Source organism: Streptococcus suis (assembly GCF_016775005.1).
Lineage (GTDB): Bacteria > Bacillota > Bacilli > Lactobacillales > Streptococcaceae > Streptococcus > Streptococcus suivaginalis.
The window spans coordinates 115,343-329,409 of sequence record NZ_JAEUXI010000002.1; the positions used below are offsets into that span (position 1 = coordinate 115,343).

Consider the following 214,067-nt stretch of genomic DNA (forward strand, 5'->3'; position numbering starts at 1 on the left):
GTACCAAAGATGATTTGGTATTGACCTGAGTTGAAGAAGGCACCTTGTACTTTTTCGATGTCTTCTACAGTCTCCTTATCAATTTTTCCTTCATCAACAACCATGACACGAAGGCGAGTCGCACAGTGGGCAACACTGCGAACGTTCTCACGTCCGCCAAGGGCGTCAATGACTTTTTTTGCAATTTCAGTATTGTTCATCTTGCAAAAATCTCCTTATAAATATTTTTTGTTTTTTTGAAAGTGTTTTCAAACTTTCTATGGTCCTATTATAACACTTTTGATGAATATGTCAAACGTTTATCACATTTTTTTATTATTTCTCTTAAAAAACTAGTAAAAACTTGATTTTTTGAAAGAAAACGTTTACTATATTAAATGAACTATTAGAAGATTTGGAGTAAACACATGGCTTTTACAACCGAAGAGCGCTACCGAGCTTATGCTGACTGGTCGCCAGAATACATCGAAAAAATCAAGAAAAACACAGAAAGCTCCCCTTGGAGAACCAACTTCCACATCGAAACACCGCACGGTCTTTTAAACGACCCAAATGGTTTTTCCTATTTTAATGGAAAATGGACCTTGTTCTATCAGTACTTCCCATTTGGTGCTGCCCACGGCTTGAAATCTTGGGTTCATACTGAATCAACTGACTTGGTGCACTTTGAAGAAACAGGTACAGTCATGTATCCCGATACGGTACTCGATAGCCACGGTGCCTACTCTGGCTCTGCCATGGAGTTTGGCGACAAGCTCTTCCTCTTCTATACTGGAAATGTCCGTGATGAAAACTGGGTTCGTCACCCTTACCAAATTGGTGCCCTAATGGACAAGGACGGTAAGATTGAAAAGATTGACAAAGTCTTAATTGACCAACCTGAGGACACAACCGATCACTTCCGCGATCCACAAATCTTTAACTACAAGGGGCAGTATTATGCCATTGTTGGTGGACAGAATCTAGATAAAAAAGGTATTGTCAAACTCTATAAAGCCGAAAACAACGACTACCTCAACTGGACCTTGATCGGCGATTTGGATTTTGCCAACGATATGACAGCCTACATGATGGAATGCCCAAATATTGCTTTCGTCGGCGACCAACCTATCCTTCTCTACTGCCCACAAGGGTTGAACAAAGAAGTCTTGGACTACGGCAACATCTATCCAAATATGTACAAGATTGGCCAGAGCTTTGACCCTGAAAATGCGACTATTGTTGAGCCGGGTGAGTTGATCAATCTGGACTATGGTTTTGAGTGCTATGCAACCCAAGCTTTCAACGCTCCAGATGGTCGTACCTTATCAGTCAGTTGGTTGGCCCTTCCTGACGTAGAATACCCAACCGACGCGTTCGATTACCAAGGTTGCTTGTCCTTGGTCAAAGAGCTGACAATTAAGGACGGCAAACTCTACCAGTACCCTGTCGAAGCCATCACTAGCCTTCGCACAGAAGCTCAGCCATTTTCAAACCAAGAAACAACCACTAACGTTTACGAACTAGACTTAACCATTCCTGCCAACAGCAAGACTGAGCTAGTCCTCTTTGCTAACAAGGAAAACAAAGGGCTAACTTTGACCCTAGATACTGAAAATGGTATAATAACCGTGGACCGCAAGGACTGCGGACAAGCCTTCGCTCTGGATTTTGGAACTAGCCGTTCCTGCTCTATCGACAAGGCTGAAACAAGTGCATCTATCTTCATCGACAAGTCTGTCTTTGAAATTTTCATCAACAAAGGAGAAAAAGTGTTCTCTGGACGGGTCTTCCCAGATGCTGATCAGACTGGCATTGCCATCACAGCCGGAAATCCTACTGGAACCTATTACCACTTAGACTATGGTCGCAAAACTAACTGATGTTGCCCAGCTAGCAGGAGTCAGCCCGACAACGGTTTCTCGTGTTATCAACAAAAAGGGCTACCTTTCTGAAAAAACTGTCAAAAAAGTCCAAGAAGCTATGAAAGAATTGGGGTACAAACCCAACAACCTAGCTCGGAGTTTACAAGGCAAGTCGGCAAAATTGGTCGGCTTGATTTTTCCAAATATCAGCAATGTCTTCTACGCAGAATTAATCAGCCACCTAGAAAGCGAACTCTTCAACCGCGGCTATAAAACCATTATCTGCAACAGCCAGCACGAGTCCGAAAAGGAAAGAGAGTACTTGGAGATGCTGGCTGCCAATCAGGTCGATGGCATTATCTCTGGCAGTCACAATCTTGGCATCAAGGACTATGATCGGGTTTCTGCCCCGATTATTTCCTTTGACCGCAACCTGTCTCCTTCTATCCCAGTCGTTTCATCCGACAACAGAGGAGGGGGCGTCTTGGCTGCCCAAATGCTACAAAAAGCTGGCTGCAATCGACCAATTATGATCACAGGAAACGACGATTCCAATTCCCCGACGGGTTTGCGACAGGTCGGATTCTCCTCCGTCTTTCCATCTGCAACAGTTCATCATATCTCAAGTGATTTTTCTCCGATTCGAAAGGAAATGGAAATCAAATCCATCCTCCAATCCGACCGACCAGACGGGGTCTTCGTCTCTGGGGACCTCACAGCTATGCTGGTCTGGAACATCGCCCAACAGCTGGGACTCTCCATCCCACAAGATTTAAAATTGATTGGCTACGATGGAACATTTTTCGTTGAAACCCATTACCCCCAATTGACGACTATCCGACAACCGCTCAAGGAAATCGCTGGTTTATTAGTCGATCTCCTGATTCAAAAAATCGATGGGAAAGAACTCAAACAGTCGGATTATTCGCTTCCGATTAGTTTCTTGGCAGGCAAGAGCCTGTAAGTTCTTATTCTAAGCCACCAAGGTTAGTAATCCTACTAGCCTTGGTTTTTCATTTTTGGCAGACAAAAAGACTTGGCACATAAACCAAGTCTTATTCTTTTTCGTTACCCATCTGAAGTTAGGCTTCTTCTTTGATAAAGGGACTGAGGACACCGTTGACAAATTTTGCAGATGCTTGATCCGAAAATTGCTTAGCGAATTCAACTGCTTCATTGACTGCAACCTTGGCTGGCGTTTCTTCGAAATACAAGATTTCAAACAAGCCCAAACGTAAGATGCTTTTATCAATCAAGGTCAAACGATCCAAGGTCCAACCTGCTTTCAAGCGAGTGGATAATTCCTTGTCTAACTCCTCCTGATGGCTAGCAACACCTGTTACCAAATTGAGCAAGAAGAGAGGAATTTCGACCCCTTCTGTCTCTTCTTCCTTGTCATAAACGTAAGAAAATTGAGCCGCCTGAACAGGGTCCTGCCCAAATTCCACCGAAACAATGGCCTGCAAGGCACACTGGCGTAAGTAATGTCTTGAATTATTCTTCATCCAAAAAATCCTCTCCAAACAAGTCTTTCAAGGCTGGCTTGGGAGTCTTGTCGGGAACAATCCCATCAACGTGAATATTAACCGCTGCCACTGTTACTTCTGCATAGTTACGGATAGCTGTTTTGACTGCACGTTGAATATCCATTGAAACAGCTGGAACATTTACTCCATATTCAAGATAAACGTAAATATCTGCTGTCAAGATACCCTCATCATCTGATTGCAGATAAACACCTCTGTTTAAGGCTGATTTTGAGAGGCTATCTGCCACGCGTTTGTTATGCAGAGAGTGAACCCCTTCCACCTTAGCCGCAGCGATTCCTGTAATAACTTCTAGCACGCGCGGTGCAATAATGATTTCGCCTTGATGTTCTTTTGTCATGGGCTCTCCTTTCTAGTCGCTATTAAGCACGAGAAACGTAAGTTCCTTCTGCTGTGTTAATCACCAATTTTTGACCTGCTTCGATAAAGTCTGGTACGTTAACAACCAAACCAGTCTCCATTGTAGCCGGCTTACCTGAACCTGTTACAGTCGCACCTTTGATAGATGGTTGTGTTTCTGCAACGACCAATTCAACAGTTGTTGGTACAGTAACACCAATCACCTCTGTTCCATAGAACTGGATTTTCACATCTGAGTTTTCCAAGATGTAGAGCAATTCTTCTTTGATAGTTGCAACTGGAATTTCATACTGGTCGTAAGTCTCAGTATTCATGAAATAAGCAGTGTCATCCATTTGGTAAAGGTATTGGGCTGGAACAGTTTCGATGATAGCTTGTTCAAATTTCTCATCTGGACGGTAAGTTGTATCAAAAGTTGAACCTGTACGCACATCACGCAATTTCATACGCATAATCGTATTACCCTTACCTGGTTTGTGGTGGCTTGCATCCAAAACCTTAATCAATTTTCCTTCGGCTTCGAAGGTCATACCTGCTCTAAGTTTACTAGCTTCAATCATTGTAATGACTACCTCTTAAAATTTTATTTATTCGTTTTATTTTACCACAAACTAACAGATTTCTCAAATGACAATCAACTCTTTTGGCGCCAATGTCAAAACCTTACAGCCCGTTTCCGTAATCAACAAGTCATCTTCGATACGCACACCGTATTTGCCTTCAAGATAAATACCCGGCTCATCGGTCAGGACGATGCCCGCCTGAATCGTATCCGTTGCTGTTCGGCTAAAGTAAGGATACTCATGGACATCCAAGCCCATGCCATGCCCGATACCGTGGGTAAAGTAAGGGCCAAAGCCAGCCTGCTCGATGACGCGACGTGGTACCCCGTCAAACTCCTTATATTCCATTCCCGCTTTGGCAGTCGCAATCAAGGCCTTGTTGGCCGCTAGAACAGTTTCGTAAATCTCCCGCTCCTCATCGCTCACCGACCCAACATAAATCGTCCGCGTCATATCGCTGACATAATGGTCATACAAACAGCCAAAGTCCAGCGTCAAAGCCTCACCTGCCTCAATCACTTTATTTGAAGCACGTCCGTGAGGCATAGCAGAGCGGTAACCCGATGCAGCAATGGTATCAAAAGACACCCCTTCTGCCCCCATTTCTCGCATACGAAAATCCAAGAAATTAGCCACCTCAATCTCTGTTTTACCCGGTTTGATAAAGTCCAAGGCATCGATAAAAGCCTGGTCTGAAATCTGACAAGCACGCTGAATGGTGGCAATCTCCGCCGCATCCTTGATCATCCGCAGGTCCGCAATCAGATTGGTCGTCGGTCTGAGAGCAATTCCTGCAAAGACAGCCTCCATGGATTTGAAATAGGCTACTGAAATCTCATCCTCAAAGGCCACTTCCTTGATGCCCATATCCTTAACCAGGCCAGCTGCCGCTCCCAAATCATCCCGATTGGAAATGACTTCAAAGTCTTTGACAACAGATTGGGCGTAGGTGATATAACGGTCATCTGTAATCAAGACCTGGCGGTTAGGTGTGATGAGCATCACTCCTGCCGACCCCCAGAAACCTGTCAAATAATAGACATTTTTTAAATTGGTCACATAGAGAGCCTCTATCGACTGCTCTGCCATTTTCCCACGAAGTTTTTCAAGTCGCTTTTGCATAACCCACCTCCAAAGATTTTGTACTTATTATAGCATTATAGCAGAAATGCGGACAAATACCAATTCTTTCCAGCAACACAATAAAAAGCCGCAAGAGCGACTTTTTACTTCAACTTCGTTTTCAGATACTGGCCTGTAAAGCTGGCTGGGTTATCCGCCACTTCTTCTGGCGTTCCTGTCGCGACAACGGTACCGCCACCGACACCGCCTTCTGGTCCCATGTCGATAATATGGTCTGCTGTCTTAATCACATCCAGATTGTGCTCGATGACAAGGACAGTGTTGCCGTCATCGACAAAGCGGGCCAAGACCTTGAGCAATTGGGCGATATCCTCGGTGTGCAAACCAGTCGTTGGCTCGTCCAAGATATAGAGGGATTTACCAGTTGACCGCTTGTGGAGTTCAGAAGCCAATTTCATCCGCTGGGCCTCACCACCTGAAAGGGTTGTTGCAGGTTGTCCCAAAGTCACATAGCCCAAGCCCACGTCTTGAATGGTGCGGAGCTTACGTTCGATTTTTGGAATGTGTTTGAAGAACTCGACCGCATCATTGACCGTCATATCAAGGACCTGAGCGATATTTTTCTCCTTGTAGTGTACTTCCAAGGTTTCAGAATTGTAGCGATGTCCATGACAGACTTCACAAGGAACAAAGACATCTGGTAGGAAGTGCATTTCAATCTTGATAATCCCGTCACCCGAGCAGGCTTCACAACGACCACCTTTGACGTTAAAGGAGAAACGCCCCTTCTTGTAGCCACGGATTTTGGCTTCATTGGTCTGGGCAAAGAGGTCACGAATATCGTCAAAAACACCTGTGTAGGTAGCTGGGTTGGAACGCGGTGTCCGTCCAATCGGGCTTTGGTCAATATCAATCAAGCGGTCCAAGTGTTCAATTCCTGAAATGGTTTTGAACTTGCCTGGCTTGTCCGAATTGCGATTGAGCTTCTGAGCAATGGCTTTTTTCAGAATGGAGTTGACCAGAGTTGACTTACCAGATCCAGACACCCCTGTCACCGCAACAAATTTTCCGAGTGGAAAACGGACCGTTACATCTTGCAGGTTATTTTCCTTGGCACCTGTCACCTCTAGGAAACGACCATTGCCAACACGACGGTCTAGAGGAACAGGAATTTCACGTTTGCCAGACAGGTATTGACCTGTAATGGATTTCTTGTTTTTGGCAACTTGGACAGGCGTTCCAGAAGCTACAATTTCTCCACCAAAGACACCCGCTCCTGGACCAATGTCAATCAACCAGTCCGCCTCACGCATGGTATCCTCATCATGCTCCACCACAATCAAGGTATTTCCCAAATCACGCATTTTCTTAAGACTGGCAATCAGGCGGTCATTGTCCCGCTGGTGCAAACCAATCGATGGCTCATCCAAGATGTAAAGAACACCAGACAGGTTAGAGCCAATCTGAGTCGCCAGACGAATCCGCTGACTCTCACCACCAGAAAGGGTACCTGCTGCTCGCGAAAGGGTCAGATAGTTGAGACCAACGTTATTAAGGAAGGACAGACGATCCTTGATTTCCTTGACAATAGGCGTTGCAATAGTTGCTTCATTTTCAGACAAGGTCAGATTTTCAATGACTTGCAAATGATCCGCTACGGACAAGTCAGACAGCTGCCCGATATGAAGTCCCTGCTCGCCACCAACTTTAACAGAAAGAGCTTGGTCATTGAGGCGATAGCCGTGGCAGGTCCCACAGGTCAATTCATTCATATAGGCCTTCATGACCGTCCGCGTGTAATCACTATTGGTTTCACGGTAGCGGCGGTTAATGTTAGTAATCAAGCCTTCAAATGGAATGTCAATATCACGCACTCCACCGAACTCATTTTCATAATGGAAATGGAATTCTTTCCCGTCAGAACCATTGAAAATCAGGTTCTTCTCCTCTTCTGTCAATTCCTCGAAAGGCTTGTCCATGTCCACACCAAAGTGGTTCATGGCTTGCTCCAGCATCTGAGGATAATAGTTGGAAGAGATTGGATTCCAAGGAGCCAAAGCACCCTCACGCAAGGTCTTGCCGGCATCTGGGACAATCAAATCTGTATCCACTTCCAGCTTCATGCCCAAACCGTCACAGTCGCTACAAGACCCAAAAGGAGCATTGAAAGAGAAGAGGCGAGGCTCCAACTCAGGCACCGTAAAGCCACAAACTGGACAGGCGTAGTACTCAGAGAAAAGCAGTTCCTTCTCATCCATGGTATCGATGATGACATAGCCGTCCGCAATCCGCAGGGCCGCCTCAATGGAGTCAAAAAGCCGCGAGCGAATGCCTTCTTTGATGACAATCCGATCGACCACGACCTCAATGTTGTGAGCCTTGCTCTTGGACAATTCAGGCACTTCCGACACATCATAGACATCGCCATTGACCCGCACCCGAACGTAGCCGTCCTTCTGCACTTTTTCAAAAATGGTCTTGTGCTGCCCCTTTTTCTTTCGCACAATCGGAGCTAGGATTTGCAAACGCTGGCGTTCTGGCAATTCCAAGACCTCATCGACGATTTGTTCTACTGATGAAGCCGAAATCGCTCCGTGACCATTGATACAGTACGGCACCCCGACCCGAGCATAAAGCAGGCGGAGATAGTCATTGATTTCCGTTGCCGTTCCAACCGTCGAACGCGGGTTACGCGAGGTTGTTTTTTGGTCTATGGAAATAGCAGGGCTGAGACCCTCTATGGAATCCACATCAGGTTTGTCCATGTTGCCCAAGAATTGACGAGCATAGGCAGACAAAGATTCCACATAACGCCGTTGGCCTTCGGCATACAGAGTATCGAAAGCCAAACTCGACTTACCAGACCCCGACAAACCAGTCACCACCACCAACTTCTCACGTGGAATGGTCACATCAATGTTTTTTAAATTATGGGCACGCGCCCCATGAATCACAATATTTTCTTGCATAATTTAAGATACAGAGGGCGTCAAATGCACAGTCAAAATAGGCGGTAAGTCCGAAATCTGTGATTTCGAAGACGCACCCCCGTCAAGACAACTAGCGCTTTCACAGGTTGAAAACCGAAGAAAGCACAGATGTCTACGACGCAGAAGCCAGTTTCCATGCTGAAACATGAAGAAACTAGCACTTTTTGACACCGCATTTAGCCCGTGTTCAATTCCTTTCTGATATAAGTGCGTTCACAAGATAACTGGTGACGGTCGATTTACTCCGCGTCACCAGACGAAACTGCCTATGGGCAATTTCTATATCTTGTATTAGCTCGATTTTCAAAAAATATCGTTTTGAAAATCTCACGTCAAGAAACCGTATAAAACTCGACGCTTTTAGCACGCATTCAAATCCTTTCTAAAGATACAGAGGGCGTTGTAACAGTCTGGGAGACTGTTACAATCGGGAAATAGGGAAAACGCAGTTTTCCTCATTACACCAACATCATCAGCCCGTGTTCAATTCCTTACTTAAGAGGCTCTAAGCTGTAACATGAGAGATTAGAAAAAGACCGTACAACTTACTCACTTCAAAGTCTCCATATTATAACACAAATTTGCAGAAAACCTTTCCGCAACGGCATATTTTTTGGTATAATAAAGGTTGCGTCAACGCAACAAAGCACAAAGGAGGGCATCATATGAAACAGATTTTTCTATCTACTATGACAGAATTAGAAGAAATCCAAACCTTTGAACCAGGAGCTTGGATTAATTTGGTCAACCCCTCCCAGAGCGAGTCTATGGAAGTGGCTGAGCATTATAAAATTGACATCGCTGACCTACGAGCACCTCTCGATGCGGAGGAGTCATCTCGTATCACCGTCGAAGTTGATTACACACTGATCCTGGTCGACGTCCCTATTCTTGAAGAGCGAAACAACAAAACTTATTATATTACAATTCCCTTGGGAATCATCTTGACCGCAGATGCCATTATCACCACTTGCTTGGAACCTCTGCCTCTCTTTGATCAATTTATCCATCGGAGACTGCGCAATTTCTATACTTTTATGCGGTCACGTTTTGTTTTCCAAATTTTGTACCGCAATGCCCAACTCTACTTATCAGCCCTACGGACCATTGACAGAAAGAGTGAAGAAATCGAAAAACAACTCCATGAAGCAACTCGTAACGAAGAATTAATCGTCCTCATGGAATTGGAAAAAACAATCGTCTATTTCAAGGCTTCCCTCAAAACCAATGAACGGTTGGTTAAAAAGTTGGCTAGTTCTTCTCGTCTCCTTCGTAAATACGAAGAGGACGAAGATTTGCTGGAAGACACCTTGGTCGAAACACAACAGGCAATCGAGATGGCAGATATCTATGGTTCCATCCTGAATTCGATGACCCATGCATTTGCATCCATCATTTCCAACAACCAGAATACCATCATGAAAACCTTGGCCTTGGTGACCATTGTTCTATCAATCCCAACCATGGTCTTCTCCGCCTATGGCATGAACTTCAAGGATAATGTCATCCCTTTCAATGACATCCCATATGCTTTCTGGTGGATTATCTTGTTTGCCTTTGCTATCAGCTTATCACTCACCTTCTACTTCATTCGTAAGAGATGGTTTTAACATAGGAGATTATTATGAAACTTTCAAACCTACCTTCACTAACGAAAAAAAACCAAGAGTTCATCCATATTGCCACCAATCAACTGATCAAGGATGGAAAATCAGACCAAGAAATCAAGGCACTCTTGGAAGAAATTTTGCCAACCATTATCGAACACCAAAAATCTGGCACTACTGCACGTAATTTGTTTGGACCTCCAAGCGAATGGGCCGCTAGCAAAACCAAACAAGCTCAAGAAGAAGCTGAAAAAGTAGTCTACAACGAAAACCCTTGGTTAATGTGGTTGGATTCTAGCCTTTTGATGCTAGCATTGATTGGTGCAATTAACGGCATTATGAACCTATTGGGTCAAGGAAGCCAATACGGCCTCATCACTCTCTTGGTTATCGGTTTTGGTATCGGTGCAGGTATGTACATGATGTACCACTTTGTCTATCGTGAACAAATCAAAACCGGCCAACGACCAAAACTACTCAAAGCCATCTTGTATCTGGGTTTGGCCACTCTTGCCTGGTCAGTTGTCTTCATCCTGGCTTCACTCATCCCAAGCAGCATCAACCCAACGCTACCACCACTTGCAACCTTGCTTCTTGCAGCAGCCGCTTTCGGTCTCCGTTACTGGCTCAAGCGAAAATACAATATCCGCAATGCCATGCAACCTGTACAAGTACAATAACCCAACACATCCAAAAAGGACTGGTTCTTCCAGTCCTTTTTCTCTTTCTCGATCATCGCCACTTTGGGCAATCGTCCTTCATTCAGTTCATGAACACAAGAAAAAATAGTCCATTCAATCATTGCGATTTTCACGCTTCTAGAGCCCAAGCTAAAAAGACCCGTTAGGGTCTTCGTTCGCTTTCGTATTTTCAAGCTCATGAAAAAACAGTCCATTCAAGGACTTAATTCCCTTTCTTAATTTCGAGCTCATGAAAAAACAGTCCATTCTCCCGTTGCACTTCTCATATTTCTAGAGTGCAAGAAAAAATCGCCACCAACGGGCGATTGCGCCTTTCCAGTTTCTAGAGCCCAAACTAAAAAAACCCGTCAGGGTCTTCGTTCGCTTTCGTATTTTCAAGCTCATGAAAAAACAGTCCATTCTCCCGTTGCACTTCTCATATTTCTAGAGTGCAAGAAAAAATGGTCCACTGGACCATTACTCGCTTTCTTAATTTCGAGCTCATGAAAAAACAACCCGTCAGGGTTGTTTTTTAATCTTCGTTTACGAATGGTAGAAGTGCCATAACGCGAGCACGTTTGATAGCTGTTGTTACTTTACGTTGGTTTTTAGCTGAAGTTCCAGTTACACGACGTGGAAGGATTTTTCCACGTTCTGAGATGAAACGGCTAAGAAGCTCAGTATCTTTGTAATCAACATATTCAATTTTGTTAGCTGCGATATAGTCAACTTTTTTACGGCGTTTGAAACCGCCACGACGTTGTTGAGCCATGTGTTAATTCTCCTTTATAGTTTATTCGTCGACCTAGAATGGTAGGTCATCATCTGAAATATCCATTGGATTACTTGAACCGAATGGACTTTCTTCACGCGCAAAGTTTGGCGTCGATTGTGCAGGCGCTTGGTAGGATGAACCAAAATCATTTCCACCAGCAAACGAGTTGCCTGGGTTTGATTGATAAGCTCCACCTTGTCCTTCACGGGCAGTACGGCTTTCCAAGAGTTGGAAACTTTCTGCAACCACCTCAGTCACATAGACACGTTGCCCTTGTTGGTTATCGTAGCTACGGGTCTGGATTCGACCTGTAACTCCAATCAGAGCACCTTTTTTAGCCCAATTTGCTAAGTTTTCAGCTTGTTGGCGCCAAATGACTACGTTGATAAAATCCGCTTCACGCTCACCGCTTTGATTTTTAAAATTACGGTTAACCGCAAGTGTAAAAGTCGCAACAGCCTGGTTTGACGGAGTGTAACGAAGTTCTGCATCACGGGTCATACGACCAACCAATACTACATTATTAATCATACAACACCTTCTTACGCGTCAAGTTTGACAATCATGTGACGAAGAATGTCGCCGTTGATTTTTGACAAACGGTCAAACTCTTTAAGAGCTTCATCGTTGTTAGCTTCAACGTTAACGATGTGGTACAAACCTTCGCGGAAATCTTTGATTTCGTATGCAAGGCGACGTTTTTCCCATGCTTTTGATTCAACGATTGTTGCACCGTTGTCTGTCAAGATAGAGTCAAAGCGTGCTACCAAAGCGTTTTTAGCTTCTTCTTCAATGTTTGGACGAATAATGTAAAGAATTTCGTATTTAGCCATTGATATGTTCCTCCTTTTGGTCTAATGACTCATGGTCTAGCCACGAGTAAGTGAGGGTTTCTCACAAGATACTATTATAGCACATTCTTAATTTTTTGCAAGAGATTTCTCTCTTTTTATCCCAATCGTTTGCGGCGCTCTACTAGGCTACCCAAAACACCAATTCCTGCTAGCGTCCATACTAAGCCTAAGTCCGCACCTGTATTTGGAAGTGTCTTGGTTTTTTCTTGAACTACTGGTTTACTTGTCGCTGGTTGAGAAACCTGTTTCTCCCCTGCTACTTGCAGTAGGGATGGATCAAGGATTGGTAAGTGATGGCTGACAAGATCTGCTGGTACCAAACCACCATCAAATGCTGGCAAGGCATGAGTCAGATTTTCATTAAGGCTAATGCCACCATCAAAGGCCGGTAACTCATGAAGTAGATTCTCATTGAGGCTAATTCCAACATCAAACATCGTAGTTCATGGGTCTCAGATGATCCTTTGGCAGGCACGATTAAGCGCCCCTTGTGCGGACCTGTATGCAGTACAATACCTGTACCAGGTCCAATTCCTAGGAACATCATGTACTCTTTCTTCACCGTTGCCGTCAGATCAACAGGTGCCGACCAAGTAAGACCATCATCATCACTATAAGACATCCAAATATAGTTGTCCATAGTCACTTTAAATGGCACTGTAGTTTCAGTTTGGTAGTAGATATTACCGATTGGAGTCGGATTATCCCCCTCATAGAGATCGCCTAGATTGGCATAGCCTGGGCTCTTGTCATTGACATTGACTAGGAGCACCAAAATTGCGATCTCGAGCCTGAGGATTGTCCTTCAAGTCAACGATCGTTATGGTTTCACTCCAGGTTTGACCATTATCTAGACTGCGCTTCACCACTTGGGCAATGTTACCATAGTCCAAATGGTGGTCATGGCGTTGGTCAGTTGCTGCAATCAAGGTTCCCTTATCAGTCTTCAGCAAGGCTGGTATCCGGAAACTCGCCACACCATTGGCAGGGTTTTTCTGATTATTTCGCCCACCTTCAAACACAGTGATTTTCTTAGATAGACGTGATTCTTCATTAAGAACATAAGGATGTTCTCGACGGATGAACAAGGCAGAGCGTCTCTGAATTTCTTCTTCTGTAAAAGCACGGTCGTGGTGCGAAAAATTACGAATATCTAGACTATTCGCTGCCCAGACAGACCGACTTTCCAAACCGACCACACCATTATTGACAAAGAGAGCTGTATATTCATTGGCATGAGTTTGACTAGAGGTCGCAAACAGGTTGAAAAAGCCATTTGCTTGCGCCTTGTATTCTAAGTAGATGGTCCCACTCTCTGACTCCTTGATGCTATCTCGGACTTCAGGAGCAAACTCCAATCGCTTATTAGAAGCATTTAAACTGGTATTTCCCAGTTTATGAACCTCAGCCTCTTCAAATTCCCGGGATGTTTCATCAGAAGAAACCGCTTCTATGTTTACATCCAATGATGGGAGTTGATCCGTCTCAGAAGCCTCCTCACTCACTTCAGCAGAAGTAAGATCCGGCTCGTCGAACTTGTGACTGGCTGATTAGCCGCTTCAACAGCATGGTTGGCTGTTGGCTGAACCTCTTCCGTTTCAGGCGCCGCTTCATTGGCATGAATAGTCTACTGGCCCACCAAAAACGCCGCTAGGACTACTGACGAATAGAGAACAAGTTGGGAAAACCGTCCAGTTCTCCGTTGTTTTTCAGGCATAGAATCCTCCTTTTATTTTTGTTGATGGTTACTTTTTTAAATCGACTATATTTCTGTAGTATATTAACTTACAAATATATGCTGGTCAAGGAATTTTGCGGAAATATTCCACACACAAAAAAACTTACCTAGACGAAACTAGGTAAGTTTTCGGTTGATTAAAAGAACAGGATTAACGAGTCTGTTTCCGGCGTTTTGCCAAGCCTGCCAAAAGACCAAGACCTGTCAAACTCAACAAAATTGCTTCTTGTGTTCCTGTATTTGGCAAAGTTTTTCCATCTGTCGCCTTCTTCTCGTCCTTGCTTGCCGCAGGGAGGTTAACGACAACTTCTGATGCCGCTTCCTTGTCTGCAAACAGAAGTTTTGGATCCAAACTTGGTAGGAAGTGTGTCAAGTTTTCATTAAGAACCAAACCTCCCTCAAAGGCAGGTAGCTCAAAATGAGTCGCTTCACCCTTGGCTGTTACCAATTCTTCTGTTTCAACAGGTGCTGTTGACTGCTCTTCACCACCCTCTGCTGGTGCAGGATTTTCAACTTCTGTCACTGCCGCTGGATAAATCAAGGCAATCTTACCGAGCTGCTCTGTCAAGATTACAATGCTGTCACGGCTGACACCATCAATTTCAACAGGGGATTCTGTCACATCCAACTCAACCACTTCATTATTGTCCAAGAGGAGGAGAGCTTTGGCAGGAACCTTATCTCCCACTTTTGGAATCACAAGAATGGCTGGAGCTGACAGGGTAACCGTTTGATCCTCAGCAGATTTGAGTTGAATATCCAAAACAGTATTATCTGTATCTGCCACCGCTGCATGGTCACTATCAATCAGCGCAACTGCAAGGGTATGACTAGTCGCCAAGGCTTCTTCCAATTGCACCAAAACGCCGCTTCTCTCATCGCGGAATTCCATGCTTGTTTCTACTTCTGCTGGTGTAGTTGGCGTGTCAACTACTTCAAACAATTGAACTTCTCTAACTGTCCACATGCGGTTGTCTTTTGTCGTTGCATTGGTATGAGCTTCAAGTGGAATAAATTCGATGCGATCTGCTCGGACATCTTTTCCAAAACCAACCGCTACTTCAGCCGTTGCAAAATCAACAGAACGTTCACCTGAGTCAAACTGCAACTGATCACCCAAGTAGGCCTTCACTTGGTACTTAGTCATAGTACCATTACCTGGAGTCCGTTTTGAAATCACCATTGAATGAACGGTTTTTTCAGTCGGCAAGGTCAAGGTGATGGTTTGTGGAAGCGAGTAGGAAGGCTGGCCTTCAATCAACCACTTCAACTCTGTTACCGTTGACTTATCACCATCCATCAAGTTTGCCAAGCCATAGCCACGTTCATCTTCAAAGACAGCTTGACCTGTTACACGAACGGTACGGCCGTCCACTTTCTTGATCTTCTGTACAGCAGAACCATCCAGCGATTTAAAAATAGACAGTGGCAATTTTGCAATATTGGAAATGTCACCTGACACCACCGCCACAATTGATTCCTTCCGATCAGCTGGATTGATACGGAACAAAAGGCGATCCGTTGCCAACTGAGAAACGAATTCAAGTTGGTTACCATTAGTCAACAAGAGTCGAGGTTGGTTTACCGCTAAAATAGGCTTACTAAAGGTAAGAGCTACATAGCCATCCTTATAGTGGTCAACTGTTGTAATCTCTGTTGTCGGCAAACCATAGTCTTCCTGAGTCAAGTACTCCCAGTTGAATTGACGATAGTAGAGACTGTAAGCATTTTGGTCTCCAGACTTGTGCTCATAAAGCAAGCCAAAGGTACCGTCTTCCAATTCCTGGATAGAGTTGTATGCAAACTCGCCATGTTGCAGAATTTGATGGTGTAACCAATTGAGGCTGCCATCTTCTCCAACTTCTGCTACACGGACATGACCATCAATCCGTTGGCGACCTGGTCCATTAGCATTGGCAAGAAGAACGTATTCTTTGCCATCACGAACCACTCGAATAGCGGACAATTGTACATAGGCATCATGAACGTCTGTCAAGGTTTCTAAGTCATTTTGCCAAGTCGCTCCACCATCTAAGCTGGTTGCTACACGCACCTTGCCTTTCACACCCCGCATGAACATCTTCAACTGACCATTAGACAATTGAACAATCGTCGCTTCAGTACCAATTTCATTGCCATTGTTCATGGTTGACGCATGTAATACTGTTCCATCTGCAAGTGTACGGTTATCGTTAAAAGTTTCACCTGCAGACCAAGTTTCACCGTGGTCGTCTGAGTAGAAGACCATAGCAGATTGAGAGTTCAAAGCACCAGTATAGTTGATACCATAAGCTGGCACAACCAAACGCCCCTTATGAGGTCCAGCATGAAGTACAATACCTGTACCAGGTCCCAAACCAAGGAACTTCATGTACTCTTTCTTCACACTTGCAGTAATATCGCGTGGACGAGACCATGTCACACCATCGTCGTCACTATAAGAGAGCCAGATATAGTTGTCCATGGCCACACGGAACATACCATTGTTTTGCGTTTGGAAATAGATATTGCCAACTGGCTCTGTACCTTCTCCCTGGTAAATATCACCTAGGTTTGCAAAGGCTGGGCTACTGTCATTCACATTTACACGATACTCTGTCGCTTGACCCTGGGCATCGTAAATACGACCATCTTCACGAACAGTATATGGATCTGTCTCTGTACCTCGATAGAGGTTGAGGTAAGTCTTGCCGTCAATCACACTGTGTTCTGGTTTTCGATCATTTAAGTTACCAAAAAGAGCTTGACCTTCTGGGAACATATCGTAGATAGCAAAAATACGCTTAGTTGTTGGATCCTGCACCAAGGCTGTATCGATGGTTAATGGTGCACCAACATTCCGGTTTTGAGCATTTGGATTGTCCTTCAAATCGACAATCTTGATCGTATCACTCCATTGCTTCCCGTTATCTGTACTGCGTTTGATAACTTGAGCGATATTGCCCCAGTCTCCAGAATGGTCATGTCGCTGGTCGCTCGCTGCAATCAAGGTTCCCTTATCAGTCTTGAGAAGGGCTGGGATCCGGAAACTTGCTACATTGTTATCAGGGTTCTTACGGTTTCCACGACCACCCTCAAACACGGTCACCTTGTCAGTCAATTCAGAACCTTCATTAAGGACATAAGGGCTGTCTTCACGAACAAAGAGAGAGGAGCGACGCGCCACTTCCTCAGCAGTCAAGGCACGATTGTAGAGTGTAAAGTTGCGAATATCTAGTTTTGTCGCAGCCCAAGCATTGGTATTTGCCCGTTTGACTTCACCCAATTGAGCATAGCTCAAAGCTGTCGCTGAACCAAAAAGATCACTTCTAGCCGTTGCTGACTTGGACAGCTGACCATTGACATACATGTTTACATCAACTGTATTGTCCGCTGTATTTTTTTGGTAGGTAAGAGCGATCGCATTCCACTCACCATTTCCTGCCCGTTGCGTACCTGAATCGATTAGGACATTGCGTTGTCCAGCGCTACCAGTACGACTTTCCAAACCTGCCGTGCCATTATTGACAAAGAGAGCAGTGTATTCGTCCTTATGGGTCTGGCTGGATGTTGCAAACAAGTTAAAGAAGCCGTTGGCTTGAGCATTGTACTCGACGTAGATTGTACCACTTGTCGATTCTTTGACAGAATCACGAACTTCTTCTGACAATTCCAACCGCTTGTTGCTGCTATTGAGTGCGACATTTTCCAGCTTTGTCACCTCAAGGCTAGCAAACTCATTAGCAGATTCATCTGCAGGAAGCGCTTCCAAATTCACATCTAAAGAAGGCAAGGATGCTTCCGCAGCCTCTTCTGCGGTCGGTTCTGATACTACAGCTTCCTCACTTGGAGTAGGAGCTGGTTCAGAGGTTGGAGTAACTTCTGCCACACGCGGTGTGGTTGTTGTTTCTGCAACAATTTCATTTGCATGAACACCACGTTGACCAACTAAAAAGGTTGCCAATACAACAGATGAGTATAGAGCAACACGTGGAAAAGCATTTTTCCCTTTGAGATTCTCAGGCATATGACCCTCCTTTTTGATAATAATTGAATCACTTTGTGAAAACTACACTTTCAACAATATATTAACATATATCAAAAAGAAGAGCAAGCCCTTCTCAAACGGAAATTGAAAACAAGAAAGAAAAATCCCCTCTCTCGAGGGGACCTGCTTATTCTACGCTGAAAAGATATGGGTAGACTGGTTGATTTCCTTGATGGATTTCGACCTCGACATCTTCAAATTGTTCTTCTAGCTGTTCAGCAAGAGTTTGAGCCAATTCTTCATTACCATCTTCACCGATATAGATCGTCACGATTTCGCTGTCTTCATCGAGCATTTTCTCAAATGTAGCAACAAGCGTCTCCATCATATCTGGGTTAGAAACCACAATCTTACCATCAACCATACCAAGGTTGTCATTTTCATGGATTTCAAGACCATCGATGGTTGTGTCACGGACTGCAGTTGTCACGCTACCGCTTTTCACCTCTGCGAGAGATGCCGTCATGGCTTCAAAGTTACTTTCCAAATCACGACTTGGATCAAAGGCAAGCAAGCTAGTGAAACCTTGTGGCAGGGTCTTAGTTTCCACAACCTTAACTGCAACTTCCGCAACTTCTGCTGCAGTCTGAGCCGCCATCAAGATGTTCTTGTTGTTTGGCAACAAGATGACATTGCGGGCATTGACCAATTCAATAGCATTGACAAAGTCTTCTGTTGATGGGTTCATAGTCTGACCACCTGAAATCACATAATCAACACCTTGTGATTTGAAGATTTCTGTCAATCCCTCGCCTGCCGCAACAGCAATAATGCCGTACTCTTTTTGTTCAGCCGGTTTTTGGAAACTTTCTTCCTTCTCAACCTGAGCCTCATGTTGCTCACGCATATTGTCCACTTTTACCTTGACCAAGCTACCGTATTGAAGACCCGCTTGCATGACCAAACCTGGATCTTCTGTATGGACATGGACTTTAACGATTTCATCATCGTTGACAACTAGGAGAGAATCCCCAAGGTCATTAAGATAGTTGCGGAATTCTTCATAATCAAAGTCCTTCACATAAGTAGGGCCCTGGCGAAGAGCTACCATGATTTCTGTACAGTAACCAAAGGTAATATCCTCAGTCGCTACATGACCAGCAACTGACTTGTGGTGTTCTGCATTGATCATCTCAGACATGACAGCTGGTGTCGCTTCAAAATCCTCTGACGCAATGTACTCGCCTGTCAGAGCTGACAGGAAGCCTTCGTAAATATAAACAAGACCTTGACCACCTGAATCGACAACCCCAACCTCTTTCAAGACTGGAAGCATCTCAGGTGTTTTCTTGAGGGCACGATTGGCACCTTCTAGAGTCGCACGCATGACCTCAACCGCATCATCAGTTTCTTCTGCTTTTTTAAGAGCTGCTGTAGCTGCGCCACGAGAAACCGTCAAAATGGTACCTTCAACTGGTTTCATTACAGCCTTATAAGCCACTTCGACACCATGTTGGAAGGCTTGCGCCAAGTCCTTACCATCCAATTCAACCTTGCCTTTGACAGACTGACCAAAACCACGGAACAATTGTGACGTAATAACGCCAGAGTTCCCGCGAGCACCCATGAGCAAACCTTTTGACAAGATTTGAGCGACTTCACCTACTGAATTTGCCGGCTTATCCGCCACTTCTTTGGCACCATTTGTAATGGTCATGCCCATGTTGGTTCCAGTATCACCATCTGGTACCGGGAAGACGTTTAATGAGTTTACATATTCAGCTTGTTTATTCAATCGAGTAGATGCTGCTTGCACCATTTCTTGGAATAAACTGGTAGTAATTTTAGACACAATTATTCTCCTACGACTTTGATATTTTGGATATAGACGTTGACTGCATCAACTGCAATGCCCAATTGGTTCTCAAGGTTAAATTGAACACGCTCTTGGATATTGCGGGATACTTCACTGATTTTCACTCCATAGCTCATCACAGTGTAAACGTCTACCACGATTTGCCCTTCTTCTGTTGTTTTAATGACAACACCTTTGGAATAATTTTCCTTTCCGAGAAGGGCTTGAAAATTATCTTTAAGGGCAGATTTGCTAGCCATGCCAACGACACCGAAAATCTCAGTCGCCGCACCACCAACAACCGTTGCAATGACTTCATCTGTCAATTCAATTTGGCCATCTTTGGTATTGATCTTAACCGTCATATTTTGTTACCTCAAATAGTTTTATCACTCCATTTTACCACATTTTCAACTTTCTGTAAAAAACAAGCTTGTGACAACGGAAGAGATAGGCCAGAACACGGAAAACTGCAAGAAAAAAATGACCCTCGAGAGTCATTTCCTTCTATTAAACGCGTTCTACTTTGCCTGATTTAAGAGCACGAGCTGAAGCCCAAACTTTTTTAGGTTTACCGTCAATCAAAACAGTAACTTTTTGAAGGTTTGGTTTAACTGCGCGTTTTGTTTGGTTCATAGCGTGTGAACGGTTGTTACCTGATACAGTCTTACGACCAGTGAAATAACATACTTTAGCCATTTGTATCTTCCTCCTCATTTGATCAAATATAACGGATGTGCTAGCACCACATACCATACTATTCTAACAGAAAAGAAAGAACTTGGCAAGAATTATTTTTCTTTTTTCACATATCCAGCCCAATATCTGATTATCATTGGAAGTGTATCACTATTCCCTTCCTCAGACGACCTGCCCTTCATTGGAAATCAGATTGATTTTTCAGAAAAATCATTTCTATTTCAAAAAAACAGCAAAAAGAGGATTTTCAATCGAAAATCCTCTTTTAATTAAACTTTATTTGCTCAAAATCAAAGATTTTTTCGCAGAACAATTAAGCTTTGTTTGCTGAACCAAATACGTCGATACGCTCTTCAACAGATGCTTGGATAGCTTTTACACCGTCAGCCAAGAATTTACGTGGGTCGAAGAGTTTCTTCTTGTCGTATTCTGCTTCGTTTGCTTCATAAGCTGCTGCAAACTTACGAGTTGCGTTTGCAAATGCGATTTGGCACTCAGTGTTAACGTTAACTTTAGCAACACCCAATTTGATTGCTTCTTGGATTTGTGCATCTGGAATACCTGAACCACCGTGCAATACGATTGGGAAACCTGGTACAGCTTCAGTCAATTTACGCAAGTGGTCAAGGTCAAGACCTTCCCAGTTTTCTGGGTATGGACCGTGGATGTTACCGATACCAGCTGCCAAGAAGTCAATACCAGTTGCAACCATTGCTACTGCGTCTTCGATTGGAGCCAATTCACCAGTACCAACGATACCGTCTTCTTCACCACCGATAGTACCAACTTCAGCTTCAACTGAGATACCTTTAGCGTGTGCCAATTCTACAACTTCTTTTGCTTTTGCAAGGTTTTCTTCTACTGGAAGGTGTGAACCGTCAAACATGATAGAAGTGTAACCAACTTCGATACACTCAAGTGCATCTTCGTAGTGACCGTGGTCAAGGTGAATAGCAACTGGAACTGTGATGTTCATTGACTCGATCAAGTTAGCGATCAAGTTACGAGCTACTTTGTAACCACCCATGTACTTAGCTGCACCCATAGAAGTTTGGATAAGAACTGGAGCTTGTTTTGCTTCTGCTGCACGCAAGATAGCTTGAGTCCACTCAAGGTTGTTTGTGTTAAATCCACCAACTGCATAACCGTTGTCACGCGCTGCTTGGACAAATTTTTCTGCTGAAACTAATGGCATTCTAAGAGCCTCCTAATATTTTTTGGGAGTCATCCCCCATACCCTCCTATTTTAACACGATTCTCAAAAAAATGCTAGCTGAAACTGTATCCATATGAGAAAATTTTCACATATCTTTCAGACACAAAAAAAGACTGGTTAAACCAGTCTGAAAGTTCTATGCGGAGAGAGGGACTTGAACCCTCACGACCTAAAGCGGTCACAGGATCCTTAATCCTGCGCGTCTGCCAATTCCGCCATCCCCGCTGAACACTAGATAAGTATACCACGGGGTATCACCCTTGTCAACACTTTTTTTGAAAAAAGTTCATATTTTTTACTTTCTTCTCTCCAGCACCACCTTCTGGTCATAGTCTGCCTCACGATGCGAGCGGTGACTGATATGAATGACCGTTGTCCCCTCCAAGTCTAGCAGGGCTTGTTCCACCATGGCAAAGGTCCGATCATCTAAACCTGAAAGAGATTCATCTAGGAGCAAGACAGGTTTGTGGAGCAAGAGGGTCCGTACCAAGGCCAGGCGTTGTTGCTGCCCACCTGAAAGAGTTGATTCTGCATCAAAGAGCTCGCTTTCCAACTGCTGACGACTAGCAAATCGTTGTCTCAGTCCTACTAACTGCAACAAGACAAGAACCTCCTGCTCGTCGACCTCCCTTCCCAAACTGATATTATCCCAGATGCTGGCATGAAAAAGTTTCACTTTTTGTGGCAGAAAGGCAAGATAGGATTGAACCAGCTCTTCTCCCAATTCCTTCAAAGGCTGCCCATTCAGATAGACTCCTTCATCATCCTGCCCCATTTGTCCCATCAGGAGGTAGGCTAAGGTCGATTTACCTACGCCGCTCTCTCCCTGAATCAGATACTTCTTCCCAGGCTCAAAGTTTAGACTCAATCCCGAAAAAAGAGGAGTTTCTTCTATAGAAAAAGAAAGATTACGCACCTGAAGAGAGGTGAAGGGGTGTTTGGTTTTTTGGGAAAAAGGCAGAGCTGGTTCCTGTTTTAAGAGCTGCTCACGTAGATTGCGAACAGAAGCCATATCCGCAATAGACGATGCAATTAAGCTAATCGGCATGGTCAATTCTAAAGAAATACTATAAATTGCCACCAAGGCTCCTACTGTCATTTGCCCTGCCAAAATCCTTTGACCTCCCAAACAGAGAATCAGAACCGTCAATAGATAGAAGAACAAACCAGATAAGACATTCAACAAGGCTGACAGAAAAGCCTTCCGGTCTTCCAGTTGATAGATTCGTTTGTATTGATCATTTGTCTTGTCAGAAAAATACTGGCTACGATCGGCATTTTTGATAATGACTAGACCTGAAAGGAGGTCATTGAGCAGAATCTGATAGGCAGCCTTCTCCTGAGAGATGGCCTCCTGAACCCTTTGTCGACTATTTTGAAAAAGGTAGGGCAGCCCAATCGGCACCAAGGTCAAAAGCAGGATTGCTATGGATACCTGACTATCCAAGCCAAAGAGAGCCAGACAGGCAAACAAGAAGGACACCACTCCTTGATAGAGGGAAAACAGAGTATCATAGTAGAGTTCCTTGACCATCTCGCTATCATTATGAATAGCCGAAACTCGTGCCGCTACTTCTGATTGCTTGAGCAAGCTCGGCCCCTGCAAAAAACGATTGACTAGAGTAGCCTGAATCTTGTAGCCAATCCTATTCAAAAACCGCTGATTGCAGACTTGACGAACAAACTCTGCCACCAGCATCAAGCATAAAATCGCAAGTAACTGCCAAATCTGTACAATAAAACCAGCTCTATCCCCACTAGTTAAACTATCTGTTATTCCTGCTATCTGGTAGTTAAAGAGCACGTTTAATCCTGCTACCAGGCTAATCGCCACTAATGTCACGATAAAATGAAGATTCCTCACCTCTTCTCCCTCCTTTTCCTAGATCACTCATTGCACATATTAAAAAGCTTAACAGAATCCACCAATTAGTCAAGCCTTGCCCATAAAAAACGAGCACCCTAAAAGGATGCTCCACTCAAAAGCGCTGGTCTACACAGTCACTCCTAATTTATTCACTTCCATTCTCAACAGCTGCTGTGACAAAGGCTGTATAGAGTCCTTCCGGACGATTTGGACGAGATTGGAGTTCTGGGTGATACTGACAGGCCACAAAGAACTTGTTCTCAGGAATTTCAACAATCTCAACCAAGCGGTTGTCTGGCGATACACCTGAGAAGACAAAACCAGCTTGTTCAAATTGCTGACGGAAGTCATTGTTAAACTCGTAACGGTGGCGGTGACGACGTTGAACAACTTCTTGATTATCATAGGCTGCTGCAGCCTTTGAACCACGTTTGAGCTTGCTTGGATAAAGACCTAAACGGAGGGTTCCTCCTAAATCTTCCACTCCAATTTGATCACGCATGATATCGATAATCGGATACTTGGTTTCAGGATCCAGCTCAAAACTATTGGCTCCTTCTAATCCAAGAACATGGCGAGCAAATTCCACACAGGTCAACTGCATGCCCAAGCAGACGCCTAACATAGGCACATCATTCTCACGCGCATAGCGAATGGCTTGAATTTTTCCTTCTGTACCGCGTTGACCAAAGCCACCAGGTACGATGATCCCTTGGGCTTGTCCAAGTCGATCAGCTACATTTTCTGCTGTCAGATCATTGGCATTGACCCAATCCAACTCAATCGCAGCATCGTTGGCATAGCCAGAGTGTTTCAAGGCTTCTACAACTGAAATGTAGGCATCTTGTAATTCTACATACTTACCAACTAAAGCGATTTTTACTTTTTTCTGGAGATTAAGAACCTTGTTTACCATCGCTGTCCACTCTGTCATATCTGCTGGAGGTACGTCGAGCTTCAAGTGATCGCAAACAATTTGATCCATGTTCTGCGCCTGCATATTTAATGGGATTTGGTAAAGGTGTTCAACGTCCAAGGATTCAATGACCGCTTCTGGTGCCACATCACAGAACTGGGCTAGTTTGTTTTTAATGCCTTGACCTGCTGGCTGTTCTGTCCGAATCACCAACATGTTTGGCTGAATACCTAGACCACGCAACTCTTTTACAGAATGTTGTGTTGGCTTAGTTTTCATTTCGCCTGCTGCTTTAAGATAAGGCAAGAGTGTTGTATGGATATACATAACATTGTCTGAACCGACATCTGCCTTCATCTGACGGAGGGCTTCTAGGAAGGGCAAGCTTTCGATGTCACCGACCGTTCCGCCAACTTCCGTGATGATAACATCAGCATCGGTGGTCCGAGCCGCACGCTTGATTTTGTCTTTCAAAGCATCTGTAATGTGTGGAATCACCTGAACCGTTGCTCCTAGGTACTCTCCCTTACGTTCTTTGCGAAGGACTTCGCTGTAAATTTTACCAGTTGTGACGTTTGAATACTTGTTGAGGTTGATGTCGATGAATCGCTCGTAGTGACCAAGGTCCAAGTCTGTTTCTGCACCATCATCTGTCACAAATACTTCCCCGTGTTGGTAAGGACTCATGGTTCCTGGGTCAATGTTGATGTAGGGATCAAATTTTTGGATGGTAACTTTCAATCCTCTGTTTTTCAAGAGGCGGCCCAAACTTGCTGCCACAATCCCCTTACCAATCGATGACACAACGCCACCTGTTACAAAAATATATTTTGTCATGCAAACTCCTCCTCTGCTGTCTTCTTAATGACGGGGTGTTTTTTAACAATCTTGAAGAAAAAACAAAAATAGCTCCCTATTGACTAGGGAGCTCCGACCTCAAAAGAGGTGCCCGATATTATCTTATCGTAAAAACAGAGGCTTGTCAATGACAAATCTATACTTCGTCGATGACTTCCTCGTCTTCTGAAAACTCATCGTCTTCTTCGTTCAAATCAACTTCTTCGTCAACCAAATCATCATCTGTAATGATTTCATTGATTTCTGAATCGTATGACTCAACTTCGTCCTTTTCATCGTCTGGATTTTCATCATCGTAACTTGAATCAGAACCAGAGTCATAGCCATCTTCATCTTCTGGATCATCATGGCCGTAGTCGATGGCATCTTCATCACCATCCATGAAGGCATTGACACGTTTTTTCTTCCGTTTTGGTGCATCCTCGTCGTCCTCTTCAAGGGTGATGACTTCTTCATCGATTTCATCGATTGCATACCATGAACGAAGGCCCCATTTGTTTTCTCCTAGCGGAATAAAACTGCCATCCACATTCAAATCTGAATAGAAAGTTGGTAGGGCTGCACGAATTTCGCTGTTTGATTTTTCAAGGTAGTTTTGAATTTCATTAACCAAATCATTGAAGTACATTTCATTGTCACGGCCACGTTCTTCCAAAATAGCACGCGCCACTTCAATCATGGAAAGTTCACTTTTTTCTTGTCCTGCAAATACGTTTAATTCCAAGGCTCTTCTCCTTTTTTGTCTTTCCTTTCTATTTTACGCTAAAACTGCTAATTAGTCAAAGATTAGTCCACTTTTTCAGAAAAGAAAAGTCCAGTTGGCTCTACCAAACTAGACCTTCTTGCTGGGATTACCCAACTTCTTTTCTTTTCAAACTGTGGAGACTTACTACCACAAGGAATGCTGCCAGCCAGTATAAAATGCTTTGCTCTTGGCTTGCTGTTTGTGGCAGACTGCTTGCAGAGGCTTTGGCAGCAGCAGACAGAGAATTGCCCCAAACTGTTTGCACCTTTTTCTCATCTACTGGTCGACTCAAAAGTGATGGATTTTCGAGTGATTTTGTTACCAGATTCGCGTTCGTTCTTTCTGCAATGATCGGCAGGGGAGCAAGTGGCAGAACTTGGTAAGCCGCTTGACCTTTAGCCGTTACATCTGGCACAGAGAACGCATCAGCATAGTTTGAGCCTGCTAATAGCTCAACTTGGTTGCTAAATCCGTCGCCATCCGTATCTGCCGCCAAATCGAAACTTGGAGGAACAGACGCATAAACTGCTGACCCTGAAAGACTGAGGTCTCCTGGTGGTAATTCATAGGTTACACTATCACCTTTGGCTGTCACATCTGGTACAGAGGTCGCATCTGCGTAGTTTGAGCCTGCTAATAGCTCAACTTGGTTGCTAAAGCCATCGCCATCTGTATCTGCCGCCAAATCGAAACTTGGAGGAACAGATGCATAAACTGCTGCCCCTGAAAGACTGAGGTCTCCTGGTGGTAATTCATAGGTTACACTATCACCTTTGGCTGTCACATCTGGTACAGAGAACGCATCTGCATAATTTGAGCCTGCTAATAGCTCAACCTGGTTGCTAAATCCGTCGCCATCCGTATCTGCCGCCAAATCGAAACTTGGTAGTTGACTAGCTGGATTCGACAAGGCCTGACCCAACGATTCCATGCTGCCTTTAGCTGCTAAGGTTAAGTCCAGCAAATTACGTGCACTTGCTTGAACCAAGTAAGACGCTGGCAAATCCAAGACAAAATAGCCATCTGGCAACTGAACTTCAAGCTTGTATTGCCCCTGGCGAATCAGGCGTTCAAAACTCTCCGGCGCATAGCGGGCACGTGTCAACTCCACTCGCTGTCCCCTGGCATCAACCAAGTAGATCATTGTTCCTTCTGGCGCCACACCTGCAAAGCTTGCCAATACAGGATAGCGGCCAATCGCTTCCACTCGGAAAGACACACCAACCAAGCTGTTTTCTTCTGACACTGTAAAAGATTTGCGTAGAATTTCACCATCAATCAAGCGGGCCACATCCTGGTCCATCAAGAGCAATTCAACCGTATAGTCTCCAAATGGTAAGAGCTGCAAGTTACTAAAAGGGCCTCCTGGTTTGTTTAACTCTGTTAGTTCGACACCTTCATGATCAAAAATACGATAGTTATAGCCAATCGGCAATTCTTGGTCAGTTGCATCATCAATCACTTGCACTACTACAATACCATGGTTCTGAGGCAAATCTGCAAATTCTACCAAGTTGGCACTGATGACATTTCCTGCTTGATCTTCAACAGCGTAGAAGAAATTGCTGATATCTAAAGGACGGTCCAGAATATCAATTTCTGGCAGATGATAAACCCCATTTTCATCTGGTTCTACATAAACCCGTTTTGGCTGGGTCAAAACTTCACGTAGGGGGCGTCCGGTTGGCCCAATATTGTCTGGGTTCAAGATTTCAACTGGATTTCCATTTTCATCCTTGGTATGGATAACATAATACACCCGAGCACGATAGATAGGCATGCCATAGGCAAGCGGGTCTCGTGGCTTAAAGGTCAAGTTTTCCAGATCTAAGATTCCCGTTGTAATAGCTGGTCGCACACGATTAAGTTCAATCTGATAAACCATCTCTTGCATCTGGGCACCCGCCGTCTCCGGAAGATAGCGAACAACATATTGGTAGAGCCCGTCTGGCAAATCCTGACCTAGGCTGTCTTTTCCTTCCCAGGCTGAAGTTTCAATCAAGTGTGCACGAGGGTTGGTTGCTCGGCCGGCATAGTAATTTTTCGGACCACTAACTGCCGCACCCTGCCACAAGATTTCCTGACGCTCAGTATCTGCTGCAGCAAAGACCTGAACATGCAGATTGCGGAAGTTACGCAGAAAAACACCCCGGAAAACAACTGCGTCTCTATTGCCATCTCCATTAGGAGAAAGAGCTAGAATTGGTTGTCCAGCTTGGTCTCTTTGGAGCAAGAATTCTCCTTTGGCATTTTCAAACGTTCCAAGAATAATCGGTGATTGGATGCCATGTTCGCCTGTTTCATGGTTAAACTCAGCTTTCCCGGTCAATAAGCCTGTAAAGAAATTTTTCTCATCAACAGCCAAGTGCCCTGACGGTGTAAAGTCTTTTTCTGAATAGAAAGGCTTTTCTCCTTCGGCCATATCGTAAATTGATTTCTCTAGAACCGCAAGGTTTTGGAATTGACCACGGAAACCGACAAAAGGAATGCTAACCAAATCCAGTTTGTCAACGTCATCTTGAAAGCGTACGAACCCTTCTAGATAGTAGCCGTTCGGCATCAGCTTGGCTAATTCTTCAGCAAAAGCTGACGCGTCTAGTCGGATCCGAACAGTCTGACTAGATCCAGCCGCCACACGGATTTCCTGTCCTTCCACTCGTGCCAACTCACGTGGTGTCAAGGCAAAACGACCATCTACTACGGCATCCGTATTCAGATGGCTAACGTAGTAAAGTACCTTTTCTTCTTGGCTCGTATTGAAGACGGTAACATCAAACTCAAAAATATCTCCGACATTCCCCAGAGAGATACTTGGGTAAGCATCCTTACCAAGTAAGTAAAGAGAACTATCGAGTGCTGCCGCGACATGGATCAAACCCGCTCCCTGTTGACGAGGAGAAACATAGGCTTGGCTTTTCTCATCAAAATGAGGGCGAGCCGTCGCCATCAATACTTGCTTGATGCGTTCCTGGAGAGCTTCCCCTTGCAAATCAGGGTACTTCTCCATCAAGCCTTTTTTCAGTAAAGCAATAGCTCCAGCCACATGTGGCGCTGCCATGGAAGTACCGTTCATACTGGCATACTTGCCGTCGTTGATACTAGAATAGATAGCACCACCAGGAGCTGTCAAATCCGGCTTCAATTCACCATCGGTCGTTAATCCCCAACTTGTAAATTCAGACAATTGGTCAGCATCTGGGTTTGGGAGGTTGGCACGTTTTTTATCAAAAACCAGCTGGTAACGACCTGTTCCTGACTGAGCTGCCAATTCCTGTCCCAATGCTTTTGGAATGAAGATGGATGGAATTGACTTAGACACACGAGTGGTGACAGCCATAGACAAGTCATCACCGGTCTCTACATTATTAAAGATAACTGCACCAACAGCTCCCTTATTCACAGCTTCTGTGATTTTGGCATCAAAAGAAATAATCCCCCGCTCAATCAGAGCAATCTTGCCAGCCACATCCTTGTCTGTAAAATCCTCTGGACGCCCCAAACCGACATAGACATAATCATAGGTTTTTCCAACTTCAAAATCTTTGGCAAGCCCACTCGGTTGTGTATAGGTCCCTTTCCCATTATTGAAGCGAGCATCATTTTCCATCCCTAAAATTTGGAAAACATCCTTGATGACATGGCTATTGTTGAAGGAAGCAACAGCGATGCTATCACGCGCAGCCGCTGGCGAGGCAACCAAGCCATAATCAGGATTTTCAACCAAAGGATTGTCCTGGCCATCTCCCCAAACTCGGTCATTTCCTGCAGCAATAACCACTGATACCCCACGTTTTTTGGCATCTTCTATAGCTTGGTTCAAAGCTACGCTAGCATCAATCAAAGAGCCAGCTGCCGAACCCAGACTCAGGTTAATCACATCTGCACCAAGTTTAACCGCATCTTCTATAGCTCGAATATAAAGATAGGGCTGGGTCCCATTACCGAATTTGTCCGAGAAGACCCGCATGAACATCAATTGAGCTTCAGGTGCCACGCCAACAATCTTTTGCCCAATACTGTCTTCTTGAGTCGGATTTCCCGCTGCAATCCCTGCAACGTGTCCTCCGTGGGTTGCTTCTTTTTCTTCCTTGACTTCTGTATTCAAATCAAGGTAGTTATAGGCGAAGACAATTTTTTCATTGTACCATTGGCCGTAGCTAATGCCATTTGCAGCCTTAACAGCTTCAATTTCAGCTTCATTTTTATACTTAGCTGTCGAAATATCTGTTAAGCTATAAGCATCGTGAGTGACATCGATTCCAGAATCAACAATGGCAATCACCATGCCTTCTCCCTTATTTCCTGTCTCCCAAACAGTTGGTACTTCAATCAGCGCATTGCTTTCTTCAGAAAGAACCTCTACCCCCGTCTGACTCGTTTCCGCATTCGGAACAAGCCCTTCTTCAGAAGTCACAGAGCTTGGAACAGGGACAGCCTCTACCAAACTAGAACCCTCTGCCGACTCACCTGCCGCAAGTGGCTCTCTAGATAGGAGAGGGGGAGCTTGCTCTGTCTGTTCCGACAACTCCATTGTTGTTACCGTAACTTCCGCTTCCAGCGAAGACGTGATAGCGGTTACAGAATTATCTGTAGAAAGGTCAGCACTGCTACTTACCTCCAAAGACAGAAGCGACTCGTCCACGCTTGAGCTAGTTTCAGCTGAAATAGTTGGACCAACAAAAGCAGTTAGCAAGAGAATGATACTCAGACTACCGCCCATCAATCCTTTTCCTATTCGCTTGAATAGATCCATATTTTCATAACCTCCTTTATAAATTTGTATGGATATACAACTATATATTAAAAGATTTTTCTCAACTTTACAAGAGAATTTTCTGATTTTTTTAAAAATATAGATAATTCTGTTTATTCTTCCTTTTATAAAAAATAGCTTCTGCCTCCCTTTCAAAATGGTCGGCAGTGCTTGCTAACCATTTCGGGGAGTGCAAAAGCTATGTTTTTTTATTCTGAGACAGAGTCTAGTGCCTTCTCTGGCTTGCTTTCAGTTGAATCTGTCAGGACTGGAACTGGTTCATCAGCTACTGCCGGTTCGCTAGCTGCCTCTTCGCTTGCCGGTTTAGCAACTGGCTCAGCATCCGATGGTGATGTACTTGATGGGGTAGTCTCACTCTTGGATTCTTGCGCTTGATTGCTTGTTGGCGTGCCACTTTCCTCCCTTGTTTCCTCAGGAGTGAAGCGTTGGGCAGGCGTTGCAATAATCGAAGAAGTGCTTGGCTGAGTTGTTGATTCTGTAGGTTTTGCAGGCTGGGCAGGTGCTGGTTGAGTTGCCGCTAGCAAGGCTTCTGCTGGTGCCAATTCCGTTTGCGGATGGAGCGCAGCTTTTTCCACCCGGTAGAAACCTGAACCGTCTGGTCTTGGGATGCGGAAGGCCGTTTGAGAAACCTTGGTTTTTGGATCGACAACATCTTGTGGATCAAAAATGTATCCATCCTTGGTCGTAAATTTACCAGCCGCCTTGGCAGCTTCAATTTCCTCATAACTGTGGACAATCTGCCAATTCTTCAATCCTTTCCGTTGCTCTTGCGGTGTTACACGTTTGGCCAACTCATCTCTATCACGCTTGTCTAATAGTGCTTGAACCGCAGCCAATTCCTGACTGGAGAGCTCGCTCTTTTTCACTGAACGCAGGCTATCGTCATCTGCACGTGGCAGACTAAATGCATCACGGAAGACAAAACTTCTAGGATCCAATACATCCTCAGCCGCAAAGATATAGCCATCAGCTGTCGCAAATCGCCCTTGGGCACGAGCTGCTCCCACCTCTTCTGCTGTATGGACAATCTGCCAATTTTTCAAACCAGCCCTCTTATCTGGTGCTGTCGCATTGAGAATCGGTGCCAACTGATCTGCGGCTTCATCATGACTATGACCGCTGCTGGTCCAAGCTGCAGGACGAACTTCAGGATGACGCATGAGGTACTTGATTGTCGCAATCTGTTCCTTGTTCAACCAGGTATATGGCAGGACATGGATGTGGTCAATATGCGGAATGACAAAGACTTCCCCAGTATCATAGGTGGCATTTCCACCACGCATTGGCAGTTTATGGATTGGCACAAGCGGAGCTGGTGTCAGATCCCCCTCTTTAGCAGGGCTGACATCAAATAGATAGGATGGATCCTTCTCCATCAGACGCAATTCTGCAAATGAAATCTTCATCAAATCTAATTCCTGACGGGCATAGAAATAAGCCTTGCCATCCACTTCCATCCAATAGCCCACCTGACCTCGATGACTGGCCTTGCGCAAAACTGCCTGGCTATCAAATTCAGGGCGGTTTTCAGGACTCTCTTGTCCCTCAGTCGCTGGAGGAGTTACTGGTTTTGATGGAGCTGCTGTCGAATGACTACCAGCATTGGCCTGGGATTTTTCAGCCAACCATGCTGCAACTTCCTTCAATTCAAATTCTTCTAATTCACCAAAGCCAACATAATGGAAGTGGTCTCCGTGGCTTGCAATCAAGCCATGTTCATCAACAGAGGTAATCGAAGCCTTGCTGAACTGATAACCATCACTAGTGAAGTAGGCTTTGCCATCCAATCCCTTACCATAAACAGTTATCGGACGCCCCTGCCACATACGAGTCTGTTGTTTGGCAGTTCCTGTCGGCTTGGTTTGACTAGTTGGCAAGACTGGACTCGGTGTTGGATTAGAGTGAACCTGATGACTAGTAGCGTGGTGTCTGGTACCACCATTTGCCTGGCCGACACTTGCACCACTTGTGCCAATCATTCGGGCAATCTTTTCTTCCAAGGCAGACATCTGACTGTAAGGAATAAAGTGGAAATGATCTCCGTGGGGCACAACTACACCGGTGGCTGTTTTTTTACTGATAGCTCTTGGATCAAAGACCAAACCATCAGCTTCGACATGACGCTCAGATAAAGGGGTACGGTCCAATTGGGCCAACAAGGAAGCCAAGTCTTGACCTGCTCCAATAGCAGCTACTTCTTGTCTTCTTGCCACAGTTGAGCTAGACTGACTCCCTTGTCCAGATTTCCCTGCCCAAACAGCCTGTGCTGCCTTGAGTTCATCTGGCGACAGATCTTTTTTGGGAATAAAGTGGAAGTGACTGCCATGGGGAACAATATAGCCATCTCCCGTATCTTCGATGACGTCATTTGGATTGAAAACATAGCCATCGTCTGTAGTATAGGGACCTGTCTTTCCTTGACTAGCCGCCCGTCCCTGCTCTGCTTTTTTCCCAGTAATTTCCTGCTGACTAGCAATCTCCTCCTTGGTACGAATGTTATCCCGCTTGCTTGGATCGGTCAAATAGACATAATACTTGCCATCTACCTTGATAACATAACCATTTTTCACTTCGTTAACGATGTGGCTTTGGTCCAAAACATAGGTCGGGTCAAGCATCAACAATTCTTCACTAAAAATAGAATCGAAAGGAACCTTACCATTGTAATAATGGAAGTGGTCTCCGTGCGATGTGACATAGCCTTGATCCGTGATTTTTACAATAATCTGTTCCGCATCAATCCCTTCTTCTGCGGAGACCTGGTCAGGAGTCTTGGTTTCTGTAACCACTGCACCTTCTTGCGACTCTGACTCAACATAGGCGATTTGATGTTGTGTACTTAAGTTTGCTTGGTATTGGCCTAAAAAATAGCCACACAAACCTGCACCAACCGTCGCTGGAAGTACCAACTGAATCCATTTCTTTTTCATACTTTCTCCAATCTACTTTAATTCTTTCGCTAAGGTGTCAAGCACCACTTTTAAATTATCTAAATAGGTAGCTGCATTTTCTGGGTCTGCCTCTAAGGGATCCAAGACCTTCAGCTCTACACCTGTTTCTTTAGCAAGGGTTTGCGCCATCTTATCGGACACCCCTTTTTCTACAAAAATGGTCCTCACCTGATAATCTTCTACAAACTCTTTGATTTCTGCTAGCCGTTTGGGGCTAGGCTCTTCTTCAGAAACCCCTGCAATTCCCAGCTGTGTTAAGCCAAAACGATGAGCCAGGTAAGAAAAAGCCGTATGCTGAGTAACAAAGGTCTTGGAAGAAACTTTCTCAAAGATTGGCTTATAGGTCTGATAGAGTTGTTCTGCTTCCTTGGCAAATGCTTCTGCATTCTCATAGTATTCCTGAGCATGGTCTGGATCTTGCTCACCTAGGAGCTTGGCGATTTCTCTAGCTTCGTCAGCAACTAAGAGAGGATCTAACCAGGTATGAGGGTCATAGAGACTGGCCGGATCCTGTCCTTCCGCCACTTCTACCTCTTCCAAACCAGGAACTCGCATCAACTCTAGCTTGGTCGATGCTTCTAAAACCTCCACTGAAGACCCTTGTAAATTGGGGTCTAAACGCTTAGCCCAGGATTCTAAAACTCCTGAGTGATAAATAAAGACATCTGCATCATAAATCGCACGAACATCGCCAGCAGACGGCTCATAGGAATGAATACCCGACCGCGAACCGATCATTCGCACCTGATTACGCTGGCCTGAAACAGATTTGACCATTGAATAAATCGGGTAAAAACTTGTGACAATGGTCAATCCCTCCTTCTCTTCCGGCATGGGCTGAAGCTGGCAAGCCGCCAACAAACAGGTCAAAGCCAAACAGAGAAAGCTAAACAATTTCTTTTTCATAGTTCCTCCTTTAAATGATTAACTAGTTAAGTTTATACCACAAAATAATTAACCAGTCAAGTTTATCGTGAAAAAAATAGCAAAAAAGTACAAAAAAAGAAACCAGTCGAAACCGGCTTCCTAATTTATTATTTTACAGTTGCAGTGCTTGTGATCACTTCTACGGCTTTCTTCACAGCGATGTCGTGTTTAAGCATTTCTGGTGAAAGCAAGCTACGAACTTGTGCCACTTCCATCTTGTAAGTTGCTGCCAAGTCTTCGATTTCTTTGTTGATTTCTTCTTCAGTTGCTTCGAAACCTTCTGCTTTAGCTACTGCTTCAACAACCAAGTTTGTCTTAGTGCGTTTTTCAGCGTCTGCTTCGTATTGTTTATGAAGGTCTTCACGAGTTGTACCAGTGATTTGGAAGTACATATCTGGTGAGATACCTTGTTGTTGCATACCACCCAAGAATTCATTGATTGCACGGTGAACTTCTTCGTGGATCATTTCTTCTGGCAATTCAACGATTTCAGCGTTTTCTACAGCCAATTCAAGAGCTGCTGATTCAACTGCATCGTCAAAGGCAACTTCTTTTGCTGCTTCCAATTCTTTACGGTACTTAGCTTTCAACTCATCAAGTGTTTCCACTTCTTCGTCGATGTCTTTTGCCAATTCGTCATCCAAAGCTGGAACTTCTTTTGCTTTTACTTCGTGGATTTTTGTCACGAAGAGGGCTGGTTTACCAGCAAGGTCAGCTGCTTGATAGTCTTCTGGGAAAGTCACTTCAACGTTTACTTCTTCACCAGCTGCGTGGCCTACCAATTGTGCTTCAAAACCTGGGATGAATTGACCTGAACCAAGTCCAAGTGAGAAGTTCTCACCTTTACCACCGTCAAATTCAACGCCGTCGATTGAACCTACAAAGTCGATCACAACTGTGTCGCCTTCAGCTGCTGGACCTTCTTTGATAACCAATTCAGCCAAGTTGTTGCGTGCAGCTTCGATTTTTGCATCTACTTCTTCGTCAGATACTTCTTTAGTCGCTTCTACTGAAACTGCCAAGTTTTTGTAGTCACCCAATTTTACTTCAGGTTTTGTCACAACTTCAGCAGTGATTGTCCAGTCTTGACCTTTTTCCATAGATACAACGTCGATTTTTGGTTGTGCAACGACTTCAAGACCAGCTTCAGCAACTGCTGCTTCATAAGCTGCTGGTAAAAGAGCGTTTACTACATCTTGGTAAAGTGCTTCTTCACCAAATTTTTGGTTGAAAACGGCACGTGGCAAGTGACCTTTACGGAAACCTGGAAGATTGATATCTTTCTTAACTTTGTTGAAAACGCGGTCCAATTCTGGTTTGATTGCATCTTGACCGATTGTGAAAGTCAAAACGCCGCGGTTTGTTTCTTTTGCTTCAAATGATACAGACATTCTGTCATTCTCCTTAAAATTTTATTGCATACTCTTCATTATACCACAAATGACAAGGATTTCAACGATTTTATAATGGACTTTAGGGAAATGGCAGAGCTGAAAGCTAATCTTCTAATCTGGTTGCTGTCCGTCGTGGGCCAGCAACTTGCAGTCTGTCAAGCTCATTTCGGAAAAGACGGCTTCAAAAGAAGAATCTTCTGGCGAGCAGGCATAGATTCCAAAATGGATTTTTCCACCGCCTTCATGTAAGTGGCAAATCCGCATCTGCTCAAAATGGATACCGTCTTTAGAGTTTTCAATGCAAAAATCACTGCCCCGTCGGCTCAAACGGTAATAGATAGACTTGACAGAAGCTGGTATTTCCTGAGTTGCCCAGTCTGAAAAGCCGTGATTGGTCACGACACTGCCCAAGTGCTGAAACTCCTCATTTTCATACTCAATCGAGCCCTTGATCCAGTTTTCCGAGTCCTGATAGACCACGACACCACACTGGTCAAAGCGGGTATGACTATTGGAAAAATCTGTCTTAACCGTAAAGGAGAAATACTCTTCCGCCGTATCCATCAAGAGCAGGGGAGCATTGTCATTGACAAAATGGTAATAGGTCTTCTGCCACAAGTCCGTGTGAGCTTGGGTTGTGATTCTGATTTCCTTATCTGAGATCTGGTAGTTTTCTGGCTCTCGTACCCAGTAAAAATTCTTGGTGTTCATTTGCTTTCCTTTCATCTTAGACTGTCTAACCAGTCACCGATTGCTGCTTCTGCCTGTCTTGCCAAGCTTTCCTGCTCTGCATTGACCACTTGGGACATATCCGTCGTCGCCCCTGTCAAGCCTTCGGGATTGTTGGACTCGATGAAACTGTGGACGGCTTCTGGATAGTCGATGACATCCACAGTGCGACCTGCTTTTTTCATGTCTTCCATAAAGGGCTTGGCCTTTTGGGAAATGGGGTCCTGACCTGCCAAGACAAAAAGCGTTGGCGGGAAATCCTCTCCTTGATTTGCCACAGAAAGCCCGGTCGTCCAAGGATAAGCCATGATCAAGCCTGCCAAGTCAAACCAATCCTTGACCAATAATTCGCTGGCAAGGGCTGCATAGTTAGCACCTGCCGAATAGCCGATAATGGAAAACTGTGTCGAATCCACTCCGTAAGCAGCCTTTTCCTTGACAAAATACAAGACCGTGTCCTTGATTTCCTCTGCTCCGTAAGAAATGGGCTGCACATCTGCCTTGGTATAATTGACCGTTACAATGACCGCCTGCCACTGATCCGCCAGTCGCTGACTTTGGGTGTCCAAGACATCTGCATCTCCTCCGACAAAGCCACCACCGTGGACATTGACCACCAAGGGAAGCGGAGTTTGGCTTGCCTCACTTGGACGGTAAAGATTGACACGAACAGACTCTTTTTCAGGTCGGTCAATCACCAACCGCTCTCCTATTAGCTGACTGTCAGGCTTCACCAAGACTGCTCGGTGGACTTGATTGCTTGCACGATAGGACTGCAAGAAAACAGTGAAACCGACCAACAAGAGTAGACTAAGCACTATCCAGAAGGACAAGAGGACAAACTGGATTTTCCATTTTTTAGGTAATTCTCTAAACTTCATCTTATCCCACCATTACCTGTATCAAGGACCCCAGGGTCAGCCAAAAATAGAGTAAGAATAACAGGGGTAAAATCACCGCTGCAATTCGTAAGCCAATCATCCATTTACGCCATTTGGGTGGCAGGTCGTGTAAACTTGTTATTTTCATTCTTTTGTTCGATCTTCTAAAAAAGTCATCATACGGTCAAAGGCTTCTGCAGAAACAGGGTCATTTCGTAAATTCGAAACAAAGCCATGCGGTTTTTCCAACCCTTTTTCTGCTAAGGGATCGACCAACTCATGAACAACATCCGCCTGTTTCAAGGCCTGTTGAAGCGTGATTAGGTCGGTACGGTATTCACTGCCCAAAAGGAAACTTGCTGGATAGTCCTTGGTCACATGGAGAATCGGATTGTAAGAGTTGATTTCCTCTTCACTGAGATAAATGGTCCCCGCCACATAGTTCCCCACCAGCATCTTGGCACCCAGAGAAAGCTTGGGATAATCCAAAGGGGCATCATCAATAACTAAGGCTTTGACCTGTTCTTTTGCGATACTTGGCTCCATGTCCAATAGCTGAGCGTAGTCCTGATTGGCCAAGACACTGCCATATTGGGCAACCATGATAGCACCTGCAGAGGACCCCATCAGAATGACATCGTCCATATTCAGATGATATTCTTCTGCGTGTTCCTTTATATAAGCGATAGCCTGATTCATCTGAATGAGGGGCGTTGGAAAGTGGAAATCTGGCACCAAAGCGTAGTCCACATTTACAAGATTATAGCCCTTTGAAACCATATCATCAAGCAAATAAGTCGCTTCACTGGCTGCCAGCGGGTCGCCCATATTTTTACTACCTGCAAAGAAGCCACCACCATGAAAATAAAAAAGCGTTGGACGGTCAGCTTCTAGATTTTGGTCTGGATAGATAATATCTAAAAAGCTATTGGGATATTCCTTGCTATAGGCAATCTCACTTTTCAGATAGTGACCATTTTCTTTCGTACCGTCAATAGCTTCATAAAGAGGGCTGTAGGAGTTGGGCGAACTGGACTTGTAAATCATCTTTTGAATAGCACCTACTACTAACTGTGGATGATTGGTAACGGAAATATAGGCAACCAGGCCTAAGCCTGCTACAATTCCAAGCAACCACAAAAGATAGGTTTTCATCTTCTTCATACACAATTCCTTTCTTTTTCACAATAGACTTGTGAAAAAACTAGGAGTATTATACAATGAAAAAAAGAGTGAGACAAGTGTCTCACAATAAATAAGACAGAAAGCAGAATATGTCTCATGAAAGAACATTATGTAGAAAACCAGCTGAGCCAGACCTTGATTCAACTTTTACAAGAAAAAGATCTCCAAAACCTGACGGTCAAGGAGGTTTGCTTGAAAGCCCAAATCGGACGAGCATCCTTTTATCGTTACTATTCTTCACTAGAAGATGTTCTCTCCCAGCAATCCCGCCGACTCATGCAGGAGTGGGGACGAGAGTTTGAAGCCAACCCGCAGTCCACACCTGATAGGGTCTTTCAAAGCCTCTTTCAGCATTTTCAAGAACACAAGGAATTTTACAACATCCTCTACCGCTACCAGCTAACACAGGTCATCGTGGATACCATAAAGGAAAAGATTGAATTAACAGCTGACCTTCCAAATGACATTGCCTACGGCAAATCCTTTTTCGCCTATGCCATTTTCGGCTGGATCAATGAGTGGATCTCACGCGGTCTGCCAGAAAATCCCACCCAACTCAATCAACTCTTTCAAGAGCAAGCTGGGGTGATTTTGGGGACTTTGCAGGCCTTGTATCGTCAAGAGTAGCGGGTACTATTCCTCCAAAAAGGCTATCAAGGCTGTTGAAAAGGCCTCTGCATTTTGGAAGATAGATCCGTGACCCGCATTTGGATAGATGATCAGTTGGCTGTTTTTGATTTTCTCATGCATAATATAAGAGTTCTCAGTCGGAACTTGCATATCCTTGTCACCGTTGACGATCAGCGTTGGTTGCGTGATAAAGGTCATATCGTCCTGAGGATCTCTACCCCAGCGTTTGATGGCCTTCAGCTGGGTTAAAAATCCTGGGACATTCATGTCCTTGTCTGCATACTCGGCTTTTCTTTCTCCCATACGACCCAAAACTTTTTCAGCTTCCAAGCGACCTGCTTCATCGTGATTATAGAAAATGTAGCGTTTTGGATCCACACGCTCCAGACCAGCCTTCAGCATATAGCGGAAGGTTTTTCCTGTCACCTTATCCACTTCATCACCGCCACGAGGACCTGTTCCTGCTAGAATCAAGCGGTTAACCATTTGGCTATCCAGACGAACGATTTCTTGGGCAATAAAACCACCCATAGAAAGACCGAGCAGGTTAATTTTCGTATGCCCCAAAGCCTTGATAATAGCATGAGCCTGCTCTGCCATTCCTGGAATAGTAGGAGCTACCTTGCCTTGACTGGCTCCGACGCCAGGCAAATCAAGAACAATGACATGCTCTTTTTCAGCCAGTAAATCCAGCAATTTTGGATCCCAGTTGTCCAAGGTTGCGGCCAAATGGACCAACAAGACCAGGGGCAGTTTAGACTGGCCCTTGCCTAGTTCACGGTAAGCAATCTGATTGCCTGCGACAGTAATGTATTGATTTCTGGTTGTGATATAAGACATAAGTACTCCTACTATTTAAAACTGAGGACAGTTTTTCCACGTGAGCGACCGTTTGCGACCTTGTCCAAGGCTGCGTTGACTTCTTCAAATGGGTAAACAGTGTCGACAGACGGTTTGATTTCTAGTTTGCTGAAAATGTCTGCTACTTCTTGTAACTGTTGACCATTGCTTTCTACGAAGATGAAATGGTAGTGTACGCCGTAGCTTGCCGCCATTTTATCAAACTTGCGACCGACCAAACCAAGCAGGATTTGTTTCCATTTCGGCAGGTTCATGCGTTTGGCAAATTCACCGTTTGGCATGGCACGGAGGGAAACCAGGTGACCACCTTTTTTCATGATCGACATTTGTTTTTCGGTTTCTGCACCGCCAAGTGTGTCCAGGACATAGTCGATTTGGGAGAGGGTTTTGGTGTAATCTTCTGTCTTGTAGTCGATAAACTGGTCAGCACCCAGCGCCAATACCCGCTCTGCATTTGCCTCATCACCGTTGGTAATGACCGTCAAGCCCTTGGCTTTAGCAATGGGAATGGCCATCCCGCCGACACCACCAGTACCACCTGAGATGAAAATGGTCTTGCCAGCTTCTGCACCCATGAGGTCCAATGCCTGCATAATGGTCAGGGCAGTCAGAGGAACAGCTGCCGCTTCCACATCTGTCAGATAGGCAGGAACTTTGGCAAGGGCTATAGCCTCAACTGCTACATACTCGGCAAAGGCACCGATATTGTCGAGGGGAAGACGACCAAAGACACGGTCACCAACTGCAAAATTAGTCACGCTTGAGCCGACTTCTTCGACCAAGCCAACGACCTCATTGCCTGCTGTTTGTGGCAATTTGTAAGGCACAATCATCTTGACATCTCCACGAGAAATCATGTTGTCCAGAGGATTGACACCTGCTGCGGTCACTTTGACAAGGACTTGGTCTGCCTTGATATTCGGTTTAGCAATGTCAGTTAGGTTAAGTACGATATTGTTTTTGTTATAAGATGTATGTTGTGCTGCTTTCATGGTTTACTCCTTTTTTAAACGACTTGTATTTGATACAAGTCTAAGTTGGACGAAATAGAAACTGACTTGTGAAAGTCAGTTGGTTTTTTTTGCCTCTTGATACAAGTTGGCAATGACCTGGCCCAAGCTTTCTTGGGATAATCTATCCTGTAAATCCTGCTCAATGGTCGCAAAGATTGGCTGGACAGCTCCTGCAATGTGCCGACCAACTGGGCAGGCTTGATTGGCGTGTTGGTGCTGTTGAAAGAGCTGGATATGCGTGACTTCCTGGGTAGCATAGTAGATGTCCAGGAGACTGATGTCCGCCGGATCCTTGCTCAACTCATAGCCAGCCTTGCCCTGCTGGGACTGGATGATGCCTGCATTCTTCAAGAGAGCGATGACCTTGCGGATATAACTAGCATTGGTACCGACGCTGGTTGCCAAGGCCTGCGACGTCATGACGTCACTACTCTCGCTAATCATGGTCAAAATATGCAAAGCTACTGAAAATTTGGTATCCATGGAAATCCTCCCTTTGAACTTGTATCAACCACAAGAACAAGTTTAGCATAAAGAAATCTACTTGGCAAGGATTTTGTATTCAAAAAAATCACAACCGCTTGGTTGTGACTAATTTTTCCGTATCTGATCTTCCTGATAGGCCGCACGTGCTCCGCCGATCAGCTTGGGACGGCTGGCAAGGGCGGTGACATGGGCCTGGCCGATCTCACGCAAGCTCGGTCTAATTGGCACTTGGACGTGCTTGATGTGCATACCAATCGCTGTATCACCGATGTCCACACCTGCCTGAGCTGTGATAAATTCCACTTCGACCGGGTCTTTCATATACTTGAAGGCCGCCAATTGACCAGAGCCTCCTGCATGAAGGGTGGGGAGGACATTGACTATTTCCAAATCTTTCTGGATAGCCAATTCCCGCTCCACTACCAAGGCACGATTGAGGTGCTCACAGCCTTGGACAGCTAGGTAAATGCCCTTTGATCTCAAAATATCCAGAATGGTTTCGACAACGGCTTCTCCAACTTCCAGACTGGAATTTTTGCCAATATGCCCACCAATGACCTCACTAGAAGACAAACCTAGCACAAAAATCTGACCCTTTTGAAGATTGCTGAGTTCTAAAATCTCTTCGACAGCTTGCTTAGTTTGGTCTTTAATTTCCTTTAATGACATGATTTACTGCACCAATTCTTTCTATTGCCTGAGCCAAGATGTAACCAACTACCAAACCAACTGTGTTTTGCAGAGTATTACTCATCAGACTTGTAACAGCGTCAGCTACATTATACATGAAACTAGATGCCACAAAGTAGCCACCAATCATGGAAAGACTGGCAAGAACAACTCCAATCAAACGTTTCTTACCCGTCCATCCTGCAAAATAACCCTGAGCACCGTGGAAAAGCAAGCTAAAGAAAGCCCACTGGGGATAGCCCAACAAAAAATCAATTAGAAGCCCTGACAGTCCGCCAACAATGGCTCCTTCTTTCTTACCCAAGTAAAAGGCTGTAAAGAAAACTCCAACGTCCAAGAGTGTTACAAAGCCGGATAGGGTCGGCATGTGGATATGCGCCAAGACCAAGGTCAATGCTGTTAGAATGGCTAACAATACTAGTTCTTGCGTCTTTTTATTTCTCATACTGAATTACCCCATATTGATCTGATTTTAAGATGGCTGCATGGACAAAGTCCTTGGATAATTTGACTGCTTCCAAAGAGTCCTGTCCTAGCAAAAGCTGACTGGCAATGCTGGACGCAAAGGTACAGCCTGCACCCACATTGTTTTCTGAAAGCAGAGGAGACTTGAGCACCACCACTTCCTGCCCGTCATAGTACACATCGACAGCCTGTGAACCTCCCAAGCGATTGCCCCCCTTGATAACCACCGACTTGGCCCCCAAGTCATAAAGTGCCACCGCCGCCTGCTCCATCTCTTCCACCGTTTGGATGTCTTTTTGGAGCAATAGCTGAGCTTCTGCCAGATTTGGCGTGATGATGCAGATATAGGGAAGGAATTTCAAGAGTTCATCCCTCAGTTGGCTGACCTCGGTATCATGCGTTTCCTTACAGACCAAGACCGGATCCAAAACCACTGGAATATCCTGATGAGACTTGATAAAATCCAAGGCCTGCTCTGCTATTTCCACCGTCGGAAGCAAACCAATCTTAATAGCTGAAAAGGGCACATCCTTCAAACTAGCCAACTGCTGGGCAAACACCGCTGCATCTGTCGGAATAACCTCAAAACCTTTTTCCGTCATAGCTGTCAAGCAGGTCACCGCCACAAAACCATGCAGGCCATGGACTGTGTAAGTTGTCAGGTCTGCATGGAGGCCGCCACCGCTGAAAATATCATTGCCTGAAAGCGCCAAAATATACTTAGTCTTCATAGATAATCTCCTTTAGATAGAGGCCGTTGCCTGCCGCAGTTGGACCTGCCAATCCACGATCTTTTTCTGCCAAAATCCGCTTAATCTGCCCCACAGGCATCCGACCATTACCAATTTTCAAGAGGGTCCCGACCATATTTCGCACCTGCTTGTACAAAAAGCCGTTACCTGAAAAGGTAAAAATCAAGAACTGGCGCCGCTGGTCATACTCCATTGTCGCCGCCGTGATGGTCCGCACCTTATCCTCGACTGAAGTCCCCGATGCTGTAAAGCCTGTGAAGTCATGGGTCCCCACTAGGTCCTGAATAGCTTCTTCTATCAGACTCAAATCCAAATCATAGGGATAGAAAGTCGCATAGTGCCGCATCATAGGATTCTTGGGTCGGCCAATGTCCACTAGAAATTCATAGGTCTTGCTGTGCTTGGCATAGCGGCAATGAAAATCATCCGCCACCTGCTCCACTTTAACTACATCAATATCTTCAGGTGTTTGGGTATCCAGGGCAAAGCGGAGCTTCTCAACATCTCGACTGCCAGCCAAGTCAAAGTGTATAACCTGACCGTAGGCGTGTACTCCAGCATCTGTCCGACCTGCACCATGAACAGTTACTGGCTGACCACTATTGAGTCTTACTAACGTTTTTTCGATTTCTTCCTGAACTGTACGAGCATGGGGCTGGCGCTGAAAACCAGAAAAATCATGTCCGTCGTAGGAAATAATTGCTTTATATCGTGTCATGGTCTGATTGTAGCATAAGCAAACTTGCAAATACAAGCCTAGAAAGCACAAACTGTCCTAGCACAGTTTTTCAACCGCCGACAATTGACAGTTTTTCTAAAAAGGGCTATAATGTGAAAGAAACTAATTAGAACTATTCTAATACATACCGATTTCCCCATCTAGCAAGAGTACAGACTCCTCAGATGGAATGGTGATGTCCCACTACCGACTAAGAAAGGAGGCAGGAATGGAACTACATTCTCACTTAAACTCGGAGAATCAAACAAGCTTTGACCATGTGATCCAGCATTTGAAAGAAAAAGGCATTCGGATTACCGAAACAAGAAAAGCTGTCGTTGCCTATCTAATCGAAAGCGACGACCACCCAAGTGCCGAAATGATTTACAAGGACCTCCTGCCCAACTACCCTAATATGAGTTTGGCAACGGTTTACAATAACCTCAAGGTTCTCTTGGAAGAAGGCTTTATCACCGAACTTAAACGAGCAAATGACACGACGACCTACTATGACTTTATGGGGCATGAACACCTCAATGTTATTTGTGAAAAATGCGGAAAAATCACCGATTTCATGGACGTGGAAATTCCAAGTCTCAAGCGCGAAGCCCATGAACAAACTGGCTATAAGATTACCAAAGAAGTCCTGTCCATTTACGGTGTCTGTCCCGAATGCCAACTGAATAGCTAGAAAGCGACTTTGTCGCTTTTTTTATTTTTCCTTTGAATTGTCAGAATAATATTATTTAGAATTATTCTAAAAAGACTTGACATTCTTTTTAGAACTGTTATAATTAAATCGATTAAATGATAATAATTCTAAATAAGGAAAAATAAACTATGACACTCGTAACCAACCTCAAACAACACAGCCACATCTTCACGACATCTGTCTGCCTAATATTTATCCTAGTAGGTGTCCTCCTGCTTCAGACTGGACAGGGATGGGCACCCATCCTCTTCATTTCAGCCTTTGTCATCGGTGGCTACCAGTCTGCCAAGGAAGGTCTGACTGAGCTGATTTTCGAAAAGCACCTGTCTGTTGACCTTCTCATGATCTTGGCTGCTATCGGATCTGGTCTAATTGGCTACTGGATGGAAGGGGCCCTGCTCATCTTCATCTTCTCCCTTTCTTCTACTCTGGAAGAATTGGCTATGGAGAAAAGCAAGAATGCTATCGCCGCTTTGATGAATATGACACCTCCAACAGCTCGTAAAATCGAGGAAAATGGTGATATCACTGTTTTGGATACGGCTGATATTCGCATCGGTGACCTATTGCAAGTCCGCAAGGGTGATACGGTCCCTCTGGATGCCTCCCTCATCAGCCCACAATCCATCTTTGACGAGTCCATGATTACTGGCGAGCCGCTCCCTGCGGAGAAAATGGCTGGTGCGGCGGTTATCGGTGGTACTATCAACCAAGGTCCAACGGTGACCGTTCAAGTTACAGCTGAAAAAGGCGACGCCCTCTTCGATAAAATCGTCCAAATGGTTGAAAATGCCCAAGAATCCAAATCAAAAACAGCGACTTTTATTGAAAACATGGAAGATACCTATGTCAAGGTTGTTTTGGTGGTGGTGCCTCTCTTTATCCTCTTTGCTCATTTTGCTCTGGGTTGGGACTGGTTGACTGCCTTCTACCGTGGCATGATTCTCTTGACCATTGCTTCTCCATGTGCGCTTGTGGCTTCTTCTTCACCGGCGACACTTTCTGCCATCAGCCGTGCGGCACGCAAGGGCATGATTATCAAAGGAGGCGACATTGCGGATAAGATCGCCAATTTAGAGGCCATCGTCTTTGACAAGACCGGTACCCTGACGATTGGTAAACCTGAGGTTGTAGGGACAACCTATCTTGGCGATGAAAAACTTATCAAGCAGGTTGTTCAGGCAGTTGAAAAACAATCAAGCCACCCAATCGCTCAAGCTCTCATGACTTATACAGCTGATAGCTCTGCTATTGCCCTCCAAAGCTTAGAAGACGTGACCGGAAAAGGCTTGGTGGCGGGCTATGAGGGCGACAGCTGGAAAATCGGTAAGGCGGGCTTTGTGGTGGATAGTTTGGTGAGTCCCTTGTCTGCTGACTTGCTGGCACAGATCGATGAGGCAGAGAGCACTGGGAAAACCCTGGTCTATGTCAGCCAAAATGATCTGCTAGTGGCGATTTTCATGGTGGAAGACAGTTTGAAGCCAGAGAGTAAGCAGCTGATTGCCCAGTTGAAAGAGATGGGGGTGACGCCAATTCTCCTGACGGGCGACCAAGAAAAGACGGCTCGTTATGTGGCGAGTCAGGTCGGTATTGACCGTGTGATTGCCAACTGTCTGCCGACGGACAAGGCTGCTGTTATCCAAGAACTGCAAACCGAGTTTGCGTCTGTCGGTATGGTAGGCGACGGTATCAACGATGCTCCTGCCCTTGCTCAAGCCCATGTCAGCTACGCTATGGGAAGCGGAACGGACATCGCTATGGAGTCTGCCGACATCGTGCTCATGGAAGACCTGACACGAATTCCTTACTCCATTCGCCTGTCGAAAAAAATGCGGGGCATCATCAAACAAAATATCATCTTTGCCCTGTCTGTCATTGCCCTCCTCATCATCTCTAACCTCTTCCAGTCTATCAACCTCCCACTCGGTGTGGTGGGCCACGAAGGATCTACTATTTTGGTGATTTTGAATGGGTTGAGACTCTTGTATTTTAAATAGCATCAGACCGCCAGTTGCTTGGCGGTTTTGCTTTTATTTTTTTAAAAAAAACGCTTGCATTTCAAAAATTATTGTTTTATAATAATTTTGTGGATAATATTATCATAAAACAATAATAATCGGAGGTTTGCTATGAAAACGAAACTACTCAAAACAGCAGGATTGGTTGCTACATGTGTTCGCTATTTCTTCTATTTCACGATTGCTCTTTATACCATCTTTACATTGGCTGGTCTTGGAGGCGACTCCTTTGCGATAGACTCTTGGGAATACACCTTTAACAAACCCATTGACCAGATTGGTATCTGGCTCATCCTTCTAACAACTGGACTAATCTTAATCGTCTTGGCGGCACTCAGTCACATTGCCTACTTGATTCAAAAGCTATGCAAGATATTCCTGGAAGAAGATTATTTCACTTCAGCGAGTCTGGAACTGTATCAGAAACTCTTCATCAGTTTGCTCGTCCTGACTGCTGGGCAATTTTGCCTAACCAGCTTGATCGCCTTGACAAATGCTGCTGGCCCAAACAACTTCCTCAATCTGCGTTTGTCAGATTTTATCCTCAATGCTCTCTTTATCTTCCTGACTTATTTTGTCTGGACCTTAGTCCAAAAGGGGCAAGAACTTGAAACCGAGAACAGCGAGTTTATCTGATATGGAAATGATTCGCGTAAACTTAGACAAGGTCCTCAAAGACCGACAAATGACTTCCAAGGACCTGGCGGAGCAAGTCGGCATTACCGAAGCCAACCTGTCCATTCTCAAAACAGGAAAGGCAAAAGGCATTCGTTTTAATACCCTGATGAGCATCTGCCGAATCCTAGACTGCCAACCAGGAGATATTTTGGAATATGTACATGAAGACAACTAAAAAAAGAAAAAGCCTAAGGCTTTTTCTTTTTTTAATAGGTCGCCAAGCGTTTTTCTAGCTTCAGCTGACCAAATGCATAAAGAGTACAGATGACCCAATAAATAAGGGCAACACAGATATAAACTGTCATGTAGTCAGACTTGGCTCCGCCGACTATCTTGGCCTTATTGAAAATCTCTGGCACCGTAATCATAGCTGTCAGAGAGGTACTTTTTACCATATCTAAGAGAACATTACTCAATGGGGGGAGAGCAATTCGAAAGGCTTGAGGGATAATAATCCGACGGTAGATGACTGGTGTTTTCAGTCCCAGCGACCTAGCAGCTTCCCATTGTCCCTTGTCAATTGCTGAAAGTGATGCACGAATAATTTCAGAAATGTAGGCACTAGACATGGATGTAAAAGCGATAATAGATGCTGTTATAGCATCTAGCTGTAAGCCCATGAAGGGCAGACCAAAATAGATAAAAAAGAGCAATACCATGAGCGGGATTCCCCTCATCAGGGAAATATGTATCATGGCTAACCAACGTAGAGGGGGGAACTTGGACATGCGCATCAGAGCCACAAAGAAACCACAAAAGGTTCCAAGTGCAAACCCGACTAAAGACAGGGCAAGGGTATAGGGAAGACCCTCTATGATTTTCGGAATTGCCTCTGCGGCAATAGAAATATTAAAAACTGCCTGCCAATTGATGTTCATCCTATCTCCTTATCAAAGTAAAAGCCCTTAGCTGGGCTTTCACTGTTTTTCCCAGAACTTTCTCTGGAAGTGGCCTTGCCAATCGTCCTCCCACTGACAAGACCTGACATCAGATGCGCCTATTCTACATCTGAAGTATCGATGACTGGAAGATCTTCTGCACCTTCGATTGGTTGCGTCAAATCTTGGCCACCATAGTATTTCTCAGAAATCGCCAAAAGCGTTCCGTCTTCTTTCATTTCAGTAATGGCTTGGTCCAATTTTTCTTTCAAACTTGCATCAGCCTTGCTCATGACAATCCCTTGCTCAGTTGGGTTGTACTTCGCATCTCCCATTTTCACTTTGATATCTGGGAAGTTTGCTTTTGCCCATGCAATGGCCATCACTTGTGTATAGTAATCGTTTGGAATGAAGTCTGTACGGCCAGTTGATACATCACGAAGGTAGACATCATTAGTTACGTTGTCATAGATTACTGGCTCTGCACCTAATTTTTGAGCAATCTTCATGTACTGAGTACCAGCACCACCACCAGCTTTCTTGCCAGTCCAGTCGCTCAAATCAGCGGCTTCAAGTCCTGATGTACCATCTTCACGAACGATATAACCACCTACTGAATATTTGTAAGGTGTAGAGAAGTTGTATTTCTCCAAACGTTCTGCTGTCATGTCAAAGTTGTTTACTGCAACGTCAACCTTACCGCTATCAACAGCTGTAAATGCTTCTGCGACACCAATTTCTTGGTACTCGATTTCGATGCCAAGACGCTCACCGATCTCGTTCATCATTTCGATTTCATAACCAACCAACTCATTTTCATCGTTGTAGTATGAAGTTGGGAAAAGAGTACCCGGTGTTGCAACTTTCAAAACACCAGCTTCTTCAATCTTTTCCCATTGAGTTTGGGTTGCAGATGAAGACTCTGTCGTAGAACTTGTGCTTGTGTTCGAGCAAGCAACGAGGGCAAATGAAGACACCAAGAGAGCTGATGTCAGCAACTTTTTCAACATAAAAACAAATCTCCTTTTTTGTTACATTACTAACATTAAAAGGGTAACATATACCTTTCTATTTGGCAAGTATTTTATCTGAAAAATGAATTCCCTTACAAGTTGAGTAAACCTGCTGCCTCCATTTGGTCTGCCAACTGCAAGAGTAAATCCTCTCGTCCCTTGGCTGCTGTCAATTGGATGCCGATTGGTAAGCCATCAGCCCGCACATAAGTTGGCAGAGAAATGGCTGGCTGACCACAAATATTGGCCTGCTGCGTAAAGGGGGTTAGGGCTAGGCTGTCCTCAAACATTTGCCAGATCAGGTCCTGCTGCTCTTCCATGGAATAGTTCTGAGTGTGCTTGAGGCGGTCCAGCAAATCTGCTGGCAGGTCAAATTGCCCATGCTTGGGCGCTACATCAGCCACCGTCGGTGTCAGGAGCAAGTCGTAATCCTCATGGAAATGCGCCATGCTGGCTCCAAACTGGTCCCAGTCCAAGAGGGCCTTGGAGTGCAATTTGGCTGGAATGGTTTGCCCGCTTTGGTAAATAGCCCAGGACATGACTTCCATGTCATCCAAGGTCATCTGGCGCCCAAAAGCTGCTTCGATGTCGTCAAACATCTGGGCAGTGTCCACGCTGTTCATCAGGTAGAAGGATTTCATCAGGGCCACTCCATCCAGAGGATATTCTGACAATTCCACCAGCTCATGCCCTAAGTCAGCCAAGTGATGACAGGCTTTTTGAACCGCTTCTACCGCTTCAGGACTGACCTTACTCCCTACTGGAGACTTGCTATAGTAGGCGATTTTAAGGGGGCGAGACAATTTTCCAAACACCTCCTCTTCGCTCAGCTTGGCAAGGGGAAAGGGGGCTTCCAACTGATAGTCCTGGAAATGGTAGAGCAGACGCTGGGTATCACGGACAGACTTGGTCAGTGCAAAATTGACAGATGCCCCCTGCCAGCCACGATAAGACTTGGGACCAACTGGAATCCGACCACGACTGGTTTTGAGGCCAATCAAGCCATTGAAGGAGGCTGGGATACGAATAGAACCACCACCATCCGATGCAGCAGCAATAGGGACCATGCCTGAAGCCAGTGCTGCGGCTGCACCACCGCTTGATCCGCCAGCATTGCGACTGGGGTCCAAGGGAAGATTGACAGGACCATGCAGGCTGGCATCTGAAATATTTTTGAAGCCGAATTCTGGCGTGTTGGTCCGACCGACAATGATGAAACCCAAGTCCTTCAAGCGTTGGACATAGGTATCGGTATGACCTGCTGGCCGACCAGCAAGCAGACGAGAACCTGCAGAAGATGGCTGCCCCTTTTCATTTTGTCCCAGATCCTTCAGTAAGAAAGGAACTCCTGCAAATGGCTTGCCCAGATAGTCTTCTTTCTCCGCTTCTTTCAGGGCTGCTTCATATTGCTTGCTGACAACCGCATTAAGGGCGGGATTGAGCTTTTCAATCCTGTCAATGGTTTCTTGCACCAATTCCTTGGCTGAAACCTGTTTTTGATTGACAGCCTGAGCCATGGCTGTCGCATCTTTCCATTCCATAGGAACCTCTATTTCTATCTTATCCTTCGCTCAGCATCAAGCCAACCAACTCTTCCGCGCTAATCTTACCAAAATAATGTGCCATGTCCAAATCTGCCAAGGCTGCTTGGAGGTCTTCTTCCAGCAAGCGTGTGCCAATTAGCTTGTTTTCGACTTCGTCAATATTGCCCTTGGCAAAGAAATCTCCGTAAATACGGCATTTGGCAATGCGGCCTTTCTCGACTTCGAGGTGAATATCCACAGTTCCCCCAGCAAAACGACCATCACGGTGGTAGCTATACTGTGGCGAATTGCCGTAGTTCCATTCCCAGTTCTTGTACTTATCTGCCACCAACTTGTCAATGGCTGCCCAGTCTTCCTCAGTCAAGACATAGCGTTTTGCCTGGTCGATGGAGTCAATACCCAATAACTTGCAGGTAATGAGGTTCTTAAATTCCTCTGTTGTGACAGACTGGTATTCTTCTGCCAAGTAAGGACGGATGGTACCCACACGGCTTTTGACAGACTTGATGCCTTTTGATTCAATCTTTTTCTTGTTGGGATTGAGGACCTTGGACATGGCTTCTTCGTCAATATCCAAAAGGAGAGAGTAGCCACCATAGACACGGTTGTTGCTGATGGTCATGGCTGCACCTGACACCTTTTTCCCTTCAATCACCAGATCATTACGGCCTGTTTGCTCTACCTCAACGGCTCCTAGCTCATGCAGGGCCTTGATGGCAGGCTGGTAGGCACGTTTGAAATCTCCGAAAATGCCGTTATCTTGAATCAAGTAGCAGACATTGACAGAACCCTTGTCCACATAGATGGCACCGCCACCCGTATCTCGACGAACTAAGAGGATATTGTTCTCTTTGAGGTAGTCTTCATTGATTTCAACCAAGGCATTTTGGAACTTGCCGATTTCTACCTTGGGATCACAATAGTAAGGGAAGAGAATGTCGTCATCCAAGAAGACATTTTGCTGAACATAGACCTGCATAGCTAGAGCAACTGCTCCATCGCTGACATATTGACCGTTGCGGATTGGTTCGATTAGGTACATGGGGTATCTCCTTTAAAATAAATCCTATGGGTTTCTTTTAATAATTGGGCACTGTCCTCTGCCAGGGTCAAACTCCGTTCCCTGATAGGCAGTGGCAGGCGGTAATGTTTTTGATTGAGGCAAACATAAAGGGCCTGAGGATTTTGCTGGATCCGTGTCTGGAAGGGGGTCTTGATAAACTGAGGCGTGGTAAAGCCAATCCCAATTTCCAGATAGAGGACCTTACCTGTTTGATGACCTTCTAAAAAGGCATCGTAGCGGGCTTTTTGGGCAAAGAAATCTGGCGATTCGACCATGCCCTTTTCTGCATTGCGTTTGTTAATCTCAAACGGGGCATCACAGACTGGGCAACGCGGAATCAGGTCATAGGGAATCTTCATGTCCACCTGCTCTGCTATCATGCGACGAATGAGGGCATCATCTCGATAGGTCTGGTCATGGCAATGGCGACTGCATTGCCAGAGACCGTATTCCCCTTGAATGTGGAAAACCTTATTCCTATCGTAGTCGGCCACCCAAAAGGCATTGTCTGCATTGGTGGTGATGATATGATAGGGCTTGGTTTCTAAAATTTCCCTCAAATGAATATAGGAAGCACCGACAGGTTGGTCCAGGTAATTGAGGGCGACAAAGCGACTCTGAAAGGCCCAGTATTCCTCCGTGCTTTCAAAGTCAAAGAGGCTGGCCTGCAACATATCCAAAAAGCCGTACTTGGCGATGAAATCTGGAAAGGCAGCTTCGAAACGAGGACCGATGTAGGTAAAGCCATCCGCCGCAGACATGCCTGCTCCAATGCCCACCACCACCGCATCAGCTTCAGCCAGCAAGCCAGCAAGTAGCTCCGCCTGAGTTTTTTCTTCTTGTTTAAGCGTCTGCCACATGGACATCCTCCTTTTCTCCCAGTAAGGCTATATAGTAGCCCTGGTCTTCCACCGTATAGGTCGAAAAAATGACCTTTAGGGGATAGGCTGTCTCTGCCAGCCACTTGCGGACCGTTCTAACAGCAACTTCTGCCGCCTGGTCCTTGGGATAGCCAAATTCCCCTGTTGCCAGGGCTGGAAAGGCGATTGCTTTAAGACCACGCGCCTTGGCCTCCTCTAAACAGGACAGGTAGCACTGCTCCAAGAGCCCTCTCCGAATAGCCGAAACAGGCTTACCTTCTGGGATAAAAGGCCCCACCGTGTGAAAGGCCAAACCAGCTGGCAGATGAAAACCAGGTGTCACCATGACCTTGCCAACTGCTGCTGGAAGACCTTGTTCTTCCAGTTTCTTGGCACAAAACTGGCGTAACTCCAAACCAGCAAAGGTATGGAGGGCATTGTCCAGACAAGCATGGTTGGGGATAAAACAGCCCAGCATCTGACTATTGGCAGCGTTGACCACCGCATCAACCTGCAAATGACACAAATCTCCTAGATAGAGAAAAATCCGAGGATCGCTCGTCGGCTGACAGACTGACACATCCTGCATATGTTCCTCATGATAGGCTACTAGAAAAGCCTCCTCCACTGTCAGATAGTCCGCCCCAATCGGTCCTGCTGGTCGTTGATTGACCAAAGCTCTCCAAATCGGAAGAGCCTCTTCAAGACTAGCCAATTTTAGCTCCGCCGACTGCGACTCACCCTTCTCAGCCTGCAAGATGGCAATCATAGCCGTCAGCAAGTCCAGTAGCTCTTCCTTAAGCATCTTCAAGGGCTAAAAAGGCTTCTTCAGACACATCGATCAAGCGAATCAACCAGTTTTCCTCTGGTTTTTCCGAATTGAGCAGGGTTGGTTGTTCCAGAGCAGCCGTATTGCGCTCTACCACCCGACCTGCAATAGGGGTCAGAATAGCCATAACTGTTTTTGAGGCTTCAAGATTGAGAATCTCATCATTGACTTCCAAGACTTCCTTGTCGGAAAAAATAACAAAACCAAGTGTACCAACATCATCCTGCAACTCTGCGGTCATACGGATAGTGTAAATAGCATCTTCTTTTTCTACCCAGAGGTAGTTAGCAATTTTTTTCATAGTGTCTCACTTTCTACAATTTGTGCTAGTAATTCGATAGCTTTCAAGCGGTTGTCAATCCCTGAAACCAAGGGTATAAAGAGGAGTTCGTCTGGCTGACAAGCAGCAACCAATTTTTCAAGCTGCTCCTTGACTTCTGCCGGATTACCGATCATCATCCGACTGCGGTGCTGGGCAATTCTTTCCCTATCCTGCTCCGTCAGCTCATAGGCCTGATAGGTGGCTAGACTTGGGAAATGGGTAAATTCATTAAAATCTTGCTTGCCCAACATCCAAATATCCAGCGATTTTGCCAGATTCTCTGCTTCCTGACTGGTTTCCGCAATCACGACAAAGAGGGCCAGGGCAAAATGCGGTTGCGCCATGATGTCTGACGGCTGAAAATCCCTGCGGTAATCCTGAGCCAATTTTCCAGCTGTTTCCACAGGATCATGGGGAATGTAAGGAAAGCTACCAAAGACATAGCCCAAGCCCTCCTTAGCAGACAGGGCCATGGACTGACCTCCCATCCCCAAGGTAAAAATTTCTGGATAGCTTGCCAGCTTGGGCGACAGACCAATGGCTTCATCTTTTCCTGTCAGATAGCCTGTAAACTGCTGTACCCATTGGTCAAATTGACTGGGTTGAAACTGGCTACGCATGTGCTCTTTAACCAGAGCCGTTCCAGTAGAATTTCCCAAGCCGATGTCCACCCGACCTGGAAAAAGAGTTTCCAAACTGGCTGCCAGCTCTGCTATTTTATAAGGTGAATAATGCAAGCCCATGATGCCACCCGAACCCAGATGGATCCGCTGAGTCTGACTGGCCAAGTAAGGAATCACGACCTCGGGACTGCCGATGGTTAGGGCATGGACATTGTGGTGCTCCGCCAACCAAAACCGATGGTAGCCCAAGCGATCCGCCGCCTGCACCAGCGCCAAACTATCCTGCCAGGCCTTCTGATAGGTCCGACCCTCATCCAAAAGCCCATAGTCCAAGAGACTAATTTTCATACCTTTCCTCCTCGTAGTGTTTTTCTAAGCTACGGAAAACCTCCCGAGACTCCCTCGGCAACGACTCCCCATAGTCCATCAAGGGAACAATATCCTTGAAGGAAGCCTGGGGAATAGCCAGCTTGGACAGGTCTTCTGGCTTGATCCGCAGTTGGATATCTTCTGGCTTGCCGGCCGCGATCTTGTGAGCAAACTCAGGATCGGTGATAAAAGGTGTTGACAGACCAACCATATCCGCATGCTCCAAGGCCTCTAATGCCTTCTCCGCCGAATTGATCCCCCCTGTCGCCATAACCACCAGCCTATCCTTTAAGGCCTCGTGAACCACCCGATTGACCAAGCGCCCCTGATGGCGCCCAGCTCCTCGAACCTGATTGCGAAAGACATCATGCCCCCATGAAGCAATGGCTAGGTAGTCAATCCTTGCAACCTCCAAAGCCATGTCCATGAACTGTAAAAATTCCTCTATAGAATAGCCGATACTGGCTCCTCTTGTTTCTTCAGGTGTTGCTCGAAAGCCGAGGATAAAGTCAGCTGGCGCCAACTGGTCAATCACATCCTGGACCTTCCGCAAGACTTCTAAACCAAAACGGGAACGATTTTCCAAGTTTTGACAGCCATAGCGGTCCTGACGCTGATTGGAAAAAGTCGAAAAGAAGGTCTGAATCAGCAAACGCTGGGCAGAAGAAATCTCTACTCCTGCAAAACCCGCCTCAATAGCCCGCCGCGTCGCCTGCCCATAGGCCTCCACCAGCTCTTCCAGCTCTGCTATGGTCAACTCCTTGACCTCATGGGGAAAGGGAGCATGGAGCTTCATGGGACTGGGACCATAGACCAGCTTGTCCCGCTGAAGGGTGTGGCTGGAAAAACGACCAGCATGGGTCAGCTGCAAGATTGCCTTTGCCCCCTTGGACTGCATGACCTGGGCCAGTTTTCGCAAACCATCAACATCCTCATCCTTGGCCACGCTAAAGCCAAACTCGAACAATTGCCCCTTGGGATCCACATAGGCCGCCCCTGTGATTTGCAGAGGAGCCGCATCCGCCCGCCGTTCCGCATAGTCCAAATCATCCTGGGTCACCAAGCCATCCGCGGTGGAGGAGTTGGTCACCATGGGCGACAGGACAAAACGATTGGCTAGGACGGTTTGGTGCAATGGCAGAGCTTCAAATAATGCTTGATAGGTTTCCATATTTCCTCCTAGATTCCATATTTTTCCATAGACTGCTTGATGGTCTTTCCGAGCGCCATAAAATCAGCCATGTTGTCCGACGAAGGATAAAAGGTGGTCAGAAAAGCTCCGTTTTCAATCAAGACATGCTCAATTCGTGTTTTCATATCCTCCACCGTCACATCCTGACCGACCAAGTCTGACAGATTGGCCATCGAATTCGGATTCACCTGTGGAAATCTGTCCGATACTTCTTGCGGAGCAAAACTTGCTGCATAATAATCAGCCACCACTTGCCCTCGTTTGACTTGATTGCCTGACACACTGATATAGGCGGAAATGGCAATTGCCTCTTGGTAAATCCGCTGGGCCAATCCAGCAAACTTCCGCCCCTTGATACTAAGGTCGTAGGTCCCAGGACAGTAGGAAGTTGTCACCTCACCACTAACCACCTTGAAAGGAAAATCCGAAAGCGCCTGAGCAATCAAATCCACCATGACCTGATAAGACTCCCGCAAATCAACCTTGTGACCAGAAGGATTAGGCAAAATCAGAGTGACATTTAAAATCCCTTCATCCGCAACGACGGCCAAACCGCCCAAACTCCGAATAATCGGACTGTAGCCCGCCCGACCAATACTGGCTAAGCCCTTGTCCAGCTGGGCCACCTGACTGTCCATCATCCCCAGAATGACCGTTTGGTCCATGGGCCAAAAATGTAAAATCCCTGTATTGGACTGACGATTGACCTCGCGCAAAAAGACCTCGGTCCACACCAGTGGTCCCTGTTTCAAACCTGTCAAGCCAGAACGATCTTCGTATTTTTTTATGACCACATTCTCAACCCACGATTTCATGCCAAACCTCGACCTCTTTTTTCTATTTTTTATTGTATCACATTTATTTATAGCTATCGAAAAAAACTGATCTACTTTTTTATGGGCAAAAAAAGACTGGAAAATGAACTGCACCCCAAAAGTTAGACACAAAATCTAACGATTGGGGTGTTTTTCTTATGAAATTAAGTTATGAAGATAAACTAGAAATATATGAGCCGAGAAAGAGTAGCGTGTCGTTGGTCAACCTTAGCCAGATATACAAGGTCACTATTGCCAATCTCACATACATGATAAAACTCATGGATCGATATGGCGTGGAAATCGTTGAAAAAGGTAAAAATAGGCATTATTCACCTGAATTAAAGCAAGAAATAATGGATAACGTCTTGATTCATGGGTGTTCTCAACTCTCAGTTTCCCTTGATTATGCCTTGCCAAATCGAGGAATGCTTCCCAATTGGATAGCACAATACAAGAAAAACGGGTATACTATTCTTGAAAAACCAAGAGGGAGACCGAGCAAGATGGGACGTAAACGCAAGAAAACCTGGGAAGAGATGACGGAATTAGAGCGCGTTCAAGAGGAAAATGAACGTCTTCGAACGGAGGTGGCCTTCCTAAAAAAGTTGAGGGAACTTCGCTTGAGGGACGAAACACTAGTGCGCGAACAGCAGAAACAATTAGAGATATGGTCCAAGGAGGATTCCGACTAGACCTCCTACTTGCGACAGCTAAAATGCCTCGCTCAACTTATTATTATCAAGTCAAGCAACTGGATAAACCCGACAAGAACAAAGCAATTAAGACTGAAATTCAAGCCATTTATGATGACCATAAAGGTAATTACGGCTATCGTCGGATTTATTTAGAACTCAGAAATCGAGGTTTCTTCATCAACCATAAAAAGGTGCAGCGTTTGATGACAGTCATGGGCTTGGCGGCTCGTATTCGTCGTAAGCACAAGTATGCTTCTTACAAAGGTGAGGTGGGTAAGAAGGCTGATAATCTGATTAAACGTCAGTTTGAGGGATCTAAGCCTTATGAAAAATGTTATACCGATGTGACGGAGTTTGCTTTGCCTGAAGGGAAACTCTACTTATCGCCTGTTCTTGACGGCTATAATAGTGAGATTATTGATTTTACCTTGTCTCGGTCACCTGACTTGAAGCAGGTTCAAACCATGCTTGCGAAGGCTTTTCCAGCAGATTTATACAGTGGGACTATTCTCCATAGCGATCAAGGTTGGCAATACCAGCACCAGTCTTACCATTACTTTTTGGAAACCAAAGGCATTCGACCATCCATGTCCCGCAAAGGGGATAGCACAGATAATGGGATGATGGAGTCTTTCTTTGGCATTCTCAAATCTGAAATGTTTTATGGACTCGAGACATCTTATCAATCACTTGACGAGCTTGAAGAAGCTATTACAGATTATATTTTTTACTACAACAACAAACGAATCAAAGCAAAATTAAAAGGACTTAGTCCTGTCCAATACAGAACTAAATCCTTTCAATAATTATTTGTCCAACTTTTTGGGGTGCAGTTCAAAAACCAGTCTTTTTATCTGCTTAGAGTTCATCAAAAGCATCTTTTACCTTGTCAAAAAAGCCTTTTTTATGAGGTTTAACATCAATATTTCCAGCAGATGCAAATTCTTTAAGAGCTGCACGTTGGCGATCGTTCAAACCTGTCGGAGTGACGACATTTACTGTGACATATTGATCACCAATTACTCCACCACGAACACTTGGTGCACCTTTTCCTTTAAGTCGGAAGGTTTTACCAGTCTGCGTCCCTTCTGGAATGACCAAATCAACATCGCCATGAACAGTTGGGACATGAACGGTGTCACCCAAGGCTGCCTGTACAAAGTTCAAACTCAACTTGTAATGAATAGTTGTCCCATCACGTTCAAACTTGTCCGATGCTTGGACTTGTACTACCACGTAGAGATCTCCATACGGACCACCATTGAAGCCAGCCTCACCCTGACCAGCCAATCGAATACGTTGACCAGTCTCGACACCAGCTGGAACCTTGACTGTTACCGTATGGGCTTGTTTTTCATGACCTGTTCCATGACAGGTTGTACATGGGTCTTTGATTTGTTTTCCACGACCATGACAGACATCACAGGTCATTTGACGGCGCATGGTACCAAGTGGTGTTTGTGTGTCCACATTGATAACTCCAGAACCATGACAGCGACCACAGGTTACAGGACTAGTTCCAGGTTTGGCACCCGAACCCGTACAGGTCCGACAGGTGGCCTCACGATTATAGGACACTTCACGCTCCACACCAAAAATCGCTTCTTCAAACTTGAGGTTGACACGGTATTGGAGATCATCACCTTGACGAGGTGCATTGGGATTACGGGTCGCACCACCCCCACCAAAGAAGCTAGAGAAGATATCTTCAAAGCCGCCGAAGCCCGCTCCGTCGAAACCACCAAAACCACCTGCTCCTCCGCCGAAGCCACCGTTTGCTCCAGCAGGACCATACTGGTCATAGGCAGACCGTTTTTGCGGATCGCTCAAGGTTTCATAAGCCTCTTGGACCTCCTTATATTTATCCTCCGCACCCGGATCCTTGTTAATATCTGGATGGTATTTCTTCGAAAGCTTCCGATAAGCCTTCTTAATCTCGTCTGGCGAAGCGCTCTTAGAAACACCAAGACGATCGTAATATTCTGTATTGTTCATATAAGATACTAAGGGCGTTAAGCGGACACAGCCAAAATAGGAGTTTTGACGCAGGACATCACCGTCCTAGGAAAAACTATCTTTTTGGCACAGTCCGTAGCCCGTGTTCAGTTACGAACACTTTCCTTTCTATCATGGTTTTGGAAAAGTTAAAACGACAAACTGACGCAGTGTGTAAAACACACTAGGAAGTTTATCTTTTTCACTAGGTTTTTAGCCTGTGTTCGAATTACCGAACTTGTATTCCTTTCTTTGAAATATTGAAAGTAGCCCGTGTTCAGTTGCGAACACTTTCCTTTCTATGAAGATATTAAGCCGTTAAGCGACTCAAAGAAAAATAGGGAGTGAAAGTGTCCAGTGGACACTTTCAGCCCTGTCGCACAAAACTAACGAGCGACAGGTATTTCTCAAAAAGTCTATCCCCAGACTTTTTGACTTTTTCACAGAGTCGTAGGCGTATTCAATTGCACCAATTTAGTCATGCAAGAATACTGCATATTAACGCCCGTGTTCGATTACGAACACTTTCCTTTCTATCATGGTTTTGGAAAAGTGAAAACAGCTAACTGACGCAGTGCGTAAAACACACTAGGAGGTTTATCTTTTTCACTAGGTTTTTAGCCTGTGTTCGAATTACCGAACTTGTATTCCTTTCTTTAGAGTATAGAAAGTAGCCCGTGTTCGATTGCAAACACATTCCTTTCTATGAAGATATTAAGCCATTAAGCGACTCAAAGAAAAATAGGGAGTGAAAGTGTCCAGCAGATACTTTCAGCCCTGTCGCACAAAACTAACGAGCGACAGGTATTTCTCAAAAAGTCTATCCCCAGACTTTTTGACTTTTTCACAGAGTCGTAGGCGTATTCAATTCTGTAAAAGTTAGAAGGGTATTTACCCAAAAACAGAGGCTGGGTTGCAACCTCTGTGATTGGAAATTTTATTGACGAATGATTTCTATTCTCGAGAAGATGAGAACTAAGTTCGAGCTAAGAACTTCAGAAAAAATGATTTTCCGAACCCTAGATACTCAAAGAAATTCAAGACTAGGCTAGGCAACTGGACGAAGATTGAACTAGAGTTCATCGAGGAGAGTTAACAAAGCCTAGTGAAGAATTTCGTGGCTCGGGCTAAAAACGTTCCCCGAACGTTTTTACTACTTCTCAGTAAACTCGCCATCTACGACATCATCGCCTGCGTTGTTAGCTGTTTGAGCACCTTCTTGGCCTGCGGCTGCTTGTTGTGCTGCTGCGGCTTGTTCATAGAGTTTCACTGCAAGGGCTTGGGCTTTTTCGTTGAGGTTTTCAAGTTTAGCCTTCATGTCGTCCAAGTTGTTAGCTTCTTGAGCTGCTTTCAACTCATCAAGAGCTGCTTGAGCTTGGTCACGTTCTGCGTCGAAGCCTTTTCCTTCTGTTTCTTTAAGAGTTTTCTCAGTCGCAAAGATTGCTTGGTCCACATCGTTACGAAGGTCTACTTCTTCCTTACGTTTCTTGTCTGCTTCTGCGTTTGCTTCTGCATCTTTCATCATGCGGTCGATTTCTTCGTCTGTCAAACCTGAGTTAGACTGGATAACGATTGTTTGTTCTTTTTGCGTACCGAGGTCTTTGGCTTTTACAGAAACGATACCGTTCTTGTCGATGTCGAATGTTACTTCGATTTGTGGAATACCACGAGGTGCTGCAGGGATATCTGTCAATTGGAAACGACCAAGAGTCTTGTTGTCCGCTGCCATTGGACGCTCACCTTGAAGCACGTGGATGTCAACAGCTGGCTGGTTATCTGCCGCAGTTGAGAAGACTTGTGACTTAGAAGTTGGGATGGTTGTGTTGCGGTCAATGAGTTTTGTAAATACACCACCCATTGTTTCGATACCAAGTGACAATGGTGTTACGTCAAGGAGGACAACGTCTTTGACATCACCAGTGATCACACCACCTTGGATTGCTGCACCCATAGCAACAACTTCGTCAGGGTTTACAGATTTGTTTGGCTCTTTACCAGTTTCAGCTTTAACAGCTTCTACAACAGCTGGGATACGAGTTGAACCACCGACAAGGATGACTTCGTCGATTTCTGACAAGCTAAGGCCTGCATCTGAAAGGGCTTGACGAACAGGAACTTTTGTACGTTCTACAAGGTCGTAAGTCAATTCGTCAAATTTTGCACGTGTCAATGTCATTTCCAAGTGAAGCGGACCTGCTGCACCTGCAGTGATGAACGGCAAGCTGATTTGAGTTGATGTCACACCTGAAAGGTCTTTCTTAGCTTTTTCAGCAGCATCTTTCAGACGTTGAAGAGCCATTTTGTCAGCTGACAAGTCGATGCCGTTTTCTTTCTTGAATTCAGCTACCATGTGGTCGATAATCTTTTGGTCAAAATCATCACCACCGAGCTTGTTGTCACCCGCTGTAGCAAGTACGTCAAAGACACCGTCACCGAGCTCAAGGATAGATACGTCGAAAGTACCACCACCAAGGTCGAATACCAAGATTTTCTCGTCTTTGTCAGTCTTGTCCAAACCGTAAGCAAGGGCTGCTGCAGTTGGTTCGTTGACGATACGTTCTACTTCAAGACCTGCGATTTTACCAGCATCTTTTGTTGCTTGACGTTGAGCATCGTTGAAGTAAGCAGGAACAGTGATAACGGCTTTCGTTACTTTTTCACCAAGGTATTCTTCAGCGTAGCCTTTCAAATATTGAAGGATCATAGCTGAGATTTCTTGTGGGGTGTATTCTTTACCATTTGCTGAAACTTTTTCAGAAGTTCCCATTTTTGATTTGATAGAGATGATGGTATCTGGGTTGGTTACCGCTTGGCGTTTTGCCGCATCACCAACGATGATTTCACCATTTTTGAAAGACACAACAGACGGAGTTGTGCGGTTTCCTTCTGGGTTTGCAATGATTTTTGATTCAGTTCCTTCAAGAACTGCAACTGCTGAGTTTGTTGTACCTAAGTCAATACCGATAATTTTGCTCATTATAAATACCTCTTTTTATTATTTCTTTTTGTGATACTCTCCTTAAGTGGCGACGCCGTCAGAGCCCGCTTTTTCGGTCTCTTTGACTAAAGTTTGAGCCAATTGTCTCAAACTTTGCGTATCTAGCGCCACGGCGGAGAGTATCAAATGGGCTCACGATGTTCGCTAGCCTACAAACCTAGGGCTTGTCTTTGTTTACAATTTCATAGTTTAACGACATTTCGGTCAAGTTTCTTTTTTGGAAATAGCAGAGCGACTATTCTGATACGACCACCATAGCCGGTCTCAACAGACGTTCATGCAACTTGTAGCCTTTTTGGAAGACTTGTGCGATGTGTTCTGCTGGGCAGTCGTCTGTGGCTGGAACGGTTTGAATGGCCATGTGAAGATTTGGGTCAAAGACATCTGTTGCGACTTCTTCCACTCCTTCTTCTTTGAGGGCTTGAATCAAACTTTCCTGTACCATTTCCAAGCCTTTTTTGACATCTTCTGTCAGGCCTTCGACTTGAAGAGCGCGTTCCAAGTTATCCAAGCTCGGCAAGATTTTCTTGGCCAAGTCTTGCGAACGGTAACGCTGAATGGTTTGGCGTTCCTCGTTGGCACGGCGTTGGATATTTTGCATTTCAGCATGGGCACGGAGGTACTTGTTTTCAAATTCCTCTGCACGCTCATTTGCCAAATCCAACTCTGATTTTTCAGGAGCTTCGACAACTTCTTCTGTTGCTTCAACCTCTTCTACGATTTCTTCGTTTTTGATTTCTTCTGACAAGTTGTTCACCTCTTCATTTTCTATTATTACTTTGACAAATAATAAATTGAGTTCGGGCTAGAAACTCAGAAAAAAGATAGATTTCCTTGTGTCTGATGACACCGCGTCAATCTCCTATTTTTCAATCGTTTCCTTCACGCCCTCACATCTTAATTTACCTCATAATGATTACTGCTCAAATATCGGTAGTAATCGGTTAATTTCATAAATAGGACGCGGCTGATGATGTTGATTAAGCTCATCTGCCTACGATAGTCCATGTCAACAGGACCAAGCAAACTCATCTGGGCCATGCCCCGATAGGGGATTGGAAAGCGATGATGAATAACTGTCACATCTGCTAGGGCAGGATCCCTATGTTCCGCCACAGAAATGCTGGTCTGCTGGTTTGGCGCTAAGCCTTGCCGCAACTCTGGGGCTAATAGCTGTGGGCTATCCAAAAGCTGGTAGGTGGCGAGATTGCCATAGGTCAGCGAAGCGACCTTTCCGCTAATAAAGACTGATTCTTGGAAGAGATTGGCAAAGATGTAGTCCATCAGATCCAAGACATTGTCCGTCGTGGTAAAGTAACGCTGAACCACCTGGGGAATCTCCGTCCGCAGCTTGTAGTGGATAGCCAAGACCGTCTGGTCAACGAAGCGTTCATCCACCAGGCGTTTGAGCACTTCCAAGTCCCTGGTCAAAAAGTTCTTGGGAATGGCAAACTGGACGGTAACAGGTTTGGACTGGTCCAAGGTCAAGACTGCCAAGGCATCGTGGCTACTGAGCTGCACGATGTCAAAGGAAGTCAACTGCTGACTGGTCGGCTCCACATCTAAGATAACCGAAGTGTAGCCTGTCAAATCAGCTAGGACTGTACTGGCCCGCTCTAAGATGTCTTCCAGCTTGAAGGCTTCAAAATCGAAGGCCTTGACTACCTGATAAACATCTTCTTCATTGATGTGTTCCAAGTTGAGCGAGTGGTTGACAAAGTATTGAAAACCAGCCCGACTGGGCATCCGACCACTTGACGTGTGGGCCTTTTCTAGCAAGCCCAACTGCTCTAGCTTAGCCATATCATTGCGAATGGTAGCTGAACTAGAAGCAATCATCTCCTGTAAAGCTTTAGAACCAACTGGCTCATGATGACGCGTAAACAATTCAACAATCAGATTCAAAATATCATTTTGACGTTGGGTAATCATCTCCGCTCCTTTCATGAACAGTGTTGATTTTTATATTTTTAGCACTCTATAACGATGAGTGCTAAACTTTATACTCCCATTATACGCCGAAAAAATGGATTGTCAAGAGAAAAAACCAAAAAATTAGCACTCTTTTACCTAGAGTGCTAAAAATCAGTCTGAGGACCTAGAACTGTGGAATGTCAACAAAAAAATCAGAGAAAACTCCCTGATTTGATTCTTATTTCCCTTGGGCAATCAATTCTGCCCCACGTTTGCGGTAGGATAGGTCGCCAACAGCTTCAATTAGGAGCTTGCCATTTTCGTATTTGAGGACGGTGATTGAGCCATTATCGAGGAAGACATTGGCACCACGCTCTGGCTCCAACAGATGGGCCAGGGTTGCAATGGTCATACCATGACTGACCACAAGGGCATTGCCACCGCCCTGCTTTTCCAAGTCTTGGGCGATAGCCTCAAACCCTGTCAGGATACGATTGCTCAAAACTTCCCATGATTCCGCCCAGCCAGCGGTGTCTGCTTCTTGGATACCTGCTGCGATTTCCGCAAAGGACATGCCTGTTGCATCAACTGTCCCTTTCAAACGAGGCAGGACACCTTGGAAAAGCTCGGCATCATACATACCTTCGAAACTACCAAAGCACCATTCACGGATACGCTTATCTTGGTAATATGGGATTTTTCCTAAAATTCCCAACTCACGCTGGGCGATGGTCATGGTCTGAACGGTCCGTCCCAGGTCACTGGATACGGCTAGTTTAAAATCAAGGTCCGCATCCTTGAGCCCCAAGCCCAGTTCACGAATCCCTTCCTCACCAGCCTTGGTCAGCGGTGTATCACACCAGCCCTGCACGCGCCCGATGGTATTAAACATGGTTTTCCCATGTCGAGAAATATATAATCTTACGTCTGCCATAGCATTCTCCTTGTCTTTTCTTACTATTAAGTATAGCAAAAAACCGACCGCTTGTCGCAATCGGTTTACGTTTTTAGTTCTTAAAGCTATGAATCGGTGCTGGAATTTGTCCGCCACGGTTGATAAAGTCAGCAGACGAAGCCTGATTGACCTTCATAACAGGAGCTGTTCCCAAAAGCCCACCGAATTCAATCATGTCCCCTTCTTTTCCAAGCGGAATGATACGAACCGCAGTGGTTTTCTGGTTGATAACTCCAATCGCTGCCTCATCCGCAATCATAGCCGCGATAGTTTCAGCAGGCGTTGTTTCTGGAATGGCAATCATGTCTAAACCAACTGAACAGATAGCCGTCATAGCTTCCAATTTTTCAAGGTTGAGCGAGCCATTTTGCACCGCCGCAATCATGCCCTCGTCCTCAGACACAGGGATAAAGGCACCTGATAAACCGCCGACTTGGTTGCAGGCCATGACACCACCCTTTTTCACTGCGTCATTGAGCAAAGCTAGGGCAGCAGTCGTTCCGTGCGTACCTACGGTTTCTAAGCCCATTTCCTCCAAGACCCGAGCCACTGAGTCGCCAACAGCTGGCGTCGGAGCAAGGGACAGGTCCACGATACCGAACTTAACACCCAGGCGTTCGCTGGCCATATTGCCGACCAACTGACCGATACGGGTAATCTTGAAGGCCGTCTTTTTGACAGTTTCCGCCACCACATCAAAGCTCTCGCCACGCACTTTTTCAAGGGCACGCTTGACCACACCAGGCCCAGACACGCCGACATTGATAACCACATCCGCCTCGCCGACACCATGGAAGGCACCCGCCATGAAAGGATTGTCCTCGACCGCATTGGCAAAGACCACCAGCTTGGCCGCACCCATATCAGAAGCCTCCGCCGTTTCCTTGATGATCCGCCCCATGTCCCGCACAGCCGTCATGTTGATACCCGTCTTGGTCGAGCCGATGTTGACTGACGAGCAGACTTTTGTCGTTTGGGCCAATGCCTGCGGTATAGAGTTGATGAGGATTTCATCCCCTTTTTGGTAGCCCTTTTGAACGAGAGCTGAAAAACCTCCGATAAAATCGATGCCGATCTCATGAGCCGCCTTGTCCAAGGCATGAGCCAAGGGAAGATAATCCGTGGCATCCGTCGCTGCACCAATCAAAGCAATAGGCGTTACCGACACACGCTTGTTAACAATGGGAATCCCCAGCTCCGCCGCAATCTCATCACCGACCGCTACCAAGTTCTTGGCCTTGGTCACAATTTTGGTGTAAACTTTCTCAGCAGCCTTATCGATGTCCGAGTCAATACAGTCCAAAAGGGAAATCCCCATGGTAATGGTCCGAATGTCAAAGTGCTGCTCCTCAATCATCTCAATGGTTTCTCTAACCTGTCTAATGTCCATGATTGCTCTCCTTACAAGTTGTGCATAGCATCAAAAATCGCCGCACTTTGAATGTTGATTTTCACGTTCAAAGCCTGACCGTAAGCTTCTAGTTCTGCACGAAGTTGCGTGAAATCTTTCTTCTCATCTGATGACACCACCGCCATCATGGTAAAATACTCATCCAAAACTGTCTGAGAAATATCATCAATATTCAAACCCAATTCCGCAATCTTGGTCGCAACACCTGCAACGATTCCTGACTTGTCCTTACCGACAACTGTAACAATAGCTTTCATCTGAACACCTCTTCTAAATTTTCATTTATTTTATCATAAATATGCAGAAAAAGGTAGAAATCGTCTAGTTTCTACCCCTATTATACGTATTTATCGTTTACTTGTTCTTCTTGCAAGTCACAGCCATGTTTGACTACTGTTTGAAGTAACAAACTTTCTATTTCTACCAGTCTATGATACACTAGTGTCGAGGAATTTTACTAATGTTGGTGGTAACAAGCTGCCAACCTTTCTTTTGTTCAGAAAGGACATCTATGAAAATCATCAAGCAATTATGGTGGTTCTTCTTCCTGGAAAAGAAGGCCTACCTGATTGGTATTCTATCCCTTTGTCTAGTCAGCGTGCTCAACTTATTTCCAGCTTTTATCATGGGGCAGTTGATCGATCAGATTGCCAGTGGCAAGTTGACGGATATCCAGCTCTTTCTTGGCATCGGAGGACTGGTCTTGTCAGCCTTTGCTATGTACGGTCTCCGCTATGTCTGGCGGATGAATATCCTAGCGACCTCCTATCGACTGGGCAAAATCATGAGGGCTCGCCTGTTTGACCACTTCATGCACCTATCTCCTTCCTTTTTCCAACAGCACAGGACTGGGGACCTAATGGCCCATGCGACCAATGATATCAATGCCTTAACCCGACTAGCTGGTGGTGGTGTCATGTCCTTTGTCGATGCAACGGTCACAGCCTTGGTTACCTTAATTACGATGAGTTTGAGCATTTCCTGGCAGATGACCCTGGTAGCAATCTTGCCCCTGCCCTTCATGACGCTGACTACTAACTTTTTAGGCCGTCGAACCCATGAAAATTTCAAGGCTTCACAGGCCGCCTTTTCAGAACTCAACAACAAGGTCCAGGAAGCTGTTTCAGGTATCAAAGTCACCAAATCCTTCGGCTACCAAGAGCAAGAAACAGCTGCCTTTCAGGCGGTCAATCAAGCTGCCTTCTTGCAGAATATCAAAACCATGCGGTACGATGCCCTATTCAACCCTGCTGTCCTCTTCTTCATCGGCCTGTCCTACCTGCTAACCTTGCTGGTCGGCTCCCGATTCATCTCGCAAGGTCTGGTCAGTCTTGGACAATTAGTTACCTTCATGACCTACTTAGACCTCCTGGTCTGGCCTCTCATGGCAATCGGTTTCTTGGTCAATATGAGCCAGCGTGGTGACGTGTCCTACAATCGTATCCAGAGCCTCCTCACTATTTCCTCAGAGGTGGTTGAAACAGACCAACCGCTACCTGCACCCAGCAATGGGCAGATTGTTTATGAAATTTCCGAGTTTGCCTATGATAACCTGCCAGTTCTGCAAGACATTGCCTTTTGCATCGAGCAGGGACAGACAATCGGTCTGGTGGGGCCAACAGGATCTGGGAAGACCAGCCTGCTCAAGCTCCTGATGCGTGAATACGATGTGACCTCGGGGCAGATCTTGCTCAATCAGGAAAATATCAAGAACTACAAGCTCGCTGACCTACGGCAGTTGATGGGCTATGTTCCCCAAGACCAGTTCCTTTTTGCGACCAGCGTTGCTGAAAATATCCGCTTTGGCAATCCAGATCTGTCTCTAGAACAGGTGGAGCAGGCTGCTCGGGCTGTCCATGTCTATGAGGATATTCAGGATATGCCAGATCGATTTGACACCATGGTTGGTGAAAAGGGCATTTCCCTGTCTGGTGGACAAAAGCAACGGTTGGCTATGGCTCGTGCTATGATTCTCAATCCAGATATTCTACTCTTGGATGATTCGCTCTCGGCAGTGGATGCAAAGACAGAACATGCTATTCTTGAAACCATTAAGCAAGAACGGCTGGGCAAGACGACCATTATCACCGCCCACCGTCTGTCAGCCATTGTCCATGCGGATTTGATTTTGGTCCTTGAAGACGGGAAAATCGTAGAACGAGGTCGTCACCAAGACCTATTGGATGAAAAAGGCTGGTATTACGATACCTATATGATGCAGCAGTTAGAAAGTGAGAAAAGCGATCGTGACTAAGACCAAACAAACCAGTGTTTTCTGGCGACTCCTGTCCTATCTGAAGCCCTATCGGCTGCTGACAATCCTTGCCCTCAGCTTTTTGTTGCTGACAACTCTTGTTCGTAGTTTGATCCCCCTTCTGGCTTCTTTCTTTATCGACCACTATACTTCTTCAATTTCTGAAACAGCTGTGGCTATTCTAGCCGCCTACTTTGCTCTCTACCTGCTTCAAATGTTACTCCAGTATTTTGGAAATCTCTGGTTTGCCAAGGTTTCCTATAGCATTGTCAGAGACATTCGACGGGATGCTTTTGGGAGAATGGAAAAGCTGGGAATGGCTTACTTTGACCAAACCCCTAGTGGTTCTATCGTCTCTCGGATTACCAACGATACCGAGAGCATTTCAGAGATGTTTTCGGGAATTTTATCCAGTTTTATCTCCGCTCTCTTTATTATCATTACCACGCTTTCGACCATGTTTGCCTTAGATTGGAAATTAACCAGTCTGATTGTCCTCTTCCTGCCCGTGATTTTCGTCCTGGTCAATCAGTATCGGAAGCGGTCAGCTCCCATTGTTGCCAAGACCAGAAGTCTGTTGAGTGCAATCAACAGCAAACTGGCAGAGAGTATCGAGGGAATTCGGATTATCCAGGCTTTTTCTCAGGAAGAGAGGTTGAAGGAAGAGTTTGAGGTTATCAACCAGGAACATCTGGACTATGCCAGTCGTTCCATGGCCTTGGACAGTCTCTTTCTCCGCCCTGCTCTGTCACTTGTTAAGATTTTGGCATATGCTCTTCTCATGACCTACTTTGGTTTGGATTGGTCACAAGCTGGAATTTCTGCTGGTCTTATCTACGCTTTCATCCAGTATGTCAATCGGCTTTTCGATCCCTTACTGGATGTCACGCAGCATTTTTCCACCCTCCAAACCTCTATGGTGTCTGCCGGACGAGTTTTTACGCTCATGGACCAGACCATAGAGGAGCCGCTACAGGTTGACCGAGGGGCCAAGATTGGCAAGGGGCATATTGTCTTTGAGGATGTTTGCTTTTCCTATGACGGTAAGCGACAGATTCTGGACAAGGTTTCCTTTGAAGTGAGACAGGGGCAGACCATTGCCTTTGTAGGTGCCACTGGGTCTGGAAAATCCTCTATCATCAATGTCTTTATGCGTTTCTATGAGTTCCAATCTGGGCGGATTCTGATCGACGGTCAGGATATCCGCAGTTTTTCACAAGAGGAATTGCGGTCAGCTATTGGCTTGGTCCTGCAAGATCCCTTCCTCTTTCACGGAACCATTGCTTCCAATATCCAGATGTATCAGGAGATTTCTCAAGAGGATATTGAGGAAGCAGCTCGCTTTGTGGATGCTGCTCCCTTTATCGAGAAACTTCCCGACACATACAATCACCTTGTCACCGAGCGGGGTAGTGCTTTTTCGACAGGTCAACGGCAACTGCTGGCCTTTGCACGCACCATGGCTAGCAAGCCCAAGATTCTCATCTTAGATGAGGCGACTGCCAATATCGATTCTGAGACTGAGCAGACAGTACAGACTTCTCTGGAAAAAATGCGAAAAGGGCGGACAACCATTGCTATCGCCCACCGCTTATCCACCATTCAAGATGCCGACTGTATCTATGTCTTGGACAAGGGAAAAATTATCGAGTCTGGAAATCACGAACAACTCCTGTCCCTCAAGGGGCACTACCACCGTATGTACCAGTTACAAGCAGGCCAATTGGCAGCGACCTAGAATCAACTTCCTGACAAAAGAGGCTGGACAGAAAGTCTTAAAAATAAAAAACAGCTTAGAGTTACGTTGTCAGAAACGTTGATTCTAAGCTGTTTTTGATTGTTAAAATTTTTATCAGAGGGGAATTTTTTTAGTTTTTGCCCAGCCTCTTTTTTCGTGTGTAGACTTTTCAGCACCTCTATTGATCGCTGACTGCTTTCTATTGCAACCCCTGCTGTTTCTTGTAATAGGTCACTGTCATACCTATTCAGTTTATTTCAACCCTCGTGACCGATTGGCATAGGCTTTCCAGTCAATCCCACGTGCCTCACACCAGTTTTGGACCTTTGGAGCCAAAATCAGATCTTTAGTGCGTAGTTCAGTCAGATTTTTGGCGCCAAGCATACCAACAATGGCCCGAATTTCTTCCTTCATCTTGTCCAGCTCCAGGCAGGCAGCTTGAAGATGTTCACCATCTCCATCTTTCACCAATTGGAGAATGCGGTTTGACATCCCAACAGCATCGGCACCAACCGCCAAGAGTTTGACGATATCAAGAGAGGTTTTGACACCTCCTGATGCCAAAATCGACAATTCCTTCTGTCCTCTTGCTTCAAGAGCTTCCAGCGTAGATACCAAGGTAGATTGTCCCCACCCCTCCAGAAAATCCAGTTTATTCTGACTGCGCCTTGCATTTTCAATCTTGGCAAAATCTGTGCCACCAGTCCCAGAAATATCAATCGTTTTGACACCGACAGACAGCAGCTGTGAAATGGTCTCCCGACTCATACCAAAACCGACTTCCTTGACAATCACAGGCACCTCTAATTCCCTCACCAAGGTTTCGATATTTTTCAACCACATGGAAAAATCCCGATCACCTTCTGGCATTACAATCTCTTGAGGAGCATTGACATGGATTTGCAAAGCATTAGCCTCCAAGGCAGCAACTGCTCGCTTGGCATTATCCAAACCATGGTGAGCACCTAGGTTGGCAAAAATTAACCCCTTGGGATTTTCCTTGCGCAAGACCGAAAAAGTATCCAATACATTCGGATCCTTCATAGCCGCACTCAAGGAGCCAGCCGCAATCGGAACACCAGTATAATGCGCCAAAATACCCAAGGAACGATTGATTTCTCCGGTCTTAACGCTCCCACCTGTCATGGCATTGATGTAAAAAGGATGGGCTAGTTCAAAACCTGCAAAACAGGTCCTCACATCCACCTGATCCAGAGACAACTCCGGCAAAGACTGGTGAACAAAGCGTGTCTCTGTCAAATCACTCGGCGACTCTTCTTTGTATTGGAGACTAGCCAGTCCAACATGTTGATCCTTTCGATCACTCCCAAATTCTTGCTGATGCATCATCACGCTTGTTTACCTCACACATTTCTATATCCAGCGGCAATAAGCCCGCTGCCAACCAATTTTTTTTGACTTCGTTCGCAATGGTCACAGAGTCAGCAAATGCAATCCCACAATCACCACCACCTGCTCCTGATGTCTTGGCCACAGCGCCAACTTCCTCTGCTCTGTCAATCAGAGTTTTTAGAGAAAGAGTCTCGATCTCGACTCCAAGGCCAGCTGAAGCCTCCTTTAAGAGGCGACGATTCTCACGAATTCCTTGCAAAAAGGCAGAGCGATCATCCGATTTACAGGCATGAATCAAGCCTTTTACACAGGCTAAACTATCTCGTAAGAAACCATCATATCCAGCTTGTGACCACTGCCCACTTGCTTTTTGGACACGGTCCAAGGAAGCATCTGTCGAGGCAACTGTCCCAGTCCATGCCACCATAAACTGCACATCTGCCGGCAATTCTAATCGCTGGATGTCCAAATCCTTCCAGTCGGATTCCAGTAACGAATGAAGACTTTGCCGACTCGCTTCTTCAGTCAACCAAGACCGATCCACAGACTGATAAGCAACCAAGCCTGCAAAACTGGAAGCTGCCAAATCCCCAAAGGACCCTTTCATTTCCAATCTGGTCTGTACCAAGGCAGCCAACTTAAAAACAAGCAAATCCTTCTCTTCTAGTTTGAAATAACGCAATAACGCCCTAACAAGTCCTACGGTCAGGGCACCCGAGGAGCCTAGACCATACTTCCGACTTGTCTTTCTATCATCCAAGTCAGAAGTAATCTTCAAATGAAAAGGACTAGAAAGCTGGCAACCAATTGCTCGACCATAGTCAAGGACCAGTTGCAAGGCAGTTGTTATCAAAGGATAGACTTCTGGCTGGGACACCCAAACTTGCCCCTCTTCCAGTCGCCAGGTCAACACAGTTTCAGGATCTTGCTCGGACCAGATGGTTCCTTCTTGCCCCTCCAAAACAGGTTCCAGACCAACCGTCAAAAAACGATTGACACCCGCTACGAGCGCCAGTTGCCCTGGCTGTACAATGGCATATTCTCCCGCTATGAATAGTTTTCCAGGAACAGCGACCTCAACCTTCATAGCCAACCTCTTTCTGGAAGCGACTGTGAGACTGCTCCCACTCTTCTTCTGTCAACTGGCTAGCTCCCTGGCCAGGCAAACTTTCAATCAACTGAAACTCAGGCAACAAGACACTCAGCTCTCTCTTCAATTCTTCCATCTGACTGGCACGACAGAGCACTTTTACATTAGGACCTGCATCCATGGTCATGTAGGCAGCAAGACCTGATTCCTCCCGCACCTGTCGCACAGCTTCCTGAGCCCGCACACTCGCTGCAGACCAATAGGTAAAAGGTGGGTTGGCAGACAGGGTTGTCGCATGCATCTTCATCCCATTGTGCTCGGTCAACTGACCCAATTTCTCGAAATCTCGCTCAGCGATGGCTTCCTTGATCGCTACTAAATCCTGGGCTGCAGTCTCTACCCAAGCCTGATAGAAAGGAGAAGTCGCCACCGTCAGGTCCATCCCCTCTCGACTAGCCACTTTTTTCTTGGCTTTATCAACTGCAATGACGAGCATACCGATATCCCAGTCCGCCTCATCAATCGGACGAGCAAGCGAATCCTCGGAACAAGTCCCCATATCCCACTCAACAAAGCCTCCGAACAAACTCCGAGTACTAGACCCTGACCCCCGGCGAGCAAAGGTCGAGAGAGCCTGACGAGACAAGTCTATTTTCAAGGCCGTGGCTGTCGCCAAAGCTAGCGCCGCAAAGGCAGAAGCCGAACTGGCCAAACCAGCTGCTGTTGGAACGAAGTTGAGACTCTCAACCACCGCAAAACGATCTTCACCTATATATTCGCGAAACAAATCCAAAAAACGCGAAATTTTTCGAATTTCTTTCTCATCCTGTTCGAGACCATTTAAAATAAACCGATCTTCTGTAAAAGCTGTATCAAAAACCACCTTTGTATCGGTATAAAAGGCATCCAAAGTCAAGGATAGACTGGAATTCATTGGGAGGAAGAGCTCCTTGTCCCGCTTGCCCCAGTATTTAATCAGAGCAATATTGGTATGGGCACGCGCAATGCCGACTGATTGTGTCATCTTATTCTCCTAAGTATTGTATCCATGTTTGTCGGGCTCCAGCTTGAGAAAGAACTGCTTCCAGATGCTGGGCCACTTCTTCTGTTTTGGCTAAGGCAATCATGCAACCACCCCTGCCACCACCCGTTAGTTTGGCTCCCAAGGCTCCCTTGTTCATGGCCTGCTCAACCAACTGGTCCAGGCTAGGGTCTGACACCCCTAATTCTTTCAGATGGCAATGGGCTTGGCTCATCTTTTGCCCTAGAAGCTCTGCCCTGTTAAAAGCCAAGTCTTCTCGAGCACCCTCTGTCAACTCTCCCAAAGCTCGAATATGGTCATACACCTCTGGTTTTTCCCTAAGTAGGGCCGCTAAATCCGCGATGGCTTCCAAAGTGTTGCCTGTCTTGCCTGTATCTGCCACCACCAAAAAGGCATCCAAGTGTAGGGCCAGGGGCTGGATAGGCTGGTCTTTTTTGAAATAGATAGGGGTGGTGCCACTGGTCGTCGCCGCATCAATGCCTGAAGGATTTCCATGTGCAATCTTCTCAGATGACTGGACGATGTCCCATAGCTCGCTGTCGCTCAGGTCTTTTTGGTAGTAGGCAAAGAGGGCTCTTGCCACCGCAACAGCCACCGCTGCACTGGACCCCATGCCCCGCTCTGCTGGAATGGTGGATGTGATGGTGATATGAATAGCGGGATCGGTCGGTGCACCAATACGGTAAAGGGAAAAGCGAATGGCATGCTTGAGACTCTCCCATATCTTAGGCATCTGGTGGACCAAACCTTGATAAAACTCACATGTCACTGCTAAGGCCTGACCCTCGGTTCGAACGGTGGCCGTGATTTCAACAGCAGAAAAGGGCATGGCAATGGCTGCTTGTCCGTAAACAACCGCATGCTCTCCCATCAAAATGATTTTTCCAGTTGATTTTCCTACTGCTTCCATTTTTCTCTCCTTTTGCAATCATTCTATTATACCATTTTCCAGATATTTATTCTTTTTCTCTATGAAAAAAACCAGTGCAGAGCGTACTGGTTTTTCAATTATCGTTTATTTTTTCTTCTATAAGACCTAGCCAGAAGACCTGCACGAAAGATATTGTCCAATACTGTCCCAATCCAAATGGCCGCAAAACCAACTTCTGTAAAGGTAAGCAGGAGGTAAGCAACTAAAATCCGCACACACCACATGCCAATACTGGTGGCATAAAAGGGCAGTTTGGCATTGCCCAAGCCCTGCCAGAGAGCCGTGTAAATCAGGGTCCCTGCCGTAAAAGGCACACCAATCAAAGAAAAAGTCAAAACTAGCATACTGGCCTGACTGGCTACCGCGTCCTGCGTATAGAGGCCAATCAAGTGCGGCCCCAAGAGATAAACGGTCACCGCCACACCGTACATGAAAATCAGGCTCAGGACCAGACTAGCTTTACGGACGGCATCGATTTTTTCGCTCTGCCCTTGGGCCTTGGCCGTTAGAATGACCGTCGCCGTTGCCAGCCCCAAAGCCGGCATATAGTTGAACTGGGTCAGGGTTTCACCTATGGCATTGCCCGCCAAAACCGCCGTCCCCAAGCCTGTAATCAAGCCCACGACCACCACATCTCCTGCCCGCATCATGAGCCGCTCGCCCGTCGCAGGCAGGGCTAAAGCCATAAGTTTGCGGTCCAAGTGAAGTGTTAGGGGCGGTAGGGAAATCCCCAAGGATCGCCAGAGGATGAGGCAAGCAATCAAGCGAGACAAAACGGTGCCGATTGCCACCCCTGCAATCCCCCAGTCCATGACAAATACCGCAAGGGCAGATAGAACTGCATTGAGAAAATTAGACAAAAGGCTGATATGCATAGGTAACTGTGTCCGACCCGTCGCCCGCAAGATAGCACCCAAACTGGTCATGAGCCCAAGGAATACAATACCTCCACCGACTATGGCTAAGTAAAGCCCACCAGCTTGAGCCACCGCAGGCTCTGTCCCCAGCAAACCAAGCAAGCTCTGGCCGAACAAAATAGACAACAAGCCCAAGATGCCACTCAGCAAGACCGTCAACTTCAAGGCCTCTCCAGCTGCCCTACTGATTTTCTCTTGGTCACCTTGACCGACAGCCTGGGCTAAAAGCGAGGCCACCGCAGCCGCCAAGGCAATGAAAATCGCCTGATAGATAGCCATGATATTGCTGGCAACTGACACACCTGACAGGGCGACCAAGCCCAGAAAGGCCACCAAATAAGAGTCCACCATACCCATAACCATTTGAAGCATATTTTCCGCCATAGCTGGTAGAGCGATTTTTAACAAGTCTTTGTAAGTTTCTTTCATCTTTCTCCAATTCAAAAGGGGCTTTCGCCCCTCATTTCTATTAAACACCCAAATAACGTTCTACTTCAGCCTGCATATCTGCAGCTGCAACGACGGTATTGTGGCGGACAGGTGCCGTTTCCAAGCCGTCCACAGCTGGTGGTAGGGCTACACCTGAAATCTCATGCAATTTGGCAAGGGCTTCGAAGTCAGTCAAGCCTGACTGGCCTGTCACCGCTTCAACCGCAACTACTGGGAACTTGTAAGGACTTGCTGTAGAAGCGATCACTGTCGGAGTTTGGTCACCTGTCTGCTCCACATACTGTTTATAGACCGCTGAGGCAACAGCCGTATGTGGATCTTCAATGTAGTCTGACTCGTCATAGACACGCTTGATTTCCGCAGCAGTTTCTTCTTCTGTCGCAAAGGCGGCAGCAAAGAGAGAGAGGATATCCGCGTCAGCCCCTTGAATATCATACTGACCAACTGTGTTCAAGGCTTCCATCAACTCAGCTGTTTTTGCAGCGTCATTGCCAAAGAGGTGGAAAATCAACCGCTCCAAGTTAGAAGACACCAAGATGTCCATGGACGGACTGGTTGTCACGCGGAAAGTGCGGTTCTTGTCGTAAACACCAGTCGAGAAGAAGTCGGTTAGGACATTGTTGTCGTTGGACGCACAGATGAGCTTGCCAACTGGCAGACCGATCTGCTTAGCGTAGTAAGCCGCCAAGATGTTGCCGAAGTTGCCTGTCGGAACGGTGAAGTTGACCTTGTCACCCGCCGCAATCTCACCAGTCTTAACCAGCTGAGCGTAGGCATAGACATAATAAACAATCTGGGGTACCAAGCGGCCGATGTTCATGGAGTTGGCAGATGAAAACTGGAGTTTCTTAGCCGCCAACTTGGCACGAAGAGCCTCATCGTTGAACATATGCTTGACGTTGGTCTGGGCATCGTCAAAGTTTCCGTCAATGGCCACCACGTGGGTATTAGCCCCTGTTTGCGTGGTCATCTGCAATTCCTGGACCTTAGACACCCCGTCGCGTGGGTAGAAAACGATAATTTGCGTGCCAGGAACGTCCGCAAAACCAGCCATAGCCGCCTTGCCCGTGTCGCCTGATGTCGCAGTCAAGATGACAATCTCGTTTTCCAAACCGTGCTTTTTAGCCGCCGTCGTCATCAAGTAAGGGAGGATGGACAGAGCCATGTCCTTGAAGGCAATGGTTGAGCCACGGAAGAGCTCCAAGTTGTACTGACCTTTTAGCTTGACAACTGGGGCAATAACTGGCGTGTCAAACTTGCTGTCGTAGGCATTGTTGATACAGTAGTCCAGCTCGTCTGCCGTGAAATCGTCCAAGAAAGCCGATAAAATCAACTTGGCAACTTCTTGATAAGAAGCGTCTTTGAGAACAGAAAAATCCAGATCAACTGCAGGAATCGAAATCGGTGTAAACAAACCACCGTCGGTCGCCAAGCCCTGTAAAATCGCTTGACTAGCCGATACAGTATTTTTAGCATCGCGTGTTGATTGATAAACTAGTGTCATAATATTCCCCGTAAAAATCTATTTTTTCTATTCTAACATAAATTGACAGAAAATTCCCAAGATATAATCAAAAACCCTTTACCTCATTCAAAAAAATGCTTTATTTTTTACAAATTTAAAACATTTTTACCTTTGTCGGTACCTGGGTTGGAAAAAGCGAGCAAGCAAACTTTATTCAAGTCACCATCGCAGCTGATGGCGGTGTTGAAACAAGTGTTCGTTACAACCATAACCCTGAACAGACAGAAACATTTTCCGCACGAATCGACCAAAGCCAACTCTGATCTGATTCCGCCATTATCCTAGATCAATACCAAGGCGATCACACTGCCCTGATCGCCGGGACAAATGGACTTGGTGGCTGGTTGGTTCAATATCCTGTTGGCTATCAGTTAGAAGCAGGCGCTCTCAAAATCAACCTATGGAACCTTTCTATCTTTGATAGCTTAGATCCTCAACAACCAGCTTTTCTTACCATTCAACTTAGCCCGCAAGAGTCAGCATAAAAAAATCTCCTTCATTGAAGGAGATTTTTTTGACTGCCTAAATTATTTGATACGACCTGGACGCTCTTTGTAACCATAGTAAGCATCTTCGATGATTTCTTGCATATGGTCAACCATTGCGAGGCGAGGGTTAGCAGGTGTACATTGGTCTTCATAAGCAAGAAGGGCCAATTCACGAGAGTGTGCTTTGAGTTCTTTCTCGTCAACACCTTGGTCTTTCAAGTTCATCTTGATACCCAAGCGTTCACCGAGTTCATAGACTGCTTTCGCGTAAGATGCTACACCTTCTTCTGGCGTTGAAGCTGGGAGTCCAAGCATTTTCGCGATATCTTGATACTTCTCATCTGCACGGTAGTAGTTGTACTTAGGCCATGTAGCGGTCTTAGCTGGACGAGTACCGTTGTAACGGATGACGTATGGAAGCAAGATAGCGTTGGTACGACCGTGAACAGTGTGGAAACGTCCACCAAGTTTGTGGGCCATTGAGTGAGAAATACCCAGGAAGGCGTTGGCAAAGGCCATACCTGCCATTGTAGATGCGTTATGCATTTTCTCACGAGATTCCCAATCTGCTTCTTTTACAGATTTTTCAAGGTTTTCAAAGACTAACTTGATAGCTTGAAGCGCCAAACCGTCTGTGTAGTCGTTGGCAACAGTAGAAACGTAAGCTTCTGTCGCGTGAGTCAAGACGTCCATACCTGTATCTGCTGCTACAAAGTCTGGCACACTCATAACAAATGCTGGGTCAACGATGGCAATGGTTGGTGTCAATGAGTAGTCAGCAAGTGGGTATTTACGGTTGTTTTTCTTATCAGAAATAACAGCAAATGGCGTAACTTCTGAACCAGTACCAGATGTAGTTGGGATGCCAACATATTTTGCTTTTTCACCCAATTCTGGGAATTTGAAAGCGCGTTTGCGGATGTCCATGAATTTTTGAACAAGGTCACGGAAGTCCACTTGTGGTTGCTCGTAGAAGAGCCACATGATTTTCGCAGCATCCATTACAGAACCACCACCGATTGCAATGATTGTGTCTGGTTTGAAGGCTTTCATTGCTTCTGCACCGCGTTCGACTGTTGTGATGTCTGGATCTGGTTCAATATCTGAGAAGACGGTGTACATCACTTTGTTTGAGCGAAGTTGCAATTGTTCAATTACACGTTGAACAAATCCAAGTTTCACAACGACTTCATCGGCTACGATCATGACTTTCTCAACATTTGCCATTACTTGCAAGTATTGAATGGAGTCACGTTCAAAGTAAATTTTTGATGGAACTTTAAACCATTGCATATTATTTCTCCGTCTTCCTACTTTCTTGATGTTGAGCAAGTTAAGGGCACTTACGTTGTCACTCACTGAGTTGCGTCCGTAAGAACCACATCCCAAAGTAAGAGATGGAAGGAAGGCGTTGTAAACGTCACCGATCCCACCGAAGGTTGATGGTGAGTTCCAGATAACACGGATAGCTTTCACACGTGTACCGAATTCTTTAGCCAAATCTTCGTCAGCTGTGTGGATAGCAGCTGAGTGTCCAAGACCGTGGAATTCAACCATTTGACGTGCTGCTTCCAGACCTTCTTCACGGCCTTCTACTTTCAAGACAGCGATAACTGGTGACAATTTTTCACGTGTCAAAGGCTCTTTTTCACCGATTTCGGCTACTTCTGCCGCCAAGATGTTGGTACCTTCTGGTACTTTGAAGCCAGCTTGTTCCGCAATCCATGCTGCCGGTTTACCAACGATGTCAGCATTCAATTTACCTTCTGCACAGTTTTTGCTGTTAGCTTTCACGCCGAAGCAGAATTCTTCCAGAAGGGCTTTTTCTTTCTTATTCACAAAGTAAGTGTGGTAAGACTTGAATTCTTCTACAAATTCATCATAGATGTCCTTGTCCACAATAACAGCTTGCTCAGATGCGCAGACCATACCATTGTCAAATGACTTAGACATAACAATATCATGAGCTGCTTGACGGATGTTTGCTGATTTTTCCACATAAGCTGGTACGTTACCTGCACCTACCCCAAGGGCTGGTTTGCCGCAAGAGTAAGCTGCACGCACCATTGCGTTACCACCTGTCGCAAGAATTGTTGCGATACCATCGTGCTTCATCAACTCTGAAGTTGCTTCCATAGATGGTTTTGTAATCCATTGGATACAGTTTTCAGGTGCACCTGCTGCTACAGCTGCTTCATAGACAACGCGGGCTGCGTGTGCTGATGATTCTTGTGCAGATGGGTGGAAGGCAAAGACGATTGGGTTACGTGTTTTAAGAGCGATCAATGATTTGAAGATGGCTGTTGAAGTTGGGTTGGTTGTTGGAGTAACCCCACAGATAACCCCAACTGGCTCTGCAATTAAGGTCAAACCAGTTACTTCGTCGTCTTCAATCACGCCAACAGTTTTCACACCGCGCATGTTGTTAACAACGTGTTCGCAGGCGAAGAGGTTTTTAGTCGCCTTATCTTCAAAGACGCCACGGCCAGTTTCTTCATGGGCATGCATGGCCAAGACACCGTGTTGATCCAAGGCAGCTACTGACGCTTTCGCAACGATGTAGTCAACTTGTTCTTGATCAAGAAGACGGAACTCTTCGAGAGCAACGAGACCTTTTTGCACCAACTCATCAACGTGAGTGCGAGCTTCAGCTAGTTTTTCTTCTGGTGATACTACTTTTTTATCAGCCATTGGGATTCCTCCAAAATGTTCTTTTTCTAGTCAACTTCATTTGTTAACTTTTTCACAAATATATTCTACACCATCTTCTTGGATTTGTAAAGAGTTTGTTAAAAATTTCACAAATTTTTCCAGTTGCTTGTGAAATTTTCCGCAAGATTCCTTTTGTTTTAGGGTTTCCAGTCCTAGTTTGTGAAAGAGATTTTGCTGAATTCTTGGATTTCACAAGACTTTTTTGAAATCTCAAAAATGATAGCGCTTACTATCAGTATATCAAATCCACTCTGTCTTTTCAATCTGTTTTTCGAACAGAAAAAAGCAGCGCCTTAGGCTACTGCTTCTCCAATGCTTCTAAAATACTTGCGAAATCTGTTTTGAGTGTCTCTAAACTTGTTTCAACTTGACTTCTTGTCTGGTTATTTTTCACCACAACCTGTCCAGATTCGATTTCACTACCACCCAGGGCAATGATGGCCTTAGCGCCAAAGACATCTGCTGACTTAAACTGGGCTTTGAGCTTGCGGTCAAGGTAATCTCGCTCTGCTCGGAAGCCTTGCTTGCGGATGGCTTGAACCAACTCAAGCGCTCCGCCATTGGCCTCCTGACCTAAAACTGCGATGTAGACATCTAGCTGGGTGTCGAGAGGGAGCTCGATGCCTTGCTTTTCAAGGACTAGGATGAGGCGCTCAATCCCCATGCCAAAGCCAAAAGCTGGTGTTTCAGGTCCGCCAAAGTAGGTCACCAAACCATCATAACGACCGCCGGCACAGATGGTCAGGTCATTACCGCCTACCTCGGTCATAAACTCGAAAATAGTATGATTATAGTAGTCCAAACCACGCACCATGTTGGTGTCAATCACATAAGCAATGCCTAAGCTATCCAACATAGTCTTAACCGCTTCAAAGTGGGCAGTACTTTCTTCATCCAGATAGTCCAAGATGGACGGTGCATTTTCCACTGCAACCTTGTCTTCTTTTTCCTTGGAATCCAACACACGCAAGGGGTTTTCTTCTAGACGGCGCTGGCTATCCTTGGAAAGCTGGTCCTTGAGCGGTGTCAGGTAGTCAATCAGGGCCTGACGGTAAGCAGCACGGCTCTCTGGATTGCCCAGACTGTTGAGGTGGAGGCGGATATTTTGAATCCCCAACTCCTCAAAGAAGTGGTAGGCCATGGCAATGGTTTCCACATCTGTCGCTGGATTGCTGGAGCCGAAGCACTCGACACCAATCTGGTGGAACTGACGCAAACGACCTGCCTGCGGACGCTCATAGCGGAACATAGGGCCCATATAGTAGAATTTAGCTGGTTTTTGCACTTCTGGAGCAAAGAGCTTATTTTCTACATAAGAACGAACAACCGGTGCCGTACCTTCTGGACGGAGGGTGATATGACGCTCTCCCTTGTCATAGAAATCGTACATCTCCTTGGTCACAATGTCTGTCGTATCGCCAACCGAACGGCTGATCACCTCGTAATGCTCGAAGATTGGTGTGCGAATCTCAGCATAATTGTACTGTTTAAAAATGCTGCGGGTAAAGTTTTCCACATACTGCCATTTGGCAGAATCCTGCGGTAGTAAATCCTGTGTTCCTTTAGGTTTTTGTAGTTTCATGGAATTTCTCATTTCTCTAAATCTTGTCCTTTATTTTATCATATTTTGGGCTTTTTTGGAAATGGCAGAGCAGACAAAAAGCCGTGCCTACTGACACGACCTTGTTTAAAAAGCTATTTCTTGTCTACAATCTGGAAATTCAAGTCGGCCACTTCGATCTCAACTTCAAGTTTTTCTTCTGAATTGAGATTGAGGAGGTTTTCTAAGGCTGTTTCTGCAAAGGCCGCTACTTTTTCTTGGCGTTCCGCATCATTCAACACTTCCTCACTTGTCTTGTAAATGGCTTCTTGGGATTTATCATTTAGAAATTCCTGAGCCTTTTGTCCAGAAGTGAAAGCATCCACTGCCTTATCTATAAGACCATTGCTATTGTTGCTGATTTTGATTGCTCCATGTTGCTGAGAATCAACTTCGACAAGAACAGGTTTCTTGAAGGTTAAGGTATTGTTTTGAATCTGAACATCTGACTGGCCAATCCCTTCCAAGACCAACTTGAACTCAGTCTGCACAGGAATATCAACAGACATTTCACGTCCAACAAAGAGCTTGGTAATAGGCTCAGTCCAGTCTGGCCAATCTTTTAATTGATTGTTCTCAAAGGTCTGGTTGGCAGTCGTATCCACCTCGGCACCTGCTACAACCAGCTTGCTTTCCGCTTCAAACTTCTTAATGACAAACTCATATTGAACCTTGTGGGTTCCTTGGAACAATGCTAGAATACTATTTCTAAACCAGAAAATCCCTACCCCTAAAACCAGCAACAAGACCAAGAGGCTAGCCAACTTTTTCGCAAAAAACTTTCCAACTGTTTTCATACATTTCTCCTTCATACTTGAATAATTGGAACTCGTCCTATAACCATTATATATATATATATGCTGTCAAGTGAATTTTGTGACTTTTTGAACATTATAGCAAAATTTCTTTAGGTGGGAATTTAGCAATAAAATTTGGTGAATAAAATTTTAAAAAAAATCTGTCAAGTAACTTTACTTTACAAAAAACTTTTGTTATACTGTTAAAGTTGACGAAAGTCATACGCACTATTTTAGATTTAAAAGGGGCTTAGCCCTGACATTTAATGGAGGAAGAAAGAAATGGCAGTACCTGCACGTCGCACTTCAAAAGCGAAGAAAAACAAACGTCGTACTCACTATAAAGTAGCAGCTCCAACTGTGAAATTTGATGAAACTACTGGAGATTACTCACGTTCACACCGTGTATCTTTGAAAGGATACTACAAAGGACGTAAAATCGCTAAGGCTGCTTCAGCTGAATAATAGAAGGGAGATACCATGCGCGTAAATATTACACTTGAACACAAAGAATCTGGTGAGCGTTTGTACCTTACTTCAAAAAACAAACGTAACACTCCAGACCGTCTTCAATTGAAAAAATACTCACCAAAATTGCGTAAGCACGTGATTTTTACTGAGGTGAAATAGGGATTCACTACACGTCAATAGACGGTAGAAACCTTGATTTAATGCGATTTTTGAAAGATGAACTTTCATTACATTGCAGTACAAATCAGTCGAATCACTACCTTTTTCACTACCTTTTTTGAAATAAGATTTTGATTCGGATAAGTAATAAACCCCACTGGCTAATGAAAGTCAGTGGGGTTTTTGAGTGATTGGGAAAGAGCAAAGTTACTGATTAACAAGATCTACAACGATAATTTCTGGGCGATTAAAAAATCTTGGTACTCGTGTAGATTCTTTGGCCAGACCCCTGCTTACAATAAAATACGAGTTTCCAAATTCATATAAACCACCTGCATATTTCGGAAAAAATCCTTGATTCGGCGCAAATACACCATTAACCAAATATGGTACTCTCCATTGTCCTCCATGCGCATGACCTGATAATACTAAATCAAATCCATACTTTTGATACGTATCAACTAGTTCTGGGCGGTGCGCTAGTAAAATTTGAAAATCGGTACTTATTTGCTTCCCTTTTATGTCTTCAAGTTGGTCTAGCAAATTCACACTAGTATCATACTTTTGAAAATATTCAGGATCGTCAATGCCTGAAATAGTGATTGACTGCCCCCTTATATCAACTCTACTAGTATTTCCAGATAATATGGCTACATTCTGTTGTCGCAGATGTTCTAGCATCTGTTCATATCGATTACTCCATATTTCATGATTACCTGACACATAGTAAGTATGATTAAATTTACTTAGCCCGCTCAACAATTCTAGTGTTTTTCTGTCCGAAAGTTCATCATCAAAAATATCTCCACCTAATAAAATGATATCTGGGCTTTCTTTCTCTAATACTTCCAAGATTTGTATCTGGTTTTTACCGTAATTTGATGAGTGTAAATCAGTAATTAGAGCAAGTCTGATTGGCTGAGATATTTTGTGACTAACAAGCCTGTAATGAGTTACCTGAAGCCGACTGTCAAAACCTAAAGCAAGAAAAACAAGGATACAAATAAGAATAAACCATCGTGGCTTACTATTTTTTAGTTTTTTCATTATATGAACTATTTTACCAAATTTCTGTAACGAGCAAACATTTTCAAAAGTTTACTCAATAATAATATCAAAATATTTTGTATCAACTTCTTTTGGAGCGACGTAACTAATATTTCGTTTGGTATTGAATATATCAGATTCTTCCAGTGATGTAGAGAGTCCACTCCATGGCTCTAAAGCGATAAAGGGACTCTGATTTGTAGTTGACCAAATCACTAAATATGGAAAATCATCAAATGCAATCGAAAGAGTCTTCTGATGATTTTTAGATTTCAAAGATACCTTTCGTGATGCTAATTGATCCAATGTTATAGCATCATGCTCAAACAGTTGATAGGACAAGTCCAAGGTCTTTTGATTTTCCAAGAATGAACGGCGATCTCGCAGATCAAGTAAACCAGTTTCTGGAAAACTTCTAGGTACTGTACAAGATTCTACTTTTTCAAATTCTAAATAATAGTCTTCATAACTCTCACCATCCAACAAGGGACAATTAAAACCTGGGTGACCCCCAATAAAGTAAGGTAGCTTTCTATGTCCTTCAAGATTTTTCACTCGATATTCGGTTCGGATTGTATTACCAAGTAGTGAGTAATTAATGGAAAGTTCAAATTCAAATGGGTAATTTTTTACGGTTTCCTCATTTGATGAAATAGAAAATTCCAAAGAATTTTCGGTTCTCCTTACATTTTTGAACATCATTTTTCGCACAAGTCCATGCCTTGGAATTGTACCTGTAAATGTCGGTCTTTCTGCAGGTTCATAGATAGCCCAATCATTTCGTAAACTTCCACAAATTGGAAATAGAACTGGTGCTTGACCGCTCCAATAGGTCGGATCTCCTTGCCAAAGATACTCGACACCATCATTATCTTTAATTGAAATAATTTGCCCACCTAATTCAGAAAATTGTACTGTTAAGTTCTCATTTTTTAATTCAAGCATAAAAACTGCCTCCCTTATATGAAAACAAGGATGCTAACTTGAGCTAGGCATCCTTGTATTATTTTTATTCAATAACCTGTGTTTCTGCTACTTTTTTATACCAATAAGCACTTTTCTTTGGATAGCGTTCTTGAGTCTCAAAGTCAACATAGAACAAACCATATCGTTTCTCGTATCCATTTGACCAAGAAAATACATCCATTAAGGACCAGATGAAATACCCTTTAACATTGGCACCATCTGAGATAGCATCTGAAATCACTTCTAAATGCTTTTTCACATAATCAATTCGACCATCGTCATAGACTGTACCATCTACAAATTCATCTTTATAGCCTAGACCATTTTCAGTGATGTAGATTTTCTTATAGTTTGGATAGTCATTTTTCACACGCATTATTTGGTCATAAAGGCCTTGTGGATAGATAATCCAATCCCAGTCCGTTTTTGGAATATCAACTGGGGACTCTCTACGACCAACTCCTTTGATTTGATACTTAGAACTTCCCTTTTCACCTTTACCATTATGGATAATTTCAGTTTCTCCATCATGTGCTCTCATCCAATCACTCATATAGTAATTGATGCCCAAGAAGTCGTTCAAATCTTTTGCAGCATCTAAGGCCGCGAAGTCTTCATCACGAAGGTCTAATTCCCCACCATTTACTTTCAAAATATGGCGAACACCTTCAAGAGTCTTTTCAGAATAGTAACCCAAGTATGTTGCATCTAGGATAAATTTATTGTGAATAATATCTTCAAGTTCAGCTGCACGGACATCTTCTGGATTGGTTGGATCATAAGGATATTTCGTTGGCAATGCATGTACAACACCAATTTCTCCGCTATAACCAGCATCCTTGTAGAGCTTAACTGCCTTGGCATGTGAAACCATCATATTGTGATGAGATTGGAATACTTTAGCTAGGTCATACTGAATACCTGGTGGGAACTTCCCAACAAGATACTGACCGTCACCAATTGGGCCGATTTCATTAAAGGTAGTCCAGTAATTAACTTCAGGAAATTCTTTGAAGCAAAACGCTGCGTAATTGACAAAGTGTTCAATGTTATCTCGATTTAGAAAGTCACCATTAGAATGTAGCGTTTCTGGTGTATCAAAATGGTGAAGCGTTACAAATGGTTCTACGTGACGTTTATGGCATTCCGCAAATAATTTATGGTAAAACTCTACTCCCTTTGGATTCACTTCTCCAAAGCCTGTTGGGAAGATACGAGACCAAGCAATTGAAATACGAATGCCGTTTACTCCAAATTGTTCACTTAATTCTAAATCAACTGGATAACGATTATAAAAATCAGAAGCTGGTTCCGCAGTGTACCAGTAATTATCTTCTAGATACTTATCCCATGCAACACGACCTTTTCCATCTGTCTTTGTGGCACCCTCTGCTTGATATGCAGCAGTTGCTCCACCAAATATAAAATCTTTTGGTAATGTTTTAACCATATGCCTACCTTCTTCTATCAAAAATAAATAAAGGGGTAGGAGTTGGAGATTTCACTCCCTCCCCTTTTGATTAAGAACCTGTATTCACAAGTGAAGTGCTTGTATATAAGAGATAGTTTTTCGCTAATCAAGGCAGTTTTTTGAGGGAATACTGACTGTATTTTGAAAAAAACTAACGATGAGTAGCTGAAAAACTAGCCTTAGATGGAAGTGCTGAACTGTGAATACAGGTTCTAGAACTGTTGTTTGACAAAGTCAAGAGCACCTTGACCATCACGTGTGAGTTTAATGTATTGAGCCCCTTCAGTTTTGGCGAGTTTTATGCCCAATGCATCGGTTTCTTGTTTCATATCATCATAGTTCGATGCTACTTGAGGTGCAAGGATAACCAATTGATATTCTGGCAAAATCTCACGGTGAGCACCATAGCTTCCTGCTGTCGCTGTGACTGGAACACCGTATTCTTTTGCGGCTTTAGTTAACGCGTTAGCAAGCAATCCACTTGTACCGCCGCCTGCACAAAGTACCAGAACGTTGGTTTGTTCAGAAATTTCGGTATCAACAGCAGCTTTTTCAAGGATAGCATCCGCCTTGGCAGTATTGAAGTTAGCCGCCACTTTCTCTTTCAAGCTATTTTCAACTTTCCCTGATTGTTCCTCAGCAAGAATTTGCTCATCATAAACTTTCAAGAATGGATAATAGATAAGTACATCGACAAATACCAATAAGATAGCTAGTGCAAAGGCAAGTGGAGCAAAGTTTGTTCCCATGACAATCCCCAATGGTCCTGGAGTTGTCCATGGTAAGTTGACGCTGAAACTGTTCATTTTTAGCGTATCAACAAAGAATTTGAAAATCCATACGTTAGCAATTGGAGCTAAAATAAATGGAACAAAGAATACTGGGTTAAGTACAAGCGGTGCACCAAACAAGATTGGTTCATTTACACCAAAGAATGTTGGAACAACTGAAGCACGTCCGATTGCTTTGTTTCGTTTAGACTTAGTCAACCACATAAACATGAATGGCACAACCAAGGTAGCACCTGTACCACCCATTGTCACGATAAACATTTGAGTACCTGAAGTCAGGATTTTGTCAGCGTGTTGACCCGCCTGCAAAAGTTGGAAGTTGGTTTCAATATTGGCATAGGTAATGGCTGCAATTGCTGGTTCAACAATTGATGGACCATGAATCCCTACAAACCAGAACAAAGCATAGGCACCAAAGATAATGGTAATACCAACATAACCATCTGCTGCTGTAAATAATGGCTCAAATAATTTTAAAATAGCCTCAGCAACGTTTGTTCCAACCAGTTGACGTGTCGCAAGATCAATTCCATACAAGACAAAGATAGACAATGCATATGGAATTACATCTTTAAACGCCTGGGATACGTTCGGTGGAACTTCATCTGGCATACGAATGGTGACATTGTTTTTCACACAGACCTTATAGATATTAACTGTAATGAAGGCTGCTAGAAAGGCTGTCAAAAGTCCTTTAGTTCCCATGTAACCATTGGCAAAACCACCTTCAATACCATCAGAAGCCAGTAATAGGAAACCTGAAATTGAGGCAATCATGGTTGAAATAAAGTTGATTTGATTGGTTTTTGGCAATTGACGGTTAAAAGCATCTGTCAAAGATTTTGCGGTCGTTCCTGCAACTAGGACAGCTACAATCCCCATTGTGTATCCGTAAGGTTTCATGATAGCAGCAACTGCTTCATCAGACCAAGTAAATCCAAAGATATTCGGCACGAAAGCTACCAATAGGAAGATACTTGAGAACAAAATAACTGGCATGGCTGCGATAAAACCATCACGGATAGCCCTTAAATAAGGGTTTCTCGAAATCTTTTCAAAGAAAGGCTTCCCTTTCTCAATAAATTCAATCAATTTATTCATTACTTATCACCTCGTTTGTACAATTCAATCATATGACTCATCATGTCTTTCAATAACAATGTTGTCATGAGATGGTCTTGACCATGCATAAGTGTCACACTAAAGGCTAAATCCTCACCAGCCGCTTCTTTTTGCAACAAGCTAGTCTGAGCATGATGAGCTTCAACAATACAAGCATTGGCAGCTTCAACTAGTTCTTCTGCTTTTGCATAATCACCTTTTTGAGCAGCAGCCAGTGCCTCCATCAAACGAGAACGTGCATCTCCAGCGAACGCAACAATCTCAAAACCTAATAACGTAATTTCTTCTCTGTTCATAATATGAACCTCCTTTTAAAATTGAATTGATTTACAATAACCGTTGAATATGTAGTACAATATAGAACCTTTCACTGTCATTTACAGGTTCATCAACCAATGATGTAATCATCTCAAAAATCTGACTTCCAATCAGGTAAGCTCTTGGATTCTGGAGCTTGATATGCTGTTCCAAACTAGCAATTGATTCATTTGACTGATGAGATCTATCTAAGTAATTCAGAAAATAGGACAGATGAATCATAAAGCGATCATAAAAATTGCTATTTTCTTTTGAGCGTTTAATCCCATTCTCCGTTAGAATTTGTTCAACATCTGTTATAATTTTTTTGCTGATGTCCTGTTCTTCACTTGTGGGATGAATGGTTTCACCCTTTGCATTAATTAAGTGAAGTGCAATTCTACCAATCTCATCATTTGGAAAATCTTTTAGCAACTTTTCACGAAACATAGCTAAGGCTTCACGCGCCATTTTGTATTCCAATGGATATTCGGCTGAAATATTGGGTAGCCTACTTTCTTGATAAGTATTCTTTAAAACCGCCTGATAGGCACAATAGATATGATCTGTCAGTGTCACATAGAGATATTCTTGTACAGGGTAATGATACGTTGCTACGAGATGATTGATAACCGTGTAGGTTGCCGAAATAAAATCTAAGGGAATATCTTTTAATAAGGTTAGAAAATTTTCTTTGGCTTCATCATTTTTTAGCGAAAAGATATTTTCTATCTTATCCTGAACAATTAAATCTCCCTTTTTCTTTTGAAAGGTTATACCTAATCCCATCACGACTGCCTGTTCCCCATGTTCATTTTTTACCAGAGCAGCGTTATTATTTAGTGACTGTATAATCCTAAACATATATTCCTCCTATATTTTTAAGCAAAAAAAGACTACAAACAAACCGAGAATATCCTACTCTCAAATCCATTTGTAGTCTTGCCTAATCGAATTAGTTACAATCCACTCTATTCTTGCTGATGAGATTATTATAGCATATCCTCAGAAAATGTAAACCCTTTCTTTAAGAAAAATGGTTATTTTTTTATAATTTTTCTACCCAGGAAGTAGCAGTTTGAGACAAGACTGCATCAAGCCCTTCAATATTTTCACGACCAACAGTTCGTAACCATTCACGTGCTGCTTTTTCTCCTTGTTCAATATAGACTGGCACAACACCCGCCCATGTTGCACGACCGCAGAGAACACCATTAAATTTAGCACCTGCTTCATGTGCAAATACTAGTGTATCTTGGAAGAGTTTAGCAGAAACACCTGCACTTAGATAAATATATGGCAAATGAGTTGATGCTTCTTGTTGACGAAAATGTTCGGCTGCTTCTTCTTTTGTATAAACGACTTCCCCTGTTCCAAAGCCTTCTACAAAATTCATGTTCACAGGTACTTCTACCTTGAGAACATCTACTCCAAAACGTTCATCCGAAAAGACTTTCATGGCTTCATTTACTTTTCTAGGTTTAACTTTGGCAAACTCAACACTAGCATTGTCATCAATCGTCTCATCGTAGCTCAAAATCTCCAAGAAGAATGGCAAACCTTCTGCCTGACATTCTGAACCTAAGCGTTCAATATAGGCATGTTTTTGAAGATTAACGTATGGATCACCATCAACGTCATAGTAGAGTAGAAACTTAATGGCATCTGCCCCCTCTTCTTTTAGTCGTTTTACAGACCATTCTACCAGGCAATCTGGCAAACGACTGGTAGAGCTGGTGTCATAGCCAGTTTTTTCATAAGCCAAAAGCAATCCACATTGCTCATCGCGGGCGCGTGAAGCTGGTAAGCCAAATTCAGGATCTAACAGAATTGAAGAAGAAAACTGTGTTAATTCTTCTGAAACTAGCGTTTTTAGCTCTTCCATCTGCTCCACAGTAGGTTCTTCTGCCTGATGTTTTGCCATCATTTTTTTCAAGGCTCCACGTTGGTCGAAGGCAAGAGCTGAAATGACTCCTGCTTCATTGCTTACTTTTTCCATATATTTTCTTTTTTCTGCTGTTACTACCATCTTAAACCTCCTCGACTTCAATTTGAGAATACAATACTTCTGAATGTTCTAGGTTGACATAACCTGTCTGTTCTTCCTGAGCATTTAACATACCCAAAATATTTGCATTTTTTAGTAGTTCTACATCAGATAATGCATGTTTCAAACTAGCTGCAATACCTGCAACAGTTGAGTCACCCGAACCTACTGGATTGACGACATTTATTTTTGGAATTTTAACACGATAGAACTTATCATTGTGTTTGGCAAAAGCCCCCTTTGCCCCCAAGGATACGACTATCCATTCAATTCCTTGGAATAATTGACCAGATAGAACTGCTTTTAATTCTTGAATATCATCTGTGACATTTTTGCCAATTAACTGTGATAACTCTTCTGTATTTGGCTTGATAACGGTCGGCTTCTGCTGGCTTTCTAAAACGTTTTTCAGGGCCTCACCAGAACAATCTAGAACAACAGCCACACCACATTTTTTACAAAGTTCAATGACCTTAACATAGTAGTTGCTAGCAAGTCCCTTAGGCAAACTTCCTGAAATAGCAACAACATCTACATTGTTCAGAATAATTTCTAGATGTTCGATAAAATTCAAGGCTTCATGTTCTTGAATAGTTGGTCCTTGTTCTAAAATCTCCGTCTGTTTGCCATCATGAAGAACCGCAATGCAGTTACGTGTTTCATTCCCAATTTCTACAAAGGAATTTTTAATATCATTTCGAGTGAGTTGTTTCTTTACATAACTTCCAAGTTCACCACCAATGAAACCAGTAGCCACAACATCTTCACCGATTTGTTTCAAAACCCGTGTCACATTAAGCCCCTTGCCTCCAGCTGTTTTTTGAACTTTTTCTACTCGATTGACCGTATCCAATTGAAAGGTATCCAATTGATAGGCAATATCAACCGACGGATTTAAAGTAATCGTCAAAATCATGTGAGCCTCCTAGTCGTGGTATTCTCCACGCTCCCACTTTTCAAGAAATTCTGTAAAGAACTCTGGATTAGCTTGCTCTTGATTGAGCGTTTCAACTGCAGCAATCTTTTCGATCAAACGTTTGTTTTCTTCAGTTGGTTTGTATTCTGCTTTAATGAAGGCTTCAATGATGTCGCACATGAGCAACTCACCCGTAATTTTGCCACCAAAACCAATGACGTTGGCATTTAACTCTTCCTTAGCGTAAAGTGCGGAGGTCATATCACGAACCAAGGCTGATCGAACACCAGGAACCTTGTTTACAGCATTGTTGATTCCAACACCAGTTCCACAGATACAAATGCCCAAATCTGCTTGTCCGCTTGCAACAGCTTCACCAACTTTTTTACCAAAGATTGGGTAATGAGTACGAACGTTGTCATAAGTCCCAAAGTCCAATACTTCATATCCTTGATTTTTCAAATAATCTACCACAGCGATTTTTTCATAGGTTACAATGTGGTCACAACCGATTGCAATTTTCATCTCTTATTCTCCTTTATTTACAACAATTAGCACATTTTATTTAGCATATCGACACGAATTTGGTGACGGCCGCCATCATACTCACCTTCAACAAATCCTTTAACGATATTTTTAGCAATTCCTTCTCCTACAATCTCACTACCGATTGTAATAATACGCGAATTGTTGTGCCCTCTTGTCATATAGGCAGAACGTTCATCTGAAACTTCTGCAGCGATCATGCCTTTGACTTTAGTTGCGGTCATAAATGGACCAACACCATAAGCATCAATCACAATACCAAGATTTCCTTCCTCTTGATTGACTGCTGCAACTACTGCCAAAGTTGTGTCAACAAAATCACTTCCATCACTGACATCTTTAAAGTCATATGATTTTTCTTGTAAATAATCTTTAATAACGTCCTTTAGTTTTGAGCCCGCTGGATCAGCACCGATAATGATTGTCATAACCTATCTCCTAACAAAAATAGAAAGTTGTAGCCATATGTGGCAGAAAATCTTTGTTTTGCAAAACTTAGAAAAGCGTTTTCGCTTTTTGTGTTTAAATTATACAACTAAACAAACACAAAGTCAACATATTTTGTTTTATTTTTGTTTATTTTTTTCATATATAAACAAAAAAACCAACATTTTACTGTTGGTTTTGATTATTTTATGATTTTGTAGAAATAATTTCAATGTGGTTATGTAATAATTGGTAATTTTCATCCTTTGCATTCATATCTGTCACGAGAGCAGTTACATCATTCAAATCACAAAAGGAAGTAAAATCATCTTTGCCAATTTTCGAGGCATCTAGCAGTAGGTACTTTTCTAAAGAATGTTTGATGGCAATATTTTGCGTATAGGCTTCCGCTAGGGTGGAAGTCATGACATCACTTCCCTTAAGTCCGTTACCTGAAAAGAAAATCTTGCTGAATCGCATTTTTTCTAAACTTGTATTGGTAATTTCTCCTACAAATGATTCTGTCACTTGGCGATATTCTCCTCCAAGGAGAAAGACTTGAAATTCCTCTGTTTTCTTTTGAGATAAAATGGTAAAAATAGGCATACAGTTGGTGATGACAGTTAGACGAGGATTTTTAATGGCCTCAGCCAGAAAGGCCACTGTTGTTCCTGGACCTAAAAATACCGTGTCTCCATCTTCTATCAGCTGTGCTGCCTTTTCGGCTATCTCTTGCTTGGCTTCCTTATTTTGAATGTGTTTCTCAGAATGGGAATATTCCCGATATTGAAAAGCCTTATTACTTCTAGCACCGCCATGGATTTTGGTTAAAACTCCTTGCTCTTCCAATTCAATGAAATCACGTCGAACAGTCATATCAGTAACATTTAGCAATTCAACAATCTCAGAGATTCGTACCGTACCTTTTTTATTTACCAATCGTGTAATTTCTTCTAGTCGTTCTCGTTTATTCATGTTTAATCCTTTGTTGTTTTTTTACATTATATCAAAAATCAACAAGAATATGTTGGAATTTTGAACATTTGTTCTAGGTAAAATGAAGATTCTTATCCAAATCTCAGTTCAGAAATTTTTTACATCATTAAGATAGAGCCAAGTCCTTCTTTGATAAAGGTTACTATTGATTAACAATTGAAACATAGGGATCACCCGTTTTAGAAGCGCCAACTATCTTGACTTTTAAAGCTTCGTATAAAGTAATCCTATTTTCAAGAATATAAGATAACTCTTGTCCATCCATAAATAAAATTTTAGAATCTCTATTTGCAAAGTCTTGAATTACCTCATCTCTAAAACCGTTTATTGAAAGAAACAGTCCTCGAGTTGAAGTTAGTTTTGTATCAACTTTTTGTTTTAAAGAAGCAATTTTCGGAGAATTTACTGGATTTTTTTCCCATTTCATTTCAACTAGATAATCAAAGCCTTCAAACCTAAAATAGCCATCTAACTGTTGAGTATTTGAGCTATTTCGATACGAATCATGGTAATCGATCTCGTTAACTTTGAATAAATTAGCAACAATTTTTTCTAGACGATATCCTCTTTCTTGAGGATTTTCACTTGAAAATAGCGAATAATACTCAAATTTTAACTCTTCAATTTTTTGAATCTGTTGTTGTCTAATTTGAATTTTCTTCTCCTGTTTTAAACGATGATAGGAATTATTCGATGTTTCATTAGTATTATTCTGTTGAGTATTACCTAGCATTCTCTTTAATTTTCTTAACGCATCCAATCCTCGATGTCTATCTTGAACTTCATCTGGAATATTTTTCATCTTATAAAATTCAGTTGCTATTTGTCTAATTATAAATCTTCCATCTTCTGTTTTATTAAGTTCATTTATAACATTTTTCGCCCACACAAACTTCGGTTCTGATTTCCATCTTAATATCAAATTATTAGGAACTCCTGAAGCCTGCATAAATGAAACGACAGTATCTTTATAATGAAAACACAATCCAAAACACTGAATAATTTGTTGTTGGATTTCGAAAGATATTTTAGTCATTTTTTCTCCTTTCTATCAACTATTTTACATTTCATTAATTAACCGTGTATAGTAACTTGGAAAATCACTCAATTTATCTTCAATTCTAGATGATTTCTGCTTAATTTCACTTCTAATCTGATTTTTACTTAGAGAATTAATCTCATGAGCAATCAATTGAACTACAATTCTATCTGAAAAACCCAATTCATACTGCATATAACTATACATCGTTTCCATTACTTCTACTCATCTCCCTCAACCGTTCCTGTCCAAACTTCATCATCTCCTCCTCTACCTTACTCCACTCTCCGAAAAGGCAGTTTTGAAGAACTTCTGCTGCGGAACCTTCATACGTTTTAGAATCATAAATGCAAGTCCTGTCTCTTTGATAAATCTGAATACAGTCAAAGAGTTGCTCTCTTTCTAACTCGCTTAGGTTATCAACCAAGTTCTCAACAATCCCATCATGGTGTTCTTTTGGTGTTGCCCTGGCCTGATTGGGATCGATGGCATAAAGCTCTTCGTAACGAATCAAGGTGCTGAGATAAGAAAGCTCTGGTTTGGTACCAATTACAGCTAAGGAAACTTGGTAGCCTTTTGATGATAATAATTGAGCAGTCTGACGAGGAACTTGAGTGGTACGCAAAGTCCCTTCAATCAGCAAATGATAACCTTGTGTACTAAGTTCATCAACCAGATGCTCAACCATTTTTCCTGCAAATCCCTTGGTATAGTCCACGCTGTCCTTGCCATACTTTTCTTGCAGGGCTAAGTAATTGGGATGCTGAGAACGGTAGCTGTCACCATCGATGATAATGATATTGCCTTGAAATTCCTTTTGCTTGATACGATGAATAGTTGTCTTACCTGCTCCACTTTGTCCTCCAAGTAAGATAGCTTTCGGTTGATCTGGAATCGTCTTTCCTCGGGTTAAAGCCCGAATGATTCGCTGCAAGGCCTTCTGAAATTCAGCCTCACTAAATTCTTCCAACCTCATTAAGCCACCACCCGATGATGCACCATATCTAACATCCGCTCAATACCGTCTAAATAGCCATTGTAACGCTCAATTTCATCGAAGGTGTCAATTAAATAAATTTGCGTATTGATCAATTCAGCCAAATCATCGCTCATGAGAATCCAAGGATTTGTTTCATCATCAAAAGCAATATCTTGACTATCCTGGTATCTATAAAGCTGTGATAAAATGGCTGCTCCACGTTCTTTTATCACTTCTACTTTTAAAGTCAATTGGTAATCTTCAACAGGTGTTAACATCTTGTCCTCCCCTACAATATCAACATAAGAAACGTTAAATTTTTGACAAATACGGTCGATGAGTTCTGTTGAAACTTTACTAGTTCCATTTTCATAACGACTCAGGCTATTGCGTGAAATCCCGACCATTTTCGCAAATTCTGGTTGTGTTAAATCGTGTGTCTGGCGTAGTGATTTTATATTGTCTCCAATCATAGATAAAGACCTCCTCATATTTGCTTTCATTATAACACAAAAACGACTGACGCACCATTTTTGGTGCGTTTTTGTTTTCTTATTTTTGGGTTAGCTGTCTGCAAGACCCCTCGGAGAGCGTTTGTAGTTTTGATGGACCACAGGGCTGTCAAAACTACAAAAACGTTACTTTTTGGCAAAAAGTAACAAAAAGCTATCTTGAATCGAAGTCAATTGTTAATCTTACAGCTCAAAAATATCGAACATAGGCCTGCGGGGAATAGCAATGCGCCCCGCTGTTGCCCGTCATTCGGGCAATCAAGCATGAATTTTCAGTTTCAAAATAATAAAAATGGAGTTCTACTTTGTCCATTTATTGGTCAAACATAGACTTTATAAATTTAGACCATTTTTCAACTATTAATGGACTTCATACCTATCCAATTTTTATTAAAAGATGGATTACTTTAACCATCCACCTTAGTATCAATAAAAATAATGGATGACTAGGTATTCCATAAAATCGCTATTCATGGTTATCTACATAACCCATTTTTTTACTAAAAGTTGGATCACTTCAATCTTCCATCCTAGTATCAATAAAAATATTGGATAACTAGGTATTCCATAAAATCGCTATTCATGGTTATCTACATAACCCATTTTTTTACTAAATTGGATTACTTCAGTCTTCCATCCTAGTATCAATAAAAATATTGGATAACCAGATACTCCATAAAATCTAAATTTATGGTCTATTTAGTTTTCCATTTTTATTGGATTCGTGGTACGTTCCATAATCCACTTTTTATTAAAAATGGATTACTTTATCCTTCCATTGTAGAGTCTATAAAATAATGGCTAACTAGACATTTCAGGAAAACTCTATCCATGGTTTATCTAGTTAGCCATTTTATTACCATTCATAAAATAATGGTATCAAAAAAGACTGTGGGGTTGTTATTTTAGCCTTATTACTTATCCGACATTAATGAGGCAACATGAATAAAGAAACGATTGAATATAAAGGCAAAAAAATTATTAAAACAACAAAAAAAGATGGCAGTATTAGCTATTCACAAAAAGGTGTCTATATCGGTACTGACAGCAAAACTGGAAAGTCAATTACCAAAACTGTCACAGCCAAAACACTTCGACAACTAGATAGGAAAATTGTTGAATTAAAATTGGAGTTTGAGTCTAATGGTTCAACGGTCAAAACAGTTATCAAGGTTTCAAATCTTGCAGAACTTGCCGAAGCTTGGTTTGCCAATTACAAGACATGGGTTAGTTCACACAATACTTTAAACAGAGTTAGAGGCTACTTGGACACTTATATTCTCCCAAAATTCGGAGATTATAAACCAGAGCAAATCACATCTGCTGATATACAACAATGGGTGAACTATTTAGCACAGAAATCACAAAAATCAGTTGCTTCAGGTAAGAAAAAATCTAGAAAAGGAGAAGCAAAAGATTTTGGTGCAGTAATCCATAAATTGAGTGATATATTCGATTACGGGATTACATTGGAAATCTTGACGACTAACCCTGCTAAAGTAGTTAAAATTCCTCCAAAACCTAAAGCTCATAAAAAACGTGTGATGGTATTGCATGATGAAGACTTAGCAAAATGGTTACAATTCCTTAATAGTCTTCAAAATACACGTGCTAATCGTCGTTTTAAAACGATTTGTAACACATTACTAGCATCTGCCCTTCGAATTAATGAATTACTTGCTCTTGACATTGATGATTTACTGTTTGACACAAATGAGATTCAAGTCAATAAAACATTAATGTGGAAAGCTGGGAATAAAAAATTAGGGATTAAAGGTGAGGTTATCTGTAAGCAAACACCGAAAACTGATGCTAGCAATCGGAATGTCTCCGTCCCTAGACAGGTTCTTGAGGAGCTCCGAGAATTTCATCTGGAAATGAATGCATATTTCACCAAGAAAGGGTTGCCAGAAAGCCCGTTAATTTTCCCAACAATATACGGAAACTATATGTGTGATAGGAACGAGCGTACAACTCTAGAAAAAAGATTAGAATCAATCAACTTACCTAAGTATGGATTTCATCTCTTTCGGCATACACATGCTTCATTGATGTTGAATGCAGGAGCAAATTGGAAGGAATTGCAGACACGTTTAGGGCACAAATCAATATCTACAACAATGGATACCTACGCTGAACTAGCTCCTAAAAAATTCAAAACGCTGTGAACATCTTTACTCAAAAAATGAAAGAGTTGACAGCTTAATTACATCACTACCTTTGTCACTACCTTTTACATAAATGATCGTCACAATTTTTCGAAAACCCTTATTATAAAAGGATTTTCAACAACAGGGATAAGATAATATTTAACCTTTACTGAAGTAAAATAATTGAACTAAGAAAGCACTTGAAACAATGGTTTCCGGTGCTTTTATTAATTTCTGTAAAGCAACTTACTAGATACCGTAGCTCTAGATCCCATCCGCTGGCACAAGTTTAAATTAATTTTCTTGAAATTTTTATGAAAACGATTCATGATAGATGACCGGAAGAAAAAACATATCTAAAAAGTTTTTAGCCGAATTAATCGGTACATTTATGTTGGTCTTTATTGGGACTGGCGCTGTTGTTTTTGGTAATGGTGTAGATGGTCTTGGTCATCTGGGAATTGCATTTGCCTTTGGTCTTTCTATCGTAGTGGCTGCTTACAGTATCGGTACTGTTTCAGGTGCACACTTGAACCCTGCTGTCTCATTGGCGATGTTCATCAACAAACGTTTGAACGCTCAAGAGTTTGTTACTTATGTGGCTGCGCAAGTTTTGGGAGCAATCCTTGCTTCAGCAACCTTGATTTTTTTCTTGTCAAATGCTGGACTTTCAACAGCCAGTTTAGGAGAAAATGGATTTACAACTGTAAATGCCGCAGGCGCTTTCTTGTTTGAAGCAATTGCAACCTTTTTCTTTGTTTTGGTTATCATTACAGTAACTTCAGCAAGCAAGGGCAATGGAAAAATTGCAGGTCTCGTTATCGGATTGACTTTGACTCTCTTGATTCTTTTGGGCTTGAACATCACAGGTCTCTCTGTCAACCCAGCACGTAGCTTGGCACCAGCTCTTTTTGTGGGCGGAACTGCCCTTAGCCAAGTTTGGGTCTTTATACTTGCACCGCTAGTTGGTGCTACACTTGCTGCACTAGTAGGTCAACATTTATTGGAAACTCAAAAAGTAAGATGAATTCCATTTTACAATAGGAAATCATTAAAAAGGAACACTTGAACAAGTGTTCCTTTTATGCTATGTCCGAAATAGAGTGGAGAATATCAAACGGTACTAAGTAAGGATTGCTTTTTCCTCCTACAATGTCGATAAAGGCTGTCTCTTTTCCTGCAATTTCTAGTTGATCAATAAGGTGAAACCTTGTTCCAATAGTCAGGAAGGGGCAACTTTTTCTTAATTCATCCGCAGCTTCTTTGGGTAAGCGCACTACTTTATATGTTTGTTCTTGGTTTGCTTGCTTGGCTGCTCCTTCTTTCTCTTGTTTGAGCCCCTTGAAAAAATGGTTCCAAACTTGTGTTGCTAAACATCCAACTAAAAAACCTCCTAATAATAACGCTGCTTGATAGTTATTAGCCCCTCCAACCTTTCCTGCTCTTGCGCTCATATCGATATATTCTTGAAATTTTTTACTCACCATATTTGTTCTCCTTATTTGTTTTTCAACTCGTAAATAGAATAGTCGATATCATCGACCTTGCTCCTCATTTCAAACAGCGTGTCTCTAGTCTCTCTAACAAGTTTAAGCACTTCGGAAACTTGCTCTTCATTACCTTTCATTTGCTGTGCTAGCGCCTCAAAAGATCGTTGTAAACGCTGGCTTTCATCTTTTCTCCAAGACTCATCAAAGTACAAATTAATGGCTTCTTTCAGTGTGTCTGCTCGCCAATCTTCGAAATAAGTAATCAGCCTGTCGATAGCATGGCAGGAATAGAGCGAGGGAGGCAACAAGTTTACAGATTCTACCTTTCTAGTCACCTCTGCTAGCACTTGACTTGTCTTATAGAGTTGCTCTTCGGCAAATGAGAGTTTACCTGTTTTTTCCTCCTGGTCCAACCGTTGAAACTCCTGCCTTTTATCGTGGTAGAGGTGATTGTACTCTTGTTTGACCTGCTCTAGCTTCTCATTGTATCTCTGTATAGCTGCATCTCGCTTGGCTACTGCCCTTTGGGACAATCTTCTAAGATCTAATGGACCAAATAGAGTAGGTGCTTCCCCAATTCTGTCCACGACAAACTTGGTTAAATAAGCATCATCAAACCCAGCTAGTCTTTTGGGTTGATAGTCCTTTGCCTCCTTGACCTTCAATTTTGCAGCTTCATTTTCTCTGGTCGCTTGCTCAAACTCAATTATCAATTTTCGAAATGTACGAAGTTCCTCTACAATAGTTTGGCCCATAGTTCTACTCCTCTTTATTAATTTCTACATCCAGTATAATTCAACATTTTTATTTTGTCAAGATTTTTATACAACTAAAATATATTTTTGTTCGTTTTATTTTTTGATCAACAAAAAAATCATTGTTTGTTCATTTTTTGATATAATATAGAAAAAGAGATGAAGGAATTCCCATGAACGAAAAGTATCCAAACTCAACAACCTTGGCACCTATCATGCAAGCTAATCTAAAAGAGATTCGAGAGACCATTGGATGGACTAGTGAAGATCTTGCCACCCTAATTGGAGTGACCAAGCAGACTATCAGTAATCTAGAGACAAATCGGAGTAAATTATCAAAGCTCCATTACATAGCCATTCGAACGGTAGTCGAGTTTGAAATTGAACAGTTGCAGCAAGTTGACCCTGACAGAGCAAGACGTGCCAAATTGCTCATGAGTTTTTTATCCGAATCACCCGATATCGCAAAACAATCTGGTAAGCATCTTGATTTAGAACAAATTCAAGAAACCTCTCAATTAATTGCTAAATCAAATTCCTATGCCAGTGCGGAAAAGATTATCCGATCCTTTGCCCCAATCTTTGCTACAGGTGTCATTAGTCTGCTTATGAAATCCGCAAACACTAGAAAAAAATAAGCATGACCAAGCCTGACTGAAATTGTTCTATGCCACAACAAAAAAAGACAGCCCGTCTACTGGCTGTCTTTTATCATCTCTACAAATCCTTGGGTGAACTGGGCGGTCATGCCCCAAAGGTTTTCTTCCAATCCTTCATAAAAAGGAACCAGGCGTTGGTGGTGGCTGAAGGGATACTCTTTACCGCCACGGATTCGTTCAAAGGGAAAATTACTTTGGGGATCAATAATCGAATCCAACTGATAATAGGTCGGTTCCAACTGCTGCATGGTTGACAGCGGAATGGTAAAGAGTTTGGCAACTTCTTCATTGGGTTTGATACTTGTCCAATCCGTCTGAAGAATACCGACAAAGCAACGAATCATAGACTTGCCAAAGACTAGGTAATCCAGCTCTCCCAAAATGTCAATCTGGTCTGATGAAAGATTTAATTCTTCCATAGTTTCTCGAATGGCCGCTTCTTGATAGGTTTCACCCGCTTCTACACGCCCACCTGGGAAGGAAACCTCCCCTGGTTGCGAAATGGCTTCGCTCCGCAATTGATATAAAATATGCCACTGGTCATCCCAAAATACCAGCGGAAGGAGGACGGCATAGATTCGTTCCAAGCCCAAGGGTTGGGGTCTGCGGTTGGTTAAAAGAGAATGAAGTTGGTCCTGCATGTCTATTCCTCACTAACTAGTGTCACTCTCCATATCTTAGCACAGGTCTCTAACTGGGGCAAGTAATTGCTCCTACAAATAAAAGGGGGCCGCCCGCCCCCCTTATTTCCCTTTTAACATGCCCAAAATACCTCGGGTCACCACGCGCCCTACCTCTCTACCGACCTGACTCATCAGGTTTTTAGTAAAACGGTCCATAGTTGAATCAGTTCTGCGACTGGTTGGCTGGCTAGCTTTTTGAGCAGCTTTCTCCGCTTTTTCTCGGGCTTTTGCCGCTGCCTGTGCTTCTTTTTCTGCTTCTTTGGCTTCCTTTTCAGCCTGCTTTTTCTTTTCCGCTTCCTCAGCAGCTTGAAGGAGGGCAGCCTCTTTCTCCTGCGTCAGAGCTGTGATCTGTTCATGGGCCGATTGGCGGTCCACCATCTCAGCATACTTGTCCAGAAGACTGGATTTGTTAATCAGGTTCAAGACTGTTGTTGGCTCTACAGTTCCCAAAAGACTCTTAGGTGGATAGATAAGGACTCGATCTGCCAGACTCGGAGTTCCGTCCTCCTGCAAGGTGGAAACCACTGCTTCCCCTACCTGCAATTCCTGAATGACTTTGGCTAAATCAAGACCCTCTTCTTGGCGGAAGGTCTCAGCCACTGTTGTCACCGTCTTGAGCTCTTTTGGCGTAAAAGCACGAAGACCGTGTTGGATGCGGTTTCCCAACTGCGCTGCCACGCTATCTGGAATGTCTGTAGGATTTTGAGTGACAAAGAAGACACCCACGCCCTTGGAACGAATCAGTCGAACAATCAGTTCAATTTTTTCCAATAGAACCTTTGGTGCATCTTTGAAGAGCACGTGGGCTTCGTCAAAGAAGAATACTAATTTTGGTTTGTCCAAATCCCCTTCTTCTGGTAAACTTTCATAAAGTTCTGTCAACAGACTGAGCAAAACAGTTGAATAGAGGGTGGGTTGATTGAAGAGATCCTTGGCATTGAGAATGTTAATGACTCCACGACCATCTGAGCTAGTGCGCATCAAGTCAGCAATTTCCAAACTTGGTTCACCAAAGAATTGATTGCCACCTTGCTGTTCCAAAACCACCAGGCTACGAAGAATGGCTCCAACTGAGCGAGCTGGGATATTACCATAATACTTGCTGAGCTCTTCAGCTTTTTCAGCCACGTAGTTAAGCATAGCCCGCAAGTCCATCAAATCAAGCAAGAGTAGACCTTCCTGATCTGCTACACTAAAGACGATGTTCAAAATACTTTCCTGGGTTTCGTTTAGTCCCAAAATCCTGGTCAACAAGACAGGACCCATCTCTGAAATCGTCATGCGAACAGGAATCCCTTCCTGACCCAAGACATCCCACAATTCAACTGGATAGGCTGCTGGCTGGTAGTCACCATACTGCGTTGCTTCCAAACGGCCTGGGTCAATCTCCTTGCTGTTTTCCGCCGCCAGACTAGTCAAGTCTCCCTTTATATCGGCCAGAAATACTGGAATCCCTGCATCACTCAACTGCTCTGCCAAGACTTTAAGGGTCACCGTTTTACCCGTCCCTGTTGCTCCAGCGATAATCCCGTGCCGATTAAGTCGTTTCAAGGGAATTTCTGCGATTGTTTTACCATAACCAAAGGCAATTGTTTGTGACATATTGTCTCCTCTTTTCCGATCTTTTCTATCTATATTGTAGCATAGTTTCAAGAAATCAGAAGGAGAAAAGAGCCAGCTTCTTCTTAAAATCTCGCCTATTTCCGACTTAGAGGGCTTGGAAATTTTCAGGAGAAAAATGAGAGCGATTACTTTGTGTTTTTGCCGAAAAACACTTACTATTTTAGTCATTTTCTGTTATACTCTCTTATTGTGAGAAACTTTTCAATATCCGCTAACAAATAAAGGAGACTATTATGGCAGAAAATCAGGATACACTCATTTACAACATAGACAAGAGTATCAAGAAAAAGGCTGACTTGATTGAAAGCAACTTCTTTGCCTATGCGATTCGGGCAGCCATGGCCAGCGTTTATCTGGCAATTGGTTTGGCAATCTCAGCCTATGTCGCTGACAAGCTTAACCACATCGTGGATGGCTTGGGTAAATTTGGTTACGGACTTATGTTCGGTTGGTGCTTGGTCATGATTCTCTACATGAATGCCGAGCTCGGTACATCCAACATGATGTATATGACTTCCGCTGTTCACCGCAAGGTTATCCCAACCAAAACTGCTCTTAAGATTTTAGCAACCTGTATCTTCTTCAACTTCGTTGGTGCAGTGATTGTCTGCTTCATGCTCTCTTATACGCAACCTTACCAGGTTGGTCACTTGGATGAGCATAGCTACTTGATCCAGGCTACGACTGCCAAACTGATGAAGACCCCATTGACCCAGTTTGTCGAAGGGATCTTTGCCAACATCGTGGTCAACATCGCAGTCTTTATTTCTATGCGTATGAAAGACGATGCTGGACGTGTGATTTCCCTCATCTTTATCATCTTCATCTTTGCCTTCCTCGGCTTTGAGCACGTAATTGCCAACTTCTCAACCTTCTCTCTTGCTTTCTTTGCAAATGGCGGAGCTGTCGAGGGAATGACAGTGATGAGCGTATTGACCAACTTCCTCTTCTCAGGTCTTGGAAACTTTGTCGGCGGTGGTATCCTGATCGGCTTCCTTTACAGCTGGCTCAGCAATAAATCAAAACTCTATGTGGACTAAACTACAAACAGGACTGGAATACCAGTCCTATTTTTTTGAAAAAATTTCCCTCAAATGACTTGACAATTTATTTAAGTGGGTGTATATTTTATATATAGTAAATTTTGATATATACAAAAATCAGTATATAACAAATATCAACCCACAAGGCGATCATCATCGAAAGGAGTGAGCCACATGCATTTTCCCGTACCTGCTGTGCTGACGGAATTTCTCATTATGGCCATTTTAGAATCCAATGATTCCTACGGCTATGAGATCTGTCAGACTATCAAGCTGATTTCCAACATAAAGGAATCTGCCCTCTATCCCATTCTGAAACGCTTGGAACAACAGGATCTCTTGACCACCTATTCACAGGAATTCCAAGGACGGATGAGGAAATATTATAGTTTAACCCAGCTAGGCCATGAAGAATTGGTCCAACTCAAAGAAGACTGGGATATCTATACGACTACTATCAACGGCATCATAGAAGGGAGTGTCCGCCATGACAAGAACTGAGTACATGGAGCAACTTGAAAAGCATTTGAAAAAGTTGCCCCACAAGGAATACTTGGAAGCCAGAAACTTTTTTGAAGAATATTTTGACGAGGCTGGTCCTGAACGTGAAGCCGATATCATGGAAGAGTTGGGGTCTCCTAAAGAAGCAGCCAATGAACTGATCAACAACATGCTCAACCGTCAACTGGAAGACCCAAATCCAACAGAAGATGTGACCAGTCCACAAGACAAGCGCTTCTTGCTTACTTTGGCCTTGTTGAGTGCTGCCCTTCTCATCTCTGCTTTCTTCCTCTTTGCTGAACCACTGCTTGGAATCATGGGAATCTTCTTGGTCACCATCAGCACAGCTTTTTACATAGGAAAGAACTTAGAGCAATTGAAACATACACGGAAAACAGTTTGGTTGGCCAGTCTTGCTCTGATTACCCTTCCGATTACCATCCCTCTTCTTCTCTTGCTGATCGGGGCCTTGTTAGGCTTGGTATTATTAATTATCGCCTTCATCATTGGTGCATTTGGCTTGGGAGTCGGCTTGATGGTTACTGGCGGTTCCTTGATTTGGGAAGGATTTACCTTGCTTTCAAAAGGATTCAATGTCTTCATCATGGGCTTTGGCGCTGGCCTATCCTTGTTTGGTGCGGCAATCCTACTCTACCTTTTGACCGGATTTTTCACCTATTGGGCATGGCGCTTGGTCAAAACCTTCTTCCAATGGATCTTGAAACGAGGTAAACGAGCATGAAAAAGAAACTTACTATCGCCCTCATCACGGGCTTTGTCAGCTTGATTTCTGGCTTGATTCTGGTTGGAATTGGATTTTTCTCCGGAGGTCTCAACCGCCTGGAAGAAATTGCAAAGCCGAATCAGGTTCAAACATCCTATACTTCCCTATCAGAAATCCAGATTAAAGATCTTCCGCATTCGGTTACGATCAAGGAATCAACCGACGGACTCTTCCATGTGTCCTATGCCAACTCAAAAAATAACACCCACAACACAGTTGAAGTCACTGAGAAAAATGGCATCCTGGCCCTTAGCTCCAAAAATCCCCAACTGTCCATTCAAGGTATCATGCAGTTTCTCGGGGAAAGATTAGCCGATGACGCTATCGACATCTACTCTGTTACCATTGAGGTCCCAACAGGTAAGCAACTGGACAGACTCATCAGTAACAATACCTATAACCACTACTACGATAGTCTCTACATCGAAAATGTCCATATCAAGGAAATGACCGTCGAGCAAGGTGGGACACTTTATCTCAACAATATCCAATTGGATTCAGGTACTTTAAGCAGTTACTATACAGATATCAGCAAATCAACAATTAAAAATACCAATATCTCTGCTCAAAGCAACAATATCCAGTTCTACCAGACCCAGCTCGAAAATGTTTCTGTTGAAAACTATGGCCAACTGGATTTGATTGAAGGAACTCTCCTAGGAGACAACAAATTCCTTCCACACGAAGACCGAGCTTATACCGTGACCAATATCGATCTGACTGACCAATCATTAGCAGACATCAACCTCCAGATTCAAAATAAGCTTGACTTAAGAAGTCTAGGCGAATTTATGGGCTACTACTACGAGTCCGATGAAGAGTGGGAAACTGCCCAAAGCGAATCAAGTCTGATTGACGAAAGTCAGTTGAAAGATATTGGTATCTTTACAAGAGACCAGTATGAAAAACTAGAGGTCAAGGAAACAGAAGATGGTTTTAGTCTGACTGTTGAGAAAAAAGAAAGCAAAAACAAACTAAGCCTTGACGCAACCAACGCGACTATCAACTTCCGTGATCCAAAATAATTTTCTTACCAAATAAGAAAATTCAAAACAAAAGGAAAAAACACAGACAGTTCCAATTGATTCCAATCGAATCGAACCCTTCTGTCTGTGTTTTTCTTGTATTTTCTTCCCCTTGTTTGATATTCAGTAACGATCTAGTTTCAAGTAAAGAGACTGACAAGAGATGGGAGTGATTTGTCACAAACTTCCAAAATTAACATACTTATGAATCCATGCAATCTCTTTCTATTACTTTTCTTCTTTGGACTTGCGAGGAAGTAGCCAATAACCTAAAGCAACCAGACTGACTAGCGAACAGACCGCCTGATAGAGGAGAGGAACTCCCCTTCCTTTAGCGACTACCTGATGATTCTTTTGATTTTGCTCTTGAGGAATTGCACGAGTCCTTGGCAAATAGTTAACCTGATTTTTATCCCAATCCCTGTTAAAGGAGTCTGGAAGCATAGCAGCGCAGCTTGATGAATTTGACTGTAAATTTGCACCATCGCTCTTGTTTAATCTTGAGCTGCTTGTCATCTTCCCAACAAACTGATTAGAAGCCTCACTTTCTCTACTAAAATCTTCCCTTACGGCTGGTCCGCCATCCACTTCTTCCTCGAAACGAATAGGAGGTTTGCCCGCTGGCAATTCATACGTAACGGAGGAACCGTGGACTGAAAGGTGACCCGCTGGCAATTCATGCGTGACGGAGGAACCATGGACTGAAAGGTGACCCGCTGGCAATTCATGCGTGACGGAGGAACCGTGGACTGAAAGATGACCCGTTGGCAACTCATGCATAACGGAAGAACCATGAACTGAAAGATGACCTGAAAGATGACCCGCTGGTAATTCATGCGTGACGGAGGAGCCGTGGACCGAAAGATGACCCGCTGGCAATTCATGCGTGACGGAGGAACCGTGGACCGAAAGATGACCCGCTGGTAATTCATGCGTGACGGAGGAACCGTGGACCGAAAGGTGACCCGCTGGTAATTCATGCGTAACGGAGGAACCATGCACCGAAAGATGACCTGCAGGTAATTCATGCGTGACGGAGGAGCCGTGGACCGAAAGATGACCCGCTGGCAATTCATGCGTGACGGAGGAACCGTGGACCGAAAGATGACCTTGAGACAGAGAATGGTGGACAGCTTCTCCTAGCTTATGCATAGGAATGGCTAGTTGTTTCATTTCCGACTCCAAAACAGTCGTCAATTCAGCCGAAGCAACGACCTCATTAACTGCTGCCAAGGCCTCATCATACCTAGCCTCTAGCAAGGTTCTAAAGTCATTTTTTTCTTTTTCCGAAAATTCTTCCTGACTCATTATCGCTAGAAGGACTGCTTCTTTCTCTGTCGCCAATTGCTGTCTCGCCAACTGCCTTGCTGCTTCAATGGGATTGAAATATTCTTCCCAGTAGGTTTGACCGAGTTTGATGGTATGAACATAATCCAGATGAGAACCAACAGAGTTTTTCACAACATTGTTATTTAAACGAGGATTGCCAGAAGAATCACGCGTGATTCCCATCCGTTTCAAGCCAATCGGCTGGTGCTGATCATCCGAATCTGTAATATAAACCGCTCGAATCAATCCCTGCTCATCATACTCAGCCCCCCAGACCGTCACAATGTGGGTTGTCGTCCCAAATGTTCGATAGGCCAGTCCCAATAATCCCTGATTTTCCAAGGTATTGCGGACCAAATTTCCAAAATAGTGATAGTCGCCACTAAACATTCGGTCAGTCAATAATTTCTCCTTAAAAACATCATGGAAAAAACCACCACGTTTATCCGGTACCAAATCAGGATTTTCTAAGTTGACCCCTCCTTGATGTTTGGGTGGATAGCCATTGATGAAAAGATCCACCAGTGCATCCGATACAAACCCATTCAAGCGACGACCGTAGTAAGCCTTGAAAAGATTAAAAATCCGACTGTTTTGCTGGTCTTCAAAAGAATCTGTGTAGCGTCGCACATCTGTCAAAGAATAGTCCTGCTGCCCTAGATCAGCTCCATATTTCTCACTAATGAATCGTTCCACATAATCCTTATTTTGTTCCAACCACCAATGCAGCATATTGGAAGAAACTGCTGCAAAGCACAGGTTCAAGTCTTCTATGGAAGCATCCAAACTCTTGTTGGCATCGTAGTAACCCTTTCCAGCTTCAAATGGCATCGAATACTCAACAAACTCACCCGTTACTTCCTTCTCAAAATCACCAGCCTCTCCCATACTTGGTGGCGTTACCCCTTGCGCCCAAATTATTTCACGGGTCTCCCCACTTTCTGTGACATAGTGGCTGGTCGGTTGAGAGACAGGCACTACAAGATTTTCCCCTGCATAAGCTGGCTCTCCACCACTTCGAGACTCCCTACTAGGCAAGCTAGTTTCCTGATTTGTAGCAGAGCTCTCGCCATTAAGCCTTGGGGTTGATACTTCAGTCTGGTTTTCATCTGATTGTGGTTGGTCTAATTGAGAGGGGTTAGTCACAGACTCTGCTTGACTAGATCTCTCCTCTGCTAACGCTAGCCCCTCGCTATCTCCAATATCGGAAAGTGTAGATATTTCATTAGTAGAACTACCTAAGGTAGTTTCCGTATCAGCACTGACACCAACTGAACAAGTCGTAGCCATTGCAAAAAGAAAGGCAACCGAAACTAGACCTACTGATAATTTCCTCAGTGCAAAACGGACAGGATTGTGCATTGTTCTTACTCCCTTCATCTTTTTTATTTATTATATCAACAGTTCGGTAAATCTCAAAACAATCGTAAAATACGTCGCCATCTTCCTCACTTTTTCACCCGAGTCAACTTGCAATAGCATTTAGAAACCTATTCCCAGAAAAAAAGAAAATGCATAAAATCAAGCCGACAAGCATCTGATTTTATGCGTGTTTTCGCGTTGTCTATGTTTTTACTCAGTCAGATCTGGTAGGCAGACTTACTTGCTCATTAAGCCTTTTTTCAAACTTCTCCAAAAGCCGATATCATCGGTCTGTAAAATCAAACCTGCATAGGATTTGCCAATAAAGACAATTGCACCAATCGTGGTCGCTGCGAGAATGAAGAAGGATAGCCAGGTCTCCCAGCTACTCGCCCAGCCATTTATCTGGCGAATCGGCATAAAGAAGGAGGATAAAAATGGGATAAAGGATCCGATTTTCACCACGATATGTTCTTGTGCTTGTTGACCAAAGGTCATGGCCCCTAAAAATCCGATGATAATAGGATAAATAACAGGTTGAACAGCCTTGTTGACATCTTCTGGCCTCACCACAAGAGAGCCACACAAGGATGCCAAGGTCACTCCCAGGAGCAGACCAAAAATAGCAAAGAGAATCATGGTCCAGTCCAAGTTGTCTAAAACAGCTTGCACCAAGACCTGGTTTGACTCCAAGATTTCCTTGGTCAATTCCAATTGTCCTGCTAGGTGATAGGCCAAGATGCCACCTACAAGATAGACACCCAAATGGGTCGCAATGACGAGGAAGATACCAAAGATGCGACCGTAGAAATAGGTCCAGGCTGGAACACTAGAGAAAATCACTTCCATAATTTTCGTTCCCTTTTCACTGGCTACTTCCTGGGCAGTTGTAGAAGCATAGACAATAGTCATGATGTACATGAGGAAAATCAAGCCGAAGAAGGTAATCATCTGCCCAATTTTTTCCAGCCCCTCTTGGTCACCAACTTCCTCCACATAGGAAGGCTGGATGGTTAGAACTTCAAGCTGACTTGGTGTCAATTGAGCATTGGCTTCATTGAGCTGCTGTTGCAAGCTCTCTAGAATGGACTGGAAAGTTTGCTGAACGGATTGAGAAGGGACTTCTTTTCCATGATAGGTCGCCTGGTATTGCTGGTCCACTACTGCGACCTTGATATAGCCTGCCAATTCTTCTTCTGAAAACTGCTGCTTGGCTTCTTCTTCCGTCACAAGAACCATATCCAAATCAAGGGTCCCAAAGGCCATTTGGGTCATAAAGTCCTCACTTACGAGACCAATTTTTTCCGACCCAGCATCCATGCTAGAGCTTGTTAGATAGCCTGTTCCCAAAGATAAACCGAGAAAGAGGAAGGGGGATAGGACCATAAAAACAAAGGACCAGGATTTGACCTGCCGTAGGTAGGTCTCTTTTGCGACTAGGATAAAGGATTTCATTCGGCCACCCCCGATTTGATTTTAAAGATTTCATCAATAGTTGGCGCCTGCTGGTCAAAGGTTGCCAGATAGCGACCACCGCTGATCAACTGGAAGAGCTCTGGACCTGAAGCTTCATCGTCTAGGACAAGACGCCATTTATCGTGATTGGTCATTTGAATAGAGAGGACATGGGGCAGGTCTTCTAGCTGCTCTCTCGGAATATCCGAGGAAACAAAGAGGCGTGTCCGTCCAAACTGCCGACGAATATCCTGAATGCCTCCATTCAAGACCAGCTGCCCATCTTGGATCATCAGGAGTTGGTCACACAATTCTTCCACGTTGGTCATGACATGGTCTGAGAAGATGATGGTTGCCCCGCGCTCCTTTTCCTCCAAAATTACCCGCTTTAGGAGGGCAGTATTGACAGGATCCAGCCCTGAAAACGGCTCGTCTAAAATAATCAGGCTTGGCTCATGGATCAGGGTCACAATCAACTGGACTTTTTGCTGGTTTCCTTTGGATAGGCTTTTTATCTTGTCTGTTACTTTGCCTTTGACTTCCAATTTTTCCATCCAAATCGGTAGTTTTTCAGCAACTTCTTTCTTGGACAAACCCTTCAAACTCGCCAAATACCGTACCTGTTCAAAAACAGTCAGCTTGGGCATCAAACTGCGTTCTTCTGGTAAGTAGCCGATTCTTTGGAACAAATCTGGCGTAACAGCCTGCTGGTCGAGGACAATCTCTCCCTCGTAGCTGACAAATCCTAGTAAGGAATGGAAGAAGGTGGTTTTCCCTGCACCATTTTTCCCTACCAGACCACAAATGGTTCCAGACGGAATGGTGAAGGAAATGTCTTTCAAGACTTCCTTGCTTCCGTAACTTTTGCACAAGTGACGAACTTCTAACATCTCAACCTCCTTAGAATTGATTGCTTTTATTGTACACCTTTTTGTTGGCATTGTAAATGATGCACAGAAATAAAAGCAAAAAATAACAGAACAGGAAACCTGCTCTGCTATTGTCCAAAAGAAACTAGTCCTCTGTCGGTCGATACATCATGAGACCAAGTCCCATAAAGCCCAGTAAAAAGAGGCTGAGTAGAAGGGCTTGATGCCCGCTATCACCCACCATGGAAATGGTTTGGCGGAGACCTGAGACGGAATAGGTCATCGGGAGATAAGGTTGCACCACTTGGAAGAAGCGTGGGCTGAGCTCAATCGGGTAGGTTCCTGCACTAGACCCTAATTGCAAGAGGAGAAAAATCAGGCTGGCAAAGGAGCCAAAGCGACTGTTCCAACCGACTAAGGCAGTCACCAAGGCCATGAAGGTCCATGATGCTAGGAGAATCAAGCCTAAGGTCTCTACCCAATGATTTGGACTAATTCCGATGAGAAGAAGGACTCCATAAAGAATGATGGCTGCTAGACTGGCAATAGTTCCATTGAGCAAGAGTTTGCCCTTGGCCCAATCCCAACGGTTTTTGTAGGGACGGTTGTCCAAGTGTTTTGCAAAGATGACATTGGCAGATAGGGCAGCCACCATAAGCGCTACCGATACCATGTAAGGAGCCATGCCGACACCGTTGGTCGCAACGCTGTCTTGGTCTGTATGTTCTAGGGTGACTGGATTCGCCACTGCCTGTGCATTATCTTCATCGACAGCTACCACGGATAACTGCTGACTAGCCTGAGAGAGTGAGCTGGCTAGGGTTTCACTGCCTGTTCGAAGGCTGGTTAGGCCTGTTGCCAAGGTTTGTCCTCCTGTGGCGAGCTGATCGGCACCTGCTACCAGTTGTTGACTACCTGATGCTAACTGTTGCGTCCCACTGACCAGCTGTCCTGAGTTGGCGGCTAGAGTGGTCAAGCCACTGGATAAACTGTTGGTCCCAGTGACGAGGCTTGGGCTATTGGTTGCCAGCTGGTTGCTACCTGCAGCTAGTTGATCAACTGCGGTCGTATAAGCAACGACGCCTGCTTGTAGCTGACTTGCACCACTGCTCAATTGGGTTTGCAAGGTTGTCACACCGTTTGACAGGGCTTGACTGCCTGGTAAGATTTGTTGGTTAAGCGCTGTATTGACTTGGCTCATGCCACTTGTGAGGGTGGTCAAGGCACTTGTTGCTCCAGGTAGGGCTTGTTCTGCTGCTGCGTTAATCTGACTGACAGCTGTTTGGAGTTGACTCACTTGACTGCTGAGACCAGTTAGATTTTGTAGGCTAGTCAAGGATTGACTGAGCTGATTAATTTGACTGAGAATAGCCTGGGCATAGCTTGCAGTGGTCGAAGGGCTATTGGTCAAGGCCGCATCAATCTCTGTCTGTTGCGTGGCAGTCATTGATTGGTAGGCGGCAGTAGCTTGAACAGCTTGTAGGCTGGCTGTTTTGTCTGTCTGAGAGGCTGTTAGAAGAGCCTGGGCCTGACTGGCCATACTGGTCAGCAGATTGGTCAATTGACTGGTATCCACAGAAACCGTTCCTAAGCCTGTCAGACTAGCGTTTAGTTGTTGAATGGCCGCTTGTAACTGTGGTAGGCCTGTTATCAGGGACTGGATTTGGGCATTTTCTTGCTCAGACAGGCTGGTCGCAGTGGCGAGTTGGGAAAGGCCAGCTTCGAGTTGACTAGCTCCTGCTTGTAATTGGACAATTTGCTCTGTCCCAGACTGCAAACGCCCCACTCCTGCTAGCAAGACGGAAGATTGACCAGCCAACTGATTGGCTCCGCTAGATAGGGTCACAAGGCCATTTGTATAAGTGGTAATCCCCGTAAGCAAGGTTTGGCTGCCTGTGCTAGCCTGGCCAACCCCGTCTGTATAGCTTACGATTCCTGTCGCCACTTGCTCGGTACCAGATGCCAAGGCTTGACTAGATGTCGCCAAGGTATCCAGTCCTGTCGCCAGAGTTTGACTTCCTGTTTCGAGTTGGTTGGCACCACTAGATAGGACCTGACTGCCTTCTGCTGCTTGACCGAGGCCTGTTTGCAGCTGCCCCATGCTATCAAAAACAGCACTGGTATAGGTTTCTGTAATGGTTTCAGAGATGGATGATTCCAATTTTTCCATGGCTGAGTCACTCATTTTTGAGGCGACAAAACTATGGCCTTTGGAAGTTTGGTAGGAAATGGTGAGAGCCTGCGGTTGCTCGGTCAAGAGGCTGGCTGCTTTTTGAGAGAGGTCTTCCGGTAAGGTGATGACCATATAATAATCTCCGTCATTCAAGCCTTGATCTGCTTCTGTCTCCGATACAAAGTGAAAGTCTAAACTCTGACTCTCCTTCATCGAATCCACCATATCCTCACCAATCGTAAGGGTCTTATCCTGAAATTGTGCAGACTGGTCTTGATTGACAACTGCAACAGGCAATTGATCCAAACGACCGTAAGGGTCCCACATAGAAGTCAAAAAACTAATATTGTAGAGGGCTGGTACACAAGCTATCCCCAAAATCGTTAGCAAGGTCATTGGTTTTTTTAACATATTCTTTACTTTTTGCAACATATACAACTCCCTTTAGACATACTGTCCAAAAACTGATAAAATACATTATACGAGTCTGCTTTTTAAAAGCAAGCAAAAGAATCGTTTTTTAGACACAGTGTCTAAAAATGTACAAAAGGAGAAATCAATTTCATGGATACTCGCAGGGAGCGAACAAAGGATTCCATATTACGTGCGATGGTCACCTGCTTACAGGACCAAAATTTCAATGATATCACGACCAGTCACCTAGCAAAAACCGCTGGTGTCAGTCGGTCTAGCTTTTATACCCACTACAGGGATAAATTCGAGTTAATCGAATCCTACCAACAGACCCTTTTTTATCAGCTAGAGGTGATTTTTGACAATTATAAGGGAGACCCAGAAGCTTCGTTTTTGGAGATTTTCCAATTTCTAGATAGGGAAGAATTATTGGCTGCCCTGCTAAGCCCACATGGCACTCAAGAAATTCAACAGTTCTTGATCAATAAGGTCCGTCTCCTAGTCAGCAGGGACCTCTCCCTAAGCATGAATAAAGAAGAATGGGCAGCCAACGAAAAAGAATACCGTAGCATTTACTTTTCCCATGCCTTTTTCGGTTTGGTCCAATCTTGGATTGCCAAAGGAAAATCTGAAAGTCCTGAGGAGATGACCCAAATCCTACTCAAATTACTTCCTTGATGAGCTAGATTGTCAAGGATTGGGCTTGTCACTCACTTAACAGAGTGATATAATGATTTGTGCAAACGTTTTCTTAAAGGAGATAGATATGATAGAAGCGCAGCATTTATCCAAAACCTACTACGTCGTGGACAAGGAGGTTGGGCTCAAGGGCTCGATCAAGGCCTTCTTCAAGCCCAAGAAAAAGGCCATTCAGGCGGTCCAGGACATCTCGCTATCCATTCAACAGGGGGAGATTGTTGGCTACATCGGCTCCAACGGCTCTGGCAAATCGACGACCATTAAGATGCTGACAGGGGTGCTGCACGCTGACGAGGGGACGGTCACCATTAACGGTCTTGTTCCCAAGGACAATCGCAAAGCGGTCAACAAGCAAATCGGTGTTCTGTTTGGGCAGAAATCACATCTAGACTGGAACCTGCCTGTGCAGGAGTCCTTTATTCTCCATGCCAAGATTTATGATGTGCCTGAGGCGGTCTTCCAGGAACGCTTGGCCCGCTTGATTGACCTGCTGGATTTGGCAGATATTATGAAGCAATCCATTCGTAATCTATCTCTTGGGCAACGGGTCCGCTGTGAATTTGCGGCGATTTTCCTCCACCAGCCTTCCGTGGTCTTTCTGGATGAGCCAACAATTGGCCTGGATGCCAGTGTCAAGGAGACCATTCGGGCCTTTATCCGCTACATGAATGAAGAGCATGGTACGACCTTCTTGATTACCTCCCACGATATGAAAGACATCGAAACCCTCTGCGAACGGATTTTCATCATCGATAAGGGGAAAAAAGTCTATGACGGCTCACTCAGCCAGCTCAAAGAGCGGTTTTCTCAAATCAAAACCATTAGCTTTTCTACCGAACACCCGTTGACGACAGATATTGAGGCAGCCGGCTTGGAATTTGACCGCAAGGACGATTACCATTTCGATATTCACTATCAGGCTAGTCAATGGACCAGTGCCCAGGTCATTACTATGGTCTTCGAGCAGATTGAGGTTGATGATGTGACCATGAAAGAGCTGGAAATCGAGTCCATTGTCCGTCAGATTTACGAGGAGGGCATCCATGCGTAAGTACCTCTACATGACGCGGCTGACCATGATGACAGCCCTACAATACAAGGCCTTTTTTCTGGCTACCTTCGTGTCTGTTTTAGCACGGATTTTGGTGTCGCTCTTTGTCTGGAAGACCATTTTCTTCACACAGCCCGAGGTCAATGGTTACAACCTCCAGACCTTTACCACCTATATCATCTTCGCCAGCCTCTTGGCCAGTCTCAATACCTTTTCTATCGGAGAGGACCTGTCATACGCTATTTTGAAAGGGCAGATTGCGGGGGAATTTTTACGGCCCTACTCTTTTATCCTCTCCCTCTTCTTCAAGGACCTGGGGACGAAGTTGATTGAACTCTTCAAGTTTTTGGTGGTCTTCCTCATCATCCTCTTGGTGCAGAGTGACTTTTACCTTCCAGATGGAAAGACTATACTGGTCTTTCTCCTGTCTGCTGTCTTGGGCATGTTTATCGTGCAGCTCTTGGACTTGGCCTTTGGTTTTGCGACCTTCTTTACGGTCAATGCCTGGGGAGTCATGCTGCTACGAATGGGGCTCTTCAACCTGTCATCCGGAGCTCTCTTACCGCTCAGCTTTTACCCTGAAAAAGTTGAAAAGGTCCTGAGCTTCATGCCCTATAACTATGCGATCAATGTGCCTATTTCCATTCTCTTGGGTAGGGAAACAGACCTGTCCTTGCTAGGCTTGCAGTTGCTCTGGTTGCCTGTACTTGCTGGCTTTATCGCGGCTCTATGGTCCCAAGCCAAACGAAAAATTGTCATTTTTGGAGGCTAGGATGAAAAAGTATATCGGTTTGTATTTGTACAATGTCAAGGTCTTCATGATGGCCCAAATGTCCTTTCGGGTGGACTTTTTCATCGGTTTGGTATCTTCTTTGGTAGAACAGGTGGTCTATCTGATTTTCCTCAATGTCCTCTTTAGCAATATCAAAGAGATTGCCGGCTTTAGCTACGGGCAGATGCTCTTTATCTATGGCATGGCAACGGTGGGGCGATCGGTGCACTTGATTTTCTTTGATAATCTGTGGATGTTTGGTAGCCGCTACATTCGGCAGGGAGAGTTTGAACGTCTGCTTCTGCTGCCGGTCAATCCGCTCTTTCAGCTGGTTTGCGAGCGAATCCAGCCTCAAGGCATCGGCACAACGGTGATTGGCGGCGTGGCTCTGTGGCAATCTTCGCAGATTTTGGGCTTGGAATGGTCTGTCTGGAAACTTCTCCTGCTGATTTTTATCGCTATTTGTATCGGCCTGCTCTATGCGGCGATTCAGCTAGGACCGACGGCTCTGGCCTTTTGGATTGTAGAGTCTTTTCCGCTCACCATGGGGATTTTTGCCCTCAACCAAATGGCTCAATATCCTCTCAATATCTATCCAAAAGTCATTCAATTCCTGCTGATTTTTGTCTTTCCCTACGCCTTTACCGCCTACTTCCCAGCCCTCTACTTCCTGGACCTCTCCATGTGGGGCCTAGCTCTTCCGCTCGTTGTTGCCATCATCTTTACGATTAACTACAAGCTCTTCCGCTATGGTATGACCAAGTTTACGAGTGTTGGAAATTAAAAAAAGAAAGTCCTAGGACTTTCTTTTTTTAATAGGGTATAAACCTAATCTCTCTTCTTATTCAGAAGGGTGCCGGCGAGGATACCTAGTCCTGCCAGAGGTAAAGTGATTCCAATAATTGCGCCTGTAGCTGGAAGGATTTTTGCCTTTAATCCTGATTTGCCACTGGCAGTGTTTGCGATCTCTTCTGGGTAAACTAAGACAAAGTCTGATAGATGGTCTGTTTCAAAGGTCAAGCTTTCCTTATCCTTCTTGACAATCTTCATCTCAGTCAGTTTACCATCTGGTGATAGATAATAAACCTTCTCAACGCTATCTGCCTTGGCAGCGGGTACTTGCACCTGCAAGAGTCCCTTATATGCCACTGCTTGACCTGCTGCATCTAGAAGTTGAATGTCGAGTACAATCAGCTGACGACCCTCCAAGTCTGCAATCTTTTTCTCTACTTGTTTGACTACCAGTTTGTAGTTGCCCAAGTCCTGATCTGCTGTAATGATGACACCACTATCTGGGTCCTTGAGCTCATAGATTGGAGTTGGAAGAGTTGGAGTCAAGCTTCCTGAACTGCCTCCAGATGGATGACCAGTATCTGTTCCAGAAGAGTTTCCAGTTGATGTTCCTGGTTTTGTCTCTGTTGGTGGAGTGACTGAGCCAGTTTCTTTTCCATCAAGGGCTTTCCTGGACTTGGTCACTGCTGCTTCTAGACTAGCAAGGGTCTCCTTGCTATAATCCGCTTGCGCCAAGCCTTCTTTTGCTGCTTGCAGTGCCTTGTCATAGGCAGCGCGTTTGTCTGCCTGACTAGCTGTGTAGCGCAGGCTTGCCTTGACGGCTTCCTCTTCATCTAGCTCCAATTTGAGAGCAAGAAGATGGTCTTTCAGGTCCAAACCATTTAATTGAGTTTGGTAGGTCGTCAAGGTTTCAAGCAATTGATCTACTTCGGTCTGACTGCCTGCCCCCGTTTCCAAAAGGGTTTGAGCTGCTAGAATAATCTGGTTGTATTGGTCCTTGCGAACTGGTCCAGCAAAGAGATAGGCATCGCTTTTTTGAACATCTGGTGCAAGGCTGAGTGCCTGTCTCAAGGCTTCTGTTTGCAGCTCTGCTTGTTCCGGAGTCGTATCTTCTGTCGACTCTGTCTCTTTGCCATCAAGGGCAGCTTGACTATTCAATAGGTTGGTGAAGGCCGCTTCTAAGTCTGCTTGAAGACCTGGTTGACTGAGTTTGGCTTGTGCTTGAGCTAGAGCTTGGTCATAAGCAGCTTGTTTTCCACTATCAGCTGCTAGGTAGAGCGGACTTGCCTTGACTGTCTGGCTGGCAGTCACTTTTTCTTGCAAGCGACTCAAGAGGTCCAAGATTGCCTGACCATTTAAGGCTTGAGCTGCCAATTCAAGGTCTCGGCTTGCCTGATCGATAGCTTCTTGACCGACTTGTCCGGTCAGGAGTTGGCGACCCGCTTGGAGCGCCTGATCATAGGCTGTCCGTTTTTCTTGGTCTGCAGCTTGATAGGCTGGACTTGCCTTGGTGGACTCTTCTTTAGCCAATTGGGTTTCCAAAGCGGTGCGATCGACTGTGTTTGTAGTAGGCTCTGCTTGCTCGTTTGCTCCATTTGAATCATCTGGACTACTTGGTTCTTCTGGTACAGCTGAGCTATTTGGTTCCTCTGAACTGCCCGGCTCTTCTGATTCAGAAGGATGATCTGCTGCAACTAAACCTGTCTTGGCTGTTTCTAATGCTGTTTTCAAGGCTTCTAGACTGGCAACTGTTCGCTCTTCTGCTTCCAGGCCAGTTTGGGCTGCCAAGATAGCCTGATCATAGGCTGTTTTGGTTTCTACTGTTGCTCCCTGATAAGTTGGAGAAGCCTTGACTTGCTCCTCTTCTTCTAGGAGAGATAGGAGAGCTGCGGCAGCTGCCTCAATCGCCTGACCATCCAGTTTTTCTCTTGCATCTTGCAAGTCTGCTACTGCCTGGTTAATCGCCTCTTGCTGGACTGCAGTATCCGTTGCTACCGTTTTACCAGCTTCCAGCGCTTGGTCATAGGCTGCTTTCTTCTCTTGAGAAGCCAATTGGTAGGCGACTGACTCTTTGACACTTGTTTCTCGGTCCAATTCTTCCTGCAAACCAGCACGATCGACACTTGTTACCGCAACAGTAGGTGCTTGATCGGTATAGGTCAAAATCGGTGTTACATGGATAGAGAACTTGCTTGGACGTTCGATATTCAATGCTTCAAATCGGACAAAATCCCCTTTTTGCACCGCAATAACACGACTGGCAATTGGTTGGGCTTCCAGGCTGGTTGTCAAGGTAACGCTGTCTAAACTTGTTCCATTATGGGTTAGAGACAATTTGACAGAGCCATTTTGGTTGCCTGCTTGACGGAGATAAGGCTCTCCATCCTTCAGGCTAATCTGAAGGTAACCATCTTTCGGAGCGCGATAGGTCATGGCATAACCTTGGCTTGAACCACCTGGTTCTAGAGAATCTGCTAGGAGACCATGCGTCGCATCGGTAATGGCTGCCGAATGACCTGAACCATCAATTCCGACCGTGCCATAATTGCCACCCTTCCAGTTCGGCCAAGTTGCATCATAGTCTGTCAAATTGTGGTAGGCGTCGCCTTCTTTTCGTTGGGCAAACCAAACATTTCCTTGCTTATTGTGCACATAGTCTAGTGCCCAATTGTAGGTGTTTTTCACTTCAATCTGGTAGTCTTTGACCTGGCCATTTTCTGCTGTGATTCGTAGTTTGTGACCTGTTTCAAGGGCGCTTGTAACAGGATTTCCTTCGGCATCAACCACCTTGGCAGTTGCTTTTTCAGGAAGCCCTAAACCTGCTAATAATTGGGCCTCATCGGTCGGATGAGTAGCTGTACTTGGAACATACAGGGTGCCTCCATCCATCTGATAGATGCTGGAAAGAATAGTATTTTGACCATCGAGATGCACTTCGCCCTCATCCAAAATTTCATAGCCAACTCGCACTTCTGCTGCAGCTGCAAAATTCTTACCAGCTTCACGGCTGATGCTACTGATAGCCTTCAGTTTGACATAGCGGGCTTTTACTGGTGCAAATTCAACAATCTTAGTAGCTGTAGTTGGTTCCCAATCGCCACTTGCGACAGTCAGCCATTCCTGCTTGTCTTGGCTGACCGAAATTTCGTATGCTGTGATGACCCCATTGCCGACCTGTGGACGTGGTACATACTTGAACATGGAAACATCTTTAACTTGACTCAGATCTAGACTGATCCAAAGGTTATCTCGGCTGTCTCCTGCCCATTTACTGTGCCAAATGGTGGACAGCTGATTGTCCAAGGCTAGGGAACCATCACCTTCGCGCTGGTTATTGGGTTGGAAACTGCCGACTTCTGCTGACATACTAGATGGATCGTATTCTTCAAAGGTCTTGCCAAATTCAATCTGGTATTCTTTTTCCAGGGCACCTCTTGTCAGTTTCACCCGGTCACCAGCTTGTAGGCTGTCCCCATCCGCCTTAACCTTACCATCTCTACCCAGGACTTCTAGGCTGGCACCTCGGCTAGCACGCAGATTTGCCTTAAAGTCCGAAACTTTTGTCCGTTTTGGTACTTCTGAGATACTGGTTTCTGTGACGGTATAGACAGCTGAAGCGACTGAAAGCTCTTCGGCTGTATATGGACTTTCTGCTGCACCAAGGTCTGGTTTTGAGTCAACTACTTCGCCAAAGAAATCTTGGTTTGGATGGCCTCCTTGTAAGACTCCTGCATCGATAGCTGGTGAGTCCTCAGCCAGTTTAAACATGGCAAAGGCAGAGCGGTCATGGATGCTGGTTCCTGTCGTAGCACTGATCGGTGCGCTGGAAATGTCTCCTGCAAATTTTGGATCTGCCTGGATGGCATTAGCGTCATCGGTTGGAACATTGGCATAGTTATAATAAAGGTTATTGTTGTAGGTCGCACGCGCATTGCCCTTGGTCCAGTTTTCATTTTTTGGACTGGTCCCAGTATAGTAGAAAATGTTGTTTTCCACATTCATCGTGCCGCCTGTATGAGGTGCCCCACGAAGAACATCCACGTTTTCAGCAACAATAAAGGTATTGTTGTAAACCTCGGCATCTGGGTTATGAGCAGCACTAATCACTCCTGCCAAATCTTTGTTGGAGATGTTATAGCGGAAGGTATTGCGGTAAGCCTGCGTATAGCAGAACATGATGGCACCACCTTCGTTATTATGGCTGTAATTGTACTGATAAACGGTGCCGTCGCCATAGTCTGCATCCCAGGCTTGAGCATCCTGGCTGTAATTGGTGTCATAGACTTCGTTGTATTGGAAGATGGCATCCTTACACTTCCAAGGCCAGATGGCAGCCGCTACCCTCCCAAAATCTGTCGCTGAATAATCCGAAGGGTTAATCTGATTAGCTGTTTCAATGGCTACGTTATTTTGTACTAGAGGACGGTGGGCATACATGGTCGTAATCGCATCTCCACCAATGTCACGGAGGTAGTTATTTTCAATGACCACATTGGTTGCCCCGTAGCGTTCCATCACACTATCTGGTAAGGCTGTTGTGGTGAATTGGTCCCAGTAGGCAGTATAGGCTAGTGCAATCCCCCAACGGTTGACATCTGTCACATGGTTATTAGCCACGCGCACATCATTGTAGCGAGAAATTCCTGTTTCTGCCTCATTGGTCGGTTTAAAGGTGGTGAAATAGATACCTCCGTTGTTCATGTGCTTGTCATAGACATTTCCTTTGACATTGGAAATGCGCAAGCCTTCTAGATAGATATGGTCCAAGGTCCCCTTGTTCTGGGAAACTACTGCCACACCTGTTCGGTTCATGGCATCGATGGCATTGTAGGCCTTGCCTTCTTCTGCCGCAGCATTGGTAATGGCAAGGTTGCTGACTTCAATGTACTCCACATCTTTCAAAAGAATGGCTGAGGAGACTGTTCCTTGGTATTTGTGACGAGCATTGTCCAACTGTTTACCGTAGTCTTGATACCATTGACCATGACCGTTGGTATTGATAGTCGGAAGGTTGGCACTGCCATCACCATAGTTGGTAATGATAATCGGTGCACCCTCACTTCCTGATCCATTCAGATGCAGGTACTGGTTATTAAAAACGGAGCCATTTTCTAGCTTGACTACATCTCCTGGTCCAAGGGTTAATTGGTTAATCTTGTCTAGGGTCTGAAAGGGGCTAGACTCGCTTAAGCCATTGTTTGCATCATTTCCCCGTAGGCTGCTGACATAGTAGGTTCGACCCGTAGAGCTTGTAGCTGGACTGTCGGTGGTGTTGGCTTGAACCAGACTAGCCAGGGTCAAACAGGACACCGTGGCTAAGCTGATAAGTGCTTTTTTCTTCATCCATTTCCTCCTTTATTAGTTGATGATAGAATCGAGATAGGCAAGTAATTGGTCTTCCTCATAGTCCAATTCCATGCTGTCACTTTTTTGATTGACGAGTTGTTGATAAGCCTCTTCTTGGAGGCGTTTTTTGATAACTTCTTTTACTTCTTCAAATGGAACAGGACCATTATCTGTTCGGTTGATTAGGCGAATCAGGTAAAGGCAGCCATTTTCATCGATGACTGGACTGGTTTGACCAGCTTCCAACTGGTCTGCATAATAGAGAACATCACCGATAAATTTTGCTAGGGTTGAAACCTGGTCAGAAGCAATCTCTTCATAGCCATAATAGGCTACTAGGCTTGGAAATCCTGCCATGTCAAAGCGAGAATGAGCTGACTGCCTGGCTAGACTATCTAGATCAGCCCGCAGTTGTGCCAAGACCTGGTCATTCAAATCTTCCATCGCATAATAAATCCGGATATACTCTACCTCATAGTCATCATAGCGGGCAAAGATGCCTTCTGCCTGACTTTGGTAATAGGTTAACTGCTCAGCATCACTCACTGCCAGACTGCTTGTGCCAAACTGGTCCAAATAGGCCTGCTCGAAACTGTCTAATTCATATTCCAAAAAAGCTTCTTGCGAAAAGGTTGCAAGACCATAAACGGCTTCACCATTTGAACTCGCTTTTTGGCGATTTTGATTCGAGGCTTGAAACCTATTTATAAATGCGCTATAATCGATACTAGATATCATCCCTGTTTCCAGAGCTAGACTTCTGGCTGCGTAAATCCGCCTTAGCTGGTCCAGGACTTCCTGTAATAAGCGGACCTTTGGATTTTCTCCTTGAAAATCCCTGTCCCAAAAACCGTGATCAACCTCAGCTTGGTACTGATCAAAAAAATACTTGGTGACCTGATACTGGGCCTTGGTTACCTCCGTTTGAAACTCTTCTTCAGCTACTGCAACCCCATCGATTTTCAGGGAGTAGCTAGCTGGTCGAAAAACCATCATCCCAGTACAAATGACCAAGACCAGACCCGCCATAAGGGTTAGAATTTGCCATTTTTTTACCTGTTTTAGGGGCATAATCAGCTCCTCCCTTTAAATCCTTGTTCAGTTCTATTTTATATTAACTAGTAGTCAAAAATATAGTAAGAAAACGCTATCTTATTGCTTAAACTTGTCAAAAAGAGGTATTTATGGTCGAAAACTCTATTCATCTTTCCCAACAGATTCTCTACAAGCGGTCCCACAAAACCTTTGCAAAAGGCTACCATTTTCCCATCCATGCCCATCGGCTCTCTGAACTCTATTTGATCTTAGAAGGTTCTTGCCAGATGGACCTTGCCAACAAGACCTATCAATTTCAGGCGGGTGACTGTGTCATCCTTGCCCCTTTTGTCATTCACTCGCTGACCATTCCCAAAGAGGACACCTGTACCGTTATCCAGTTGCACTTTGACCTCTATCATTTTCCCCACTTTTTAGTGGGGCAAGACCGTCAAAATCCCTTTGAAATGATTGATCTTTTCAAGGACACCAATAGCCACTTGCTCTTTCAACCTACGGAGGAAGAAGCTGCTTACTTACTCCAGTCCAGCCGTCTTCCGCTTCCTCCAGACCTCTACGAATCAAGCCTACAGCAATTGGAATTCACTGTCTTTTTAACCAAGATTTTGTACAGGATCAAGCGCGAACCTGAAGGTCGCCCTGAACTGGGATCTCGCTATGTCCAAAATACCTTGGAGTACATCCACCACCACTTTTCAAACCCGCTCTTACTGGCTACAATCGCCAAGGAACTCAATATTACTCCCCACTACCTCAACAAGCTCTTCAAGGCAGAAACCGGGACCACCATTAAACATTACCTGACCCTCTATAGGCTCAATCGGTCAGTTGAGCTTATGAGCAGGACAAAAAAGAGTTTGACCTTTATTGCTCAAGAGGTTGGGTTCAACGATGTGCAGCATTATTCCAAGACCTTCCGCAAGTATTTCAACACTTCTCCGCGGCAATTCCGGCAATTGATGACCCCTGACAGCCACTAAGCCATCAAAAAAAGACCTAGTAAGCTAGAGATAGTCTCTTTACTAGGTCTTTTGATATTTTATATAAGATTCTTTCTAGTCTTGTCCTTCCTCACTGGACTTGTTAGACGGAGCTAAAAAGAAGGATTCAAGAACGGTCAAAACTCCCTGGTCCTTGTTGGAGGGTGCCAGGTAACGGGCACTTGCTTTTACCTTGTCCGTTCCATTCTCCATAGCATAGGAATAGGTCACCAGCTGCAACATCTCGATGTCATTGTCCGAGTCTCCAAAAGCCATCACCTGATCTGGGGCCAGGCCTTTTTCCTCCATGACTTGGGACAAGCCCCAGGCCTTGTGGATCCCAAAAGGAAGGATATCAATCGAACCATAGCCGCTGGTCACCGCCACTAAATTCCCCGCAAAGGCCTGGTTAAAAGCTGACACAACTTGCTCGACCTGACTCGGCTCGATCCACAATCCCATCTTGTAAATGACCTCCTCTTTGGGATAGGCCGCAAGAGAATCCAAAAAACGGATACGTGATAAAAACTGCTGCATTTCTTCCTCTTTTATCGGAATTCCCGATTGGTGAAATGGCAGAGCTCCACCAGCCTGCATATAGATGGTTTGGTCATTTGCCAACATGAGACAGACCTGGTGCCATCGGCCTGAAAAATACTCCAATACCTGGCTCACCTGCTCCGAACGAACCTGATGGCGGAAATAGGTCTTGCCCTTTCGCACCAGCCTCGCTCCATTGTCTGACAGAAAGAGAAGCCGGTCCTCAAATCCCTGACAGAGACTGAGCAGACGGTCCATGCCATTTCCAGAAGCAATCACAAAGCCGATACCTCTGCTTTCCAAAACCGTCAGCAAGCGTTCAAATCGATCCCTGTCAAAGCCACCTTCCTGGTCTAAAAAAGTACCATCCATATCTGTTGCAATCAAACGAATATCCATCATTCTTCCCCCCACTTCTTTTTACCAATTCAAACCAACGTGGTCTAAGGTTTCTTGATAGGCTTGGTCTATCCGTGCTTGATCTTCTGGCGAGAGTTGGTCTCGGTAGGTGCCCCCAGCGATAAAATCTTCCAGAATCAAGGTTTGATAAAGATAATATGGAGTCCCTTCACGCGGCACCCTCTTCACCCAAGACGGTCGCGCCTGTGCTGTCTTGATTCGCGTTCCGGAATGATCTTTTTCAATCTCTAAATCCATGAGGACACCTCTCTCTGTCCACTGGTAGTTGAGAACGCCTTCCATGGTTTCCATCCGTTGGTTGGACAAAAAATTCCCCATAGAATAGATAATGAGTTTCTTCTCCCCATCTTTTTCAAGGGTTTCAGAAGGCTGTATTACATGCGGATGACCACCCAAGACAAGATCTGCTCCCCATTCTACCATTTGGTGGTAGAGATCAATTTGTTCCTGACTTGGTTCGATCTGGTATTCCACACCCATCTGAGGCATGACAATGGTAAAATCAGCTTCCTGTTCTGCCTTTGCCAATTCCGCCTGCATTTTTTCTTGGTTGAGGTCCGAGAGATAGGCATCATACTCTTCCTGAGTTAGTCCAGCTTCCATCCCATTAAAACCATAGGCATAAGCCAAAATGGCGATTTTTATCCCATTAACCTCCCGAATATAAATCGGCATCTCTGCCCGGTTCCCATCTGGATAAACTCCCACCGAATCAATTCCCGCAGCTGCCAAATAGTTGACAGTTGACTGCAAACCAGACAAGTGAGAATCCAAAATATGGTTATGGGCCAAGTCCATGACATCATAACCAGCCTGCCCCATGGCCGTCGCAACAGAAGACGGCGCGTTGAAAAGAGGATAGCCAGCTAGAGGAAAATCATCTGAGATGGTCCCTTCAAAGTCCCCAATGGCTAAATCAGCCTGTTCCAACCAAGGTTGAACATAGGTAAAATTTTCCGAAAAATCATAGCTACCATCAGCCTGCAAGGCACTAGCATAAATAATATCATGGTAAAGCAAGTCCCCATGTGCCATGATACGGGCAGTCTTGACCGTTTCAACGGACTGATTAGCCTCTGCTTCTGTCGACTGTCTGGTTGCCTGACTTTCTTGAATTTGTTGGTTTTTTTGCCAAGGAAGGTGATCTTTGAGCAAGAAAACTCCAAGCGCTAGCCCCGCCACCAAAATGATTGGACCTGCAATCCCTATTTTCTTCTGCTTGCGCATATGCTTGCCTCTGCGGCTCCGACGTCTATCCATGTTCCACCTCTTCATTTCTTATTCACATATTAGTATAATGCATTTTTCCTCAAAAATCTAGAGCAAAAAAGAACTGATTGACACTCATCAACCAGTTCCACCACTGCACGCTAGTCTCTTATTGTTTGAAGTTTTCCACGAAAATCTTCAATGGTCTCGTAGCCTTTTTCCGCCATAAGGGCCTGCAATTCAGCTGTGATCCGCTCAAAAATAGCTGGTCCTTCCTTTTGCAAGGCCGTTCCAATTTGGACCATGCTGGCACCGCAAAGGATATGTTCAAAGGCATCCCGGCCTGTCAAAACGCCTCCTGTTCCAACTATCTGAATCTCAGGTTTCAAACGTTGATAAAAAGCATGGACATTTGCCAGGGCAGTCGGCTTGATATACTCACCACCTAGACCACCAAATCCTCCCTTGGGTTTGATGACCACTTGCTCATCTTCAATATATAAACCGTTTCCGATTGAGTTGACACAGTTGACAAAGACAATGGGGAATTTGTTAAAAATCGCTGCCGCTTGATCAAAATGAACAATGTCAAAATAAGGCGGCAATTTGATACCCAAAGGCTTGGTAAAATAACTGAAAACCTCCCGTAAAATGGTCTCCGTTGCTTCAAAATCATAGGCAATCTGCGGTTTTCCAGGAACATTGGGACAAGAGAGGTTGAGTTCAATCAAGCCCTTAAAATCGCTTGCTTCTACCTTTTTCAAAATCTCATGTGTCTCGTCAGGAGATAGCCCCACTAGAGATAAGATAAAGGTCCGCTCCGGTTCTGACCCTTGCAACTCCAATAAGTAGTCCATATAATAGTCCAGCCCTTGATTAGGCAGCCCCATTGAGTTGATGGAGCCCAAAGGAAGATTGCAGTAGCGAGGCTCGGGATTTCCTTCCCGATAGGCAAGGGTTGCAGTTTTGGTCACAAAGGTCCCAGCTGCAGAATCCTTGACAGCTTCCAACTCCTCCGTGGTCATACACCACACACCCGCCGCATTCATCAAACAGTTGTCAAAGGCAAAGCCTCCCAATCGTGTCGCAGTTGATACCATACAATCTCCTATTCCTTATTTTTGAATGATTATACCATAAGCAGGATAAAAAATGAGGTAATTTGCTGTTATTGTTCGCTTTTTCCCAGACAAACTTACCAACAATTTTCTGAATATTGCATTTTTTACTTTACAAGAAAAATCGGAAGTGCTATAATAATCAGCAGATACATTAAATTGTCTGACAATTTAATAAATTAAAAAGAAATCAGGTGACCACATGTCTAACGCAAAAGCTTACATCCAAGCTTCTTTTGAAGCAGTCAAAGCCCGCAACCCACATGAAACAGAATTCCTCCAAGCTGTAGAAGAGCTCTTCTCTACACTTGAGCCTGTTTTTGAAGCACACCCAGAATACATCGAAGAAAACATCTTGGCCCGTATCGTTGAGCCTGAGCGTATCATCAGCTTCCGTGTTCCATGGACAGACAAAGATGGAAATGTTCAAGTCAACCGTGGCTACCGTGTTCAGTTCAACTCAGCTGTAGGTCCTTACAAAGGTGGTCTTCGCTTCCACCCAACTGTAAACCAATCCATCTTGAAATTCCTCGGTTTTGAGCAAATCTTCAAAAACGTCTTGACTGGTCTTCCAATCGGCGGTGGTAAAGGTGGTTCAGACTTTGATCCTAAAGGAAAAACTGATGCTGAAATCATGCGCTTCTGCCAAAGCTTCATGACTGAATTGCAAAAACACATCGGACCTTCACTTGACGTCCCTGCTGGTGACATCGGTGTCGGTGGTCGTGAGATTGGTTACATGTACGGTCAATACAAACGCCTCCGCCAGTTTGATGCAGGCGTCTTGACTGGTAAACCTCTTGGCTTCGGTGGTTCTCTTATCCGCCCAGAAGCAACTGGTTACGGTTTGGTTTACTTCACTGATAACATGTTGGCTGCAAACGGTAAATCCTTCAAAGACCAAACAGTCCTTATCTCAGGTTCTGGTAACGTTGCCCAATATGCTGTTCAAAAAGCGACTGAACTCGGTGCAAAAGTCATCTCTGTTTCAGACTCAAATGGTTACATCATTGACGAAACTGGTATCGACTTTGACCTCTTGGTGGACATCAAAGAAAAACGCCGCGCTCGTTTGACAGAATACGCTGCAGAAAAAGCAACTGCTAAGTACTTCGAAGGTTCTGTATGGAACTACGATGGTAAGGCTGACATTGCCCTTCCATGTGCGACTCAAAACGAAATCAACGGCGAGCAAGCTGCTGCCCTTGTGAAAAATGGCGTTTACTGTGTGGCTGAAGGTGCTAACATGCCATCTGACCTTGATGCTATCAAAGTTTACAAAGAAAATGGCATTCTTTACGGCCTTGCTAAAGCAGCCAATGCTGGTGGTGTAGCCGTATCTGCCCTTGAAATGAGCCAAAACAGCCTTCGCTTGTCATGGACTCGTGAAGAAGTAGACGGCCGTCTTAAAGACATCATGGCAAACATCTTCAACACAGCTAAAGAAACTGCTGAAAAATACGACCTTGGTACAGACTATCTTGCAGGTGCTAACATCGCAGCCTTTGAACAAATTGCGGATAGCATGATTGCTCAAGGTTTGGTATAGTACAAGTCATAAAAAAATACACAAGTACATCACTTGTGTATTTTTTCTTATATACCTTGACCAACAACTTGGGTCCAGGCAAAGCTATCGTAAACAAAATAGAAAGAGGATTCGCCATCCACACCATAGACCAGTTTTACCTTCAGAGACTGACCAGGATCAATTTTTTCAGGGATGTTAACATCGTAGGTCGCATAGTCCAGCAAGAAAGTCATATCGGTACCAGCATCCACCAAGGAGAAGGCATATTCATCGAAGTAATACACCTGATCACTGGTATTGGTCATTTCAACCTCTACAACAAAAGCATTTGTATAATAAGTATCTACAAGTTCCAAGGAAGAATCCTTTTCCATCCGTGTAACGACCATTTCAAGGCCAGACTGAACCTCCCTACTTTCTCCAAGAGAAATAGTCTCCAAGCTACTGGTATCTTCATAGTAATAATCGCTATATGTGGACGAATCATACAAGGAAGAATAGCTTTTTTCTGCTGTGAGCCCCAAGGATAACAAAATGCAGATAATGGTTAAAATAAAACTCAGCAAGCCTCCGACAAGTGTTGTCCAGAACAAGACCTGTTTATGCAATGGTTTCTTACGGTAATAGACCAAACCATCTTCAACAACGAACTCTTTTGGATTCATCTAAATAACTCCTCTTTTTCTTAATGTGCTGGGCCGCTTGGCAAGTCAACTCCAGCAGTACGCAAGGCTTCTTGATACAAGCCATAAAATTGATGATAGATTTTGCCTTGTTGGCCACTGGCCACAAAGAGATTGACCCGAAACGAGAATTGTCCCGTCTGTAAATTTTGCGGTCCAAGAATGGTCACATCCTTGACCAGCTGATTAGTTGGTAACTCCCGGGCATTGACCTCCTCGATCACCTGATAAACCTTTTCCAAGTCTGTATTGAGTTTGAGCGGAATATCAATCTGCGCCCGCATGTCTCCACGAGATTGATTGGACACCACTAGGATATTACGATTGGGGATAAAATGCAAGGTTCCATCCGCGTCCCGAACTTGAGTCGTCCGAATTCCGACACTGACAATGGTCCCCGCGATGGTAATGGGACCGTTGGTTAATTTGACCACATCTCCCACATCAAACTGTCTCTCTAACAGGATAAAAAAGCCATTGACCAAATCTGAGAGAAAGCCTTGCGCTCCTAAACCAATCACAACACCTGCAATTCCTGCACCAGCAAATAGACTGGAAACAGGAAGACCAAGAATCGCTAGAATACAGTAAATCAGTAGGAAATACAGCAAGTAATTAAGCACACTCTCCACCAGACGGCTGATGGTTTTCTGGCGACCGATGTCCTGGGTCGAAATCTTTAAAGACGGCACCAGAATGCGTTTTACAGATTGCTTGGCTAGTTTTTTCACCACATAAAAGGAAAGGAACAAGAGAACCAAGGATAAGAGCTTGTTCAAAATACTCGTCAAGAGCTGTTCAAGATTAAATTGTGCTAGGTAAGTTGAGATAAAATCTGTCATAGAACTCCTTCCTAGCCACTATTATACCAAATTTTCTCAAAGTAACGAAAAGACAGCCAACTTAGCTGTCTTTTCTAATCTTTCACTGACTTAAAAACAAAGGAAATCTCCAATAGCCTAAGCATAGCCAAAGGTATCACCCTTATTTCTTTTTGGCAAAATACTGGCGCGTCTCCTTGATAATCACTGGTGAGAGAGCTAGTAAGGCAATCAAGTTTGGTAGAGCCATAAGCCCATTCACAATATCTGCAATGGTCCAAATCAAGTCAAGCTTGAGAAAACCACCCAAAGCAACCATGGCTACAAAGACCAAACGATAAGGCAAGATAGACTTGGTCCCAAATAGAAACTCGATACAGCGCTCCCCATAGTATGACCACCCCAGAATAGTCGTATAGGCAAAGAGAACCAGACTAATGGTCAAGGCCAAAGCACCTGATTGACCAAAAACTGTCGCAAATGCTGCCTGGGTCAGCGGAGCACCTTCCAAGCCAGCAACTGACCACTGACCGGTCACCAAAATCGTCAAACCTGTCAAGGTACAGATGATGATGGTATCGATAAAGGTACCTGTCATGGAAATCAATCCCTGTTCCACTGGGTTGTCTGACTTGGCAGCTGCAGCTGCGATAGGAGCTGAACCCAGACCAGACTCATTTGAGAAAACCCCACGCGCAATCCCACGTTGGATTGCCTGTTGCACAGTCGCACCCGCAAATCCACCTACAGCAGCTGCTGGTGTAAAAGCTGATTTAAGAACTAAGGCAAGGGTTGGCAAGAGCTGATCCAAATGCAGAACCAAAACGGTTACACTTGCCAAGACATACAAAATCGCCATAAATGGAACAATTTTGGTTGAAACATCTGAGATTTTTTCAATCCCTCCAAAGATAAAGAAGGCGATGGAAATGGCGGTTACAATGCTGACCAACTGGGGAGCCAGACCAAAGCTAGAAGACATGGATGAGGCAATGGAATTAACCTGAGAAAAGGTTCCCATCCCCAAGAGAGCCACTAGAACTCCTGAAATGGCAAAGAAAACTGCCAAAGGCTTCCACTTTTGTCCCATCCCCAAGGTGATATAGTGCATCGGACCTCCCGCCGCTTGCCCATTGGCATCCTTGGTACGGTATTTAATGGCTAAAAAGCCTTCTGCATATTTGGTTGCCATCCCGAAGAAGGCCGCCACCCACATCCAGAAGAGGGCACCTGGTCCACCTGTCGTAATGGCAGTCGCCACCCCAACGATATTTCCCGTACCAACCGTCGCCGCAAGAGCTGTACACAGAGCCGCAAAGCTCGACACATCTCCCTGACCAGACTGGTCACTGGAAAAAATCAGACGAAAGGCCGTTGGCAACTTACTGATTTGAAAGATTCCCAACCGAAGGGTGAAATAGACACCCGTTCCGACCAATAGTAATAAGAGGGGTGGACCCCACACAAGGTTATTGATGTTTTGCATCAATTCTAACATAGCTTCCTCCTAAGTATGATTCCTAATCCGATAAAGCTGCCGGAAAAAAACAAAGAGGTTGAATAACTTCAACCTCTAGAATCAACGCGAAAGACAACAGAAAATCCCCTGTCTCCTAATCGCTCTGTCCTTTTACCTGAGAGTTTCAGCAATTCTACTTTTCCAAGCAGAACTACCTTGCCCCTTCGGTGCCCTATGGTCTCTCCAGAGTTCCGTCCTTTGGACAGTCAGTTGCCTTTCTGCCCACTATCAACCGGTTATTCAGTTTTATCACGCTCTATTTTAGACCATTTTTCAGAAAAAATCAAGAATGTTTTTTGAAAAATTATTCTAACAGCTTCAAAAACAAGCCATAGCCTGCTGCTTCCATATCTTCTCTCGGGATGAAACGAAGGGCTGCTGAGTTGATACAGTAACGTAATCCACCCTTGTCACGCGGTCCATCATCAAAGACATGACCTAAATGAGCATGACCAGCCCGACTACGAACTTCAATGCGGTTCATGCCGTGGGAGAGATCTTGGAAATAAGTCGCAACTTCCTTGCTGATTGGTTTGGTAAAGGAGGGCCAGCCGCAGCCTGAGTCGAATTTGTCTGTTGAGAGAAAGAGGGGCTCACCAGTCGTAATATCGACGTAGATGCCAGCTTGGTCACTATTCCAAAACTCATTTTCGAAGGGTCTTTCCGTCGCAGCTTCTTGAGTGACTTGATACTGGAGGTCGGTCAAGCTGTCTTTTAAGACTTGTTGGTCTGGCTTTTGGTAGTCTGCAACATCAATCAGAGGGATTTTTGCCTGTGCAAGATCGATATGGCAGTAGCCTTGGGGATTTTTCTTGAGATAATCCTGATGGTAGTCTTCGGCGGGGATGTAATGCGCGAGTGGCTCCACTTCAACGGCTAGGGGGCGTCCGCCAAAGAGCTGAGACTGCTCCGTCATGACCTGCTCGATGGTCGGCAAATCAGCCTCATCTGTGTAATAGATACCCGTCCGATACTGGCGCCCCTTGTCAGGCCCCTGCTGATTGACAGAGAAGGGATCAATGACGCGGAAATAATAGAGGAGAATTTCCCGCAAATGGATACGAGTCTCATCATAGGCTAGATAGAGCGTCTCTGCGTGATCTGTTTGTTTGAGGAGTTGATAATTGGTCGTCTCCACCTGTCCATTGGCATAGCCAACACTGGTGTCAAGAATACCATCAATCTGGGAAAAGTAGCCTTCCATCCCCCAGAAACAACCGCCTGCTAGGTAAATTTCTTTCATGTAAGATTCCTTTCGATGCAGAAAAAGGTTGAGTTTCCTCAACCTCCATAATTAACCAATCTCTGCCAAGATTGCTTTGATTTGGTCTTTGGTGTGAACACCAGCAACTTGTTTCACAACTTGTCCATCTTTTTTGAACAAAAGGGTTGGGATCGACATGATACCGAATTGACGAGCTGTGTTTGGATTCTCATCAACATCCATCTTGTAGATGCGCAATTCATCTTCATCCACTTCACCTGCTAATTGCTCTAAGATTGGTGCTTGCATGCGGCATGGACCACACCATGGTGCCCAAAAGTCAACAAGGACTACACCTTCTTGTGTTTCAACTTCAAAGTTTGCATCTGTAATAACTTGAACCATAATTTTCTCCGTTTCTGTTTTTCTACTATCATTCTACACCAAAAGAAAATAGAAAGCGAATTTTTGCTACGGAGATAAAATCAGGTAGATATACCTATGATTTTTTCAGATGTAAAAACAAATCGGACAGGCTAAACTAGTTCGTAGGGAACTTATACCAAATCCACCACATAGGTTAATTCTTGATAGACATCTTCTATGTCAAAGAGCTCCAAGCCAGCTTCTTCACTGACTACATAAACACCTTCTCTCAAATAGTAGGGAACTGGCTGACCTTCCATATCTGAAAAGGACAATCTACCTCGCTCTAAATCGATTCCAAAACGAAAGGTTGGGATGTCCTTGGGTGCTCCGACAACTAGATAGTCCGAGCAAACTAGCTGTCCGCCCCATTTTTGATACAAGTGATTGGCTACATCTCCTTCTCGAGTAAAGATGGCTAATTTCTCGACAGCCTGTTCACGCAATTCCTGCTCTGCTTTTTCAAAAAGCGCCTGGGCAATGCCCTGCCCTTGAAAATCAGGGTGGACTGCTAGGTTAGTAAAATAAGCTGTTCGCTTACTTGGTGCGTAAATATAAGACTGGCTGCACTCCTCAGTGTAAATATCGATGTCGATTAGACCAACGATTTGCCCGTCCACTTCAGCCACCCATTCCACACGATAATCATAAACGTCTGTCATTAGTTCGGGCTTCTCTGTTTCTCTATCATCAAAGAATGGAGAGAAGAGATAGCTGAGTGCCTTACAGTAAACCCAACCTTTTTCATCACTGGTTTGATATTTTCTGATAATCATAAGAATCTCCCATCGGTTGATTGCTATTTAAACGTCACAATAGTACAGCCTGAGCCACCTGCATTTTGTGGGGCGTAGCCGAATTCCTTGACCTGCTTGTTGCGGCGAAGATACTTTGTCACCCCTTCTCGGATAACCCCTGTACCAATACCGTGAACAATGTCGACTTGGGCTAGGTTATTGAGCAGGGCTTGGTCGATAAATTCATCCAGCTCCATCATAGCCTCTTCGTAGCGTTTACCACGGAGATCTAAGCGGGCTTTTGGTCCTCGTACATTGGCACGTTTGACTGTGTGAACCTGGCGTTTCTTAGGCTGCTCTGCCTTTTCCGCCTTGACTAACTCAAACTCATCCTTGGCCAAGGTCATCTTAATCAAACCAACCTGAGCTTCCCAACGCCCGTCCTTGAGCTGATTGGTCAGGGTGCCGCGTTGTCCATAAGCTGTAACGATAATATCATCGCCCACCTTGGCTTCCCTCTGAATTTTGGCTTTTTTCAAGACTTTGTTCTTAGATAGATCTACCACTTCAGGTGCCAACTTTTTCAGTTCTGCCTTGGCTTCAATAATCTGGTGGGGCTTAAGACTGGCTGCAGCATGAAGATTTTTAAGAATGTCCTCGCTTTCTGCCAATGCCATATCTACAATTTCCTTGGCCTCCAAACGTGCCTTGTTGAGCTCATTTTCCCGCTCACGATTGAGCTCGTCATAGAGCTTACGAAGGGCTCGGTTCATCTTGTAATTTTCTTGCTCCACATCACGAATCTTATCCAGACGCTGACGACTTTCAACCGTCTGGCTTTCCAATTTCTCGATAATGCGGTTCACATCGCTATCTGTATCCGTCCAAGACTGGGCTGACTGGATAATAATATCAGACAGCCCAAGACGGCGGGCAATTTCAAAGGCATTGGAGCGACCAGGAACACCCTGCATAAACTTATAGGTTGGACGCAGGCTATTGGTATCAAATTCCATGCTGGCATTTTCAATACCAGAGGTTTCTATCCCGTAGGCCTTGAGCTCAGGATAGTGGGTGGTTGCCATGGTCTTGATCCCCCGCAGACGAAGGTCGTCCAAAATAGCCATTGCCAAAGACGCACCCTCCTGCGGATCGGTCCCAGCTCCCAACTCGTCAAATAGGATAAGGGAATCTTGATCCGCTTCCGCTAAAATCTGCACCGTGTGGGTCATGTGACTGGAGAAGGTTGATAAACTCTGCTCGATGGACTGTTCATCACCAATATCCGCAAAAATTTCTTTGAAGATAGCCACCCGACTGCCCTTATCAGCCAGGATAGGCAAACCAGACTGGGCCATCAGATGGGTCAGTCCCAAGGTCTTGAGCATAATGGTCTTACCACCCGTGTTGGGACCTGTAATCACGATGGCTGTCAACTGACTACTAAAATAAAGGTCGTTGGGAACAGGTGCTTTTAAGAGCGGATGGCGGACATTGAGCAGAGCGATATCTTGCTTATCTGAAATCCTTGGGACGACAGCCTTATAATCTCTTGCAAAAAGGTGTTTGGCGCGGATGAAATCCAAATGCCCAATCACCCAGGCATTGTTGCGGATAATACCGCTATGAGGCCGCAACATGTCGGACAACTCTTGCAAAATCCGACTGATTTCATGGCGCTCCTCTGCCTTGCTATTGGTAATATCTTCATTGAGCGCAACAACTGCTCTGGGTTCAATATAAACCGTCGAGCCAGAAGCGGAAATATCATGGACGACCCCTGCTATCTTATTGCGATAGGTATTTTTGACAGGAAGGACATTGCGCCCATTACGACTAGCCAAGATGCTGTCGGACAACATATCCCCCTTATTCTTCAAAATATCCTGCATGACCTGACGGACCTGATCTTCTGATTCACGGATTTTTCTGCGGATTTTTGCTAGCTTTTCAGAAGCAAAATCCTCGACAAAGCCTGCATCATTGATAGACTGGAGCGAACCTTGTAAGTGGGGAAAGAGCTCGATTTTCTCAAAGAGTTTATCCAGCTGGCTCAGACTGACATTTTCCAGATTTCCATAAAAGTCCAAGAGAGACTTGGACACTTCCAAGACCTTCTTGACGGCTAATAATTCAGAAATATTGAGATCGGTATCCAGTTCCAAGCGGCGCATGGCTGGATTGATGTCATTGGTGGCTGAGAGGCTAAAATAGGGACTTTCGACAAAGATTTGCCCCATGTCCGATAATTCATCAAAGGCTTGTTGGATACGGTGGATCTCCACCATGGGTTCCAACTGCCTGAGTTCTTCCAAGCCCTGTTCTGTCAAGACAAAGGGCTGAACCAATTCTCTTACCTTGTTAAATTCAAGGGTTTCTAAAATTTTTGTATTCATTTCATTCACTTCATACAGAAAAAGTCTGCCTAAGGCAGAACTCTTTCCTCTTTTTATTCTTATTGTGCTGAGATGGCACTAATCCATAGATTTTTAAAGACTGCGCTGGTAATTGGCGTAAAATCAATCATCACTTTGGCCAAGATATCCTTGTTCAAACTGTCTTGAATCAGTGCCAAAGGAACCGTTGCCACAATAGTCAAGACCATCTGCAGAGAAATCCACGTCACCAAGACTGCCAAGCCTCCTGCGATCAGTTTGCTGGTAGCTGTATCTGGGTCAGCAAAGGTCAAGAGATGGACGAAGATGCCAAGCAAGCGCATGATGACATAGACCAAGAAATAGACCAAGAGAAAACCGAGACCAGCATAGAAAATCTGATCTAAGTCAAAGAGGTACTGGCTATCAAAGAAATAGCTGGAGCTACCTTCAGTTGCATTTGCAAAAGGCACCCAGAGATACAAGACCTGTGCCACTTGCTTGTAAAATCCTGCTGCTACAATCATGGCAAAGATACTTGAAAAAGTGTAAAAAGCTTGTACAATCAACCCTCGACTGTAGCCAATATAGAAACTCCACGCCAAGACAATCAAAATAAGCAGACTAATCATGGGCGGTCCTCTAATTCATCTAAATCAACTAGGGTCACATTTTTCTTCAAGACCTTTTCCTTCATCGTAGCCAACTCAGCCTCTGTTTGGGCATAGGCCTTTTCACGGTTCAATTGAACAGAAAGAGCATTGATAGCCAGGAGCAAAGCCAAGGTCTCAGAATCTGCTGAAGGCATTTTTTCCTTTAAAGCCTGATATTTTTCATTGGTAATTCGTTCGATTTCTTCCATGAACAGATTGTCATGTTCTGTCGTTAGCGTTAGTTGTTTTTCACCGAAGGAAAATTTATAACGATTTATATTTGCCATAGTTCACCTCATCTATCATTATACCTTAAAATAAGGAGAGATTCAACGATTGACAGTCTTAGAGAGAATGCTTGCGGCGGGCAAAATCCACGAAACGGAACTTGTCAATCTTATGCTTGCTCTCAGTATATTGGAACTGACGGGTATCCCCTAAAAAGACTCGGGATTTGATCAAGACCAGATAGTCATCCTGACTCTGAAGTAGGGACTTTTCCTCTCGGTTGGTTGGTTCAATTGTAATCTCTTTTTGGGCAAAAGAAATATCCAGTCCAAGTTTATTTTCCAAATAATCATAGATAGACTGACTAGCAATCTCTCTGGTCATATGGGGAACCAAGTCATGGGCAAGGTAGTCCGTATCGATTACTGAAACCTTCCCATCGATAGATCTTGTACGGACAATCTTCCATACCTTACTGTAAGCCTCAAAGCCTGTTAGTTTTGACAAACTAGTTGAAACTGAGACCAAGTCCAACTCCACTACATCCGTTTGGCTCTGTAGCTGTAGAGATTGGGTCAACTCCTGATAAGAAGTCAAACCAGAGACTGGAAAATTCAAGAGTTCTTGCTTCAAGACCAGCGAACCTCTCCCTTGAACCTTTTGAATCATGCCCCGTTCGGTCAAAATCGCCAATGCCTTACGAACCGTGTCACGACTGACCCCATAGAGCTCCTGCAGGTCCTTTTCTGTTGGCAAGGAAGTTCCTGCGCTGTAGTAATCACTCAAAATCTTGTCTTTAATATCGTTAAAAATTTCTTGGTATTTTTTCATATTTTCCTCTTCGTTGTCGCATTCTTAACAAATAACCTATCCCATATTATAACAAATTTAAAAATTTTTTTGCAAAAATACTTGCAAAAAATAATGAAATCGGATACAATAACCTCAAGCTAAATTTGTCCGTACAAATTTTTCTTAAAAAATATAGGAGGGACAGTGAAAAACTGTCGGGGAAGGAAAATATATGGGAAAATTTGAAAAAGACGCCAAAGTCCTTTTGGACGCTATTGGCGGCAAGGAAAACGTCACAGCCGTAACGCACTGTGCAACACGCATGCGCTTCGTCTTGGCGGATGAGAAAAAGGCAGATGTCAAGGTTATTGAAGACATTCCTGCAGTAAAAGGAACCTTTACCAATGCTGGTCAGTTCCAAGTTATCATCGGTAACGATGTACCAATCTTCTACAACGACTTCACAGCCGTATCTGGTATTGAAGGCGTATCAAAAGAAGCTGCCAAGTCAGCAGCTAAGAGCAACCAGAATGCCATCCAACGTGTCATGACTATGTTGGCGGAAATCTTCACACCAATCATTCCAGCCCTTATCGTCGGCGGTTTGATCCTCGGTTTCCGAAATGTTTTGGAAGGCGTACAATTCCAAGCACTTGGCCAAGCAATGCAAGATGGAGAGCTCCTCTTTGACGCAAGTGGCAAGCCAATCTGGAATACCATCGTTCAAGTATCTCCATTCTGGAATGGTGTCAACCACTTCCTCTGGTTGCCAGGTGAAGCCATCTTCCACTACCTACCAGTAGGTATCACTTGGTCTGTATCTCGTAAAATGGGTACATCACAGATTCTCGGTATCGTCCTGGGTATCTGTTTGGTATCCCCACAATTGCTCAACGCCTACGCTGTACCAAGTACAGATGCTGCAACCATTGCTAGCGACTGGTCATGGAACTTCGGTTTCTTCTCAATCGCTCGTATCGGTTACCAAGCCCAAGTTATCCCAGCCCTCTTGGCAGGTTTAGCCCTTTCTTACTTGGAAATCTTCTGGCGCAAAGTTGTTCCTGAAGTGGTATCCATGATCTTTGTACCATTCCTATCACTTCTACCAGCTCTTATCTTGGCTCACACTGTCCTTGGTCCTATCGGTTGGACAATCGGTCAATGGTTGTCAACCATTGTATTGGCAGGTTTGACAGGTCCTGTTAAGTGGCTCTTCGGTGCCATCTTTGGTGCCCTCTATGCGCCATTCGTTATCACTGGTCTTCACCACATGACAAACGCGATCGATACTCAATTAATTGCCGATACTGGTGGTACTGGTCTCTGGCCAATGATCGCACTTTCAAACATCGCTCAAGGTTCAGCAGTATTTGCTTACTTCCTCATGAACCGTAAAAATGAAAAAGAGGCACAGATTTCGCTTCCAGCAACTATCTCTGCCTACCTTGGTATCACAGAGCCAGCCCTCTTCGGTGTCAACGTTAAATACATCTATCCATTCGTAGCAGCTATGATCGGATCAAGCATCGCTGGTTTGCTCTCTGTAACCTTTAACATCCAAGCCGCTTCTATCGGTATTGGTGGTCTTCCAGGCATCTTGTCTATCAAGGCAGAATACTGGGGAGCATTTGCCATCACTATGCTTGTCGCAATTGCTGTACCGATGGTATTGACCTTTGTATTCAAGCGTGCAGGCTTGTTTGCAAAAAAGGATGAGGCTCCTGAAGAAGTAAAAAGCGTGACTCCAACCGTTTCATCAGGAGCAAAAATTGAATTGGTAAGTCCACTAACTGGACAAGCCAAAGAATTGTCACAAGCTACTGACCCTGTCTTCTCTTCTGGTGTCATGGGTACTGGTTTAGTCATCGAACCAAGCCATGGCCTCTTAACAGCGCCAGTTGACGGAACAGTCTCTGTGCTCTTCCCAACCAAACATGCTATTGGGATTACAACCGCCCAAGGCTTAGAACTCTTAATCCATATTGGTATGGATACTGTTAGCCTCGAAGGCAAGGGATTTGAAGCCCACGTCAAACAAGGTGACAACATCAAAGCTGGTGACAAATTGATCAGCTTTGACATTCCAACCATTCAAGAAGCTGGATTGGTGACCGAGACTCCAATTATCGTAACCAACCAGGCTGACTTCTCCGTGGAGATCCTGGAACAATTACCAGCTGTAGTTGAAAATGGACAAAAACTCCTAACTGCAAGCAAGCTTTAATCAATCCTCAGGAGGTGCAGGTTCCCTGTCCCTCCTATGATTGTTTTTCCCCCAACCGTAATCGATTAGAAAGCGAGACAATCATGACAATTGACAAGCGAAAAGTTGTCTATCAAATCTACCCCAAATCTTATAAGGATACGACTGGAAATGGTGTCGGTGATCTGCGTGGGATTATTGAAAAACTACCTTATCTGAAGGAGCTAGGGATTGACATGATCTGGCTCAATCCCTTCTACCCAAGTCCGCAACGGGACAACGGCTATGACATTTCAGACTATATAGCCGTCAATCCTGATTTTGGTACCATGGCTGACTTTGAAGAAATGGTGGCTGTCGGCAAAGAACTAGGTATCGAATTCATGCTGGACATGGTTCTCAACCACTGCTCGACAGACCACGAGTGGTTCCAAAAGGCCCTAGCTGGCGACAAATACTACCAGGATTTCTTTATCCTGCGTGACCAGCCAACTGACTGGGTTTCCAAGTTTGGCGGCAATGCCTGGGCTCCATTTGGCGACACCGGGAAATATTATCTCCACCTCTTTGATGTGACCCAAGCCGACCTCAATTGGCGAAATCCACATGTCCGCGAAGAACTCTTCAAGGTAGTCAACTTCTGGAAAGACAAGGGTGTCAAGGGCTTCCGCTTCGACGTTATCAACCTGATTGGCAAGGATGAAGTTTTAGAAGACTGCCCAATCAACGACGGCAAGCCTGCCTACACCGACCGCCCGATTACCCACGACTACCTCAAGATGATGAACAACGCAACTTTTGGAGCAGAAAAAGGCTTCATGACCGTTGGGGAAATGTCTGCCACTACCATTGAAAACTGCATTCTCTACACGGCTCCTGAGCGGGAAGAATTGTCCATGGCCTTCAACTTCCATCACTTGAAAGTGGACTATAGAGACGGGCAAAAATGGACCATTATGGACTTTGACTTTGAGGAACTCAAACGCCTCTTTCACACTTGGGGCGAGGAGATGTCAGTTGGAAATGGCTGGAATGCCCTGTTCTACAACAACCACGACCAACCTCGTGCCCTCAACCGCTTTGTTGATGTGGAAAATTTCCGCAACGAAGGAGCAACCATGCTGGCTGCCTCTATCCACCTGTCACGCGGCACGCCTTACATCTACATGGGCGAGGAAATCGGTATGATTGACCCTGACTACGATAGCATGGACGACTATGTCGATGTGGAGTCTATCAATGCCTACCAGATGCTCTTGGACCAAGGTCACACGCCTGAGCAAGCCTTCAAGATTATCCAGGCCAAGTCCCGTGACAATTCCCGTACCCCCATGCAATGGGACGCTTCTGACAATGCAGGCTTCTCAACAGGCACCCCTTGGCTGAAAGCTGGCAAATCCTACCAAACGATTAACGTTGAGCAGGAAAAAACAGGCCCAATCTTTGCCTTCTACCAAGAACTCATTCGCCTGCGGAAAGAACTTCCTCTCATCTCAGAAGGAGACTACAAGGCCGCCTACAAGGACAGCCAGAAAGTCTATGCCTTTGAACGCTTGCTAAACGGCGAAAAACTACTAGTCCTCAACAATTTCTTCGCAGAAGAGGTTGAGCTAGACCTGGCAGACGATTATGCCCACGGTCAAGTCCTTATCAGCAACTACCCTGACAACAAATTAGGTAAGAAAATCACCCTCAAGCCTTATCAGGCTCTGGCGATTTTGGTGAAATAATGAATGAAAGAGGAGCAAGCTCCTCTTTTATGATAGAATGAAATAAAAAAGAAAGGAACCACCCATGCTCCAAGAATTTTTGAGCAAGGTCAAGAATCCTGTTTTGAAGGACAAACTGGAAAGAATTTTCACCCAAATCCAGCAGGAATTTCCAAGTCTGACAACTGAAATCAAGTGGAACCAGCCCATATTTATCATGGATGGGATTTTTATAGTCTTTTAGTTCACTTTTAGTACTAGGCAACGAGCTGCAGACAGTACTGGGGTACGGCAAAGCGAGTTAACGAAGTAATAAAAGAAAAACTAAATGACTATAGCATCGGATTCTCCGCTGCCAAGCCCCCCATTTCCATTGCACCCGAAACGGTTACTATGGAGACCTTTGCCAAGGACATCAAGGAAGCCGGCTACGATGCGACTTCCAACCTCTTCAAAATTAAGGAAGACCAAGAAGTCAACTGGGACCTGCTCCGCAATATCATCGCCTTTAACATGGAAGATAAGAAGGGCTATGAAAAGTTCTGGAGATAGGCGTTTGACCTAGCATATAACAAAACAAGCCCTGATGCAATCAGGGCTTGTTTTAGGAGAGAATGAAAAAGAAAATGTTAGGATATAGTCAGTATAAGCGAGCCAGCTTAAACAAAGCTGAATCCAACTTCCCCAGAATCCTCGATAAGTAAGCATATCTGGCACAAATCAAAGGAACAGGCCCCCCGCCTGTTCCTTTTTTGAAATAGTATCTGACGAATTATCTAGTCCGCCAGTCAATTTCCTAGCAGGAAGTATCTTTTCTTTTTCTAGCTACCATACCCAAACCTGAAAGCAAGCCTAGGGTTCCTAAGAGGGCTAGGGCACTTGAGTCTTTCAGACCTGTTGCTGGAAGAGTCTTGCTTGTTGACTCTACTTTTTCCACAGGTTTTGCAGTTGGAACAGGGGAACTTGATGGTTTCTTATCCGTTAGTTGTCCACTATCTGGAAGCCGCAAGGAAGGTAGGCTGTGTGTCAGGTTTTCATTTAAGCTAATACCTCCTTCAAAGGCTGGCAAATGATGGGTCAGATTTTCATTAAGGCTAATGCCTCCTTCAAAGGCTGGTAGCTCTGGTGCATAGGCAGGTTCTCCTTTTGCTGTATGAAGGGGCGTCTCATCTACTGGATTTGGAAGAGGTTGAACAACTGGACCGGCTGGGCCTTGTTCACCACGCTCGCCTTGTGGACCCGCTGGACCTTGTTCGCCGCGCTCGCCTTGTGGACCGGCTGGACCTTGTTCACCACGCTCGCCTTGTGGACCCGCTGGACCTTGTTCACCACGCTCGCCTTGTGGACCCGCTGGGCCTTGTTCGCCGCGCTCGCCTTGTGGACCGGCTGGGCCTTGTTCGCCGCGGTCACCTTGTGGACCTGCCGTGCCTTGTTCACCGCGTTCACCTTGTGGACCTGCTGGACCTTGTTCACCACGCTCGCCTTGTGGACCTGCTGGACCTTGTTCGCCGCGCTCGCCAGGTTCACCTTTTGGTCCGCGGAGATTGGATAAAAGTGTCCAAGATCCATTGACCTTAGAGTAAAGGTCACCTGTTTGTGTATCGATATAGAGGTCTGCATCTTGTCCTAGTTCAGAAGCAGGTGCTCCAGAACCCGTATGGATAAAGTTAGATGGCCTATTTTCCTGATTGCTTGTATCCGGTTGTTGATCCCCTTGATTATCGCCTGAAGGTTTCTCCAACTCCAAGTTATCAATAGCTGCTCGAACTGCCGTAAGGTAAGCATCTACTTGATCTTGTTCATCAAGATGATGGAACCAATTGATCCCTTCTAATACACGTTCAAATTCTTGCTTGCTTTCTTCCTTAAAGTCATCATAACGAATCAAAACAGCATCCACCAGCTGATCCAATTCTGAATAGTTTGCTTTGAAATGCTCTCTATTTTGGTTTTTAAGTGCAGTAATCAGTTCTGTTACTAATTCCTTGCGGTAGGTTGCACGTGGCTGGTCTGCCCAAATGGCTACCATACTACCAATGGAAGGAATTTTTTGACCTTCATTTTTAGCTACGACATCGATTGGCGTTGTCCGAACACCGTTCAAACCTTGGTCCAAATTATAGTACTGGCTGCTACCATGGTCACGGCCCAACACATAGTACCAAGCATCATTGGTATTCAAAATCTCATGTCCCTTTTCCGCAATAAACTTAGACGATGCAACATTGAATCCATTCCAACCAGCTGTCCAATAAGACACGATAATATCTGTATCAAATGTACCGCCTTCTGTGTTATTGTTGAAATAGATACCATCATTAAAGGCCATCGGTCTCATGTTATTTGCTTTCACAATACCCGCCAACTGGTTGGCATAATCAACAAATTTATTGTACTGGTTGAGACGGTTTTGCAGGACATTCCAACCATAGCCATATTGATCGGTTACATCGTTGGCGTATTCATCCAGACCGATATTGAAGACAGCTACCTTATTGGCGAAGTAGTTAGCATATTTTTCAATCAGCGCCTTGGTGAAGGCAACTGCTTCTTCGTTTTCCAAATTGACCGTCCGCTTGGATTGACGGAAGCCAAAGCGGAATTTCGGATCACGAATGCCCAATTCTACCATCCCTTCCAAAATGGCATCCATGTGGCCTGGACTGTTAATCGCTGGAATAATATCAATCTTCTTAGAAGCTGCATATTCTAGCAATTGGTCCATCTCGTCCTGGGTCAAATGATTGCCATTTGGATCATTGTAGTAGGCATTGGTACCATTTTGCATGGCACGTTTCACATCGTCGCTACTATAGGTACGGTCTCCCACACGAATTTCCATATCGTCCAAGAGGAAGCGAAGACCATCATTACCAAGCAAGACGTGTAGGCCAGTGTAGGAATGTTCACTTGCCAAATCAACCAACTCTTTCAGTTGTTGCAAGGAGAAATACTTCCGACCAGCATCGATGGAGATAACCTTCATCTTAGCAACTTTTTGTTGGGCTTCCGTCAAGGCAATTTCTGGGCTTTCTGCTTCAGTTGTTCCTGGCGCCTGATCTTGCGGTAAATCGGCACTATCTGGGTCAGTTGAAGCTGAATCAGATGGATTCTCTGGTGCATCTGCACTACCATCTAAGCGGCGCAATTTAGCACGCGCTTCTCTCAATGCCTGCACATACTGTTGGATTTGGTCTTGGTTTTCTAAACTTGCAAACCAGTCAATGCCATTGATGACAGACAGAAGTTCTTGGCGACTTTCTTCAGTGTAAAGAGCAAGGTCTTCTGGTAATTGAGCATAGACCTGATCCAGTTCGGTATAATCTGCACGGAAGAATGCTTTGTTTTGATTCTTCAGGGCGGTTACTAACTCTTCGACTAATTCTTTACGATAGGTCAAACGTGGAATATCTGCCCAAACAGCTACCATACTACCCACGATTGGAATGTTATGCCCATCATTTTTGGCAACTCGGTCCAGTGGGGTATTGGACACGCCTCTCAATCCTTGATCAAGGTTATAGTAGTCCTTGCTGCCATGGTCACGCCCGATAACATAGTACCAAGCATCATTTGTGTTTAAGATGGCATGCCCCTTGTCAGAGATGAATTTGGATGATGCAACATTGAAGCCATTCCAACCCGCTGTCCAGTAAGAAACGATAATATCCGTATCAAATGTTCCTTTACTGGTGTTGTTATTGAAATAGATACCATCATTGAATGCCATTGGCCGCATGCCGTGGTTTTTCACAATGCGTGCAAGATCGTTGGCATAGGTTACGAATTTATCATACTTGTTGAGGCGGTATTGCAGGACATTCCATCCATAGCCATAGTTTCCTGTAATATCGTTGGCATATTCATCCAAACCGATATTGAAAATATCTACTTTCTTGGCAAAATAGGCTGCATATTTGTCAATCAAGGCCTTCGTAAATTCAACCGCCTCTACATTGTCCAAATCAACGGTTCGTTTAGACTCGTTAAATCGGAAGCTAAATTTTGGATTTTGAATGCCCAATTCAACCATACCATCCAGGATTGCATCCATATGGCCGGGACTGTTAATCGATGGGATGATCCCAATTTTCTTGGATTTGGCATAGTCCAACAATTGATCCATTTCTGATTGGGTCAGGTGATTGCCATTTGGGTCTCGGTAATAGAGGTCTGTCCCTTTTTGCATGGCAGTCTTCACATCATCACTTTCATACCGTCTTTCACCAACCTGAATGGTCATATCATCCAAAAGGAAGCGCAATCCATCATTCCCAAGCAACACATGCAGGTCGGTATAGGAATTTGCTGCTGCTAAGTCGACTAGTTCTTTCAACTGATTCAAAGAAAAATATTTCCGACCTGCATCAATTGAGATCACTTTTTTCAGAGCCACTTTTTCCTGGGCTTCAGTTAATTCTTCTGCTTGCTTGTTGAGTGCCAAATCAACTGGTTTCAGCGAAGCCGTTTCTGGATCTGGACTAGCTTCTCTCGATTCTCCGACTCCTTCATCACTGACTTCTACTACATTCGTCAAAGCAAGGGGAATAGGGCTGACAGTTTCTGTTACAGCTGTATCTTCAGCAAGGTCCTCCGAAACTGGAGAGACCTGATCTGTTTCTTCAATAATTCCTTCTCGTAAGTCCACCGCCATTTCTAGAGTCGGCTCTTCCACAGCCACTTCATGGATAGCAGCAGTCGGTTCATCATTTGTTAGACCAACCTCACTTGCTGTATTGGCATGAATGGTCTGACCCGAAAAGATTGCTGTTCCGACTAATACAGATGCGACGCCGACGGAAAATTTCCGAATTGAAAACTTTTCTTTTTTGATGTGTTTCATACTTTCCTCCATAAAATTTGTTGCCAAGCGAAATTCTTTCTCCTCCCTTCTCACGCCCAGCTTTTGTTATGTTGACATATTATTACAACAATTGTAGTGCTTTTTGTTTCTTTTTACAAGTAAATAATTGTTTTGTAACGGTATTGTAACCATACTATAATATTATTGAATATTCCAAAATATTGTCATTTTTTGACTAAAAAGCTCAATATTGCACTCTTCTTCCTATTTAAAAGACCTATAATATTTTTCTCATTTTTCATTGATTTTTAGGCAAGATACAAAAAAAGAACAGGCTACCTATCCTGTTCTAAATGATTGCTTTTACACTGACTTTCTTCTTTCGAGCTGGGGTTCTATTCTTCTTCTGGATAAACCAAGCCCCATTCTTTTCGGAGTTGGGTCATGATCTCCATGACATCTTGGGTAAATACTAGGTGCATAGTGTTTTCGATGCCTGCGACAGCTTTTTCCATATCCGCCACTTCATAAGAAAGAGCCTTGGCCGTATCGCCCGCTTCGATTACCTCTTGGCTACCGTCTTCAGTATAGGTAATGACTGCTTTCTGACCACGAGGGTACTCGTAAAGCTCGATGTAGCCCTTGTCGTAGGCAATGGTGCCCCGTTTTGGCTGTTTGGCATGGAGGGTCAGGGCGATGGTCGCCATTTCTCCTGCATCATTGCTGAGCAAAATCCCTACCTGCTCGTCCACACCTGTCGGAGCTAATTTGACCTGGGACAAGACCTGGCTAGGCTTTTCCGTCATAAACCAACGGACAAAGGACAGGGCGTAGACACCAATATCCAAGAGGGCTCCGCCTGCCAAGTTTTTATTGAAAAAGCGGTTGGACATGTCGTATTCCTTGTAGCTACCAAAGTTCATCTGGATCATCTTCAATGCACCCAGTTTGCCACTGGCAACGACTTCATGCAGCTTACGGTAAATAGGCATATGGAAAATGGTCATGGCTTCTGCCAAGATGACCTGGTTTTCCTCTGCCAGTTGAATGGCTTCTGCTAATTCTTCTGAATTAAGCGTAATAGACTTTTCACAGAGAACATGTTTGCCCGCTTTCAAGGCCTTACGGAGGTAATGAATATGGGTATTGTGAGGCGTAGAAATATAGATAATATCCACTTCAGGATCCTCAAACACTTCATCGATTTCTCTATAAACTTTCTCGATGCCATATTTTTGCGCAAATTCCACACCCTTATCATAGGTACGGTTGGCTACAGAGTAGAGGTTGCCCCCCATAGCCTGCAAAGCCTGAACCAATTCATTGGCGATAACACCTGTTCCCAGAGTCGCCCAGCGAAAGTTCACTTCTTGTCCCATCCCAAATCTCCTTTACTTTTGCTTCTTCTACTATAGCAAAAACTAAGGTTTTCTGCACACTCTAACCAGCATTTGTGATACAATAAAAACATGAATACAGTCGTAATAAAGGTCTCTCCACAGGAAGCGACCAAGATGGCCAGTCACTACGCTGCTTATCAGGCACCCAGTAAAAATCCCTATATCACCGCCTTTTTCAAACTGAATGGAGCCAGCCTCTCCATCTATACTTCTGGAAAGGTCGTTTTCCAAGGGGAAAAAGCAGAGCAGGAAGCAAGTCACTGGGGTTATAAACCAGAAAGCTCTGGACAGACGACCAGTCCTGGTCAAGACCTGCCCATGATTGGAACAGATGAGGTTGGAAACGGGTCTTATTTTGGAGGTTTGGCAGTCGTTGCTAGTTTTGTCCGCCTAGAAGACCATGCCTTTCTCAAGTCGCTTGGGGTGGATGATTCCAAGAAAATGACAGACCAGAAAATCTGCCAAATCGCCCCTCTCTTAAAAGAGAAAATCCTCCACCAAGCTCTGCTATTGTCACCGAAAAAATACAACGAAGTCATCGAACAGGGCTATAATGCAGTATCTATCAAGGTCGCCCTACACAATCAGGCTATTTTCCTCCTCTTGCAAAAGGGTGTCCAGCCTGAGAAGATTGTCATTGACGCCTTCACTTCCAGTCAAAATTATCAAAAGTACTTGAAGAAGGAAGCCAACCAATTTGCCAACCCCGTCACTCTAGAAGAAAAGGCTGAGGGCAAGTATCTGGCTGTGGCAGTATCTTCTATTATTGCTAGAGCTATGTTTTTAGAAAATCTTGTCCAGCTTGGTCAACTAGTTGGGATGAATCTGCCATCAGGAGCTGGAAGCAAGTCAGACCAAGTCGCAGCCAGCATCTTAAAAGACTATGGCATGGCAGGACTCAACCAAACTGCCAAACTCCACTTTGCCAATACACAGAAAGCACAAAAATTAGTGAAATGAGGAAATCGTTGAAATGAAAAAAATGTCATTTGCAGGCTTTTTAGCAGAATGGGGACTCTTTACCCTTTTTATCGTCGGTTTTATCTTGAGCCGTCTCTATATTTGGAGCCCGGTGACAGTTGACGGCCACTCCATGGACCCGACACTTCTGGATCAAGAGCATTTGATCATGGTACGGACAACTAGCATTCAACGTTTTGATGTGGTTGTAGCTAGTGAGACAGATACCAATGGCAAGGAAAAACTGATTGTCAAACGGGTCATCGGGATGCCAGGCGACACCATCCGCTATGAAAATGATGTCCTCTACATCAACGACCAAGAAGTGGATGAGCCTTACTTGGACCAGTACTTGGCAGCTTACAGCCAAGACAAGCTCCAGTCCGTTTACTCTTATAACGCGAATTTTCAAACCCTCGCTCTTGAATCGACAGCCTTTACCATGGATGCCAACAAGTACGCGAGCTTTACCATCCAAGTCCCTGAAAACCAATATTTCTTGCTAGGGGATGACCGTCTGGTATCACAGGATAGCCGTCATGTGGGCACCTTCTCTGCTGACCAGATCGAAGGGGAAATCAAGCTACGCATCTGGCCATTCAACCGAATTGGTACCGTTCAGTAATCACAAGTTCGCTTGTGATTTTTTCGTAAGGAAAGACTATGACAGAATACTATTTCACCGGAAGCATCGACCGAATCATTTTTGAAAATCCGGCAAACTTTTATAAAATCCTTCTCTTGGAAATTGATGAAACCGACGCTGACTATGATGATTATGAGATCATTGTCACAGGAACCATGGCAGATGTCATCGAGGGAGAAGACTATCGTTTCTATGGCAATCTAGTCACCCATCCCAAATACGGCCAGCAGCTTCAAATCTCTCGCTACGAACGTAGCAAGCCTACTTCTGCTGGTTTGGTCAAGTATTTCTCTAGCGACCATTTCAAGGGAATCGGGCGCAAAACGGCAGAGAAAATCGTCCAACTCTATGGAGAAGATACCATTGACAAGATTTTGGCAGAGCCTGAAAAACTAACCCAAATCAGCGGACTATCGACTGCCAACCGCCAAGCCTTCCTAGAAAAACTCCGTCTCAATTATGGCACCGAGATGATTCTCTCACGCTTAGCAGAATACGGCATCCCAAACAAGCTGGCCTTCCAAATCCATGAAATCTACAAGGAAAAGACCCTTTCTGTCCTTGAAGAAAATCCCTACCAGCTGGTTGAAGATGTACAAGGGATGGGCTTTACCCTGGCTGACCGAATGGCAGAGAACCTGGGTATCGATAGCCAGTCTCCCCAGCGCTACCGGGCAGGCTTGCTCTACACCCTCTTACAGCAATCCCTAGAGAGCGGAGACACCTATATCGAAGCACGCGCGCTCCTAGAACATAGCTTAGACCTGCTCGAAGCAGCTCGTCCAACAGAATTGGACCCCGCGGCCCTTGCCCAGGAAATCACCAATCTCCTTCAAGAAGGAAAAATCCAGCAAGCAGGGACCAAACTCTTTGACAATAGCCTCTATTTTGCAGAAGAAGGCATCCATAAAAACCTCCACCGCCTACTGACCAAGTCTTCTACCAAGACCTTTTCGAGAGAAGAGATTGATCTAGCCATCAAGGAATTTGAAGAGATGGCCAAGATCCAGTATGATACCATCCAAAAGGATGCCATTCGTCAAGTCATCAGCCACCCCGTCTTTATTTTAACAGGGGGACCAGGGACAGGAAAAACAACGGTTATCAATGGAATTATCGCTGTCTATGCCATCTTACACCAAATTGATTTGACCCAAAAACGGGAAGACTCCCCCATCTTACTGGCTGCTCCAACAGGTCGGGCTGCCAGACGGATGAACGAGTTAACAGGCTTACCGGCAGCAACCATCCACCGCCACCTCGGCTTAGTAGAAGGCCAAGAAGAGACCTACCGTGACGACTATCTAGATGCTGAATTCATCATCATCGATGAGTTTTCTATGGTGGATACCTGGCTGGCCAACCAGCTCTTTCAAAACATCTCCTCGAATACCCAAGTGCTGATTGTGGGTGATGCCGAACAACTCCCTTCTGTCAGTCCTGGCCAGGTCCTTGCCGACCTCCTAAAGATTGAACAGCTACCCAGCATCACCCTGGAACGGATTTACCGTCAGTCAGATGATTCTACCATCGTCACCCTAGCCAGCCACATCCGCCAAGGAGCCCTACCGCCAGACTTCCGGGAAAAGAAACCAGACAGGTCCTACTTCGAAGCCAGCAACCAGCAGATTCCTGCTATGATTGAACGGATTGTCAGCGCAGCCGTCAAATCGGGCATCCCAGCCTCGGAGGTGCAGATTTTGGCCCCCATGTACAAGGGGGCTGCAGGTATTGACCAGCTCAACACCATCACTCAAGCCTTGCTCAATCCCAAGGAAGAAGGCACACTTGAATTCCTCCACAATGACCAAGCATTTCGCCAAGGAGACCGCGTCATCCACCTTGTCAACGATGCCGAAGCCAACGTCTTCAACGGAGATTTGGGCTACATCACCGACCTCTTACCCGCTAAGTATACCGACTCCAAGCAGGATGAACTGACCATCAACTTCGACGGCAACGAGGTCACTTACCCACGAAATGAATGGTATAAAATCAGCCTAGCCTATGCCATGTCCATTCACAAGTCCCAAGGGAGTGAATTTCAAGTAGTCATTCTGCCCCTGACCCGTTCCAGCAGCCGGATGCTCCAGCGCAACCTCCTCTACACGGCCATCACCCGCTCAAAGAGTAAATTGATTCTCCTCGGTGAAAGCAGCGCCTACCAGATTGCTGTTCAAAACGCCGGTACGATCCGAAAAACCTATCTGGTCCCTCGTTTCCAAGGGGAAAAAGCAGAGCAGGAAAGCAAAGATAGCCTGGCAGAGTTGAAAGAAAGCCCAACTAGTCCAGCTAGCCAACCCACAATAACAAGCCCATCCTTATCCCAAACAGCCACAGATTCACAGACAAGGGATCGTCAACAACTGACCCTTCTAGAACAAGAAGAGCCAGAAAGGACAAGCACCCACCCTAAAGAATACATTCTGACGGTGGACAACCTGCTAACCATCGACCCTATGATTGGCATTCGAGAGGCAGATATAGAGGAATTTTTCAAAAATAGATAACAAATAAATTTCTTTTGTTACAAATATATTACAAATATTACAAAAATGTGTTGACGATGCATTGTTTTCCTGATATACTTTATCTATATTTGGAGGTAATGAAAATGAAAAAGACTACAATGAACGCTCTCATCCTACTAGCTGCTAGTTGCTTATTGGTAGCCTGCTCATCAAAAAAACAAGAAAGTCAGACAACTCAATCAAGCACTACACAAACCAGCACTAGCTCAACAACCGTTTCCAGCTTAACGGAAACGACGACATCAAGCAGCGTTTCAACAGAAACAAGTCAACAGAATCAAGAAAGCCAAAGCTCACAGGGAGTTGAGAGTCTTGTAAGTAGCACAACAACCCATAGTCAACTCCTTACCCTACCAGCAACCAGTATCCCTAATGACTTAGTGGGAACATGGCAAGGAAGTAGCCAACAAGCTCGTCAAATTGATATGGTCGTTACTGCCGATGGCACCGTTACCGTAACAAACGACTTCCGTCAAAATGAAAATCAGGATGCAAATGGACTAGTCCAGACCTTTACTGCAAAAATTTCTGACCTTGTCGAGTACAAGCCTAATCATTTCATCATTCGGAATGCGGAGAGTGACATAGCAGCTCTTCTCCCAGGCATGACTGGACTCGGTGGGCGGATTACACCTGGATTTATTTTGGAAAACAGTCAGTATAAGGTCATCTTGTGGGGAAATCCTATTGACAGTTCAGAGGCAGTATATGACTTAGAAACAGAACCAACTATTCACGTCACGCTCAATAAGTTAGACTAGAGATTCGCTACATCTTGCTGGCTTATCTGAACAATCGAGTGCATGTAAAATTTATCATGAGCAACATATCGTTATTCTATGTCCCAAAAAGAATAATCCTATAAAGTACTCACTATATAAAAAGACTAGGTCGCCAATGGACCTAGTCTTCTTTCATTTTCTTCTTTTCTATTTAGATTGGATAATGGCCTACCATAGCCTTCTTGGCAGGATTCATATTGATTCGGTGCCACTGATTGATGACATAGGCAAGAGCAACGACCTGGTTGTAGCCAAATCCATCAATTTCCAGATCATCTTCTGAGGCTCCACCAAAGTTTGCCGTATAAAGGGCAATGCTATATGGCGTTTCCTCCATCACGATGGCATCGATATTCAATGCTTCCCTGACATAACCTGGTTTTTGATAGACGGTCACACCGTGAACGTATTCTTCATACCACTCTCCAGGAAAAGCTAAATCTAGATAAAGCAACAGGTCGGCATACTTGTTTCGATGATTGTAGAGGTAGTCCAAGACCTGGCTGTAATAACTACTAGTTGTCTTGTTTCCTTCTAGCGAAAACGTTGGAATATCAGGATTTTTGGATTGGCCGTAGCGTCCAAACATACCATAGGCGGCAACCATCCCTCCGATTCGCTCTGATAAGGCATAGGCTGGCGTATTTTCCGACACAACAATGGATCCATATTGCATATCTGCGATGGTCATTTTGCCATTATAATTGGCGACATAGGCATCGTGTTCAGGTTTGTATTCGTAAGGTGTTGAGGTGATATCATAGGCCTCCGTTTCCGATACTCCCCCCTTTTCTATAGCATCCACAACCAGCATATTCAGGGGGAGTTTGTAGGTAGACCCCGCTGTCATCGGCTGGGTGTCGTTCATAGAAAAGACCTCATTGGTTTGGAGGTTTTTATAGGTAAAGGCCACCTGAGAGGAATCCAACCCCTGTTCTGCTAGAAAGGCTTGGACTGTCTCTTCCAAACTCAAATGAACATAATCGTAGTAGAGATAGAGACTATCCATATAAGCCAAATCTTCTTGCAGAGCCAATTCCCGATCTGCTAATGACTTATAGACCGGACGGACAGTAGGCTCAGTTTGGGATGTATCTTCTTCTCCATCCGAATCTGTTTCTGCTTGATCCGTCGACGTTTTAATTGTTTGGTCTGAAGGGCTTGCTACCTGTTGACCCAACCAGAGGATACTCCCTACTAAGATAAGGGCAAGAAGACCAAGCAAGTAGGGCAAGCGGAACCAATCTTTAACGGAAAAAACTTTTTTTCGCTTCCGTCTCATTAGACCTTCACTAGATTCAGGCGGAAGGTCTAATGGAACTGCAACCAATTCTTGGTCATTCCTAACCTTATCTTGCTTCCATAATTGATCAATGGTTAGATTTGTTCTAGGAAATCGTTTATAAATATGGCTTCGCTTGCGTCTAGTTGGTACCCTTCTTGGGCGTCGTCTTTTAACTGACCTTGACCGAGCTTCACGCCTTAATTTTCTTTCATATTTCTCATTTGTCATAACTGTTATAGTATAGCTGATTTCTAGGCGCTAGACAAGTAACTCTACTCACTAAACAGCCCAACATTCGTTTTGAGCCTATGGTTTTCCTTACATTCAAAACCATCAAAAAGAACCTTCCTAGCGAAGGTTCCTGTTCCAAAATGGGTTTTTTATTTTTTAACAAGGGTTTTCCGAATATCGAGGGCAACAGCAACGATGATGACAATCCCTTGGATAACGTTGGTCATATCTGGTGTCACTCCCAAGTAGGTCAAGCAGACTTTGAGCAACTCAAAGACGAAAACCCCAAGGAGAATACCCGGTACGGTACCTTGACCTCCGGCAGTTGATACACCACCGATTGTAGCAGAGGCAATGGCATCCAGCTCATAGCCCATACCGGCACCTGCACCAGCTGAACCTGTTTTAGCAGATAAGAGGAAACCAGCTAAACCGTAGAGCAAACCTGCCAAGAGGAAAATCTTGATTTTGGAGAAGCGAACATTGACACCTGATACTTCTGCAGCGTTCTCATTACCACCAATTGCATACATGTATTTACCATAGCGGGTTTTATTATAAAGCACCCACATGGCCAGACCAACTAGGGCTGCAATGATGGTAATATAGGGAATGAAGCCAAATAACTTGCCTTGACCGATTGCCACAAACTCATCCTTAAAGGTACCGATTGGTTTGGATTGCGAGTAGATAAGGACAAAACCATAGGTCATAATCTGGGTTCCCAAGGTCGCCAAAAATGGTGGCACGCTGAGGAAAGAAATAATTGCACCATTAAGCAAACCGAGAAGGGCACCGACAGCTAGGGCTGCCAAAAGTGGTACAAAAATCGGCATGTCTGGTAGGTCTGGGAAAAATTTTTGGGCAAAGTCTGGTCGCTGCACCAAGGTCGCTGTGATAATAGCAGTCAAGCCCACAATCCGACCAGCGGATAGGTCTGTACCACGAATAATCAAGCAGCCTGATACACCCAAGGCAATGATAAAACGAACAGAGGTATTAGCCATGATATTGGCAGCATTTCCAAGGGTAAAGAAATTATCCTGGGTCAGGCCAGTATATAAAATCATGGCAGCGACAACGATATACATGGAGTTCTTTGTCAAGAAATCTCCTAGATGAAATTGAGATGGTTTATCTGACAGAAGTTTAGGCATCTGTTTCTCCTCCTTGCTGATTGGTCATAAATTTAGTTGCCAGCGTCATGACGGCCTCTTGGGTTGCATCTTCACGATCAAGGAAACCGGAGATCCGTCCCTCACACATCACCATGACGCGGTCAGATACGCCAAGCAATTCCGACATTTCTGAGGTAATCATGATGATGGATTTGCCTTCTGCGGCTAGGTTGTTGATAATCTGGTAGATTTCATACTTGGCACCGACATCGATTCCGCGTGTCGGCTCATCCAAAATCAGAATATCTGGATCATTGGCCAACCAGCGGGCAAGAATCACCTTCTGCTGGTTTCCTCCTGACAAACTTTCAATATGCGTCTTGGTCGAAGGGGTTTTAACCCGCAAACGGTCCACACTTTGATTGACAACCTGGCTGATTTGCTTCTCATTCAGCAAACCCAAGTGTCCCAAATATTGGTGAAGGGAGGCAATCGAAGCATTATCAGAGACCGATAAGACACCAAAAATTCCATTAAAACGACGGTCCTCCGTCACCAGAGCAATCTTATTGGCAATGGCTGCGGCAGGATTTTTAATCTTGACTTCTTGGCCTTTTACAAAAATCTTCCCTTCTTTCAAGACCCGCATACCATAGAGGGCTTCCATCAGTTCCGTCCGTTGGGCCCCGACTAGGCCACCAATCCCTAAGATTTCGCCTTTTTTCAGGTCAAAACTAGCGTTCTTAAAGGAGAGGGGACTTGGAGAAGTTAGATTTTCCAGTCGAAGAACGACTTCCTCTTCCACCTTATTGGTTTTCTCAGGGAAGAGACTGGTCAGTTCACGACCAACCATGGCCTGGATGATTTTTCCTGTCGTCATCTCAGCTGCAGGCCATGTACCGACATATTGGCCATCACGCATAACCGAAATATCATCCGAAATTCGTAAAATTTCATCCATCTTGTGGGAGATGTAGATGATGCCAATATTTTTCTCCTTGAGCTGCTGGATAATGCTGAATAATTTTTCTACTTCCGAACTGGTTAAGGAGGAGGTCGGCTCATCCATGATGACCACCTTAGCCTTGTGGGAAATGGCTTTGGCAATTTCGACAGACTGCATTTGAGAAACTGTCAGATGATGGAGCAGGGTCTTAGGATCAATCTGCAAACCCACCTCATCCAATAAGGCCTTGGTATCCTGGTTCATCTTGGCATGGTCAACCAAGTTAAACCGCCCCAAGGGATAGTTGCCCAAAAAGACATTCTCAGCGATAGTCATCATCCGTATCGGTTGCAGCTCTTGGTGAATCATGGACACACCTGCATCAATGGCTTCCTTGGAATCCTTGAAATTGACTTCTTGACCGTCAAACAAAATGGTTCCACCATCTCTGTGATAAATACCAAACAAACATTTCATCAGGGTGGATTTCCCTGCGCCATTTTCTCCCATCAAGGCATGAACTGTTCCCGGACGAAGTTTGAAACTAACATCATCCAGGGCCTTGACACCTGGAAATGTCTTGGTAATATGTTTCATTTCTAAAATATATTCACTCATTCTCCCGGCTCTCTTTCCAAAAAAATATGTTCTCACTATACGTACAATCACCATTTTTCAAGGGAATCATAGATAGTGAGAACGCACTAATCGTTTTGCAAAATTGATTACTTAACAGGAAGCTTATTCAGCTGAACGTTTTGCGTAACGTTCTTTGATTTCTTCGATTGTTTCAGTTTTTGCTTCTGCTTCTTTCAATTCAGAATCAGCTTCTGAAGTCACTTTCACGTAGTCAACCCAGTAGTAAGGAGACACATCTTCACCATTCATCAACTTAACTGCTACTTGTGCTGCAGTGTGTGATTGGTTGAAGTGGTCGTTCAATACAGTACCAGTCAATTCACCCTTAGCCAACAATTCCATCGCATCTGGAATCGCATCAACACCGACTACAAGGATGTCTTTGCCAACTGTACGGCCAGCTGCTTTGATCGCAGTTACCGCACCAACTGCCATACCGTCGTTGTTTGCAAAGATAACTTCCAACTTGTCACCGAATTGTTCCAAGGCTGCAGCAGTCACTTCTTGACCTTTTGCAGTATCCCAGTTTGCGAGGTAAGGCTCAGCCAAGGCTTCACGTTTGATACCTGCATCATCAAGGGCTTTAACAGAGTAAGTTGTCCGTTGTTGTGCGTCAACGTTTGCTGGGTCACCAAATAGGGTGATGTAGCTCACTGTACCGTCACCGTTGATGTCACCCTTGCTGTCAGTAGCAGCAATGATTTCACCTTGGAAGGTACCAGACTGAGTTGCATCTGCACCAACATAGGTTGTTTTACCAGGCCAGATTTCCAGTTCAGCAACTTCTGGCTCACGGTTGATCAATACAACTGGGATATCTGCAGCTTTTGCAGAGTTGATAATGGAACCTGCAGCAGTTGGGTCAACCAAGTTTGCCAAAATCACGTCTTTACCTTGTGCAATAAAGGTATTGATTTGTTCTGTTTGTGTCGCTTGGTCTTGCTTACCATCTTGGATATCCAAGACATAGGTATCGCCTGTTTCTTCACTCAATTTTTTGAAGTAGGCATCCAATTCTTCACGATAGAGTGTCATAAAGTTGTCATCGAATTTGTAGATGGCAACACCAACTTGATAGGTCTTACCAGACCCTGACTCTGCAGTACTGCTTTCTTCTGACTTACCACAAGCAACCAAGAGCAAGCCAACGAATGCAAGCGCCAAGAGCTTCAATACTTTTTTCATTCCTTAATCCTTTCTTTTTAAGCATAAAGCAGTCGAAGCAATCAACTTTGTAAACGGTTTCCTATGTTGATATAATATAATATTGTATGAGATATGTCAAGAGGGTTTAGGAAGGATTTGCCAGCTCCTCCACCGCTACTTCCTGTAAAACCGATAAAAATTGATGGGGATGAACCTCTGGAAAATCGTTGAGACAGTTAGCTGTTGCAAAGGCTGCAGCCTCTGCTAGATAGATTTCAGGTGCTTCATTTTGCACCAGACCTTTGACCAAAACACCCAAATAAAAGTCGCCTGATGCAATCGGATTGCGGGTGATTTTTTTCGGCGATTGCACACGGAAAATGCGCGTGCCAATCTTTGCCAGGCTTCCCTTGCTGCCCAAGGTCACAATCAAGTTTTCATGAGGAACTTGGTGGCGCAAGAGGTTTTCAATGGCTGTTGGATCTTGTTCGTCTAGGTCAGGATAGATGTCTTTCAACTCTTCATTGTTGATTTTAATTAAGCTAGGCTGGGCTTGATAAGCTTGGACCAAGGCTGCACCGCTAGTGTCAACAATGGTATGAACCTCTGGATGTTCATCGATAAAACGACGAATATAGTCATCAGGCATTCCTGCCATCAATGAACCTGAAAAGACCACAAAGTCACCTGGAGACAAGGACTCTTTTAAGCGGTCAGTAAAGGCAGTCAAGAGGCTTTCAGTTAACTCCAAGCCCTTCTCATAAACCAAAACTACCTGACCAGTAGCCTCCTCTAGATAGATGGTACAGATGCGCGTGTTGCGGTCATGTTGGGTCAAAACCAAGGGGTTCTGCCTTTCTGTGTTCAGCGCCTGTATGTAATCACCGATCGGGCCACCCAAAATTGTATGAATGCAATAGTCTGCCTGCCCCCTTTCTCGCAAAGCATAAGCCACATTAAAACTTTTTCCACCTGGAAAATCACGCACTTCCTTGGGACGGTTTGGAATCTCTTTCTTCAATTGATCGACAATAATGGTGCGATCCAAAGCTGGATTGGGACAAATTAAATGAATCATATGCTACTCCTTTCACTCCTATTTTATCACGAATTCTTTAAATAATATATCTTTATATATAATTTAAAATAAAACGAAAAAGCCTAGGAACCCTAGGCTTTTCGCTTGAAACTCATCCAAACGACACTTACTAACCGAGAACCGACAAACGGACCTGATTGTGCTCGGAATTTTCCGCCAAATCCAGCAAAGCGACTGCATAATCACGATAAGAAATGTAGCTTTCACCTTTTGCATTGACCTGGAAAACCTCACCCGCTAGGGTGTAAACACCTGTCTTTTCACCAGTTGCATCGAAATCTGCTGCTGGACTTAGGTAGAGCCAGTTGACATCCTGTGCTCGGCGGTAGATTGCCAAGCCCTCTCCCATTGCTTCTGCAATCGGAAGATACTCAGCTGGAAAATCTGGACTATCTTTCAAGGCAAGTTGACCGGTTTCATCAAGAAAGAGACTACCCGCTCCACCGACAATCAGCAATCGAGTTGGACTTGCTGCCAGGAGAGTGGTCAAGTGCTCTGCCAACTGACTATGCTGCGGCAAGGTCTCAGCTGTCCAAGCACCGAAGGCATTGATAACAAGATCGAAACCCGCCAAGTCTTCTTTGGTAAGAGCAAGAGCGTCTTTTTGGATTACTTCCTGTGCCTGACTCTTGTTTTCAGAACGGACAATAGCTGTCACTTGGTGACCACGTTCCACTGCCTCTTGAGTTAATACTTGACCTGCTTGGCCGTTTGCTGCGATAATAGCAATTTTCATTATTTGCACCTCTTGTTGTTCTTTTTTTGTTACAACAAAACTATACACCTACTTCGTTGTAATGTCAATGATTACAACTTATAAAAATTAAAAACCATCTGTAAGATGGTCTCGATTCAACAAAAATAAGGGACGCATCCAATAAAATGGCCTAGCAATCCAGACAAGATTCTCAAATCGCCATCCTCCACTAGGAGGAACCTGATTTCAATTCTACCATCAAATCAGCTAGACTTGAGGTCTCTAATTCCATCTCCATCGCCTGCTGGGCTGCTTGCAAGCGGTGGTCTAACAGTGGATGAATCTGACGACCAACTTGACAAGCCGGATTGGGTTGCTCATGAAAACCAAACAACTGCCCTTCACTTCCAAATGGTTGAACAGCCTGATAGACTCGCAAAAGACTAATTTCAGCTGGATCTGCTGCCAATCGTGCCCCACCAACTCCACGTGCCACCTGGACTAGGCCCGCCAGCTTGAGTTGGGATAAAATTTTTCGAATAATAACTGGATTGACCCCGACACTTGCTGCGATGGTTTCGCTGGTCTGCTTTTCTTTTTCTCCTTCAATCGCTAGCAACAACAAGATATGGCTGGCAATGGTAAATCGACTGGATATCTGCATAGCAATCCTTTCTTCTAATCAATAAAATTGGTAAGGGTCACTCCCAAAAGACGGATACCCTTTGCTGGTTTGGCGACTTGGTCAAACAAATCTCGCACTTCTTTTTCAATCTGCTCCAAACGATCAATTGCTTCCGCAAAACTATGCCGCTTGGTCAAGGTTGAAAAATCACCGTAGCGGATTTTCAGTACAATGGTTCGCCCCTTTTTATCATGCTTTTGTAAGCTTGTAGCGACTCGTTTGCAGAGACTGGCTAATTCTTTTAAGGCATCCTCTTCCCGATAGAGCAGCTTGCCGTAGGTTCGCTCCTTGCTGATGGACTTACGAATACGATTGGCTTTGACGGGTGAGTTGGAAATACCACGTGCCTTACGGTAGAGATCATAACCAAAACGACCAAACTGATCGATCAAGACCATTTCTGGGATGGCTAAGAGGTCTTTGCCTGTATAAACTCCCATTTCTTGCAAGCGAGCGACTGTTTTTTTTCCAACTCCATGAAACTTTTCCACAGGTAAACGCGACAGAATCTCAACTGCCTCTTCTGGCAAAATCAAGGTTAAGCCCTTAGGTTTTTCCATATCCGAAGCAATCTTTGCTAAAAATTTATTATAAGACACTCCTGCTGAGGCTGTCAAATGCAGTTCATTCCAGATATCATACTGGATCAACTTGGCGATTTTGACTGCGGAACCGATCCCTAGCTTGTTCTGGGTCACATCCAAATAGGCTTCATCAATCGACATGGGCTCGACCAGATCGGTATAGCGCCGAAATATGGCACGGACCTGCAAACCGACTTCCTGGTATTTGTCATAGTTTCCCGAAATGAAAATAGCCTGTGGGCAACGCTGATAGGCTTCCTTGCTGGACATAGCTGAGTGAATACCATATTTTCGTGCCTCGTAGTTACAGGTGGAAACGACTCCTCTGCCACCCGATTTTCGAGGATCTCGTGCAATCACCACAGGCTTCCCCTTGAGTTCAGGATGGTCCCGTTCTTCAATGGCTGCAAAAAAGGCATCCATGTCGATATGGATGATTTTTCGTGAACGATCATCAATCAATGGAAACTCTAACATCCTACCCTCCTCACTCTATTATAAACTATCCTGCTTGATTTTTGTTTTTCCCAATTCAAAAAAGAGAAAGGAAATCCTTTCTCTTTTGAGCTTATTTGTTTCTACGACGACGGCTTGCTAAGCCAAGTCCTGACAACAAGCTGGCTGTTCCCATTACCAGAAGAGCTGTTGATTCAGCAGCTGCTGTATTTGGTAAGGTCTTCGCGTTTTCACTTGTTTCTTTCTTGTTTTCTGCTGCTTTTGCAGTTGGAAGTGGTGCTTTCTTCGTTAACAAGTCCCCTTCATAAGCTGGAATGAAATGGGTCAAGCTTTCGTTCAGAACCAAACCACCTTCAAAGGCTGGAAGTGGCTCAGCGTAAGCTGGTTCTCCCTTAGCAGTCACAAGTTCTTCTTCGCTTGTAGTACCGGTGTCACCTCCTGTTGTTTCACCTGCATTACCAGTATCACCGCCGGTAGTTTCGCCTGTATTTCCAGTGTCTCCGCCGGTAGTTTCGCCTGCGTTACCAGTGTTATCTGTATTTCCAGTAGTTCCACCAGTTAGACCTGCCAACCAAGTTTCCAGCATTTGGGCAACTTCATCCACCGTTGACTGGTCATTGCTCTCAATAGCTTGGGTAGCCAACTCGAACAATTCAGCAAGTTGAGCTGTCTGGGTTTCATTGAGGCTTGTTGGATCCAATCCCTCTGCGTCTGCTAGCAATTTCTCAAGCGCTGCAGTATTGAGGGTTTGCTCACCACTTGCATTACCACCTGTTGAGTCACCAGTTGTTGAACCACCTGTATTGTCCGTTGTTTCACCGTTTGTTGTGCCAGTATTGTCGCCAGTTGTAGAGCCACCTGTGTCTGGTTCAGCACCGTTCAAGCGTGCAACTGCTGCTGCCAAACTTGTCTCTGTCAAAAGGTTGGCTGCTTCAACTCGTGCAACATAGGCTGCTACTTGGTCTGCCAAGGCAGTTTTACCAGCTGTACGAGCTGCTTGTAAGGCTGTTTCATAAGCAGAACGGTCTAGCTCTGCCTCTTCTTCAACAGGCATCAAGAAGCGGAATTCAGCTGCGGACATGAAGTTGTTGACAGGGTTACCGTATGATTCCTTACCTGTGATAGACACGCTTGCGATACGGATTGGTGTCTCAAAGGCAATACGTTTGGTTTGGCCATTGTTTGCCCAGTCTCTTGCTGTGAAGGTATGGGTTTGACCTTGATCATCAGTCACCACCAAATCAAGGGCCTTCAAGATGCCGTTTGCACCATTTTGACGTGGTACATACTCAAAGGCAGTAATCAATTCTGGTTTGCGGAGACGGAAGGTTGCCGGAACATTGATGGTTGGAGTATACCAAGGAGTATGCCAAAGGGTTGACGTATCTCCGTCAAAGGCTTTGAGCAAGTCTTCCCCTTGTTGACTAGGAGCATTTGGCACGACAATATCATCTTTAGTCACCGCAGTCTTACGGATTGTCAAACCTTGACGCGCTTGGTTGACCGCATCAATCAAAGCTTGCGCTTCTTCAATGGTCACATCTTCTGAAACAGAACCAAGGTTGAGAAGGGCATCCTTGTATGGTTTCAAGCTAGACTTGGTGTAGGATTCATCTAAAACTGGTGTGTTGATATTGTAGTAGTTCATAGCCAACATATGACCTGTCAACTCGACTTCTTCAATCACCAAATTGTCCAACATAAAGTCGTTGTAGCCACGGAAGTTAGCATTTCCTTGGGTATCTCCCTTCGTATCACCAGGACGACGTGTTGAGAAGATACCAACCCAGCTATCGCCAGATGCCGCACCAGTCACAAGGAAGTTTGCCTTACCAGGTGTCTGGCTATTTTCCCAAGTGTTGTTCAATGGTGTCAACAAGAGGCTACCTGAGCGGCCATTGTACTTGCCTTCACCGATTGCAAATGCATAGGTACCATTTGAACCTGCTTCATAATCAAAGCTTACACGGTAGGTCTTACCTGCTTCAAAGCGGAAGTTTTGTGGAATAGTTTGGTAAACCAGACGGTCACGAGCAGTCAAGCCATTTGTCTTCAATGACCAGTCGCCTTCGATAACATCGTTGACTTTCTTGCCATTCCAACCACGTTGGGTATATGGTTCGTGTTTTTCGGACAAGTGAGTACGGTTGTCCTCAACGCCTTCGATACCACCGATAACAAATGGGAAGATACCTTGTGGTACATTTTCAAAGTCTTGACGGAAGGCACCTGTACTTGTATTGTGATTGCCACCAAACATGCTTGAATTATTTTCAAAGATGCGGATTTCGTCGAAGTAGGTTGCCGCTGCATCCCCTTCTCTTGAAAGGGTCAAGCGAACGTTATCCACATTGTCTCCTGTTGTAAAGAAGACATACATGTTTTGGAAGTAACTTGTGTTATCAACAGTCGCATTGCGCTCCAGGGTATTGTGGGCATATGCTTTGACATAGTTGAGGGCAATGGACTCTTTAGTATAGTTAGAAACAGCTTCACTGCCATTGTGAACCGTGATGGTTGCCTTAGCCTGGCTACGGTTATCCACACCAACATAGGCTGCGTAGCTTGTATTTGGTTTCAAGCCAGTTAATGTTTGGGTCAGGCTAACTGTCTCTGTGTTACCTTGGATGCGCAACATGTCGTTGGCACCTTGGGATTTCACGATTGTTGCCTTGCTTTGGTCACCAGTAATGTTCCAGTGAGACAAGCTACCTGAGTTAAAGCCTTGGTCATAGATGTGCATACCATCGCTCCAAGACACGTCTGCGTTGGTCTGTTGCGTACGGTAGAGTACGTATGGCATGTTGGCCTGAAGGTCCAGCGTGATGCGGCCATTGCTTACTTGGATAGCTTGTTCTTCTACTTTTCCAAGCTCGGTCAAGCGATAGAGGTAAAGCGTACCGGTGTTCCAACCTTCTGGCATATCCCACGTAGTTGCTCCAGCCTCTTCGTTGAAGTAGTACATCTTTTGTTTGTCAATTGCCAAATCTTTACCGTTGGCATCCCAGTTCCAAGGCACCAAGTAAGCTGCACCATCTTGGATCTTACGACCATTGAGGGTTACTGTCCGTTGACGGTAGCCAGCATTGTTGACATCATTTGACTTACGAGTCAAGACCAGAGTATTGTCAGACTTGTCTTTCAAAGTGATTTCCATCTCTGGTGTCCAAGTATAGGTTTCTCCGTTGTCCGTCATACGAACAGGATCACCATTCTTCCAGTTGGTTACTTGGAAGTGTTGGATATACTTGGTCATCAGGTTGTTGGCAAACAAGTTGGTAATGTAGCCATTGTAGTCGCTACGTCCCTGCCAGCCTTCAAAGTCTTTCATATCGTAGCCACCAAGCAATGGATAGTTGGCAGCGCCACCGTAAGCTGGGTAGTCACCAACCCATGAATCTTTTTGGTGGTTGCGGATAAAGCGAGCGATGTTTGAGTTGATCCCTTTCAGAGTGTAGCCACCGTAGGTCAAATCTGCTGCCCAGTGCTGGAAGGTTGAATCATACTCACCTGCATAGCCCCATTCAAAGGCAACACGCCAATCTTGGGCATTGATTTCTTTAGCGAGAACGTGTGTTTCCCAAGCATTTTCACCACCTGCTTGGCCATTGCCCCAAACATCGACATAGATAAAGTCAAGGCCTGCACCAAGGGCTTCTTTCAAATCTTCCCAACGTTTCAAACGGTTATGGGCAAGATCATAGTGACCACTGATGTTGATTCCTTGGTCGATCCAGTTCCAGCCGTAAGCGTAGCTACCGTTTTGGCCACGACGTAAGATTTCTTCACTGAAGTATTTGGATTCAGGATAGGTTTCTGATGCGTTAACGTGGATACCTAATTTTGCACCATATGGTTGGGACTTTTCAATCAAGGTCTTGAAGTCTTCCACCCCACCGATCCGTTTACCAATATCTGCATAGTTCAGGTGGCCAGAGTCATGACCTTCACTACCATAACCTTTCAAGAGGATACTTTGTCCCAAGCCATCTGTATGAAGGGCAATTTTCTTAATGCCATCCAAGGTCATCAAGAATGGGTTTTGAGCCTGTGATCCAAAGTTCATGGCAATCCGGTAAGCTACCAGTTCTGGTACAGATTCAAATCCTTTCGGATTATTCATGATGGCACGGTAAGCAATGGCACCATCCTGCCAATCAACTTTGTTGTCATTGTTAGCATCAGCTGTAAAGACAACTTTTGCACTTGGCTTATCGAGTGTATACTCTGGATAGACGACGCCATTGTGGGCACCTTGCCATTTGAACTCAGACGATGCGATACCGAAATGAAGGCTTGTCTCTCCATCAACTGTATAACGATTGCTGTTGGATGTTAAACGTGTAAAGTCACTTGCACCGCCACCATAGCTATGTTGAGAGTTGCTCCAAACTGCGGCAGCTACTTGATCTGTTGATACAAAACCATACATGTAGCCCTTGCGCTCATAGTTAGCCACATCCTGCAACTGGATATGTTCATCACCTGTACGGTGGGTATGGGTGGACATGCGGGTTCCGTCAAATTTTGCATCTGTTTGATGGCTAGCCACGGAAACCAAGTTATTATCATCAAAGGAAATGCTTTGAATCAACTTAGCCACATCATCAATGGCCGCTCCGTAGGTCACTGGGTTTCGGTTTGTAACTTCCAGTACATCAAAGTGAAGCTCTTTTCCTTCCACCTTGATTTGAACTTTGATAGAGGCATTGATTTTGTTCGCTTCATCTACAACATCCAAGACATAGTGAGCTGTCTTAGCATCCACTTTGGTGTAAGTTACTTCTGGTGTTACCTCTAATTTGTTGATGCGGAGTTTGTTGATTGGGTTAACTTGACCGTAAATCTTATTACCATTGAAGGTGTACTCTTTTACACGAGGGAATGCACGGTCGATTTTAGCAGTCAATTCACCTGAATTGAGTTCATCATATTCAACTGCTGCATCATTGACAACAACTGCTGTCGTTGGCGTATCTTCCTTCCCATCTGATGGGGCAACACCTGTCTGGTTATCTGCCTTAATATCAATTTTGGTCAATTCAGAATTATAGGTTCCCAATTTCAAAGCAACACGTTTTTCTGCTGCCAAGGCTTCTTTCACAGCTGTTTCTAGGTTTAAGGTGTCAAACAATTGCACATCATTGTTGGTCGCATTTAGCTGACCATCAGCCTTATAAGAAATAGACAAGGTGTTGCGGCTATTTTTTGCTGGTGCAGTTGTGACTGTCCGTTCACGGAGCCAGTTTCCTGTACCATTGACTTTATACTCCCAGAACCAACCTAAGTTGTCGTAACCAACAAAGAGGAAGTTATTTACATCTTTGTATTTGACAAAAACCCCAAAACGGCCTTGGTTGGTTTCGGAACGCTCTACAAATTCCAAGTTTACATTGACATTGCCTTCTGAACTTGCTTCCAAACCAGCTTTTTCAAAGACAGCAATATTTGCGGCATTATTGTTTTGAGCTGTTGAAGAAAGGGCATTGTAGCGAACGCCACCTTCTTCCTTGATGGCAACAGTTCCTTTGATGGCAGAGGTTGATGTCCACTCTGGTTGAATATCAGCTGGTGTCGGTGTCTCTTCAACTGGTTGTTCATCAGTATTTGCTTCATCGCTATTGAGACCAGTTTGGTTGGTTACCTTGACATCCACAATGGTTCGGTCTGCACTGTAGCTGGTTACTTTCAATTTGGCAGCATTGCTCGAACGAAGATCTGCCAATACTTCTGCCGGAATTTGAATAGCATTGAAGAGAGCTGTTTCACGGTTATCTGCTGACACGATGGATGCAGACAACTGGCCCCCTGTAGTCAGATTGACATTGAGACGGTAAGCCGTATCTTTCACTGGCTCATCCACACGTGTGCCACTATACCAAGTTCCACCATTGGTAGCCACAGGAGACTTGTACTCCCAGAACCACCCCTGCTTATCATAACCAACCAGAATATGTTTGGTGTGGCTCGTATGGTTCAAATACACCCCAAAACGACCTTTTTCGGCATCTGAACGTTCGATCAGGTCTAGGGAAATCGCTGCACTGCCATCTTCGTTCATCTTCAAATCTGGACTAGTAAATGTACCTGTTGAAGCGCCATTATCTTGGCCACTAACAGAAGACAGGCGGTTGTAACGAACACCGTCTTCTTCACGAACTTCAACAGTACCTGCCGGGTTAGAGCTAGCGGTCCACTCTGCTGCAACTTCTTCCGTTGTGTTTGTTGCTGGCGCAAGGTTGAGTTCTGGAGTTACTGCTGCCTCTGCAGTTTCTGTCGCAGCTCTCTCTTCGACCTCCTCTTCAGCCACTGCTTCATCTGTAGGTGCTAAGACAGTTTCTCTTGTAGCACCCTCCGTTAGTGCAGTTTCTTCAGCCTTGACTTGAGCGCCAGAAAACAAGCTCATTCCCACAATGACCGAAGCTGCACCAACCGTTAGTTTTCTAATCGAGTAATGATTTTTCTTAGAAAACAATTCTTTCGAATAACTTCTCATTGTTTACCTCCTTATGATATGTTGAGAAAGTTGGTTTATACAGCTTCATTTTACAAAAACGCTTCCACAATGTCAATATGTTAACATGTTTTATATTTTTTAAATTTGATTCTCCTTGCAAAGAAAGATTGAGACTATTTTCACAATTTTTGAAATCTTTTACCACACTTTTCATTTATTTTCAAGTATTTTGACCTTGAAGAAAGTGCTTACACATGATATAATGAACTATGTGAATAAAAAAACTATTTTGAAGGAGAACCCTCATGTCAACAAAAGTAAAAACTAAAAATGTTACTGAAGACATTTTCGCCCAGGCCTGGGAAGGCTTCAAAGGTACAGACTGGCAAGATAAAGCAAGTGTCACTCGCTTCGTTCAAGCCAACTATACGCCCTACGATGGAGATGAAAGTTTCCTTGCTGGCCCAACTGAGCGTTCGCTCCATATCAAGAAAATCATTGAAGAAACAAAAGCTGGCTACGAAGACACTCGCTTCCCAATGGACGTAGATCGCGCTACTTCAATCGCAGATATCCCAGCTGGTTTCATCGATAAAGAAAACGAACTCATCTTCGGTATCCAAAACGATGAACTCTTCAAATTGAACTTCATGCCACGTGGTGGTATTCGTATGGCTGAAACAACTTTGATCGAAAACGGCTATACCCCAGACCCACTTCTTCATGAAATCTATACAAAACACGCTACAACTGTAAACGATGGTATCTTCCGTGCCTACACAGCTGACATCCGCCGTGCTCGCCACTCACATCACGTTTCTGGTCTTCCAGATGCTTACTCACGTGGCCGTATTATCGGTATGTACGCTCGTTTGGCTCTCTACGGAGCTGACTACTTGATGGAAGAAAAAGTAGCTGACTGGAACGCGATTACTGAAATCGATGAAGAGTCAATCCGTCTTCGTGAAGAAATCAACATGCAGTACCAAGCATTGCAACAAGTTGTTCGCTTAGGTGATATGTACGGTGTTGATGTGCGCAAGCCTGCGATGAATACCAAAGAAGCAATCCAATGGACAAACATCGCCTTCATGGCAGTCTGCCGTGTTATCAATGGTGCGGCAACTTCTCTTGGTCGTGTGCCAATCGTTCTTGATATCTACGCAGAACGTGACTTGGCTCGTGGTACATTTACTGAATCAGAAATCCAAGAATTTGTTGATGACTTTGTATTGAAACTTCGTACAGTGAAATTTGCTCGTACAAAAGCCTTCGACGAAATCTACTCTGGTGACCCTACTTTCCTTACAACATCTATGGCAGGTATGGGTAACGATGGTCGTCACCGTGTTACCAAGATGGACTACCGTTTCTTGAACACACTTGACAACATCGGTAACTCTCCAGAGCCAAACTTGACAGTTCTTTGGTCTGACCAACTTCCATACGCTTTCCGTCGCTACTGTATGGCAATGAGCCACAAACACTCTTCTATCCAATATGAAGGTGTAACAACAATGGCCAAAGACGGTTACGGTGAAATGAGCTGTATCTCTTGCTGTGTGTCTCCACTTGACCCAGAAAGCGAAGACAAACGCCACAACATCCAGTACTTCGGTGCGCGTGTTAACGTTTTGAAAGCCCTTCTTTCAAGCTGGAACAACGGTTACGATGATGTCCACAAAGACTATAAAGTATTTGACGGCGTTGAGCCAAACACTTCTGAGATCTTTGACTACGATCAAGTTATTGAAAACTTCGAGAAAGCCCTTGACTGGTTGACTGACACTTACGTTGATGCCATGAACATCATCCACTTCATGACAGACAAGTACAACTACGAAGCGGTTCAAATGGCCTTCTTGCCAACTCACCTTCGTGCAAACATGGGCTTCGGTATCTGTGGATTTGCAAACACTGTTGACTCCTTGTCTGCTATCAAGTACGCACAGGTTAAACCAATCCGTGACGAAGATGGTTTCATCTACGATTACGAAGTAACAGGCGACTTCCCACGTTACGGTGAAGACGATGACCGTGTAGACGACATCGCGAAATGGCTCATGGAAGCATTCTTCACTCGTTTGAACAAACATAAACTCTACAAGAATGCAGAAGCCGCAGTTTCTATCTTGACCATCACTTCAAACGTTGCTTACTCTAAACAAACTGGTAACTCACCTGTTCACCGTGGTGTATTCCTCAACGAAGATGGCTCAGTTAACACTTCTAAAGTGGAATTCTTCCCACCAGGTGCTAACCCAACTTCTAAATCACGTGGTGGTTGGTTGCAAAACTTGAACACCCTTTCTAAGCTCAACTTCAACCATGCCAACGACGGTATCTCATTGACTACTCAGGTTTCTCCAAAAGCACTTGGTAAGACCTTCGATGAGCAAGTATCAAACTTGGTAACCATCCTTGACGGTTACTTCGAGCAAGGTGGCCAACACGTAAACTTGAACGTTATGGACTTGAACGACGTTTACGAGAAAATCATGGCTGGTGAGGATGTTATCGTTCGTATCTCTGGATACTGCGTAAACACCAAATACCTCACTAAAGAACAAAAAACTGAATTGACACAACGTGTCTTCCACGAAGTTCTTTCAATGGATGACCACGCTGCTGAAGTTTCAGGTCAAGCTTAAGAACAAAAAAAGAACACTCCTAATGAGTGTTCTTTTTTACTAATAAGCTGGAGGATAAATGTAGGAAACACTTCCCTGGTATACTGTCGGTGTAAACCATCCACGATAGTTGTCAATCCATTGCAGGCCGTTGTAGTTGGCTTCCAAAACCTGGATTTGCCCCCACTGATTCACTTCTGTCACGTAGGCAACGTGACCATAACCACCATCATCCCAGACCACAATCGATCCAACCTGGGGCTGACTTCCAACAAGGAACCCTTGCGCAGCAGCATTACGAGCCCAATCTGCAGCATTGCCCCACCAGTCACCTGCCCAGCCAGTTAATTTCTGCACTGCCCAGGTACATTGACCCACAGGGTAATTGATACCTGCTTCATAGGTAAAGCCTGGTAGGTAGTAATCTGAGGTAGCTGTTTGCACTTGTTGAGCGGTGGCTGTCACTGTCAAGACTTGACCAGGCAACAACAAGCCATAAATATCCATTCCATTGAGTTGGGCAAGTTGGTACATGTCCATTCCAAACTTGGCTGCAATAGCAGATAGGCTGTCACCATATTGAACTGTATAGCTTGTCTCCTGACTGGCAGACGGACTAGCTACCCAGTTATCTGCAACCTGTAAGACCTGTCCAGGCAATAAAAGATCATTGATGGTCATCTGATTGGCTTCTGCCAATTGATACATATCCATCTGGTGCGCCGCAGCAATGGACGAAAAGGAATCGCCTACCTGAACCTGGTATTCTGCTGCTTGAGCAGTCAGCCCTGAAATCAAACCTGTTCCCAAGAGAAGACTGCAGAGGGTCATTTTTTGTTTCATAGAATCTCTCCTTTACTTCTCTTCCACTCTATCACGCTAAAATCTCAAGCAAATTGAAAACTGATGACAATTTGATGTCAGAAATGTAATACTCAATGAAAATCAAAATCAAACTAGCTCCAAAGGTTTGGGGAACCTTTGGAGGTTGGAGATAGGCGAACGTAGTTCGTTTCTACTTATGCAGATAGAACTCTGTCACTTTATTATTGTCAAGTGACAGGCTGGAAACCTCCACTGGAGCTTTCCACTCATCAAATCAAGTCAACAAGGTCTGATTTTGATTTTCGAAGAGTATAAAAAAGGAAAACAGTCACAAGTCGTTTCCCTTCATTTTCTTCTTCATTTTTCCAAAAACTCCGCCAATTTGACAAAGGTCTTGTGATTGCGGATGGTTAAGCTCTTGTAGAAAACCTGATGGGCAAGCTTTTTATGATAGGCCGTCTGCAAATAAGACTGCTCATCATATTTACCCCAGAAGAGAGCCGTCTGCCCAAAGTAAATAATCTCCTCTCCCAAGTCCAGCTGGCTCACCCAGTCCTCAATCAAAGTCTTCTGACTCCTATCTGTATAGAACAAAACATCCTTCCGAGCCATGTCATCCTCCCACCAAGCAGCTAGCTCTGCCCTACTTCTGTCGCATAATCCTCAGTACTCAAAAGAGAGAATCCTTCAACAAAGGGATAGTGACTAGCAAAGAAGTCATGAAAGTCCGCCACAATCTCCTCTAGCTCCTTTTCCGTATCAAAGAAGAGATTGCCGCTGTTGATGTAGGTTTCAACATTGTCACAGCCCAAATCTGCCACCGTTTGACGCAATTCAGCCATCACAACCTTATTACGACCGCCAACATTGATCCCTCTCAGCAATAGCACATATCTCATTGTCCTTCTCCCTCCAAGACCTGACGAATCAGAGCCATAACTTGGTTTCTATCCAACTTCCACTGGGCCCGCTCATCCTTGTCAAAGGTCCGGTTGGAGAGAAAAATCGCAGCTTTCTGCAAAGGACGATTGTACATGATAAAGGTCCCTGTATAGCCTGTGTGCGACAACCAGTCCCCCTTCTTATCCCAGGCCAGAGACCGCTTGCGCTTATCATCAAAACCGTAATCCTGCGTTAAATTTGTCGCAAAGTCAGCCGTCAGACAGTGTTCCAAAAAGATTTCCAAATCTTTGACGGTCGAAAAGAGGCCTGCACTCCCTGCATGAAGCCCTAAAACACGCGCCTTGGGATCATGCACCACACCTGCTTTGACGCCACGCACCGTCGGCACCGCCTGACTGACTGGTCCAAAGGAGGTTTGGGACATGCCAAAGGGCTCTAGAACATCTCGACTAATCAGCTGGTCTAGACTGTCTCTACCCAGTTCCTCCAACAAAAAGCCCAGCAAGAGAAAATTAATGTCTGTGTAGAGGAAATCTTTCTTATCCGTTACGGTAATCTTCAAAATTGCTTCCTTGAGCTGGTCGGCATCCAGACTATCCCGATTGGGAATGAAGGGATCGATACCACTAGTATGGGTCAATAATTGCCGAATGGTGACCTCACTATCCGCAAAAGCTGGATAATAAGACTGCAAGGTCCTATCTAACTCCAAAGCTCCGCTATTAACCAGAAAAGTCGCAAGAGTCCCTACTCCAACCACCTTGGAAACAGAAGCCAAGTCATAGGTCAAACCTGCCTCAACTGGCGTATGGCCATCCTGGGTCCCTAGATAGTACTCCTTCCACTGGCCCTTAGAAAAAAGAGCCAGACTGGCACCAGGATAAACTCCTTGCCCAATCTGCTCTGAAATCTTGTCTAAAATCGCTTGTCTCATTTTTCGAACCACAATTCAATGCCACCTAGGTCCCTTGTCTGAATAAAACGCTCACGCTTGTCCTTGAAATATCCATCTGGCAAGACTGCTTCTAGGGGATCCCAGTCGAAGTCCTGTCGCACCGCAAAACGCAAGCTATCCAAATCCCAAACTTCCTCAGCTGGTGTCTGCAAGTCATCACCCTCTGCCTGTTCGAAACGAACAAGCTCCTGATCTCCCAACAGTTTTTGATAAAAGGCTTGACTAGCTGCCTGATCTGGTGTTCGCAGTACAACCTCCTCTATCAAAGCCTGACTGAAACCGTCAAAGCTTTCTTTAGAGGCAAAAGGATAGGGAGCCAGTATTTCAACCAAATCCTCACGGCTCTCTTCACCATGAACCAAGAAGCGGTCTCCTTCTGGCGATAGGCATTCAAAAGCAAGGCCACGTTTTCCTTTATACAATGTTGAATAAGAGGCACCAGTAGCCAAAAGCGCTTCAATCTCTTCGACCTGTGCTACTTTCAGCACTAGAAGAGCCAGTTTTTTCAAGCCCTTAACCTGACGGGTACGGGCACTAGGTGATTCCATCAAACTCAAGACCAATTCTTTTGATTGGTGGCTTGAAAAATCAGCAAATGGTCCATCTTCTAATAGGGTCTTCAAACCCAAATTTTTCTCGATAAATTCTTGATTGATAGCCCGGTTATTAACACGCAAAACAGGGACTACATGCTTGTCTCGTAACATCTCATACTCCTCAATACTATACCATACTATTGTAATGGAAAATGTCGAATTTTACAAATAATATATAAAAATCAACTCCCGTTTTTTCTAACTTTTTGACCTCATTTTGGCAAATCTGTCCCAGGTTTGAACAAGTTCCAATTTTCCACACAAACGATACTTGACAAGCCTCGCTACTTTCTTTATGCTAACAGTAGCGTGAAAACGAAGTAAGGACCATTCTATCAACAATGGTCTCTAAAGTAAAGGATTTATACAAGAAAGGAACATGTATGCGTTTCAATGCCTATTCCTACATTACAAGCCCCATGGGTCAGATGATTGAGGAACTCCACCAGATTGGCTTTACTCTGGATTCTCAAGTTTGTCCTAAAGTCACTCTCGAAACCTTTGTCAGAAAGTGCCAGTTCCTGACAGCAAACACCGACTTTGCCCTATCCAACATGATTGCGGATTGGAAGACAGATCTCTTGACCTTCTTCCAATCTGACCGTGAGCTGACAGACCAGATTTTCTATCAAGTGGCATTTCAGTTGCTAGGCTTCGTGCCTGGTGTGGACTACACCGATGTGGAGGAATTCCGCAAGACCAGCCAGTTCCCCGTTGTCTATGGGGATGTCATCGATAACCTCTACCAACTCCTCAATACTCGCACCAAGTCTGGAAATACCTTGATTGACCAGCTGGTCAGCGACGACCTGATTCCAGAGGACAATCGCTACCATTTCTTCAACGGCAAATCCTTGGCAACTTTTTCGACCAAGGACCTCATTCGTGAGGTAGTTTATGTCGAAACACCTGTTGATACGGCGGGGACTGGACAGACTGACATTGTCAAGGTTTCCATTCTCCGTCCTCACTTTGACGGGAAAATCCCTGCGGTGATTACCAACAGTCCCTATCATCAAGGAGTGAACGATGTAGCCAGCGATAAGGCCCTGCATAAGATGGAAGGCGAGTTAGCACAGAAAACTGCTGGTACCATTCAAGTCAAGCAGTCCAGCATCACCAAGCTAGACTTGGACCAGCGGGACCTGCCTGTCAGCCCTGCTACTGAAAAACTGGGGCACATTACTTCATACTCCCTCAATGACTACTTCCTCGCTCGCGGCTTTGCCAGCCTCCATGTGTCTGGTGTCGGCACGCTGGGCTCAACAGGCTACATGACATCTGGCGACTACCAGCAGGTGGAGGGCTATAAAGCGGTGATTGACTGGCTAAACGGTCGCACCAAGGCCTACACAGACCATACTCGCTCGCTTGAGGTCAAGGCCGATTGGGCCAATGGTAAGGTGGCGACGACGGGACTGTCTTATCTGGGCACCATGTCCAATGCCTTGGCAACAACTGGCGTGGACGGATTGGAAGTCGTCATCGCAGAAGCAGGGATTTCCTCTTGGTATGACTACTACCGTGAAAACGGGCTGGTGACTAGCCCTGGCGGCTATCCAGGCGAGGACTTGGACAGCTTGACCGCCCTGACCTACTCCAAGAGTCTGCAAGCAGGGGACTTCCTCCGCAATAAAGCAGCCTACGAAAAAGGACTGGCGGCAGAACGTGCTGCCCTGGACCGCACCAGCGGCGACTACAATCAATACTGGCATGACCGCAATTATCTGCTCCACGCAGACAAGGTCAAATGCGAAGTCGTCTTTACCCACGGCTCACAGGACTGGAATGTCAAGCCAATCCATGTCTGGAATATGTTTCATGCCCTGCCAAGCCAGCTCAAAAAGCACCTCTTTTTCCACAACGGGGCCCATGTTTATATGAACAACTGGCAGTCTATCGACTTCCGTGAGTCCATGAACGCCCTGCTCAGCCAAAAACTGCTGGGCTACGAGAATAACTACCAACTGCCAACGGTTATCTGGCAGGACAACAGCGGTGAGCAGACTTGGACGACCTTGGACACCTTTGGCGGTGAAAACGAGGCTGTCTTGCCACTAGGTACTGGAAGCCAGACCATTTCCAATCAATATGCCCAAGAAGATTTTGACCGCTACGGCAAATCCTACCCAGCTTTCCACCAAGACCTCTATGCAGGCAAGGCCAACCAAGTCAGCATCGAACTGCCTGTAACGGAGGACCTCCTGCTCAACGGACAGGTCACGTTGAAACTACGTGTAGCTTCTAGTGTAGCCAAAGGCCTCTTATCTGCTCAGCTATTGGACAAGGGAAATAAAAGACGCCTAGCTCCAATACCAACACCGAAAACAAGATTGAGCTTGGACAACGGTCGTTACCATGTCCAAGAAAATCTGCTGGAATTACCTTATGTGGAGATGCCGCAACGCTTGGTAACCAAGGGCTTTATGAACTTACAAAACCGCACCGACCTGATGACTGTCGAGGAAGTGGTGCCAGACCAATGGATGGACCTGAGCTGGAAACTGCAGCCGACCATTTATCAGCTGAAAAAAGGCGATGTCTTGGAGTTGATTCTCTACACTACCGACTTTGAGTGTACTGTTCGGGACAATAGCGACTGGACCATTTCTCTTGAATTGGACCAGTCTAGCCTTCATTTGCCATATTAAAAAAGAGCTTCCGCGAGAGGAAGCTCTTTTGGCACGCTTATGGTAGTGGGTGGATGATAACTCCCTGTACGACACGGTTAACCGTGCCAGTTGGTGATGGTGTATCTGGCAAGTTTTTACACTTGAGAGCTGCCATCACGGAGAAAGTTTGGGCAAAAAGGATATATGGGAAAGTCAAGAAGACATCTGGTAGATTTTCTCCGCCAGAAGCCAAGACAAAGTTAGCTGCTTCTGTACCTTCCAATGGGCTCGCAGATAGAGCCACGATACGCGTAACAATGCCATCACCGTACACCTCATTGATCAAATCAACATCGTATTGACGGGTGTATGGATCGTTGGATGTGAACACGATGACAACCGTTTTTTCATTAATAAGAGACTTTGGTCCATGACGGAAGCCAAGTGGTGATTCATACATGGTGGCAATCTTACCAGCTGTCAACTCCAAAATCTTCAGCTGAGCTTCATGCGCCACACCGTAGAAACCACCGGCACCAAGATAAATAACTCGTTCAAAGTCTTGACCGACCAATTCTTCAACATAGTCTTCACGGTCCAAGACATCTTGTCCCAGGCTAACAATCGTCTCCACCCAAGCAGCTTTCTCTTCTTGGCTAGCTGGCGAGAAGACAAGTAGAGCAGTTAGGGCCATGCAGGAGTATGAACCTGTCATTGCAAAGCCCTTATCGTTTGAACCCGCAGGTTGCAAGAGCAAGAGATTTTCTTCATCACCTGCAGCTGCCTGCGCCAATTTGCCCTCTGGAGCACAGGTAATAGTCACTTGATAAAGTTTATCAACGATTTGTTTGGCAACTTCTACTGCCGCCACACTTTCAGGTGAATTTCCGCTGCGCGCAAAAGAAACCAAAATCGTTGGAAGGTCAGCTTGCAAGTAGTCATAGGGTCTGCTCACCAATTCAACTGTCCCAACTGTTGTGAAACGAATCGATTTCAAATCATTGACTTGGTTTAAGTAGTTGGCAATGGACTGACCAACAAAATCAGATGTCCCTGCACCTGCAAAAATAACATGGACAAAATCATGACGTTCTTTGATTGCACCGATAAAACGCTCAATAGCCTCTAGTTGCCCTTGATACAGTTCATGCGCCTCCTTCCATAAACCAGGTTGTTGGAAAATTTCTGGCACTGTAATGCTAGCGCCCAGTCTCTCCAATTCTTCTTTAGCTAAACGAAACATAGCTCCTCCTTTGCTGGTTATAACCAGTTTTTCTTTTATTATACTACGCCCACCAGTAAAGGTCAATAGAAAATAGGTTGATATATTGTATGCAAAAAGCGTCTATTTCCCCCTGACAGGAAAAATGGTATAATACAGTATTAGCATTTAGGAGGACAAGAAAATGATGAACATGCAACAAATGATGAAACAGGCACAAAAACTGCAGAAACAAATGGAAAAGAGCCAGGCGGAATTGGCTGCCATGGAATTCACAGGTCACTCTGCCCAAGAACTCGTTTCTGCTACGGTTACAGGGGATAAAAAATTGGTAGCTGTCAGCTTTAAACCAGAGGTCGTGGACCCTGAGGACCTCGAAACCTTGCAGGATATGACTGTCCAAGCTGTCAATCAAGCCTTAGACTTGGCAGACCAAGCAACCAAAAAAACTCTCGGTGCCTTTGCAGGAAAATTACCATTCTAAACAACAAGAAAAAAACGGACAGATGTCCGTTTTTTTCTTGTTACCCTTCAAATTGGTAGAGGAGTTTTTGGAATTGGATCAGGAAAAGGTCACTATAAGAAGTATTCTCCTGAAAGTTCTTCATCAAGTCTTGCATTACAGCCAGCTGGTCGGTGATAATCCCATCCACTTGCAACAAAATCATTTGAGTCATGGTTTCTTCATCGTTAGGGGTCCAGGCATAGACAGATTTTCCATATAGCCAGGACTTGACCATAAAGTTTTGGTCCAAAGAAGAATATTCCATAGTATAACCATCCGCAAGGGTCTGTGGATAAATCGAGTTAAAGGGCAAGATAAAGAAAGAAACAAGGGCTTCATCGTATTCCTTTACCTCGATAATGGTTTGGTAATCCAGCGACTGAATCTGGTGCCCCTTGTCTAGTAGGCGTTGCCCGTATTTTTCTAGGAAAGTTTTAGTCAAATCAGGGGAATCTTGGTCTGTTACCTTGATTTCTACCAGCAGTTTCTGCCCCAGCTGATCTGCCTTGTCCAAGTAAGCATCGAAAGAAGGAACCGGACTGGACATGCCGTTTTCTGAAGCTGTCATCTTAGTCAATTCTTCTAGAGTGTAATCATGGGTCCCGCCTGGATTGCCTGTGAGGGCCTGAAGGTCTGTATCGTGCATAACGACAAACTCAAGGTCCTTGGTTTCCTGAATATCCATCTCAACAAAATCAGGTGATAGTTGGGCAGTCTTTTCCAAGGAATCTAGGGTATTTTGCACTCCGTTCGCATTGTCAACACCCCTGTGGGAAATCGTGATAGGCAAGGTTTCCAACGGATAATAAAAAGTCACCGCCCCTTGAACCCCATAATAAAGACTCGCTGTTGCAACAATAGCCAGTCGAAGTCGGTGACGTAGGCGCTTACGACGATAGCTTGGTAAATGTTTGCCTGTCACCAAGGTCACAAACTTGGTCATAAACAAGGCAATGGCACTGTAAAAAGCCAACCGTAGCAAGACATAATGGACTATGACCATCGGATAGGCCAAGATCGGAACAAATCGTTCCACCAAGACCTGAACAGTATAGAAACAAAGACCACTCAAGAAAAAGAGCAAGGTCGATTGTAAGATAATGCCGATCAAGGAAAAGAAATGCCCCACCTGATTCCGACCACTTGTCTTGTCCCAAGAATAGCGAATGGACTCTTTCACACTTCGGTGCTCAAAGTAAACCTTGGGAATGGCATACATCAGTCTAGATGCCAGCCAAAAGAAGACCAGGAGGGCTAACAAAAAGAAGAGGCTGACCAGCAAGATATTGGTCAAGTAATCGACGACAAACTCAGGAATGACCAGCTTGTTAAAATAATAGATATTCAGAAGCCGCCTCAAAAAAGGCAATAATATGACGGCATAAAAGAGCAGGAAAATCAATTTTGGAAGGCTGATATGTCGCAAAATCGCCAACATACTCCTGCTCACATCCCGCAGATAATCAGGTAGGTGCTTCACATTTTGATCCAGTAACTGCCAGACTCCTGTAAACAAAAGGGCCAGCTCCAAGTAAGCCACGAAGATATTGGCGACAAACAAGAGGAGGAACAAGAGAGTTACAAAGCCATTTTCTGAAAAAACTGCCAGAGCATTGGTCGGTGATAGATAGGCGTGACCCGTCAAACTCAGAAGCGCTTCTGCCAACCAAGAATTTAAGGGAATCCATATAAATTCCATAAAGGCAAAAGAGGAGGCAAAGAGGAGGAGGATCTTGTCTAGATTGTAATAAATTTTCTGAAATTCTCGTCTTATTCGTTTCATGAATCTAGTTTCCCACAATTCAAATTCTTTTGCAAGACCTTCTTTGTGAAACAACTTGTTTTTTTGCAAAATTCTGATATAATTGAATTATCTGACAATTTAAAAGGAGCCAATTTATGACAAAACAAATTCATTGGGATGGCCAACTTTCACAAGAAGGCCTTGATATTATCAAAGGGGAAGGCGGCGTTATCGTTTGCCCGACTAAGGTAGGCTACATCATCATGACCGCAGATAAGGCCGGTTTGGAACGCAAGTTTGACGCAAAAGAGCGCAAGCGCAATAAACCAGGTGTCGTTCTCTGTGGTAGTATGGAAGAGTTGCGTGAATTGGCCCAGTTGACCCCTGAGATTGATGCTTTCTACCAAACCCACTGGGATCAGGATATCCTGCTGGGCTGTATCCTTCCATGGAAGCCAGAAGCCTACGAAAAGCTCCAAGCCTATGGAGATGGGCGTGAGGAATTGATGACCGATACTCGCAAAACCTCTTGCTTTGTCATCAAGTTTGGTGTAGCTGGTGAGCAAATCGCCAAGGAAATGTGGGAAAAAGAGGGACGTATGGTCTATGCTTCTTCTGCTAACCCATCTGGTAAGGGAAATCGTGGCAAGGTAGAAGGAATTGGCGAGCGCATCGCTTCTAAGGTTGACTTGGTGATTGAGGCGGATGACTATGTCGCTTCAATTCAACCTGATAAAACGATTGAAACTCGCTATGAGCAAGGGGTTATGGTGTCCATGGTTGATAAGGATGGTAAACTTATTCCAGAACAAGGTCCTGCCAGCCGCTCTATCAGTCCTTGTCCAGTCGTGATTCGCAAGGGATTGGACATCGATAAAATTATGATGAATCTTTCTGATCATTTCAACTCTTGGGATTACCGCCAAGGAGAATACTACTAGTCACTCTTTTCTTGTGAGGAAAGTACAAGATGCCAACTATCACTCTACAGCCATTTACAACTGATCGACTCCATCGCTTGTGGGAAATCGGCTATCGCCAAGCTGCTCCACGCTGGAAGGAATTTGCAGCTCCCTATTTTGATGACTACCATGCTTATGCTCGCTTTGAAGACTTTCAAGCAGCCCCACTCTACCAGTGGTTACAAAAAGAGGCCGTTAGAGCCATTCTCCTGGATGACCAGCCGATTGGCTTTGTAAGCTATTACTGGGAATGCCAGCCAACACGCTGGCTAGAAGTCGGGATCGAAATCCATGACGACAGTATCTGGGGAAAAGGGTATGGGACAACTGCCCTCAAAATTTGGCTCAACATGATTTTTGACCAATTTCCCGATTTAGAACACATTGGTCTCACAACCTGGTCCGGCAATCCTGGCATGATGCGTGCCGCTGAGAAGCTAGGCATGACCAAGGAAGCCCAGATTCGAAAAGTCCGCTATTGGCAAGGTCACTACTACGATTCCGTCAAATATGGGATCATACGAGAGGAATGGCTAGAACAAAAGAAAAAATCAAGTTCCTAATTTGGAACTTGATTTTTTTCGCATTTCCAGCCTCAGGCTGAAACAGTCTAGCTCCAGACTGAACCTCGCTCTCCGGTTTCTGAGCTCGGGCTGAAACAGTCTATCCCCAGACTGAACCTCGCTTTCCGGTTTCTGGGCTCGGGCTGAAACAGTCTAGCCCCAGACTGTTTCACTCCCCCAGACCTGATTCGCTTTCTAAACTTCAAGCTCATGATAAAAAGGTCCCCCGGACCTTAATTCGCTTTCTAAATTTCAAGCTCATGATAAAAAGGTCCCCCGGACCTTAATTCGCTTTCTAAATTTCAAGCTCATGATAAAAAGGTCCACCGGACCTGATTCGCTTTCTAAACTTCAAGCTCATGATAAAAAGGTCCACCGGACCTTAATTCGCTTTCTAAACTTCAAGCTCATGATAAAAAGGTCCCCCGGACCTTTTTATTTACCAAACAATCTTGCGAAAAAGCCTTTCGCTTTGACTTCTTCTACGTGGGCCTTGGCTTCTTCCAATTCTAATTTTAATACGTCCTTGTCCGCCATAGCTTTCAAGGTGAGTTGCTGTTGCTGGTCTAATTGCTTGTCTTTCTCTGCAATTTGGACGTCCTTAATTCGCAACTGCTCATCTTTTTCTGCAATCTGCTTGTCCTTGGCCAAGATTTGATCGTAGAGTCGGATGATTTCATCATTTTTTTCATCAATCCGAATCTCTAAAATCTCGCGTTGGCGGACTTCGTCACTGACTGGCTCATCTTCAAAAATCGTTGTCTTGTAGATTTCTTCAAGTTTCACCAAACCAGCGCGATTGACAACTGTGACACCCTTGTCATTTTTTTCCACGTATTCCTCTGGCAAAGATTTCACACGGTTATTCATGGCCTGTCGGCTAACTCCTAAGATCTCAGCTAATTCGCTGACCGTTTTCTCAATTCCCATAATTTCCTCAATTATATGTTCATTTTCTCATTTGTCTGTATCATTAAAATATTACCACAAGAGGAGTTTGCTGTCAAATTTACCAAAACTAATAAGGAAAAGGCCCTCCAAAGGAGGGCAATTTTTTACTGTTTGACGATGTTGGTCGCCTGAGGTCCACGTTGACCTTCCGTCACATCAAAGGTCACTTTTTGACCTTCATCCAAGCTTTTAAAACCATTGCTTTGGATTTCTGAAAAATGTGCAAATACATCTGATCCATTTTCCTGAGCGATGAAGCCGAAGCCCTTCTCAGCGTTGAACCATTTTACTGTTCCTTGTGCCATGTCACTACTTCCTTTCTCTAGATTTGTAAAACTAGAAAGGGTAAAGCAGGTGAAACACAAACAAAACTCAAAAACTAATCTACCTGCCTACTCTAACAGGAAAGGTGGACAAAGTCAAGGAGAAGCCTTCATTTTGAAAAACTTTCCTGAATTTGTGTTACAATAAAGCTATGAATACAGTAGATACCATTATTATCGGAGCAGGGCCAGCCGGCATGATGGCCGCTATTTCTTCCAGTTTTTACGGCAAGAAGACCCTGCTCCTCGAAAAAAACAAGCGTTTGGGCAAGAAACTGTCTGGTACAGGTGGCGGACGTTGCAATGTGACCAACAACGGCACCTTGGAAGACCTGCTGGCTGGCATTCCTGGAAATGGCCGCTTTCTATACAGCGTCTTTTCTCAGTTTGACAACCATGACATCATGAATTTCTTTCAGGAAAACGGGGTCAAGCTCAAAGTGGAGGACCACGGCCGTGTCTTTCCGACCACCGACCGTTCCCAGACCATTATCAAGTGCCTGGAAATGAAGATGCTGGAAAATGGCGTGGACATCCGCACAGGAACTGAGGTGGTTTCCGTCCGCAAGATTGACGACCTCTTCCATGTCAAGACCAGCGAGGAGACTTTTACAGCTCCCCAGCTGATTGTCACCACCGGCGGCAAGACCTATCCTTCCACTGGCTCGACTGGCTTTGGCCACGACATTGCCCGCCACTTCAAGCTGGAAGTCACGGAGATTGAGGCTGCAGAAAGCCCCGTTCTGACCGACTTCCCCCACAAGAAGCTGCAAGGCATTTCCCTAGACGACGTCACCCTGACCTACGGCAAGCACGTCATCACCCACGACCTGCTCTTTACCCACTTTGGCCTGTCGGGACCCGCTGCCCTTCGGCTGTCTAGTTTTGTTAAAGGCAGCGAAACCGCATTTCTCGATGCTCTGCCGACCCATTCTGAACAAGATTTGTTTGAACATTTAGAAGCCAACAGGGAAAAATCCGTCAAGAATGCCCTCAGAGAACTCATGCCAGACCGCCTAGCAGACTTTTTCGCTGAAAACTACGATAGCAAGGTCAAGCAAGTTTCTCAAAAGGACCTGGCTGACCTGGTCACCCTCCTCAAAGCTTTACCCATCAAGATTACAGGAAAGATGTCCCTAGCCAAATCCTTTGTGACCAAGGGTGGCGTTGACCTCAAGGAAATCAATCCAAAAACCTTGGAAAGTAAGAAAATTCCTGGCCTCCACTTTGCAGGAGAGGTCTTGGACATCAACGCCCATACAGGTGGCTTTAACATTACCTACTGTCTAGCAACTGGCTGGGTGGCAGGAAGTTTGCATTACTAGTTTTTACATCAAGTTCAAGCAAAATTTTGCTTGAATTTTTTTGTTTATTATTGTATGATAATTCCATAACAATATAACAAAAGGAGATTGGCTATGCAACTGAAACTTTCTTCTATTTCTAAAAAATTTGATCACAAGATTATTCTGGAGGATGCCAGTTTTCAATTTGAACAAGGCAAGATTTACGGCTTGCTAGGACGCAACGGGGCTGGTAAGACAACCTTGTTTAACTGCATTGCCCGTAATCTGACCTTGGATAGTGGCTCGATTCAGTTTGTAAAAGGCGAAGAAACATTTGACTACGATAATACGGACATCGGTTTTACCCAGACCTATCCACAATTACCTGCTTTTATGACGGCCTATGAGTTTGTCCGTTTCTATATGGACATTCACAAGGATAAACTCAAATCTCCTCGCAGTCCAGAAGAATGGCTAAACTTGGTCGGCATCGGAGAAGAAGACCAGCACCGTCTGCTCAAGGATTTTTCCCACGGTATGCAGAACAAGGTCCAGTTGCTTCTGTCTTTGATTGTCCAGCCACCTGTCCTTCTCTTGGATGAGCCCCTGACTTCATTTGACCCTGTGGCTGCCCACGAGTTCAAACAACTAATTCGGGAGGCTAAGAAGGATTCCGTCATTATCTTTTCTACCCACATTTTGCAGCTGGCTCAGGATCTCTGTGACGAGATTGTTTTGCTCCATCACCAAGAATTGCAGGCAGTTCCAAGCGACAAACTCCACGACCCTGACTTTGAACAGGAAGTAGTTTCCTTACTGACAGTAGATTAGGAGGAGCTTATGGATACACTACTACGCTACTATTGGAACCAGGAGAAATTCAAACTATACCGCAATGTCAATGGCCTGTTTTATTTTATCCGCAAAATACCTGGCCTAGGATCTATCCTTCCTGAGACAGTATACAAGTCTTACAACTTTAAAACGATCCTCTTTCTCTTCCTAAGGATTTTTTCCCTACCAAGCCGTTTTCTCATAAAAGGTTTCTGGATCCTGCTTCATTTTCTTTTCGCCTGCTTTTGGTTGAACCTCCTGTTGACCGGCGAACCATCTTTGGTCCATATCCATCCCGACACCTGGCTTTTGGGTTTTCTGCTCCTTTGCCTCTCCGTCGGTTTTATCAATCGCTTCAGCCAGAGCTTCCAACCCTTCATAAACAAGTCTAATAGGGAGTTCATGCAGCAGTTTAGGCTGTCGCATGCCCAGTTTATCCAAAGCCAACTCTTTGTTGAGCCCATCTTGACTAGTCTTTACTACCTTCCAGCCTTGTTGGTTTATTGTGTGCTCACCAAAAACCTCCTCTATTTACCAGTCGGCTTACTGATTGTCCCTAGTGGGCATTTTAGTGGGCAGGCACTCAATCGCCTTCTCTTCAATCGAAAAATCTTTTTCAAGCAACATTCCTGGCCAGTCTGGACTTCAATCGCGATTGGCTTCGGCAGTTTTTTCTTGTTGATTCTCTTCCGAGATAGCCTCTCAACCAGCCTCTTGATTCCGATTTTTATCAGCCAACTGATCTTGACCTGGCTGGGTTATCGGTATATCCAAGGCCAAACCAACCACCTAAACTATCTTCAATATTGTATGGACCAGTCCATGCAGCTGGATCAAAAAATCTTTGAGATGACCAAGGGAAATGAATACACTCGCCAAGGTTTGCAGATGCAGGCAAAACTCAATGCGGAAACAGGAAAAGACCTGTCCCACCTGTCTGGCATGACCTACCTAAACGCTCTGCTATTTGACCGCTACAAAAAAGTCCTCTATAAGAAGGTGCAGAACTGGGTATTGGCACTAGTAGTCATTCTGGTCGCTCTGGAGGGGATTCGTTACTTTCTAGAGCCGTTTACCTTTACGGAAGACTACTTGCTCCAATTCTTACCGCTTTCCTTCATGATTATGTATGTAGCTTCGTCGGGCAAGGTGGTGGCTCAGATGGTCTTTGTTAACTGCGATATTTCCATGCTTCACTATCCTTTTTATCGTGAGGCTAAGACCATTATCGCTGGTTTTAACTACCGATTTTTGCAAACCTGCAAGCTCAATCTCATCTTTGCGACCAGCCTCTTTTTGACTATCATGATACTGGGGCGGTTTGCTTTCAGCTTGGAAACTATTCTTCTGACCGCACTGCTTCTGCTGAGTTTGACAGCTCTCTTTTCCTTCCACGACCTTTTTATCTACTACATCCTCCAGCCCTTTACAAAGGATATGGAGGTTGTCAACCCAGTCTATAAATTCCTCAGTGGCGCTCTCTATTGGGTGGCCTACCTCAACACCCAGCTGGACCTAGGCAGTCACTTGTACATCCTACTCATTTCCTTGGCTATGATTGCCTATGTCAGCATCGGTTACTGGATTTTATTGAAAAAAGCTCCGCAGACTTTTAGATTGAAAGCATAAAAACAGCCTCTCGCAAGAGAAGGCTGTTTTCTCGTCATTTAGTTTCTCTTTTATTACTTCGTTAACTCGCCTTGCCTAACTTCAGTTATGTCTGCGGCTCGTTGCCTAGTACTAAAAGTAAACTAAAAGACTATATTTACCAAATTCCCAAAATCGCCTGCCAAGCCAGTGTCAACACCGTCACTCCCAGCCAGCAAACTAGTCCGACAAAAAGAGCAGCTCTGCCATTTTTCACCAAAGCAAATACATTGGTCCGCAAGCCAATGGCTGTCATGGCCATACAAATGAGAAACTTGGACAGGGTTTTGAGCGGAGTAAAAATGTCCGCACCCAGTCCAAAGTGACCTGCAAGACTTGTCACCAAACTGGCTAGGATAAAATAGAGGATAAAGTTTGGAAAACCTGCCAAGAGGGACTTCTTGTCTGCCTGAACTCCCTTTCCTCGAGCCTGCCAAATCGCCAAAACCGTCGTAATGGGAATAATTGCCAGAGTCCGCGTCAGCTTGACCGTCACAGCCGTGTCCAAGGTCTGACTGCCCAATCCGTAAAAGCTATCCCAGGTGGCTGCTGTTGCGGTGACCGACGAGGTGTCATTGACCGCCGTTCCGGCGAACATCCCAAAGGCCTGACCCGACTCTGTCGAAAACCCAAGCCAGGTTGCTAAGGTCGGAAAGACCAAGGCCGCCAAGACATTAAAGAGAAAGATAACCGAGATAGCCTGTGCCACATCTTCATCATCTGCCTGGATAATGGGAGCCGTCGCCGCAATAGCAGAGCCTCCACAGATAGAGGTCCCTACACCAATCAAGGTCGCCAGATGAGATGAAATGGGCAAGCATTTCCACATCAGAAATGCCAAAAACAAGGCAAAACTGATGGTTGACAGAATAATTGGTAGAGATTGGCGACCAACTGCCAGGACCGCAGATAGATTCAATCCAAATCCCAAACAAATCACAGCATACTGCAAAATCTTCTTAGAGGTAAAGGTCAAGCCTGACTGAAAGGCATTTTTCCTTGAAATGTAAGAATGCAGGCTCATCCCAATTAGAAGGGCAAAAACAGGCCCACCCACCAATGGAAACAAGCCACCTAACCACTGTCCCACCAAAGCCAAGACCAGACAAAGTACCACACCTCTGGTATTTTCCTTAACCATAAGCCCCTCCTAGAAAATCAAGCGGAGAGCAGCTGTCGTCAAGACGCCAACCACTACTGCGAGGAGGATATTTTTGGTCCTCAGGACCACTAAAAAGGTCGGAATGAGGGCCAGACTCTCGACGGGAAGAAGGCTGGGAAGGGAGCCCACCTTTTCGTCCATGATGCTGGACAGGGTCAGAGCAAAAATGATAGTGATGGGGAGAAAACTGAGAAATTTAACCAACTTTGAAGGCAGAGACTTGTTCTGCGTCAGTACAAAAGGTAGGACGCGTGGCACCCAGGTCACCAGGGCCGCCGCCAGAATAATCAGTAGAATACTAGTTTTTATCATCAATCATCACCCCCACAAAACAACCCAAAATCGTCGCCAAGAGTACAGCCACATAAGACGACACCAGCACAGACAGACCGACATAGGCTAGACCAACCGCCAGCAAAATCAAGCCGATTTTTTTCAAAGGAATAGTCCGAGCCATAGCCTCCAACTGACCTGAGAAAATCCCGACAAACATGGCAACCAAGGCAAAATCCAAGCCAAACTGCTCAGGATTTGGAATTAAACCACCGATGAGATTGCCCAGAGTGGTAAAGATAACCCAAGAAGCATAGCCAGCAAAGTTGTTGCCGTACATCCAGCTAGGGGCAATCTGCTTTTCCTCAATGTGTTTCCGCAAGAGAACCGCATAGGATTCATCTGTTAAAAATGAGCCAATCAAGATGTTGGAGCCCAGCCTATTTCCCTGAAAAATGGTCGTCGTATGCAGGCACATGAGAAAATTCCTCAGGTTGACAAAGAAAACCGTCACCGCAATCGACAACAAGGGGGCACCTGCCAAAATCATGGCACAAATGACAAACTGGGCACTCCCTGCATAGACCAAGAGGCTCATCAGCCCCATTTCCAGCGCAGAAATGCCTGAATTGACCGATACCACTCCGCATGCTAGGCCGATACTGGCATAGCCCAGAGCTGTGGGAATAGCATCCCGCAAGCCCTCACGAAAATCCTGTTTTTTCATCTTCTCTCCTTTGAAATCAGGTTATATCATTCTAGTATAGAGGACCAGCCCCCCTCCGTCAATAGAAAAAGAGGCTGGGCAGACAGTCCAGCCTCGCTTCTCAGTGTTCGTGTCAACATCTCAGCGCAATGGTTGATTGGCTTTAACAGTCCACTGGACTGTTAAAGGTTGGAGATAAGATTTGCAAGGCAAATCTCAGCAATTCGTGTTTCACACTCCAAACCTGACCTCTACGACTGATGCGAACAGAGTTCGCTTCATTTCCAACCTCCAACAGTCACTACTCTGACTGTTGGAGCTGTGCGGGGGTGGGAGTGAAACAGTCTGGGGATAGACTGTTTCAGCTCAACAACTAGAAATAAAGACTTGTTGACGAACTCTTTTTAGACTGGTCGAGTTCTTTCCCACTCCCCCTTCCTTCTTACAAATTTTCAAAAGCTAGACTTGGTTTGGCATTCAAATCCCAACCAGCAAAGTTTTCCTTGTTGTATTCGCTAACGGCTGCCAAGGCAATCATACCTGCATTGTCACCGCAGAGGCGAAGCGGGGGAATGATAACCTCCACATCCGTGATTTCAGCTACCAACCGCTCTCGCAAGCCCTGATTGGCTGCTACACCGCCCGCTACGACCAAGGTCTTAACAGGGTATTGCTCCAAAGCCTTCTTGGTCTTAGCCATGAGAATGTCCATAACACAGGCTTGGAAAGAAGCGGACAGGTCCGCATTGGACAAGGTTTCCCCTTTCTGCTGGGCATTATGGTAGAGGTTGATAAAGGCGGATTTCAAACCTGAGAAAGAAAACTCCAGATTATCCTCTTTAATCATGGCACGAGGGAAGTCATAAATATCCTGCCCCTCATGTGCCAATTCATCGATGATCCGACCAGCTGGATAGGGCAGTCCCATGACCCGCCCCACCTTGTCATAGGCCTCGCCAACCGCATCATCTCGCGTTTCACCGACAATCTTGTAGTCGCCCGCCTCTGACACATAGACCAACTCCGTATGACCTCCGCTGACCAAAAGAGCCAAAAGTGGAAACTCCAACTCCTTGACTGCACGCGCCGCCATCAAGTGCCCTGCCATGTGGTTGACAGGAATGAGCGGCAGGCCATTAGCCCAAGCAAAGGCCTTGGCAGCCGAAATCCCGACCAGCAAAGCACCGACCAAGCCAGGCCCATAGGTCACAGCCACAGCCGTCAAGTTCTCTGCCGTCACCTCCGCCTCCAACAAGGCCTCCTCGATACAGGCCGTAATCACTTCCACATGGTGACGACTGGCCACCTCGGGCACCACCCCGCCAAACCGCTGGTGGCTAGCAATCTGGCTGGCAATGACATTGGACAACAGCTCCGCCTCATTCCGCAAAACAGCCACCGAGGTCTCGTCACACGAAGTCTCAATCGCCAAAATCAATCTATCTTTCATTCCGTTCTCTCTTCATTAGCACCGCGTCCTCGACAGGATGGCGGTAGTAGTCTTTTCGTTTTCCTATTTTGGTAAAATGCTGGCGTGCATAGAGGGCCTGAGCTGCGCTATTGGACTCCCTCACTTCGAGGAAGATGTCTCCATCCCAGTCCATCACAGCAGCCATCAGCTGACTGGCGATTCCCAACCTCTGAAAATCAGTCTTAACAGCAATCTGCAAGATTTCCATTTCATCCAGCACCGTCTGCACAGCCAAAAAACCGACTAGCTCCTGACCCTCATAGGCCAGATAATAATCCTCATCCTGACTAGCCATACTGGAGGCAATCTGCTCCAAGGTCCATGGAGACTGCTCATAAACCGACTGCATAACTGACAAAACAGCCTCCGCCAGATTTTCCTGACCATCGTAGTGTTTAATCTCTATCATACACGCTTGATATAACTTTCTGAGCCAGCTTTGTTGTCCTTGAGCCAGTTTTCCTCTGCCTCTACTCGTTTGAGATAGTTGGGCTCAAAGCTGGTGATATCTACTGCTGGCAAGTCTTGACCAATCACCGCCAGCTGATAGGCAGACGGCAGACTAGTTTGGTAATGGGCAGTTGGCAGAACTTGCTCGATTTGTTCCTTAAAGTTCTCAACTTCTCCGACAAAGGTGATATTTTCCTTGCCAGACAGGCTAGAAAGCAAGTCTTCAAAAGACCAGTAGCGGTCTGCCTCGACTGCTCTGCCATTTTCATAAACACCTGCATAGACATGGTTACGGCGGGCATCGATGAGGGGCACCACCAGACCCGTCAGGCTGGACGGAACCAGGGACTGAAGACTGGATAGCCCCACCAAGTCGATCTTGAGGGTGTAGGCCAAGGTCTTGGCAGTCGCCACCGCCACACGAAGCCCCGTGTAGGAGCCAGGCCCTTGAGCGACCACAATCCGCTCCAGGTCTTTGGGCTTCCAGCCCACCTGTGCCACCAAAAAATCGACCACAGGCATGAGGCTGATACTATGATTTTTCTTGACGGCCAGCAGGGTTTCCGCCTGCAAACGACCGTCCTCCACCAAGGCCACCGATAGGGCCTGGTTGGAGCTGTCTAAAGCTAGTATTTTCATAAACTTTTCTCTCTTTTCAATGCTACTCTCTATTGTAAGCTATCTTGGATATTTTTTCAAATAATGAAAAGACTGGGTTGTGCTTTCGAGTAGGTTATTGGAGCGGATTGATTTGTCATACTAGTCAGTCACATCACTATCTGGCAGTTGACAGGCATTTTCTCGGTACAATTGAACTTAGTCTTAGTAATCCCAACACACGCGGAATCTTAACTCACTTCTTTGATTCATCCCCCTCGGAAATGCAGAATTTCTGAAAACCATAACACTTTTCCATTTTCTTACCATCCTCTTTTACCATTAGCCTATTTTATGATATAATGAAGAGTACATTTAGACTGAATAAATTGACAACTCGAGAAAATTGAATAGACATTACCAGACAGACCCAACTGTTTGGGGCTTTTTTCATAGTTGCCAGTCAAAAAGAAAGGATATACCCAACCCATGATTTATAAAGTATTTTACCAAGAAACTAAAACGAGCCCACGCCGCGAGCAAACTCGCTCTCTTTACTTAGAAGTAGAGGCAGCTAGTGAACTCGAAGGCCGTATCATCGCTCGTGAATTGGTGGAAACCAACCGTCCTGAATACAACATCGAGTTCATCGAATTGCTTTCAAGCAACCATTTGGAGTACGAAAAAGCCCACGCAGATTTCACATTAACGGAGTTCTAATCCATGTCATCAGTAAATCTAAAACCTCATGAAGTTGGCGTTTTCGCCATCGGTGGTTTGGGAGAAATCGGGAAAAATACCTACGGTATCGAGTATAAGGATGAAATCCTCATCGTCGATGCCGGTATCAAGTTCCCAGAAGATGACCTCTTGGGCATTGACTACGTTATCCCAGACTACTCCTATATCGTTGAAAACCTAGACCGCGTTAAGGGACTGGTCATCACGCACGGACACGAAGACCACATCGGAGGCATTCCCTTCCTGCTCAAGCAGGCAAATGTCCCAATCTATGCAGGTCCATTAGCCCTTGCCCTTATCCGTGGCAAATTGGAAGAGCACGGACTACTCCGTGATGCAACCTTGCATGAAATCAACCACAAGACTGAGTTGACTTTCAAGCACCTCAAAGTCAGCTTCTTCCGTACCACCCACTCCATTCCAGAACCACTTGGTATCGTCGTTGATACCCCTCAAGGAAAAATCGTCTGTACCGGTGACTTCAAGTTCGACTTCACTCCAGTTGGCGAGCCAGCAGACCTGCACCGCATGGCTGCTCTCGGTGAAGAAGGCGTTCTCTGCCTCCTCTCTGACTCTACCAACGCCGAAGTCCCAACCTTTACTAACTCGGAAAAAGTGGTCGGTCAGTCCATCATGAAGCTGATTGAAGGCATCCACGGACGCATTATCTTCGCATCCTTTGCCTCCAACATCTTCCGCCTCCAGCAGGCTGCAGATGCCGCTGTCAAGACCGGTCGTAAGATTGCTGTCTTTGGCCGCTCCATGGAAAAAGCTATCGTCAATGGTATCGAGCTCGGCTACATCAAGGTACCTAAGGATACCTTCATCGAGCCAAACGAGATCAAAGAATACCCTGCCAGCGAGATCATGATTCTCTGTACAGGTAGCCAGGGCGAGCCTATGGCAGCACTCTCTCGCATCGCCCACGGTACCCACCGTCAGGTGCAACTCCAGCCAGGCGACACGGTTATCTTCTCGTCCAGTCCTATTCCGGGAAATACCACAGGTGTCAACAAGCTCATCAATATCTTGATTGAAGCCGGTGTCGATGTGATTCACGGCAAAATCAACAACATCCACACGTCTGGACACGGCGGTCAACAAGAGCAAAAACTCATGCTCCGCCTGATCAAGCCAAAATACTTCATGCCTGTCCATGGTGAATACCGCATGCAAAAAATCCATGCCAGCCTAGCTGTAGATACTGGTGTTCCAAAAGACAACATCTTCATCATGGAAAACGGCGATGTCCTAGCGCTGACCAAGGATTCTGCACGCTTAGCAGGGCACTTCAATGCTCAAGACATCTATGTGGACGGAAACCGTATTGGTGAAATCGGAGCAGCTGTCCTCAAAGACCGTCGCGATCTATCTGAAGACGGCGTGGTCCTTGCAGTCGCAACTGTTGACTTCAAATCCAAGATGATTCTAGCAGGTCCAGATATTCTCAGCCGCGGTTTCATCTACATGCGTGAATCCGGAGACTTGATCCGCGAGAGCCAACGCGTCCTTTTCAACGCTATCCGCATCGCTCTTAAAAACAAGGATGCTAACATCCAAACGGTCAACGGCGCTATTGTCAACGCCCTGCGACCATTCCTTTATGAAAAAACAGAACGGGAGCCAATCATCATTCCGATGATTCTGACCCCCGATCACTAAACAAAAAAATCGAAGCAGGATTCCTCTTCAATTTTTTTTGAAAAATTGGGAGCGGGAAAGAACTCGAATAATGAAAAGAGAATTCCTCTTCCCGCCCCCGCACAGTTGATTAGATCAGGTTCGGAGCGTCAAACGCGAAGGAAATAAGGCTTTCTACGCAACCCTTATTTCCAACTTCAAAAGTTTCCCCGAACCTTATGAACAATCAACCCCTGCGTCAATATGTTTCAACTAATCAATGAGGTTGAGGTTGGACTTTATGCCCAACCTCAACCTTTTCCTATTCTCCTTATGAAGTGATATTTGGTGACACCTTTGAGGGGAACATCCTCTAAACTCGCGTATTGTTCATAGCCATTTTTCAAGTAGAAATCCTTAGCTTGGTAGGATTTGGTGGATAGGGTAATGCTGGTCACTTCCAGTTCTCTGGCCAGCTCCTCCAATTCTGACAACAATTGACTACCCAGCCCCAAACCTTGCGCTTCTTTAGCCACTACCAAAGCTTTGACATGAATAGTTTCCAATGTCTTCACCGCCTGCAGGACACCGACCAACTGACCGTCCTGTTCTTTGGTCAATACAAGCTCAGTCGGCGACAGTTTCTCTAAAGACTCCAGACCAAATTCCTCTACAAATTGCTGGTCAAACACCTGATTTACAAACTCATCAATCATTTTCCACCTCCATCGATAGAAAAAGAAACCTGAAGGCTTCTTTCCTCTTAATATAAATCCAAGTAGTTATCAATTTCCCACTTAGAAACGTAGGTTGCGTAGCTTGCCCACTCGATTTTCTTAGCTTCAATGAAGTTGGTGTAGATGTGCTCACCTAGGGCTGCACGCACCACTTCGTCCTTGCGGAGAGCCTTGAGGGCATTGTGCAGAGTTGAAGGAAGATCAGTGATGCCTGCTTCACGACGCTCTTCATCAGACATGGCATAAATATTTGACTCTACAGGAGCTGGGGCTTCAATCTTATTTTTGATTCCTTCTAAACCAACTTCCAACAGAACGGCCATAGCCAAGTAAGGGTTAGCAGTTGGGTCTACAGAACGCAATTCCAAGCGCGTGCCCATTCCACGAGATGCAGGTACGCGAACCAGTGGCGAACGGTTCTTTCCAGCCCAAGCAATATAAACAGGGGCTTCAAAACCTGGAACCAAACGCTTGTAAGAGTTAACTGTTGGGTTTGTAATCGCAGTGTAGTTGTAGGCATGATGAATCAAGCCACCAAGGAAATGGTAAGCCGTTTGAGACAGCTGCATACCGCGAGGATCTTCTGGATCAAAGAAGGCATTATTCCCATCCTTATCAAAGAGTGACATGTTACAGTGCATACCTGAACCAGCAATACCAAACTTAGGCTTGGCCATAAATGTCGCATACATACCGTGCTTACGAGCTATTGTTTTAACAACCAATTTAAAAATTTGAATATTATCACAAGCTTTCAATACATCTGCATATTTAAAATCAATTTCATGCTGACCAACCGCAACCTCATGGTGGCTGGCTTCTACTTCAAATCCCATTTCCGTCAAAACATTTACGATTTCACGGCGTGTATTATCTGCCAAATCTGTCGGTGCAAGGTCGAAATAACCACCCTTATCATTTACTTCGAGGGTTGGGTTGCCAAATTCGTCCAATTTGAAGAGGAAGAACTCTGGTTCTGGTCCCAAGTTAAAGGAAGAAAATCCTGCAGCTTCCATATGGCGAAGTGCTTTTTTCAAGTTACCTCGCGGATCCCCTGCAAATGGCTCACCTTCTGTTGTGTAAATATCACAAATCAGACCAGCCACACGGCCATTCTCATCTCCCCAAGGGAAAATAGTCCATGTATTCAAATCAGGATAAAGGTACATATCTGATTCGTTGATACGTACAAAACCTTCAATAGAAGATCCGTCAAACATAGCCTTGTTTGACAAAACCTTATCTACTTGTTCTTCAGTCGCTGGAATTTCAACGTTTTTCATAATACCGAGAATATCGGTAAACATCAATCGAATAAAGGTTACGTTTTTTTCTTGAATGTCGCGTTTGATATCCGCTACTGTAATTGCCATTAGAGTCTCCTTTTAAATAGATAACTGAGCTAGGATGAACGAAAAATGCTACTGGGACTTGAAAAACGTCCTTGGTTGCGAAGCTCATCGTGCAGAATACGGCGTACATCTTCATCTGTCAAGGTCTTCTCTTGCTTTTGGACCTTGACCTGACGACTAGCATATTCCTTCTTGATGGCCGCGATATTTAATCCCTCTTCCAAGAAATCCTTGATTTCCAACAAGAGGTCCATGTCATTTAAGGAATAGAGACGACGATTGCCTTCATTGCGGTCGGGCTGAATCAAGCCTTGCTCTTCATAATAGCGAATCTGTCGAGCTGTCAGGTCCGTCAATTTCATGACACTTCCAATCGGAAAAATTGCTAAAGATCTACGAAATTCCTTTTCTCTCACAAAAAGCTCCTTTCTGCCTTCCATTATAGGGGAATTTAGGGAGACCGTCAACTGAATATGTCAGAAAATCTGACATCACTTTATTTGAAAACGTTTTTTTAATAAATTGAGGTCATAATTGACCAAAATCGCAATAAAAACCCCTACAAACGTTTCAAAAACACGAATAAACACATATTCAATAGCATTGCCAGACGGAATGGATAAGGTGATGATCAACAAGGCCGATACTCCACCGATAATGCCTGCCTTATTGTTCATGGCAACATTGGTCATGATGGTCAACATGACACAGAGCGGTACCACAAACAGCGTGACCAAGAAGTGATTCCTGAAGAAGGCATCGACAATGAAGAAAAGCAGAGCGTAAAAACCACCGATAGAATTACCTAAAATCCGTGACGTTCCAAAATGAACACTCTGATCAAAATCCTCTCTCAAACTGAAAACCGCTGTTAAGGCAGCAATCTGAATACCTTGCCAACCCAGCAGGCCAAACAAGAGGATCACCAAAAATACAGCAAGACCAGACTTGATTGTCCGCATGCCCAATTTAAATTCCTTCGGATTAAAACGATATTTCTTAAACATGCTTCTATTCTAACATGATTTCAGAAAATAGAATAGCAAATACTTGCCCAGCTTTTCATTTCTCCAAAGCGCGCTTGAAAATCCTCCTGCTTACGCCAACTTTTCCCAAAAAGTAAATAATTGACTACTCTAAAGAAGTTTCCAGCCAACCAACCGCCAAAGGTTCGAAACAGGATAAACAAAAAAAGACGCTTTAAGAACGTCTTATTCTAGCCTTTGCACTAGAAAAGAGCTGGTTGCCCAACTCTTTTCGTTGTTCATCTTTCATAGGCAGTAGCTGAATAGCAGGTCACTTTGCTACGCTTGTGACCAACCTATTCAGCCTTGTGGGGTTCAAATAGTCCAGTGAACTATTTGAAGTTGTCACCCAATAAAAACAAAGTGACAAGCTACAGAATCATTTTTGACAGAAGCTTCGCTTCTTCTATTTCTAACCTCAACATATCTCCCAGATATGTTGAACTGACTCAGCGCCTATTTTTCAGTCAATGCTACACCTTGCTAGACTTTCTAACTCGCTTAGCTTCGTAGAAACTCTACGCGATGCACTAGAAAAGAGCTGGTTGCCCAACTCTTTTCATCGCAAGTTTTTACTTTTCAGTAAGAGCTGCAAGTCCTGGAAGCACTTTGCCCTCAAGAAGTTCCATTGATGCACCACCACCAGTTGAGATCCATGAGAACTTGTCTGCACGGCCAAGGTTGATAGCTGCTGCTGCTGAGTCACCACCACCGATGATTGATTTCACGCCTGGTTGTTTCACGATAGCGTCCATAACACCGATTGTACCAGCTTGGAAGTCTGGGTTTTCAAATACACCCATAGGACCATTCCAAACAACTGTTTTCGCACCAGTCAAGGCTTCGTCAAACTTAGCGATTGACTTAGGACCGATGTCAAGACCAAGGAAACCTTCTGAAACTGCTTCGCCTTCAGTGTCGCGAACTTCAGTGTATCCAGCAAATGCGTTAGCTTCTTTTGAGTCAACTGGCAAGATCAATTTACCGTTTGCTTTTTCAAGAAGTGCTTTTGCCACATCAAGTTTGTCTTCTTCTACAAGTGAGTTACCGATTTCGATACCTTGAGCTTTGTAGAATGTATACGTCATACCACCACCGATAAGAACTTTATCAGCTTTTTCAAGAAGGTTCTCGATAACACCGATCTTATCAGATACTTTTGAACCACCAAGGATTGCTACAAATGGGCGCTCTGGAGTTTCAACAGCTTCTTGGATGTAAGCAATTTCGTTTTCCAAAAGGAAACCAGCTACTGCTTTTTCTACGTTTGCTGAGATACCAACGTTTGATGCGTGTGCACGGTGTGCAGTACCAAATGCATCGTTAACGAAGATACCATCACCAAGTGAAGCCCAGTATTTACCAAGTTCTTCGTCGTTTTTAGATTCTTTCTTACCATCAACATCTTCGAAACGAGTGTTTTCAACAAGGAGAACTTGTCCATCTTCCAAAGCATTGATAGCTGCTTCCAATTCAGCACCACGAGTAGCACCTGCGATGAAAGCAACGTCTTGACCCAATTTAGCTGCCAAGTCAGCTGCTACAGGAGCCAATGATTTACCTTCTTTGTCAGCTTCTTCTTTCACACGACCAAGGTGAGAGAAAAGAATTGCACGTCCACCTTGCTCAAGAATATACTTGATAGTTGGAAGAGCTGCTGTAATACGGTTATCGTTAGTGATAACGCCATCTTTCAAAGGCACGTTAAAGTCCACACGAACGAGAACTTTTTTGCCTTTCAATTCTACATCTTTAACAGTCAATTTTGCCATTAGATAAGAACTCCTTAAATTATATTTACTTTACCATTGTATCATATTTTCTGTATTTTTTCTTGCATAAAGATATTTTTTTCACAAATGTTATGAAATCTAAAACTATCACCTCGTAATCAGATTTTTCAAAGTCTAAAATTGCCAAACCAGAAACAACTTATGCCATTCTTGCTTTTTCAGCTATATTTCCAATCAAAACAAAAAAGAGGCCGAAGCCTCTTCGATTTTCACTAAGGATTATTTAGCGATTTTTGCGAAGTACTCAAGAGTACGAACAAGTTGTGCAGTGTAAGACATTTCGTTGTCGTACCATGAAACAACTTTCACCAATTGCTCGCCATCAACGTCGATAACTTTAGTTTGAGTAGCATCGAACAATGAACCGAATGAGATACCTACGATATCTGAAGAAACGATTTGATCTTCAGTGTAACCAAATGATTCAGTAGCAGCAGCTTTCATAGCAGCGTTTACTTCTTCAGCAGTTACTTTCTTGTCAAGAGTTGCAACCAATTCAGTTACAGAACCTGTTGGAACTGGAACACGTTGTGCAGCACCGTCAAGTTTACCGTTCAATTCTGGGATTACCAAGCCGATAGCTTTAGCTGCACCAGTTGAGTTTGGAACGATGTTTGCAGCAGCAGCACGTGCACGACGAAGGTCACCACCACGGTGTGGTCCGTCAAGAACCATTTGGTCACCAGTGTAACCGTGGATTGTAGTCATCAAACCTTTTTGAACGCCAAATGCATCGTGAAGAGCTTTAGCCATTGGTGCCAAACAGTTTGTAGTACATGAAGCACCTGAGATAACTGTTTCAGTACCATCAAGGATGTCGTGGTTAGTGTTGAAAACAACAGTCTTAACATCGTTACCACCAGGAGCAGTGATAACAACTTTTTTAGCACCGTTAGCGTGGATGTGTTGCTCAGCAGCTGATTTAGAAGCAAAGAAACCTGTAGCTTCCAAAACGATATCTACGCCATCAGTAGCCCAGTCGATGTTTCCTGGCTCGCGCTCAGCAGAAACTTTAACGAATTTACCGTTAACTTCAAAACCACCGTCTTTAACTTCAACAGTACCGTCGAAACGACCTTGAGTTGTGTCATATTTCAACAAGTGTGCAAGCATTACTGGATCTGTAAGGTCGTTGATACGAGTAACTTCAACACCTTCTACGTTTTGGATACGACGGAAAGCAAGACGACCGATACGTCCGAAACCGTTAATACCAACTTTAACTACCATGAATGATTTCCTCCTTATGAAAATCGAGTTCTATATTTTAAAAGGCAAGCCTTTTAATCCTTTTGTGAAAATTTTAACTTGTAAGCCTACAAGTTCCTTTTCAACATTCTCATTATATAACTATTTATGAAAAATAGCAAGTTTTTACAACCCCTGCCCCATCTATTTCAACAAATTTTAAGGGACTGCATTGTCAAATGAATCAAAAAAAGCACCCGTAGGTGCTTTCTATTGGGCTTGGTATTTCCCTTCATACCAATCGCATTCTTCAGTCTATTTAACAGATTCCAAGGCTTTTGATAGAACTTCCTCTGTTTGATTGCTACGGAAGACTTGAACGACTTCCTGCTGACCATTTAATACGAACATCGTTGGAATATTGGTTACTTTCAAACTATCTGCTGCTACCAAATCTTTGTCTTGGTAATAGGTAAACTCATAGTTAGCCGCCAAATATTTTTGACCACTTTCTTTGGTCTCCCTGGTTTGATCCACAACATTTAGGAAGATGAAGTCAATATCCTCACTATATTTTTTATACAATTTTGCAAGAATCGGCAACTGAGCTTGACAATCTGGACACCAACTTGCCCAAAATACAACAATGGCTGGTTTTGTCGTAACCTCTTTCACGCTTGTTTCCTGATCATTCTCATCTAGGAAAGAAATAGCTTGCATGCTCTTGGTTAGACTTGCCAATTCCTCCTCTGTTGGTTGACTGGTGCTTGTCGCTACTTCTGTCGTAGTGACATCCTGTGTCAAGCTACTGGTTGTCACTAGGTAGATGATGCCACCTACTAGGAGAATGACAATTGCCAAAGCTACCACTAGTTCTCTTTTTTTCATATCTCTCTCCGAAATTCTATTCTATTTTACACCTCATCTGAGTCTGTAAAAACCAAAAACAACTCGGGCTCTTTTCATAATGAACTGGAACCCGAGTTATCTTTGTCAAAGCATCTTACTGATGCCTTTTCTTGTTCCTGGAGTCTATCTTACTGCTTTCGCTTTTGAAACGCAAGCGTAAGTGCTCCAAGCATCAAGCCAACAAGGGCATACAGACCATTTGCATCTGAGCCTGTTTTAGGAAGATTTGTTCCTGGTTTAGGCGGTGTTGATGTAGATGGCGGTGTTGTAGGCGGTGTTGGTGGGGTTGGTGGGGTTGGTGGAGTTGGCAATTCTCCTTTTGGTTTTTCAGGTGTTGTTGGAGGTGGTGGCGGTGTATCATTCTTAGGAGGTACAACCGTTACCTTGTTAGTTTTCTTCGTCAATTGTTCACTTGGATCATGATTGAATTGTACGGTTGCCGTATTATCAATACCTGTTGTGAAATGATCTTTCGTCAAGGCATTCACATCAGAGATGCTTGAGTAAATGATCACATTGACAGTGTAACCTTTCAGGGCTTCCATTGTGTATTCATCAGTGAAATCAACTGTCACCAATTGTCCTTCAACTTTGATGCTTCCTCCCAATGCAACAATCGCTTGAGCTGTCAACTCACCTTTTTCATTGACATTTGCCAATTGTGCAATGCGTTCTTGAACCATAGCTTGACGTTTTTTCGCTTCATCAAGAACAGTTTGCTTCTCTGCTACTACTTTCTCTTGGTTCTCTACTTCAACCTTCACTTCAGCTGCTGTTTTTGCAGTTGACAGTGCAGCTTGTGCAGTCTGTACCTGAGTCTTAGCTTCATCCAACTTAACTTGGAGTTCCGCCATGAGAGCTTCCTGTGCTGCAATTTCTGAAGCGTAGTCAACTGCCGGAGTTTCAACAGGAGCTTCTGTCGATTCTTCAGTGGTTGAAGCTGGTGTAGAACTTGTTGTTGCAGTGTTTGCAGCAGTTAATTCTGCCAACTTCGCTTCTGCAACTGTCCACTCAGTTTCAAGTGTTGCGAGAAGATTTTGTGCTTCAGTCAAAGCTGCGGCACTTGCGTCCGTTTGAGCAGACTGTTTAATTTCCTCAAGTTTTGCAACCTCAACATCAAGTGCAGCCTGTGCTTTCTCAACATCCTCATCAATATAGTTTGCATTTGCAGTTGGTGCATTTGTCACCTTCACAGCTACCTTGTCAGGAGACACTGTGAAGAGGTTATCCATCTGGTCTGTGATAGTAAGACTTGTCAAATTCAAACGCTTATCATCAGCTTCATCCATTGGAACAACTGATTTAATATCGAAGCGGAAGTTTTCTGTTGCAAGTAGGAGAGCCAAGTAGTCAGTTTGTTCCAAACCATCTACACGACTAACTGTTTTCACGGGTGTTCCTGGTTGTGGTGGGTTCACCGGTGGTGTTGGTGGCGTATCAGGTGTTGGAGGAGTAACAGTTACTGGGGTAGTTTCCTTGCGTTTCTTCACACCATTGCTGTCTGTGAAGTCAAGAGAAGCTGTGTTTGGAATGCTTGCAGCATTATCCTTCATGTAAGCTGTCAAATCAGCATCTGACTTGATGTAAGCAGGGATATACAATTGGATTTGCTTAAAGCCTGCTAATCTCGCAAAGTCAACAACTGATGCAACCACACGGTTGCCTTCAACAGTCACTTTCACAGCATCTGTCGCGTAACCATCAACATATGCAACAACTTCTCCGTTGATTGCAAGAACTGGTTCTACGATATCCGTCACAACAAATTCTTTATATGTTGCAATGTCTTGAGGAAGATCTGCAGTGACATTATACATATAAGATTTGTTGACTTCTACATCAAGATGGGTTAAATCACGATTGATTTTCTTATCTACGCCTGGCTCATTTGGTGTAGGAGGATAAACTGGAACAGTATTTGAATCTTTCTTCGTTGATGGGTTATTGTTGATGATGTAGCTTGCCGTATTTGGCACGCTAGTTTGTCCATCCGTCATATATGGTGTCAAGTCAGCACCATCTTTGACTTTAGCAAAGAAGACAACTTGAAGTGGTGCACCAGCTTGCTGGCGAACTTGTTCTTTGGTCAATTTCACGGTCACTGTTTGACCAGCTACTGTGATTTGATTTGCAGAGAGTGCCTTGCCTGCCAAGGTCGCTGTCACTTCTCCTTCAAATGCCAATACATCTTCAAGTGTATCGTTTACTTCAAAGGCAAATGCCCCTGTCGGAACAACCGTATCAATTGTATATGTAAATACTTCTTGACGGCTTGCCAATTCTGCACTTGCCGAACCATTTACCTTCTTCTCAATCGGTGGAGTATTTGGTGTTGGTGGCGTTACAGTTACTGGCTTGGTTTCTTTTTCACCAGTTTGATCAGATTTATTAGTGAATTCTACTTTTGCGGTATTCGGGATATTTGGACGTGTAATTCCTTCACGAACTTGTGCTGTAATCACCAATTCAACCTGCTTGCCTGCCCATTCTTTAGCTTGCTTGAAGTCCTTCATAGTCGCAGTAACAGTTTGTCCATCTACTGTCACATCAAAGAATTTCGCTGCTTCACCCGTAATGACTGGTGTACCTTGAATAGCTAGGTCTTGATCAAGTGTATCTGTTAGAACATAGCGCTTGTAACTTGCAATATCAACCGGCAAGATTGTCGTGATATTGTAGTTATAATCTTTCTCTGTTTCGATATCCAAATGATCCAAGTCGCTGTTGATTTTCTTCTCAACCGTTGGTGTCTCACCAGGAGGTGTTACGGTTACTGGTGGAGTTGGTGGAGTGGTCGTCACATCACCTGGAGTGCCATCTGCCTTAGCCTTGTTGGTGTAGCTGATGGTGGTTTGGTTCGGAATCGCTTGACGGGTTACCCCTTCGCGGATTTGAGAAACAATCACCAATTCAACTTCTTTGCCTGCCATCGCTTTGGCTGCTTCGAAGTCTGTGATCGTTGCCGTCACCACTTGACCTTCTACCTTCACATCGAAGAACTTAGCCGCATCTCCAGTCATGGTTGGGATGCCTTGGACAGCCAATTCGCTCTCCAAGCTATCCGTAATCACGAAGCGCTTGTAAGTCGCAATATCAGTTGGAAGAACTGTCTTGATGTTGTAGGTGTAGTTGGTTTGTGTCGCTGTATCTAAGTGATCAAGGCTTTCATTGATTTTCTTCGTTACAGGAGGTGTTGTCACAGTGACTGGCGGTGTTGGTGGGGTTTCGCTATCTGGCTCACCATCCACATGGTTTTTGTTTTGGTAGGTCACTTTAGCAGTGTTGTCAATCTTCGCAGCGGTGCTCGTTGCTTTGACTTGAGCTGTGATGACCAATTCAACCTGCTTGCCTGCCAAGTCTTTGGCCTGCTTGAAGTCCTTCATAGTGGCTTTCACAGTATTGCCTGTGACGGTCACATCGAAGAATTTCGCCGCATCTCCCGTCACAACTGGTGTGCCTTGGATGGAGAGGTTCTCATCCAATTCATCGACAATCGCATAAGCCTTGTAGCTGGTGATGTCAACTGGGAGGGTTGAAGTAATGTTATAGGTGTAGTTAGACTCTGGAAGAACAACTGCTTCTGTCAAGTCGCTGTTGATTTTCTTCTCAACCGTTGGTGTCTCACCAGGAGGTGTTACGGTTACTGGTGGAGTTGGTGGAGTGGTCGTCACATCACCTGGAGTGCCATCTGCCTTAGCCTTGTTGGTGTAGCTGATGGTGGTTTGGTTCGGAATCGCTTGACGGGTTACCCCTTCGCGGATTTGAGAAACAATCACCAATTCAACTTCTTTGCCTGCCATCGCTTTGGCTGCTTCGAAGTCTGTGATCGTTGCCGTCACCACTTGGCCTTCTACCTTCACATCGAAGAACTTAGCCGCATCTCCAGTCATGGTTGGGATGCCTTGGACAGCCAATTCGCTCTCCAAGCTATCCGTAATCACGAAGCGCTTGTAAGTCGCAATATCAGTTGGAAGAACTGTCTTGATGTTGTAGGTGTAGTTGGTTTGTGTCGCTGTATCTAAGTGATCAAGGCTTTCATTGATTTTCTTCGTTACAGGAGGTGTTGTCACAGTGACTGGCGGTGTTGGTGGGGTTTCGCTATCTGGCTCACAATCCACATGGTTTTTGTTTTGGTAGGTCACTTTAGCAGTGTTGTCAATCTTCGCAGCGGTGCTCGTTGCTTTGACTTGAGCTGTGATGACCAATTCAACCTGCTTGCCTGCCAAGTCTTTGGCCTGCTTGAAGTCCTTCATAGTGGCTTTCACAGTATTGCCTGTGACGGTCACATCGAAGAATTTCGCCGCATCTCCCGTCACAACTGGTGTGCCTTGGATGGAGAGGTTCTCATCCAATTCATCGACAATCGCATAAGCCTTGTAGCTGGTGATGTCAACTGGGAGGGTTGAAGTAATGTTATAGGTGTAGTTAGACTCTGGAAGAACAACTGCTTCTGTCAAGTCGCTGTTGATTTTCTTCTCAACCGTTGGGTCTTCACCAGGAGGTGTTACCGTTACTGGTGGAGTATCATTTTTACCATCTGGTGTGCCTTCTACATGGCTTCTATTCTGATAGATAACCTCTGCAGTGTTAGGGATATTTTGTGTTGTCACTCCCTTGCGGATTTGAGAGACAATCACCAATTCAACTTCTTTGCCTGCCAATTCTTGTGCTGCAGAGAAGTTTTTCATTGTAGCTGTTACCAACTGCCCTTCGACTTTGACATCGAAGTATTGAGCTGCTGGTCCTGAAATAACTGGCGTGCCTTGAATCGCTAAATCAGTATTCAATTCATCACGGATGACAAATTTCTTGTAGCTAGTGATGTCGGCTGGCACTTTGACTTTAATATTGTAAGAATAATCTGTCGCTGTTTCAGTATCTAAATGTTCAAGGTTGCCATTGATTTTCTTAGTAATCGATGGATTTTCACTTGGTGGAGTTACTGGAACGTTCTCAGATTCTTTGGTTTGGTTAGGTTTATCTCCAACTGTCAATGTCGCACGGTTCGGAATGGAGCCAGCTACATTGTCTGCAGTGACATATTTTGCTAACTCTTCAGCAGTCACACCATCTTTAAGACGTGCTTTGATTGTCAATGTAACAGTCTTGCCTGCGAATTTCGCAATGTCATTAGACGAAAGACTAGCTGTTACATTTCCATTTGCAGCATTTGCTTCTTCTGGACTTGTAACTGTAACTTTCTGATCCAATGTGGCATCACCAACTGTTGCACTGGTTTCAGTAACAGTCAAGATGTCTTCCAAATCATCGCTGAGTTCAAACTTGGTAAATCCAGCCGTATTTGTTGGAACTTGAGCAGTTACTTTGTAGGTGAATACTTCCTCAAGGTTTGACAATTGAGCTGACTGTTGATCATTAACTGTCTTCTGCGGCTCAGATGTTTCTCCTGGAGGAGTTACTGTAACAGGTTTTGTTTCCTTTTTAGTCTTAGGATCTGTATTGATGATGTAGCTTGCAGTGTTTGGAACTTTTGCAACGCCTTCTTCAATATAGTTAGATAAATCAGAACCCTCAATTACTTTTGCCTTAAAGGTTACAAGAACTTTCTGACCAACGTTGTTCTTCAATTGATCCGCAGACAATGCCACTTCAAGTGTTTTATTCTCTGCAGTAATGGTTGTAGCAGCAGTGACATCTGTTCCATTGATTTGAACAGTTACGCCACCTTTTTCACCATCAAATTCAAGAACATCCACCAGTTTATCACTAATTACAAAGCTAGTTGCACCATCTGGAACTTGTGTCTCGATGGTGTATGTAAATGCTTCTTTAGCTTCAACGAGGTCGTAATGATTCTCATTATTAACTTTTTTATCAATCGTCGGAGGTGGAGTTACATGAACTGGTGGTGTCGGTGGGGTTTCTTTTTCACCACCACTTGATGGTGTCTGATAGAAGATAGTCGCAGTGTTTGGAATCTTTTCAATCGCTGTTCCATCTTTAATCTTAGCTGGAATGACCAACTCAACCGTTTCTCCGCCCGTCATAGAAGCCAGACTTGCTGTTTTCGCTGTCGCAACAACAGTATGACTTGCTTCATCGTATGTCACATCAAAGTACTGGGCAGCGCCACCTTTAATATAAGGAGCTGGCTGGTTCGTCAACTCAAGACGATTATCCAGTTTATCTGAGATTTTGTAAGACTGATACTTCTGGGTATCGCTTGGAAGTTTGGTTTGAATGTTAAATTCAAATGCTTCGTCACTCTTCGTTGTATTCAAGACATCCAAGGTAGAATTAATCTTCTTGCTTGGAGCAGGCTCATCTGGCGTCACATAGACTTCATTTGATTCTTGTGGCTTGCCATTCAATTCAACCTGAGCCTTGTTTGGAACCTTAATCTGTCCGCCCACAGCGTATTTCGACAAATCGGCTCCATCTTTGATTTTAGCTTTAATCGTTAACTTGATAATCGCCGGGCCATCATTTCCTTTGTTGGCAGCGGCAATTTGTCGTGCAATTGCACGACCTGTGAAGTCGGCTTTTGTCAATTCCAGTTTAACAGTGTTTCCAGTAACGACTAACTTATTTGTCAGTGCAGCTACATCATTTCCATTAACTGTAATCTTAGCTCCGCCCTTTCCATAAGCTGTTACAAATTCCAATTCTGGTACCAAAGTATCAGAAAGAATATAGCTATCTGCAAGGCCTGGCCAAACCGACTCTACATTATAGAAGTATTCCTGCGTCCGTTCGCTGAGGTAAAGCTGCTCTTGCCCTTCCACATAGGCCCCGGTTGTCCCTTCTACAGATTGAACATCTTTTTTGATGTCTGTCTTAACTGGCGGAAGGACATAAACGGTGTTAGAACGACGTGTTTTTGCATTTGGATCCACTGGGTCTTCAGAGCCATTCCAAAGGATTGTCGCCTGGTTCATCAGACCAAGACCATTATTTTCTTGAAGAATCTTCTTGTATTCATCTGGGTTGTTGTCAAATGAATATTCATCCTTCAATTGTGCCTCAACTACTAGATAATAGCGTTTGAACTTGTGGTTACCATATTGACCTTCCTTGATCGTCTCGGTATTAACACCAGGATCTTCAGGAATTGTCGCATATACAACTGTCTGGTCTTCTCCAGTTGTTGGATCATCTACAACTGTTGTTTTAACCACAAAACCATCCAATCGCTTGCCATTTTCATCTGTTACATATGCATTTTTATAGGCAATGCGGTAATCCAAACGGTCAACCAACATAGCATTCTTATCAAATTCAAGTGGCGCATTATTCATGCGGTAAAGAATCTTATAAGTAAACGTCTCATTGTCAGTTGTTAAGTTTGCAGCATAGGATTTTTTCTTCGCGATGATGGGGTCATCAACTGTTCCAAGGTCATTCGATGCATCGGTATCTTTTACATCTTTTGATACGTTTGGATAACAGTATTTCAAATCAGTAACTGTTACTGTAGTTGGCTCTTTTGATCCAATCTCAGCAGACTCATAGTCACCAACCTTAAATGTCCCTGTCAATTGTCCAACTTGACGTTCAACTTGTTGCGGAGCATAGTCGTCAGAAGGCTCTTCTTCATCTTCTTCTGCTATATTTTCAACATCTTCTGTACGAGACAACAAATAGTCAAACTTGTTGTTTCCAGGGTTGAAGACACTTTCCGGAACGGAAATCGTCACCGTTGTGCCGTTTTGAGTTACTTTTCCTTGTACCTGGGTTGCTTCATCCGTTACGTTCTCAACAACCGTTTTGTCATTGATTGTAACAGAGTCAACTTTGTACCCTTCTGTAATTTGGAAAGTTCCTTCTACATTTTCTTTCACCATGGCTGCTGTTACAGCTTTAAGAATTTTTTGTGCAAAGGCATTTGCATTGCTTTGCTCATTAACATAGAAGGATACCGACTCGCCATTCACCTCTTTAGCTGGAGAAGCAACGCTTTCCAAAGCTGTATGGAAGACTGTTTGGACTGAACGGTTGTCACCGTTGGTGTTAAAACCATATCTTGTAAAGTCTCCAAGGTAACCATCTGCATACTGGCTTGTCTTTTCAAAGTTTGCAACATCTTCCCAGAAGCCTACAACCACTGTTCCGTTAGATCCGATCGCTTCTTTAATACGATCGCCAGCTTCCATCACTTCTTGCGAACGTTTCAAATAATCGTTTGTAACTTCTAGGTTATTGATGTTATGAACCGCTGCAAAGGCCTGGCGGCGTCTGAGACTGGCATCAAAGTAAACTGGACCACCATCTTCTGAACGGTAACCATTGGCTACTCCATCTGTCACCAATAGGAAGACCGTCTTACGGTTGTTAGCCATTCCACCGCCAGTATTTTTACTTGCATTATACCGAGCAATGGTATCGTCAATAGCGGGAACTGTAGGAGTACCACCTCCTACAGAAAAGCTATTGATAAAATCTTGAACTTGACTGTTACTTGTCAACAAGCCTGAGTTGCCATAAGTATACACAGTACCTGCCGCACCCGGTTGGGAAACGCTATTCAAACTACCGTGATCCGATGCCGCCGTTGGGTTATAGTAGCGAACCTGGTCAATTCCTTGGAAGGTCGCAACCATGACACGGTCTGTTGTTTTCTCATCGCCTGTAAATACCAGACGAGGATTTTTCTCATCGTAATCCGTCAAAGCGACCGGAGTTGTTAACTCACGAAGGGCTGTCTGAACGCTTCCAATCGTATTTGCAAAAGATCCACTCGTATCTTGCAAGATAACTAGGTCGATTGGTTGCCTCGGCAACTCCCACTTGATTTCTTCTGTTTTTTCAATTTTAAGTGCACAGCCATTTTGCGTTACCTTGATTGTCGGATCCGACGTCGTCAAAGGTATCTCCGCAGCTGCATAAGGCGTCGACGATAGCAACATACCCATTTGAGAAATGAGTAGGACAATTGCCATCACAAATTGCCGCGCCCTTTTACTTATTTTCCTAATCATTTTTTCTTTCCTTATTCAAACTTCTTTCCCTCAAGAAGGTTTTTGGTAAAAATATGAGGAGATTATGATTTTTTATTTCTCCTCAAGATTGTTGCCAATCCAAGAGTCACCCATCCAATCAGGCTTGTCCAGAATGTTGTAGCAACCACATCTCCTGTTTTTGGAAGAATCTTCTTACCAGTCACCTCTTTTTGTGAAGTAGTATCTCCAACTGTTTCATTGGTAGCTTGTGTGTTCTTCTCATTAGAAGCTTTCAATTCTTCTTTCGAATCTGTCACACTTGCTGGCTTGGTACCAACCTTGATAACCTTAGCGGTCGCTGGGGTAGTGATACTGTCGCTCTTAACTGTGCGAGCTGTTTCAACACCGTCTGTCTTCGTAACAGTGTAAACAATTGTACGCTCACCATTGACACCTTCGGTTTCGACAACTTCTTTACCTACTTCAAGGTTTGGATCATCTTCACGAATCGTTTCAAATGCCACGACTTGGGTTTCAACGACTTCTTCTGTTGTAACAACTGGAACGTGAACTGGCTTGGTACCAACCTTGATAACCTTAGCGGTCGCTGGGGTAGTGATACTGTCGCTCTTAACTGTGCGAGCTGTTTCAACACCGTCTGTCTTCGTAACAGTGTAAACAATTGTACGCTCACCATTGACACCTTCGGTTTCGACAACTTCTTTACCTACTTCAAGGTTTGGATCGTCTT

175 protein-coding genes, 1 tRNA gene, 2 pseudogenes and 1 riboswitch (1 of these 179 cut by a window edge) are annotated in these 214,067 nt (G+C 44.6%); of the genes and pseudogenes, 45 read left to right on the forward strand and 133 right to left on the reverse strand.

Annotated features, from left to right (window positions below; all coding sequences use genetic code 11):
* Nucleotides 1-200, reverse strand: partial view of a sucrose-specific PTS transporter subunit IIBC gene (locus JNG37_RS02725; RefSeq protein WP_158455749.1) — the start only. The gene continues 1,708 nt to the left of window position 1, outside the view; the window shows 200 of its 1,908 coding nt (coding positions 1-200); it begins with the start codon at nucleotides 198-200; the stop codon falls past the left edge of the window.
* A 207-nt stretch (nucleotides 201-407) separates the two neighbouring features.
* Here JNG37_RS02725 and JNG37_RS02730 point away from each other — a divergent pair, with 207 nt between their 5' ends.
* Together JNG37_RS02730 and JNG37_RS02735 are read left to right on the forward strand one after the other, a co-directional pair.
* Nucleotides 408-1,862, forward strand: a complete 1,455-nt coding sequence (locus JNG37_RS02730; RefSeq protein WP_158455751.1) for a sucrose-6-phosphate hydrolase — start codon at nucleotides 408-410, stop codon at nucleotides 1,860-1,862.
* A complete protein-coding gene (locus JNG37_RS02735) occupies nucleotides 1,843-2,808 on the forward strand; it encodes a LacI family DNA-binding transcriptional regulator (protein ID WP_158455753.1) in 966 nt (321 codons plus the stop codon). The genes JNG37_RS02730 and JNG37_RS02735 overlap by 20 nt, the downstream gene beginning before the upstream one ends.
* A 118-nt stretch (nucleotides 2,809-2,926) precedes the next feature.
* Here JNG37_RS02735 and nusB read toward each other — a convergent pair whose 3' ends face one another.
* The 5 genes from nusB to uvrA all read right to left on the reverse strand — a co-directional run bounded on the left by nusB (nucleotide 2,927) and on the right by uvrA (nucleotide 8,366).
* Nucleotides 2,927-3,349, reverse strand: a complete 423-nt coding sequence (nusB, locus tag JNG37_RS02740; protein WP_158455755.1) for a transcription antitermination factor NusB — start codon at nucleotides 3,347-3,349, stop codon at nucleotides 2,927-2,929.
* Nucleotides 3,339-3,731, reverse strand: a complete 393-nt coding sequence (locus tag JNG37_RS02745) for an Asp23/Gls24 family envelope stress response protein (RefSeq protein WP_158455757.1) — start codon at nucleotides 3,729-3,731, stop codon at nucleotides 3,339-3,341. The genes nusB and JNG37_RS02745 overlap by 11 nt, the downstream gene beginning before the upstream one ends.
* A 22-nt stretch (nucleotides 3,732-3,753) precedes the next feature.
* Entirely contained in the window at nucleotides 3,754-4,311 is a 558-nt protein-coding gene (gene efp, locus JNG37_RS02750) for an elongation factor P (protein ID WP_002942436.1), read from the reverse strand.
* 63 nt (nucleotides 4,312-4,374) lie between these two features.
* Complete coding sequence (locus tag JNG37_RS02755; protein ID WP_158455759.1) at nucleotides 4,375-5,436, reverse strand: M24 family metallopeptidase; 1,062 nt, start codon at nucleotides 5,434-5,436, stop codon at nucleotides 4,375-4,377.
* Between the two features lie 104 nt (nucleotides 5,437-5,540).
* Nucleotides 5,541-8,366 (reverse strand): excinuclease ABC subunit UvrA, encoded by a 2,826-nt coding sequence (gene uvrA / locus JNG37_RS02760; protein WP_158455761.1) that lies wholly within the window; start codon nucleotides 8,364-8,366, stop codon nucleotides 5,541-5,543.
* A gap of 686 nt (nucleotides 8,367-9,052) precedes the next feature.
* On the opposite strand from uvrA, the gene JNG37_RS02765 reads away from it, so the two are divergent.
* Both JNG37_RS02765 and JNG37_RS02770 read left to right on the forward strand, forming a co-directional pair.
* Nucleotides 9,053-9,997, forward strand: coding sequence for a magnesium transporter CorA family protein (locus JNG37_RS02765; RefSeq protein ID WP_158455765.1), 945 nt, complete (start codon nucleotides 9,053-9,055; stop codon nucleotides 9,995-9,997).
* Nucleotides 9,998-10,011: 14 nt separating this feature from the next.
* Nucleotides 10,012-10,674 carry a DUF1129 domain-containing protein gene (locus JNG37_RS02770; RefSeq protein WP_158455767.1) on the forward strand — a complete coding sequence of 221 codons (663 nt, stop codon included), beginning with the start codon at nucleotides 10,012-10,014 and terminating at the stop codon, nucleotides 10,672-10,674.
* 532 nt (nucleotides 10,675-11,206) lie between these two features.
* On the opposite strand, the gene rpsR is transcribed toward JNG37_RS02770, so the two are convergent.
* From rpsR to JNG37_RS02880, 22 genes are all read right to left on the reverse strand, one after another.
* The gene (gene rpsR / locus JNG37_RS02775) at nucleotides 11,207-11,446 is read right to left on the reverse strand and encodes a 30S ribosomal protein S18 (protein ID WP_002939250.1); all 240 of its coding nucleotides are present in this window, start codon (nucleotides 11,444-11,446) and stop codon (nucleotides 11,207-11,209) included.
* 33 nt (nucleotides 11,447-11,479) lie between these two features.
* On the reverse strand, nucleotides 11,480-11,980 hold the full coding sequence (locus JNG37_RS02780) for a single-stranded DNA-binding protein (RefSeq protein WP_158455769.1): 501 nt from the start codon (nucleotides 11,978-11,980) through the stop codon (nucleotides 11,480-11,482).
* Between the two features lie 11 nt (nucleotides 11,981-11,991).
* Nucleotides 11,992-12,282, reverse strand: coding sequence for a 30S ribosomal protein S6 (gene rpsF / locus JNG37_RS02785; RefSeq protein ID WP_002942403.1), 291 nt, complete (start codon nucleotides 12,280-12,282; stop codon nucleotides 11,992-11,994).
* A 116-nt stretch (nucleotides 12,283-12,398) separates the two neighbouring features.
* Nucleotides 12,399-12,740, reverse strand: coding sequence for a hypothetical protein (locus JNG37_RS02790; protein WP_158455771.1), 342 nt, complete (start codon nucleotides 12,738-12,740; stop codon nucleotides 12,399-12,401).
* The gene (locus JNG37_RS02795; protein ID WP_158455773.1) at nucleotides 12,653-13,075 is read right to left on the reverse strand and encodes a sialidase family protein; all 423 of its coding nucleotides are present in this window, start codon (nucleotides 13,073-13,075) and stop codon (nucleotides 12,653-12,655) included. Before JNG37_RS02795 ends, JNG37_RS02790 begins: the two co-directional genes overlap by 88 nt.
* Nucleotides 13,053-13,808: a sialidase domain-containing protein gene (locus JNG37_RS02800; protein WP_158455775.1), complete on the reverse strand. Its 756-nt coding sequence runs from the start codon at nucleotides 13,806-13,808 to the stop codon at nucleotides 13,053-13,055. The genes JNG37_RS02795 and JNG37_RS02800 overlap by 23 nt, the downstream gene beginning before the upstream one ends.
* Nucleotides 13,809-14,192: 384 nt before the next feature.
* Nucleotides 14,193-18,047: a sialidase family protein gene (locus tag JNG37_RS02805; RefSeq protein ID WP_158455777.1), complete on the reverse strand. Its 3,855-nt coding sequence runs from the start codon at nucleotides 18,045-18,047 to the stop codon at nucleotides 14,193-14,195.
* 148 nt (nucleotides 18,048-18,195) lie between these two features.
* On the reverse strand, nucleotides 18,196-19,860 hold the full coding sequence (locus JNG37_RS02810; protein ID WP_158455779.1) for a DAK2 domain-containing protein: 1,665 nt from the start codon (nucleotides 19,858-19,860) through the stop codon (nucleotides 18,196-18,198).
* 2 nt (nucleotides 19,861-19,862) lie between these two features.
* Complete coding sequence (locus JNG37_RS02815) at nucleotides 19,863-20,228, reverse strand: Asp23/Gls24 family envelope stress response protein (protein ID WP_158455781.1); 366 nt, start codon at nucleotides 20,226-20,228, stop codon at nucleotides 19,863-19,865.
* 145 nt (nucleotides 20,229-20,373) lie between these two features.
* Complete coding sequence (gene rpmB / locus JNG37_RS02820) at nucleotides 20,374-20,562, reverse strand: 50S ribosomal protein L28 (RefSeq protein WP_001140948.1); 189 nt, start codon at nucleotides 20,560-20,562, stop codon at nucleotides 20,374-20,376.
* Nucleotides 20,563-20,875: 313 nt separating this feature from the next.
* Nucleotides 20,876-21,757: a class II fructose-bisphosphate aldolase gene (locus tag JNG37_RS02825; RefSeq protein WP_105111306.1), complete on the reverse strand. Its 882-nt coding sequence runs from the start codon at nucleotides 21,755-21,757 to the stop codon at nucleotides 20,876-20,878.
* A 160-nt stretch (nucleotides 21,758-21,917) separates the two neighbouring features.
* Nucleotides 21,918-22,003, reverse strand: a tRNA-Leu gene (locus JNG37_RS02830).
* A 70-nt stretch (nucleotides 22,004-22,073) separates the two neighbouring features.
* Nucleotides 22,074-23,642: an ATP-binding cassette domain-containing protein gene (locus JNG37_RS10040; RefSeq protein ID WP_158455783.1), complete on the reverse strand. Its 1,569-nt coding sequence runs from the start codon at nucleotides 23,640-23,642 to the stop codon at nucleotides 22,074-22,076.
* A 148-nt stretch (nucleotides 23,643-23,790) separates the two neighbouring features.
* Nucleotides 23,791-25,398, reverse strand: a complete 1,608-nt coding sequence (locus JNG37_RS02840) for a CTP synthase (protein ID WP_158455785.1) — start codon at nucleotides 25,396-25,398, stop codon at nucleotides 23,791-23,793.
* Between the two features lie 157 nt (nucleotides 25,399-25,555).
* Nucleotides 25,556-26,143 (reverse strand): DNA-directed RNA polymerase subunit delta, encoded by a 588-nt coding sequence (rpoE, locus tag JNG37_RS02845; protein ID WP_158455787.1) that lies wholly within the window; start codon nucleotides 26,141-26,143, stop codon nucleotides 25,556-25,558.
* A gap of 127 nt (nucleotides 26,144-26,270) precedes the next feature.
* Nucleotides 26,271-30,917: a S8 family serine peptidase gene (locus JNG37_RS10045; RefSeq protein ID WP_158455789.1), complete on the reverse strand. Its 4,647-nt coding sequence runs from the start codon at nucleotides 30,915-30,917 to the stop codon at nucleotides 26,271-26,273.
* Between the two features lie 209 nt (nucleotides 30,918-31,126).
* Nucleotides 31,127-33,868 (reverse strand): pneumococcal-type histidine triad protein, encoded by a 2,742-nt coding sequence (locus JNG37_RS02855; protein ID WP_158455791.1) that lies wholly within the window; start codon nucleotides 33,866-33,868, stop codon nucleotides 31,127-31,129.
* Nucleotides 33,869-33,880: 12 nt separating this feature from the next.
* The gene (locus tag JNG37_RS02860; RefSeq protein WP_158455793.1) at nucleotides 33,881-34,795 is read right to left on the reverse strand and encodes a metal ABC transporter solute-binding protein, Zn/Mn family; all 915 of its coding nucleotides are present in this window, start codon (nucleotides 34,793-34,795) and stop codon (nucleotides 33,881-33,883) included.
* A gap of 128 nt (nucleotides 34,796-34,923) precedes the next feature.
* Nucleotides 34,924-36,207 carry a trigger factor gene (tig, locus tag JNG37_RS02865; RefSeq protein WP_105148114.1) on the reverse strand — a complete coding sequence of 428 codons (1,284 nt, stop codon included), beginning with the start codon at nucleotides 36,205-36,207 and terminating at the stop codon, nucleotides 34,924-34,926.
* A 114-nt stretch (nucleotides 36,208-36,321) separates the two neighbouring features.
* Nucleotides 36,322-36,921, reverse strand: a complete 600-nt coding sequence (locus JNG37_RS02870; RefSeq protein ID WP_158456086.1) for a DUF1349 domain-containing protein — start codon at nucleotides 36,919-36,921, stop codon at nucleotides 36,322-36,324.
* Nucleotides 36,922-36,932: 11 nt separating this feature from the next.
* Complete coding sequence (locus tag JNG37_RS02875) at nucleotides 36,933-37,820, reverse strand: alpha/beta hydrolase (RefSeq protein WP_158455795.1); 888 nt, start codon at nucleotides 37,818-37,820, stop codon at nucleotides 36,933-36,935.
* 144 nt (nucleotides 37,821-37,964) lie between these two features.
* Nucleotides 37,965-38,984 (reverse strand): alpha/beta hydrolase, encoded by a 1,020-nt coding sequence (locus tag JNG37_RS02880; protein WP_158455797.1) that lies wholly within the window; start codon nucleotides 38,982-38,984, stop codon nucleotides 37,965-37,967.
* Nucleotides 38,985-39,101: 117 nt separating this feature from the next.
* On the opposite strand from JNG37_RS02880, the gene JNG37_RS02885 reads away from it, so the two are divergent.
* On the forward strand, nucleotides 39,102-39,632 hold the full coding sequence (locus JNG37_RS02885; protein ID WP_158455799.1) for a TetR/AcrR family transcriptional regulator: 531 nt from the start codon (nucleotides 39,102-39,104) through the stop codon (nucleotides 39,630-39,632).
* A gap of 6 nt (nucleotides 39,633-39,638) precedes the next feature.
* Here JNG37_RS02885 and JNG37_RS02890 read toward each other — a convergent pair whose 3' ends face one another.
* The 7 genes from JNG37_RS02890 to truA all read right to left on the reverse strand — a co-directional run bounded on the left by JNG37_RS02890 (nucleotide 39,639) and on the right by truA (nucleotide 44,620).
* Nucleotides 39,639-40,475, reverse strand: a complete 837-nt coding sequence (locus JNG37_RS02890) for an alpha/beta fold hydrolase (protein WP_158455801.1) — start codon at nucleotides 40,473-40,475, stop codon at nucleotides 39,639-39,641.
* A gap of 11 nt (nucleotides 40,476-40,486) precedes the next feature.
* A complete protein-coding gene (locus tag JNG37_RS02895) occupies nucleotides 40,487-41,488 on the reverse strand; it encodes an NADP-dependent oxidoreductase (RefSeq protein WP_158455803.1) in 1,002 nt (333 codons plus the stop codon).
* Nucleotides 41,489-41,563: 75 nt separating this feature from the next.
* Nucleotides 41,564-41,992, reverse strand: coding sequence for an Rrf2 family transcriptional regulator (locus tag JNG37_RS02900; protein WP_158455805.1), 429 nt, complete (start codon nucleotides 41,990-41,992; stop codon nucleotides 41,564-41,566).
* 108 nt (nucleotides 41,993-42,100) lie between these two features.
* Complete coding sequence (locus tag JNG37_RS02905) at nucleotides 42,101-42,664, reverse strand: TIGR01440 family protein (protein WP_158455807.1); 564 nt, start codon at nucleotides 42,662-42,664, stop codon at nucleotides 42,101-42,103.
* Nucleotides 42,645-43,130, reverse strand: coding sequence for an ECF transporter S component (locus tag JNG37_RS02910; protein WP_158455809.1), 486 nt, complete (start codon nucleotides 43,128-43,130; stop codon nucleotides 42,645-42,647). The genes JNG37_RS02905 and JNG37_RS02910 overlap by 20 nt, the downstream gene beginning before the upstream one ends.
* Complete coding sequence (locus tag JNG37_RS02915; RefSeq protein ID WP_158455811.1) at nucleotides 43,120-43,881, reverse strand: bifunctional hydroxymethylpyrimidine kinase/phosphomethylpyrimidine kinase; 762 nt, start codon at nucleotides 43,879-43,881, stop codon at nucleotides 43,120-43,122. Before JNG37_RS02915 ends, JNG37_RS02910 begins: the two co-directional genes overlap by 11 nt.
* On the reverse strand, nucleotides 43,871-44,620 hold the full coding sequence (truA, locus tag JNG37_RS02920) for a tRNA pseudouridine(38-40) synthase TruA (protein WP_044774293.1): 750 nt from the start codon (nucleotides 44,618-44,620) through the stop codon (nucleotides 43,871-43,873). The genes JNG37_RS02915 and truA overlap by 11 nt, the downstream gene beginning before the upstream one ends.
* Nucleotides 44,621-44,849: 229 nt before the next feature.
* Here truA and JNG37_RS02925 point away from each other — a divergent pair, with 229 nt between their 5' ends.
* From JNG37_RS02925 to JNG37_RS02940, 4 genes are all read left to right on the forward strand, one after another.
* On the forward strand, nucleotides 44,850-45,311 hold the full coding sequence (locus JNG37_RS02925) for a Fur family transcriptional regulator (RefSeq protein WP_158455813.1): 462 nt from the start codon (nucleotides 44,850-44,852) through the stop codon (nucleotides 45,309-45,311).
* A 149-nt stretch (nucleotides 45,312-45,460) separates the two neighbouring features.
* Nucleotides 45,461-47,329 carry a heavy metal translocating P-type ATPase gene (locus JNG37_RS02930; RefSeq protein WP_158455815.1) on the forward strand — a complete coding sequence of 623 codons (1,869 nt, stop codon included), beginning with the start codon at nucleotides 45,461-45,463 and terminating at the stop codon, nucleotides 47,327-47,329.
* A gap of 132 nt (nucleotides 47,330-47,461) precedes the next feature.
* Nucleotides 47,462-47,986 (forward strand): hypothetical protein, encoded by a 525-nt coding sequence (locus tag JNG37_RS02935; RefSeq protein WP_158455817.1) that lies wholly within the window; start codon nucleotides 47,462-47,464, stop codon nucleotides 47,984-47,986.
* 1 nt (nucleotide 47,987) lies between these two features.
* On the forward strand, nucleotides 47,988-48,203 hold the full coding sequence (locus JNG37_RS02940) for a helix-turn-helix domain-containing protein (protein ID WP_014637449.1): 216 nt from the start codon (nucleotides 47,988-47,990) through the stop codon (nucleotides 48,201-48,203).
* Nucleotides 48,204-48,234: 31 nt separating this feature from the next.
* On the opposite strand, the gene JNG37_RS02945 is transcribed toward JNG37_RS02940, so the two are convergent.
* From JNG37_RS02945 to JNG37_RS02990, 10 genes are all read right to left on the reverse strand, one after another.
* Complete coding sequence (locus JNG37_RS02945) at nucleotides 48,235-48,906, reverse strand: amino acid ABC transporter permease (RefSeq protein ID WP_158455819.1); 672 nt, start codon at nucleotides 48,904-48,906, stop codon at nucleotides 48,235-48,237.
* Between the two features lie 119 nt (nucleotides 48,907-49,025).
* Entirely contained in the window at nucleotides 49,026-49,916 is an 891-nt protein-coding gene (locus JNG37_RS02950; protein WP_158455821.1) for a transporter substrate-binding domain-containing protein, read from the reverse strand.
* A gap of 95 nt (nucleotides 49,917-50,011) precedes the next feature.
* Nucleotides 50,012-51,460, reverse strand: a complete 1,449-nt coding sequence (locus JNG37_RS02955; protein WP_158455823.1) for an amidase — start codon at nucleotides 51,458-51,460, stop codon at nucleotides 50,012-50,014.
* A gap of 19 nt (nucleotides 51,461-51,479) precedes the next feature.
* Nucleotides 51,480-52,505: a lipoate--protein ligase gene (locus JNG37_RS02960; protein WP_023369321.1), complete on the reverse strand. Its 1,026-nt coding sequence runs from the start codon at nucleotides 52,503-52,505 to the stop codon at nucleotides 51,480-51,482.
* Entirely contained in the window at nucleotides 52,496-53,392 is an 897-nt protein-coding gene (locus JNG37_RS02965; RefSeq protein ID WP_158455825.1) for an SIR2 family NAD-dependent protein deacylase, read from the reverse strand. The genes JNG37_RS02960 and JNG37_RS02965 overlap by 10 nt, the downstream gene beginning before the upstream one ends.
* Nucleotides 53,370-54,191 (reverse strand): protein-ADP-ribose hydrolase, encoded by an 822-nt coding sequence (locus tag JNG37_RS02970; RefSeq protein ID WP_158455827.1) that lies wholly within the window; start codon nucleotides 54,189-54,191, stop codon nucleotides 53,370-53,372. Before JNG37_RS02970 ends, JNG37_RS02965 begins: the two co-directional genes overlap by 23 nt.
* On the reverse strand, nucleotides 54,184-54,516 hold the full coding sequence (locus JNG37_RS02975) for a glycine cleavage system protein H (protein ID WP_158455829.1): 333 nt from the start codon (nucleotides 54,514-54,516) through the stop codon (nucleotides 54,184-54,186). Before JNG37_RS02975 ends, JNG37_RS02970 begins: the two co-directional genes overlap by 8 nt.
* Entirely contained in the window at nucleotides 54,513-55,508 is a 996-nt protein-coding gene (locus tag JNG37_RS02980) for an MsnO8 family LLM class oxidoreductase (RefSeq protein WP_158455831.1), read from the reverse strand. The genes JNG37_RS02975 and JNG37_RS02980 overlap by 4 nt, the downstream gene beginning before the upstream one ends.
* Complete coding sequence (locus JNG37_RS02985; protein WP_158455833.1) at nucleotides 55,498-56,700, reverse strand: NADH-dependent flavin oxidoreductase; 1,203 nt, start codon at nucleotides 56,698-56,700, stop codon at nucleotides 55,498-55,500. Before JNG37_RS02985 ends, JNG37_RS02980 begins: the two co-directional genes overlap by 11 nt.
* 8 nt (nucleotides 56,701-56,708) lie before the next feature.
* A complete protein-coding gene (locus JNG37_RS02990) occupies nucleotides 56,709-57,536 on the reverse strand; it encodes a lipoate--protein ligase family protein (protein WP_158455835.1) in 828 nt (275 codons plus the stop codon).
* Between the two features lie 158 nt (nucleotides 57,537-57,694).
* On the opposite strand from JNG37_RS02990, the gene JNG37_RS02995 reads away from it, so the two are divergent.
* Nucleotides 57,695-59,040, forward strand: a protein-coding gene (locus JNG37_RS02995; RefSeq protein WP_187321611.1) for an IS3 family transposase whose coding sequence is annotated in 2 segments (ribosomal slippage) — nucleotides 57,695-58,151 and nucleotides 58,151-59,040 — 1,347 coding nt in all. Because the reading frame shifts where the segments join, the coding sequence is not laid out codon by codon here.
* A 52-nt stretch (nucleotides 59,041-59,092) separates the two neighbouring features.
* On the opposite strand, the gene dnaJ is transcribed toward JNG37_RS02995, so the two are convergent.
* The 7 genes from dnaJ to JNG37_RS03030 all read right to left on the reverse strand — a co-directional run bounded on the left by dnaJ (nucleotide 59,093) and on the right by JNG37_RS03030 (nucleotide 67,764).
* Complete coding sequence (gene dnaJ / locus JNG37_RS03000; protein ID WP_158455837.1) at nucleotides 59,093-60,229, reverse strand: molecular chaperone DnaJ; 1,137 nt, start codon at nucleotides 60,227-60,229, stop codon at nucleotides 59,093-59,095.
* Between the two features lie 1,153 nt (nucleotides 60,230-61,382).
* Nucleotides 61,383-63,206: a molecular chaperone DnaK gene (dnaK, locus tag JNG37_RS03005; protein WP_002943084.1), complete on the reverse strand. Its 1,824-nt coding sequence runs from the start codon at nucleotides 63,204-63,206 to the stop codon at nucleotides 61,383-61,385.
* Between the two features lie 256 nt (nucleotides 63,207-63,462).
* Nucleotides 63,463-63,999: a nucleotide exchange factor GrpE gene (gene grpE / locus JNG37_RS03010; protein ID WP_395324066.1), complete on the reverse strand. Its 537-nt coding sequence runs from the start codon at nucleotides 63,997-63,999 to the stop codon at nucleotides 63,463-63,465.
* Nucleotides 64,000-64,124: 125 nt separating this feature from the next.
* Nucleotides 64,125-65,159 (reverse strand): heat-inducible transcriptional repressor HrcA, encoded by a 1,035-nt coding sequence (hrcA, locus tag JNG37_RS03015; protein ID WP_105210206.1) that lies wholly within the window; start codon nucleotides 65,157-65,159, stop codon nucleotides 64,125-64,127.
* A 220-nt stretch (nucleotides 65,160-65,379) separates the two neighbouring features.
* On the reverse strand, nucleotides 65,380-66,075 hold the full coding sequence (locus tag JNG37_RS03020) for a histidine phosphatase family protein (RefSeq protein WP_158455839.1): 696 nt from the start codon (nucleotides 66,073-66,075) through the stop codon (nucleotides 65,380-65,382).
* 73 nt (nucleotides 66,076-66,148) lie between these two features.
* The gene (locus JNG37_RS03025) at nucleotides 66,149-67,486 is read right to left on the reverse strand and encodes a PFL family protein (RefSeq protein ID WP_044761801.1); all 1,338 of its coding nucleotides are present in this window, start codon (nucleotides 67,484-67,486) and stop codon (nucleotides 66,149-66,151) included.
* A gap of 11 nt (nucleotides 67,487-67,497) precedes the next feature.
* On the reverse strand, nucleotides 67,498-67,764 hold the full coding sequence (locus JNG37_RS03030; protein ID WP_029173833.1) for an ACT domain-containing protein: 267 nt from the start codon (nucleotides 67,762-67,764) through the stop codon (nucleotides 67,498-67,500).
* A 254-nt stretch (nucleotides 67,765-68,018) separates the two neighbouring features.
* On the opposite strand from JNG37_RS03030, the gene JNG37_RS03035 reads away from it, so the two are divergent.
* Both JNG37_RS03035 and JNG37_RS03040 read left to right on the forward strand, forming a co-directional pair.
* Nucleotides 68,019-69,761 (forward strand): ABC transporter ATP-binding protein, encoded by a 1,743-nt coding sequence (locus tag JNG37_RS03035; protein WP_158455841.1) that lies wholly within the window; start codon nucleotides 68,019-68,021, stop codon nucleotides 69,759-69,761.
* Nucleotides 69,751-71,499 carry an ABC transporter ATP-binding protein gene (locus tag JNG37_RS03040; RefSeq protein WP_158456090.1) on the forward strand — a complete coding sequence of 583 codons (1,749 nt, stop codon included), beginning with the start codon at nucleotides 69,751-69,753 and terminating at the stop codon, nucleotides 71,497-71,499. Before JNG37_RS03035 ends, JNG37_RS03040 begins: the two co-directional genes overlap by 11 nt.
* A 252-nt stretch (nucleotides 71,500-71,751) precedes the next feature.
* Here JNG37_RS03040 and fni read toward each other — a convergent pair whose 3' ends face one another.
* From fni to JNG37_RS03085, 9 genes are all read right to left on the reverse strand, one after another.
* On the reverse strand, nucleotides 71,752-72,849 hold the full coding sequence (gene fni, locus JNG37_RS03045) for a type 2 isopentenyl-diphosphate Delta-isomerase (protein WP_158455844.1): 1,098 nt from the start codon (nucleotides 72,847-72,849) through the stop codon (nucleotides 71,752-71,754).
* Nucleotides 72,821-73,939: a phosphomevalonate kinase gene (locus JNG37_RS03050; RefSeq protein WP_158455846.1), complete on the reverse strand. Its 1,119-nt coding sequence runs from the start codon at nucleotides 73,937-73,939 to the stop codon at nucleotides 72,821-72,823. The genes fni and JNG37_RS03050 overlap by 29 nt, the downstream gene beginning before the upstream one ends.
* Nucleotides 73,929-74,966 carry a diphosphomevalonate decarboxylase gene (mvaD, locus tag JNG37_RS03055; RefSeq protein WP_158455848.1) on the reverse strand — a complete coding sequence of 346 codons (1,038 nt, stop codon included), beginning with the start codon at nucleotides 74,964-74,966 and terminating at the stop codon, nucleotides 73,929-73,931. Before mvaD ends, JNG37_RS03050 begins: the two co-directional genes overlap by 11 nt.
* A gap of 1 nt (nucleotide 74,967) precedes the next feature.
* Nucleotides 74,968-75,894, reverse strand: a complete 927-nt coding sequence (mvk, locus tag JNG37_RS03060) for a mevalonate kinase (protein WP_158455850.1) — start codon at nucleotides 75,892-75,894, stop codon at nucleotides 74,968-74,970.
* A 98-nt stretch (nucleotides 75,895-75,992) separates the two neighbouring features.
* Nucleotides 75,993-77,261, reverse strand: a complete 1,269-nt coding sequence (locus tag JNG37_RS03065; protein ID WP_158455852.1) for an MATE family efflux transporter — start codon at nucleotides 77,259-77,261, stop codon at nucleotides 75,993-75,995.
* Between the two features lie 40 nt (nucleotides 77,262-77,301).
* Nucleotides 77,302-78,786, reverse strand: a complete 1,485-nt coding sequence (gene thrC / locus JNG37_RS03070) for a threonine synthase (RefSeq protein ID WP_158455854.1) — start codon at nucleotides 78,784-78,786, stop codon at nucleotides 77,302-77,304.
* A 548-nt stretch (nucleotides 78,787-79,334) separates the two neighbouring features.
* On the reverse strand, nucleotides 79,335-81,986 hold the full coding sequence (adhE, locus tag JNG37_RS03075; RefSeq protein ID WP_158455856.1) for a bifunctional acetaldehyde-CoA/alcohol dehydrogenase: 2,652 nt from the start codon (nucleotides 81,984-81,986) through the stop codon (nucleotides 79,335-79,337).
* Between the two features lie 319 nt (nucleotides 81,987-82,305).
* Nucleotides 82,306-83,589 (reverse strand): histidine--tRNA ligase, encoded by a 1,284-nt coding sequence (gene hisS, locus JNG37_RS03080; protein ID WP_158455858.1) that lies wholly within the window; start codon nucleotides 83,587-83,589, stop codon nucleotides 82,306-82,308.
* A gap of 113 nt (nucleotides 83,590-83,702) precedes the next feature.
* On the reverse strand, nucleotides 83,703-84,404 hold the full coding sequence (locus JNG37_RS03085; protein WP_158455860.1) for a hypothetical protein: 702 nt from the start codon (nucleotides 84,402-84,404) through the stop codon (nucleotides 83,703-83,705).
* A 282-nt stretch (nucleotides 84,405-84,686) separates the two neighbouring features.
* On the opposite strand from JNG37_RS03085, the gene rpmF reads away from it, so the two are divergent.
* Together rpmF and rpmG are read left to right on the forward strand one after the other, a co-directional pair.
* Complete coding sequence (rpmF, locus tag JNG37_RS03090) at nucleotides 84,687-84,869, forward strand: 50S ribosomal protein L32 (protein ID WP_002937589.1); 183 nt, start codon at nucleotides 84,687-84,689, stop codon at nucleotides 84,867-84,869.
* A gap of 15 nt (nucleotides 84,870-84,884) precedes the next feature.
* Nucleotides 84,885-85,034 carry a 50S ribosomal protein L33 gene (gene rpmG, locus JNG37_RS03095; protein WP_002262412.1) on the forward strand — a complete coding sequence of 50 codons (150 nt, stop codon included), beginning with the start codon at nucleotides 84,885-84,887 and terminating at the stop codon, nucleotides 85,032-85,034.
* 207 nt (nucleotides 85,035-85,241) lie between these two features.
* Here the strand turns inward: rpmG and JNG37_RS03100 are convergent, their stop codons facing one another.
* From JNG37_RS03100 to pezA, 14 genes are all read right to left on the reverse strand, one after another.
* Entirely contained in the window at nucleotides 85,242-86,081 is an 840-nt protein-coding gene (locus JNG37_RS03100; protein WP_158455862.1) for a metallophosphoesterase, read from the reverse strand.
* A gap of 51 nt (nucleotides 86,082-86,132) precedes the next feature.
* Entirely contained in the window at nucleotides 86,133-87,026 is an 894-nt protein-coding gene (locus tag JNG37_RS03105; protein WP_158455864.1) for an aldose 1-epimerase family protein, read from the reverse strand.
* Between the two features lie 64 nt (nucleotides 87,027-87,090).
* Nucleotides 87,091-88,497, reverse strand: coding sequence for a 6-phospho-beta-galactosidase (lacG, locus tag JNG37_RS03110; RefSeq protein WP_029187006.1), 1,407 nt, complete (start codon nucleotides 88,495-88,497; stop codon nucleotides 87,091-87,093).
* A gap of 233 nt (nucleotides 88,498-88,730) precedes the next feature.
* Entirely contained in the window at nucleotides 88,731-90,410 is a 1,680-nt protein-coding gene (locus JNG37_RS03115; protein ID WP_158455866.1) for a lactose-specific PTS transporter subunit EIIC, read from the reverse strand.
* Nucleotides 90,410-90,727 carry a PTS lactose/cellobiose transporter subunit IIA gene (locus JNG37_RS03120; RefSeq protein ID WP_003048451.1) on the reverse strand — a complete coding sequence of 106 codons (318 nt, stop codon included), beginning with the start codon at nucleotides 90,725-90,727 and terminating at the stop codon, nucleotides 90,410-90,412. Before JNG37_RS03120 ends, JNG37_RS03115 begins: the two co-directional genes overlap by 1 nt.
* Before the next feature lie 31 nt (nucleotides 90,728-90,758).
* Nucleotides 90,759-91,592 carry a PRD domain-containing protein gene (locus JNG37_RS03125; RefSeq protein ID WP_158455868.1) on the reverse strand — a complete coding sequence of 278 codons (834 nt, stop codon included), beginning with the start codon at nucleotides 91,590-91,592 and terminating at the stop codon, nucleotides 90,759-90,761.
* A 184-nt stretch (nucleotides 91,593-91,776) separates the two neighbouring features.
* Nucleotides 91,777-92,757, reverse strand: a complete 981-nt coding sequence (gene lacD / locus JNG37_RS03130; protein ID WP_158455870.1) for a tagatose-bisphosphate aldolase — start codon at nucleotides 92,755-92,757, stop codon at nucleotides 91,777-91,779.
* Between the two features lies 1 nt (nucleotide 92,758).
* The gene (locus tag JNG37_RS03135; RefSeq protein WP_158455872.1) at nucleotides 92,759-93,691 is read right to left on the reverse strand and encodes a tagatose-6-phosphate kinase; all 933 of its coding nucleotides are present in this window, start codon (nucleotides 93,689-93,691) and stop codon (nucleotides 92,759-92,761) included.
* A 9-nt stretch (nucleotides 93,692-93,700) separates the two neighbouring features.
* Nucleotides 93,701-94,216 (reverse strand): galactose-6-phosphate isomerase subunit LacB, encoded by a 516-nt coding sequence (gene lacB, locus JNG37_RS03140; RefSeq protein ID WP_158455874.1) that lies wholly within the window; start codon nucleotides 94,214-94,216, stop codon nucleotides 93,701-93,703.
* A gap of 26 nt (nucleotides 94,217-94,242) precedes the next feature.
* Complete coding sequence (lacA, locus tag JNG37_RS03145; RefSeq protein ID WP_024384734.1) at nucleotides 94,243-94,665, reverse strand: galactose-6-phosphate isomerase subunit LacA; 423 nt, start codon at nucleotides 94,663-94,665, stop codon at nucleotides 94,243-94,245.
* A 205-nt stretch (nucleotides 94,666-94,870) separates the two neighbouring features.
* A complete protein-coding gene (locus JNG37_RS03150) occupies nucleotides 94,871-95,638 on the reverse strand; it encodes a DeoR/GlpR family DNA-binding transcription regulator (RefSeq protein ID WP_158455876.1) in 768 nt (255 codons plus the stop codon).
* Between the two features lie 163 nt (nucleotides 95,639-95,801).
* Nucleotides 95,802-96,695, reverse strand: coding sequence for a restriction endonuclease (locus tag JNG37_RS03155; RefSeq protein WP_158455878.1), 894 nt, complete (start codon nucleotides 96,693-96,695; stop codon nucleotides 95,802-95,804).
* A gap of 202 nt (nucleotides 96,696-96,897) precedes the next feature.
* Entirely contained in the window at nucleotides 96,898-97,674 is a 777-nt protein-coding gene (gene pezT, locus JNG37_RS03160) for a type II toxin-antitoxin system toxin PezT (RefSeq protein WP_158455880.1), read from the reverse strand.
* Nucleotides 97,674-98,150: a type II toxin-antitoxin system antitoxin PezA gene (gene pezA / locus JNG37_RS03165; protein WP_158456092.1), complete on the reverse strand. Its 477-nt coding sequence runs from the start codon at nucleotides 98,148-98,150 to the stop codon at nucleotides 97,674-97,676. Before pezA ends, pezT begins: the two co-directional genes overlap by 1 nt.
* Before the next feature lie 980 nt (nucleotides 98,151-99,130).
* Between pezA and JNG37_RS03170 the strand changes: the two are divergent.
* Together JNG37_RS03170 and JNG37_RS03175 are read left to right on the forward strand one after the other, a co-directional pair.
* A pseudogene (locus JNG37_RS03170) lies at nucleotides 99,131-100,395 on the forward strand (tyrosine-type recombinase/integrase).
* 278 nt (nucleotides 100,396-100,673) lie between these two features.
* Nucleotides 100,674-101,366, forward strand: a complete 693-nt coding sequence (locus tag JNG37_RS03175) for an MIP/aquaporin family protein (protein ID WP_158455881.1) — start codon at nucleotides 100,674-100,676, stop codon at nucleotides 101,364-101,366.
* Between the two features lie 55 nt (nucleotides 101,367-101,421).
* Here JNG37_RS03175 and JNG37_RS03180 read toward each other — a convergent pair whose 3' ends face one another.
* Nucleotides 101,422-101,826, reverse strand: a complete 405-nt coding sequence (locus JNG37_RS03180; protein ID WP_158455883.1) for a hypothetical protein — start codon at nucleotides 101,824-101,826, stop codon at nucleotides 101,422-101,424.
* A gap of 11 nt (nucleotides 101,827-101,837) precedes the next feature.
* Complete coding sequence (locus tag JNG37_RS03185; protein ID WP_158455885.1) at nucleotides 101,838-102,584, reverse strand: hypothetical protein; 747 nt, start codon at nucleotides 102,582-102,584, stop codon at nucleotides 101,838-101,840.
* A gap of 173 nt (nucleotides 102,585-102,757) precedes the next feature.
* Here JNG37_RS03185 and JNG37_RS03190 point away from each other — a divergent pair, with 173 nt between their 5' ends.
* The gene (locus JNG37_RS03190; RefSeq protein ID WP_158455887.1) at nucleotides 102,758-103,222 is read left to right on the forward strand and encodes a helix-turn-helix transcriptional regulator; all 465 of its coding nucleotides are present in this window, start codon (nucleotides 102,758-102,760) and stop codon (nucleotides 103,220-103,222) included.
* A 56-nt stretch (nucleotides 103,223-103,278) separates the two neighbouring features.
* On the opposite strand, the gene JNG37_RS03195 is transcribed toward JNG37_RS03190, so the two are convergent.
* Together JNG37_RS03195 and JNG37_RS03200 are read right to left on the reverse strand one after the other, a co-directional pair.
* A complete protein-coding gene (locus tag JNG37_RS03195) occupies nucleotides 103,279-103,884 on the reverse strand; it encodes an NUDIX hydrolase (RefSeq protein WP_158455889.1) in 606 nt (201 codons plus the stop codon).
* Between the two features lie 102 nt (nucleotides 103,885-103,986).
* Entirely contained in the window at nucleotides 103,987-105,528 is a 1,542-nt protein-coding gene (locus JNG37_RS03200) for a helicase HerA-like domain-containing protein (protein WP_158455891.1), read from the reverse strand.
* Nucleotides 105,529-105,782: 254 nt separating this feature from the next.
* Here JNG37_RS03200 and JNG37_RS03205 point away from each other — a divergent pair, with 254 nt between their 5' ends.
* From JNG37_RS03205 to JNG37_RS03220, 4 genes are all read left to right on the forward strand, one after another.
* Nucleotides 105,783-106,589, forward strand: coding sequence for a formate/nitrite transporter family protein (locus tag JNG37_RS03205; RefSeq protein WP_158455893.1), 807 nt, complete (start codon nucleotides 105,783-105,785; stop codon nucleotides 106,587-106,589).
* 177 nt (nucleotides 106,590-106,766) lie between these two features.
* On the forward strand, nucleotides 106,767-107,093 hold the full coding sequence (locus JNG37_RS03210) for a PadR family transcriptional regulator (protein WP_105111503.1): 327 nt from the start codon (nucleotides 106,767-106,769) through the stop codon (nucleotides 107,091-107,093).
* On the forward strand, nucleotides 107,080-107,835 hold the full coding sequence (locus tag JNG37_RS03215) for a DUF1700 domain-containing protein (RefSeq protein WP_158455895.1): 756 nt from the start codon (nucleotides 107,080-107,082) through the stop codon (nucleotides 107,833-107,835). Before JNG37_RS03210 ends, JNG37_RS03215 begins: the two co-directional genes overlap by 14 nt.
* Nucleotides 107,832-108,902 (forward strand): DUF4097 family beta strand repeat-containing protein, encoded by a 1,071-nt coding sequence (locus JNG37_RS03220; RefSeq protein ID WP_158455897.1) that lies wholly within the window; start codon nucleotides 107,832-107,834, stop codon nucleotides 108,900-108,902. The genes JNG37_RS03215 and JNG37_RS03220 overlap by 4 nt, the downstream gene beginning before the upstream one ends.
* A gap of 228 nt (nucleotides 108,903-109,130) precedes the next feature.
* Here JNG37_RS03220 and JNG37_RS03225 read toward each other — a convergent pair whose 3' ends face one another.
* The 4 genes from JNG37_RS03225 to JNG37_RS03240 all read right to left on the reverse strand — a co-directional run bounded on the left by JNG37_RS03225 (nucleotide 109,131) and on the right by JNG37_RS03240 (nucleotide 116,522).
* Nucleotides 109,131-111,611, reverse strand: a complete 2,481-nt coding sequence (locus JNG37_RS03225; protein ID WP_202848236.1) for an IdeS/Mac family cysteine endopeptidase — start codon at nucleotides 111,609-111,611, stop codon at nucleotides 109,131-109,133.
* Nucleotides 111,612-111,830: 219 nt separating this feature from the next.
* The gene (locus tag JNG37_RS03230) at nucleotides 111,831-113,048 is read right to left on the reverse strand and encodes an ABC transporter permease (protein WP_158455905.1); all 1,218 of its coding nucleotides are present in this window, start codon (nucleotides 113,046-113,048) and stop codon (nucleotides 111,831-111,833) included.
* Nucleotides 113,045-113,938 carry an ABC transporter ATP-binding protein gene (locus JNG37_RS03235; protein ID WP_158455908.1) on the reverse strand — a complete coding sequence of 298 codons (894 nt, stop codon included), beginning with the start codon at nucleotides 113,936-113,938 and terminating at the stop codon, nucleotides 113,045-113,047. The genes JNG37_RS03230 and JNG37_RS03235 overlap by 4 nt, the downstream gene beginning before the upstream one ends.
* A gap of 124 nt (nucleotides 113,939-114,062) precedes the next feature.
* Nucleotides 114,063-116,522 (reverse strand): YhgE/Pip domain-containing protein, encoded by a 2,460-nt coding sequence (locus tag JNG37_RS03240; RefSeq protein WP_158455911.1) that lies wholly within the window; start codon nucleotides 116,520-116,522, stop codon nucleotides 114,063-114,065.
* A gap of 132 nt (nucleotides 116,523-116,654) precedes the next feature.
* Between JNG37_RS03240 and JNG37_RS03245 the strand changes: the two genes are divergently transcribed.
* The 4 genes from JNG37_RS03245 to JNG37_RS03260 all read left to right on the forward strand — a co-directional run bounded on the left by JNG37_RS03245 (nucleotide 116,655) and on the right by JNG37_RS03260 (nucleotide 119,810).
* Nucleotides 116,655-117,182: a TetR/AcrR family transcriptional regulator gene (locus JNG37_RS03245; RefSeq protein ID WP_158455914.1), complete on the forward strand. Its 528-nt coding sequence runs from the start codon at nucleotides 116,655-116,657 to the stop codon at nucleotides 117,180-117,182.
* A gap of 88 nt (nucleotides 117,183-117,270) precedes the next feature.
* A complete protein-coding gene (locus JNG37_RS03250; protein WP_158455917.1) occupies nucleotides 117,271-118,254 on the forward strand; it encodes an ABC transporter ATP-binding protein in 984 nt (327 codons plus the stop codon).
* Nucleotides 118,247-119,026, forward strand: coding sequence for an ABC transporter permease (locus JNG37_RS03255; RefSeq protein ID WP_158455920.1), 780 nt, complete (start codon nucleotides 118,247-118,249; stop codon nucleotides 119,024-119,026). The genes JNG37_RS03250 and JNG37_RS03255 overlap by 8 nt, the downstream gene beginning before the upstream one ends.
* 1 nt (nucleotide 119,027) lies before the next feature.
* Nucleotides 119,028-119,810, forward strand: a complete 783-nt coding sequence (locus tag JNG37_RS03260; protein WP_158455923.1) for an ABC transporter permease — start codon at nucleotides 119,028-119,030, stop codon at nucleotides 119,808-119,810.
* A 44-nt stretch (nucleotides 119,811-119,854) separates the two neighbouring features.
* On the opposite strand, the gene JNG37_RS03265 is transcribed toward JNG37_RS03260, so the two are convergent.
* Both JNG37_RS03265 and JNG37_RS03270 read right to left on the reverse strand, forming a co-directional pair.
* Complete coding sequence (locus JNG37_RS03265; RefSeq protein ID WP_158455926.1) at nucleotides 119,855-125,161, reverse strand: discoidin domain-containing protein; 5,307 nt, start codon at nucleotides 125,159-125,161, stop codon at nucleotides 119,855-119,857.
* Between the two features lie 15 nt (nucleotides 125,162-125,176).
* Nucleotides 125,177-126,235: a peptidyl-prolyl cis-trans isomerase gene (locus JNG37_RS03270; RefSeq protein WP_158455929.1), complete on the reverse strand. Its 1,059-nt coding sequence runs from the start codon at nucleotides 126,233-126,235 to the stop codon at nucleotides 125,177-125,179.
* A gap of 113 nt (nucleotides 126,236-126,348) precedes the next feature.
* Between JNG37_RS03270 and JNG37_RS03275 the strand changes: the two genes are divergently transcribed.
* A complete protein-coding gene (locus JNG37_RS03275; RefSeq protein WP_158455931.1) occupies nucleotides 126,349-127,200 on the forward strand; it encodes an AraC family transcriptional regulator in 852 nt (283 codons plus the stop codon).
* Between the two features lie 75 nt (nucleotides 127,201-127,275).
* On the opposite strand, the gene JNG37_RS03280 is transcribed toward JNG37_RS03275, so the two are convergent.
* The 3 genes from JNG37_RS03280 to JNG37_RS03290 all read right to left on the reverse strand — a co-directional run bounded on the left by JNG37_RS03280 (nucleotide 127,276) and on the right by JNG37_RS03290 (nucleotide 130,469).
* On the reverse strand, nucleotides 127,276-128,139 hold the full coding sequence (locus JNG37_RS03280) for a Cof-type HAD-IIB family hydrolase (RefSeq protein ID WP_158456094.1): 864 nt from the start codon (nucleotides 128,137-128,139) through the stop codon (nucleotides 127,276-127,278).
* Nucleotides 128,140-128,160: 21 nt separating this feature from the next.
* Complete coding sequence (locus JNG37_RS03285) at nucleotides 128,161-129,387, reverse strand: CapA family protein (RefSeq protein WP_238336245.1); 1,227 nt, start codon at nucleotides 129,385-129,387, stop codon at nucleotides 128,161-128,163.
* A gap of 143 nt (nucleotides 129,388-129,530) precedes the next feature.
* Nucleotides 129,531-130,469, reverse strand: coding sequence for a dihydroorotate oxidase (locus tag JNG37_RS03290; protein WP_158455936.1), 939 nt, complete (start codon nucleotides 130,467-130,469; stop codon nucleotides 129,531-129,533).
* Nucleotides 130,470-130,689: 220 nt separating this feature from the next.
* Between JNG37_RS03290 and gdhA the strand changes: the two genes are divergently transcribed.
* Nucleotides 130,690-132,036: an NADP-specific glutamate dehydrogenase gene (gene gdhA, locus JNG37_RS03295; RefSeq protein ID WP_158455939.1), complete on the forward strand. Its 1,347-nt coding sequence runs from the start codon at nucleotides 130,690-130,692 to the stop codon at nucleotides 132,034-132,036.
* A 47-nt stretch (nucleotides 132,037-132,083) separates the two neighbouring features.
* Here the strand turns inward: gdhA and JNG37_RS03300 are convergent, their stop codons facing one another.
* The 10 genes from JNG37_RS03300 to treR all read right to left on the reverse strand — a co-directional run bounded on the left by JNG37_RS03300 (nucleotide 132,084) and on the right by treR (nucleotide 141,495).
* Entirely contained in the window at nucleotides 132,084-132,683 is a 600-nt protein-coding gene (locus JNG37_RS03300; RefSeq protein ID WP_158455942.1) for a DUF4352 domain-containing protein, read from the reverse strand.
* Nucleotides 132,684-132,703: 20 nt separating this feature from the next.
* On the reverse strand, nucleotides 132,704-133,543 hold the full coding sequence (locus tag JNG37_RS03305) for a mechanosensitive ion channel family protein (protein ID WP_158455945.1): 840 nt from the start codon (nucleotides 133,541-133,543) through the stop codon (nucleotides 132,704-132,706).
* 142 nt (nucleotides 133,544-133,685) lie between these two features.
* Entirely contained in the window at nucleotides 133,686-135,020 is a 1,335-nt protein-coding gene (locus tag JNG37_RS03310; RefSeq protein ID WP_158455948.1) for an alanine/glycine:cation symporter family protein, read from the reverse strand.
* Between the two features lie 114 nt (nucleotides 135,021-135,134).
* Nucleotides 135,135-135,238: riboswitch (glycine riboswitch) on the reverse strand.
* Nucleotides 135,239-135,345: 107 nt separating this feature from the next.
* Entirely contained in the window at nucleotides 135,346-136,284 is a 939-nt protein-coding gene (msrB, locus tag JNG37_RS03315) for a peptide-methionine (R)-S-oxide reductase MsrB (protein ID WP_158455951.1), read from the reverse strand.
* A gap of 51 nt (nucleotides 136,285-136,335) precedes the next feature.
* A complete protein-coding gene (gene trxA, locus JNG37_RS03320; protein ID WP_002941035.1) occupies nucleotides 136,336-136,650 on the reverse strand; it encodes a thioredoxin in 315 nt (104 codons plus the stop codon).
* A gap of 152 nt (nucleotides 136,651-136,802) precedes the next feature.
* Nucleotides 136,803-137,447: a GNAT family N-acetyltransferase gene (locus JNG37_RS03325; protein WP_158455954.1), complete on the reverse strand. Its 645-nt coding sequence runs from the start codon at nucleotides 137,445-137,447 to the stop codon at nucleotides 136,803-136,805.
* Nucleotides 137,448-137,470: 23 nt separating this feature from the next.
* Nucleotides 137,471-139,804 carry an endonuclease MutS2 gene (locus JNG37_RS03330; protein WP_158455957.1) on the reverse strand — a complete coding sequence of 778 codons (2,334 nt, stop codon included), beginning with the start codon at nucleotides 139,802-139,804 and terminating at the stop codon, nucleotides 137,471-137,473.
* A gap of 59 nt (nucleotides 139,805-139,863) precedes the next feature.
* Nucleotides 139,864-140,415, reverse strand: coding sequence for a CvpA family protein (locus tag JNG37_RS03335; protein WP_158455959.1), 552 nt, complete (start codon nucleotides 140,413-140,415; stop codon nucleotides 139,864-139,866).
* Nucleotides 140,412-140,723, reverse strand: coding sequence for a cell division protein ZapA (zapA, locus tag JNG37_RS03340; protein WP_158455962.1), 312 nt, complete (start codon nucleotides 140,721-140,723; stop codon nucleotides 140,412-140,414). Before zapA ends, JNG37_RS03335 begins: the two co-directional genes overlap by 4 nt.
* 58 nt (nucleotides 140,724-140,781) lie before the next feature.
* Nucleotides 140,782-141,495 (reverse strand): trehalose operon repressor, encoded by a 714-nt coding sequence (treR, locus tag JNG37_RS03345; RefSeq protein WP_158455965.1) that lies wholly within the window; start codon nucleotides 141,493-141,495, stop codon nucleotides 140,782-140,784.
* Nucleotides 141,496-141,688: 193 nt separating this feature from the next.
* Between treR and treP the strand changes: the two genes are divergently transcribed.
* The 4 genes from treP to JNG37_RS03365 all read left to right on the forward strand — a co-directional run bounded on the left by treP (nucleotide 141,689) and on the right by JNG37_RS03365 (nucleotide 145,920).
* Nucleotides 141,689-143,680 carry a PTS system trehalose-specific EIIBC component gene (gene treP / locus JNG37_RS03350; protein WP_158455967.1) on the forward strand — a complete coding sequence of 664 codons (1,992 nt, stop codon included), beginning with the start codon at nucleotides 141,689-141,691 and terminating at the stop codon, nucleotides 143,678-143,680.
* 83 nt (nucleotides 143,681-143,763) lie between these two features.
* The gene (gene treC / locus JNG37_RS03355; RefSeq protein ID WP_158455969.1) at nucleotides 143,764-145,389 is read left to right on the forward strand and encodes an alpha,alpha-phosphotrehalase; all 1,626 of its coding nucleotides are present in this window, start codon (nucleotides 143,764-143,766) and stop codon (nucleotides 145,387-145,389) included.
* Between the two features lie 64 nt (nucleotides 145,390-145,453).
* Nucleotides 145,454-145,612, forward strand: a complete 159-nt coding sequence (locus JNG37_RS03360; protein WP_187321612.1) for a hypothetical protein — start codon at nucleotides 145,454-145,456, stop codon at nucleotides 145,610-145,612.
* A gap of 149 nt (nucleotides 145,613-145,761) precedes the next feature.
* Entirely contained in the window at nucleotides 145,762-145,920 is a 159-nt protein-coding gene (locus JNG37_RS03365) for a hypothetical protein (RefSeq protein ID WP_187321613.1), read from the forward strand.
* 244 nt (nucleotides 145,921-146,164) lie between these two features.
* Here the strand turns inward: JNG37_RS03365 and JNG37_RS03370 are convergent, their stop codons facing one another.
* Both JNG37_RS03370 and JNG37_RS03375 read right to left on the reverse strand, forming a co-directional pair.
* Nucleotides 146,165-150,211 carry a family 20 glycosylhydrolase gene (locus JNG37_RS03370; RefSeq protein WP_187321614.1) on the reverse strand — a complete coding sequence of 1,349 codons (4,047 nt, stop codon included), beginning with the start codon at nucleotides 150,209-150,211 and terminating at the stop codon, nucleotides 146,165-146,167.
* A 356-nt stretch (nucleotides 150,212-150,567) separates the two neighbouring features.
* The gene (locus JNG37_RS03375) at nucleotides 150,568-151,551 is read right to left on the reverse strand and encodes a Gfo/Idh/MocA family protein (protein WP_158455973.1); all 984 of its coding nucleotides are present in this window, start codon (nucleotides 151,549-151,551) and stop codon (nucleotides 150,568-150,570) included.
* Between the two features lie 90 nt (nucleotides 151,552-151,641).
* Here JNG37_RS03375 and rnhC point away from each other — a divergent pair, with 90 nt between their 5' ends.
* From rnhC to JNG37_RS03395, 4 genes are all read left to right on the forward strand, one after another.
* Nucleotides 151,642-152,532 carry a ribonuclease HIII gene (gene rnhC, locus JNG37_RS03380; RefSeq protein WP_158455975.1) on the forward strand — a complete coding sequence of 297 codons (891 nt, stop codon included), beginning with the start codon at nucleotides 151,642-151,644 and terminating at the stop codon, nucleotides 152,530-152,532.
* A gap of 13 nt (nucleotides 152,533-152,545) precedes the next feature.
* Nucleotides 152,546-153,157 carry a signal peptidase I gene (gene lepB / locus JNG37_RS03385; protein WP_158455977.1) on the forward strand — a complete coding sequence of 204 codons (612 nt, stop codon included), beginning with the start codon at nucleotides 152,546-152,548 and terminating at the stop codon, nucleotides 153,155-153,157.
* Between the two features lie 38 nt (nucleotides 153,158-153,195).
* Nucleotides 153,196-155,688: an SF1B family DNA helicase RecD2 gene (gene recD2, locus JNG37_RS03390; protein ID WP_158455979.1), complete on the forward strand. Its 2,493-nt coding sequence runs from the start codon at nucleotides 153,196-153,198 to the stop codon at nucleotides 155,686-155,688.
* A 104-nt stretch (nucleotides 155,689-155,792) separates the two neighbouring features.
* Nucleotides 155,793-156,470 carry a hypothetical protein gene (locus tag JNG37_RS03395; RefSeq protein WP_158455981.1) on the forward strand — a complete coding sequence of 226 codons (678 nt, stop codon included), beginning with the start codon at nucleotides 155,793-155,795 and terminating at the stop codon, nucleotides 156,468-156,470.
* Between the two features lie 172 nt (nucleotides 156,471-156,642).
* Here JNG37_RS03395 and JNG37_RS03400 read toward each other — a convergent pair whose 3' ends face one another.
* The 9 genes from JNG37_RS03400 to JNG37_RS03440 all read right to left on the reverse strand — a co-directional run bounded on the left by JNG37_RS03400 (nucleotide 156,643) and on the right by JNG37_RS03440 (nucleotide 171,873).
* Complete coding sequence (locus JNG37_RS03400; RefSeq protein WP_158455983.1) at nucleotides 156,643-157,773, reverse strand: serine hydrolase; 1,131 nt, start codon at nucleotides 157,771-157,773, stop codon at nucleotides 156,643-156,645.
* A 383-nt stretch (nucleotides 157,774-158,156) separates the two neighbouring features.
* On the reverse strand, nucleotides 158,157-159,164 hold the full coding sequence (locus JNG37_RS03405) for an ABC transporter permease subunit (RefSeq protein ID WP_158455985.1): 1,008 nt from the start codon (nucleotides 159,162-159,164) through the stop codon (nucleotides 158,157-158,159).
* Nucleotides 159,157-160,689, reverse strand: coding sequence for a sugar ABC transporter ATP-binding protein (locus JNG37_RS03410; protein WP_158455987.1), 1,533 nt, complete (start codon nucleotides 160,687-160,689; stop codon nucleotides 159,157-159,159). The genes JNG37_RS03405 and JNG37_RS03410 overlap by 8 nt, the downstream gene beginning before the upstream one ends.
* 123 nt (nucleotides 160,690-160,812) lie before the next feature.
* Nucleotides 160,813-161,895: a galactose ABC transporter substrate-binding protein gene (locus JNG37_RS03415; protein WP_158455989.1), complete on the reverse strand. Its 1,083-nt coding sequence runs from the start codon at nucleotides 161,893-161,895 to the stop codon at nucleotides 160,813-160,815.
* A gap of 106 nt (nucleotides 161,896-162,001) precedes the next feature.
* A complete protein-coding gene (locus JNG37_RS03420) occupies nucleotides 162,002-162,934 on the reverse strand; it encodes a 1-phosphofructokinase family hexose kinase (RefSeq protein ID WP_158455991.1) in 933 nt (310 codons plus the stop codon).
* 130 nt (nucleotides 162,935-163,064) lie between these two features.
* On the reverse strand, nucleotides 163,065-163,691 hold the full coding sequence (locus JNG37_RS03425) for an NAD(P)-dependent oxidoreductase (RefSeq protein WP_158455993.1): 627 nt from the start codon (nucleotides 163,689-163,691) through the stop codon (nucleotides 163,065-163,067).
* 190 nt (nucleotides 163,692-163,881) lie between these two features.
* Nucleotides 163,882-164,316: an Rrf2 family transcriptional regulator gene (locus JNG37_RS03430; RefSeq protein WP_158455995.1), complete on the reverse strand. Its 435-nt coding sequence runs from the start codon at nucleotides 164,314-164,316 to the stop codon at nucleotides 163,882-163,884.
* 14 nt (nucleotides 164,317-164,330) lie between these two features.
* Entirely contained in the window at nucleotides 164,331-165,398 is a 1,068-nt protein-coding gene (dinB, locus tag JNG37_RS03435) for a DNA polymerase IV (RefSeq protein WP_158455997.1), read from the reverse strand.
* A 91-nt stretch (nucleotides 165,399-165,489) separates the two neighbouring features.
* On the reverse strand, nucleotides 165,490-171,873 hold the full coding sequence (locus tag JNG37_RS03440; RefSeq protein WP_158456001.1) for an endo-alpha-N-acetylgalactosaminidase family protein: 6,384 nt from the start codon (nucleotides 171,871-171,873) through the stop codon (nucleotides 165,490-165,492).
* Nucleotides 171,874-172,139: 266 nt separating this feature from the next.
* Here JNG37_RS03440 and pflB point away from each other — a divergent pair, with 266 nt between their 5' ends.
* Nucleotides 172,140-174,485, forward strand: coding sequence for a formate C-acetyltransferase (pflB, locus tag JNG37_RS03445; RefSeq protein ID WP_158456003.1), 2,346 nt, complete (start codon nucleotides 172,140-172,142; stop codon nucleotides 174,483-174,485).
* Between the two features lie 39 nt (nucleotides 174,486-174,524).
* On the opposite strand, the gene JNG37_RS03450 is transcribed toward pflB, so the two are convergent.
* The 4 genes and pseudogenes from JNG37_RS03450 to JNG37_RS03465 all read right to left on the reverse strand — a co-directional run bounded on the left by JNG37_RS03450 (nucleotide 174,525) and on the right by JNG37_RS03465 (nucleotide 177,854).
* Nucleotides 174,525-175,124, reverse strand: a complete 600-nt coding sequence (locus JNG37_RS03450; RefSeq protein WP_449276434.1) for a CHAP domain-containing protein — start codon at nucleotides 175,122-175,124, stop codon at nucleotides 174,525-174,527.
* A gap of 522 nt (nucleotides 175,125-175,646) precedes the next feature.
* Nucleotides 175,647-176,188 (reverse strand): annotated as a pseudogene (locus JNG37_RS03455) (DUF1697 domain-containing protein).
* On the reverse strand, nucleotides 176,185-177,126 hold the full coding sequence (locus tag JNG37_RS03460) for a serine hydrolase domain-containing protein (protein ID WP_158456096.1): 942 nt from the start codon (nucleotides 177,124-177,126) through the stop codon (nucleotides 176,185-176,187). Before JNG37_RS03460 ends, JNG37_RS03455 begins: the two are co-directional and overlap by 4 nt.
* Nucleotides 177,123-177,854, reverse strand: a complete 732-nt coding sequence (locus JNG37_RS03465; protein WP_158456007.1) for a CppA N-terminal domain-containing protein — start codon at nucleotides 177,852-177,854, stop codon at nucleotides 177,123-177,125. Before JNG37_RS03465 ends, JNG37_RS03460 begins: the two co-directional genes overlap by 4 nt.
* Nucleotides 177,855-178,126: 272 nt before the next feature.
* Here JNG37_RS03465 and JNG37_RS03470 point away from each other — a divergent pair, with 272 nt between their 5' ends.
* On the forward strand, nucleotides 178,127-180,394 hold the full coding sequence (locus JNG37_RS03470) for a Xaa-Pro dipeptidyl-peptidase (protein WP_158456010.1): 2,268 nt from the start codon (nucleotides 178,127-178,129) through the stop codon (nucleotides 180,392-180,394).
* Between the two features lie 37 nt (nucleotides 180,395-180,431).
* Here the strand turns inward: JNG37_RS03470 and JNG37_RS03475 are convergent, their stop codons facing one another.
* Nucleotides 180,432-181,598: an SIS domain-containing protein gene (locus tag JNG37_RS03475; protein WP_158456012.1), complete on the reverse strand. Its 1,167-nt coding sequence runs from the start codon at nucleotides 181,596-181,598 to the stop codon at nucleotides 180,432-180,434.
* 163 nt (nucleotides 181,599-181,761) lie between these two features.
* Here JNG37_RS03475 and JNG37_RS03480 point away from each other — a divergent pair, with 163 nt between their 5' ends.
* Complete coding sequence (locus JNG37_RS03480; protein ID WP_158456014.1) at nucleotides 181,762-182,061, forward strand: YbaB/EbfC family nucleoid-associated protein; 300 nt, start codon at nucleotides 181,762-181,764, stop codon at nucleotides 182,059-182,061.
* A 40-nt stretch (nucleotides 182,062-182,101) separates the two neighbouring features.
* On the opposite strand, the gene JNG37_RS03485 is transcribed toward JNG37_RS03480, so the two are convergent.
* Nucleotides 182,102-183,865, reverse strand: a complete 1,764-nt coding sequence (locus JNG37_RS03485; protein ID WP_158456016.1) for a glycerophosphodiester phosphodiesterase — start codon at nucleotides 183,863-183,865, stop codon at nucleotides 182,102-182,104.
* Between the two features lie 116 nt (nucleotides 183,866-183,981).
* Here JNG37_RS03485 and JNG37_RS03490 point away from each other — a divergent pair, with 116 nt between their 5' ends.
* Nucleotides 183,982-184,767: an L-threonylcarbamoyladenylate synthase gene (locus JNG37_RS03490; RefSeq protein WP_158456018.1), complete on the forward strand. Its 786-nt coding sequence runs from the start codon at nucleotides 183,982-183,984 to the stop codon at nucleotides 184,765-184,767.
* Nucleotides 184,768-184,796: 29 nt separating this feature from the next.
* The gene (locus JNG37_RS03495; protein WP_158456020.1) at nucleotides 184,797-185,351 is read left to right on the forward strand and encodes a GNAT family N-acetyltransferase; all 555 of its coding nucleotides are present in this window, start codon (nucleotides 184,797-184,799) and stop codon (nucleotides 185,349-185,351) included.
* A 435-nt stretch (nucleotides 185,352-185,786) separates the two neighbouring features.
* Here the strand turns inward: JNG37_RS03495 and JNG37_RS03500 are convergent, their stop codons facing one another.
* Together JNG37_RS03500 and JNG37_RS03505 are read right to left on the reverse strand one after the other, a co-directional pair.
* Nucleotides 185,787-186,281, reverse strand: coding sequence for a DUF536 domain-containing protein (locus JNG37_RS03500; protein WP_158456022.1), 495 nt, complete (start codon nucleotides 186,279-186,281; stop codon nucleotides 185,787-185,789).
* Between the two features lie 125 nt (nucleotides 186,282-186,406).
* Nucleotides 186,407-186,607: a cold-shock protein gene (locus tag JNG37_RS03505; protein WP_158456024.1), complete on the reverse strand. Its 201-nt coding sequence runs from the start codon at nucleotides 186,605-186,607 to the stop codon at nucleotides 186,407-186,409.
* Nucleotides 186,608-186,777: 170 nt separating this feature from the next.
* Here JNG37_RS03505 and JNG37_RS03510 point away from each other — a divergent pair, with 170 nt between their 5' ends.
* Together JNG37_RS03510 and JNG37_RS03515 are read left to right on the forward strand one after the other, a co-directional pair.
* A complete protein-coding gene (locus tag JNG37_RS03510) occupies nucleotides 186,778-187,950 on the forward strand; it encodes a BaiN/RdsA family NAD(P)/FAD-dependent oxidoreductase (RefSeq protein WP_158456026.1) in 1,173 nt (390 codons plus the stop codon).
* Between the two features lie 93 nt (nucleotides 187,951-188,043).
* Nucleotides 188,044-188,742, forward strand: a complete 699-nt coding sequence (locus tag JNG37_RS03515) for an ABC transporter ATP-binding protein (protein ID WP_158456028.1) — start codon at nucleotides 188,044-188,046, stop codon at nucleotides 188,740-188,742.
* A 186-nt stretch (nucleotides 188,743-188,928) separates the two neighbouring features.
* Here JNG37_RS03515 and JNG37_RS09845 read toward each other — a convergent pair whose 3' ends face one another.
* The gene (locus tag JNG37_RS09845; protein WP_238336232.1) at nucleotides 188,929-189,171 is read right to left on the reverse strand and encodes a hypothetical protein; all 243 of its coding nucleotides are present in this window, start codon (nucleotides 189,169-189,171) and stop codon (nucleotides 188,929-188,931) included.
* On the opposite strand from JNG37_RS09845, the gene JNG37_RS03520 reads away from it, so the two are divergent.
* Nucleotides 189,148-190,374, forward strand: coding sequence for a hypothetical protein (locus JNG37_RS03520; protein WP_238336233.1), 1,227 nt, complete (start codon nucleotides 189,148-189,150; stop codon nucleotides 190,372-190,374). The two genes, JNG37_RS09845 and JNG37_RS03520, sit on opposite strands and share 24 nt — an antisense overlap.
* A 136-nt stretch (nucleotides 190,375-190,510) precedes the next feature.
* Here JNG37_RS03520 and JNG37_RS03525 read toward each other — a convergent pair whose 3' ends face one another.
* From JNG37_RS03525 to tsaB, 6 genes are all read right to left on the reverse strand, one after another.
* Nucleotides 190,511-191,533, reverse strand: coding sequence for a YeiH family protein (locus tag JNG37_RS03525; RefSeq protein ID WP_158456032.1), 1,023 nt, complete (start codon nucleotides 191,531-191,533; stop codon nucleotides 190,511-190,513).
* 9 nt (nucleotides 191,534-191,542) lie between these two features.
* Nucleotides 191,543-191,866: an AzlD domain-containing protein gene (locus tag JNG37_RS03530; protein WP_158456034.1), complete on the reverse strand. Its 324-nt coding sequence runs from the start codon at nucleotides 191,864-191,866 to the stop codon at nucleotides 191,543-191,545.
* The gene (locus tag JNG37_RS03535; protein WP_158456036.1) at nucleotides 191,853-192,554 is read right to left on the reverse strand and encodes an AzlC family ABC transporter permease; all 702 of its coding nucleotides are present in this window, start codon (nucleotides 192,552-192,554) and stop codon (nucleotides 191,853-191,855) included. Before JNG37_RS03535 ends, JNG37_RS03530 begins: the two co-directional genes overlap by 14 nt.
* A gap of 421 nt (nucleotides 192,555-192,975) precedes the next feature.
* Nucleotides 192,976-193,983, reverse strand: a complete 1,008-nt coding sequence (tsaD, locus tag JNG37_RS03540; protein WP_158456040.1) for a tRNA (adenosine(37)-N6)-threonylcarbamoyltransferase complex transferase subunit TsaD — start codon at nucleotides 193,981-193,983, stop codon at nucleotides 192,976-192,978.
* Nucleotides 193,973-194,413 carry a ribosomal protein S18-alanine N-acetyltransferase gene (rimI, locus tag JNG37_RS03545; protein ID WP_158456042.1) on the reverse strand — a complete coding sequence of 147 codons (441 nt, stop codon included), beginning with the start codon at nucleotides 194,411-194,413 and terminating at the stop codon, nucleotides 193,973-193,975. Before rimI ends, tsaD begins: the two co-directional genes overlap by 11 nt.
* Entirely contained in the window at nucleotides 194,410-195,093 is a 684-nt protein-coding gene (gene tsaB / locus JNG37_RS03550; RefSeq protein ID WP_158456044.1) for a tRNA (adenosine(37)-N6)-threonylcarbamoyltransferase complex dimerization subunit type 1 TsaB, read from the reverse strand. Before tsaB ends, rimI begins: the two co-directional genes overlap by 4 nt.
* A 447-nt stretch (nucleotides 195,094-195,540) precedes the next feature.
* On the opposite strand from tsaB, the gene JNG37_RS03555 reads away from it, so the two are divergent.
* Complete coding sequence (locus JNG37_RS03555) at nucleotides 195,541-195,771, forward strand: RNA polymerase epsilon subunit (RefSeq protein WP_158456046.1); 231 nt, start codon at nucleotides 195,541-195,543, stop codon at nucleotides 195,769-195,771.
* 3 nt (nucleotides 195,772-195,774) lie between these two features.
* Nucleotides 195,775-197,454: a ribonuclease J1 gene (gene rnjA / locus JNG37_RS03560; RefSeq protein ID WP_158456048.1), complete on the forward strand. Its 1,680-nt coding sequence runs from the start codon at nucleotides 195,775-195,777 to the stop codon at nucleotides 197,452-197,454.
* A 269-nt stretch (nucleotides 197,455-197,723) separates the two neighbouring features.
* On the opposite strand, the gene JNG37_RS03565 is transcribed toward rnjA, so the two are convergent.
* From JNG37_RS03565 to JNG37_RS03605, 9 genes are all read right to left on the reverse strand, one after another.
* A complete protein-coding gene (locus JNG37_RS03565) occupies nucleotides 197,724-198,128 on the reverse strand; it encodes a GNAT family N-acetyltransferase (RefSeq protein ID WP_158456050.1) in 405 nt (134 codons plus the stop codon).
* 47 nt (nucleotides 198,129-198,175) lie between these two features.
* The gene (glnA, locus tag JNG37_RS03570; RefSeq protein ID WP_158456052.1) at nucleotides 198,176-199,522 is read right to left on the reverse strand and encodes a type I glutamate--ammonia ligase; all 1,347 of its coding nucleotides are present in this window, start codon (nucleotides 199,520-199,522) and stop codon (nucleotides 198,176-198,178) included.
* A 29-nt stretch (nucleotides 199,523-199,551) separates the two neighbouring features.
* On the reverse strand, nucleotides 199,552-199,917 hold the full coding sequence (locus JNG37_RS03575; RefSeq protein ID WP_158456054.1) for a MerR family transcriptional regulator: 366 nt from the start codon (nucleotides 199,915-199,917) through the stop codon (nucleotides 199,552-199,554).
* Between the two features lie 75 nt (nucleotides 199,918-199,992).
* The gene (locus tag JNG37_RS03580; RefSeq protein WP_158456056.1) at nucleotides 199,993-200,508 is read right to left on the reverse strand and encodes an FUSC family protein; all 516 of its coding nucleotides are present in this window, start codon (nucleotides 200,506-200,508) and stop codon (nucleotides 199,993-199,995) included.
* Between the two features lie 590 nt (nucleotides 200,509-201,098).
* Nucleotides 201,099-202,298: a phosphoglycerate kinase gene (locus JNG37_RS03585; RefSeq protein ID WP_014637337.1), complete on the reverse strand. Its 1,200-nt coding sequence runs from the start codon at nucleotides 202,296-202,298 to the stop codon at nucleotides 201,099-201,101.
* 240 nt (nucleotides 202,299-202,538) lie between these two features.
* On the reverse strand, nucleotides 202,539-203,549 hold the full coding sequence (gene gap, locus JNG37_RS03590; RefSeq protein ID WP_158456058.1) for a type I glyceraldehyde-3-phosphate dehydrogenase: 1,011 nt from the start codon (nucleotides 203,547-203,549) through the stop codon (nucleotides 202,539-202,541).
* A 273-nt stretch (nucleotides 203,550-203,822) separates the two neighbouring features.
* A complete protein-coding gene (locus JNG37_RS03595; RefSeq protein ID WP_158456060.1) occupies nucleotides 203,823-204,395 on the reverse strand; it encodes a TlpA family protein disulfide reductase in 573 nt (190 codons plus the stop codon).
* A 149-nt stretch (nucleotides 204,396-204,544) separates the two neighbouring features.
* Complete coding sequence (locus JNG37_RS03600; RefSeq protein ID WP_202848234.1) at nucleotides 204,545-213,355, reverse strand: isopeptide-forming domain-containing fimbrial protein; 8,811 nt, start codon at nucleotides 213,353-213,355, stop codon at nucleotides 204,545-204,547.
* Nucleotides 213,356-213,417: 62 nt separating this feature from the next.
* Nucleotides 213,418-214,067, reverse strand: a 650-nt coding sequence (locus JNG37_RS03605) for a G5 domain-containing protein (RefSeq protein WP_202848235.1), incomplete at its 5' end; no start/stop codon positions are given.

Excerpts from the sequence above, each read along its gene's own strand:
- JNG37_RS02805 (WP_158455777.1), bottom strand. The coding sequence starts at position 18,047 with ATGCCTGAGAATCTCAAAGGGAAAAATGCTTTTCCACGTGTTGCTCTA.
- lacA (WP_024384734.1), bottom strand. The coding sequence starts at position 94,665 with ATGACAATCATTATCGGTGCTGATCCAGCGGGCTCAAAACTAAAGGAC.
- JNG37_RS03195 (WP_158455889.1), bottom strand. The coding sequence starts at position 103,884 with ATGCAGGACCAACTTCATTCTCTTTTAACCAACCGCAGACCCCAACCC.
- JNG37_RS02790 (WP_158455771.1), bottom strand. The coding sequence starts at position 12,740 with ATGTTTGATGTTGGAATTAGCCTCAATGAGAATCTACTTCATGAGTTA.
- JNG37_RS03495 (WP_158456020.1), top strand. The coding sequence starts at position 184,797 with ATGCCAACTATCACTCTACAGCCATTTACAACTGATCGACTCCATCGC.
- JNG37_RS03395 (WP_158455981.1), top strand. The coding sequence starts at position 155,793 with ATGAAAAAGACTACAATGAACGCTCTCATCCTACTAGCTGCTAGTTGC.
- JNG37_RS03030 (WP_029173833.1), bottom strand. The coding sequence starts at position 67,764 with ATGAAAGCTATTGTTACAGTTGTCGGTAAGGACAAGTCAGGAATCGTT.
- JNG37_RS02965 (WP_158455825.1), bottom strand. The coding sequence starts at position 53,392 with ATGTCCATGTGGCAGACGCTTAAACAAGAAGAAAAAACTCAGGCGGAG.
- JNG37_RS03480 (WP_158456014.1), top strand. The coding sequence starts at position 181,762 with ATGATGAACATGCAACAAATGATGAAACAGGCACAAAAACTGCAGAAA.
- JNG37_RS02960 (WP_023369321.1), bottom strand. The coding sequence starts at position 52,505 with ATGTACCTAATCGAACCAATCCGCAACGGTCAATATGTCAGCGATGGA.
- rnjA (WP_158456048.1), top strand. The coding sequence starts at position 195,775 with ATGTCATCAGTAAATCTAAAACCTCATGAAGTTGGCGTTTTCGCCATC.
- glnA (WP_158456052.1), bottom strand. The coding sequence starts at position 199,522 with ATGGCAATTACAGTAGCGGATATCAAACGCGACATTCAAGAAAAAAAC.
- JNG37_RS02895 (WP_158455803.1), bottom strand. The coding sequence starts at position 41,488 with ATGAAAGCAGCACAACATACATCTTATAACAAAAACAATATCGTACTT.
- JNG37_RS03600 (WP_202848234.1), bottom strand. The coding sequence starts at position 213,355 with ATGATTAGGAAAATAAGTAAAAGGGCGCGGCAATTTGTGATGGCAATT.
- JNG37_RS02840 (WP_158455785.1), bottom strand. The coding sequence starts at position 25,398 with ATGACAAAATATATTTTTGTAACAGGTGGCGTTGTGTCATCGATTGGT.
- JNG37_RS03430 (WP_158455995.1), bottom strand. The coding sequence starts at position 164,316 with ATGCAGATATCCAGTCGATTTACCATTGCCAGCCATATCTTGTTGTTG.
- JNG37_RS02735 (WP_158455753.1), top strand. The coding sequence starts at position 1,843 with ATGGTCGCAAAACTAACTGATGTTGCCCAGCTAGCAGGAGTCAGCCCG.
- JNG37_RS03520 (WP_238336233.1), top strand. The coding sequence starts at position 189,148 with ATGCAGCAGTTTAGGCTGTCGCATGCCCAGTTTATCCAAAGCCAACTC.
- JNG37_RS03050 (WP_158455846.1), bottom strand. The coding sequence starts at position 73,939 with ATGAAGGTTGAGGTCGCTGTTCCTGGAAAACTATTCATAGCGGGAGAA.
- JNG37_RS02880 (WP_158455797.1), bottom strand. The coding sequence starts at position 38,984 with ATGAAGAAGATGAAAACCTATCTTTTGTGGTTGCTTGGAATTGTAGCA.
- lacB (WP_158455874.1), bottom strand. The coding sequence starts at position 94,216 with ATGAAAATTGCAATCGGTTGTGACCACATTGTAACCTATGAAAAAATC.
- rnhC (WP_158455975.1), top strand. The coding sequence starts at position 151,642 with ATGAATACAGTCGTAATAAAGGTCTCTCCACAGGAAGCGACCAAGATG.
- JNG37_RS03265 (WP_158455926.1), bottom strand. The coding sequence starts at position 125,161 with ATGAAGAAAAAAGCACTTATCAGCTTAGCCACGGTGTCCTGTTTGACC.
- lacG (WP_029187006.1), bottom strand. The coding sequence starts at position 88,497 with ATGGTTAAAACATTACCAAAAGATTTTATATTTGGTGGAGCAACTGCT.
- zapA (WP_158455962.1), bottom strand. The coding sequence starts at position 140,723 with ATGGCAAATATAAATCGTTATAAATTTTCCTTCGGTGAAAAACAACTA.
- JNG37_RS02745 (WP_158455757.1), bottom strand. The coding sequence starts at position 3,731 with ATGACAAAAGAACATCAAGGCGAAATCATTATTGCACCGCGCGTGCTA.
- JNG37_RS03505 (WP_158456024.1), bottom strand. The coding sequence starts at position 186,607 with ATGGCACAAGGAACAGTAAAATGGTTCAACGCTGAGAAGGGCTTCGGC.
- truA (WP_044774293.1), bottom strand. The coding sequence starts at position 44,620 with ATGACACGATATAAAGCAATTATTTCCTACGACGGACATGATTTTTCT.
- JNG37_RS03025 (WP_044761801.1), bottom strand. The coding sequence starts at position 67,486 with ATGGACATTAGACAGGTTAGAGAAACCATTGAGATGATTGAGGAGCAG.
- recD2 (WP_158455979.1), top strand. The coding sequence starts at position 153,196 with ATGACAGAATACTATTTCACCGGAAGCATCGACCGAATCATTTTTGAA.
- rpmB (WP_001140948.1), bottom strand. The coding sequence starts at position 20,562 with ATGGCTAAAGTATGTTATTTCACTGGTCGTAAGACTGTATCAGGTAAC.
- JNG37_RS02890 (WP_158455801.1), bottom strand. The coding sequence starts at position 40,475 with ATGTCTTATATCACAACCAGAAATCAATACATTACTGTCGCAGGCAAT.
- JNG37_RS02780 (WP_158455769.1), bottom strand. The coding sequence starts at position 11,980 with ATGATTAATAATGTAGTATTGGTTGGTCGTATGACCCGTGATGCAGAA.
- JNG37_RS02770 (WP_158455767.1), top strand. The coding sequence starts at position 10,012 with ATGAAACTTTCAAACCTACCTTCACTAACGAAAAAAAACCAAGAGTTC.
- dinB (WP_158455997.1), bottom strand. The coding sequence starts at position 165,398 with ATGTTAGAGTTTCCATTGATTGATGATCGTTCACGAAAAATCATCCAT.
- JNG37_RS03325 (WP_158455954.1), bottom strand. The coding sequence starts at position 137,447 with ATGATTATCAGAAAATATCAAACCAGTGATGAAAAAGGTTGGGTTTAC.
- JNG37_RS02945 (WP_158455819.1), bottom strand. The coding sequence starts at position 48,906 with ATGAACATCAATTGGCAGGCAGTTTTTAATATTTCTATTGCCGCAGAG.
- JNG37_RS03375 (WP_158455973.1), bottom strand. The coding sequence starts at position 151,551 with ATGGGACAAGAAGTGAACTTTCGCTGGGCGACTCTGGGAACAGGTGTT.
- msrB (WP_158455951.1), bottom strand. The coding sequence starts at position 136,284 with ATGAAAGAAATTTACCTAGCAGGCGGTTGTTTCTGGGGGATGGAAGGC.
- treC (WP_158455969.1), top strand. The coding sequence starts at position 143,764 with ATGACAATTGACAAGCGAAAAGTTGTCTATCAAATCTACCCCAAATCT.
- JNG37_RS03300 (WP_158455942.1), bottom strand. The coding sequence starts at position 132,683 with ATGAATCCAAAAGAGTTCGTTGTTGAAGATGGTTTGGTCTATTACCGT.
- JNG37_RS03535 (WP_158456036.1), bottom strand. The coding sequence starts at position 192,554 with ATGAAAAAACAGGATTTTCGTGAGGGCTTGCGGGATGCTATTCCCACA.
- JNG37_RS03440 (WP_158456001.1), bottom strand. The coding sequence starts at position 171,873 with ATGAGAAGTTATTCGAAAGAATTGTTTTCTAAGAAAAATCATTACTCG.
- dnaJ (WP_158455837.1), bottom strand. The coding sequence starts at position 60,229 with ATGAACAATACAGAATATTACGATCGTCTTGGTGTTTCTAAGAGCGCT.
- JNG37_RS03415 (WP_158455989.1), bottom strand. The coding sequence starts at position 161,895 with ATGAAAAAAGTATTGAAGCTCTTGGCGCTTGCATTCGTTGGCTTGCTC.
- JNG37_RS03065 (WP_158455852.1), bottom strand. The coding sequence starts at position 77,261 with ATGAAAGAAACTTACAAAGACTTGTTAAAAATCGCTCTACCAGCTATG.
- JNG37_RS03240 (WP_158455911.1), bottom strand. The coding sequence starts at position 116,522 with ATGTTGCAAAAAGTAAAGAATATGTTAAAAAAACCAATGACCTTGCTA.
- JNG37_RS03585 (WP_014637337.1), bottom strand. The coding sequence starts at position 202,298 with ATGGCAAAATTGACTGTTAAAGATGTAGAATTGAAAGGCAAAAAAGTT.
- pezT (WP_158455880.1), bottom strand. The coding sequence starts at position 97,674 with ATGAGGTTGGAAGAATTTAGTGAGGCTGAATTTCAGAAGGCCTTGCAG.
- JNG37_RS03255 (WP_158455920.1), top strand. The coding sequence starts at position 118,247 with ATGCGTAAGTACCTCTACATGACGCGGCTGACCATGATGACAGCCCTA.
- JNG37_RS03460 (WP_158456096.1), bottom strand. The coding sequence starts at position 177,126 with ATGAGACAAGCGATTTTAGACAAGATTTCAGAGCAGATTGGGCAAGGA.
- tig (WP_105148114.1), bottom strand. The coding sequence starts at position 36,207 with ATGTCTGTATCATTTGAAGCAAAAGAAACAAACCGCGGCGTTTTGACT.
- JNG37_RS03515 (WP_158456028.1), top strand. The coding sequence starts at position 188,044 with ATGCAACTGAAACTTTCTTCTATTTCTAAAAAATTTGATCACAAGATT.
- tsaB (WP_158456044.1), bottom strand. The coding sequence starts at position 195,093 with ATGAAAATACTAGCTTTAGACAGCTCCAACCAGGCCCTATCGGTGGCC.
- thrC (WP_158455854.1), bottom strand. The coding sequence starts at position 78,786 with ATGACACTAGTTTATCAATCAACACGCGATGCTAAAAATACTGTATCG.
- JNG37_RS03595 (WP_158456060.1), bottom strand. The coding sequence starts at position 204,395 with ATGAAAAAAAGAGAACTAGTGGTAGCTTTGGCAATTGTCATTCTCCTA.
- JNG37_RS03500 (WP_158456022.1), bottom strand. The coding sequence starts at position 186,281 with ATGGGAATTGAGAAAACGGTCAGCGAATTAGCTGAGATCTTAGGAGTT.
- hisS (WP_158455858.1), bottom strand. The coding sequence starts at position 83,589 with ATGAAACTACAAAAACCTAAAGGAACACAGGATTTACTACCGCAGGAT.
- rpmF (WP_002937589.1), top strand. The coding sequence starts at position 84,687 with ATGGCAGTACCTGCACGTCGCACTTCAAAAGCGAAGAAAAACAAACGT.
- JNG37_RS02885 (WP_158455799.1), top strand. The coding sequence starts at position 39,102 with ATGAAAGAACATTATGTAGAAAACCAGCTGAGCCAGACCTTGATTCAA.
- JNG37_RS02730 (WP_158455751.1), top strand. The coding sequence starts at position 408 with ATGGCTTTTACAACCGAAGAGCGCTACCGAGCTTATGCTGACTGGTCG.
- JNG37_RS02755 (WP_158455759.1), bottom strand. The coding sequence starts at position 5,436 with ATGCAAAAGCGACTTGAAAAACTTCGTGGGAAAATGGCAGAGCAGTCG.
- JNG37_RS03310 (WP_158455948.1), bottom strand. The coding sequence starts at position 135,020 with ATGTTAGAATTGATGCAAAACATCAATAACCTTGTGTGGGGTCCACCC.
- JNG37_RS03365 (WP_187321613.1), top strand. The coding sequence starts at position 145,762 with ATGGAGACCTTTGCCAAGGACATCAAGGAAGCCGGCTACGATGCGACT.
- JNG37_RS03235 (WP_158455908.1), bottom strand. The coding sequence starts at position 113,938 with ATGTTAGAAGTTCGTCACTTGTGCAAAAGTTACGGAAGCAAGGAAGTC.
- JNG37_RS03180 (WP_158455883.1), bottom strand. The coding sequence starts at position 101,826 with ATGGTGAGTAAAAAATTTCAAGAATATATCGATATGAGCGCAAGAGCA.
- JNG37_RS03150 (WP_158455876.1), bottom strand. The coding sequence starts at position 95,638 with ATGAATAAACGAGAACGACTAGAAGAAATTACACGATTGGTAAATAAA.
- JNG37_RS02940 (WP_014637449.1), top strand. The coding sequence starts at position 47,988 with ATGGAAATGATTCGCGTAAACTTAGACAAGGTCCTCAAAGACCGACAA.
- JNG37_RS03210 (WP_105111503.1), top strand. The coding sequence starts at position 106,767 with ATGCATTTTCCCGTACCTGCTGTGCTGACGGAATTTCTCATTATGGCC.
- JNG37_RS02930 (WP_158455815.1), top strand. The coding sequence starts at position 45,461 with ATGACACTCGTAACCAACCTCAAACAACACAGCCACATCTTCACGACA.
- JNG37_RS02990 (WP_158455835.1), bottom strand. The coding sequence starts at position 57,536 with ATGAAATCGTGGGTTGAGAATGTGGTCATAAAAAAATACGAAGATCGT.
- JNG37_RS02925 (WP_158455813.1), top strand. The coding sequence starts at position 44,850 with ATGGAACTACATTCTCACTTAAACTCGGAGAATCAAACAAGCTTTGAC.
- JNG37_RS02905 (WP_158455807.1), bottom strand. The coding sequence starts at position 42,664 with ATGTCATTAAAGGAAATTAAAGACCAAACTAAGCAAGCTGTCGAAGAG.
- JNG37_RS03485 (WP_158456016.1), bottom strand. The coding sequence starts at position 183,865 with ATGAAACGAATAAGACGAGAATTTCAGAAAATTTATTACAATCTAGAC.
- JNG37_RS02875 (WP_158455795.1), bottom strand. The coding sequence starts at position 37,820 with ATGAAGTTTAGAGAATTACCTAAAAAATGGAAAATCCAGTTTGTCCTC.
- treR (WP_158455965.1), bottom strand. The coding sequence starts at position 141,495 with ATGAAAAAATACCAAGAAATTTTTAACGATATTAAAGACAAGATTTTG.
- JNG37_RS03185 (WP_158455885.1), bottom strand. The coding sequence starts at position 102,584 with ATGGGCCAAACTATTGTAGAGGAACTTCGTACATTTCGAAAATTGATA.
- JNG37_RS02825 (WP_105111306.1), bottom strand. The coding sequence starts at position 21,757 with ATGCCATTAGTTTCAGCAGAAAAATTTGTCCAAGCAGCGCGTGACAAC.
- JNG37_RS10045 (WP_158455789.1), bottom strand. The coding sequence starts at position 30,917 with ATGGATCTATTCAAGCGAATAGGAAAAGGATTGATGGGCGGTAGTCTG.
- efp (WP_002942436.1), bottom strand. The coding sequence starts at position 4,311 with ATGATTGAAGCTAGTAAACTTAGAGCAGGTATGACCTTCGAAGCCGAA.
- JNG37_RS03465 (WP_158456007.1), bottom strand. The coding sequence starts at position 177,854 with ATGTTACGAGACAAGCATGTAGTCCCTGTTTTGCGTGTTAATAACCGG.
- uvrA (WP_158455761.1), bottom strand. The coding sequence starts at position 8,366 with ATGCAAGAAAATATTGTGATTCATGGGGCGCGTGCCCATAATTTAAAA.
- JNG37_RS02970 (WP_158455827.1), bottom strand. The coding sequence starts at position 54,191 with ATGCTTAAGGAAGAGCTACTGGACTTGCTGACGGCTATGATTGCCATC.
- rpmG (WP_002262412.1), top strand. The coding sequence starts at position 84,885 with ATGCGCGTAAATATTACACTTGAACACAAAGAATCTGGTGAGCGTTTG.
- lacD (WP_158455870.1), bottom strand. The coding sequence starts at position 92,757 with ATGGTAGTAACAGCAGAAAAAAGAAAATATATGGAAAAAGTAAGCAAT.
- JNG37_RS03510 (WP_158456026.1), top strand. The coding sequence starts at position 186,778 with ATGAATACAGTAGATACCATTATTATCGGAGCAGGGCCAGCCGGCATG.
- JNG37_RS03120 (WP_003048451.1), bottom strand. The coding sequence starts at position 90,727 with ATGAACAGAGAAGAAATTACGTTATTAGGTTTTGAGATTGTTGCGTTC.
- JNG37_RS03360 (WP_187321612.1), top strand. The coding sequence starts at position 145,454 with ATGCTCCAAGAATTTTTGAGCAAGGTCAAGAATCCTGTTTTGAAGGAC.
- JNG37_RS03425 (WP_158455993.1), bottom strand. The coding sequence starts at position 163,691 with ATGAAAATTGCTATTATCGCAGCAAACGGCCAAGCAGGTCAAGTATTA.
- JNG37_RS02900 (WP_158455805.1), bottom strand. The coding sequence starts at position 41,992 with ATGGATACCAAATTTTCAGTAGCTTTGCATATTTTGACCATGATTAGC.
- JNG37_RS03490 (WP_158456018.1), top strand. The coding sequence starts at position 183,982 with ATGACAAAACAAATTCATTGGGATGGCCAACTTTCACAAGAAGGCCTT.
- JNG37_RS02980 (WP_158455831.1), bottom strand. The coding sequence starts at position 55,508 with ATGAAAATTAGTCTCTTGGACTATGGGCTTTTGGATGAGGGTCGGACC.
- JNG37_RS03085 (WP_158455860.1), bottom strand. The coding sequence starts at position 84,404 with ATGAAAACAGTTGGAAAGTTTTTTGCGAAAAAGTTGGCTAGCCTCTTG.
- JNG37_RS02765 (WP_158455765.1), top strand. The coding sequence starts at position 9,053 with ATGAAACAGATTTTTCTATCTACTATGACAGAATTAGAAGAAATCCAA.
- JNG37_RS09845 (WP_238336232.1), bottom strand. The coding sequence starts at position 189,171 with ATGCGACAGCCTAAACTGCTGCATGAACTCCCTATTAGACTTGTTTAT.
- JNG37_RS02860 (WP_158455793.1), bottom strand. The coding sequence starts at position 34,795 with ATGAAAAAGAAATTGTTTAGCTTTCTCTGTTTGGCTTTGACCTGTTTG.
- rpsF (WP_002942403.1), bottom strand. The coding sequence starts at position 12,282 with ATGGCTAAATACGAAATTCTTTACATTATTCGTCCAAACATTGAAGAA.
- JNG37_RS02985 (WP_158455833.1), bottom strand. The coding sequence starts at position 56,700 with ATGGAAACCTATCAAGCATTATTTGAAGCTCTGCCATTGCACCAAACC.
- JNG37_RS03400 (WP_158455983.1), bottom strand. The coding sequence starts at position 157,773 with ATGAGACGGAAGCGAAAAAAAGTTTTTTCCGTTAAAGATTGGTTCCGC.
- JNG37_RS03475 (WP_158456012.1), bottom strand. The coding sequence starts at position 181,598 with ATGTTTCGTTTAGCTAAAGAAGAATTGGAGAGACTGGGCGCTAGCATT.
- pezA (WP_158456092.1), bottom strand. The coding sequence starts at position 98,150 with ATGATTGGAGACAATATAAAATCACTACGCCAGACACACGATTTAACA.
- JNG37_RS03155 (WP_158455878.1), bottom strand. The coding sequence starts at position 96,695 with ATGACTAAAATATCTTTCGAAATCCAACAACAAATTATTCAGTGTTTT.
- JNG37_RS03285 (WP_238336245.1), bottom strand. The coding sequence starts at position 129,387 with ATGCGCAAGCAGAAGAAAATAGGGATTGCAGGTCCAATCATTTTGGTG.
- JNG37_RS03190 (WP_158455887.1), top strand. The coding sequence starts at position 102,758 with ATGAACGAAAAGTATCCAAACTCAACAACCTTGGCACCTATCATGCAA.
- adhE (WP_158455856.1), bottom strand. The coding sequence starts at position 81,986 with ATGGCTGATAAAAAAGTAGTATCACCAGAAGAAAAACTAGCTGAAGCT.
- JNG37_RS03290 (WP_158455936.1), bottom strand. The coding sequence starts at position 130,469 with ATGGTATCAACTGCGACACGATTGGGAGGCTTTGCCTTTGACAACTGT.
- tsaD (WP_158456040.1), bottom strand. The coding sequence starts at position 193,983 with ATGAAAGATAGATTGATTTTGGCGATTGAGACTTCGTGTGACGAGACC.
- JNG37_RS03230 (WP_158455905.1), bottom strand. The coding sequence starts at position 113,048 with ATGAAATCCTTTATCCTAGTCGCAAAAGAGACCTACCTACGGCAGGTC.
- JNG37_RS03305 (WP_158455945.1), bottom strand. The coding sequence starts at position 133,543 with ATGACAGATTTTATCTCAACTTACCTAGCACAATTTAATCTTGAACAG.
- JNG37_RS03115 (WP_158455866.1), bottom strand. The coding sequence starts at position 90,410 with ATGAATAAATTGATTGAATTTATTGAGAAAGGGAAGCCTTTCTTTGAA.
- nusB (WP_158455755.1), bottom strand. The coding sequence starts at position 3,349 with ATGAAGAATAATTCAAGACATTACTTACGCCAGTGTGCCTTGCAGGCC.
- JNG37_RS02950 (WP_158455821.1), bottom strand. The coding sequence starts at position 49,916 with ATGTTGAAAAAGTTGCTGACATCAGCTCTCTTGGTGTCTTCATTTGCC.
- JNG37_RS03260 (WP_158455923.1), top strand. The coding sequence starts at position 119,028 with ATGAAAAAGTATATCGGTTTGTATTTGTACAATGTCAAGGTCTTCATG.
- JNG37_RS03205 (WP_158455893.1), top strand. The coding sequence starts at position 105,783 with ATGGCAGAAAATCAGGATACACTCATTTACAACATAGACAAGAGTATC.
- JNG37_RS02975 (WP_158455829.1), bottom strand. The coding sequence starts at position 54,516 with ATGAAAAAAATTGCTAACTACCTCTGGGTAGAAAAAGAAGATGCTATT.
- JNG37_RS03100 (WP_158455862.1), bottom strand. The coding sequence starts at position 86,081 with ATGAAAAAACTAAAAAATAGTAAGCCACGATGGTTTATTCTTATTTGT.
- JNG37_RS02935 (WP_158455817.1), top strand. The coding sequence starts at position 47,462 with ATGAAAACGAAACTACTCAAAACAGCAGGATTGGTTGCTACATGTGTT.
- JNG37_RS03470 (WP_158456010.1), top strand. The coding sequence starts at position 178,127 with ATGCGTTTCAATGCCTATTCCTACATTACAAGCCCCATGGGTCAGATG.
- JNG37_RS03370 (WP_187321614.1), bottom strand. The coding sequence starts at position 150,211 with ATGAAACACATCAAAAAAGAAAAGTTTTCAATTCGGAAATTTTCCGTC.
- JNG37_RS03280 (WP_158456094.1), bottom strand. The coding sequence starts at position 128,139 with ATGGATATTCGTTTGATTGCAACAGATATGGATGGTACTTTTTTAGAC.
- JNG37_RS03220 (WP_158455897.1), top strand. The coding sequence starts at position 107,832 with ATGAAAAAGAAACTTACTATCGCCCTCATCACGGGCTTTGTCAGCTTG.
- pflB (WP_158456003.1), top strand. The coding sequence starts at position 172,140 with ATGTCAACAAAAGTAAAAACTAAAAATGTTACTGAAGACATTTTCGCC.
- treP (WP_158455967.1), top strand. The coding sequence starts at position 141,689 with ATGGGAAAATTTGAAAAAGACGCCAAAGTCCTTTTGGACGCTATTGGC.
- JNG37_RS03420 (WP_158455991.1), bottom strand. The coding sequence starts at position 162,934 with ATGATTCATTTAATTTGTCCCAATCCAGCTTTGGATCGCACCATTATT.
- JNG37_RS03330 (WP_158455957.1), bottom strand. The coding sequence starts at position 139,804 with ATGAATACAAAAATTTTAGAAACCCTTGAATTTAACAAGGTAAGAGAA.
- gap (WP_158456058.1), bottom strand. The coding sequence starts at position 203,549 with ATGGTAGTTAAAGTTGGTATTAACGGTTTCGGACGTATCGGTCGTCTT.
- gdhA (WP_158455939.1), top strand. The coding sequence starts at position 130,690 with ATGTCTAACGCAAAAGCTTACATCCAAGCTTCTTTTGAAGCAGTCAAA.
- JNG37_RS03245 (WP_158455914.1), top strand. The coding sequence starts at position 116,655 with ATGGATACTCGCAGGGAGCGAACAAAGGATTCCATATTACGTGCGATG.
- JNG37_RS03335 (WP_158455959.1), bottom strand. The coding sequence starts at position 140,415 with ATGATTAGTCTGCTTATTTTGATTGTCTTGGCGTGGAGTTTCTATATT.
- JNG37_RS03135 (WP_158455872.1), bottom strand. The coding sequence starts at position 93,691 with ATGATTTTGACGATTACTTTAAATCCGTCGGTTGATATTGCCTATCAA.
- JNG37_RS03225 (WP_202848236.1), bottom strand. The coding sequence starts at position 111,611 with ATGAAGGGAGTAAGAACAATGCACAATCCTGTCCGTTTTGCACTGAGG.
- JNG37_RS02910 (WP_158455809.1), bottom strand. The coding sequence starts at position 43,130 with ATGAGAAATAAAAAGACGCAAGAACTAGTATTGTTAGCCATTCTAACA.
- trxA (WP_002941035.1), bottom strand. The coding sequence starts at position 136,650 with ATGGTTCAAGTTATTACAGATGCAAACTTTGAAGTTGAAACACAAGAA.
- mvk (WP_158455850.1), bottom strand. The coding sequence starts at position 75,894 with ATGGAAGCAGTAGGAAAATCAACTGGAAAAATCATTTTGATGGGAGAG.
- JNG37_RS03405 (WP_158455985.1), bottom strand. The coding sequence starts at position 159,164 with ATGCCTAAACTTCTGTCAGATAAACCATCTCAATTTCATCTAGGAGAT.
- JNG37_RS03035 (WP_158455841.1), top strand. The coding sequence starts at position 68,019 with ATGAAAATCATCAAGCAATTATGGTGGTTCTTCTTCCTGGAAAAGAAG.
- JNG37_RS03530 (WP_158456034.1), bottom strand. The coding sequence starts at position 191,866 with ATGATAAAAACTAGTATTCTACTGATTATTCTGGCGGCGGCCCTGGTG.
- fni (WP_158455844.1), bottom strand. The coding sequence starts at position 72,849 with ATGATGCATCAGCAAGAATTTGGGAGTGATCGAAAGGATCAACATGTT.
- JNG37_RS03105 (WP_158455864.1), bottom strand. The coding sequence starts at position 87,026 with ATGCTTGAATTAAAAAATGAGAACTTAACAGTACAATTTTCTGAATTA.
- JNG37_RS03555 (WP_158456046.1), top strand. The coding sequence starts at position 195,541 with ATGATTTATAAAGTATTTTACCAAGAAACTAAAACGAGCCCACGCCGC.
- JNG37_RS03250 (WP_158455917.1), top strand. The coding sequence starts at position 117,271 with ATGATAGAAGCGCAGCATTTATCCAAAACCTACTACGTCGTGGACAAG.
- dnaK (WP_002943084.1), bottom strand. The coding sequence starts at position 63,206 with ATGAGCAAAATTATCGGTATTGACTTAGGTACAACAAACTCAGCAGTT.
- JNG37_RS03270 (WP_158455929.1), bottom strand. The coding sequence starts at position 126,235 with ATGCCCCTAAAACAGGTAAAAAAATGGCAAATTCTAACCCTTATGGCG.
- JNG37_RS03215 (WP_158455895.1), top strand. The coding sequence starts at position 107,080 with ATGACAAGAACTGAGTACATGGAGCAACTTGAAAAGCATTTGAAAAAG.
- JNG37_RS03525 (WP_158456032.1), bottom strand. The coding sequence starts at position 191,533 with ATGGTTAAGGAAAATACCAGAGGTGTGGTACTTTGTCTGGTCTTGGCT.
- JNG37_RS02915 (WP_158455811.1), bottom strand. The coding sequence starts at position 43,881 with ATGAAGACTAAGTATATTTTGGCGCTTTCAGGCAATGATATTTTCAGC.
- JNG37_RS03580 (WP_158456056.1), bottom strand. The coding sequence starts at position 200,508 with ATGTTTAAGAAATATCGTTTTAATCCGAAGGAATTTAAATTGGGCATG.
- JNG37_RS03200 (WP_158455891.1), bottom strand. The coding sequence starts at position 105,528 with ATGTCACAAACAATTGCCTTTGGTTATGGTAAAACAATCGCAGAAATT.
- hrcA (WP_105210206.1), bottom strand. The coding sequence starts at position 65,159 with ATGATTACCCAACGTCAAAATGATATTTTGAATCTGATTGTTGAATTG.
- rpsR (WP_002939250.1), bottom strand. The coding sequence starts at position 11,446 with ATGGCTCAACAACGTCGTGGCGGTTTCAAACGCCGTAAAAAAGTTGAC.
- JNG37_RS02955 (WP_158455823.1), bottom strand. The coding sequence starts at position 51,460 with ATGGAATGGAAAGATGCGACAGCCATGGCTCAGGCTGTCAATCAAAAA.
- mvaD (WP_158455848.1), bottom strand. The coding sequence starts at position 74,966 with ATGACACAATCAGTCGGCATTGCGCGTGCCCATACCAATATTGCTCTG.
- JNG37_RS03020 (WP_158455839.1), bottom strand. The coding sequence starts at position 66,075 with ATGGCAGACGTAAGATTATATATTTCTCGACATGGGAAAACCATGTTT.
- JNG37_RS03125 (WP_158455868.1), bottom strand. The coding sequence starts at position 91,592 with ATGTTTAGGATTATACAGTCACTAAATAATAACGCTGCTCTGGTAAAA.
- JNG37_RS02855 (WP_158455791.1), bottom strand. The coding sequence starts at position 33,868 with ATGAAAAAGAAATGGATTCAGTTGGTACTTCCAGCGACGGTTGGTGCA.
- rimI (WP_158456042.1), bottom strand. The coding sequence starts at position 194,413 with ATGATAGAGATTAAACACTACGATGGTCAGGAAAATCTGGCGGAGGCT.
- JNG37_RS03175 (WP_158455881.1), top strand. The coding sequence starts at position 100,674 with ATGACCGGAAGAAAAAACATATCTAAAAAGTTTTTAGCCGAATTAATC.
- lepB (WP_158455977.1), top strand. The coding sequence starts at position 152,546 with ATGAAAAAAATGTCATTTGCAGGCTTTTTAGCAGAATGGGGACTCTTT.
- JNG37_RS03275 (WP_158455931.1), top strand. The coding sequence starts at position 126,349 with ATGGTCGAAAACTCTATTCATCTTTCCCAACAGATTCTCTACAAGCGG.
- JNG37_RS03565 (WP_158456050.1), bottom strand. The coding sequence starts at position 198,128 with ATGATTGATGAGTTTGTAAATCAGGTGTTTGACCAGCAATTTGTAGAG.
- JNG37_RS02870 (WP_158456086.1), bottom strand. The coding sequence starts at position 36,921 with ATGAACACCAAGAATTTTTACTGGGTACGAGAGCCAGAAAACTACCAG.
- JNG37_RS02815 (WP_158455781.1), bottom strand. The coding sequence starts at position 20,228 with ATGACGGTTAAGATCAATACCAAAGATGGCCAAATTGAATTGACAGAT.
- JNG37_RS03410 (WP_158455987.1), bottom strand. The coding sequence starts at position 160,689 with ATGAGTGAATATATTTTAGAAATGAAACATATTACCAAGACATTTCCA.